The 221,304-nt window shown below is 67.2% G+C and carries 226 protein-coding genes, 1 tRNA gene, 1 other RNA gene and 4 pseudogenes (1 of these 232 only partly in view); 142 read left to right on the forward strand and 90 right to left on the reverse strand.

From position 1 onward, the window contains the following. Window positions 1-36: 36 nt before the first annotated feature. Window positions 37-471, forward strand: a pseudogene (locus DKT77_RS15145) (IS110 family RNA-guided transposase); the annotation flags it as partial. On the opposite strand, the pseudogene DKT77_RS15150 reads toward DKT77_RS15145, so the two are convergent. Next, window positions 465-1,169 (reverse strand): annotated as a pseudogene (locus DKT77_RS15150) (hypothetical protein); the annotation flags it as partial. The pseudogenes DKT77_RS15145 and DKT77_RS15150 sit on opposite strands and share 7 nt — an antisense overlap. A gap of 236 nt (window positions 1,170-1,405) precedes the next feature. After that, the gene (locus DKT77_RS15155) at window positions 1,406-3,679 is read right to left on the reverse strand and encodes an adenosylcobalamin-dependent ribonucleoside-diphosphate reductase (protein WP_109812520.1); all 2,274 of its coding nucleotides are present in this window, start codon (window positions 3,677-3,679) and stop codon (window positions 1,406-1,408) included. 91 nt (window positions 3,680-3,770) lie between these two features. Here DKT77_RS15155 and DKT77_RS15160 point away from each other — a divergent pair, with 91 nt between their 5' ends. Then, entirely contained in the window at window positions 3,771-4,202 is a 432-nt protein-coding gene (locus DKT77_RS15160) for a DUF1489 family protein (protein WP_109812521.1), read from the forward strand. 287 nt (window positions 4,203-4,489) lie between these two features. Here the strand turns inward: DKT77_RS15160 and hisG are convergent, their stop codons facing one another. Genes hisG through hisS form a run of 3 tightly spaced genes read right to left on the reverse strand, consistent with a single transcriptional unit; the run spans window position 4,490 to window position 7,784 of the window. Further along, window positions 4,490-5,188, reverse strand: coding sequence for an ATP phosphoribosyltransferase (gene hisG, locus DKT77_RS15165; RefSeq protein WP_109812522.1), 699 nt, complete (start codon window positions 5,186-5,188; stop codon window positions 4,490-4,492). Next, window positions 5,185-6,294 (reverse strand): ATP phosphoribosyltransferase regulatory subunit, encoded by a 1,110-nt coding sequence (locus DKT77_RS15170; RefSeq protein WP_109812523.1) that lies wholly within the window; start codon window positions 6,292-6,294, stop codon window positions 5,185-5,187. The genes hisG and DKT77_RS15170 overlap by 4 nt, the downstream gene beginning before the upstream one ends. Next, window positions 6,291-7,784, reverse strand: coding sequence for a histidine--tRNA ligase (gene hisS, locus DKT77_RS15175; protein WP_109812524.1), 1,494 nt, complete (start codon window positions 7,782-7,784; stop codon window positions 6,291-6,293). The genes DKT77_RS15170 and hisS overlap by 4 nt, the downstream gene beginning before the upstream one ends. A gap of 117 nt (window positions 7,785-7,901) precedes the next feature. Between hisS and DKT77_RS15180 the strand changes: the two genes are divergently transcribed. Further along, window positions 7,902-8,111 (forward strand): SlyX family protein, encoded by a 210-nt coding sequence (locus DKT77_RS15180; protein WP_109812525.1) that lies wholly within the window; start codon window positions 7,902-7,904, stop codon window positions 8,109-8,111. A 15-nt stretch (window positions 8,112-8,126) separates the two neighbouring features. On the opposite strand, the gene DKT77_RS15185 is transcribed toward DKT77_RS15180, so the two are convergent. Further along, window positions 8,127-8,783: a hypothetical protein gene (locus tag DKT77_RS15185; RefSeq protein ID WP_109812526.1), complete on the reverse strand. Its 657-nt coding sequence runs from the start codon at window positions 8,781-8,783 to the stop codon at window positions 8,127-8,129. A gap of 148 nt (window positions 8,784-8,931) precedes the next feature. Further along, window positions 8,932-10,104 carry a GAK system CofD-like protein gene (locus DKT77_RS15190; RefSeq protein ID WP_109812527.1) on the reverse strand — a complete coding sequence of 391 codons (1,173 nt, stop codon included), beginning with the start codon at window positions 10,102-10,104 and terminating at the stop codon, window positions 8,932-8,934. A 323-nt stretch (window positions 10,105-10,427) separates the two neighbouring features. Here DKT77_RS15190 and DKT77_RS15195 point away from each other — a divergent pair, with 323 nt between their 5' ends. Next, the gene (locus DKT77_RS15195) at window positions 10,428-12,479 is read left to right on the forward strand and encodes a methyl-accepting chemotaxis protein (RefSeq protein ID WP_109812528.1); all 2,052 of its coding nucleotides are present in this window, start codon (window positions 10,428-10,430) and stop codon (window positions 12,477-12,479) included. A 283-nt stretch (window positions 12,480-12,762) separates the two neighbouring features. Next, window positions 12,763-14,028: an aspartate aminotransferase family protein gene (locus DKT77_RS15200; protein WP_420798324.1), complete on the forward strand. Its 1,266-nt coding sequence runs from the start codon at window positions 12,763-12,765 to the stop codon at window positions 14,026-14,028. Between the two features lie 54 nt (window positions 14,029-14,082). Here the strand turns inward: DKT77_RS15200 and katG are convergent, their stop codons facing one another. Next, window positions 14,083-16,251: a catalase/peroxidase HPI gene (gene katG, locus DKT77_RS15205; protein ID WP_109812530.1), complete on the reverse strand. Its 2,169-nt coding sequence runs from the start codon at window positions 16,249-16,251 to the stop codon at window positions 14,083-14,085. A gap of 185 nt (window positions 16,252-16,436) precedes the next feature. Between katG and DKT77_RS15210 the strand changes: the two genes are divergently transcribed. Then, window positions 16,437-17,378 (forward strand): hydrogen peroxide-inducible genes activator, encoded by a 942-nt coding sequence (locus tag DKT77_RS15210; RefSeq protein WP_109812531.1) that lies wholly within the window; start codon window positions 16,437-16,439, stop codon window positions 17,376-17,378. Between the two features lie 136 nt (window positions 17,379-17,514). Then, entirely contained in the window at window positions 17,515-18,312 is a 798-nt protein-coding gene (locus tag DKT77_RS15215; RefSeq protein WP_109812532.1) for a VPLPA-CTERM sorting domain-containing protein, read from the forward strand. A 111-nt stretch (window positions 18,313-18,423) separates the two neighbouring features. On the opposite strand, the gene DKT77_RS15220 is transcribed toward DKT77_RS15215, so the two are convergent. Continuing rightward, a complete protein-coding gene (locus tag DKT77_RS15220; RefSeq protein WP_109812533.1) occupies window positions 18,424-19,419 on the reverse strand; it encodes a hypothetical protein in 996 nt (331 codons plus the stop codon). 118 nt (window positions 19,420-19,537) lie between these two features. Between DKT77_RS15220 and DKT77_RS15225 the strand changes: the two genes are divergently transcribed. Beyond that, window positions 19,538-20,566, forward strand: a complete 1,029-nt coding sequence (locus tag DKT77_RS15225) for a DMT family transporter (RefSeq protein ID WP_238547931.1) — start codon at window positions 19,538-19,540, stop codon at window positions 20,564-20,566. A gap of 60 nt (window positions 20,567-20,626) precedes the next feature. Here the strand turns inward: DKT77_RS15225 and DKT77_RS15230 are convergent, their stop codons facing one another. From DKT77_RS15230 to DKT77_RS15260, 7 genes are all read right to left on the reverse strand, one after another. Beyond that, window positions 20,627-22,831, reverse strand: coding sequence for a 3-hydroxyacyl-CoA dehydrogenase NAD-binding domain-containing protein (locus DKT77_RS15230; RefSeq protein ID WP_109812534.1), 2,205 nt, complete (start codon window positions 22,829-22,831; stop codon window positions 20,627-20,629). Beyond that, window positions 22,828-23,388, reverse strand: a complete 561-nt coding sequence (locus DKT77_RS15235; protein ID WP_109812535.1) for a cupin domain-containing protein — start codon at window positions 23,386-23,388, stop codon at window positions 22,828-22,830. Before DKT77_RS15235 ends, DKT77_RS15230 begins: the two co-directional genes overlap by 4 nt. A 2-nt stretch (window positions 23,389-23,390) precedes the next feature. Beyond that, window positions 23,391-24,602, reverse strand: coding sequence for an acetyl-CoA C-acetyltransferase (locus DKT77_RS15240; RefSeq protein ID WP_109812536.1), 1,212 nt, complete (start codon window positions 24,600-24,602; stop codon window positions 23,391-23,393). Between the two features lie 4 nt (window positions 24,603-24,606). Then, window positions 24,607-25,287: a glutathione S-transferase family protein gene (locus tag DKT77_RS15245; protein ID WP_109812537.1), complete on the reverse strand. Its 681-nt coding sequence runs from the start codon at window positions 25,285-25,287 to the stop codon at window positions 24,607-24,609. Between the two features lie 251 nt (window positions 25,288-25,538). Beyond that, window positions 25,539-27,317, reverse strand: a complete 1,779-nt coding sequence (locus DKT77_RS15250) for an acyl-CoA dehydrogenase C-terminal domain-containing protein (RefSeq protein WP_109812538.1) — start codon at window positions 27,315-27,317, stop codon at window positions 25,539-25,541. Window positions 27,318-27,362: 45 nt separating this feature from the next. Further along, complete coding sequence (locus DKT77_RS15255) at window positions 27,363-27,761, reverse strand: MerR family transcriptional regulator (RefSeq protein WP_109812539.1); 399 nt, start codon at window positions 27,759-27,761, stop codon at window positions 27,363-27,365. Window positions 27,762-28,304: 543 nt separating this feature from the next. Beyond that, window positions 28,305-28,685 carry a MerR family transcriptional regulator gene (locus DKT77_RS15260; RefSeq protein ID WP_109812540.1) on the reverse strand — a complete coding sequence of 127 codons (381 nt, stop codon included), beginning with the start codon at window positions 28,683-28,685 and terminating at the stop codon, window positions 28,305-28,307. A gap of 157 nt (window positions 28,686-28,842) precedes the next feature. Between DKT77_RS15260 and DKT77_RS15265 the strand changes: the two genes are divergently transcribed. The 3 genes from DKT77_RS15265 to DKT77_RS15275 are packed head-to-tail and all read left to right on the forward strand — an operon-like array spanning window position 28,843 to window position 31,110. Then, window positions 28,843-29,271 (forward strand): PaaI family thioesterase, encoded by a 429-nt coding sequence (locus DKT77_RS15265; protein WP_109812541.1) that lies wholly within the window; start codon window positions 28,843-28,845, stop codon window positions 29,269-29,271. Further along, window positions 29,268-29,789 (forward strand): PaaI family thioesterase, encoded by a 522-nt coding sequence (locus tag DKT77_RS15270; RefSeq protein ID WP_109812542.1) that lies wholly within the window; start codon window positions 29,268-29,270, stop codon window positions 29,787-29,789. Before DKT77_RS15265 ends, DKT77_RS15270 begins: the two co-directional genes overlap by 4 nt. Then, window positions 29,782-31,110 (forward strand): MATE family efflux transporter, encoded by a 1,329-nt coding sequence (locus DKT77_RS15275; RefSeq protein WP_109812543.1) that lies wholly within the window; start codon window positions 29,782-29,784, stop codon window positions 31,108-31,110. Before DKT77_RS15270 ends, DKT77_RS15275 begins: the two co-directional genes overlap by 8 nt. Here DKT77_RS15275 and DKT77_RS15280 read toward each other — a convergent pair. Beyond that, window positions 31,107-32,168, reverse strand: a complete 1,062-nt coding sequence (locus DKT77_RS15280; protein WP_109812544.1) for a quinone-dependent dihydroorotate dehydrogenase — start codon at window positions 32,166-32,168, stop codon at window positions 31,107-31,109. The two genes, DKT77_RS15275 and DKT77_RS15280, sit on opposite strands and share 4 nt — an antisense overlap. Further along, entirely contained in the window at window positions 32,165-32,500 is a 336-nt protein-coding gene (locus tag DKT77_RS15285; protein ID WP_109812794.1) for a DUF952 domain-containing protein, read from the reverse strand. The genes DKT77_RS15280 and DKT77_RS15285 overlap by 4 nt, the downstream gene beginning before the upstream one ends. 128 nt (window positions 32,501-32,628) lie before the next feature. Here DKT77_RS15285 and DKT77_RS15290 point away from each other — a divergent pair, with 128 nt between their 5' ends. Together DKT77_RS15290 and DKT77_RS15295 are read left to right on the forward strand one after the other, a co-directional pair. After that, complete coding sequence (locus DKT77_RS15290; protein WP_109812545.1) at window positions 32,629-34,185, forward strand: bifunctional metallophosphatase/5'-nucleotidase; 1,557 nt, start codon at window positions 32,629-32,631, stop codon at window positions 34,183-34,185. A 33-nt stretch (window positions 34,186-34,218) separates the two neighbouring features. Next, complete coding sequence (locus DKT77_RS15295) at window positions 34,219-34,890, forward strand: SOS response-associated peptidase (protein ID WP_109812546.1); 672 nt, start codon at window positions 34,219-34,221, stop codon at window positions 34,888-34,890. 100 nt (window positions 34,891-34,990) lie between these two features. Here DKT77_RS15295 and DKT77_RS15300 read toward each other — a convergent pair whose 3' ends face one another. Continuing rightward, window positions 34,991-35,383 (reverse strand): RidA family protein, encoded by a 393-nt coding sequence (locus tag DKT77_RS15300; RefSeq protein ID WP_109812547.1) that lies wholly within the window; start codon window positions 35,381-35,383, stop codon window positions 34,991-34,993. 236 nt (window positions 35,384-35,619) lie between these two features. Between DKT77_RS15300 and DKT77_RS15305 the strand changes: the two genes are divergently transcribed. The 16 genes from DKT77_RS15305 (at window position 35,620) to trpB (ending at window position 49,695) form a co-directional block, all read left to right on the forward strand. Then, window positions 35,620-36,633, forward strand: coding sequence for an ABC transporter substrate-binding protein (locus tag DKT77_RS15305; protein ID WP_109812548.1), 1,014 nt, complete (start codon window positions 35,620-35,622; stop codon window positions 36,631-36,633). A 65-nt stretch (window positions 36,634-36,698) separates the two neighbouring features. Continuing rightward, on the forward strand, window positions 36,699-37,478 hold the full coding sequence (locus DKT77_RS15310; RefSeq protein WP_109812549.1) for an ABC transporter ATP-binding protein: 780 nt from the start codon (window positions 36,699-36,701) through the stop codon (window positions 37,476-37,478). Next, window positions 37,475-38,347: an ABC transporter permease gene (locus tag DKT77_RS15315; protein ID WP_109812550.1), complete on the forward strand. Its 873-nt coding sequence runs from the start codon at window positions 37,475-37,477 to the stop codon at window positions 38,345-38,347. The genes DKT77_RS15310 and DKT77_RS15315 overlap by 4 nt, the downstream gene beginning before the upstream one ends. Beyond that, window positions 38,348-39,613: a cytosine deaminase gene (locus DKT77_RS15320; RefSeq protein WP_109812551.1), complete on the forward strand. Its 1,266-nt coding sequence runs from the start codon at window positions 38,348-38,350 to the stop codon at window positions 39,611-39,613. It begins immediately after the preceding gene. After that, window positions 39,610-41,010, forward strand: coding sequence for an FAD-binding oxidoreductase (locus DKT77_RS15325; RefSeq protein WP_109812552.1), 1,401 nt, complete (start codon window positions 39,610-39,612; stop codon window positions 41,008-41,010). The genes DKT77_RS15320 and DKT77_RS15325 overlap by 4 nt, the downstream gene beginning before the upstream one ends. A gap of 71 nt (window positions 41,011-41,081) precedes the next feature. Beyond that, on the forward strand, window positions 41,082-41,660 hold the full coding sequence (locus tag DKT77_RS15330) for an NAD(P)H-dependent oxidoreductase (protein WP_109812553.1): 579 nt from the start codon (window positions 41,082-41,084) through the stop codon (window positions 41,658-41,660). Between the two features lie 3 nt (window positions 41,661-41,663). Beyond that, the gene (locus DKT77_RS15335) at window positions 41,664-42,290 is read left to right on the forward strand and encodes an NAD(P)H-dependent oxidoreductase (RefSeq protein WP_109812554.1); all 627 of its coding nucleotides are present in this window, start codon (window positions 41,664-41,666) and stop codon (window positions 42,288-42,290) included. Then, window positions 42,287-43,207 carry an isopenicillin N synthase family dioxygenase gene (locus tag DKT77_RS15340; RefSeq protein ID WP_109812555.1) on the forward strand — a complete coding sequence of 307 codons (921 nt, stop codon included), beginning with the start codon at window positions 42,287-42,289 and terminating at the stop codon, window positions 43,205-43,207. Before DKT77_RS15335 ends, DKT77_RS15340 begins: the two co-directional genes overlap by 4 nt. After that, entirely contained in the window at window positions 43,207-44,001 is a 795-nt protein-coding gene (locus tag DKT77_RS15345; protein WP_109812556.1) for a creatininase family protein, read from the forward strand. Before DKT77_RS15340 ends, DKT77_RS15345 begins: the two co-directional genes overlap by 1 nt. A gap of 52 nt (window positions 44,002-44,053) precedes the next feature. Beyond that, window positions 44,054-44,659, forward strand: a complete 606-nt coding sequence (locus DKT77_RS15350) for a (d)CMP kinase (protein ID WP_109812557.1) — start codon at window positions 44,054-44,056, stop codon at window positions 44,657-44,659. A gap of 94 nt (window positions 44,660-44,753) precedes the next feature. Beyond that, entirely contained in the window at window positions 44,754-44,996 is a 243-nt protein-coding gene (locus tag DKT77_RS15355) for a hypothetical protein (protein ID WP_109812558.1), read from the forward strand. 172 nt (window positions 44,997-45,168) lie between these two features. Further along, window positions 45,169-46,902: a 30S ribosomal protein S1 gene (gene rpsA / locus DKT77_RS15360; RefSeq protein WP_274520096.1), complete on the forward strand. Its 1,734-nt coding sequence runs from the start codon at window positions 45,169-45,171 to the stop codon at window positions 46,900-46,902. 264 nt (window positions 46,903-47,166) lie between these two features. Next, on the forward strand, window positions 47,167-47,448 hold the full coding sequence (gene ihfB, locus DKT77_RS15365; RefSeq protein ID WP_109812560.1) for an integration host factor subunit beta: 282 nt from the start codon (window positions 47,167-47,169) through the stop codon (window positions 47,446-47,448). A gap of 9 nt (window positions 47,449-47,457) precedes the next feature. After that, window positions 47,458-47,817, forward strand: a complete 360-nt coding sequence (locus DKT77_RS15370; RefSeq protein ID WP_109812561.1) for a LapA family protein — start codon at window positions 47,458-47,460, stop codon at window positions 47,815-47,817. A gap of 7 nt (window positions 47,818-47,824) precedes the next feature. Next, window positions 47,825-48,490, forward strand: coding sequence for a phosphoribosylanthranilate isomerase (locus tag DKT77_RS15375; RefSeq protein ID WP_109812562.1), 666 nt, complete (start codon window positions 47,825-47,827; stop codon window positions 48,488-48,490). Beyond that, entirely contained in the window at window positions 48,475-49,695 is a 1,221-nt protein-coding gene (gene trpB, locus DKT77_RS15380) for a tryptophan synthase subunit beta (RefSeq protein WP_109812563.1), read from the forward strand. The genes DKT77_RS15375 and trpB overlap by 16 nt, the downstream gene beginning before the upstream one ends. 37 nt (window positions 49,696-49,732) lie before the next feature. Here trpB and DKT77_RS15385 read toward each other — a convergent pair whose 3' ends face one another. Both DKT77_RS15385 and pth read right to left on the reverse strand, forming a co-directional pair. Next, complete coding sequence (locus DKT77_RS15385; protein ID WP_109812564.1) at window positions 49,733-50,110, reverse strand: DUF2237 family protein; 378 nt, start codon at window positions 50,108-50,110, stop codon at window positions 49,733-49,735. Window positions 50,111-50,143: 33 nt separating this feature from the next. After that, window positions 50,144-50,857: an aminoacyl-tRNA hydrolase gene (gene pth / locus DKT77_RS15390; protein ID WP_109812565.1), complete on the reverse strand. Its 714-nt coding sequence runs from the start codon at window positions 50,855-50,857 to the stop codon at window positions 50,144-50,146. Between the two features lie 78 nt (window positions 50,858-50,935). Here pth and hmuQ point away from each other — a divergent pair, with 78 nt between their 5' ends. The 4 genes from hmuQ (at window position 50,936) to DKT77_RS15410 (ending at window position 54,814) form a co-directional block, all read left to right on the forward strand. Continuing rightward, window positions 50,936-51,253, forward strand: a complete 318-nt coding sequence (gene hmuQ / locus DKT77_RS15395) for a heme-degrading protein HmuQ (RefSeq protein ID WP_109812566.1) — start codon at window positions 50,936-50,938, stop codon at window positions 51,251-51,253. Between the two features lie 126 nt (window positions 51,254-51,379). Further along, entirely contained in the window at window positions 51,380-51,811 is a 432-nt protein-coding gene (locus DKT77_RS15400) for a BrnA antitoxin family protein (protein WP_109812567.1), read from the forward strand. Window positions 51,812-51,827: 16 nt separating this feature from the next. Further along, a complete protein-coding gene (locus DKT77_RS15405; protein ID WP_146205017.1) occupies window positions 51,828-53,603 on the forward strand; it encodes an ATP-dependent nuclease in 1,776 nt (591 codons plus the stop codon). Between the two features lie 338 nt (window positions 53,604-53,941). After that, a complete protein-coding gene (locus DKT77_RS15410) occupies window positions 53,942-54,814 on the forward strand; it encodes a class I SAM-dependent methyltransferase (protein WP_238547932.1) in 873 nt (290 codons plus the stop codon). Between the two features lie 51 nt (window positions 54,815-54,865). Here DKT77_RS15410 and DKT77_RS15415 read toward each other — a convergent pair whose 3' ends face one another. From DKT77_RS15415 to DKT77_RS15455, 9 genes are all read right to left on the reverse strand, one after another. After that, window positions 54,866-55,489: a 50S ribosomal protein L25/general stress protein Ctc gene (locus DKT77_RS15415; protein ID WP_109812570.1), complete on the reverse strand. Its 624-nt coding sequence runs from the start codon at window positions 55,487-55,489 to the stop codon at window positions 54,866-54,868. 242 nt (window positions 55,490-55,731) lie between these two features. After that, window positions 55,732-56,901 (reverse strand): alpha-hydroxy acid oxidase, encoded by a 1,170-nt coding sequence (locus DKT77_RS15420; protein WP_109812571.1) that lies wholly within the window; start codon window positions 56,899-56,901, stop codon window positions 55,732-55,734. Window positions 56,902-57,104: 203 nt separating this feature from the next. Beyond that, entirely contained in the window at window positions 57,105-57,563 is a 459-nt protein-coding gene (locus DKT77_RS15425) for a lipocalin-like domain-containing protein (RefSeq protein ID WP_238547933.1), read from the reverse strand. Continuing rightward, complete coding sequence (argF, locus tag DKT77_RS15430) at window positions 57,548-58,474, reverse strand: ornithine carbamoyltransferase (RefSeq protein WP_109812574.1); 927 nt, start codon at window positions 58,472-58,474, stop codon at window positions 57,548-57,550. The genes DKT77_RS15425 and argF overlap by 16 nt, the downstream gene beginning before the upstream one ends. Window positions 58,475-58,477: 3 nt before the next feature. After that, entirely contained in the window at window positions 58,478-59,062 is a 585-nt protein-coding gene (locus tag DKT77_RS15435; protein ID WP_109812795.1) for a GNAT family N-acetyltransferase, read from the reverse strand. Further along, a complete protein-coding gene (locus tag DKT77_RS15440; RefSeq protein ID WP_109812575.1) occupies window positions 59,049-60,233 on the reverse strand; it encodes an aspartate aminotransferase family protein in 1,185 nt (394 codons plus the stop codon). Before DKT77_RS15440 ends, DKT77_RS15435 begins: the two co-directional genes overlap by 14 nt. Window positions 60,234-60,566: 333 nt before the next feature. Further along, entirely contained in the window at window positions 60,567-61,979 is a 1,413-nt protein-coding gene (locus DKT77_RS15445) for an L-serine ammonia-lyase (RefSeq protein ID WP_109812576.1), read from the reverse strand. A gap of 627 nt (window positions 61,980-62,606) precedes the next feature. After that, on the reverse strand, window positions 62,607-65,057 hold the full coding sequence (hrpB, locus tag DKT77_RS15450; RefSeq protein WP_109812577.1) for an ATP-dependent helicase HrpB: 2,451 nt from the start codon (window positions 65,055-65,057) through the stop codon (window positions 62,607-62,609). Window positions 65,058-65,318: 261 nt separating this feature from the next. Continuing rightward, complete coding sequence (locus DKT77_RS15455) at window positions 65,319-66,101, reverse strand: DUF3108 domain-containing protein (protein ID WP_238547934.1); 783 nt, start codon at window positions 66,099-66,101, stop codon at window positions 65,319-65,321. Window positions 66,102-66,220: 119 nt separating this feature from the next. Between DKT77_RS15455 and meaB the strand changes: the two genes are divergently transcribed. The 5 genes from meaB to DKT77_RS15480 all read left to right on the forward strand — a co-directional run bounded on the left by meaB (window position 66,221) and on the right by DKT77_RS15480 (window position 69,694). Next, window positions 66,221-67,219: a methylmalonyl Co-A mutase-associated GTPase MeaB gene (meaB, locus tag DKT77_RS15460; RefSeq protein ID WP_109812579.1), complete on the forward strand. Its 999-nt coding sequence runs from the start codon at window positions 66,221-66,223 to the stop codon at window positions 67,217-67,219. After that, a complete protein-coding gene (locus DKT77_RS15465; protein ID WP_274520097.1) occupies window positions 67,216-68,136 on the forward strand; it encodes a DMT family transporter in 921 nt (306 codons plus the stop codon). The genes meaB and DKT77_RS15465 overlap by 4 nt, the downstream gene beginning before the upstream one ends. Window positions 68,137-68,265: 129 nt before the next feature. Beyond that, the gene (gene rpmB, locus DKT77_RS15470) at window positions 68,266-68,553 is read left to right on the forward strand and encodes a 50S ribosomal protein L28 (RefSeq protein ID WP_109812580.1); all 288 of its coding nucleotides are present in this window, start codon (window positions 68,266-68,268) and stop codon (window positions 68,551-68,553) included. Between the two features lie 205 nt (window positions 68,554-68,758). Continuing rightward, window positions 68,759-69,106, forward strand: a complete 348-nt coding sequence (locus DKT77_RS15475; RefSeq protein WP_109812581.1) for a hypothetical protein — start codon at window positions 68,759-68,761, stop codon at window positions 69,104-69,106. Between the two features lie 45 nt (window positions 69,107-69,151). Beyond that, window positions 69,152-69,694 (forward strand): copper chaperone PCu(A)C, encoded by a 543-nt coding sequence (locus DKT77_RS15480; protein WP_109812582.1) that lies wholly within the window; start codon window positions 69,152-69,154, stop codon window positions 69,692-69,694. A gap of 12 nt (window positions 69,695-69,706) precedes the next feature. Here DKT77_RS15480 and DKT77_RS15485 read toward each other — a convergent pair whose 3' ends face one another. Beyond that, window positions 69,707-70,402 carry an NAD-dependent deacylase gene (locus DKT77_RS15485; RefSeq protein ID WP_109812583.1) on the reverse strand — a complete coding sequence of 232 codons (696 nt, stop codon included), beginning with the start codon at window positions 70,400-70,402 and terminating at the stop codon, window positions 69,707-69,709. Window positions 70,403-70,452: 50 nt separating this feature from the next. Between DKT77_RS15485 and DKT77_RS15490 the strand changes: the two genes are divergently transcribed. Next, on the forward strand, window positions 70,453-70,908 hold the full coding sequence (locus tag DKT77_RS15490; RefSeq protein WP_109812584.1) for a low molecular weight protein-tyrosine-phosphatase: 456 nt from the start codon (window positions 70,453-70,455) through the stop codon (window positions 70,906-70,908). Between the two features lie 2 nt (window positions 70,909-70,910). Here the strand turns inward: DKT77_RS15490 and DKT77_RS15495 are convergent, their stop codons facing one another. Both DKT77_RS15495 and DKT77_RS15500 read right to left on the reverse strand, forming a co-directional pair. Continuing rightward, window positions 70,911-71,243: a hypothetical protein gene (locus DKT77_RS15495; RefSeq protein WP_238547936.1), complete on the reverse strand. Its 333-nt coding sequence runs from the start codon at window positions 71,241-71,243 to the stop codon at window positions 70,911-70,913. A gap of 105 nt (window positions 71,244-71,348) precedes the next feature. Continuing rightward, window positions 71,349-71,921 (reverse strand): TlpA disulfide reductase family protein, encoded by a 573-nt coding sequence (locus DKT77_RS15500; RefSeq protein WP_109812585.1) that lies wholly within the window; start codon window positions 71,919-71,921, stop codon window positions 71,349-71,351. A 141-nt stretch (window positions 71,922-72,062) separates the two neighbouring features. Between DKT77_RS15500 and argH the strand changes: the two genes are divergently transcribed. From argH to DKT77_RS15550, 11 genes are all read left to right on the forward strand, one after another. After that, a complete protein-coding gene (gene argH / locus DKT77_RS15505; RefSeq protein WP_109812586.1) occupies window positions 72,063-73,457 on the forward strand; it encodes an argininosuccinate lyase in 1,395 nt (464 codons plus the stop codon). Beyond that, on the forward strand, window positions 73,454-73,789 hold the full coding sequence (locus tag DKT77_RS15510; protein ID WP_146205019.1) for a hypothetical protein: 336 nt from the start codon (window positions 73,454-73,456) through the stop codon (window positions 73,787-73,789). Before argH ends, DKT77_RS15510 begins: the two co-directional genes overlap by 4 nt. Next, on the forward strand, window positions 73,786-73,938 hold the full coding sequence (locus DKT77_RS21105) for a hypothetical protein (protein WP_238547937.1): 153 nt from the start codon (window positions 73,786-73,788) through the stop codon (window positions 73,936-73,938). The genes DKT77_RS15510 and DKT77_RS21105 overlap by 4 nt, the downstream gene beginning before the upstream one ends. A gap of 481 nt (window positions 73,939-74,419) precedes the next feature. Further along, the gene (locus DKT77_RS15515) at window positions 74,420-74,734 is read left to right on the forward strand and encodes a DUF2834 domain-containing protein (protein WP_109812588.1); all 315 of its coding nucleotides are present in this window, start codon (window positions 74,420-74,422) and stop codon (window positions 74,732-74,734) included. A gap of 300 nt (window positions 74,735-75,034) precedes the next feature. Then, window positions 75,035-76,330 carry a coenzyme F420 hydrogenase/dehydrogenase beta subunit N-terminal domain-containing protein gene (locus DKT77_RS15520; protein WP_109812798.1) on the forward strand — a complete coding sequence of 432 codons (1,296 nt, stop codon included), beginning with the start codon at window positions 75,035-75,037 and terminating at the stop codon, window positions 76,328-76,330. Window positions 76,331-76,448: 118 nt separating this feature from the next. Next, the gene (locus DKT77_RS15525; protein WP_109812589.1) at window positions 76,449-78,032 is read left to right on the forward strand and encodes an ABC transporter substrate-binding protein; all 1,584 of its coding nucleotides are present in this window, start codon (window positions 76,449-76,451) and stop codon (window positions 78,030-78,032) included. A 133-nt stretch (window positions 78,033-78,165) separates the two neighbouring features. Continuing rightward, window positions 78,166-78,603: a DUF6795 domain-containing protein gene (locus DKT77_RS15530; RefSeq protein WP_109812590.1), complete on the forward strand. Its 438-nt coding sequence runs from the start codon at window positions 78,166-78,168 to the stop codon at window positions 78,601-78,603. A 40-nt stretch (window positions 78,604-78,643) separates the two neighbouring features. After that, window positions 78,644-79,789 carry a lipase family protein gene (locus DKT77_RS15535; protein ID WP_109812591.1) on the forward strand — a complete coding sequence of 382 codons (1,146 nt, stop codon included), beginning with the start codon at window positions 78,644-78,646 and terminating at the stop codon, window positions 79,787-79,789. Between the two features lie 49 nt (window positions 79,790-79,838). Continuing rightward, the gene (locus tag DKT77_RS15540; RefSeq protein ID WP_109812592.1) at window positions 79,839-81,392 is read left to right on the forward strand and encodes an ABC transporter substrate-binding protein; all 1,554 of its coding nucleotides are present in this window, start codon (window positions 79,839-79,841) and stop codon (window positions 81,390-81,392) included. A gap of 142 nt (window positions 81,393-81,534) precedes the next feature. Continuing rightward, entirely contained in the window at window positions 81,535-82,515 is a 981-nt protein-coding gene (locus tag DKT77_RS15545) for an ABC transporter permease (RefSeq protein WP_109812593.1), read from the forward strand. Window positions 82,516-82,618: 103 nt separating this feature from the next. Next, window positions 82,619-83,524, forward strand: a complete 906-nt coding sequence (locus tag DKT77_RS15550; RefSeq protein ID WP_109812594.1) for an ABC transporter permease — start codon at window positions 82,619-82,621, stop codon at window positions 83,522-83,524. Window positions 83,525-83,528: 4 nt separating this feature from the next. Here the strand turns inward: DKT77_RS15550 and DKT77_RS15555 are convergent, their stop codons facing one another. Then, the gene (locus DKT77_RS15555; protein ID WP_109812595.1) at window positions 83,529-83,723 is read right to left on the reverse strand and encodes a hypothetical protein; all 195 of its coding nucleotides are present in this window, start codon (window positions 83,721-83,723) and stop codon (window positions 83,529-83,531) included. A 204-nt stretch (window positions 83,724-83,927) separates the two neighbouring features. Here DKT77_RS15555 and DKT77_RS15560 point away from each other — a divergent pair, with 204 nt between their 5' ends. Both DKT77_RS15560 and DKT77_RS15565 read left to right on the forward strand, forming a co-directional pair. Next, a complete protein-coding gene (locus DKT77_RS15560; RefSeq protein ID WP_109812596.1) occupies window positions 83,928-84,914 on the forward strand; it encodes an ABC transporter ATP-binding protein in 987 nt (328 codons plus the stop codon). Further along, window positions 84,911-85,915, forward strand: coding sequence for an ABC transporter ATP-binding protein (locus tag DKT77_RS15565; protein WP_109812597.1), 1,005 nt, complete (start codon window positions 84,911-84,913; stop codon window positions 85,913-85,915). The genes DKT77_RS15560 and DKT77_RS15565 overlap by 4 nt, the downstream gene beginning before the upstream one ends. A gap of 9 nt (window positions 85,916-85,924) precedes the next feature. Here DKT77_RS15565 and DKT77_RS15570 read toward each other — a convergent pair whose 3' ends face one another. Continuing rightward, complete coding sequence (locus DKT77_RS15570) at window positions 85,925-86,806, reverse strand: LysR family transcriptional regulator (RefSeq protein WP_338016083.1); 882 nt, start codon at window positions 86,804-86,806, stop codon at window positions 85,925-85,927. 112 nt (window positions 86,807-86,918) lie between these two features. Between DKT77_RS15570 and DKT77_RS15575 the strand changes: the two genes are divergently transcribed. After that, on the forward strand, window positions 86,919-87,923 hold the full coding sequence (locus tag DKT77_RS15575) for an NAD(P)-dependent alcohol dehydrogenase (protein WP_109812598.1): 1,005 nt from the start codon (window positions 86,919-86,921) through the stop codon (window positions 87,921-87,923). A 26-nt stretch (window positions 87,924-87,949) separates the two neighbouring features. Here DKT77_RS15575 and DKT77_RS15580 read toward each other — a convergent pair whose 3' ends face one another. Then, complete coding sequence (locus DKT77_RS15580; protein WP_109812599.1) at window positions 87,950-89,275, reverse strand: aspartate aminotransferase family protein; 1,326 nt, start codon at window positions 89,273-89,275, stop codon at window positions 87,950-87,952. Window positions 89,276-89,508: 233 nt separating this feature from the next. On the opposite strand from DKT77_RS15580, the gene DKT77_RS15585 reads away from it, so the two are divergent. The 4 genes from DKT77_RS15585 (at window position 89,509) to DKT77_RS15600 (ending at window position 94,664) form a co-directional block, all read left to right on the forward strand. Beyond that, window positions 89,509-90,477, forward strand: coding sequence for a TAXI family TRAP transporter solute-binding subunit (locus DKT77_RS15585; protein WP_109812600.1), 969 nt, complete (start codon window positions 89,509-89,511; stop codon window positions 90,475-90,477). A gap of 66 nt (window positions 90,478-90,543) precedes the next feature. Further along, entirely contained in the window at window positions 90,544-93,153 is a 2,610-nt protein-coding gene (locus DKT77_RS15590) for a TRAP transporter permease (protein WP_109812601.1), read from the forward strand. Next, window positions 93,150-93,587, forward strand: coding sequence for a universal stress protein (locus DKT77_RS15595; protein ID WP_109812602.1), 438 nt, complete (start codon window positions 93,150-93,152; stop codon window positions 93,585-93,587). The genes DKT77_RS15590 and DKT77_RS15595 overlap by 4 nt, the downstream gene beginning before the upstream one ends. A 36-nt stretch (window positions 93,588-93,623) precedes the next feature. After that, window positions 93,624-94,664 carry an AI-2E family transporter gene (locus tag DKT77_RS15600; protein ID WP_109812603.1) on the forward strand — a complete coding sequence of 347 codons (1,041 nt, stop codon included), beginning with the start codon at window positions 93,624-93,626 and terminating at the stop codon, window positions 94,662-94,664. Between the two features lie 75 nt (window positions 94,665-94,739). Here DKT77_RS15600 and DKT77_RS15605 read toward each other — a convergent pair whose 3' ends face one another. Then, the gene (locus tag DKT77_RS15605; protein WP_109812800.1) at window positions 94,740-95,549 is read right to left on the reverse strand and encodes a division plane positioning ATPase MipZ; all 810 of its coding nucleotides are present in this window, start codon (window positions 95,547-95,549) and stop codon (window positions 94,740-94,742) included. 277 nt (window positions 95,550-95,826) lie between these two features. On the opposite strand from DKT77_RS15605, the gene DKT77_RS15610 reads away from it, so the two are divergent. Next, the gene (locus DKT77_RS15610) at window positions 95,827-97,470 is read left to right on the forward strand and encodes a peroxidase family protein (RefSeq protein WP_109812604.1); all 1,644 of its coding nucleotides are present in this window, start codon (window positions 95,827-95,829) and stop codon (window positions 97,468-97,470) included. A 75-nt stretch (window positions 97,471-97,545) separates the two neighbouring features. Here the strand turns inward: DKT77_RS15610 and rpmE are convergent, their stop codons facing one another. From rpmE to ffh, 9 genes are all read right to left on the reverse strand, one after another. Next, on the reverse strand, window positions 97,546-97,767 hold the full coding sequence (gene rpmE, locus DKT77_RS15615; protein WP_109812605.1) for a 50S ribosomal protein L31: 222 nt from the start codon (window positions 97,765-97,767) through the stop codon (window positions 97,546-97,548). An 11-nt stretch (window positions 97,768-97,778) separates the two neighbouring features. Continuing rightward, window positions 97,779-98,171, reverse strand: coding sequence for a 50S ribosomal protein L19 (gene rplS, locus DKT77_RS15620; RefSeq protein WP_109812606.1), 393 nt, complete (start codon window positions 98,169-98,171; stop codon window positions 97,779-97,781). Window positions 98,172-98,220: 49 nt separating this feature from the next. Beyond that, a complete protein-coding gene (trmD, locus tag DKT77_RS15625; protein WP_109812607.1) occupies window positions 98,221-99,051 on the reverse strand; it encodes a tRNA (guanosine(37)-N1)-methyltransferase TrmD in 831 nt (276 codons plus the stop codon). Continuing rightward, complete coding sequence (rimM, locus tag DKT77_RS15630; RefSeq protein WP_238547939.1) at window positions 99,048-99,590, reverse strand: ribosome maturation factor RimM; 543 nt, start codon at window positions 99,588-99,590, stop codon at window positions 99,048-99,050. The genes trmD and rimM overlap by 4 nt, the downstream gene beginning before the upstream one ends. Then, window positions 99,590-99,733, reverse strand: coding sequence for a hypothetical protein (locus DKT77_RS21110; protein ID WP_238547940.1), 144 nt, complete (start codon window positions 99,731-99,733; stop codon window positions 99,590-99,592). The genes rimM and DKT77_RS21110 overlap by 1 nt, the downstream gene beginning before the upstream one ends. Before the next feature lie 59 nt (window positions 99,734-99,792). After that, window positions 99,793-100,158, reverse strand: a complete 366-nt coding sequence (gene rpsP / locus DKT77_RS15635; protein WP_109812608.1) for a 30S ribosomal protein S16 — start codon at window positions 100,156-100,158, stop codon at window positions 99,793-99,795. 45 nt (window positions 100,159-100,203) lie between these two features. Then, entirely contained in the window at window positions 100,204-100,518 is a 315-nt protein-coding gene (locus DKT77_RS15640) for a chorismate mutase (RefSeq protein WP_109812609.1), read from the reverse strand. Between the two features lie 72 nt (window positions 100,519-100,590). Then, entirely contained in the window at window positions 100,591-101,112 is a 522-nt protein-coding gene (locus DKT77_RS15645; protein WP_109812610.1) for a GNAT family N-acetyltransferase, read from the reverse strand. Then, the gene (gene ffh / locus DKT77_RS15650; protein WP_109812611.1) at window positions 101,109-102,608 is read right to left on the reverse strand and encodes a signal recognition particle protein; all 1,500 of its coding nucleotides are present in this window, start codon (window positions 102,606-102,608) and stop codon (window positions 101,109-101,111) included. The genes DKT77_RS15645 and ffh overlap by 4 nt, the downstream gene beginning before the upstream one ends. Before the next feature lie 626 nt (window positions 102,609-103,234). Here ffh and sciP point away from each other — a divergent pair. Next, on the forward strand, window positions 103,235-103,516 hold the full coding sequence (gene sciP / locus DKT77_RS15655; protein WP_109812612.1) for a CtrA inhibitor SciP: 282 nt from the start codon (window positions 103,235-103,237) through the stop codon (window positions 103,514-103,516). A gap of 98 nt (window positions 103,517-103,614) precedes the next feature. Continuing rightward, entirely contained in the window at window positions 103,615-104,313 is a 699-nt protein-coding gene (locus DKT77_RS21385) for a winged helix-turn-helix transcriptional regulator (protein WP_109812613.1), read from the forward strand. A 76-nt stretch (window positions 104,314-104,389) separates the two neighbouring features. Here the strand turns inward: DKT77_RS21385 and DKT77_RS15665 are convergent, their stop codons facing one another. Continuing rightward, window positions 104,390-104,860, reverse strand: coding sequence for a hypothetical protein (locus DKT77_RS15665; RefSeq protein WP_109812614.1), 471 nt, complete (start codon window positions 104,858-104,860; stop codon window positions 104,390-104,392). Between the two features lie 461 nt (window positions 104,861-105,321). Then, a complete protein-coding gene (locus DKT77_RS15670; RefSeq protein ID WP_109812615.1) occupies window positions 105,322-105,795 on the reverse strand; it encodes a hypothetical protein in 474 nt (157 codons plus the stop codon). 354 nt (window positions 105,796-106,149) lie between these two features. Here DKT77_RS15670 and DKT77_RS15675 point away from each other — a divergent pair, with 354 nt between their 5' ends. Beyond that, window positions 106,150-107,025: a LysR family transcriptional regulator gene (locus DKT77_RS15675; protein WP_109812802.1), complete on the forward strand. Its 876-nt coding sequence runs from the start codon at window positions 106,150-106,152 to the stop codon at window positions 107,023-107,025. A 30-nt stretch (window positions 107,026-107,055) separates the two neighbouring features. Here DKT77_RS15675 and DKT77_RS15680 read toward each other — a convergent pair whose 3' ends face one another. Further along, a complete protein-coding gene (locus DKT77_RS15680; protein WP_109812616.1) occupies window positions 107,056-107,445 on the reverse strand; it encodes an ArsR/SmtB family transcription factor in 390 nt (129 codons plus the stop codon). Between the two features lie 108 nt (window positions 107,446-107,553). Here DKT77_RS15680 and DKT77_RS15685 point away from each other — a divergent pair, with 108 nt between their 5' ends. From DKT77_RS15685 to DKT77_RS15715, 7 genes are all read left to right on the forward strand, one after another. Further along, window positions 107,554-107,841: a hypothetical protein gene (locus tag DKT77_RS15685; RefSeq protein ID WP_109812617.1), complete on the forward strand. Its 288-nt coding sequence runs from the start codon at window positions 107,554-107,556 to the stop codon at window positions 107,839-107,841. A 173-nt stretch (window positions 107,842-108,014) separates the two neighbouring features. After that, entirely contained in the window at window positions 108,015-108,353 is a 339-nt protein-coding gene (locus tag DKT77_RS15690) for an AtpZ/AtpI family protein (RefSeq protein WP_109812618.1), read from the forward strand. Between the two features lie 84 nt (window positions 108,354-108,437). Next, the gene (locus DKT77_RS15695) at window positions 108,438-109,145 is read left to right on the forward strand and encodes a F0F1 ATP synthase subunit A (protein WP_109812619.1); all 708 of its coding nucleotides are present in this window, start codon (window positions 108,438-108,440) and stop codon (window positions 109,143-109,145) included. A 58-nt stretch (window positions 109,146-109,203) separates the two neighbouring features. Next, window positions 109,204-109,440 carry a F0F1 ATP synthase subunit C gene (locus DKT77_RS15700; protein WP_108262886.1) on the forward strand — a complete coding sequence of 79 codons (237 nt, stop codon included), beginning with the start codon at window positions 109,204-109,206 and terminating at the stop codon, window positions 109,438-109,440. 85 nt (window positions 109,441-109,525) lie between these two features. Next, the gene (locus DKT77_RS15705) at window positions 109,526-110,092 is read left to right on the forward strand and encodes a F0F1 ATP synthase subunit B' (RefSeq protein ID WP_109812620.1); all 567 of its coding nucleotides are present in this window, start codon (window positions 109,526-109,528) and stop codon (window positions 110,090-110,092) included. A gap of 5 nt (window positions 110,093-110,097) precedes the next feature. Continuing rightward, a complete protein-coding gene (locus tag DKT77_RS15710) occupies window positions 110,098-110,652 on the forward strand; it encodes a F0F1 ATP synthase subunit B (protein WP_109812621.1) in 555 nt (184 codons plus the stop codon). Window positions 110,653-110,790: 138 nt separating this feature from the next. Further along, window positions 110,791-111,441: a sulfotransferase family protein gene (locus DKT77_RS15715; RefSeq protein ID WP_109812622.1), complete on the forward strand. Its 651-nt coding sequence runs from the start codon at window positions 110,791-110,793 to the stop codon at window positions 111,439-111,441. On the opposite strand, the gene DKT77_RS15720 is transcribed toward DKT77_RS15715, so the two are convergent. The 3 genes from DKT77_RS15720 to DKT77_RS15730 all read right to left on the reverse strand — a co-directional run bounded on the left by DKT77_RS15720 (window position 111,442) and on the right by DKT77_RS15730 (window position 113,910). After that, window positions 111,442-112,224 (reverse strand): FadR/GntR family transcriptional regulator, encoded by a 783-nt coding sequence (locus DKT77_RS15720; RefSeq protein ID WP_109812623.1) that lies wholly within the window; start codon window positions 112,222-112,224, stop codon window positions 111,442-111,444. A gap of 73 nt (window positions 112,225-112,297) precedes the next feature. Further along, a complete protein-coding gene (locus tag DKT77_RS15725) occupies window positions 112,298-112,951 on the reverse strand; it encodes a YiaD family glycine zipper/OmpA-like lipoprotein (protein ID WP_109812624.1) in 654 nt (217 codons plus the stop codon). A gap of 77 nt (window positions 112,952-113,028) precedes the next feature. Beyond that, window positions 113,029-113,910, reverse strand: coding sequence for a methylated-DNA--[protein]-cysteine S-methyltransferase (locus tag DKT77_RS15730; RefSeq protein WP_109812625.1), 882 nt, complete (start codon window positions 113,908-113,910; stop codon window positions 113,029-113,031). Between the two features lie 154 nt (window positions 113,911-114,064). On the opposite strand from DKT77_RS15730, the gene nth reads away from it, so the two are divergent. The 3 genes from nth (at window position 114,065) to DKT77_RS15745 (ending at window position 115,510) form a co-directional block, all read left to right on the forward strand. Further along, complete coding sequence (gene nth / locus DKT77_RS15735) at window positions 114,065-114,724, forward strand: endonuclease III (protein WP_109812803.1); 660 nt, start codon at window positions 114,065-114,067, stop codon at window positions 114,722-114,724. Window positions 114,725-114,785: 61 nt separating this feature from the next. Continuing rightward, window positions 114,786-115,166 (forward strand): HIT domain-containing protein, encoded by a 381-nt coding sequence (locus DKT77_RS15740; RefSeq protein ID WP_109812626.1) that lies wholly within the window; start codon window positions 114,786-114,788, stop codon window positions 115,164-115,166. Then, window positions 115,163-115,510, forward strand: coding sequence for an antibiotic biosynthesis monooxygenase family protein (locus DKT77_RS15745; protein ID WP_109812627.1), 348 nt, complete (start codon window positions 115,163-115,165; stop codon window positions 115,508-115,510). Before DKT77_RS15740 ends, DKT77_RS15745 begins: the two co-directional genes overlap by 4 nt. A gap of 28 nt (window positions 115,511-115,538) precedes the next feature. Here the strand turns inward: DKT77_RS15745 and DKT77_RS15750 are convergent, their stop codons facing one another. Together DKT77_RS15750 and DKT77_RS15755 are read right to left on the reverse strand one after the other, a co-directional pair. Beyond that, a complete protein-coding gene (locus DKT77_RS15750; protein ID WP_109812628.1) occupies window positions 115,539-115,916 on the reverse strand; it encodes a hypothetical protein in 378 nt (125 codons plus the stop codon). Between the two features lie 83 nt (window positions 115,917-115,999). Further along, window positions 116,000-116,644, reverse strand: a complete 645-nt coding sequence (locus DKT77_RS15755; protein WP_109812629.1) for a ribonuclease T2 family protein — start codon at window positions 116,642-116,644, stop codon at window positions 116,000-116,002. 146 nt (window positions 116,645-116,790) lie between these two features. Between DKT77_RS15755 and DKT77_RS15760 the strand changes: the two genes are divergently transcribed. Beyond that, window positions 116,791-117,573: a DUF1013 domain-containing protein gene (locus tag DKT77_RS15760; protein ID WP_109812630.1), complete on the forward strand. Its 783-nt coding sequence runs from the start codon at window positions 116,791-116,793 to the stop codon at window positions 117,571-117,573. 80 nt (window positions 117,574-117,653) lie between these two features. Then, a complete protein-coding gene (locus tag DKT77_RS15765) occupies window positions 117,654-118,196 on the forward strand; it encodes a DUF2799 domain-containing protein (RefSeq protein ID WP_109812631.1) in 543 nt (180 codons plus the stop codon). Between the two features lie 18 nt (window positions 118,197-118,214). Here the strand turns inward: DKT77_RS15765 and recR are convergent, their stop codons facing one another. Genes recR through DKT77_RS15780 form a run of 3 tightly spaced genes read right to left on the reverse strand, consistent with a single transcriptional unit; the run spans window position 118,215 to window position 121,091 of the window. Beyond that, entirely contained in the window at window positions 118,215-118,811 is a 597-nt protein-coding gene (recR, locus tag DKT77_RS15770; protein WP_274520098.1) for a recombination mediator RecR, read from the reverse strand. 16 nt (window positions 118,812-118,827) lie between these two features. Next, window positions 118,828-119,172, reverse strand: coding sequence for a YbaB/EbfC family nucleoid-associated protein (locus tag DKT77_RS15775; protein WP_109812632.1), 345 nt, complete (start codon window positions 119,170-119,172; stop codon window positions 118,828-118,830). 32 nt (window positions 119,173-119,204) lie between these two features. Next, window positions 119,205-121,091, reverse strand: coding sequence for a DNA polymerase III subunit gamma/tau (locus tag DKT77_RS15780; protein ID WP_420798325.1), 1,887 nt, complete (start codon window positions 121,089-121,091; stop codon window positions 119,205-119,207). 115 nt (window positions 121,092-121,206) lie between these two features. Between DKT77_RS15780 and DKT77_RS15785 the strand changes: the two genes are divergently transcribed. After that, entirely contained in the window at window positions 121,207-121,590 is a 384-nt protein-coding gene (locus tag DKT77_RS15785) for a hypothetical protein (RefSeq protein WP_238547944.1), read from the forward strand. Window positions 121,591-121,673: 83 nt separating this feature from the next. On the opposite strand, the gene ffs is transcribed toward DKT77_RS15785, so the two are convergent. Beyond that, an RNA gene (gene ffs / locus DKT77_RS15790) (signal recognition particle sRNA small type) lies at window positions 121,674-121,770 on the reverse strand. Between the two features lie 237 nt (window positions 121,771-122,007). Between ffs and DKT77_RS15795 the strand changes: the two genes are divergently transcribed. Next, window positions 122,008-122,571: a cytochrome b gene (locus DKT77_RS15795; protein ID WP_109812635.1), complete on the forward strand. Its 564-nt coding sequence runs from the start codon at window positions 122,008-122,010 to the stop codon at window positions 122,569-122,571. Window positions 122,572-122,728: 157 nt separating this feature from the next. Here DKT77_RS15795 and DKT77_RS20725 read toward each other — a convergent pair whose 3' ends face one another. From DKT77_RS20725 to DKT77_RS15815, 5 genes are all read right to left on the reverse strand, one after another. After that, window positions 122,729-123,577, reverse strand: coding sequence for a hypothetical protein (locus DKT77_RS20725; protein WP_146205021.1), 849 nt, complete (start codon window positions 123,575-123,577; stop codon window positions 122,729-122,731). 135 nt (window positions 123,578-123,712) lie between these two features. Then, window positions 123,713-124,477: an ABC transporter permease gene (locus tag DKT77_RS15800; protein ID WP_109812636.1), complete on the reverse strand. Its 765-nt coding sequence runs from the start codon at window positions 124,475-124,477 to the stop codon at window positions 123,713-123,715. Beyond that, on the reverse strand, window positions 124,474-125,277 hold the full coding sequence (locus DKT77_RS15805) for an ABC transporter ATP-binding protein (protein WP_109812637.1): 804 nt from the start codon (window positions 125,275-125,277) through the stop codon (window positions 124,474-124,476). Before DKT77_RS15805 ends, DKT77_RS15800 begins: the two co-directional genes overlap by 4 nt. A gap of 239 nt (window positions 125,278-125,516) precedes the next feature. Next, a complete protein-coding gene (locus DKT77_RS15810; RefSeq protein ID WP_109812638.1) occupies window positions 125,517-126,524 on the reverse strand; it encodes an ABC transporter substrate-binding protein in 1,008 nt (335 codons plus the stop codon). Window positions 126,525-126,736: 212 nt separating this feature from the next. Further along, window positions 126,737-128,752: a 5'-nucleotidase C-terminal domain-containing protein gene (locus tag DKT77_RS15815; RefSeq protein ID WP_238547945.1), complete on the reverse strand. Its 2,016-nt coding sequence runs from the start codon at window positions 128,750-128,752 to the stop codon at window positions 126,737-126,739. 246 nt (window positions 128,753-128,998) lie between these two features. Here DKT77_RS15815 and nudC point away from each other — a divergent pair, with 246 nt between their 5' ends. Together nudC and DKT77_RS15825 are read left to right on the forward strand one after the other, a co-directional pair. Next, window positions 128,999-130,024, forward strand: a complete 1,026-nt coding sequence (nudC, locus tag DKT77_RS15820; RefSeq protein WP_238547946.1) for an NAD(+) diphosphatase — start codon at window positions 128,999-129,001, stop codon at window positions 130,022-130,024. 6 nt (window positions 130,025-130,030) lie between these two features. After that, window positions 130,031-130,486, forward strand: coding sequence for a hypothetical protein (locus DKT77_RS15825; protein WP_109812640.1), 456 nt, complete (start codon window positions 130,031-130,033; stop codon window positions 130,484-130,486). 23 nt (window positions 130,487-130,509) lie between these two features. Here DKT77_RS15825 and DKT77_RS15830 read toward each other — a convergent pair whose 3' ends face one another. Beyond that, entirely contained in the window at window positions 130,510-131,343 is an 834-nt protein-coding gene (locus DKT77_RS15830; RefSeq protein ID WP_109812641.1) for a prephenate dehydratase, read from the reverse strand. A 133-nt stretch (window positions 131,344-131,476) separates the two neighbouring features. Here DKT77_RS15830 and DKT77_RS15835 point away from each other — a divergent pair, with 133 nt between their 5' ends. From DKT77_RS15835 to DKT77_RS15860, 6 genes are all read left to right on the forward strand, one after another. Beyond that, window positions 131,477-132,007 (forward strand): c-type cytochrome, encoded by a 531-nt coding sequence (locus DKT77_RS15835; protein ID WP_109812642.1) that lies wholly within the window; start codon window positions 131,477-131,479, stop codon window positions 132,005-132,007. Between the two features lie 223 nt (window positions 132,008-132,230). Next, window positions 132,231-134,135 carry an extracellular solute-binding protein gene (locus DKT77_RS15840; RefSeq protein WP_109812643.1) on the forward strand — a complete coding sequence of 635 codons (1,905 nt, stop codon included), beginning with the start codon at window positions 132,231-132,233 and terminating at the stop codon, window positions 134,133-134,135. A 3-nt stretch (window positions 134,136-134,138) separates the two neighbouring features. Further along, entirely contained in the window at window positions 134,139-135,224 is a 1,086-nt protein-coding gene (locus DKT77_RS15845) for a microcin C ABC transporter permease YejB (RefSeq protein ID WP_109812644.1), read from the forward strand. A 1-nt stretch (window position 135,225) separates the two neighbouring features. Next, the gene (locus tag DKT77_RS15850) at window positions 135,226-136,380 is read left to right on the forward strand and encodes an ABC transporter permease (protein ID WP_109812645.1); all 1,155 of its coding nucleotides are present in this window, start codon (window positions 135,226-135,228) and stop codon (window positions 136,378-136,380) included. Next, window positions 136,377-138,020 carry an ABC transporter ATP-binding protein gene (locus tag DKT77_RS15855; protein WP_109812646.1) on the forward strand — a complete coding sequence of 548 codons (1,644 nt, stop codon included), beginning with the start codon at window positions 136,377-136,379 and terminating at the stop codon, window positions 138,018-138,020. The genes DKT77_RS15850 and DKT77_RS15855 overlap by 4 nt, the downstream gene beginning before the upstream one ends. Window positions 138,021-138,103: 83 nt before the next feature. Beyond that, the gene (locus tag DKT77_RS15860; protein ID WP_109812647.1) at window positions 138,104-138,820 is read left to right on the forward strand and encodes a VPLPA-CTERM sorting domain-containing protein; all 717 of its coding nucleotides are present in this window, start codon (window positions 138,104-138,106) and stop codon (window positions 138,818-138,820) included. A 68-nt stretch (window positions 138,821-138,888) separates the two neighbouring features. On the opposite strand, the gene hemN is transcribed toward DKT77_RS15860, so the two are convergent. Beyond that, complete coding sequence (gene hemN, locus DKT77_RS15865) at window positions 138,889-140,244, reverse strand: oxygen-independent coproporphyrinogen III oxidase (RefSeq protein ID WP_109812806.1); 1,356 nt, start codon at window positions 140,242-140,244, stop codon at window positions 138,889-138,891. A gap of 61 nt (window positions 140,245-140,305) precedes the next feature. On the opposite strand from hemN, the gene fnrL reads away from it, so the two are divergent. Continuing rightward, a complete protein-coding gene (gene fnrL / locus DKT77_RS15870; RefSeq protein WP_109812648.1) occupies window positions 140,306-141,055 on the forward strand; it encodes a transcriptional regulator FnrL in 750 nt (249 codons plus the stop codon). A gap of 92 nt (window positions 141,056-141,147) precedes the next feature. Here fnrL and DKT77_RS15875 read toward each other — a convergent pair whose 3' ends face one another. Next, window positions 141,148-141,987, reverse strand: a complete 840-nt coding sequence (locus DKT77_RS15875) for a universal stress protein (RefSeq protein WP_109812649.1) — start codon at window positions 141,985-141,987, stop codon at window positions 141,148-141,150. 213 nt (window positions 141,988-142,200) lie between these two features. On the opposite strand from DKT77_RS15875, the gene ccoN reads away from it, so the two are divergent. The 9 genes and pseudogenes from ccoN to ccoS all read left to right on the forward strand — a co-directional run. Further along, window positions 142,201-143,802: a cytochrome-c oxidase, cbb3-type subunit I gene (gene ccoN / locus DKT77_RS15880; protein WP_109812650.1), complete on the forward strand. Its 1,602-nt coding sequence runs from the start codon at window positions 142,201-142,203 to the stop codon at window positions 143,800-143,802. A gap of 13 nt (window positions 143,803-143,815) precedes the next feature. Then, complete coding sequence (gene ccoO / locus DKT77_RS15885; protein ID WP_109812651.1) at window positions 143,816-144,541, forward strand: cytochrome-c oxidase, cbb3-type subunit II; 726 nt, start codon at window positions 143,816-143,818, stop codon at window positions 144,539-144,541. 12 nt (window positions 144,542-144,553) lie between these two features. After that, entirely contained in the window at window positions 144,554-144,775 is a 222-nt protein-coding gene (locus DKT77_RS15890; protein WP_109812652.1) for a cbb3-type cytochrome c oxidase subunit 3, read from the forward strand. After that, a complete protein-coding gene (ccoP, locus tag DKT77_RS15895; protein ID WP_109812653.1) occupies window positions 144,772-145,689 on the forward strand; it encodes a cytochrome-c oxidase, cbb3-type subunit III in 918 nt (305 codons plus the stop codon). Before DKT77_RS15890 ends, ccoP begins: the two co-directional genes overlap by 4 nt. Window positions 145,690-145,985: 296 nt before the next feature. Next, window positions 145,986-146,864 (forward strand): LysR family transcriptional regulator, encoded by an 879-nt coding sequence (locus DKT77_RS15900; protein ID WP_238547947.1) that lies wholly within the window; start codon window positions 145,986-145,988, stop codon window positions 146,862-146,864. Between the two features lie 80 nt (window positions 146,865-146,944). Beyond that, window positions 146,945-148,426 carry a cytochrome c oxidase accessory protein CcoG gene (gene ccoG, locus DKT77_RS15905; RefSeq protein WP_109812655.1) on the forward strand — a complete coding sequence of 494 codons (1,482 nt, stop codon included), beginning with the start codon at window positions 146,945-146,947 and terminating at the stop codon, window positions 148,424-148,426. Continuing rightward, complete coding sequence (locus DKT77_RS15910; RefSeq protein WP_109812656.1) at window positions 148,426-148,881, forward strand: FixH family protein; 456 nt, start codon at window positions 148,426-148,428, stop codon at window positions 148,879-148,881. Before ccoG ends, DKT77_RS15910 begins: the two co-directional genes overlap by 1 nt. An 11-nt stretch (window positions 148,882-148,892) precedes the next feature. Further along, complete coding sequence (locus tag DKT77_RS15915; protein WP_109812657.1) at window positions 148,893-151,202, forward strand: heavy metal translocating P-type ATPase; 2,310 nt, start codon at window positions 148,893-148,895, stop codon at window positions 151,200-151,202. After that, window positions 151,202-151,354: pseudogene (gene ccoS, locus DKT77_RS15920) on the forward strand (cbb3-type cytochrome oxidase assembly protein CcoS); the annotation flags it as partial. The gene DKT77_RS15915 and the pseudogene ccoS, both read left to right, overlap by 1 nt. Before the next feature lie 648 nt (window positions 151,355-152,002). Here the strand turns inward: ccoS and DKT77_RS15925 are convergent. Continuing rightward, window positions 152,003-153,586, reverse strand: coding sequence for a D-alanyl-D-alanine carboxypeptidase family protein (locus DKT77_RS15925; protein ID WP_238547948.1), 1,584 nt, complete (start codon window positions 153,584-153,586; stop codon window positions 152,003-152,005). 247 nt (window positions 153,587-153,833) lie between these two features. Beyond that, entirely contained in the window at window positions 153,834-154,529 is a 696-nt protein-coding gene (locus DKT77_RS15930; protein WP_109812659.1) for an HAD family hydrolase, read from the reverse strand. 137 nt (window positions 154,530-154,666) lie between these two features. On the opposite strand from DKT77_RS15930, the gene clpS reads away from it, so the two are divergent. From clpS to DKT77_RS15945, 3 genes are read left to right on the forward strand one after another with little or no spacing between them, the layout of a single operon-like run. Next, complete coding sequence (gene clpS, locus DKT77_RS15935; protein ID WP_109812808.1) at window positions 154,667-154,987, forward strand: ATP-dependent Clp protease adapter ClpS; 321 nt, start codon at window positions 154,667-154,669, stop codon at window positions 154,985-154,987. Between the two features lie 25 nt (window positions 154,988-155,012). Beyond that, a complete protein-coding gene (locus tag DKT77_RS15940) occupies window positions 155,013-156,032 on the forward strand; it encodes a class I SAM-dependent methyltransferase (RefSeq protein WP_109812660.1) in 1,020 nt (339 codons plus the stop codon). Beyond that, window positions 156,029-156,856 (forward strand): SDR family NAD(P)-dependent oxidoreductase, encoded by an 828-nt coding sequence (locus DKT77_RS15945; RefSeq protein WP_109812661.1) that lies wholly within the window; start codon window positions 156,029-156,031, stop codon window positions 156,854-156,856. Before DKT77_RS15940 ends, DKT77_RS15945 begins: the two co-directional genes overlap by 4 nt. Window positions 156,857-156,932: 76 nt before the next feature. Here DKT77_RS15945 and DKT77_RS15950 read toward each other — a convergent pair whose 3' ends face one another. Continuing rightward, window positions 156,933-157,310, reverse strand: coding sequence for a hypothetical protein (locus DKT77_RS15950; RefSeq protein WP_109812662.1), 378 nt, complete (start codon window positions 157,308-157,310; stop codon window positions 156,933-156,935). Between the two features lie 110 nt (window positions 157,311-157,420). Between DKT77_RS15950 and hemF the strand changes: the two genes are divergently transcribed. The 3 genes from hemF (at window position 157,421) to DKT77_RS15965 (ending at window position 159,525) form a co-directional block, all read left to right on the forward strand. After that, on the forward strand, window positions 157,421-158,323 hold the full coding sequence (gene hemF / locus DKT77_RS15955; RefSeq protein WP_109812663.1) for an oxygen-dependent coproporphyrinogen oxidase: 903 nt from the start codon (window positions 157,421-157,423) through the stop codon (window positions 158,321-158,323). 34 nt (window positions 158,324-158,357) lie between these two features. After that, entirely contained in the window at window positions 158,358-158,717 is a 360-nt protein-coding gene (locus DKT77_RS15960; RefSeq protein WP_109812664.1) for a nuclear transport factor 2 family protein, read from the forward strand. A gap of 220 nt (window positions 158,718-158,937) precedes the next feature. Beyond that, a complete protein-coding gene (locus DKT77_RS15965; protein WP_238547949.1) occupies window positions 158,938-159,525 on the forward strand; it encodes a PEP-CTERM sorting domain-containing protein in 588 nt (195 codons plus the stop codon). A gap of 15 nt (window positions 159,526-159,540) precedes the next feature. Here DKT77_RS15965 and DKT77_RS15970 read toward each other — a convergent pair whose 3' ends face one another. Together DKT77_RS15970 and DKT77_RS15975 are read right to left on the reverse strand one after the other, a co-directional pair. Continuing rightward, window positions 159,541-159,849, reverse strand: coding sequence for a hypothetical protein (locus DKT77_RS15970; protein WP_146205023.1), 309 nt, complete (start codon window positions 159,847-159,849; stop codon window positions 159,541-159,543). A gap of 19 nt (window positions 159,850-159,868) precedes the next feature. After that, on the reverse strand, window positions 159,869-160,534 hold the full coding sequence (locus DKT77_RS15975; protein WP_109812667.1) for an NAD(P)-dependent oxidoreductase: 666 nt from the start codon (window positions 160,532-160,534) through the stop codon (window positions 159,869-159,871). A gap of 196 nt (window positions 160,535-160,730) precedes the next feature. Between DKT77_RS15975 and DKT77_RS15980 the strand changes: the two genes are divergently transcribed. Beyond that, window positions 160,731-161,384 carry a hypothetical protein gene (locus tag DKT77_RS15980; protein ID WP_109812668.1) on the forward strand — a complete coding sequence of 218 codons (654 nt, stop codon included), beginning with the start codon at window positions 160,731-160,733 and terminating at the stop codon, window positions 161,382-161,384. A 30-nt stretch (window positions 161,385-161,414) separates the two neighbouring features. On the opposite strand, the gene DKT77_RS15985 is transcribed toward DKT77_RS15980, so the two are convergent. Then, window positions 161,415-162,062: a DUF3047 domain-containing protein gene (locus tag DKT77_RS15985; RefSeq protein WP_109812669.1), complete on the reverse strand. Its 648-nt coding sequence runs from the start codon at window positions 162,060-162,062 to the stop codon at window positions 161,415-161,417. A gap of 218 nt (window positions 162,063-162,280) precedes the next feature. On the opposite strand from DKT77_RS15985, the gene DKT77_RS15990 reads away from it, so the two are divergent. The 5 genes from DKT77_RS15990 to DKT77_RS16010 all read left to right on the forward strand — a co-directional run bounded on the left by DKT77_RS15990 (window position 162,281) and on the right by DKT77_RS16010 (window position 165,935). After that, window positions 162,281-163,381, forward strand: a complete 1,101-nt coding sequence (locus DKT77_RS15990; protein WP_109812670.1) for an ABC transporter ATP-binding protein — start codon at window positions 162,281-162,283, stop codon at window positions 163,379-163,381. A gap of 112 nt (window positions 163,382-163,493) precedes the next feature. Further along, window positions 163,494-163,709 carry a twin-arginine translocase TatA/TatE family subunit gene (locus tag DKT77_RS15995; RefSeq protein WP_109812671.1) on the forward strand — a complete coding sequence of 72 codons (216 nt, stop codon included), beginning with the start codon at window positions 163,494-163,496 and terminating at the stop codon, window positions 163,707-163,709. Between the two features lie 32 nt (window positions 163,710-163,741). Further along, on the forward strand, window positions 163,742-164,185 hold the full coding sequence (gene tatB, locus DKT77_RS16000) for a Sec-independent protein translocase protein TatB (protein ID WP_109812672.1): 444 nt from the start codon (window positions 163,742-163,744) through the stop codon (window positions 164,183-164,185). Further along, window positions 164,182-165,093, forward strand: a complete 912-nt coding sequence (gene tatC / locus DKT77_RS16005) for a twin-arginine translocase subunit TatC (protein WP_109812673.1) — start codon at window positions 164,182-164,184, stop codon at window positions 165,091-165,093. The genes tatB and tatC overlap by 4 nt, the downstream gene beginning before the upstream one ends. Beyond that, complete coding sequence (locus tag DKT77_RS16010; RefSeq protein WP_109812674.1) at window positions 165,090-165,935, forward strand: ATP-binding protein; 846 nt, start codon at window positions 165,090-165,092, stop codon at window positions 165,933-165,935. Before tatC ends, DKT77_RS16010 begins: the two co-directional genes overlap by 4 nt. 39 nt (window positions 165,936-165,974) lie before the next feature. Here the strand turns inward: DKT77_RS16010 and DKT77_RS16015 are convergent, their stop codons facing one another. The 4 genes from DKT77_RS16015 to DKT77_RS16030 all read right to left on the reverse strand — a co-directional run bounded on the left by DKT77_RS16015 (window position 165,975) and on the right by DKT77_RS16030 (window position 169,543). Beyond that, window positions 165,975-167,225: a peptidoglycan DD-metalloendopeptidase family protein gene (locus tag DKT77_RS16015; RefSeq protein ID WP_109812675.1), complete on the reverse strand. Its 1,251-nt coding sequence runs from the start codon at window positions 167,223-167,225 to the stop codon at window positions 165,975-165,977. Window positions 167,226-167,268: 43 nt separating this feature from the next. Continuing rightward, window positions 167,269-167,910: a protein-L-isoaspartate(D-aspartate) O-methyltransferase gene (locus DKT77_RS16020; protein ID WP_109812676.1), complete on the reverse strand. Its 642-nt coding sequence runs from the start codon at window positions 167,908-167,910 to the stop codon at window positions 167,269-167,271. Continuing rightward, window positions 167,907-168,692, reverse strand: a complete 786-nt coding sequence (surE, locus tag DKT77_RS16025) for a 5'/3'-nucleotidase SurE (RefSeq protein ID WP_109812677.1) — start codon at window positions 168,690-168,692, stop codon at window positions 167,907-167,909. The genes DKT77_RS16020 and surE overlap by 4 nt, the downstream gene beginning before the upstream one ends. A gap of 176 nt (window positions 168,693-168,868) precedes the next feature. After that, complete coding sequence (locus tag DKT77_RS16030; protein WP_109812678.1) at window positions 168,869-169,543, reverse strand: SDR family NAD(P)-dependent oxidoreductase; 675 nt, start codon at window positions 169,541-169,543, stop codon at window positions 168,869-168,871. Between the two features lie 105 nt (window positions 169,544-169,648). On the opposite strand from DKT77_RS16030, the gene DKT77_RS16035 reads away from it, so the two are divergent. From DKT77_RS16035 to DKT77_RS16060, 6 genes are all read left to right on the forward strand, one after another. After that, complete coding sequence (locus DKT77_RS16035; protein ID WP_238547950.1) at window positions 169,649-170,221, forward strand: biotin transporter BioY; 573 nt, start codon at window positions 169,649-169,651, stop codon at window positions 170,219-170,221. Between the two features lie 256 nt (window positions 170,222-170,477). Further along, window positions 170,478-171,839 carry a DNA repair protein RadA gene (gene radA / locus DKT77_RS16040; protein ID WP_109812810.1) on the forward strand — a complete coding sequence of 454 codons (1,362 nt, stop codon included), beginning with the start codon at window positions 170,478-170,480 and terminating at the stop codon, window positions 171,837-171,839. A 21-nt stretch (window positions 171,840-171,860) separates the two neighbouring features. After that, window positions 171,861-172,421, forward strand: a complete 561-nt coding sequence (locus DKT77_RS16045) for a CvpA family protein (protein ID WP_109812679.1) — start codon at window positions 171,861-171,863, stop codon at window positions 172,419-172,421. Between the two features lie 132 nt (window positions 172,422-172,553). Then, window positions 172,554-174,080, forward strand: coding sequence for an amidophosphoribosyltransferase (gene purF, locus DKT77_RS16050; protein WP_109812680.1), 1,527 nt, complete (start codon window positions 172,554-172,556; stop codon window positions 174,078-174,080). A gap of 113 nt (window positions 174,081-174,193) precedes the next feature. Next, the gene (gene mce, locus DKT77_RS16055; protein ID WP_109812681.1) at window positions 174,194-174,598 is read left to right on the forward strand and encodes a methylmalonyl-CoA epimerase; all 405 of its coding nucleotides are present in this window, start codon (window positions 174,194-174,196) and stop codon (window positions 174,596-174,598) included. 28 nt (window positions 174,599-174,626) lie between these two features. Further along, window positions 174,627-174,914 (forward strand): DUF1467 family protein, encoded by a 288-nt coding sequence (locus DKT77_RS16060; RefSeq protein ID WP_109812682.1) that lies wholly within the window; start codon window positions 174,627-174,629, stop codon window positions 174,912-174,914. Here the strand turns inward: DKT77_RS16060 and DKT77_RS16065 are convergent. The 3 genes from DKT77_RS16065 to DKT77_RS16075 form a co-directional block, all read right to left on the reverse strand. Then, a complete protein-coding gene (locus DKT77_RS16065) occupies window positions 174,877-175,410 on the reverse strand; it encodes a chlorhexidine efflux transporter (RefSeq protein ID WP_146205024.1) in 534 nt (177 codons plus the stop codon). The genes DKT77_RS16060 and DKT77_RS16065 overlap by 38 nt on opposite strands. 134 nt (window positions 175,411-175,544) lie before the next feature. Beyond that, on the reverse strand, window positions 175,545-176,240 hold the full coding sequence (locus tag DKT77_RS16070) for an EI24 domain-containing protein (protein WP_109812684.1): 696 nt from the start codon (window positions 176,238-176,240) through the stop codon (window positions 175,545-175,547). Next, window positions 176,237-176,815, reverse strand: coding sequence for a nitroreductase family protein (locus tag DKT77_RS16075; RefSeq protein ID WP_109812685.1), 579 nt, complete (start codon window positions 176,813-176,815; stop codon window positions 176,237-176,239). The genes DKT77_RS16070 and DKT77_RS16075 overlap by 4 nt, the downstream gene beginning before the upstream one ends. 102 nt (window positions 176,816-176,917) lie before the next feature. Here DKT77_RS16075 and DKT77_RS16080 point away from each other — a divergent pair, with 102 nt between their 5' ends. Further along, window positions 176,918-177,166 carry a DUF167 domain-containing protein gene (locus DKT77_RS16080; RefSeq protein ID WP_109812811.1) on the forward strand — a complete coding sequence of 83 codons (249 nt, stop codon included), beginning with the start codon at window positions 176,918-176,920 and terminating at the stop codon, window positions 177,164-177,166. Window positions 177,167-177,239: 73 nt separating this feature from the next. Here the strand turns inward: DKT77_RS16080 and DKT77_RS16085 are convergent, their stop codons facing one another. Continuing rightward, on the reverse strand, window positions 177,240-177,491 hold the full coding sequence (locus DKT77_RS16085) for a hypothetical protein (RefSeq protein ID WP_109812686.1): 252 nt from the start codon (window positions 177,489-177,491) through the stop codon (window positions 177,240-177,242). Between the two features lie 57 nt (window positions 177,492-177,548). Continuing rightward, window positions 177,549-177,935: a thiol-disulfide oxidoreductase DCC family protein gene (locus tag DKT77_RS16090; RefSeq protein ID WP_109812687.1), complete on the reverse strand. Its 387-nt coding sequence runs from the start codon at window positions 177,933-177,935 to the stop codon at window positions 177,549-177,551. Window positions 177,936-177,987: 52 nt separating this feature from the next. Between DKT77_RS16090 and DKT77_RS16095 the strand changes: the two genes are divergently transcribed. The 5 genes and pseudogenes from DKT77_RS16095 (at window position 177,988) to DKT77_RS21125 (ending at window position 180,763) form a co-directional block, all read left to right on the forward strand. Further along, a complete protein-coding gene (locus DKT77_RS16095) occupies window positions 177,988-178,704 on the forward strand; it encodes a M48 family metallopeptidase (protein WP_109812688.1) in 717 nt (238 codons plus the stop codon). 64 nt (window positions 178,705-178,768) lie between these two features. Beyond that, a complete protein-coding gene (locus DKT77_RS16100; protein WP_238547951.1) occupies window positions 178,769-179,056 on the forward strand; it encodes a DUF6455 family protein in 288 nt (95 codons plus the stop codon). Between the two features lie 112 nt (window positions 179,057-179,168). Beyond that, a complete protein-coding gene (gene hisF, locus DKT77_RS16105; RefSeq protein ID WP_109812690.1) occupies window positions 179,169-179,930 on the forward strand; it encodes an imidazole glycerol phosphate synthase subunit HisF in 762 nt (253 codons plus the stop codon). Beyond that, window positions 179,927-180,232, forward strand: a pseudogene (locus DKT77_RS21120) (phosphoribosyl-ATP diphosphatase); the annotation flags it as partial. The gene hisF and the pseudogene DKT77_RS21120, both read left to right, overlap by 4 nt. A gap of 132 nt (window positions 180,233-180,364) precedes the next feature. After that, window positions 180,365-180,763, forward strand: a complete 399-nt coding sequence (locus tag DKT77_RS21125) for a GNAT family N-acetyltransferase (RefSeq protein WP_274520099.1) — start codon at window positions 180,365-180,367, stop codon at window positions 180,761-180,763. Window positions 180,764-180,773: 10 nt separating this feature from the next. On the opposite strand, the gene DKT77_RS16115 is transcribed toward DKT77_RS21125, so the two are convergent. The 3 genes from DKT77_RS16115 to rlmB form a co-directional block, all read right to left on the reverse strand. Next, window positions 180,774-181,244, reverse strand: coding sequence for a CoA-binding protein (locus DKT77_RS16115; protein ID WP_109812691.1), 471 nt, complete (start codon window positions 181,242-181,244; stop codon window positions 180,774-180,776). A gap of 266 nt (window positions 181,245-181,510) precedes the next feature. Then, entirely contained in the window at window positions 181,511-181,795 is a 285-nt protein-coding gene (locus DKT77_RS16120; RefSeq protein WP_109812692.1) for a hypothetical protein, read from the reverse strand. Continuing rightward, window positions 181,795-182,580, reverse strand: coding sequence for a 23S rRNA (guanosine(2251)-2'-O)-methyltransferase RlmB (gene rlmB / locus DKT77_RS16125; protein WP_109812693.1), 786 nt, complete (start codon window positions 182,578-182,580; stop codon window positions 181,795-181,797). Before rlmB ends, DKT77_RS16120 begins: the two co-directional genes overlap by 1 nt. A gap of 143 nt (window positions 182,581-182,723) precedes the next feature. On the opposite strand from rlmB, the gene DKT77_RS16130 reads away from it, so the two are divergent. Further along, window positions 182,724-182,807 (forward strand) — tRNA-Tyr (locus DKT77_RS16130). A 96-nt stretch (window positions 182,808-182,903) separates the two neighbouring features. Then, window positions 182,904-183,335 carry an HD domain-containing protein gene (locus DKT77_RS16135; protein WP_238547952.1) on the forward strand — a complete coding sequence of 144 codons (432 nt, stop codon included), beginning with the start codon at window positions 182,904-182,906 and terminating at the stop codon, window positions 183,333-183,335. 38 nt (window positions 183,336-183,373) lie between these two features. Here the strand turns inward: DKT77_RS16135 and mprF are convergent, their stop codons facing one another. The 3 genes from mprF to DKT77_RS16150 all read right to left on the reverse strand — a co-directional run bounded on the left by mprF (window position 183,374) and on the right by DKT77_RS16150 (window position 188,618). Then, window positions 183,374-186,001 (reverse strand): bifunctional lysylphosphatidylglycerol flippase/synthetase MprF, encoded by a 2,628-nt coding sequence (mprF, locus tag DKT77_RS16140; RefSeq protein ID WP_109812694.1) that lies wholly within the window; start codon window positions 185,999-186,001, stop codon window positions 183,374-183,376. A gap of 102 nt (window positions 186,002-186,103) precedes the next feature. Further along, window positions 186,104-187,516, reverse strand: a complete 1,413-nt coding sequence (locus DKT77_RS16145) for an NAD(P)/FAD-dependent oxidoreductase (RefSeq protein WP_109812695.1) — start codon at window positions 187,514-187,516, stop codon at window positions 186,104-186,106. A gap of 76 nt (window positions 187,517-187,592) precedes the next feature. Further along, window positions 187,593-188,618, reverse strand: a complete 1,026-nt coding sequence (locus DKT77_RS16150; protein WP_109812696.1) for a YeiH family protein — start codon at window positions 188,616-188,618, stop codon at window positions 187,593-187,595. 193 nt (window positions 188,619-188,811) lie between these two features. Between DKT77_RS16150 and DKT77_RS16155 the strand changes: the two genes are divergently transcribed. Then, on the forward strand, window positions 188,812-190,104 hold the full coding sequence (locus DKT77_RS16155; protein WP_109812697.1) for an NAD(P)/FAD-dependent oxidoreductase: 1,293 nt from the start codon (window positions 188,812-188,814) through the stop codon (window positions 190,102-190,104). A gap of 49 nt (window positions 190,105-190,153) precedes the next feature. Here the strand turns inward: DKT77_RS16155 and DKT77_RS16160 are convergent, their stop codons facing one another. Further along, window positions 190,154-193,588 (reverse strand): pyruvate carboxylase, encoded by a 3,435-nt coding sequence (locus DKT77_RS16160; protein ID WP_109812698.1) that lies wholly within the window; start codon window positions 193,586-193,588, stop codon window positions 190,154-190,156. A 199-nt stretch (window positions 193,589-193,787) separates the two neighbouring features. Here DKT77_RS16160 and DKT77_RS16165 point away from each other — a divergent pair, with 199 nt between their 5' ends. The 15 genes from DKT77_RS16165 (at window position 193,788) to DKT77_RS16235 (ending at window position 212,636) form a co-directional block, all read left to right on the forward strand. Continuing rightward, window positions 193,788-196,154, forward strand: a complete 2,367-nt coding sequence (locus DKT77_RS16165) for an ATP-dependent helicase (RefSeq protein WP_109812814.1) — start codon at window positions 193,788-193,790, stop codon at window positions 196,152-196,154. 111 nt (window positions 196,155-196,265) lie between these two features. Further along, entirely contained in the window at window positions 196,266-196,646 is a 381-nt protein-coding gene (locus tag DKT77_RS16170) for a response regulator (protein WP_238547953.1), read from the forward strand. A 424-nt stretch (window positions 196,647-197,070) separates the two neighbouring features. After that, complete coding sequence (locus DKT77_RS16175; RefSeq protein ID WP_109812700.1) at window positions 197,071-198,168, forward strand: Mrp/NBP35 family ATP-binding protein; 1,098 nt, start codon at window positions 197,071-197,073, stop codon at window positions 198,166-198,168. 464 nt (window positions 198,169-198,632) lie between these two features. Beyond that, window positions 198,633-199,151: a division/cell wall cluster transcriptional repressor MraZ gene (locus DKT77_RS16180; protein ID WP_109812701.1), complete on the forward strand. Its 519-nt coding sequence runs from the start codon at window positions 198,633-198,635 to the stop codon at window positions 199,149-199,151. Beyond that, a complete protein-coding gene (gene rsmH, locus DKT77_RS16185; protein WP_109812702.1) occupies window positions 199,148-200,125 on the forward strand; it encodes a 16S rRNA (cytosine(1402)-N(4))-methyltransferase RsmH in 978 nt (325 codons plus the stop codon). Before DKT77_RS16180 ends, rsmH begins: the two co-directional genes overlap by 4 nt. Window positions 200,126-200,129: 4 nt before the next feature. Next, window positions 200,130-200,462, forward strand: coding sequence for a cell division protein FtsL (gene ftsL, locus DKT77_RS16190; protein ID WP_109812703.1), 333 nt, complete (start codon window positions 200,130-200,132; stop codon window positions 200,460-200,462). Further along, window positions 200,459-202,306 carry a peptidoglycan D,D-transpeptidase FtsI family protein gene (locus DKT77_RS16195; protein ID WP_109812704.1) on the forward strand — a complete coding sequence of 616 codons (1,848 nt, stop codon included), beginning with the start codon at window positions 200,459-200,461 and terminating at the stop codon, window positions 202,304-202,306. Before ftsL ends, DKT77_RS16195 begins: the two co-directional genes overlap by 4 nt. 12 nt (window positions 202,307-202,318) lie before the next feature. After that, window positions 202,319-203,809 (forward strand): UDP-N-acetylmuramoyl-L-alanyl-D-glutamate--2,6-diaminopimelate ligase, encoded by a 1,491-nt coding sequence (locus tag DKT77_RS16200; RefSeq protein WP_109812705.1) that lies wholly within the window; start codon window positions 202,319-202,321, stop codon window positions 203,807-203,809. After that, on the forward strand, window positions 203,806-205,320 hold the full coding sequence (locus DKT77_RS16205; protein WP_109812706.1) for a UDP-N-acetylmuramoyl-tripeptide--D-alanyl-D-alanine ligase: 1,515 nt from the start codon (window positions 203,806-203,808) through the stop codon (window positions 205,318-205,320). The genes DKT77_RS16200 and DKT77_RS16205 overlap by 4 nt, the downstream gene beginning before the upstream one ends. Then, window positions 205,320-206,405: a phospho-N-acetylmuramoyl-pentapeptide-transferase gene (mraY, locus tag DKT77_RS16210; RefSeq protein ID WP_109812707.1), complete on the forward strand. Its 1,086-nt coding sequence runs from the start codon at window positions 205,320-205,322 to the stop codon at window positions 206,403-206,405. The genes DKT77_RS16205 and mraY overlap by 1 nt, the downstream gene beginning before the upstream one ends. Window positions 206,406-206,554: 149 nt before the next feature. Continuing rightward, the gene (murD, locus tag DKT77_RS16215; protein ID WP_109812708.1) at window positions 206,555-207,958 is read left to right on the forward strand and encodes a UDP-N-acetylmuramoyl-L-alanine--D-glutamate ligase; all 1,404 of its coding nucleotides are present in this window, start codon (window positions 206,555-206,557) and stop codon (window positions 207,956-207,958) included. Window positions 207,959-208,097: 139 nt separating this feature from the next. Then, window positions 208,098-209,264 (forward strand): putative lipid II flippase FtsW, encoded by a 1,167-nt coding sequence (gene ftsW / locus DKT77_RS16220; RefSeq protein WP_109812709.1) that lies wholly within the window; start codon window positions 208,098-208,100, stop codon window positions 209,262-209,264. A gap of 2 nt (window positions 209,265-209,266) precedes the next feature. Then, window positions 209,267-210,376 carry a UDP-N-acetylglucosamine--N-acetylmuramyl-(pentapeptide) pyrophosphoryl-undecaprenol N-acetylglucosamine transferase gene (locus tag DKT77_RS16225; RefSeq protein ID WP_109812710.1) on the forward strand — a complete coding sequence of 370 codons (1,110 nt, stop codon included), beginning with the start codon at window positions 209,267-209,269 and terminating at the stop codon, window positions 210,374-210,376. A 17-nt stretch (window positions 210,377-210,393) separates the two neighbouring features. Then, complete coding sequence (murC, locus tag DKT77_RS16230) at window positions 210,394-211,794, forward strand: UDP-N-acetylmuramate--L-alanine ligase (protein WP_109812815.1); 1,401 nt, start codon at window positions 210,394-210,396, stop codon at window positions 211,792-211,794. Between the two features lie 266 nt (window positions 211,795-212,060). Further along, window positions 212,061-212,636 carry a hypothetical protein gene (locus DKT77_RS16235; protein ID WP_109812711.1) on the forward strand — a complete coding sequence of 192 codons (576 nt, stop codon included), beginning with the start codon at window positions 212,061-212,063 and terminating at the stop codon, window positions 212,634-212,636. Window positions 212,637-212,825: 189 nt separating this feature from the next. On the opposite strand, the gene DKT77_RS16240 is transcribed toward DKT77_RS16235, so the two are convergent. Both DKT77_RS16240 and DKT77_RS16245 read right to left on the reverse strand, forming a co-directional pair. Then, window positions 212,826-213,281 (reverse strand): hypothetical protein, encoded by a 456-nt coding sequence (locus DKT77_RS16240; RefSeq protein WP_109812712.1) that lies wholly within the window; start codon window positions 213,279-213,281, stop codon window positions 212,826-212,828. Continuing rightward, complete coding sequence (locus DKT77_RS16245) at window positions 213,265-213,576, reverse strand: hypothetical protein (RefSeq protein WP_109812713.1); 312 nt, start codon at window positions 213,574-213,576, stop codon at window positions 213,265-213,267. The genes DKT77_RS16240 and DKT77_RS16245 overlap by 17 nt, the downstream gene beginning before the upstream one ends. 188 nt (window positions 213,577-213,764) lie before the next feature. Between DKT77_RS16245 and murB the strand changes: the two genes are divergently transcribed. The 7 genes from murB to DKT77_RS16280 all read left to right on the forward strand — a co-directional run. Next, window positions 213,765-214,691, forward strand: coding sequence for a UDP-N-acetylmuramate dehydrogenase (gene murB / locus DKT77_RS16250; RefSeq protein WP_109812714.1), 927 nt, complete (start codon window positions 213,765-213,767; stop codon window positions 214,689-214,691). A gap of 108 nt (window positions 214,692-214,799) precedes the next feature. Further along, a complete protein-coding gene (locus tag DKT77_RS16255) occupies window positions 214,800-215,735 on the forward strand; it encodes a D-alanine--D-alanine ligase (RefSeq protein ID WP_238547954.1) in 936 nt (311 codons plus the stop codon). Beyond that, window positions 215,723-216,625, forward strand: coding sequence for a cell division protein FtsQ/DivIB (locus tag DKT77_RS16260; RefSeq protein ID WP_109812715.1), 903 nt, complete (start codon window positions 215,723-215,725; stop codon window positions 216,623-216,625). The genes DKT77_RS16255 and DKT77_RS16260 overlap by 13 nt, the downstream gene beginning before the upstream one ends. Then, window positions 216,622-217,953, forward strand: a complete 1,332-nt coding sequence (ftsA, locus tag DKT77_RS16265; RefSeq protein ID WP_109812716.1) for a cell division protein FtsA — start codon at window positions 216,622-216,624, stop codon at window positions 217,951-217,953. Before DKT77_RS16260 ends, ftsA begins: the two co-directional genes overlap by 4 nt. A gap of 289 nt (window positions 217,954-218,242) precedes the next feature. Beyond that, window positions 218,243-219,859 carry a cell division protein FtsZ gene (gene ftsZ, locus DKT77_RS16270; protein ID WP_109812717.1) on the forward strand — a complete coding sequence of 539 codons (1,617 nt, stop codon included), beginning with the start codon at window positions 218,243-218,245 and terminating at the stop codon, window positions 219,857-219,859. 229 nt (window positions 219,860-220,088) lie between these two features. Next, window positions 220,089-221,009, forward strand: coding sequence for a UDP-3-O-acyl-N-acetylglucosamine deacetylase (lpxC, locus tag DKT77_RS16275; protein ID WP_109812718.1), 921 nt, complete (start codon window positions 220,089-220,091; stop codon window positions 221,007-221,009). A 148-nt stretch (window positions 221,010-221,157) separates the two neighbouring features. After that, window positions 221,158-221,304, forward strand: the start of a protein-coding gene (locus DKT77_RS16280) for an outer membrane protein assembly factor BamD (RefSeq protein WP_109812817.1). Its footprint extends 657 nt past the window's final position; 147 of the gene's 804 nt are visible here — the first part of the coding sequence; the start codon lies at window positions 221,158-221,160; its stop codon lies off the right edge, out of view.

Below are 221,304 nucleotides of genomic sequence, written 5' to 3' on the forward strand. Positions count from 1 at the left end.
AGGTGGGATCGCAACAATCCGTATTGGGAGGCGGTCATGTCGGAGATTATCACGGTCGGACTGGATCTGGCGAAGAATGTGTTCCAGGTCCACGGCGCAGACAGCGAAGGCAGAGCTGTTTTACGAAAGAAGCTCAGAAGAGCTCAAGTGATTGAGTTCTTCGCCAAGTTACCGCCCTGTCTCGTGGCGATGGAAGCCTGCGGTGGCGCCCATTTCTGGGGGCGGGAGCTGGCACGGCTCGGCCATGACATCAGACTGATCCCGCCTGCCTACGTGAAGCCGTTCGTCAACCGGCAAAAGAACGATGCAGCTGACGCGGAGGCGATCCGCGAAGCTGCGCAGAGACCGAACATGCGCTTCGTGCCCGTGAAGAGCGAAGAAACGCAGGGGGCGGCCAGCGTCTTCCGCGTCCGGGAATTGCTCGTCCGGCAGCGCACGCAGGCCATCAACGCGCTCCGCGGACACCTCAGCATGCTGTCGGTCTCAAGTCTTAGCCCGCTGCGCCAGAGCGGCGTCTTGAAGACATGGGAAACCACTTTCCCTTCGCCGTCTTCGCGGACCTGCGCAAGCAATCCCGCCCATTCAAGCGGCCGCAACACACAGGAAGAGAAGGCGGCCATCTCGCGCCACCCCGCGGTGTGCCAGTCCTGCGCTTCGCCATAAAACGTCTCGAACAAGGCGGCTTCCGTCGTGCCGTGCTCGGCCTCGACGTTCATCACGTTCAGCCAGACGTCCCAGTCGCCGAACGGGCGCTCGTCGAAGCGTGCGTAAGAGGCGTGATCGACCCTGAGCACGAAGAACGGGATCAGCTCGGCAAACAGGCGACCTGGGGCTTGAGCCAACTCCGCACCGCGTCTGGTCAGCCGAAACTCGCCCTTGTAGTGCCGCGCGAGGCGCCGGGATATCAGAAGAAAATGCAGCAGTTCGAGCGGTGAAAACTCGTATTCATTGATGACCTTGTTGGTGCGGAGCATCTCTTCCGCACTCCTGCCTGGCCAGTCGAAATGCTCGACCGCCCAATGAACGAAAACGCGCTTGAACGCCTTGGTCTTTGTCAGGCCGATCGAGCCGTGTGTCTGCGCGTGTTGCAGCGTCAACAGCGCCCCCCGAAGCAAGGGAGAATGCGCGAGGTCGGGGTGGTCGTCGGCAAGCGCACGGAACTCGATCATGGAGACACGCTGCCACGGATCGCGCGGCTGTTCCATTCCGCCTGTTCCGCCAAGGCATCGCGGAACCCAAGTCGCTTCACCCGCGGCGCTGCTCCGTCACCAAGCTCCCGTGCCGCAAAAGCCCTTAATCGGCTGCCATTTCAAGGAAAGTGCGAACTTTGGTTGTAAAAAGTGCGCGTTATGGCCCTGAAAGTGCGAACTTTGGTTGTCAGAACAAAAAGCTGAACACATAGGATCTAGCCGCATTTCGAGAAGCCGCAATTCGCGCAGGTCATGCAGCCTTCCACCATCCGCATCTCGAAGCTGCCGCAGCTGGAGCAGGACTTGCCGCGACGCTCGCCCACCACGGCGACCTGCGCCTTCGGGTCGCTTTTCAGGCCAAGACCCTCACCGCCGATGAACCCCGTTTCCACCATGTGCTGCTCGATCACGCCGCCGATCGCCGCAAGGATGGACGGGATGTAGCGCCCCTCCATCCACGCGCCGCCACGCGGGTCGAACACAGCTTTCAATTCCTCCACCACGAAGGACACGTCGCCGCCGCGACGGAACACTGCCGAGATCATCCGTGTCAGCGCCACGGTCCAGCTGAAATGCTCCATGTTCTTGGAGTTGATGAAAATTTCGAAGGGACGGCGGTGACCGCTTACCTCGATATCGTTGATTGTGATGTAGATCGCGTGCTCGCTGTCTGGCCATTTCAGCTTGTAGGTCGCTCCCGCGAGCTCCGCCGGGCGGTCGAGCGGTTCGGTCATGTAGACGACATCGCCCTCGGTTTGCAGTCCGTCCGCGCTTGCGGCCTCGTTCTTGGCATCCTCGGTCACGCTAAGCACGCTGCCGGTGACGGCATTCGGCCTGTAGGTCGTGCAACCCTTGCAGCCCTGATCCCAGGCGGCCATGTACACGTCCTTGAACGCCTCGAAGGTGATGTCGGCCGGGCAGTTGATGGTCTTGGAGATGGAACTGTCCACCCATTTCTGCGCCGCCGCCTGCATCCGCACATGGTCCAGCGGTGCGAGAGTCTGCGCGTTGACGAAGTGGTCAGGCAGTTCGCGATCGCCAAATTTCTCGCGCCACATCTGGACGGCGTAGTCGACGACCTCCTCCTCGGTCTTGGACCCGTCCTTCTGAAGCACCTTTCGGGTGTAGCTATAGGCGAAGACCGGCTCGATCCCGGACGACACGTTGCCAGCGTAGAGGCTGATTGTCCCTGTTGGCGCAATGGACGTGAGAAGCGCGTTCCGGATGCCCTTCTCGGCGATTGCCGCGCGTACGTCGTCGTCCATCTGCGCCATCGTGCCGCTTGCGAGGTAGGGCACGGCGTCGAACAGTGGGAACGCGCCCTTCTCGGCTGCCAGATCGGCTGACGCCAGATACGCGGCGCGGGCGATCGCGTGCAACCAGCGGTCGGTTTGACGCGCCGCTTCCTCGGACCCGTAGCGCTGCCCGACCATCAGAAGCGCATCGGCCAGCCCTGTCACGCCCAGCCCGATCCGCCGCTTGGACTGTGCCTCGCGGGCCTGCTGCTCCAGCGGGAAGCGTGAGGCATCGACCACGTTGTCCATCATCCGCACCGCCGTGCGCACCAGTTCGTCAAGTGCGGCCTCGTCGAGCCGCGCGCCGTCCTCGAACGGGGCCGTGACCAGCTTCGCCAGGTTGATCGACCCCAGAAGGCACGCGCCGTAGGGCGGTAGAGGCTGTTCGCCGCAAGGATTGGTTGCCGCGATTTCCTCGCAGTAATTCAGGTTGTTGGCCGTATTGATCCGGTCGATGAAGATCACGCCCGGTTCGGCGAAATCATAGGTCGACTGCATGATCCGGTCCCACAGGTCGCGGGCACGCAAGGTCTTGTAGACAGTCCCGCCGAACACGAGGTCCCACGGCTTGTCGGCCTTCACGGCGGCCATGAAATCGTCGGTCACCAGAACCGAGAGGTTGAACATCCGCAGGCGTGCGCTGTCAGACTTGGCGGTGATGAAGGATTCCACATCGGGATGATCGCAGCGCATCGTGGCCATCATCGCGCCTCGGCGCGATCCGGCCGACATGATCGTCCTGCACATCGCGTCCCACACGTCCATGAACGACAGCGGTCCCGAGGCATCTGCCGCAACCCCTTGGACAGGCGCGCCTTTCGGACGAATGGTGGAGAAGTCATAACCGATCCCGCCGCCCTGCTGCATGGTCAGAGCCGCCTCGCGCAGCATCTCGAAGATGCCGCCCATGCTGTCGGGGATAGTGCCCATCACGAAGCAGTTGAACAGCGTCACGGTACGGTCCGTGCCGGCCCCCGCGATGATCCGCCCGGCGGGCAGGAAGCGGAAATCCTCCAGCGCGGAGTAGAATTTCGGCTCCCACGCGGCGGGGTCTTTCTCCACCGCCGCAAGCGCGCCCGCGATGCGTTTCCAGGTGTCTTCCACAGACGCGTCGAGGGCGTTGCCCTCCGCCGTCTTGAGGCGATACTTCATGTCCCAGATGGCTTCGGCTATGGGGGCGGAGAAACGGCTCATGACAGGTCTTTCATACTGCGGGGAAGGCCTTGCAAGGTAGCTTGCCAGCGCTGCAGTTTCAACTATTTTCACCAGATAAAGGGGTGCAGTGATGGCGGACCACATAAATCTGGTAAAGCTCTGCGTGGGCGCGGAAAAGCTGGAGGACCTGCTGGCCTGGCAGGCGCAGCGCGTTGCTCAGAACGGGCAGGGTGCACCCCGCCACGTCACGCGGATGTGGCCCAAACGCGCGGCGGAACTGCTGGCAGGCGGGTCGCTTTACTGGGTGTTCAAGGGGGTGATTCTGGCCCGCCAGCGGATCGTGCGGCTGGACGAGGTGACCGGCGAGGACGGCATCGCGCGCTGCGGGATTGTGCTGGACCCGGTCGCGGTGCGCACCGCGCCCAGCCCGCGCAAACCCTTCCAAGGATGGCGTTACCTGCGCCCGGAGGACGCCCCGCCAGATCTGCGGGCGGGCCGTGCGGCGGACGACGCGCTGCCACCGTCGCTGGACGCGGCACTGGCGGAGATCGGCGTGCTGTGACCCTGAACGCGGCGGAGGTAACCTTTAGTAGTCTTTTCGGGGTCCTGTAAGAATCCGGCAGCCAAGCCCTGCACGCCATCCTTCGGATGCGCGGCGTAGTTCGCTCGGGTTAAGGGCGGCGGCGCCGGTCGCTGACACCGCCCCAATCGATCCCGCCCCACACGAAAGCGGTTTGCCCCGACCAGATGCGGCCCGCTGTGCCGTGCTCAATCCGGTCCGATCCTGCACCGATCCCGCCCGGCCCATCCAGACAGACCGGCCCGGCGGGGACCCGTCCGGCAGGGCGTTCACACAAGCGTGCCGAGCCGGTCCTGAAGGGCTGTCAGCGTCTCGCGGTCGCCTGGCTGCCAGCCCGCCTTGCGCGACTTGAACAGCGTCGCCTGACTGCGGTGGATCACGCCGTCGGACAGCACCTTGAGGTGGTTGGCGCGCAGCGTCTCGCCTGTCGACGTGATGTCGGCGATCGCCTCGGCGGTGCCGTTCTTCACGGTGCCCTCGGTCGCACCCTGGCTGTCCACAAGCTGGTAATCCGCCACGCCTTCGCGCTTCAGGAATTCGCGCACCAGCCGGTGATACTTGGTGGCGATCCGCAGCCGGAAGCCGTGTTCGGCCCGGAAGGCTGCCGCTGCGCTGTCGAGATCGGCCACGCTGTCCACGTCCACCCAGGCCTGCGGCACGGCGATCACAAGGTCGGCATGGCCGAAACCCATCAGGTCAAGTTCGGTTACGTGGTCGTCCCAGGCCGCCAGCGTGTCGCGCACGAGGTCGGAGCCGGTGACGCCGAGATGAATGCGCCCGGCGGCCAATTCGCGCGGGATTTCGGACGCGGACAGCAGCACGAGGTCCACCCCGTCGATCCCGGTCACGGCGCCCGCGTATTCGCGGTCCGACCCGGTGCGCTGGAGCGTCAGCCCGCGCGCTCCGAACCAGTCGAAGGTCTTTTCCATCAGCCGCCCCTTTGACGGCACCCCGAGTTTCAGTGTCATCCCGAGGCCCCCCCGCGAAGGTGCAGCGCGATTTCCGGGCGTATGATCCCGCCCACTGCCGGGATCGCCGCACCTCGGCCCAGCAACCGCGTCAGCGCGTCATAGCGCCCGCCAGTTGCCACCGGCGGCAGGTCGGGCCGTCCCGGCACGGTGAAGCCGAACACGAACCCGTCGTAATATTCCAGCGTGGTGCGCCCGAAGCCCGCTTCAAACGGCAGCGTCCCCACGTCTATCCCGCGCGCGTCCAGCGCATCGAGCCGCCGCGCCAGCCGCGTGGTTGCCGGCCCGAGCGGCGGCAGGTCCACGGCGATGTCGCGCAGCCGTTCCAACGCGGCGGGGGCCATGTCCTTCATCCCTGTCACCTGGTCAAGCAGGTCCACCTCGGCGGCGGGCAGGGGCGGCTGGTCCGCGTCCCGCGCGATCCGGTCCAGCCGTGCGCGGATTTCATCGGCGCTGCGCAGGCCGATCATCGTCCCGGCTCCGGCCAGCGGGTCGCCCCCCGCGGCCATCGTGGCCAGCAGCGCCTTGCGGTGCGGCGCGGTCGGTTTGCGCCCGGCGAACTGGTCGATCAGCGCGCGGAACCGGCGCGGCCGCCACAGGTGCCGCATCAGCGCCGCGCGCCGGTCGTCTGACAGCGACAGCCCGGCCAGCGCGGCGCGGGTGATACCGATATCTCCGGTCGCGGGTTTCACCGCCAGGCCAGACAGCGCGTCGGCGATAGCGGCGAACACCTCCGCATCGGCGCCTTCGGGGTCGGCCCCGTCGAATATCTCCAGCCCGACCTGAAAGTATTCGTTGGGCCGGGTTTCGTCGTTTTCCTGCTTTCGGAACACCACTCCGGCGTAGGTGTAGCGCGCCGGGTCCGCGCCGCCTGCCATGTGTTCCTGCACCACGGGCACGGTGAAATCGGGCCGCAGCATCTGTTCTCCCCGCAACGGGTCGGCGGTGACGTAGGCACGGGCACGTATGTCTTCGCCATAAAGGTCCAGCAGTGTCGCGGCGGGTTGCAGCACGGCGGGATCGACCGGCGTGGCGCCGGCCGCTTCGAAGCGGGCGCGCAGGCGCAGCGCTTCGGCGCGTACTTCGGCTTTGGGAAGGCGGTTCATGACCCGGCCAGCATCCGCTGCACTGTGGCCACGAGGTCGGCGCGCGGCACTTCGGATTGCGCGGGGTTCGCCTTCCATTCCTCAAGGCTGGCATTCTCGGCGATCTGCGCGCCGAGCACGAGGTCCTTGATCTGCACCACGTCGCGCGCCGCCTCGTCCGCGCCTTGGATGATGGCGAGCGGACTGCCGCGCCGGTCGGCGTATTTCATCTGGTTGCCGAAGTTCTTGGGGTTGCCGAGATAGACCTCGGCCCGGATGCCTGCCGCACGCAGTTCGGTCGCGATCTTCTGGTAGTCGGCCATGCGGTCGCGGTCCATCACGGTCACGACGACAGGGCCGGGGGCCCGCGCGCCGGTCTTGCCGGTGGCGGCGAGCGCGGCCAGAAGCCGGTCCACGCCAATGGACACGCCCGTGGCGGGCACGGCCTGCCCGGTGAACCGTTTTACCAGATCGTCATAGCGCCCGCCGCCGGCGACCGAGCCGAACTGCCGGGGCTTGCCGTCCTCGCCCATGATCTCGAAGGTCAGTTCCGCCTCGTAAACGGGTCCGGTGTAATAGCCGAGGCCGCGTACGACGGACGGGTCTATTACAATGCGGTCGGGGCCGTAGCCTTGGGCGGCGAGCAGGTCCGCGATCTGGGCAAGCTCGTCAACGCCTTCGGTGCCGGTGACGGAGCTTGCCGTGAGTGCGCGCAGGGTGGCGAGAGTTTCGGCGGCGCTGGCGCGGGTGGCCTGCATGAAGCCCATCACCGTGTCGGCCTGTTCGGGGGCAAGCCCCGCCCCCTTGGTGAAATCGCCGCTTTCGTCCTTGCGGCCTTCGCCAAGCAGCGCGCGCACGCCGTCCGGGCCTAGGCGGTCCAGCTTGTCGATGGCGCGCAGTACGATGCCGCGCTCTGCCGCCTGCGCGGCTGGGTCGGCGGGGTCCAACAGCCCGGCCACTTCCAGCACCCCGTTCAGCACCTTGCGGTTGTTCACGCGCACCACGTAGTCGCCGCGCTCGATGCCCACGGCCTCCAGCGTGTCGGCGAGCATCGCGCAAATCTCGGCATCGGCGGCGACCGACGGGGCCCCCACAGTGTCTGCATCGCATTGATAGAACTGCCGGAAACGCCCCGGCCCCGGCTTTTCGTTGCGCCAGACCGGGCCCATCGCGTAGCGCCGGTAGGGGGTCGGCAGATCGTTGCGGTGCTGCGCGTAGACGCGGGCGAGCGGCGCGGTCAGATCGTAGCGCAGGGCGAGCCAGTCGCCGCCCTCCTCCTGCCAGGCGAACACCCCTTCGTTCGGGCGGTCCACGTCGGGCAGGAACTTGCCAAGCGCTTCGACCGTTTCCACGGCCGAGCTTTCCAGCGGATCGAAGCCGTAGCGATGATAGACTTGCGCGATAGTGTCGAGCATGGCCTTGCGTTCGCTGACCTCGGCGCCGAAATAGTCCCGGAAGCCTTTCGGCGTCTCGGCCTTCGGGCGCGGCGCTTTCCTGTCCTTCTTGGCCATGGGGCCCTCGCTGGTGATGGTCGCGCGTGCCTTAGCCGATGGGGCGAAAGGGGGCAACCATGTCGCCCGTCATGCGGGCGCGGCGAGGTTGCCGGTCATGCGGGCAGGGGAGCGGGTATGGAAAAGGACGGAACGGACGCGATGGAGGAACGGATCGCGCACCTGGAACGGGCGCTTGCCGACGTGTCGGATGTGGTGGCGCGGCAGGACCGAGAGATCGCGGCGCTGACCCGGCGGATCGAGATGCTGATGCAGCGTGAGGCGGAGCGGGAATACGCGTCGGGCGGCAGCGTGCCAGTGGCCGACCGTCCTCCGCCGCACTGGTAACGCGGCCCTCCGCGCTCAGGCGCCCGAAACCGGGCGCAGCGTGACGCCCAGCACCCAGGACGGGCGGGCCAGCTCGCGGTCCGTCAGCGGCCGCAACCCGGCGCCGGGCGGCCAGGGATCGCGCACCGTCACCGCCTCGCGCCACGGGTTGCCGGGCTGCGGGCTGCGCGTCGTGATCTCGGTCACGACGGTCGTGTGCCCGGCCGCGCCACACAACAGCGGCTGGCGTGACAGCCGGTCCAGCAGCCGCGAGAAGATTTCCGGGTCGGGATGCGTTTCGTGCAGCGAGCCGAGCGGTGCCAGCCCCAGCAGGAAGCGTCTGCCTTCGCGGTCCTGCCAGTGCCCGGCCATCGCATGCAGACGCGCCGGGTCGCTGCGCGGATCGTGAGGCGCGCAGCCCGCCCCGCCGGCTCGCGCCAGCAGATCCGCAAGTTCGACCCGCGCGCCGAAGCCGCGCATCACATATGCAAGGCAGGCGGCCCAGGCATGGCTGCGGCAGGCGGCCGACGGCAGGTCAGGCGTGTCCACGAAGCCGGTCGCGCAGCGCACGCCGCCCTGTCCCAGCCTGTAGCAGCCCTTGCCGGCCTGTCCCGCCCCGGATCGCCGGGCAGGCAGACCGGCCGCCAGCAGGCCCCCGCCCACCAGCGCCGCCAGACATGCGCGCCGTTCCATGAAATACCCCGTTCTTCACCCGCTTCCGGTCTAGGGCGTGAATCCTAACGGGGCTTTCAGATTTGCCCCGTCCGTCAGGGTTTTGGAAACGAGGGTTAACAACGGAGTAAGAGAAGGCGCCGCGGCTGTTCGGCGTGCGTGCGTGGCGTCAATCGGCGGAAATCAGCATCTCGCATACCTTTTGCGGATCATAGCGGTCGGCGCGCGCGCCTGTCAGCGGCACGCGCAGGCACGGGATGCCGTGGCGCGCGGTCACCGCGGCGCAGGCTGCCGGGTCCACCGAGCGGTCGCACATCACGTGCGAGACAAGGTGCCGCGTCGCCACATCCGACCCGGCATCGGCTCGCAGCGGCGTCAGCAACGCGCCGACCTGTGCGGCAAGATCGTGACCCAGCGCCTCTGGGTCGGGCCCGAGGCTGGGCAGGTAGATCTTCGGCACCCGCCGCGCCGCCACCGCCCGCCCGACCCCCTGCGGCAGCAGGTTGGCGACCACGCTGGAATAGAGGCTGCCGGGCGGATAACAGATCACGTCGGCCTGCCCGATCAGCTTGCCGTTGCGTTTGGGCAGGCGCTCGGGCCGCGCGCCGTTCGGCCCGTCGAGGAAGGCGCGCACGATCGGCACGTCCAGCGGCGCGACCTCCTTGCCGGTGATCTCGCGCTGGCCAAGCAGGCGGCGGCCATCGGCCAGTTCCACACCGAGATGAAGGTTGGCATCCACCACCGCGCGGACCGTCCCGCGTACATCGACCATCTTCGACATCAGGAAAAGCGCCGGTTCCAGCGCGCGGTCGTTGGACAGGTATCCCCCCGCGATGATCAGGTTGCCGATACTGGCCTTGCGATAGTCGAAATCTGCGGGTGCCCGGTCTGCGAAGTCCTGAAGCAGCCGCCGGATCAGCCGCCGCATCGGCAGCGCCACCGCCTTGACCAGCGGATGCGTGCCCAGCGTCATCGCGGCGACCTCGTCCCGCAGGGCACCTGCCGGGGCATCGGCGGCCAGACGGTGCGAGAACAGCGCCACGATGTCGGGCTGCCCCAGCACCGTGTCGTCGGCCAGTGCCATCAGGCGGCTGCGCAGGTCGCCCACGGCGGGCATGTCGAAGGCACGGCGCAGGATCTGCGAGCTGCCGCCGCTGTCGAATGGCGTGATCAGGTGGATGGAGTTGTAGGTGTAGCGCTTGAGCGCCTGCGAGATTCCGTTGAGCGCGCTGCCGCCGCTGAAGAACAGCAGCCGCGGGCCGAGATGCGGCGCGCTGAGCGCGCGGGCCACGCGCAGCCCGTCTGGCAATGCGCCGTCGCGTTCGAGGGTGATCTTCGTCATGGCGAGTCCGTGTCCGGGCAGGGCGCAGTCATGTCCCTAGCTTTCGTCATAGCCGCCGTCGTGCGCGGCGTCATCCGCTGCGAACGCGGGCCTGCGGGGGCGGCGCCTTCATCCCGACAGCGCGCAAGGCAGGGCGCTTCGGATGCCTCGGCGCTGCGCGAAAGTATATCGACATGCGCATCGGTTCATCCCCGACGAAGTGCTGCGGCTAAAGGTGTAGTACCGCCTTTCGGTTGTAAAACGTGCCTGTGCGTCACCGTTGAGCCCTTCAGTGACACAACCTGCTGCTCGCCGACAACAGCACATGAAAGGACAACAAGACGATGCGTTTCAAGTACAAGGTGGCGATTGCCCTGCTGCTCGGAGGCCTCGTGCCGACGATGGTGATTTCGAAGCTGGACCTGAACCGGATGACCGGTTTCGCGCACCTCAGCGCAGTGCAGAAGGTGCAGGGCGGGCTGGAACTGAAGGGCCGTATCGTCGAGACGTATTTCGACTGGCTGATGGATCTGTCGCACAACTTCGCCGAGAACCCGGCCACTGCCAAGGCGCTGGTCGAGCTTGCAGCCGCCGCACGCACGCTGGACGATGTGCCGGGGCTGGTGCCGGACCGAGTGGCGCTTGACGCGCGCTATGCTTACCAGCGCGACTTCACGCCGGGCAGTGGCGAGGTCGAAATGGAGGCTTGGCGCAGGGGCATCGACGCTGAAGGCGAACTGCTTCAGAGCCTCTACATTGCGTCCAACCCGAACGATATCGGCGAGAAGCAGATGCTGGACGACGCGGGCGACGGCAGCGCGTATTCGGCGCTTCATGCCGAGTATCACCCGGCGTTCCGAAACTATCTGGAGCGGTTCGGCTTCTACGACATCTTCCTGATCGAGCCGGACAACGCCACCATCGTCTATTCGGTCTACAAGGAACTCGATTTCGGCACCTCGCTGGCCGACGGGCCCTATGCCGGGACCGCCTTCGGCGCGGCGGCGCGGCAGATGATCGCCTCCGAAGGGGCGGAGCCGCTGGTCTTCGTCGATTTCGAACCCTACGCGCCGTCCTATGGCGCAGCTGCATCCTTCATTCTCGTGCCGGTTCGGTCGGATGACGGGGTCTTCCTTGGCGTCGCAGCGCTGCAGGTGCCGCTGGCCTTCATCAATGACATGCTCAGCACCGCTGCGGACGGGGCCGAGACGTCAGACACCTATCTTGTCGGATCGGACCGGCGGCTGCGGTCCACGCCGCGCTTCGGCGAAGGGCTGGATGTGGGTGTGCTTCTCGATGGCGGTTTGATCGATCTGGATGCGCGGCCGGGCGAAATCACCATGTTCGACGGGGAGAACCATCTTGGCACAGACGTGATCGCGGCCAAGCGTCCGCTGGATGTGCCCGGGCTGGACTGGCGCATCGTGTCGGAGGTCAGCCGGAGCGAGGCGATGGCGCTGGCGGACGAAACCCGTGAGATTGCGATCAAGACGGAGATCGGGGTGGCCGTGGTGATCCTGCTGTTCGGTCTGGGTCTTGCGCAATGGCTGCTGCAACCGCTGCGCCGCCTTGGCGCCGAGATGCAGGAACAGGCGGCCCGCGCCATCGGCATCCTGACCGAAACCTCCGACACGGCGCGCTCTGCCTCCGAGGAGATGGCTGCGATCGCCGAGCAGACCAATCGGCAGACCGGTGAAGTGCAGAACGGCACGCGGCGCACTTCGGACGACGTCACCAGCGTGGCAAGCGCGGTGGAAGAGCTGTCCTGCTCGATCCAGGAAGTGGTACGCGGCGTGGTCGATACTTCGGAACTGGTGTCCGAGGCCGCGCTGAAGACCGAGCACTCTTCGAAGCTTCTGGCCGAATTGGAAGAGGGCGCGCGGCGCATCAACGGCGTGGTCACACTGATCGACGACATCGCCAAGCAGACCAACCTTCTCTCGCTGAATGCCGCGATCGAGGCGTCCCATGCGGGTGAGGCGGGGCAGGGCTTCGCGGTGGTCGCGGCAGAGATCCGCAAGCTGGCGAACCGCACCTCCACCTCGACCGAGGAAATCGCCGGGGAAGTGCGCCAGGTGCTCGAGTCGGTCCAGCGTAACGCAGAGGCGATCCGCACGATTTCCGGGCTGATCGGCAAGGTGAACGAACAGGCGCAGCGCATCTCGGTTTCGGCCGAACAGCAGGGCGAAGTGACAAGCGATATCGCCCGGCGCATGGCGATGACCGCCGACCGGGTGGTCGAAGCGGACACCAGCCTCAGCGAAGTGCGTGCCGCGTCGAACGAGGCCGCGCGCGCCTCGGGTGACGTGCTGGGCGGGGTGCGCCTGGTGGAACAGGCGACGCAGCAGATGGACAGCGCGATGACCGGCTTCGTGACCCGCGTGCGCACCATCTGACGCGGCTCCGCGCGACATTGTAGCGCCGTGCAGCGCGCCCCGTCACCGGGGCGCGCTGTGTTCGTTTTGGGCAGGGCCTGGCCGTGCACCGCCCGGCCCGCCGTGATCGAGTGGGGCGGGCGGTGCGTTTTGACGCGCTGAACCGATCGCCGCGATGGCTTAGTGCTGAACCGGCGCGGTGCGATGGGAACAGCCGATGACGGGGCGCGACGCAGACGGAGAAGCCGAACAGGCAAACGGTGATCGGGGCGACCCCTGCGGCGCCGTGGGCGGGGTGGCGGCGATGCAGGCGCGCCGCGCGGCGCTTTTGGGCCCGGCCTACCGGCTTTTCTACGACAGACCGTTGCACCTTGTGCGGGGCGACGGCGTGTGGCTGTTCGACGCGCAGGGCGCCGCGTATCTAGACGGGTACAACAACGTGGCCTCGGTCGGTCATTGCCACCCGCATGTTGTGTCGGCGATCGCGGCGCAGGCCGGGCGGCTGGCCACCCACACGCGCTACCTGCATGACGGGCCGCTCGATCTGGCGGCGCGGCTGCTGGACAGCCTGCCGGAACCGCTGGGGCACATGATGTTCACCTGCACCGGGTCCGAGGCGAACGATCTTGCCTTCCGCATCGCGCAAAGCGCGACAGGCGGGCGGGGGGTTGTCGTGACGCAGACCGCCTATCACGGGGTGACGGAGGCGGCGGCGGCGTTCTCGCCCGCGCTGCGCCTGCCCGGTGGGCTGCCTGCGCATGTGCGCGTGGTCCCGGCGCCGCTGGACGGCCCGGACCCGGCCGGCCGTTTTGCCGCCGACGTTGCGGCGGCGTTCGCCGATCTGGGCCGCGCGGGCGTGGGACCAGCGATGTTCCTGTGCGATTCGATTTTCGCCAGCGACGGCGTTGTGGACGGCCCGCCGGGTCTGCTGCGCGGCGCCGCCGAAGCCGCCCGCGCGGTCGGCGCGCTTTATGTCGCCGACGAGGTGCAGGCCGGCTTCGGGCGTACCGGCGAAGGGATGTGGGGCTTCACGCGGCATGGCGTCCAGCCCGACATCGTCACTATGGGCAAACCGATGGGCAACGGATACCCGGTGGCTGGCCTTGCCGTGCGCCCCGAACACATCGCCCGTTTCGGCCGCGATGTGCGATATTTCAACACCTTCGGCGGCAACCCGGTGGCCATGGCCGCAGCGGGCGCGGTGCTGGACGTGATCGCGCGGGAGGAGCTGATCGCCAATGCGGCGGCGACCGGCGCGCATCTGCGCGCTAGGCTGCGCGACGTGCAGGCGGGGCATCCGGTCCTTGGCGCGGTGCGCGGCGCGGGTCTGTTCGCCGGGGTCGATGTCGTGACACCGGACGGGAGCGCGCGGCCCGACCCGCAGAACGCGGCTGCCATCGTCAACGCGATGCGGGCGTCGGGCGTGCTGATCTCGACCAGCGGACTGGACGGGAACGTACTGAAGATCCGACCGCCGCTTGTTTTCCGCCCCGAACACGCCGATCGGCTTGTGGCGGCGCTGGAACAGGCGCTGCACGGTGGGACGCGCGGTCACGGCACCCCGGAATGACGAACGGCGGCCCTTTTAAGGCCGCCGTTGCAATGCCGTGTTCAGGTATGCCGGTCAGGCGACGTCGAACCGGTCCGCGTCCATCACCTTGACCCAGGCCGCCACGAAGTCCTTCACGAACTTCTCGCGGCTGTCGTCCTGTGCGTAGACTTCGGCATAGGCGCGCAGGATGGAGTTCGAGCCGAACACCAGATCCACGCTCGTCGCTGTCCACTTCACGGTGCCCGACTTGCGGTCCCGCAACTCGAACATGTTCTTTCCGGTGGGCACCCACGAGTTGGCCATGTCGGTCAGGTTCACGAAGAAATCGTTGCTCAGCGTGCCTTCGCGGTCGGTGAACACGCCGTGTTTCGTGCCGCCGTGGTTGGTGCCGAGCACCCGCATCCCGCCGACCAGCGCGGTCATCTGAGGGGCGGTCAGCCCCATAAGCTGGGTGCGATCGAGCAGCATTTCCTCAGGGCTGACTGCGAAATCGGCCTTCATCCAGTTGCGATAGCCGTCAGCCATCGGTTCCAGAACGTCGAAGCTTTCCGCGTCGGTCATCGCGTCGGTCGCGTCGCCCCGCCCCGGCGTGAACGGCACCTCGATCTCGAACCCGCCCGCCTTTGCGGCCTGTTCCACACCGACGTTACCCGCCAGCACGATCACGTCCGCGACGCTGGCGCCGGTGTCGGCGGCGATGCCTTCCAACACGCCCAGCACGCGGGCAAGGCGGTCGGGTTCATTGCCCGCCCAGTCCTTCTGCGGCGCAAGGCGAATGCGCGCGCCGTTTGCCCCGCCGCGTTTGTCCGAGTTTCGGAAGGTGCGGGCGCTGTCCCAGGCGGTCGCGACCATGTCGGACACCGAAAGACCACTGTCCGCGATCTTCGCCTTCACCGCGGCAACGTCATAGCCGGTTGGGCCCGCGGGGATCGGGTCCTGCCAGATCAGGTCTTCTGCGGGCACGTCGGGGCCGAAATAATTGGCCTTCGGGCCCATGTCGCGGTGCGTCAGCTTGAACCATGCCCGCGCGAAGGTGTCGGACAGGTACTCCGGATCCTTGTGGAACCGCTCGCAGATTTCGCGGTAGATCGGGTCGACCTTCATCGCCATATCGGCATCGGTCATGATCGGGTTGTGCTTGATCGAAGGGTCGGTCGCGTCCGGCACCTTGTGCTCTTCGGCGATGTCGATCGGTTCCCACTGCCAGGCACCCGCGCGGGACTTCTTCACTTCCCACTCGTAGCCGAACAGCAGGTCGAGATACCCATTGTCCCACTTTGTCGGGTTGGTCGTCCATGCGCCTTCAAGTCCCGAAGTATGGGCGGTGTTGGCCGTGTTCTTGAAGCCGGGGTTGTGCCAGCCAAGACCGGCCTCTGCGATGTCGGCGCCCTCGGGGGCCGGGCCGATCTCGGCGTCGAACCCGTGGCACTTGCCCACGGTATGCCCGCCGACGGTCAGCGCCGCAGTTTCCTCGTCGTTCATGGCCATCCGCGCGAAGGTGGTGCGGACGTATTTTGCGGTCAACGCAGGATCGGGATTTCCGTTCACGCCCTCGGGGTTCACGTAGATCAGGCCCATGTGCGACGCTGCGAGCGGGTTGTACATCGTGTCCGGGTTGGTCACGTCTTCCACACGCTGGTCGGATTCGGCCAGAAGCTGGGTGTCGTTGCCCCAGTTGATGTCGATTTCGGGGCCCCAGATGTCCGCACGCCCATAACCGAAGCCGAACGTCTTCAGACCCATCGATTCGTAGGCTACGGTGCCAGAAAGCACGATCAGGTCGGCCCAGGACAGCGCGTTGCCGTATTTCTTCTTGATCGGCCACAGCAGGCGGCGGGCCTTGTCGAGGCTGGCGTTGTCGGGCCACGAATTCAGCGGTGCAAAGCGGATGTTTCCGGTGCCCGCGCCGCCGCGGCCATCGCCCATCCGGTAGGAACCGGCGGCGTGCCAAGCAAGACGGATCATCAGGCCGCCGTAGTGACCCCAGTCGGCCGGCCACCATTCCTGGCTGTCGGTCATCAGTGCGGTCAGATCCTTCTTGAGCGCGTCGACATCAAGCTTCTGGACTTCCTTGCGGTAGTCGAAATCCAGCCCCATCGGGTCGGACTTGGTGTCATTCTGCGCGAGGATCTCAAGCTTGAGCGACTTGGGCCACCAGCTGATGCCTGAATTGGCGAGGGCCGTGTTGCCGCCGTGCATGACAGGGCATTTACCGCCTGCGGGAATGTCGTTGCCGTCCATTGGTCTCTCCGTTCATGGCTGATCGTTCAGTGATGCGGCGAAGGGCATGTGCACCACGCATCTCTTCGACGTGGGGTTCAAAGGGGCGGCGCACAAGCGGCTAGACGCCTTGTTTGGAATCGTTCTAGCAAAGCACGGCGATTAGTTTAAGTTGAATTTTCTGATAGAGGTCATAATCTGCCCTTATGAAGAGTCTAACTCTGAAACAGTTGCGATACGTGGAGGCGCTGGCCCGGTCGGGGCATTTCGGGCGCGCGGCGGACACCTGCGCGATCTCGCAGCCGGCATTGTCCATGCAGATCCGTGATCTGGAGGACACGCTTGGCACGCCGCTGTTCGAACGCGGTGCGCGGCAGGTCCGGCTGACCGGTTTCGGCGAAGAGTTTGCGCTGCGTGCCCGCGATATCCTGCGCGCGGTGGACGAGTTGTCGGATCTTGCGCGCGCCAACACCGACCGTCTGGTCGGGCGGCTGCGGATCGGTGTGATTCCGACCATCGCGCCCTATCTGCTGCCCACGATCGTCACCAACTTGTCGCGGTTGCATGACGGGCTGGACATCCGCGTGCGCGAGACGCTGACGCCCAAGCTGATCCATGAACTGGCCGAGGGACGTCTGGATACGGCGATCGTGGCGCTGCCGGTATCGGAACCTGCCTTCGAGGAGGTCGCGCTCTTTTCCGAGGACTTCGTTCTGGTGCGGCCCGGGCACGACGCGGGCAAGCCCGTGCCCAGCGGGCGGCGGCTGCGCGAGATGCGGCTGCTTCTTTTGGAAGAGGGGCATTGCTTTCGCGACCAGGCACTTTCGTTCTGCAAGATCGGCGCCACCGAACCGCGTGAATTGCTGGATGGCAGTTCGCTGTCCACGCTTGTGCAGATGGTCGGCGCGGGGATCGGTGTTACGCTGATCCCGGACATGGCGGTGCCGGTCGAAACCCGGTCCGCCAACGTATCGATCGCACGCTTCGCCAGCCCGGCACCGTCGCGCACGATCGGCATGATCTGGCGCCGGACCTCGCCGCTGGCGGACCAATTGGCGCAGATCTCGCTGGTGGTGCGCGACTCCGGCGAGGCGCTGCGCGCCGCCGCGACGGGCGGTGATCCCGACCCCGCCACATGCATGAATTAACCAATTAACCGCTTCATTTGAAACGAATGGACCGGAACTTCGGACGGATGTTACCCAAAGACATTCGTATGGGCCGAGTTCCGAAAGTCGGTTGCGCGCCCCCCTGCGAAGCAAACCAGTTCGGGAGTTATTAAAGATGTATGGATTTACAGCAGGGCGCGCGATCATCGCGGCGCTGGCGATCGGGATCGTGCCGGCAGCAGCAAGTGCGGCCACCTATGACGTGCTGCAGCAGCGGTCTTCGATCAGCAATGACGGCACCGGCAACAAGTCGGTTTCGGGCCAGATCAACGCGCCCGATCCGGTCTCGCAGTCGGTCGTCAACACCAGCGCCGGATCGTTCCACCTGAAGAAGCGCGCGGCAGGGACTTCGGATGCATATGAGGACTTCATCGCCTTCTGCATTGAGGTGACCCAGTCGATCACCACCAGCACCGGCAGCGCGGTGAGCTATACCGAAAACAACACGCTGTTCTCCAATACGCGGCGCGGCCTGATCTCCACCCTGCTGGGCACCGCCTTCAACCCGCTGGCCGGTGCGCAGCACCATGCCGCCACGCAGCTGGCTGTCTGGAAGCTGGCGTACGGCGACATCAGCACGCCCACCGGCGATGCGTTCGACGTCACGGCCAAAAGCTTCGAGAACCTGCCCGGCTCGACGTTCCTGAGCTTCACGGACGGGCTGACCAACACGTTTGAAAGCAACTCGACGGGCGTGTTCGCGCTGGCGCAAGGCTGGCTCGACAAGCTGGACGGGGCGGGCACCGACGACTGGACGCTGCTGTCGGCCAACCGTGTGACCTTTCTCGAGAACGCGTCGAGCCAGAACCTCGTGACCTACACGGCGCCGGTGCCGGTGCCCGCGGCGGGTCTGCTGCTGGCCGGTGCGCTTGGCGGGCTTGGCCTGGCGCGCCGTCGCCGCGCCGCGCGCTGACCCAGATCTCGGACGCGGATGGCGCGGCGGGCCTCCGGCCGCTACCCTGAATGCCCCGCTCTCGCCGTCCGGCAGATGAAGGTCCGGCCATCCGATAGGTGGCCGGACCCTTCAGTCTTCGCAGATGCCGCGCAGTCGCAGCCAGGTCGCATCTGTGACGATCCGGGTTGGTGGCGTATCGTCCGCAGCCGGACCGGGCAGTGCGCTGCCGGTCGCCGTGCCATAGGGCTCTGTGCGCACCCCGGCGGCCGCGAAATCCGCCGCCAGTTCCGCGGCCGGAACATCCACTGGCGGGCGCGGAAGGAAATCGGCGGCGTAGCGGCGCAGGGTGTCCTGCTCGATCTCGCCCCGTGTCAGAAGGCGCAGGGTCGCGGGCAGGCCCGCCGCGCCGATCAGGTCGAGCATCGGGTCGCGCGTCCGAACGCGGGCCGCTTCGGCAAGGACAAGACCGGCGGCAAGATCGGGCGAATCCTGCCCCTCGATCGCGTCGCTGCGCAGCAGGATCATCCGTCCGGGCAGATGCGCTGACAGCGCGGGTCCGCTGGGCACCACCACAAGCGACCAGCGCGGATCGTCGAGGATGCGGCGGCGTAGCTCCGCCAGCGCTGCCGTGCCGTTGCGGCTGGTGCAGGGCTGCCCCGCATAAGACGCGAGTTCCCGCAGAAGCCGCTGCCCGATCTCGCCCCGAAGCCCGGCCGGCATCAGTTCAGCCGTGTGGCGCGTCAGCGCGCCCGGCAGCCACCACACGGCCAGCGCCGCCAGCGCCGCGGTACTGAGCAGCAGCACCCCGCGCCGCAACCGCCCCGGCCGCGCCCGCGCCTTCCCGAGCGCGCGGCCCACCGTGCGGATCGCATCGATCATCGTCTCGTCGTCGATCTCCAGCAATTCGTCCGCATCCGCGCCGGGCGCGTAAAGCGCGGGCCGTGTGCCGGGGTTCATCCGCTCGACCGCCGGCAGCGACCAATGTGCGAGTGCGGTGTCGTTCGCGTCCTTGATGATCAGCGACGCCTTGCCAAGCGCCACGAACACGTCGCGCCGCTGGGCATCCGCGGCGGGATGCCAGATGCCTGCGCATTCGAGGCGCTGGTACTTGGATAACACCGTCATCGACGGAGCCTGCTTTGCATTCGATCCTGCCCTGCGGAGAGACTAGGCCAGCCCGGCGCGCTGCACAATCGCGCAGTGTCCGGCTTGACGCCGCAGGCGATGTGCGGCCAATGGGACCATGCCGGACAGACACGCCATCGACGACCCTTCTTCCGCGACCACCCGTTCGCCGATGGCGGCGCCCTTTGCCCCGTCGCGGCCCGTGGCGGCGGCCGCGATGATCCTGACGGCGATGGCGCTGATGGGGCTGGTGGACAATTTCGTCGTCGTGATCGCCGACACGGCGGGGCTCTGGCAGTTTCAGGTGATCCGCTCGGCCATGGCGCTGTGCCTGCTGGTGGTCTTCGCGCGCTGGCGCGGGCTGCGGCTGCGGCCGCGCCGCTGGCGGCCGGTCGTTGCCCGCAGCTTCGTTCTGTCCTGCGGGCTGATGATCTATTTCGCCGCGCTGGCGGTGCTGCCGATTTCAGAAGCGGTGGCGGGACTGTTCACCGCGCCGCTGTTCATCCTGCTGCTGTCGATGGTTTTCTTCGGGCAGCGGGTGGGCGCGTTGCGGCTTGGTGCGGTGGCGGCGGGGTTCGCAGGTGTGCTTGTCGTGCTGCGGCCCGAGGCGGGGCAGGTCGGCTGGCTGACGCTCGTGCCGGTGGTGTCGGGCCTGTTCTACGCGCTGGCGCAGATCGCCACCCGCGAATGGTGCGGCGGTGAGGCGGCGCTGACGCTGCTCTTCGGGTTCTTCGCGGCGATGGGTCTATGGGGGCTGGCCGGGCTGGGTGCGCTGGCGCTGTTCCCGCAGCCGGTCCCGGAAGGCGCGGCCGGGTTCACCTTGCGCCTGTGGGGGCAGATGTCGGGCGCGGCCTGGGCCTGGACGGTGGCGCAGGCGGTGTTCTCGCTTGTGGCGGTAGGGCTCATCATCCGCGCCTACCAGAGCGTCGAAGCGTCTTTCGTCGCGGTCTACGAATATGCGCTGCTGATCTTCGCCGTGCTCTGGGGCTGGCTGCTGCTGGGCGACCGGGTCGGTCCGGTCACGCTTGCCGGGATCGCGTTGATCGTCGCGTCGGGCGCGGTGATCGCGCTGCGCGGACGCACGTCGGATGGGCCCGTGCCGGACCCCGGCCCACCCGATGGCCGCATCGCCCCGCCCAAGAACTGAAAAAGGGGGCGCGCGGCCCCCTTTCCTGTCGGCGTAGATGCCTTCGGACGTGCCCGCGCTTTACGCCGCGCGGTCGGCCTTCGGGCCGAAGCGGCCATAGAAGGTCTCGCCCGCATTGGCCAGATCACGCAGCATCCGCGGGGCCTTGAAGCGCGGGCCATGGGCCGCCTCCAGCGCATCGCAGACCTCGACCGCTTTCGCGGCGCCGATGATGTCGAGCCAGCTGAACGGCCCGCCCGACCACGGCGCGAAGCCCCAGCCGAGGATGCCCGCGACATCGCCTTCGCGGATGTCCATCAGCACACCGTCCTCATAGGCGCGCACCGCCTCCAGCACCTGCGCCATCAGCAGGCGGTGCTGCACCGTGGTCAGGTCGGGCTGCTCGTCAGACAGCGCGTAGCGCGCGCCAAGTCCCTCCCAAAGACCCTCGCGCTTGCCCTTGTCATCATAGGCATAGAAGCCGGCGTTGGACTTGCGGCCCATCCGGCCCTCGCCCTCCATCCAGAAGATCACCTCGTCCACCTCGGCATCGGGATAGGCATCGCCCATCCCCGCCTTGGTGGCGCGCGCGATCTTGGCGCCCAGATCGATGCTGATCTCGTCAATCAGTTGCAGCGGACCCAGCGGCATCCCGACCAGCTTCGCCGCGTTTTCGATCAGCGCGGGCGCCACGCCTTCGCGCAGCATGCGGATGCCTTCGTTGGTGTAGGGCAGGATGCAGCGGTTGGCGTAGAAGAAGCGCGCGTCGTTCACCACGATGGGCGTCTTGCGGATCTGGCGCACGAAGTCCAGCGCCTTGGCTACCGCGCGGTCGCCGGTACCCTTGCCCCGAATGATCTCCACCAGCAGCATTTTGTCGACCGGACTGAAGAAATGGATGCCTATGAACTGCTCCGCCGATCGGCTGGCCTTGGCCAGTTCGGTGATCGGCAGTGTAGAGGTATTGGTGGCGAAGATCGCGTCCTGCGGCAGATGCGCCTCGGCTTTCGCGGTGGTTTCCGCCTTGACCTTGGGGTCTTCGAACACCGCTTCGACCACCAGATCGCAGCCGCCAAGCGCGGCGAAATCCGGCGTCGCTGTGATGCGGGACAGGACCTCGTCCTTCTTCTCGGGCGTGATCTTTCGGCGGCTCACGCCCTTGTCCAGCAGGCTTTCGCAATGCGCCTTGCCCTTGTCGGCACTTGCCTGATCCCGGTCGATCAGCACCACCTCGATCCCTGCGTTGGCCGAGACATAGGCGATGCCCGCACCCATCATGCCGGCCCCCAGAACACCGAGCTTCTTCACCGTCTGGTCCGGCACGTCGGGGCGGTTCGCGCCCTTTTCAAGTGCTGACTTGTTGATGAAGAGTGACCGGATCATCGCGCCCGACGACGGGTTGAGCATCACGGTCGTGAACCAGCGCGCCTCGATCTTCAGGGCGGTGTCGAAAGGCACCAGCGCACCTTCATAGACCGCCGACAAAAGCGCCTTGGCCGCCGGGTAGACGCCCTTGGTCTTCCCGTTGATCATCGCGCTGGCGCCCACGAAGGTCATGAAGCCCGCCGGGTGATAGGGCGCGCCGCCGGGGAACTTGTAGCCCTTGGCATCCCACGGCTTGACGATGTCCTTGTCGGTTGCGGACAGCACCCATTCCTTCGCTGCATCAAGCAGTTGATCGGCTGGCACCACCTCGTCGATCAGGCCAGCCGATTTCGCTTTCGCGGGGTCCGACAGTTTGCCTTCCAATAGGAACGGGGCCGCAGCCATAGCGCCGAGCTTGCGCGCAAGCCGTGTCGTGCCGCCCGCGCCGGGAAAGATGCCGACCTGGATTTCGGGCAGGCCGATCTTGGCCTTTGGATTTTCGGCGGCGAAGATGCGGTGGCAGGCCAGAGGGATTTCAAGCCCGATACCGAGCGCCGTGCCGGGCAGGGCGGCGGCGACCGGCTTGCCGCCCTTGAGCGACTTGGGGTCCATGCCCGCGCGTTCGATCTTGCGCAGGATCGCGTGGATCGCCATCACTCCGTCGAAAACGCCGCGCGCCGGGTCGGCTGCCGCCTCTTCCTTCATGCCGGCGATGATGTTCAGGTCCATTCCGCCGGCGAAGCTGTCCTTGCCCGAGGTAATGACCACGCCCTTGCAGGCTTCATCGCCAAGCGCACGGTCCACCAGTGCGTCGAGATCGGCAAAGCCCTGCTGGCTCATGACGTTCATGGATTTCCCGGGCACGTCCCAGGTGATCGTTGCGACGCCGCGTGCGTCGAGGTCGTAGCTGAAATCGGTCATTTTCTCTCTCCCGTGCCGCGAACGGCGGTGTCGGAATCTTGTAGGTAACTTGCAGGGGTCCTGTCGGAGTCCCTGTCGGTATCCGCATCGGGCGGCGGCACGTAGGGGCTGCCGTCGCGGTGTGTGAACTTCGCCTTCCCTTCCGTCATCGTCACCTTCAGGTCCACGTCGGAATAGGTGGCGACTTCATCGGGGGCGCGGCTGCCGATGACGAGAAAGCGCGCCACGGCCTCCGAGCGGTTCACGAAGCAATGCCCGTCTGCCACACCTGCCGGAAAGGCCGCGCAATCGCCCGGCCCCATCGCGCTTTCGCCCCCATCCTCGCACAGCATCAGCGTGCCTTCGGTTACCATCACGAATTCGTCCTCGTTCAGGTGCCAGTGGCGCAGCGAGGATCGCGCGCCGGGCTCCAGCGTCACGAGGTTGACGCCGAACTGCGTCAGCCCACCCGCCGCGCCCAGCCGCAGCGAGGACCGGCCCGCCATCTGCGCGGCGTAGGGCGAAGGATAGATCGAGCCGGTTCGTACGGGTACGTCGGCAAGGTCGAGCTTGGGCATCGTCAGACCCGTTCGAGGATCGTGGCGGCCCCCATGCCCGACGCGATGCAGAGCGTGGCAAGACCGGTTTCGCGGTCCGCTCGCTCCATCTCATCCAGCAGCGTGCCGAGGATGATCGCGCCGGTCGCGCCTAGCGGGTGGCCCATCGCGATAGCCCCGCCATTGACGTTGACCTTGGCCGGGTCCGCGTCGAAGGCCTGCAGGAAGCGCAGCACGACGGCGGCGAACGCCTCGTTTACTTCGAACAGGTCGATGTCGCCGATGGCCATGCCCGCCTCGCGCAGGATCTTCTCGGTCACAGGCACCGGGCCGGTCAGCATGATCGTCGGATCCGTTCCGATCTTGGCAGTGGCGCGAATGCGCGCGCGGGGTTTCAGCCCGTTGGCCTTGCCGAACTCCGCGTCGCCGATCAGAACGGCGGCGGCCCCGTCCACGATACCCGACGAGTTGCCGGCATGGTGGATGTGGTTGATGCGTTCGAGATGAGGGTACTTCATCAGCGCGATGGCATCGAAGCCCGGCATGGCTTCGCCCATGTCCTTGAAGGCGGGCTTCAGCGACCCGAGGCTCTGCATGTCGGTCTGTGGGCGCATGTATTCGTCATGCGCGAGGATCGGCAGTCCGTTGCGGTCGCGGACCTCTATCACTGATTTGGCGAACCGGTTGTCGTCCCAGGCGGCTTTGGCGCGGCGCTGGCTTTCGACGGCCAGCGCATCTGCATCATCGCGGGAAAAGCCGTACTCGGTGGCGATGATGTCGGCGGAAATGCCCTGCGGGACGAAGTATTTCTCCATCGCGATGGACGGATCGACGGCTATGGCTGCGCCGTCGCTGCCCATTGGCACGCGGCTCATCATCTCCACACCGCCCGCGACATAGGCGCGGCCCGCGCCTGCGCGCACCTGATTGGCGGCGAGGTTCACGGCTTCCATCCCCGACGCGCAGAAGCGGTTGATCGAAAGCCCCGGCACCTGTTCGTCGAAGTCCGAGGCAAGCACGGCGGACCGCGCAAGGCAGCCCCCCTGCTCGCCGACTTGCGTGACGTTGCCCCAGATCACGTCCTCGATCGTCTTCGTGTCCAGCCCGTTGCGGGCTTTCAGCGCGTTGAGGACTTCGGCGGACAGGCGCAGCGAGGTGACCTCGTGCAGGCTGCCATCGGCGCGGCCCTTGCCGCGCGGGGTCCGCACGGCGTCGTAGATGAAGGCATCGGTCATCGGGTCATCCTTTCGGGTCTTGGAGGCGCGTTTCCACGCGCTGGCCGTCGCGCCGGTTTTCCGGGCGCGCGGGCATCATCAGGTCATAGGGGTGCTGCCAGCCGGGCAGGGCGGCGATCCGGTCGAGCCAGGCGTCGATCGCGGGCCAGTCGGCGCGGTCGAAGCCGAAGGGTTCGGGATAGTAGAGATAGCCGCAGCAGCACAGGTCCGCGTGAGTGGGCCCGTCGCCCACGATCCAGTCGCGGCCCTTCAGATGGGCGTCGAGCACGGCGTAGCTGGCCTTAAGACGTCCCTGCTGGAAGGCGATCACTTCGGGTGGGCGCTTGTCCTCGGGCAGGAAGTTCATCAGGAAACGGGTGTTGCCCGCCAGTGCGGACAATTTGTGATTGTCCCAGAACATCCAGCGCAGCACTTCCCGCACCTCGTCCGGGGTGGTGCCGCCGAACTTGCCGGTCTGCTCGGTCACGTAGAGCTGGATCACGCCCGATTGCGTGAGGGTGGAGCGGCCGTTGACCAGCACCGGGACCTCCCCCATCAGGTTGAGGGCGCGGAATTCCGGCGTGCGGGCTGCGCCGTTGAAGAAATCGACGAAGACGGGCTCCCAGTCCAGGCCCGACAACTCGAGCGCGAGCGCGGCCTTGTAGGCGTTACCCGATTCCCCGAAGCAGTGCAGCTTGAGCGTCATGCGTGGTCTCCCCTCTGGACGGATCGGCCGGTTCCGTCGGACCGTTTCAGGTTATGTGGGACGGATGACGCGTTCATCACAAGGGATCAATTGTCCGACGTTGCGTCCCGAAGCGGTGGCGGCGCATGCGCCGGACGCGCCATACCGGGCGGTCCCGCAGGGCCGGGTGCGGCGGCAGGCGTAGCCTGCCCGGCCCAACGGGATGAGACATCCGCAGTTGTCGAAGACGGGCGGGAGCGCCCCTTGCCGGATCAGAAATTGGCTGCGTCGAGCGCCATCACGGTGTCGCCGCCCGACTCGATCCGCGCGCGGTGCAGCGCCGTCGCGGGAAGTTGGCGCGCCATGTAATAGCGGCCGGTCACCAGCTTCGCCTGCAGGAACGCGGTGTCGCCCACGCCCGCGTCCAGCTGTGCCTGTGCCGCCTTCGCCATCCGGGCCCACATGAATCCGAGGCAGACATGCCCGAACAGGTGCAGAAAGTCGTAGCTGCCCGCCAGTGCGTTGGCCGGGGTCTTCATGCCGTTCTGCATGAAATACATCGCCGCCGCCTGCAGATCCTTCGACGCCGCCTTGAGCGGGTCGAGGAACCCCTGCTTCAGCGCCGCATCATCCTCGTTCTCCTTCACGAAGGTCTTGATCATCTCGAAGAACGCCATGACCGGCTTTCCGCCCTCGGCGGGCAGCTTGCGCCCCACGAGGTCGAGCGACTGCACCCCGTTTGTGCCTTCGTAGATCATCGTGATGCGCGCATCGCGCACGAATTGCTCCAGCCCCCAGTCGCGGGTGAAGCCCGACCCGCCCAGCGTCTGCTGCGCCAGCACCGTCGTCTCGAAGCCCTTGTCGGTCAGGAAGCCCTTGATCACCGGGGTCAGCAGCGAGATCAGTCCCTGTGCCTCGGCGTCGCCCGACCGGTGCGCCCGGTCGATCAGCGTCGCGCCCCAAAGCGCGAAGGCCCGTGCGCCTTCGACGAAGCTTTTCTGATGCATCAGGTTCCGGCGCACGTCCGGGTGCACGATGATCGGGTCGGCCGGCCCTTCCGGATTCGCCGGGCCTGTCACGTCGCGCCCCTGCAGGCGGTCCTGCGCGAAGGCGGCGGCGTTCTGGTAGGCGACCACGCCCTGCGCATAGCCCTGAAGGCCAACGCCGATCCGGGCTTCGTTCATCATCGTGAACATCGCCCGCATGCCCTTGTTCAACTCGCCCACGAGAAACCCGGTCGCCCCGTCGTAGTTCATCACGCAGGTTGCATTGCCGTGGATGCCCATCTTCTTTTCCAGCCCGCCGCAGGACAGCGCGTTGCGCGCCCCGAGGCTGCCATCCTCGTTCACCAGAAACTTGGGCACGATGAACAGCGAAATCCCCTTCACCCCCTCCGGTGCGCCGGGCGTGCGCGCCAGAACCAGGTGGATGATGTTCTCGGACATGTCGTGCTCGCCCGCCGAAATCCAGATCTTCGTGCCGCTGATCCGGTAGCTGCCGTCGTCCTGCGGTTCGGCCTTGGTGCGGATCAGCCCCAGGTCGGTGCCGCATTGCGGTTCGGTCAGGTTCATCGTGCCCGACCAGATCCCGTCGATCATGTTCGGCAAATAGGTCGCCTTCTGATCCGCGCTGCCATGCGCATGGATCGCCGAATATGCGCCATGCGTCAGACCTTGGTACATGTTGAAGGCCATGTTCGCCGAAACGAACATTTCACCCACCGCGCAGTTCAGCACGTAGGGCATGCCCTGGCCGCCGAATTCGGGATCGGCATCCAGCCCCATCCAGCCACCTGCACGCATCTCGTCATAGGCCGCCTTGAAGCCGTCGGGCGTGCGAACCACGCCGTTTTCCAAAGTGCAGCCCTGTTCGTCGCCCACCGGGTTCAGTGGCGCCAGCACATTGGCCGAGAGTTTGCCCGCCTCCTCCAGCACGGCTGCGGTGGTGTCCGCATCAAGCTCGTCATAGCCGGGCGTGTCGGACCCGGCGACGTCGAGAACTGTCTGCAGGACGAATTGCAGGTCCTGTGTCGGTGCCGTGTAGATGGGCATGGCGTGGTGTCTCCCTTTGAGGCTGGGCGCGCCCTTGCGGGCCCGCTATTCTGCGGCGCGCTTCGCGGCTTCCAGTTCCGCGATCTGGGTGCGCCCGGTGGCGAGTTGCTGTTCGAGTTCCAGGATCGCCTCGTCCAGTGCCGCCCGCTGGGCGATCATCCGGTCGAGGTGACGTTCACCGATGGCACATGCCTCGCGCAGTTGCGGATGCGGGTCGCCATCGGGGCGGTAGAGGTCGAGGATCTGGCGGATCTCTTCGAGGCTGAGCCCGAAGCGCTTGCCGCGCAGGATCAGTTTCAATCGCGCGCGATCACGCCGCGTGAACAGTCGCTTCTGCCCCTGCCGGATCGGGCTGAGCAGTTCCTTCGCCTCATAGAAGCGCAGGGTTCGCGGCGTCACGTTGAACGCATCGCACATTTCTCGGATCGTCAGTGTTTCCGTCATGGGTCGTATCCGTTGGTCAGAAGGTTGAGGGGAAGCCCGCCGACCGCTGGGGGTTCGACAGGGTGATACATGTGAATTGACGCGCACGTAAATGAAACGTCACGTCAGGGATGTAAAGGACGCGGCGTCGTTTTATGCGCCCTGCTGCGAAGGGAAAGAGCAGATTTCTTCATCCCAAGAAATAAAGTCATGCGGCGTCTCCTTTCCTGCGGAACAGACAACTTATGATGTATCGCACATTTACCAAGGGGCATGCGGCATAACCGCGATGTGAAGCGCCCGCCAGCCCGACCGTGCGGATTTTGGGCGGAACCATGCCTGTCTGCCGGGTTTAGGCGCTTTCGCGCCGATGAAACGGGCAGGCCGGGGAAGCCCGGCACCAGCACCGATGCGGCCCGGTAGGCCGTCGGTAGTGGGGCGTGGACGGGTCCGGCTGACTCGTCTGGGCGCGGAAAACCGCGGCGGCGGGATGCGGCGGGCTGTGACGATCGGGTCGGGCGCGAACTTGCGCCCGGCGTGCGGGCCAAATTGCGGTGGACGGGGTCAGTCGAGCGACCGGGCCACCTGCTCACGCAGCGCGTGCAGTTCCTCGATCGCGGTTTCCAGTTGTGCCTTCTGGTCCGCCAGCGTGGCAAGCTGCCGGTCGGCCAACTCGATCCAGGTTTCCATCTGGGCGCGGGTGCCCTTGTTGTCGTAGATCAGCAGCCACTGGCGGATGTCCTCGAGGCTGAAGCCGAACTTGCGACCGCGCATGATCAGCACCATCCGCGCCACCTCGCGCGGGGTGTAGAACCGGGCACGGCCTTCCTTCTCGGGTTTGAGCAGTTCGATGTATTCGTAATACCGCAGCGTACGCGGGGTCACGTCGAACCGTGCGCACATGTCCTTGAAGGTCAGGCGCTCCGCCGATTTCGGGTCGTTCATGGGCCATGCGCCTCCTGTCGCGTGGCGCGCAGGGAACCTCAAAACGTCGTGCAGGTCAACGCATCGGGACGCAACGTCGCGGCGGCGCACTGGACGGGTTCGCGCCGCGGCGGTAACACGCGAAGGACACGAGGGCGGCAAGCAAAGGGGCCTTGCGATGAGCGAAAGCCAGATCGCGGCGGTGCGCGACTTCATCACCGATCTGCCCTATTCCCGCGCGCTGCGGCTGGAATTGGGCGGTGTCGGGCCGGGCTGGGCAGAACTGTCGATGCCCTATCACGCCGATCTCGTGGGCGATCCGGCCACCGGCGTGATGCATGGCGGCGCGGTTTCAGCGCTGATGGACACGACCTGCGGTGCGGCCGTGATGGCTCATCCGGACGCCGGGCCGGGCACCGCCACGCTGGACCTGCGCATCGACTACATGCGCGGCGCTGTGCCGGGGCAGGCGGTGCGTGCGCGGGCCACCTGCGTGCGCGTCACGCGGTCCATCGCCTTTGTGCAGGCCAGCGCCTACGACGAGGGCGCCGACCCGATCGCCACCGCAACCGGCGCCTTCACCGTGATGGCCGGGGGTGGGGCATGAGCGGGCGCGCGCGGCCCGAACCCATGCAGGTGGTCAAGCAGCGGCGCGACGCCACGCTGGAGGCGTTGGTGGGCCGGGTGCCCTTCATCCGCACCCTGGGCGTGGTATTCGAACGACGCGGCGACGAATTGACCGCGATCCTGCCCTTCAACGAGCGGCTGATCGGCAACCCGCTGCTGCCAGCGTTGCATGGCGGCGCCACTGCGGGGTTCCTCGAGGTCGCCGCACTGATCGAGCTGACCTGGACGCAGCTGTGGTCGGACGTGGAGTCAGGCCGCGTTTCGCCCGAGGAACTGGCCGACGCGCGCGCGCTGAGGATGCCGAAGACGGTGGATTTTACGGTGGACTATCTGCGTTCGGGCCTGCCGCGCGACGCCTATGCGCGGGCACGAGTCAATCGGTCGGGTCGCCGGTATGCAAGTGTGCATGTCGAGGGCTGGCAGGACAATCGCGGTCGGCTGTTCGCGCAGGCGACTGGCCACTTCGTCATGCCGGATCCGCCGGGCACGGATGACTGAAGCCGCGCTGGCGCGCCCCGCGCTGACTCATCGCCGGGTGCTGCTGATCGCGCTGCCGATTGTGCTGTCCAATGCCACGGTGCCGATCCTCGGGGCGGTGGACACTGCCGTCGTGGGGCAGCTTGGCCTTGCGGCCCCGATCGGGGCGGTAGGGCTGGGCGCGGTGATCCTGTCGGCGCTCTACTGGATTTTCGGATTCCTGCGCATGGGCACCGCCGGGCTGACCGCGCAGGCGCTTGGCGCGCGGGACGGCGCCGAGGTCGCGGCGCTGCTGTCGCGTGTGCTGATCGTCGCCGGGCTAGCCGGGGCCGCCGTGATCGCGCTCCAATGGCCGCTGTTCGCTGCCGCCTTCGCGCTTGCCCCTGCCTCGGACGAGGTGGAGGGGCTGGCGCGCGGCTACCTTGCCGTACGGGTCTGGTCGGCACCGGCCGCCATCGCGATCTATGGCGTGACCGGCTGGCTGATCGCGCAGGAACGCACCCGAGCGGTGCTGGTGATCCAGGTCTGGATGAACGGGTTGAACATAGTTCTGGACGTGGTGTTCGTGCTGGGTTTCGGCTGGGGGGTCGGCGGCGTCGCGGCGGCGACCTTCCTTGCCGAATGGGCCGGGCTTGCGGTGGGCCTCTGGTTCTGCCGAGACGCGTTGCGCGCGCCCGCGATGCGCGCCTGGGCGCAGGTCTTCGACCGGGTGCGCCTTGCGCGCATGGCGGTGGTGAACGGCGACATCATGATCCGGTCGGTGCTGTTGCAGGGTGTCATGGTGTCGTTCCTGTTCCTGTCGTCGGATTTCGGGGACACGCGGCTCGCCGCCAACCAGGTGCTGCTTCAGTTTCTCTACATTACCGCCTACGCGCTGGACGGTTTCGCCTTCGCCGCGGAATCGCTGGTGGGGCAGGCGCTGGGGGCGCGGGCACGATCGGCGCTGCGGCGCGCTGCGCTGCTGACCGGGGGCTGGGGCTTGGGGTTGGGAGTCGCGCTGGCGGCCGCTTTCGCGGCGGGCGGCCCGACTCTGATCGACCTGATGACAACCGCGCCGGACGTGCGAGCGGCGGCGCGCGACTACCTGCCCTGGATGCTGTTGATGCCGGTGCTGGGCGCGCTGTCATGGATGCTGGACGGCGTGTTCATCGGTGCGACCCGCACCGCCGACATGCGCAACATGATGGCGCTGAGCGTCGCAATCTATGCCGCCGCGGTTTTTCTGCTTGTTCCGACCTTTGCCAATAACGGGCTGTGGGCGGCGCTTGGCATCTGTTTCGTGGCGCGCGGCCTGACGCTGCTTGCGCGCTACCCGTCGCTGGAGCGCGCGGCGGACGGCTAGAGCCAGTCGTCGCGCCCGCTGCCTACCGCGTCGGCGACGCTGCCGAACCCGTCGCGCGCAAGCAGTGCATCGAGATCGGCCGCGATGCGGGGCACCAGCGACATCCCTTGAAACACCAGCGCGGAATAAAGCTGCACCGCGCTCGCCCCGGCGCGGATCTTCTCGTAGGCCTGTGCGCCGTTGGAAATTCCGCCGACGCCGATCAGCGGCAATGCGCCGCCGGTCAACTTTGACAGCTGCGCCAGTACGTGGGTGGATCTCTCGAACAGCGGCGCGCCGGAGAGTCCGCCGGTCTCGTTCCGGTGGCGGCCCTTCAGCCCGGCGCGCAGGACGGTGGTGTTGGTCGCCACGATCCCGTCCACCGAGCTGGCCAGCGCGACTTCGGCGATGTCGGCCAGCTCATCCCCGTTCAGGTCGGGCGCGATCTTCACGAAGACAGGGATGCGCCGGTCAAGCTGCCCTCGCGCGTCCATCACGCCGGTCAGCAGCGCCCAGAGCGCGGCGCGCCCCTGCAACTCGCGCAGGTTCTCGGTATTGGGGGACGACACATTGACCGTTACGTAATCCACATGCGGGGCGCAGGCGTTCAAGACCTCGACATAGTCGCGCGACCGGTCCGCGCTGTCCTTGTTCGCCCCGAGGTTCAGCCCGATCACCGCGTCGCTCGGTCGGTCGCGCAGACGCTCCGCCAGCGCGGCCGCACCGATCCCGTTCAGCCCGAAGCGGTTGATGACAGCGCGATCACGGGTCAGGCGAAACAGCCGTGGGCGCGGGTTGCCGACCTGCGGGCGCGGTGTGGTGCCGCCCAGTTCGATGAAGCCGAAGCCCGCGCGGCACAGTTGCGGGACGACATCGGCGTTCTTGTCGAAGCCGGCCGCCAGTCCGACCGGATTGGGCAGATCCAGCCCGGCAACGCGGGTCCGCAGCCGTTCGCCCTGCACAGGGCCGGGCAACGGCACCAGCCCCGCCCGCAGCGCCCGCAAGGCCAGCCCGTGGGCGGTTTCCGGGTCGAGCCGGTGCAGCGCGGCAAGGCCGACGCGTTCGCGTAGGGTCGTCATGGCAGGTCGGGAAAATCGTGGCCGTGGGGGCCAAGCAGCAGCGGGTCCACGCGCAGCACCTCGTCGCGGCGCAGGGCGCGGTAGAGATGCGGGAACAGTGCGCCCCCGCGCGAGGCTTCCCATTTCAGGTCGTCGCCCAGGGCGTCGGCATCCACCGCGGCGAGGAACAGCCCGTCCACACCGCGAAAATGCTTCGCGGCGGTTTCGCGGACCTGTTCGGCGGTGGAGAAATGGATGAACCCGTCGGCAAGGTCCACCGGCGCGCCCGCGGTCTCGCCCTCGGCGTCGAGCACGGCCCACTCATCGGTGCGGAAAATCTTGTAGATCAGCATGCCCCCATGTGACGCGAAGCGCATCCCCGGTCAAGCGCCGCGCAAACCGTTTGCGTCTGCGGCATTTCATGCGATTGTCACAAAAAATCCCGCCGCCACGAAAGGCGCGCCCCAACAGGAGAACGCCCATGAAAAACTGCCTTCTTGCCGCCACCGCCATCGCCTGTGCCGCAGGCACCGCGGGCGCGTTCGAATTGACGATCCTGCACACGAACGACTTTCATGCACGGTTCGAGCCGATCAGTAAGTACGACAGTGGCTGTTCCGAGGAGGACAACCAGGCGGGCGAATGCTTTGGCGGGTCGGCCCGGCTTGCAAGCGCGATCGAGGAAGCGCGCGCCCGCGCCGGAACGTCGATCCTGGTGGACGGCGGGGACCAGTTCCAGGGAACGCTATTTTACACCTACTACAAGGGGCAGGCCGCGGCCGAGATGATGAACCGGCTCGGCTATGACGCGATGACCGTGGGCAACCACGAATTCGACGACGGTCCCGAGGTGCTGCGCGGCTTCATGGATGCGGTAAACTTTCCGGTGCTGATGTCCAACGCGGATGTGTCTGGCGAGCCTCAGCTGGCGGACGTGCTGATGAAGTCCACTGTGATCGAACGGGGCGGCGAACGGATCGGCCTGATCGGCCTTACGCCCGAGAACACGCCCGAACTGGCCAGCCCCGGCCCGAACATTACCTTCAGCGCGCCCGCGCCCGCCGTGCAGGCAGAAGTGGACCGGCTCGAGGCGGACGGTGTGAACAAGATCATCGTGCTCAGCCATTCGGGCTATGGCGTCGATCTGGCGGTGGCCGACGCGGTGACAGGTGTAGACGTGATCGTGGGCGGGCATACCAACACCTACCTGTCCAACGTGGCCGAGAACGCCAAGGGCCCTTATCCTACGATGGTCGGCGATACGGCGGTGGTACAGGCCTATGCCTACGGCAAGTTTCTGGGCGAACTGAACGTCACTTTCGACGACGCCGGGAAAGTCGTGTCGGCGGAGGGGGAGCCGCTGATCATGGACGCGTCGGTCCCCGAGGACAGCATCGTGAAGGCCCGCATAGGTGAACTGGCCGCCCCCCTGGACGAGATCCGCAACATGGTCGTGGCCGAGGCCGCGGCGCCGATCGAGGGGGACCGCAGTGTGTGCCGTGCCATGGAATGCGCGATGGGCAACCTTGTCGCAGACGCCATGCTGGCGCGGGTCGCCGATCAGGGCATCGAGGTTGCCATCGCCAATTCGGGCGGCTTGCGCGCCTCCATCGACGCGGGAGAAGTGACGATGGGTGAGGTGCTGACGGTGCTGCCGTTCCAGAACACCCTGTCCACCTTCCAGGTGACAGGCGCCACCCTGCTGGCCGCGCTGGAGAACGGCGCCAGCCAGATTGAGGAGGCCGCGGGCCGTTTTCCGCAGGTCGCGGGATTGACGCTGTCGATCGACCCGGCGGCGGACCCGGGCAGCCGTGTGTCGGACGTCATGATCGCGGGCGCGCCGCTTGATCCGGAGCAGGTCTATGGCGTCGTGTCCAACAACTTCGTGCGCGGTGGCGGTGACGGCTACGCGATGTTCACGGACGCGATGAACGCCTATGATTTCGGACCCGACCTCGCCGACGTGACGGCCGAATACCTGGCGGCGAACGCGCCCTATCAGCCCTATACCGATGGGCGCATCCGCATGGTGGAATAACGCGCGGGACGGTTCGCGCGGGCGGCTGATCCCTTGTGCGGCCGCTTCGCCATAACCCTTCCGGCCGACGCGATGGCGCAGCTATTCGCCGCCGCGCCGGACAACGCGCTGCCGCCAGTGCCGGAATATAACGTCTGTCCGACGCAAACAGTCCATGCCGTGCTGGCGGGAGAGAGCGGGGGGCGTCGGCTGTCGGGCTTGCGCTGGGGGTTCGTTCCGCACTGGTACAAGACGCCGACGGACGGCCCGCTGCTGATCAACGCGCGGGCCGAAACCATCGCCGAGAAGCCGGCGTTCCGCGCGGCCTGCCGCACACGCCGTTGCCTGATCCCGGCGACGGGGTTCTACGAATGGACCAAGGATTCAACGGGTGCGCGGCTGCCATGGTATATCCGGCGTACAGACGGGGCGCCTGCCGTTTTCGCCGGGGTGTGGCAGGACTGGACCGGCGCGGAGGGAGAGCGGCTTCGGACGTGCGCGATCGTGACCATCGCTGCGAATGTGGCGATGCAGGCGATCCACCATCGGATGCCGGTGATCCTGGAGCCGGAGGATTGGCCGCTCTGGCTGGGCGAGGCGGGCAAGGGCGCCGCGCGGTTGATGAGGGCCGCACCCGAAGACGCGCTGACGTGGCATCGCGTTGATCCTGCAGTCAATTCCAACCGCGCCGAGGGGCCGGACCTTATCGCGCCGCTCGCCCATTGACGATCCGCAGCGCGCTGTCGGCGGCCTGCACGAGAATTACGCTCCCTGACCGCTTTAGCAGCTTTGTGGGAGTCTGCCCCCGCACCGGGGCCAAGGCGCGTCAACCCGGCAGCGCCGCCAGCACCTCCACCTCGACCTTGAATTCGGGGCGGGTGAAGCCCGACACGATCACCAGCGTGGAGGCGGGCAGCACATCCACGTCCGCCAGCCACGCGTCCCGCGCGGTCATGTACCCGGCCATGTGGGCGCGGTCGGTGACGTAGGCGTTGATCCGCACAACGTGCTGCCGCCCCGCCCCCGCCGCGCCGAGGATCGCGTCGAGATTGGCGAAGCAGATCTCGGCCTGGGCCTGGGCGTCCTCGGGCACGGTGCCGTCCGGGGCAAGTCCTAGCTGCCCCGAGGTCGCGATCAGCCCGGTGCCTGGCGGCAGCGCGACACCGTGCGAGTAACGTGCGAAGGGCGGGGCGATCCCGTCCGGAACAAGCGGGGTCATGGCTGTCTCCTGCTGAAAAGGGTGGCTTAGCTATGGCAGGGATGCAGCCGGCGCATGAAAAATCGCCTTGTTTGCGATCAAGTTTGCCGCAAAGCGACTTTTTATTGGACAATCCTCCGAAACGTCGCTGCATATTTGTGCGCGAAAGCGGATTGCACCGCACTGCGCTGCGCCACGCCTTTATCTGCGGGTCAGGGCAGGGACACTGCCGGAAACAGGGAGCACGGAGACAAGAGATGACCAAGACCTTCCTTCGCACTGCGGCCGTCATGGCAGGCGTTGCGGCGACCGGGCTGGCCGGTGCCGCAGGCGCGCAGAACGCGGCCGTCAGCTTCGGCACGAACTGGCTGGCACAGGCCGAGCATGGCGGTTTCTACCAGTCGGTCGCCGACGGCACCTATGCCGAATGCGGGCTGGATGTGACCATCGTGCCGGGCGGTCCGCAGGTGAACAATCGCGCGCTGATGCTCGCAGGGCGGATCGATTACCACATGGGCGGTGACATGCTGCAGGCGTTCAACGCCGTGAAGGAGGGCATCCCGGTCGTGATGGTCGCGGCGACCTTCCAGAAGCATCCGCAGGTGATTCTGGCGCATCCGGGCGAGGCGGACAGCTGGGAGGAACTGAAGGACCTGACCCTGCTGATCGGCGACAACGGCTTCACGTCCTACTACCAGTGGATGATATCGGAATGGGGTTTCACGGCCGAGCAGCGCCAGCCCTACACGTTCAACCCCGCGCCGTTCCTTGCGGACAAGCGCATGGGGATGCAGGGCTACCTGTCGTCCGAACCCTACCTCGTGATCAAGGAGGGCGGGTTCACACCCAACGTGTTCCTGATCGCCGATGCGGGTTTCACCAGCTATGCCACGATGATCGAGACGATGGCAGATACCATCGCCGAGAAGCCCGAAGAGGTGAAATGCTTCGTCGAAGGGTCGATCAAGGGCTGGTACAACTACCTTTACGGCGACAATGCGGGTGCCAACGCCATGATCCTCGAAGCCAACCCGGACATGACGCAGGACAAGATCGACTATGCGATCGAACGGATGCTGGCCGAAGGGATCGTGGACAGCGGCGACGCGCTGGAAATGGGAATTGGTGCGATCAACCCCGACGTGGTCGAGGATTTCTACACCAAGATGGTCGCCGCCGGCGTAATCGAGGACGGCATCGACTGGGCCGCGTCCTACACCACCGAGTTCGTCAACCAGGGCCTCGGCATGGACCTGAAGCCCGCGAACTGATTCCGCGGAATATCGAGCAGCCGGGGGCCAGCGCGCCCCCGGACCCTATTCACGAAAGGCCCGCGATGCCCGTCGCCCCGCTGTCAGACCGCCCGCCCGTGATGGAGCTTGCGGGCATCAACAAGACTTTCGCCGGCGGAATCGTCGCGCTGGACGGCATGTCGATGGCGGTGAATGCGGGCGATTTCATTTCGTTACTGGGTCCTTCGGGCTGCGGCAAGTCCACCGCGCTGCGGATCATGGCGGGGCTGACCCAGCCCACCGCCGGACGGATCGACTGGCATGGCGGGCAGAGGGCCGGTGATCTTGGCGTGGTATTCCAGGAACCGACCCTGATGCCTTGGGCGACTGTGGCCGACAACGTATGGCTGCCCTTTCGCCTGCGCGGCAAAAGCTATGGCGAGGTGCGTGACGACGTTCTGGAGGCACTTCGGCTGGTCGGGCTGGAGAAGTTCCAGACCGCCTATCCGCGCGAATTGTCGGGCGGCATGAAGATGCGCGTGTCGATCGCGCGGGCGATGGTGACGCATCCCCGCCTGATCCTGATGGACGAGCCGTTCGCCGCGCTGGACGAGATCACCCGCTTCAAGCTCAACAACGACCTTCTGGCGCTCAAGGCGAAGATCGGCTGCACGGTGGTGTTCGTGACGCATTCGGTGTTCGAGAGCGTGTTTCTGTCGGACCGGATTGTCGTCATGGCGGCGCGGCCTGGTCGGGTGGTGCGCGAACTGGAAGTGGACGCGCCCTATCCGCGCGACGACGCCTTCCGCACCTCGGCAGGCTACGCCGCCCATTGCCGCGAGGCGTCGGACGCGCTGCACGCCGCAATGGAGGCCGCCGCATGAGCCTTGTGGAGCGGATCACCGGGCAGGCAGCCCCCGGTGCGGGCGCGATCGATGCCGACGAGGCACGCCGCCAGTCGCGCGCGCGGATGGAACGGATCGCGCGCTGGGTGTTGCCGGTGGTCATGCTGCTGGCGACGCTGTGGCTGTGGGACCGGATCGTCGCCTGGAACGAGATCCCGCATTATATCCTGCCGGGTCCGGGCCGGGTCTGGGACAGCCTGACCGGCGACTGGGCGATGCTGTGGGACGCCGCGCTGCTGACCGCCCGGATCACCCTGATGGCGCTGGTGCTGGCGGTGCTTGGCGGGGCGGGTCTGGCGATCCTGTTCAACCAGTCGAAGATGCTGGAATTGTCGCTTTATCCCTACGCGGTGATCCTGCAGGTCACGCCGGTGGTATCGATCGCGCCGCTGATCTTCATCTACGTCGAAAGCAAGACGGCGGGCATGTTGCTGTGCGCGTGGATCGTCGCGTTCTTCCCGGTGCTGAGTTCGACCACGCTGGGGCTGAATTCGGTCGATCACAATCTGCGCGACCTGTTCCGCATCTACGGTGCGAGTCGCTGGCAGAAGCTGTGGTTCCTGCAGCTTCCTTCGGCGCTGCCGTATTTCCTGGGCGGGCTGAAGATCGCGGGCGGGCTGAGCCTGATCGGTGCGGTGGTGGCCGAACTGGTGGCGGGCACCGGCGGGGTCGGCGCCGGGCTGGCCGCGCGCATCCAGGAGGCGGGATACCGGCTGAACATCGCGCGGATGTTTGCCGCGCTGTCGATGATCGCGGCGATGGGCGTGTTCATCTTCGCAGCCCTGTCGCTGTTGTCGCATCTTCTGCTACGCAAGTGGCACGAGAGTGCCCTGAAACGAGAGAGCTGAATGGATTTCCGCGCCCTGCCGAGCGGCGACTACACCCTTGCCAACGTGACCGTGCCCGCCTGCCTTCTGGGGCAGGAGGGCGATCTTGTCCGCACCGAGCTGTCCATCGTGGACGGCCGGATCGGCCCGCCTCAGGGCGTGGCGGTGGACATGGGCGGCGCGCTGGTGCTGCCCTGCTTCACCGACATGCACACCCACCTGGACAAGGGCCATATCTGGGGCCGCGCGCCGAACCCGGACGGCACCTTCATGGGGGCGCTGACCACGGTGGCGGCGGATCGCGCAGCCAACTGGTCGGCCGAGGACGTGCGCCGCCGGATGGATTTCTCGCTCCGCTGCGCCTTTGCGCATGGCACGCGGGCGGTGCGCACGCATCTCGACAGCCTGCCGCCACAGGACGGAATAACCTGGCCAGTGTTCCGCGAGTTGCGCGAGGACTGGGCGGGCCGGATCGCGCTGCAGGGCGTTTGCCTTGTGGGTTGCGACGCGATGGATCCGGAGGGCGCGTTCCGCGACACCGCCGACATCGTGGCGGCTTCGGGCGGGGTGCTGGGCATGGTGACCTACCCGGTGGCCGACCTCGAGGCGCGGCTGGAGGGGTTCTTCCGGTTGGCGGCCGAGCGGGGGCTGGCGGCGGATTTCCACGTTGACGAGACGATGGACCCCGAAAGCGAGACGCTGCGCGCCATCGCGAAGACGGTGATCGAGACGGGGTTCGAAGCGGCGGTAACCGTCGGGCACCTGTGTTCGCTGTCCACGCAAACCGAGGCGCGCGCGCTTGATACGCTGGATCTCGTGGCGAAGGCGGGGCTGAACATCGTATCGTTGCCCATGTGCAACCTCTACCTGCAGGACCGGCAGGCCGGGCGCACACCGCGCGGGCGCGGTATCACGCTGGTGCAGGAGGCCCGCGCACGCGGCATCAACGTGTGCTTCGCGTCGGACAACACGCGTGATCCGTTCTACGCCTACGGCGACATGGACATGATCGAGGTGATGCGCGAGGCGACCCGGATCGGCCATCTGGACCACGGCGAGACCGGCTGGGTGCAGTCCTTCGGCGCGAACCCCGCCCGCGCCTGCGGCTTCGATACGCAGGACCTGACCGAAGGCGCGCCTGCCGATCTTGTGATCTGCCGCGCGCGCAGCTGGACGGAGTTCTTCGCGCGCCCGCAGGCCGACCGGATCGTGCTGCGCGACGGGCGGGCCATCGACCGCACGCTGCCGGACTACGCCGAACTCGATACCCTGATGAGGACAGCATGAAACCCAACGTCGCCGCGGCCAAGGCCGCATTGTCGCACCTCGACATCGAGGACAAGGACAGCGCCATCAAGGCGAAGTCGCGCGACTTCTTCTGGTATTCGCCGGTGCTGAAGGACCGGCTGGATCATGTCGTCGCCGACTTCGTCGTCTCGCCCCGCAGCGAGGCCGAGGTGATCGAGGTGCTGAAGGTCTGCTACGCCCATGACGTGCCAGTGACGACGCGCGGCGCGGGCACCGGAAATTACGGACAGGCGATGCCGCTGGCCGGCGGCTGCGTGATGCACCTGCAGCACATGAACGCGGTCAAGGAGATCCATCCCGGCCGCGTGATCGTGGAACCCGGCTGCCTGATCAAGGATCTGGACGCCGCGTGCAAGGCCGACAGCGATCAGGAAGTGCGCATGTTCTCGTCCACATGGGCGACGGCGTCGATCGGTGGCTTCATCGCCGGCGGGTCCGGCGGCGTGGGGTCCTGCACCTGGGGCAGCCTGCGCGATCTGGGCAACATCATCCGCCTGCGCGTCGTCACGATGGAAGAGGAGCCGCGCGTGCTGAATTTCCGCGGCGAGGAACTGGCCCGCGTCAGCCACGCCTACGGCACCAACGGTATCATTACCGAGTTAGAGATCCCGCTTGCCCCAGCCTACGACTGGGTGGAGATGTTTGTCGCCTTCGACGATTTCATGGGCGCGGCAAGCTTCGCCGAGGAACTGGCAAACCAGGACGGCATCCTGATCAAGCTGGCCAGCGTGTTCGAGGCGCCCATCGCGCACGACTATTTCCAGCGGGTGAAGCCGCATGTGACCGAAGGCCAGTCGGTCGTCGGCCTTATGGTCGCGCCCCATTCCATGGACGGTTTCGAGACCTTCCTGAAGCGCCGTCCGCAGGCCGGGCTGATCTACCGGTCGGACGCGAGCACATGGGAGCGCACCCCGGGCGCGGTGTTCGAATACGGCTGGAACCACACCACGCTGCGCGCGCTTAAGGTGGACCCCAGCATAACCTACCTGCAGGTGCGCTACGGCTTCCCCGGGCATCTTGGCCTTGTGGAGAAGATCCGCGACATGCTGAGCCCCGAGGTGCTTCAGCACCTGGAAGTACTGCGCGAGAATGGCAAGGTGATGTTCGCGGGCCTGAGCCTTGTGAAGTTCACCACCGAGGAACGGCTGGACGAAATCGTGCGCCTGCACGAGGAAGCCGGCGCGATGATCTTCAACCCGCACCGCTACACGCTGGAAGAGGGTGGACGGCAGACGGTGGACGACAGGCAGTTGCGCTTCAAGAAAGAGGCCGACCCGAAGGGCCTGCTGAACCCCGGCAAGATGATCGCCTGGGACGACCCGGACTGGAGCTATGACCGGATGTACGCCTATCCGAAGCTCCAGAGCGCGGGATAGGCCGGGACGGTGACGGGACCGATGCCTCTGGCGGGGATGGCCGGGAACAGGCGGCTGACGGGGCGCGGGCGATGACGCGGGCGCTGGTGCTGTTCGCGCATCCCTGCCCGGAAAGCTTCTCGGCCGCGTTGCACACCCGCGTGGTGGACACGCTTAAGACGCGCGGCTGGGAGGTGGACGATTGCGACCTGAACGCCGAGGGGTTCGACCCGGTGCTGTCGCAGGCCGAGCGGCGCGGATACCACGACCCCGGCAACACCGCGCCGGTGCAGAACTATGTGGACCGGTTGCGCGCGGCGCAGGCGCTGGTCATGGTCTTTCCGGTGTGGAATTTCGGCTACCCGGCGATCCTTAAGGGGTTTCTGGACCGCGTGTTCCTGCCGGACGTGTCGTTTCGGCTTGAGGATGGCAAGGTGAAGCCCAACCTGACGCAGATCCGCAAGCTGGCAGCGGTGACGACCTATGGCGGGGCGCGCACACGCGCGCTGCTGGTGGGCGATCCGCCGCGCCGCTGCGTCACGCGGGCTGTGTGGCACGTGTGTCGGCCGGACCGCATGAGATACCTTGCGCTTTACGACATGAACCGCGCGAGCGATGCGAAGCGGGCCGGGTTCCTGGCTCGCGTGGAACGGGAAATGAAGGTATTCTGAGCGATGCGCGCCTTGCTGATCTATTGTCATCCGAACCCGGCCAGCTTCACCGCCTCCGTACGGGACACCGTGCTGCGCGGTCTTGGTGAGGCCGGGGCCGAGGTCCGGGTGATCGACCTTTATGCCGAACAGTTCGACCCGACCCTGAGCGGCGAAGAACTTGCTGCCTACGAAGACGAGGCGGTGAACACCGCTATGGTGCGCGCGCATGTGGATGCGCTGATGTGGTGCGACACGCTGGTCTTCGTCTACCCGACATGGTGGTACGGGCTGCCCGCGCGTCTGAAGGGGTGGCTTGACCGAGTGCTGGTGCCGGGCGTTGCCTTCCTGATGCCGGATGCCGAGCATTCGGACATCCGGCCCGGCCTGACCCACATCAACGGGCTTGCGGTTTATACCACCTGCGGCGCGTCACGCTGGCTGACCTTCTTCGTCGGCGCGCCGGGCAAGCGCACGCTTCTGCGCGGGGTGCGGGCGCTGTGCGCGCGGCGGTGCCGCACCAGTTTCGCAGCGCACTACCTGATGGACAGTTCGACCCCCGAAAGCCGCCGCGCGCACCTGGCGCGGGTGGCGACGCGTGTGGCGGCCTTCGCGGGTCGGCCCGCGCGGCGGCAGGAGCAACCGGCATGATCCCGGTCCTCGACTGGTCACGTTTCGCTGCCGACCCGGACGGCTTTTCCGCCGATCTCGGGGCGGCCTGCCGCGACACTGGCTTCTTCCTGCTGGACGGACATGGCATCGCCCCCGCCTTGGTTGCGGAAGTGTTCGCGCAGGCCGACCGGTTTTTCGCACTGCCCGCCGCCCGCAAGGAGCCGCTGTCGATCCTGACCGGTGGCGCGAACCGGGGCTGGACCCCGCCCGGCTCCGAGAATCTAGACGACACCAGCACGTCGGTGGACCGCAAGGAGGCGTTCAACATCGGGCTGGACCTTGCGCCGGACGATCCGCGTGTGCTGCGCGGGGAGCCGTTCCGCGCACCGAACCGCTGGCCCGAGGATCTGCCGGGCTTCGCCGAGGCGGCGCGAGCCTATTACGACGCCTGCCTTGCGCTGGGGGTGGACCTTCACCGGGCCTTCGCGCGCGACCTCGGCCTGCCAGAGGACCATTTCGTCGGCAGTTTCAGCGCGCCGCTGGCGACGCTGCGCCTGCTGAGCTACCCGCCCGGGTCCGGCGCGCCAGGCGAGATCGGTGCGGGGGCGCATACCGACTACGGTTCCATCACGCTGCTCATGACCGATGGAGAGGCGGGATTGCAGGTTCGCCCGCGCGGAGGTGACTGGACGGAGGTGCCGCATGTGCCGGGTGCCTTTGTTGTCAACATCGCCGACTGCCTGATGCGCTGGACCAACGACATCTACGTTTCGACGCCGCACCGTGTGCTGCCGCCGCGCAACCGGCGCCGGTCGCTGGCCTTCTTTCTCGATCCCGACCCTGACGCGGTGATCGCGGCGCTGCCGGGGACGGGCGCGGCGAAGTACCCGCCGGTGACCGGGGCCGATTACCTCCGCAGCCGCCTTGATGCGACGTATACCAAAGGGGACATGTGATGACCCGCAGGCTGGACTGGGCGGCCTACCGCACCACGGAATTCGAAGGGCTGGACCCGGAGCGCGTCATCGCCGTTCTGCCGACCGCCGCGATCGAACAGCACGGCCCGCACCTTCCGGTGGGCACCGACACGATGATCGCCGAGGGGATGCTGGACGTGCTGCGCCGCACCTGCCCGGAAGATCTGGACCTGCGCATCCTTCCGGTGCAGGCCGTCGGCAAGTCGAACGAGCATCTGCACGCGCCGGGCACGCTGACCTTCGGGGCCGATACCGCGTTGAAGGCCTGGGTCGAGATCGGTCTGTCGGTCGCGCGTGCAGGACTGCGCAAGATCGTCATCGTCAACAGTCACGGCGGCAATCTAGATCTCGTGTCGATTCTGTCGCGCGAGTTGCGGGTGCGGGCCGGGATGCTGGCGGTCAAGTGCCAGTGGAGCGGCTTTGGCCATCCCGAGGGCATGTACCCGCCGGACGAGTTGCGCTTTGGCATCCACGGCGGCGACGTGGAAACCTCGCTCATGCTGGCGTTCCGGCCCGGAACGGTCGACATGGGCGCGGCGCGTGACAACAGGTCCACTGCGCGGGAGGGTGGCATCCCGCCGGTCGGGCCGATCAGCTATGGCTGGATTTCGGCCGATCTGAACCCGGTCGGCACGGTGGGCAACGCGGCCGTTGCAAGCGCAGCCAAGGGCGATGAGACTGCGGCGCACCAGGTGGCGGGCTTCGTTGCGCTGCTTCGGCAGGTGCGTGACACCCCGCTGGACGGGCTGACCCCGGTGCGACCGGATTTCTGATTGCCTTTCGCTTGGCCGCAGGGCTAGGCCAGCGCGGCACAAAGGGGGCGACATGGCATTCACGGTAGCGATCGACGGACCGGCAGCGGCGGGGAAGGGCACCATTTCGCGGGCGGTGGCGGCGCGTTTCGGCTTCGCACATCTGGACACCGGGCTGCTCTATCGCGCGACGGGCGCCCGCGTCGCGGACGGCTTGGCGCCGCTGGTGGCCGCCCAAAGCCTGTCACCCGCCGACCTGGAAAGGGGCGACCTCCGGACGCCCGAAGCGGGGCAGGCGGCCAGCCGGGTCGCCGCCATGCCCGACGTGCGCGCGGCGCTGGTAACCTTTCAGCGCAGTTTCGCGGCCCGCCACGGCGGTGCTGTACTTGACGGACGCGATATCGGCACGGTTATCTGCCCCGACGCCGATGTGAAGCTGTTCGTCACTGCCTCGGATGCGGTGCGGGCTCATCGCCGCTGGACCGAACTGGCGGACCCGGCGCTGACGCTGGACGCGGTTCTGGAGGACCTGCGCGCCCGCGACCGCCGCGACAGCGAACGCGCCGCCGCACCGCTGCGCCCGGCCGACGATGCCGTGGTGATCGACACTTCCGAAATGGACATCGACGCCGCCGTCGAGGCCGCGACCGCGCTTGTTTCGGCCGCCCGCGCGGGGTGATCCTGCGGATATCCCGACTTAACCCAAGGTCATCCGGTCGCTAGTGTGTCGCTCGTCGCTGCCCTTTCGGCAGCGCGGCAACGGAGACAGGAACATGGACCATTTCGACTTCAAAAAGATCACCGGCCCGCTCACCGCTTCGCAGCAGGTGCCCGACATGGAAGCCGTCTGGGGATCGGACGGCGCATCTGCGCAGGTGCCGCGCCCCATGCTGGAGGCGATCTGGGGCACCAACGGCACGGCTGCGGGCGGGCCGGTGCTCGATGCCATCTGGGGCACCAACGGCACAGCCTTCGAGGACCCGCTTTTCGGCTACGACGATCCGACCTTCGCATAAGGGCGTTCCGGCCCCGGCCGCTACGCGGGCTTGTCAACCGGGTGCGTTTGGCCTATAGCGCGCTCGTCAACACGGCGAAAACGTCGGAGCAGAAAAACGCGGGCAGGGTCGGCAAACACCGGCCCTTCGCGTTTTTTGGTATCCGGATGCCGCCGCGACCAACCCAAGACCGGTGGAGACAACCACCCGGCCAGCAAACCGAAACCGAAGGAAACCTGAACCTCATATGTCGCAAAACGCATCCATGGAAGAATTCGAAGCCCTTCTGCAGGAAAGCTTCGAGATCGACACGCCCGACGAGGGCTCTGTTGTCAAGGGCAAGGTCATCGCCATCGAGGCGGGCCAGGCCATCATCGACGTCGGCTACAAGATGGAAGGCCGCGTCGATCTGAAGGAATTCGCAAACCCCGGCGAAGCGCCCGAGATCTCGGTCGGTGACGAGGTGGAAGTCTACCTCCGTCAGGTCGAGAACGCACGCGGCGAAGCCGTGATCAGCCGCGAGATGGCCCGCCGCGAAGCCGCGTGGGATCACCTCGAGAAGGCCTATGCCGACGAGAACCGCGTCGAGGGCGCGATCTTCGGTCGCGTCAAGGGCGGTTTCACCGTCGATCTGGGCGGTGCCGTGGCCTTCCTGCCCGGCTCACAGGTCGATGTGCGCCCGGTGCGCGATGCCGGCCCGCTGATGGGTCTGAAGCAGCCGTTCCAGATCCTCAAGATGGACCGCCGCCGTGGAAACATCGTCGTGTCGCGTCGCGCCATCCTTGAAGAATCCCGCGCCGAGCAGCGTGCCGAGGTGATCGGCAAGCTGAACGAGGGCGATGCCGTGGACGGCGTGGTCAAGAACATTACCGAGTACGGCGCGTTCGTCGACCTTGGCGGTGTGGACGGCCTGCTGCACGTCACCGACATGGCGTGGCGCCGCGTGAACCACCCGTCCGAGATCCTGTCGATCGGCGAGACGGTCAAGGTTCAGGTCATCAAGGTCAACAAGGAAACCCACCGCATCAGCCTCGGCATGAAGCAGCTGCAGGAAGATCCGTGGGAATCGGTGCAAGCCAAGTTCCCGCTGGAATCCGTGCACACGGGCCGCGTGACCAACATCACCGATTACGGCGCCTTCGTGGAGCTGGAAGCCGGTGTCGAGGGTCTCGTGCACGTGTCCGAGATGTCCTGGACGAAGAAGAACGTGCATCCCGGCAAGATCGTGTCCACCAGCCAGGAAGTTCAGGTCATGGTGCTCGAGATCGACCCGGCGAAGCGCCGCGTGTCGCTCGGCCTCAAGCAGACCATGCGCAACCCGTGGGAAGTCTTCGAAGAGAAGTACCCGGTCGGCACCGAAGTCGAGGGCGAGGTCAAGAACATCACCGAGTTCGGCATGTTCATCGGTCTCGACGACGACATCGACGGCATGGTCCACCTTTCGGACCTGACCTGGGAAGGTCGCGGCGAGGACGTGATCGGCAACTACCACAAGGGCGAGATGGTCCGCGCGGTGGTCACCGAGATCGACGCCGAGAAGGAGCGTATCTCGCTTTCGATCAAGGCGCTGGATGGCGACCCGTTCGCGGAAGCCACGAGCGGCGTCAAGCGCGGCTCGATCGTCACGGTGGAAGTCACCGCGATCGAGGATGGCGGGATCGAGGTGTCCTACGACGGTGCCAAGTCCTTCATCCGCCGCAGCGACCTGAGCCGCGACCGCGCCGAGCAGCGCCCGGAGCGGTTCCAGGTCGGCGACAAGATCGACGTGCGCGTCACCAACATCGACCCCAAGACCCGCCGTCTGGGTCTGTCGATCAAGGCGCGCGAGATCGCCGAGGAAAAGGAAGCGGTGGAGCAGTACGGCTCGTCCGACAGCGGGGCGTCGCTGGGCGACATCTTGGGCGCGGCTCTCAAGAGCAACGACTGATCCACACCTGCTACTCCAGAACATCGGGGGCGCGTCCGGCGACGGGCGCGCCCCTTTCGAATCATGGCAGGAGTGCTGCGCCGCGGCAATGTCCGCCCGCCGCCGTGTTGCCGCGCATTCGTCGGCCCGAGCGGCCAGAATCGGCACCCTTTTCCGCGGACTTTCGCCTTAGACAGTATTTATGCTTCTCAAATCAGGCCATTAGACTATAGATTTCGGGCAACCCTTCGTGACAAGAAGGGGGCACCGAAGGGGACGTTCCAAATGATCCGGTCTGAATTGATCCAGAAGATTGCCGATGAGAATCCACATCTCTACCAACGAGACGTGGAGCGCATCGTGAACACGATTTTCGAAGAGATCATCGAGGCCATGGCGCGCGGCGACCGTGTGGAACTGCGCGGATTTGGGGCCTTCTCAGTCAAGAAACGGGACGCGAGAGTGGGCCGCAATCCCCGCACCGGCGACTCGGTCGAGGTTGAGGAAAAACACGTCCCGTTCTTCAAGACCGGCAAGCTGCTGCGCGACCGGCTGAACGACAAGTAAGAGGCACGCATGCGGTTCATCACCTATCTCATCCTCGCGCTGATTGCGCTGGCGCTGGTCATCATCGGCTTCGCGAACCGGTCTGTGGTCACGCTTACGCTGCTGCCCGCGGAACTGGTCCCGTTCACGAAATACAACGTCTCGTACGAGCTGCCGCTGTACATGGTGGTGTTCGGAGGCATTGCCGTGGGCATCCTGCTCGGGTTCTTCTGGGAATGGATGCGAGAGCACAAGCACCGGTCGGAAGCGACGAACAACCGTCGCGAGCGGGCGATGCTCGCCAAGGAACTGGAAAAGATCAAGGCGGATCGCAAGCAGGGCCAGGACGAGATCCTCGCGCTGCTGGACGACAACCAGTCCCGCGCCTGACCGCTGCATGGCACATCAGGTTCGGGTCAAGATCTGCGGTCTGACCCGCGCCCCCGATCTTGCCGCCGCCGTGGCGGCCGGGGCGTCCTATGTCGGGCTTGTGTTCTTCGAAAAATCCCCAAGACACCTCTCCGTCGCGCAAGCGGCTGCTCTGGCGCAGGGGGTGCCTCCGGGCATCGCGAAGGTGGCGCTGACGGTGAACGCCGACGATGCGCAGCTTGATGCGCTGACCGCGTCGGTGCCACTTGATATCCTGCAGCTTCACGGCTCCGAAACGCCCGCGCGGGTCGCCGAAATCCGTTCCCGCACTGGCCTTCCCGTGATGAAGGCCGTAGGAGTGGCGGACGCGGACGACCTGCCCGCGCTTGACGATCATGCCCGCGCGGCCGACATGCTGCTGGTGGATGCCAAGCCGCCGAAAGGCGCGGCGCTGCCGGGTGGCAACGGTCTGGCCTTCGACTGGCGTCTGATTGCCGGTCGGCGCTGGCCGGTGCCTTGGATGCTGGCGGGCGGGCTGCGGCCCGACAATGTGGCCGAAGCGATCCGCCTGACCGGAGCGCGGCAGGTGGATGTGTCCTCGGGCGTGGAAAGCGCGCCGGGGCTGAAGGATGCGGACAGGATTGCGGCCTTCGTGGCTGCAGCGACGGGAGATACGGGATGCCAGACGACCTGATCAACAGTTTCATGACCGGCCCCGACGAGAAGGGCCGTTTCGGCGATTTCGGCGGACGTTTCGTGAGCGAGACGTTGATGCCGCTGATCCTAGAGCTGGAAGCCTGCTACGAGCACGCCAAGACCGACCAGAGCTTTTGGGACGAAATGAACGACCTCTGGACGCATTATGTCGGCCGTCCTTCGCCCATGTATCACGCCGCGCGCCTGACCGAGTATTGCGGCGGCGCCAAGATCTACATGAAGCGGGACGAGCTGAACCACACCGGCGCACACAAGATCAACAACGTGCTGGGCCAGATCCTTCTGGCGCGGCGCATGGGCAAGTCGCGGATCATCGCCGAAACCGGTGCCGGTCAGCACGGCGTTGCCACCGCGACGGTGTGTGCCAAGTTCGGGCTGGAATGCGTCGTATACATGGGCGCGCATGATGTGGAACGCCAGTCGCCCAATGTTTTCCGGATGAAGCTTCTGGGGGCCAAGGTGGTGCCTGTGACCTCGGGCCGGGGCACTCTGAAGGATGCCATGAACGACGCGCTGCGCGACTGGGTGACCAACGTGCGCGATACGTTTTACTGCATCGGTACGGTGGCGGGGCCGCACCCCTATCCGGCGATGGTGCGCGACTTTCAGTCTATCATCGGCAAGGAAGCCAAGGCGCAATTGCAGGAACAGGAAGGCCGTCTGCCGGATACGATCATTGCCGCGATCGGCGGCGGATCGAACGCGATGGGCCTCTTTTACCCGTTCCTCGACGACCGCAGCGTGAACATCATCGGCGTGGAAGCAGGCGGGCACGGCGTGGACGAGAAGATGGAACACTGCGCAAGCCTTACCGGCGGGCGTCCCGGTGTTCTGCACGGCAACCGCACCTATCTTCTGCAGGATGAGGACGGGCAGATCCTCGAAGGGCACTCGATCTCGGCCGGACTTGATTATCCGGGCATCGGGCCCGAGCATTCCTGGCTGCACGAGACGGGGCGCGCGAAATACGTTTCTATCACCGATAACGAGGCGCTTGAAGCGTTCAAGGTGTGCTGTGCGCAGGAAGGCATCATCCCCGCGCTGGAACCGTCGCACGCGTTGGCCCACGTCCTGAAGATCGCGCCGAACCTGCCCGCCGACCACATCCTGTGCATGAACATGTGTGGGCGCGGCGACAAGGATATTTTCACCGTCGCCAAGGCGCTTGGCGTCGAGATCTGATCCCGTCCAAGCCTCGCCCGGGCGGCGGGCCAATGCATCAGGTTTCGGTGCGTGCGTACTGCGTGAGCACTGACAGCGGCACAATGTCGAGAGCGCGTTCGTGCGTGGCCGAAAGGTTCACCTCGGGCGCGCAACCGTCGTCATGCGCCTGCAGGAAGCGGCCCGCGCACAGGCACCACTGATCGCCTGGTTTCAGCCCGGGAAAGCCGAATTCCGGGCGCGGCGTGCTCAGATCGTTCCCGACATACTTCGAAAAGGCTAGGAACTCCGCCGTCATGACCGCGCAGACCGTGTGGCTGCCACGGTCCGCCGCACTTGTGTCGCAGCAACCATTGCGGAAAAACCCGGTCATCGGATCGGTGGAGCAGGGCTGAAGCGCGTCGCCGTTCACGTTGAGGGAGGGTGCCTTGTCCATGTCCTGTCCTTTCTCTGTTGCCTGAAGGCTAGCCTATCTGAACCTGTCGGCAAGGCGTTGCAGGGCACGGCGCGCGTCCGGTTCGGAGCTTTGCTCCACCTCTCTGTCGGGTGCCGCCTTCCCCTTTGACGTGTCTGCTTCCGCTGCGGCGGGGCGGGAGGTGCCGGTCGACGCGCGCGGCGGAGCGGTGCGAAGCGCGACCGCGTTCAGGAAGCGGGCGGTGTCGCCTGCCGCAAGGTCCGCCGCCCCGTCCGAGATGCCGCGCAGCAGATCGTCCAGCCAGTCCTCGTCCGACTTTGCAAAGTTGCCAAGGACATAGCCCGACACGCGGTCCTTGTGGCCCGGATGCCCGATGCCCAACCGCACGCGGCCGTAATCGGGTCCGAGATGGGCATGGATGGAGCGCAGACCGTTGTGCCCCGCATGCCCGCCGCCGGTCTTGACGCGGATCTTGCCGGGGGCGAGGTCAAGTTCGTCGTGGAAGACGATCAGGTCGCTTGGGGCGATCTTGAAGAACTTCGCGGCCTCGGCGACGGCCTGCCCCGAGAGGTTCATGAAGGTCTGTGGCTTGAGCACCAGAACCTTGGACCCGCGCAGATTTCCTTCGGTTATCAATGCGTTGAACTTGGCGCGGAAGGGCGCGAAGCCGTGGTCTTCGGCGATGCGATCGACGGCCATGAAGCCGATGTTGTGGCGGTTGCGGGCGTATTGGGGGCCGGGATTGCCCAACCCGACGAGAAGGCGCATGACAGGCTCCGTGTGGCGGTTGACCTTGGCCCCCGTTGTGCCGTGAATGGGCGCGAAACACCAGTGCGGGAGAGCGAGATGTATCTGACGATGAACCGGTTCAAGGTGAAGCTGGGGCAGGAACAGGCGTTCGAGGAGCTATGGACGCAGCGCGACAGCCACCTGACCCAAGTCGCTGGTTTCAAAGCCTTTCACCTGCTCAAGGGCCCCGAGAAGGACGGCTACCGGCTTTATGCCTCGCACACCGGCTGGGAGTCGGAAGAGGCGTTCCGGGCCTGGACGAAATCGGAGGCGTTTCGCAAGGCCCATGCCGGGGCGGGCAGCACCGGGGACCTGTATGAAGGCGCGCCGGAACTGGAGATCTTCGAGACCGTGCAGGAGATCACGGCGGGCTGAACGGCGCATATGAACGCCATATGACTCGCATATGACTCCCGTAGGACCCTGCGCGCGGTGGCGCAGGGCCGCGTTAACCCCGTTGCGGCAGGCTGATTGCGTGATCCAATGCCGAAGGAAACGCCGATGCCCCGCAGTTCAACCGCCCACCGCACGCCCCCGGCCCGCCTTGAGCCGACGCGTAACCTGCACCGCCGCGCCCCGGAGCCGGGCCAGACCAAGACCGCGCGACTGGCCTATGAACGGCTGATGGGCGAGGTGCGGGACCTTGAGTATGAAGACCTTGCGCCGTTCTGGATCGGCAAGCACATCCCCGAGGCGTGGGACACGCTGGAACGCGACGTGGACGTAGCGGAGAAGAAGGTCCGCGTGACCCTGCTGCTGGATGAGAGCGTGGCGAAATTCTATCGCGGGATGGGGCAGGGCTACCAGGCGCGGATCAACCGGGTGCTGGCGACCTTCGCCCAGATGCGAATCGCACAGGTGAACGCGGCGGAGGCGCGGATCGCGAAGTTCCGGGCGGAGGAGCGGGCGCGGTTGAGGGGGGAGGGGGGATGACCGTCCCGGAAGCTGGTTGTTTTCTTACGAGCTTCATCATACGGTTTTACTACTCTTGATAGTTGGCTTGGAAAAAAGAGCAACTGAAACGATGGTAAAATTAGTTTCAATTAGGGTTCGAAATTTTAAGGCAGTTCGAGATGCTTTAATTCCATTATCAGATGGGCTGACTGTATTGGTTGGCGAGAACAGTTCGGGGAAATCATCGGTCCTTCAGGCTATCCATTGGGCTTGCAGATGTATTGCTCACCCTAGGGCGCAGCGAAATCAATCGAGGAGTATTGCAGCGCACGATTTCGATTTCTATCCGACGGAGCAGGTTCGCAAGGTTGGGCACAATCGAGAATTACGGCAGGGAAGGGGTCCCAATCGAGAAGTGAGTGTCAGAGTGTCATTTGAGCACGGCATCGATGACGATGCTCCTGTACAGGAAAGCACGGTAAAGCTAAGCCAGGGTAACAATGATGTTATCAAGATAGACTTGCAGAATGATCTTATTAGTTCAGATTTGTACGAATTAATGTCAAATAGGGATCGTCCATTTTCGAGCTATATACCCGGGCTTGCTGGCATTCCGCTGGCTGAGGAAAAACGATCTAGGCTCCCAATTCTTAGGCAGGCTGCTAGCGGCGATGCCAATGCAGTTCTTCGGAACATTCTTTTGCAAATCAAGGAATCTAATGATCCGCAAGTGTCTTTGGAGAGGCTTTCTGAACTCTGCTCAGAAGTTCTTGATGAAGTGGATATACAAGTCAATTTTTCAGAAGGCAGAGATTTCCTGATTGACTGTACGCTTCGAACCCATGGTATGCATGGCGGATATTTTACACCGCTTGAGCTTGCCGGAACTGGTGTACTTCAGTGCATACAGATTTTTTCCTATCTTATTCTTTATAGGCCTAAAATACTTTTGATAGACGAACCTGATGCACATCTGCATCCAAGTCGACAGGAAGACTTGATCGCGGTTCTCTCACGGGTTGCCAAAGAGTACGAGAGTTCTGTTATTTTGACGACTCACAGCCCAAACTTAGTTAAGGCGCTACCTGAAAGTGCAAACGTTGTTTGGATGAAGGATGGTGGGGTTATTGATGAAGGTGACGCGGTAAGGCAAAAAATGGGGTGGGGTATTCTGGATAAGAGAATCATTATTATCACAGAAGATTCAAAGCCTGAAGAGTTGCGATCTTTAATAAAGCAATGGCCAGAGTTAGAGCGACAGATTGCTATCTGGCCAGTAAATGGGCACACTGCTTTGCCGAATAAAGATGCTTGTGAAGCGCTTTTGTCAATGACTGGCGCGGCAAAGATATTAGTGCATCGTGATGGTGATTTCATGACGCCAAGTGAACGTGACAAAATGGCTCTAAAATATGATTGTGAGAATGTTTCGCTATGGATCACAGACTTTTCTGACGTGGAGTCGTTTTTTCTCCAGCCCGAGCGTATTGCCAGCGTGTCGGGGCTTGAGTTGCCTGTGATAAGAGAGGTTTTTTCAGAAATACGCGCTGAATTGCAAGACAGGCTTGACGATGATTTTGTAGCAAAGCGCCAGATGCTAGCCGAAGATCGTAGGCTTTATGCGCACCGAGATCAGGCGCCAAAAGTTTCGATGGCGAGGATTGAGATCAATAAAGGGCCGGATGATTTTGGTATCATTAAGGGGAAGACCTTTTCTAAAAAGCTCAAGCAGGAAATTTCGCAGCGCGGCGGCGATACTTCGAACTTTCTGCGAATTGTTGAGGGGGAGGCTGAACTTGCCATTTCTTTAAGGGAGGCTCTCTCCGAATGAGATTGGCGAGTTTTGGTATGGACGTCATCAGTAACTAAAAATAAAAATAGCAACACAAAAAACGGGGCCCGAAGACCCCGTTCCGCGTGTCTGCGATGATCCGGCGGGATCAGGCTTCGGCGTCCGCCTCGGCCTCTTCCTCGTCATCGGCGGCGGCGGCAAGCGCGCTCGGGCCGTGCGGCGGTTTCCCAGAGCGTCCGGGTGACGTCGCCAACCCTGCCTTGATCGGGCGCGGTATCTGCGCGACGCTGGCGGGGTGCGGGCCGTCCGGGGCGCGGGCGCGGCATGGTCCGCCTCGCCGGAGGGCCGTGCGGAACGCGGCAAGAACGGGAGCGGATGTGGCAGAAGGATTGTGGACGGCGAAGGTTGCGTCTCTGGCGGAGTTCTCCGCCTATTTCGACCATCTGGGCGGCGCGGTGCAGGCGCGGTTCGAGCACGAGAAGGGGCTGTTGGCGCCGGACCTCGTGTCGGCGCAGGTGGCGGGCCATTGCGGCGTGTGCAGGCGCGACTCGCAGTTCCTGCTGGACCGGTACTTCGGGATCGAGCTTGCGGACGGCACCAGCCTGCCGAATTTCCGCGAACGGCTGGAATGCGGGTTCTGCGGGCTGAACACGCGGATGCGCGCGGCGCTGCAGTTCCTGGAGGAGCAGGAGGCGACGGCGGAGAGCCGGATCTACGCGACCGAGCAGATGTCCAAGCTGTTCGCGGCGTTGCAGGCGCGTTACCCCGACCTGACGGGGAGCGAGTACCTGCGCGACGGCACCGCGCCGGGCCGGACCAACGCGGCGGGCATCCGCCACGAGGACGGCACCGCGCTGACCTTCGCGGACGGGAGCTTCGACTACATCCTGAGTTTCGACGTGCTGGAGCACATCCCGGATTACATGACGGCGCTGCGCGAGATCGTGCGCTGCCTGAGGCCGGGGGGCAAGCTGCTGCTGACCGTGCCCTTCGCGATAGAGGAACAGGCGCATGTGGAGCGGGCGCGGATCGAGAACGGGGAGATCGTGCACATCCTGCCGCCCGAGTATCACGGCGATATCCTGGACGATGGCGGCGCGCTGTGCTTCCGGCATTTCGGCTGGGACATCTGCGAGGATCTTGTCGCGGCCGGGTTCGCGTCGTCGGCGCTGCATTTCTACTGGTCGAAGCGGCTGGCCCTGATGGGCGGCTGGCAGTTCCTGATCGTGGCGGTCAAGGGGGCGGCATGAAAAACGGGGCCCGAAGGCCCCGTTTCGTGTGTCTGCGATGATCCGGCGGGATCAGGCTTCGGCGTCCGCCTCGGCCTCTTCCTCGTCATCGGCGGCGGCGGCGAGTGCGCTCGGGGCCGAGATGTTCGCGATCACGAAGTCGCGGTCGATCGTCGGGGTCGCGCCGGCGGGCAGCGTGATGTTCGAGATCGTCAGCGTGTCGCCGATGACCGCCTCGGAGATGTCGAGCGTGATCTTCTCGGGGATGTCGCCCGCGGTCACCTTCAGCTCCACCTCGGGACGGACGAGGTTCAGCATGCCGCCCTTCTTGAGGCCGGGGGCGACGTCGGCGCCGATCACCTCGACCGGGATGAACAGGTTGATCTTGGTCGTGCGGCGCAGGCGCATGAAGTCCACATGCGTCGGCAGGTCCTTCACGATGTCGCGTTCCACGGCGCGGCAGATCACGCGCACGTCGTCGTGGCCTTCGACCTTGAGGTTGAACAGCGTCGCGAGGAAGCGGCCCGCCTTCAGGCGCTTGACCAGCGCGTTATAGGGGATCTTGATGGGGAGCGGATCGGTGTCGCCCCCGTAGACGATGCCGGGCACGTAATGCTCGCGGCGGGTCTGTCGGGCGGCCCCCTTGCCTGTCCCCGTGCGCACTTCGGCGTGAAGATCCGGGATCTCACCAGCCATGTCAGTTCTCCTTGCTGTGGGCATCCTCCAAGGGTGTATGCCCGGTTGAAGGCGTGGCCTTACAGGCAATCGGGATAAAAGGAAAGGGGGCGCGGCGGCCCCCTTCGTGCATGTCGCGTTTCGGCCCCTCGGGGCGTGTCGGGCGCGGTGGACGGCAGCCCGAGCGGCCCCGGCCGGCCGCGGCAGGGCGGCGGGCACCGGGATCGGCGTGCTGGCCGGGGCGACGCGTGACGGCGGCGCGGTCAGTTGCGCTGCCAGCGGCCTTCGAAATCCTCGGGCACGAGAAGGATGTCGCGGCCGACCTCGCGCAGGTCGCGGTGCCCGCAGAGCGCCATCGTGGTGTCGAGTTCCTTGTGCAGGATTTCGAGCGATTTCGTGACGCCGGCCTGTCCCATCGCGCCCAGCCCGTAGACCCAGGACCGGCCGATCATCACGCCGGACGCGCCGAGCGCCCTGGCCTTGAGGATGTCCTGGCCGGTGCGGATGCCGCTGTCGAACATCACCTCGATCCGGTCGCCGACCGCGTCGACGATGGCGGGCAGGGCGCGGATCGACGACAGCGCGCCGTCCAGCTGCCGGCCGCCGTGGTTGGACACGACGATCGCGTCGGCGCCGAGGTCGGCAGCGCGGCGGGCGTCTTCGGTGTCCATGATGCCTTTCAGGATCACCTTGCCGCCCCACATCTTCATCAGTTCGGCCACGCGGTTCCAGTCGAGCGCGTGGTCGAACGCCTCGGCCGTCCAGGACGACAGCGAAGACGGATCGGTCACCCCCTTGGCGTGGCCCACCACGTTGCCGAAGGTGCGGCGACGGGTTTGCAGCATCTTCAGCCCCCAGCCGACCTTGGTGGCCATGTTGGCGATGGATGCGGGTGTCAGCTTGGGCGGGGCGGAGAGTCCGTTCTTCAGATCCTTGTGGCGCTGCCCCTGCACCTGCAGGTCGAGCGTGATGACCACGGCCGAACAGCCTGCGTCGCGCGCGCGCCCCATCAGCCGTTCCATGAAGTCGTCGTCCTTCAGGGTGTACACCTGGAACCAGAAGGGCGCCTTGGTGGCCTTGGCGACATCTTCGATCGAGCAGATCGAGAGGGTCGAGAGCGTGAACGGCACGCCGAACTTCTTCGCGGCGCGGGCGGCCAGAATTTCGCCGTCCGCGTGCTGCATCCCGGTCAGTCCGACGGGGGCGAGTGCCACGGGCATCGCCACGTCCTGCCCTATCATCTGCCCGGCGGTGGTGCGGTTGGTCATGTCCACCGCGACGCGCTGGCGGAAATAGATCTTGTCGAAATCGGAGGTATTCTCGCGGAAGGTCTGTTCCGTCCAGCTGCCGGTTTCGGCGTAGTCATAGAACATCTTGGGAACGCGTCGTTTGTAGAGGCGCTTGAGATCGTCGATGCAGGTGATGGCAGACATGAGTCCCTCCGGATTGGTTATGTTCCTTTACCAATGCCGCGAGGGGCGCGCAATGCGACGCGACGGCCCGGGGCCGCCGCCGTTCGTGCCGGGGCGCAATTGCGTGTCTCTGTCGCCGAAGCGCCTGGAGGCGGGCTGTGCGGCATGGCGCAACGTCGGCGGGTGGGCCGACAGGCGTAGGCCGTCTTGGAACGCCCCGCGTCTCAGGCGGGCGCTTCTCGGTCCCAGTCCAGCACGGCCGTCGCCGGGCCGCCCGCCAGCACCAGTCCGAGCGCGCGAAGGGTCAGCCGGTCGCCTTCGAGCGCGACTTCGCGGCGCTGGACGCCGCCGGTCCAGTTCGGGAAACTGGCCACCGCCACATGGTGCAGCACATGATCGCCGTGGAAGGTGAAGCGCCCGGCATAGCTGATCTGCGACTTCATCGCGCCCGCGTCTTCCTGCAGGCTGCCGCCGAACGGGTCGGGCGCGGCGAAGGCGGCGCGATCCGCGCGGGCGATCTGCACGAAGAAATGGCCGTCCGGCAGGTAGCCGATCAGCCCGCGCACATCCGGCCCGAAAGGGTGGGCCTGCGTCCCGTCCGCCGCCGTGTTCACCCAGCGCCGCAGCGCCCAGGTGCCCAGCAGGGGGGCCGGATCGGCCGCGCCGGTCACAGCCCGAGGCACCAGCGCATCACTGCCTTCTGTGCGTGCAGGCGGTTCTCTGCTTCGTCGAAGACCACCGATTGCGGCCCGTCCATCACGGCGCTGGTGACTTCTTCCTCGCGGTGGGCCGGCAGGCAGTGCATGAACAGCGCCTGGTCGCCCGCCGCCTTCATCAGCGCCTCGTTGACCTGGTAGGGCCGCAGCTGGTTGTGCCGCCGTTCGCGGGTGGAGGCGGGATCGTGCATCGATACCCATGTGTCGGTGACCACGAGATCGGCCCCGGCCACCGCGCGCACCGGGTCGCGTTCGATGGTGATTGCGGCCCCGGCGGCACGTGCGGTGGCGACCGCCTCGGGTTCGGGATCGAGCGGTTCGGGCCCGGTGAAGGTCACGTCGAAGCCGAACTGCCCGGCGGCGTGGATCAGCGAGGTGCAGACGTTGTTGCCGTCGCCGGCCCAGACCACGCGCTTGCCGGTGATCGGGCCGCGATGTTCCTCGAAGGTTAGAATGTCGGCCATGATCTGGCAGGGATGGGTGCGGTTCGTCAGCCCGTTGATGACCGGCACGCTGGCATGGTCTGCCAGTTCCAGCAGGGTCGACTCCTCGAACGTGCGGATCATGATGAGATCGACGTAGCGCGACAGCACGCGGGCGGTGTCGGCGATGGATTCGCCGTGGCCGAGCTGCATGTCGGCGCCGGACAGGACCAGCGTCTGCCCGCCCATCTGCCGCACGCCGACATCGAAGCTGACGCGGGTCCGGGTGGAAGGTTTCTCGAACACCAGTGCGACCACGCGGCCGGCGAGGGCTTGGTCGGCATCGGGTGTGCCGCGCGGAGCGCCGGCGCGGGCGGTCTTCATGGCGGCGGCGGTGTTGATCATCGCGCGCAGGTCGGCGGGGGCTGTCTTGTGCAGGTCGAGGAAGTGGGTCATGGATCAGGGCCTTTTGGCGGATGCTTGGGGGCGGTCTGCCCCCCGTAGCCCGCGATTTTCGTCATGGACTTGAACTGGTCGCGGCGGTGCGCGGCCCGGGCTGAAGGTCATCACGCGCACTGGCGTTCCGTCCTCGCAGGGCGCGATGGTCTCGCCGTGGAAGCCTGCCCGCGCATAGCTGGCGATGGCCCGGTGGTTGGCCGGGTCCGGGTCCACCACGACCAGCGGTGCCCCCTGGGCCAACAGCATGGCCGCCCGCGCGCGCAGGTATCGCGCCGCATGGCCCCGCCCGAGAAACGCGGGATCCCCGATAAACGTGTCGATCGCGCGGGTGCCGTCGGGCAGACCGGCATAGTGCGGCATAGGCCAGTGATGCGCCGGATAATCCTGCACGAAGGCGAAGGGCGCATCGCCAAGCTGGACGATGCGCATGTCCGTGGGCCCGCTGTCGATGTCTTCCTCGATCAGGGCTATCTCGCGGTCCGGATCGCCCCACCATCCGCCGATATGGGGCTGGGCGAGCCAGCCCCGCAGCATCGGGTAATCGTCGCGCGTGACCGGCACGAAGCGATAGTCAGGCGGTTTCATGGACATGCAGCGCGGCGGCGGCGGCGTGCAGGCGCGCGGCGGCCTCGGCAAGCTCGTCATCGGTGATGGTCAGTGGCGGCAGCAGGCGCACCACGTTGTCCGCGGCGGGCACGGTCAGAAGCTGACAAGCCTGCGCCCCGGCGACGACGCTTGCGGCGGGGGCCTTGCATTTCAGGCCCAGCATCAGCCCCGATCCGCGCACGTGGTCGAAAACGTCCGGATGTTCGGCCACCAGCCCTTCGAGCGACTGGCGGAAGGCGGCGGCCTTGCGGTTCACCTCGGCCAGGAAGGCGGGGTCGGCGATGTGGCGCATGACTTCCAGCCCTACGGCGCAGCCCAGCGGGTTGCCGCCATAGGTGGACCCGTGGGTGCCGGCGGTCATCCCGGAGGCCGCGTCTTCGGTCGCCAGCACCGCACCCAGCGGGAAGCCGCCGCCGATGCCCTTGGCGACCATCATGATGTCGGGCGCGATCCCGGCCCATTCATGGGCAAAGAGCCGACCCGTCCGGCCCATGCCGCATTGCACCTCGTCGAGGATCAGCAGCGTGCCGGTCTCGTCGCAGAGCGCGCGCAGGCCCTTCAGGCAGGCGTCGGGCAGCGGGCGGATGCCGCCTTCGCCCTGCACCGGTTCGACCAGGATGGCGGCGGTGCTGCCGGTGACCGCGGCGCGCAGGGCGTCGTGGTCGCCCCAGGGCAGGTGCGTGAAGCCGGGCAGCAGCGGTGCAAAGCCCTTCGTCATCTTCTCGGATCCGGCGGCGGCGATCCCCGCGGCGGAGCGGCCGTGGAACGAGCCTTCGAAGGCGATGATGCCGGTCCGGTCCGGATGACCTTTGTCGAACCAGTACTTGCGGGCCATCTTCACCGCCAGTTCGCAGCTTTCGGTGCCGGAATTGGTGAAGAAGACCGTGTCGGCGAAGGTGGCGTCCACCAGCGCGTCGGCCAGCGCCTCCTGCTGGGGGATGCGGTAAAGGTTCGAGGTATGCCAGAGCGCCTGCGCCTGCGCGGTCAGCGCGGCCACCAGCGCCGGGTGCGCATGGCCGAGCGCGTTGACCGCGATCCCGGCTGTCATGTCGAGGAAGCGGCGGCCGTCCGCCTCGATCAGCCAGGTGCCTTCACCCTTCACGAAGGTGAATGGCGCACGGTTGTAGGTCGGCAGAACGGAGGGGATCATCGGCGTGTCCTCGTCGGGAAGCCCTTTTGGTGCCGCAGGCACGGGGGCGTGTCAATGTTCGGGGGTCTGATCGGGATGGACGGCACGGGGGATGTGCCCCGCGAAGGCGGGCTCAGGCGCGGACGCAGCGGCGTCGGAGGGCGTTTGAGGTGTCCATGCGCGGCGGCATAGCAAGGCGGGCCGAAAAGGGGAAGGCCCATGTTCGGGGCGGGGCAGGGCCGTGGTGGTGCGCGGGGGGCGGCGCGCCCGGATTGTGCCGGGGCGCCGGTCAGCGGCGTGGCCACGCCCCCGGGTTCCGTCCGCAGGGGTCCGGCGGCTTCTGCCCGGGCCGCTTCAGCATTCGGGAAGATTGACCGCCAGCCCGCCCAGCGAGGTTTCCTTGTACTTTTCCGACATGTCTCGCCCGGTCTGGCGCATCGTCTCGATGCAGTTGTCGAGCGGCATGAAGTGCTGCCCGTCCCCGCGCAATGCCAGCGACGCGGCGGAGACCGCCTTGATCGCGCCCAGTCCGTTCCGTTCGATGCAGGGCACCTGCACGAGGCCGGCCGCCGGATCGCAGGTCATGCCGAGATGGTGTTCCAGCGCGATCTCGGCCGCGTTCTCGATCTGGGCGTTGGTGCCGCCAAGCGCGGCGCAGAGCCCCGCCGCGGCCATCGCCGACGCGGAGCCGACCTCGGCCTGGCAACCGCATTCTGCCCCCGAGATCGAGGCGTTGTGCTTGATCAGCCCGCCGATCGCGGCGGCGGTCAGCAGGAAGTCGCGGATGCCGACCTGCGACGCGCCGATGCAGTGGTCCCGGTAGTAGCGGATCACCGCGGGCACCACGCCAGCCGCGCCATTGGTGGGCGAGGTCACGACGCGCCCTCCGGCCGCGTTTTCCTCGTTCACGGCCATCGCGTAGACCGACAGCCAGTCGTTGACGACATGGGGCTGGGCGAGGTTGCGGCCGGCTTCGGACAGAAGCTGTTCGTGGATCGCGCGGGCGCGGCGGCGCACGTTGAGCCCTCCGGGCAGGATGCCGGTCTGCGTCAGGCCTCGGTCGATCACCCCGTTCATCGTGTCCCAAAGCGAATCGAGTCGCGCGTCGAGGTCGATCCCGGGGCTGTGCGCACGCTCGTTGGCCCGTTTCATGGCCGCGACGGACAGCGCGGCCGCGTCGCCCATGCGCAGCATCTCGCGCGCGGATCCGAACGGATGGGGGTAGCCGTGGGCGGCCTTCTCATCATGCAGGTCAGAGCTGGCGGCGTCGCGGGTGGCCAGTTCCGCCTCGGTAAGCACGAAGCCGCCGCCGACGGAGTAGTAGGTTTCGCGGTGATAGGGGTTGCCCGCGGTGTCGAGGGCGAGCAACACCAGCCCGTTGGCGTGACCGGGCAGGGGCGGGCCGTAGTCGAAGGCAAGGTCGGTGGCGGGGTCGAAGGCGAGCGGCGGCAGGCCCGGCGGGGTGACCTGACGGGCGGCGGTCACATCGGCGATGGCGGCATCGGCGCGGTCCGGATCGAGGCTGTGCGGCTCGAACCCCTGCAGTCCAAGGATCACGGCGCGGTCGGTGGCGTGCCCCTTGCCGGTGAAGGCGAGCGAGCCGTGAAGCGAAGCGCGCACGGCGGCGAGGGTCCCCGCGCCGGGGATCTTCTCGGCGCCGCCGCGCAGGTCTTGGAGGAAGCGGGCGGCGGCGGTCATCGGGCCCATCGTGTGCGAAGAGGACGGCCCGATGCCGACCTTGAAGATGTCGAAGACGGACAGGAACATTAGCGCGGGTCCTTTCGGGGCGGAGGGCATGTGGCGCCAGCCTAGCGCAGGTGGGCGGCAGATGCAGGCCGTTTGCGACGCGCCCGGCGGCGGCGGCGACCGCGCGGGCGGCGGGGGCATGGGGGGCCGGAGCGCAAGGGAGCGCGCGGGCCGATCGGGAAAGCCAGGTCTCGGCAGGGGCCGGAACCGGTGCAGCGCGCACGGTGCAGCTTGGCCCGCGTCGTCGGTGCGGCGACAGGGGGTGCTCCCGCCCGTCTTCGACATCTGACGAAGTCTCATCCCGTTGGGCCCGGCAGGCGGGCAAGCCCGCCTGCCGGGCGGGATTGACGGTCAGCGGAGCACGGCAGACCGGTCGCCGGGCTTGGTGCCCGAGGGCAAGGGGGGAGGGTGGCGCGCCGGGCCTTCCGCCACGCTGCTCGCGCGGTCGTTCGGTCGTGGGTAATGCGTGTCGGCGGGCGTTGCCGGTCACGGTCGTGGCCCCGCGCAAACTCGCTCCCGGGCGGTGCGCATCGCCCGCCATCCAACCAGCGGGCAGGCGCAGCCTGCGCGGCCCAACGGGATGAAGCTGCTTTGCCGCGAAGACGGGCGGGAGCGCCCCGCTTCGGCTGTTGACCCACCCTGCGCCGCTCAGCGCCCACGCGGCTTGGCGCGCAGGGTCGGGTCGGCGCGGGTCGGGTCCTCGGGCCAGGGGTGGCGGGGATAGCGCGCGCGCATGTCCTTGCGCACATCGGCGTAGCTGCCCGCCCAGAAGCCCGGCAGGTCCATCGTCGTCTGCACCGGCCGCCCGGCCGGTGACAGCAGCGTGACCCGCAGCGGTTGCCCTCCGACCTGTGGGTGGCGTGTCTCGCCGAAGAGTTCCTGCAGCCGTAGCGCGATTTCCGGCCTCTCGGCCGAGTAGTCGATCGGAATCCGGCGCCCCAGCGGTGTCGTGTAGGCTGGAGGCGCCAATCGGTCCAGCGCCTGCGCCTGGTCGAAATCGAGGGCGGCGCGCAGGGCCGGGGTCGGGTCGAACGCCCGCAGATCGGCGGCGCTGCGCACCTGGCCCAGAAAGGGCAGCAGCCAGTCGTCGGCCTGCTCCAGCAGCGCGACGTCGGACGGATCGGGCAGGTCGGGCCGTGCCGCGCGCGCCGCCGCGAGCCGTGCGCGCAGAAGTGTGAAGCCCCGCGCCCCGTCGAAGAGGCCCAGTCCCAACTCTCGTACCCCGTCGAGTGCGGCGCGCGCCAGCTCCGTATCCGGCGCGTCGCTCCAGGCCCGGTCGGACAGCACCAGCGCGCCAAGCCGTTCCTGCACCCGCGCAGTCACCCGGCGCTCCCGCCGCGACCAGGCGCAGACTGTCACGGCCTCGATCCGGTCCGCGAACAGGGCTCGGAGGGAGCTTTCGCTCAGCGGTGCGGCGCGGCGGATGCGCGCCTCGCGCGGGTCGCCGTCCAGGTCGGTCACCGCCAGCAGGCGCTGGGCGGCCAGCGGGTCGTCCTCGGGCAGCGCGGCGCCCTTGCCGCCCGAGAGCACGAAGCGCGGCGCGTCGCCGGGCCGGTGCAGCGCGATCCGGTCGGGATAGGCCAGCGCGGCCATCTCGCCCGTGGTCATCGGCGCGTCCGTGGCGGGCGCGCGCCGCGCAAGGCGCCGTGCCTCGGCGGCAATGCGTTTGCAAGTGGCCGGGTCGCCCACCCCGCCGGGCTGCCGCAGGGCGCGAAGCCGCAGGTCCAGATCGCAGCCCTGCGGCGCGCGCAGTGGGTCCCGCTCGCCCAGCAGTGCCGCCAGCGGCGCGGCCTGCGCGCCCGCCCGCGTCAGCATGTGCCCGAGGCGCGGGTGAAGCGGCAAGGCGGCCAGCGCCCGCCCGTGGTCGGTGATCCGCCCGGCCGCGTCCAGCGCGCCGAGGCCGGTCAGCAGCGCCTGCGCCTCGGCCAGCGCGGCGGCGGGCGGCGGTGTGAGAAAAGCCAGCGCTTCGGGGCCCGCGCCCCATTGCGCCAACTCGAGCGCGAGGCCGGTCAGGTCCGCGGCCTCGATCTCGGCGGGCGGGAAGGCGGCCAGCGCGCCCTCCGCGCCGCGGGTCCACATCCGGTAGCAGATGCCCGGGGCAACCCGACCGGCGCGGCCGCGGCGCTGCTCGGCCTCCGCCCGCGTCACCCGTTCGGTCACGAGCCGCGACATGCCCGAGCCGGGATCGAAACGCGCGCGCCGGGCGCGGCCGGCGTCCACCACCACGCGAATGCCGTCAATGGTCAGCGAGGTCTCGGCGATCGCGGTGGCAAGCACGATCTTGCGCAGTCCGGGTGCGGCGGGCGCCAGCGCGTCGCGCTGTGCCGCCGCGGGCAGCGCGCCGTAGAGCGGCAGCGCGATGCAGTCCGCGGGCAGCCGCGGGGTGAGGGCGGCGAGGCAGCGCCGGATTTCGGCCTCGCCGGGCAGGAACACGAGGACACCGCCCTCGGTCTCGCCGAGCGCGCGGCAGGTCAGGTCGGCCGCGGCTTCGGGCAGGCGTGGCGCGCCGCGGCCGCTGGCGGGAGGTGTGTCGAGCCAGCGGGTGTCGACGGGGAAGGCGCGGCCCTGCGCCGTCAGCACGGGCGCAGCGTCCAGCAGGGCGGCGACGGGCGCGGCGTCCAGCGTGGCCGACATCACCAGGAGGCGCAGGTCGGGGCGCAGCGCGCCGCGGACCTCCCAGGCGAGCGCGAGACCGAGATCGGCCTGAAGGCTGCGTTCGTGGAACTCGTCGAAGATCAGGGTGGAGACTCCGTCCAGTCCTGGGTCGGCCTGAAGGCGGCGGGTCAGAATGCCTTCGGTGACGACCTCGATCCGGGTGCCCGCGGACACCCGCGCTTCGCCGCGCATGGTATACCCGACGGTGCGCCCGACCGGCTCGCCCAGTTCCGCAGCCATACGCTCGGCGCTTGCGCGCGCGGCTAGGCGGCGTGGCTCCAGCATGAGGATGCGCCCCGGTGCTCCGGCCGCCAGAAGCGCGGGCGGCACGCGGGTGGTCTTGCCCGCGCCGGGCGGGGCCTGCAGCACGGCGCGCCCGTGGGCGGCCAGCGCGGCGACGAGGTCGGGCAGGATCGGGTCGATGGGCAGGGCGGAACGGGTCATGAAGGCGATATGCCCCGCCCGGCGTACCGGTGCAATTCTCCTGCGCGGTGCTGCGTGCCCGGACTGCCGCAACGCGGCCGCAGGCGGGCTAGCCCGCCTGCGGGGCCCAACGGGATGAGACATCGTCGGATGTCGAAGACGGGCGGGAGCCTCCCTTGCCGGTTCTCGGCGGGTCGGCCGGGTCGGCGCGTCCGCCGCCGCGCGCGTGGCAGCCGATACCCCGCGCCGCGCGGCCGACCGGGTCGCATCTGGCTTGTGCCGCTAGCGGCGTGTGATGCGCGCGCGTCCGAAGCTGGTCGGAAAGCTGAGCTGTTCCACGCGCAGCGTTCCGCCCGGGATCGCCGCGTAGCGCATCGTGAGCGGCCATTCCCGCCGCTCCGCCATGTCGTCCGGGCTGAACCCCGCCACCCGCGTATAGCGCCCGCTGCAGGTCAGCCCGCCCTGCGCCGGTTCCGCGCGGTTCAGCTCGATCCTGTGCCGCCGCCGCCCGTCATATATCGAGATGTCCAGTTGGCAGGCCAGCGCCGCGGGCCGGTCGCGCAGAATCGCCCAGGCCGCGGTCGTCGTGTCCACCGTCCCGGCCTGCGCCTCCGGCGGCGCGGCATGGCTGGACGGCCCGCGTGGCGGCGTGCGCGTGATCGTCGGCACGCCCGCGCCGGAATACCTGTAGGTCCGTTCGGTGTCGTCCTTGCCGTCGATCGTCACTTCGCGCGCCACTTTCGGGCGGTAGGTGTTCCCCGACACCGTTCCCTGCGCGACCGTGTCGATCTCCGCATCGAAGAGCGCGCCCAGCAGCCCGCTTGCCCTCGCCGATCCATGCGCTGTGTACGCGCCCGCCGCCGTCTCTTGTGCGCGAAACGCGATCACGCCGGCGCGGATGCCGCCGAACGACACGTCGAACGCACCGCTTTCCTCGGATGCGCGCCCCGCCGCGGGCGCCAGCGTCGCCGCTAGCACAAGCGCCAGGGCAGCGGCGGCGCGGGTCAGTGCTCCGGCAGGGCGGTGTCCGCGGTGTACGGCCGGATATGCTGTTCGGTGGGGCATGGGGCGTCCCTTTCGTTGCGGCGGGCCTGCGGGCGACCGTTTCCCGGTCGGTGTTAGGCTGGACATACACCCCCGCCACAAGGCAAGACAACGGCCACACCGAATTGTGAGGTCGCCCCATGCCCTTGTCCCCCCCCGACGCCTTCGCCGAAGAGATGGCCCCGCGCATCCTGCGGGGCGAGCGGCGGGCGCTGGCGCGGGCGATCACACTGATCGAGAGCGGGCGCGCCGACCACCGTGCGCAGGCAGTGGCGCTTCTGGACCGGCTGAAAGACGAGGGGCGCAGCGCCTTGCGGGTGGGCCTCTCGGGCACGCCGGGCGTCGGCAAGTCCACCTTCATCGAAGCCTTCGGCATGATGTTGACCGGGCAGGGGCTGCGCGTCGCCGTGTTGGCGGTCGATCCGTCCTCGGCCCGCTCGGGCGGGTCGATCCTGGGCGACAAGACCCGGATGGAGCGCCTGAGCCGGGATCCGAACGCCTTCATCCGTCCCTCGCCCAGTCAGACACAACTTGGCGGAGTCGCCCGCCGCACCCGCGAGGCGGTGGCGCTGTGCGAGGCGGCGGGATTCGACCTTGTGCTGATCGAAACGGTCGGTGTGGGCCAGTCCGAAACCGTGGTGGCCGAGATGTCGGACCTGTTCCTGCTGCTCATGGCGCCGGCGGGCGGGGACGAATTGCAGGGCGTCAAGCGCGGCATCATGGAGATTGCCGACATGATCGTCGTCAACAAAGCCGATGGCGCGCTGAAAACCACCGCCACCCGGACCTGCGCGGATTACGCCGGCGCGCTGCGGCTGCTGCGCAAGCGCCCGCAGGATCCGCCAGGCTTTCCCAAGGCAATCATGGTCTCGGCGGCTGAGGAAACCGGCCTGCAGGCGGCCTGGAACGACATGCAGGAGCTGGCCGCCTGGCGCAAGGCGCAGGGCCATTGGGACACACGCCGCGCGGCGCAGGCGCGGTACTGGTTCGAGGAGGAGGTCCGCCAGGGCCTGTTGGCGCGGCTCACGGGCGATCCGGCCGCGCGCGCGCGGTTGGCCGATCTCGGCACGCAGGTGGCCGAGGGCACCGCGCTGCCCGCCGTCGCCGCGGAAGAGATGCTCCACTGGCTGGGACGGTGAGCGGCCCGGCGCGGGGGCCGCGCGCGGCAGCGGTGCATGTTCCGGCCAGCCCCGCCGAGAACCTGCGCGGCGCGGGCCTGATGGTGGCTGCGATGGCTGCATTCGCGGTGGAGGACATGTTCCTGAAAGCGGCGGCCGCGACGCTGCCGGTCGGGCTTGTGCTGATGCTGTTCGGTGCCGGCGGCACGGTGGGCTTCGCGCTGCTGGCTCGTCTGCACGGAGAGCGGCTGTGGCACCCGGCGATGGCGCATCGCGGTGTCGTGCTGCGCGCGGCGGCCGAGGTGACCGGGCGGCTCGGATATACGCTCGCGATCGCGCTGACCCCGCTGTCGGCGGCGACGGCGATCCTTCAGGCGACGCCTCTGGTCGTTGTGGCGGGTGCCGCGCTGATCTTCGGCGAGAAGGTGGGTTGGAGGCGCTGGTCCGCGGTGCTGGCCGGGTTTGCCGGGGTGCTGGTGATCCTGCAACCGGTGCCGGGATCGTTCGTGCCCGCCTCGATCCTCGCGGTGATCGGCATGGCCGGGTTCGCCGGGCGGGACCTTGCCACGCGCGCCGCGCCGCGCGTGCTGTCGAATCGCCAGCTGGGCCTGTGCGGCTTCGCGGTGCTGGTGCCGACCGGCGCGCTGCTCTGGGCGGCGATGGGGGGTACGGTGCGGCCCGACCCGGCAGCCTTCGGATGCGTCGCCGCCGGCACGGCGATCGGGGTGGCCGCCTACACCGGATTGACGGCCGCGATGCGCACCGGCGACGTGTCGGTGGTCACGCCGTTTCGCTACAGCCGCCTGCTGTTCGGCGTCGCACTCGGGGTGCTGGTGTTCGGCGAGGGCCTGAGCCTTGCCACGCTGGGGGGCAGCGTGATCGTTCTGGCGGCCGGGCTCTACACGCTGACCCGCGCGCGGCGGGCCGAAAGCGCTTGACGCCCCGGCGCGATGCCCCTAAACGCAGCCAACGAATTCCCGGGCGCTGCGTGGCGGCGCCCCTTTCCGTTGTAACACCAGCCGTTCGGGCGTGCCCGGACCCCGCCAGACCAGAGATGAGGAACGCCCATGTCGCGCCGCTGTGAATTGACCGGAATTGGCCCGATGGTCGGCAACAATGTCAGCCACGCCAACAACAAGACGAAACGCCGCTTTCTGCCCAACCTGCAGGAGGTCACGCTGATCTCCGACACGCTGGGCCGGTCGTTCAAGCTGCGCATCTCGTCCAAGGCGCTTCGGTCCGTGGATCATCGCGGCGGCTTCGATGCCTATATGGCCAAGGCGAAGGATGCGGAACTGTCCGACACCGCGCTGAAGATCAAGAAAGAGATCCTGAAGGCGCAGGCCCCGGCCTGACCCCTACCTTCTTGCGCCTCGCGGCCCGTTCCGGGCGGCTTGCACATTCAGCTCCCATGATGAAACCCCGCCGCGCGCGGGGTTTTCTGCATTCCGGGCGCGGCGGCGCGCCGCGCTTGGCGCGGGGGTGCGGGCCAGCTATCAAGGCCGCATGATCCGGTCCACCCGCCCATCTGCTTCAGTGTCTGTACGACCATCTGCCCGGATGGCTGCCGTTTCCCCGCTGCTGGCGCTGGGCCTGGCTGTGCTGATGCTCGTGACATCGGTGCACGCGGGACAGATGCGCGGGCAACCGCGCGCGGCGGGCAGCGCCGTGCTGTGTGTCGGCGGCGAGGCGGTGCGCGTCGCGGTGGACGCGGACGGGCAGCCGGTTGTCCCGCCGCATCTGTGCCCCGATTGCGTGGTGTCACTGGCCGCGGTTCCGCCGTTGCCCGCGCTGGATGTGCCACTGCGCGCCACACGGCATGCGCAGGTCTGGCCGACGCGCGACATCGCCCCGCGCACGCCGCGCGCCGCCGGTCCGCTGGCGCGGGGTCCGCCGGTTGCGGGCTGACTTGCGCCCCATCCACGGACCACTTCACAGATCAAGGACGAACAGATGTTCAGAACGTTCCCTTTCGCAGCCGCCCTTGCGGCCTGCCTTCCTGTCGCCGCGTTTGCCGCAGACGGGATCGAAGCCCATGACGCCTATGCCCGTGCCTCGGGCCCTTCCGCCCCGACAGGCGCGGCCTTCATGGTGCTCTACAACACCGGCGACACCGATGACCGGCTGGTTGCCGCGCGCGCGCCGGTGGCCGAGCGGGTGGAACTGCACACCCATATTGCGGACGAGAACGGCGTGATGCGGATGCGCGAGATCGAGGGCGGCATCGCGCTGCCCGCGGGTGGGCGGCATGTGCTGGCGCGGGGCGGCGATCATGTCATGTTCCTGGGGCTGACCGCGCCGCTGGAACAGGGCGCCCATGTACCGTTGACGCTGGTCTTCGAGAACGCGGGCGAGGTGGTGCTGGACGTGGTCGTGGACCATGATCGGGCGCCGGGGGCGCTTGGCGCGCACGGCGAAGGGATGCAGCACGGCAAGATGGGTCATGGCGACATGCAGGGGCATGGCGGGCATTCCGGCCACGGCAAGGCCGAGTAGGCGGGACGCGCCTCAGCCCGCGGCGAGCACCTCGTCCACCCAGTCCGGGACAATCCGGGCGGCGGGGCCCAGCCGGGCCTCGTCGAAACGGCCGGAATTTTCGGACGGATCGAGGTTCAGTTCCAGCGTGCGCGCGCCATGCCCGGCGGCTTCGGCGAAGAAGCCCGCCGCCGGGTAGACGCTGCCTGACGTGCCGATCGATACGAAAAGCGCGCACTCTGCCAGTGCGGCAGCGATCCGGTCGAGGTGGTAAGGGTATTCGCCGAACCACACCACGTCGGGCCGCGTTGCCGCCGCGCCGCAGGCCGGGCAAGGGTCGCCCGGGTGCATCGCGCGCGGTGCGTCCCAGCGGTGCTCGCAGGCGCCGCAGAGCGCGCGCATCACCTCGCCGTGCATATGCACCACCTCGGGGGCGCCCGCCCGTTCCAGAAGGTCGTCGATGTTCTGCGTAACCAGCAACAGTTCCGGCCCCAGCACGTGCGCCAGCCGGGCCAGCGCCGCATGGGCGGCATTGGGCGCGGCGGCGATGCAGTTCTCGCGTCGCGCGTTGTAGAAATCGTGCACGAGGGCGGGGTCGCGCGCAAAACCCTGCGGTGTGGCCACGTCCTCTAGCGGGTAGCGCGCCCAAAGCCCACCCGCATCGCGGAAGGTGCCCAGCCCGCTTTCGGCCGAAAGCCCCGCGCCGCTGAGTACCACGATCCGTGTCATGAGATGCCTTTCCTGTTGGCGGTTGAGCGACCAAATGTTAATTTAACGAAATGGTTCAAGATGCTCCTTCGCGTATCCTTTTTGTATGTCTTGGAAACATTATTCGGTCGCCGCTGGCCGAAGGGGTCATGCGCACCCTTGCACCTGACCTGCACCTCGACAGTGCGGGGACGGGAGGCTGGCATGTGGGAAAGCCGCCCCATCCCGGCGCTATAGCGGCGGGCGCCTTGCGCGGCTACGATATCTCGATGCTGGCAGCGCGCCGGTTCGATTCAGAGGATTTCCGGGATTTCGACATGATCGTGACCATGGATGCCGAAAACCTCGCCTCGGTAAAACGAATCCAGCCGCAAGAGTCCGTCGTGCCTGTAACCCGGCTTCTGGATCATGCGCCCGAGACCGGTGTCGAAGACGTCCCTGACCCTTATTACACGGGTGATTTCGAACCGGCGCTCGACCTCATCGAAGCCGGGTGCCGCGGTTTGCTGCGCGACCTCGGCCGCTGAAATCAGCGGCAGGATTGTTCCGCCAGCGCACCGAACTGGCGATAGCGGGTCCAGAACTGTTCGTCGCTGCGGCTGTCCGATTGACGGACCTCCTGCGCGCGGTGCGGGTCCTTGAAGAAGCTCGCCGCAAGGCGCTGGTCGCGGGCGGTCAGCAACTGATCGGCGATGCGCTGGATGCAGGTGCACAGCCGTGTGTCGCCGCCGACCCTTTCGGACCGGGTGCAGGCCTGCTCGATGCGGCCCGCGTTGGCGACCGCTGGTATCGTGGCAAGAAGCGGGGCGGCAAGAAGGACGGCGAGGATGGTGGCGCGGGTCAGGCGAATAACGGTCATCATGGCCTCGGGACTGCTGGGAGAAGGCGATTTTTGGCCGATTATTGGCAAATATCCGCTCAATTCGCAACAGTTTCGCAGTCAATCCGCGCCGATTTCGCGGCTCGATCAAGCACCGGCGTCGATGATTGCAGCAAGGATCGCCTTCGCCGGCGCGCCCGCCCAGTCGGCATCGCCGCGCATCCGGGCAATCTCGTGCCCGTCGCGGTCCAGGATCACGGTGATGGGCAGCCCCAGCACTGCCATGTCGCGCGCGATGGCCTGTTTCGGGTCGTTGTGGAGCGGCAGGCTTTCGATCCCGGTTTCCTCGAAGAAGCGGCGCATCGCGGCGGGGGCATTGCGCCCGGTTGCGATGGTCACGACGCGAAAATCGGGCCCGCCCATTTCCATGTTCAGCGCGTCAAGCGCCGGCATCTCCTTACGGCAGGGCGCACACCATGTGGCCCAGAAATTCAGCAGCACGACCTGCCCGCGATACTGCGCGAGCGTCTGCTCGGCCCCGTCCTCCGTCACGAAGGGCTGGTCGGTGACCGGCTTCGGAGTGTCGTGGAACACCAGTTTCTTCATGTCGCCCTCGCGCAGCGCGCCCCATGCCGCGGGGTCGGCGGCGGCGGGCAGGCCGTTCAGAAGGACGGGCAGGGCGGCAAGCAGCAGGGCGAGCGCGGGCAAGCGGTGTGTCATGGAAACCTCCGTTTGGGGTGACTGTGCGGTCCGGAACGGTCGGGTCAAGCGCGGCCCGCCGCGATGGCGCAGATGTGAAGCCGTTTGCGCGACGGGCGCGCGCAGCCTATAGACGCGGCAAGGCGAACAGGGGGTCTGTGCATGGGCAAGGACGGTGGCAGCAATGCGATGTGGGGCGGGCGGTTCAGTGCCGGTCCCGATGCGATCATGGAAGCGATCAACGCGTCCATCGGGTTCGACCAGCGCCTGTCGGACCAGGACATCGCCGGTTCGCGGGCCCATGCCGCGATGCTGGCGGCGCAGGGCATCATCACGCAGGCCGATGCCGACGCGATCCGCGACGGGCTGGACCGCGTGAAGGCCGAGATCGACGCTGGCGAGTTCGTGTTCTCGGCCGCACTGGAGGACATCCACATGAACGTGGAGTCACGGCTGCGCGACCTGATCGGTGCTGCGGCCGGGCGGCTGCACACCGCGCGGTCGCGCAACGACCAGGTGGCGACCGATTTCCGGCTCTGGGTGCGCGACCAGTGCGACGCTGCCGCTGAAGGACTCGAGGCGCTGCAGCGCGCGCTTCTGGCGCAGGCCGAGGCGGGCGCGGACTGGGTCATGCCGGGCTTCACACATCTGCAGACAGCGCAGCCGGTGACCTGGGGCCACCACATGATGGCCTATGTGGAAATGTTCGCGCGTGACGCGGGCCGGTTCCGCGATGCGCGGGCGCGGATGAACGAATGCCCGCTCGGCGCGGCGGCGCTCGCGGGTACGGGCTTCCCGATCGACCGCGCGGCGACGGCGGCGGCGCTGGGGTTCGACAAGCCGATGGACAACAGTCTCGATGCGGTGTCGGACCGGGATTTCGCGCTGGAGTTCCTGTCGGCGGCGGCGATCTGCGCGGTGCACCTGTCGCGGCTCAGCGAGGAGCTGGTGATCTGGTCCTCGGCACAGTTCCGGTTCGTGACGCTGTCGGACCGGTTTTCGACCGGGTCGAGCATCATGCCACAGAAGAAGAATCCCGACGCGGCTGAACTGATCCGCGCCAAGATCGGCCGGATCACCGGCGCGCTGGTGGCGCTGCTGACGGTGATGAAGGGTCTGCCTCTGGCCTATTCCAAGGACATGCAGGAGGACAAGGAACAGGTCTTCGACGCGGCCGACACGCTGATGCTGGCACTGGCGGCGATGACCGGGATGATATCGGACCTGACGGCGAACCGCGCGGCGCTGGAGGCGGCGGCCTCGGCCGGCTTCTCGACCGCGACGGACCTTGCAGACTGGCTGGTGCGCGAGGCCGGGCTGCCGTTCCGCGAGGCGCATCACGTGACCGGTGCGCTGGTCGCGCGGGCCGAGGCGCGCGGTGTCGATCTGCCCGACCTGTCGCTGGACGAAATGCAGGCGGTGCACGGTGCGATCACGTCGGCGGTGTTCGAGGTGCTGGGAGTGCACAATTCAGTTGCGTCGCGCACCAGTCACGGTGGCACGGCTCCGGCGCAGGTGCGCGCCCGCATCGCCGCGTGGCGGGAGCGGCTGACATGAGCGCGCTGGGGGCGATGAGGGCGATCCGCCGGGTCGGTGCGGCGCTGCTGGTTTGTGCCGCTTTGGCGGCTTGCGGTGGCGGGGTGAAGCCCGACGCAGAGGCGTCGATCGGGTCGGGCGGGCCGGGCGCGCGCGCCGGAGTGGAAACCGAGGGTGGCCGTGCCCGTGCGGGCATGTCTACTTCAGGCCCCTATGCCGAGGCGGACGTGGTGCGCGCGGGACCGGCTTCGGTCACCGTGGGAACCGGCGGGGTCGGTGCAAGCGTCGGCGTCGGGCCGGTGCGCGTCGGTGTCGGGTCGGGCAGCTGGTGGCGCTTGGGGCTCGGGCTGTGAGTCGGGTCGTCGCCTGCGCCGCGCTCCTGGCATGGCTGGCGGGCTGCGGTCTTGATGGCCCGCCCACGAGGCCCGCGCCCGAACCCGCCCCAAGCACGGGCATCGTGATCGGCGGATCGGGCTATATCGGCGGGTCGGTCAGCCGATAGGGCACAGTCCTGCGACGCAGCCGCGCGGAACGGGAATTATCGCGGCTCCGGCTGCGGTTGATCCTCCAGCCCATATCCGTCGCCGGACCCATGTCGGCAGACTTCGCACGGTATCGAACCAGGTACGGCTGGCGTGCCATGCCCTGGCTGGAGAGGACGGCATGTCCTGCAGCCCCGCCTGGCGCACGGCGGGCGCAGGGTCAGCCCGGTCACTGCCGTCACAGCCCCGCTGACAGCCGCCGACACCGCATTTGATGGGAGCGTGGCGACGTTCAGGTCGAGCGAGGCGATCAGCAGGACCACGACGATTGCGCGGCTCAGGCCGCCGAGGATCGGGATGGGACTGGAAAGGATCTTCCGCATCCCATGACCTTCGTGTTTAAGCGGCAGCAGGCGTTGGGCTTTCGGGGCGGGCCTTCGCCAGCCCGGCCCGCCGCGCCAAGTCCAGCGCTATGCGTGGAAAGCTCACAAGGAACAGCCCATGACTCCAATGCGCCTCGTCTATCTCGCCCTTGCGATCTGGGGGGCGGTGCACCCGATGTACTGGTTCGTGAGCCATATGGCGCAGAACCCCGGCGGCCTGTCCGGCCTGATCGATGCGTGGTACGTAAACGACAGCACCACGGGGCTGACATGGGATCTGACCATTGCGGCCATAGCGCTGACGGTCTGGGTGGTCGCCGAAACCGTGCAGCGACGGGCCTGGCTTGGGCTGGTCGCGATCCCGGCGACTTTCTGTATCGGCGTCAGTTGCGGTCTGCCGCTGTTTCTGTTTCTGCGCAGCCGCCCCGCCTGAGTTGCGGTGAGCCAACCGGGACGGGGGGCTCCCGCCCGTCTTCGGCGCGAGGGGCAAGCTCCTCCCGTCTCATCCCGTTGGGCCGCGCAGGCTTCGCCTGCAGGCGCACCCGCGAAGGCCTCTGGCGCCGGGACGGCTTGGGCCGCGCGCTTCGAAGGCCGGGCAAGAAAAAGCGCGGCGGCTGCAAGGGCGGTCAGGTGCCAGCGCACGCGGCCGGATGGCTGGCGGGACCGCATGCGTGGCGGGTTGCATCAATCTGGCGCGTCGACCCGGTGCGCCGCGCCGCATAGCATCCTTGCCATGAAGGACGTTGCTGTGACCCCGACCACGCCCCAGACCCCGGTTCCCGCCCTGTTGCATCTTGGCGGCGCGGCGCGCCCCGGCCTGTGCACCGATTGCGGCGTCTCGCGCATGGGTGACGGCAAGGCCTGCGGCCGCGCCTGCCAGTTCATCGCGCCAAACTATCCGGCGCTGGAACGCGCCGTCCACGGACGGGTCGCGCGCGACGCCGGGGACGAGGCGTTTTTCGGCGTGACCTTGTCGATGCAGCGCGCCCGCCTGTCGCCGCCCGCGCCGGGCGCGCAATGGACCGGGCTGACCACTGCCATCGCAGCGCGGCTCCTCGAAACCGGAGCCGTGGACGCAGTGCTGACCGTCGCGCCTGACCCGCAGGACCGCTGGAAGCCGCGCCCCGTGATCGTCACCGACCCCGAAGCGCTGGCCGCCTGCCGGGGGATGCGCATGGGCTACGCCCCGTTGCTGGCCGCGCTGGAGCCCGCCCGCGCGGCAGGGCACCGGCGCCTGGCCGTGATCGGCATCCCCTGCCAGGTCTACGCGCTGCGGGCACTGGAGGCGGAGCTGGACTTCGACGCGCTTACCGTGATCGGTACGCCGTGTTCCGACAACACAACGACCGAGAATTTCCACCACTTCCTGTCGCTGCTCGACCCCGCGCCGGAGACCATCAGCTATCTTGAGTTCCGCACCGATTTCCGGGTCGAGTTGCGCTTCGACGACGGCCGCGCGCCGCGCTGCGTGCCCTTCCTGTCGCTGCCGATCTCGGACCTGCCCGCCGATTTCTTCCCCATGACCTGCAAGACCTGCGTGGACTACACCAACCGGCTGGCCGATCTCACGGTCGGCTACATGGGCGGCGACGGCGATCAGTGGGTCATCGCCCGCAACGAGCGGGGGGCCGCGGCCCTTGCCGGTCTGGGCGACCGGCTGTCGACTCGGCCGCTGACGGATAGGGGCAAGCGCACCGGCGCGGTCCGGGGGTTTCTGGCGAACACCGAACGCGCGGCGGGGGGGATGCCGCTGCGCCGGATGCCGGACTGGCTGCGCCCGCTGGTGTCGTTCCTCCAGCCACGGATCGGGCCGCGCGGGCTGGAATTTGCCCGGGCGCGGGTCGAAATGAAGGCGGTCGAGACGGTCCTGCATCTTAGGCGTGCCCATCCCGCGCGGATCAAGAACATGGTCCCGGCGCATGTCTGGCGGCTGGTCGCGGCTTACGGGCTTTCGCCCCGCCCTGAGGAGGCGCCCGCGCGTTCCGAACCGACCGAGGTAAACCCGGACCCGTCCGCGCCTGCGGAGTGAGCAGTGCCGCGGCCGTCTGTACGGGGCCTGCCCGCGTCCCGACGGCAAGGGTTGCGCTGCGTGAAATCCGCCTGCAATCATGATGGCACATAAAAAGCTCAACAGGGAGACAACTCACATGACCCGCACATCCGGCCTGCTGGCCGCGACCCTGCTTGCCACCACCGCGCTGGCACCGATGGCCACAGCCGAAACGTTGCGCTGGGCGCGGGCGGGCGACAGCCTGACGCTCGACCCTCATGCGCAGAACGAGGGGCCAACCCACACGATCGCGCACCAGATCTACGAACCGCTGCTGATCCGCGACATGACCGGCGCGTTCGAGCCGGCGCTGGCGACCAGCTGGGCGCCGTCGCCGGACGATCCCAATGTATGGGTGTTCACCCTGCGCGAGGGAGTGACCTTCCACGACGGCGCCGCGTTCGATGCATCCGACGTGGTGTTCTCGATCAACCGGGCCAAGACCGAAGACAGCGACATGAAGGAGTTGCTGACCTCCATCGTCGAAGTGCGGGCGACCGATCCGATGACGGTGGAATTCGTCACCGACGGGCCGAACCCGATCCTGCCCAGCAACCTGACCAACCTGTTCATCATGGACGAGGACTGGGCCAATGCGAACGGCGCGGTGAAGGTGCAGGACGTCGAAGGCGGCGAGGAAACATTCGCTGCGCGCAATGCCAACGGCACCGGCCCCTACACGCTGGTCAGCCGCGAGCCCGACGTGCGCACGGTGCTGGAACAGTTTCCCGACTACTGGGGCAAGAACCAGTTCCCGATGGATGTGACAGAGGTCATCTATACCCCGATCCAGAACGCCGCGACCCGCGTCGCCGCTCTGCTGTCGGGCGAGGTTGACCTGATCCAGGACGTGCCGGTGCAGGATCTGACGCGTGTGGCGGGCACCGACAACCTGGAAGTGCGCACCGCGCCACAGAACCGCGTGATCTTCTTTGGCCTGAACATGGGCGCCGCCGATCTCGAGAGCGACAATGTCGAAGGTGCGAACCCGCTGGCCGATGCCCGCGTGCGTCAGGCGATGAACATGGCGATCAACCGTGAAGCGATCCAGCAGGTCGTCATGCGCGGCCAGAGCCAGCCCGCGGGCATGATCGCGCCGCCCTTCGTCAACGGCTGGACCGCCGAACTGGATCAGGCCAAAACCGACGTCGCCGCCGCCAAGGCGCTGATGGAAGAAGCGGGCTATGGCGACGGCTTCACCATCCAGCTCGATTGCCCGAACGACCGCTACATCAACGACGAGGCGATCTGCCAGGCCACAGTCGGAATGCTGGCGCAGATCGGGGTGACGGTGAACCTCGATGCCAAGCCGAAGGCTCAGCATTTCCCGCTTATTTCGAACAAGACCACGGATTTCTACATGCTGGGCTGGGGCGTTCCGACCTATGACAGCGAGTATATCTTCAACTTCCTGGTGCACACCACTGAAGGTGACCGTGGGTCTTGGAACGCGACGGGCTACTCCAACCCGGACCTCGACGCGAAGATCAAGTCGCTGGCGTCGGAAACCGATCTGGATGCCCGGAACGACACGATCGCGGAAATCTGGGAAGTCGTGCAGGCCGAAACGATCTATCTGCCGGTCCATCACCAGGTTCTGAACTGGGGCATGAAGGCCGGAGTCGGGATCGACGTGGATCCCGAGGATCAGCCAAAGGTCAAGTATATCAGCATGAACTGACGTTGCGGCGCGGTGGGGACGGCCTGACTTGCCAAACCGCCGCGCCCGACGCACCGTGGGAAAACTGGCCAGTTTGGAGGGCGTGTTGACTCCGCGGATCAGGGCAAGAGGACTGGAAGTCGCGGGTCTGCTGATGGCCGCGGCATTGGTATTGGGGGCGACCGGCGTGTTTGCAGCAACCTACGTCATGGCTTCGGCGCTTCAGGGCGTGCTGGTCGATGGCGCGGGTCAGCCCGCCGCGGATGTGCCGGTCACCCGCCGCTGGACCTGGGCGTGGAACGGGCGGACCGGGTCGGACCGCACGGTGACCGACGCGCAGGGGCGGTTCGCGTTCGAAGAGGTGTCGGTGTCGCCGGGGCTGACAGGGCGCCTGCCGCACGCGCCGGGCATCGGCATCGAAATCACCGCGGAGTTGCCGGACGGCGCGCTGACCCTGCTCGACTTGAAGAAACGGAACTACGACGCCGACGGAGAGCTTGACGGCAAGCCCTTCAGGATCCGCTGCCGGACGGACCTCGAACCGGACGCGCGCGGCTTCTTCTGGGGGACCTGCACCCTCGACGCGGGCTGAGAATGCAGGCGGCACCAGGCGGAATGCAAGGGAACGCGACATGGAACTGACACCGGGTCTTGCCGCAACATTGGCCGATGCCGTCTATGGTGTGCGCGAGCAGCAGAACGTACGCCGCGCCGTCGCCCGCCAGATCGGCAGCCCGGACGTGCTTGAAGATGCGTTCGACGTGTCCGGCGCCGCGGTGGCCGGCATGTCGGGCGGGCGGCTGCTGGGGGCGAAGTCGGGGTTCGGCATGGTGCTGCACGGGCGTGGGCCGCTGGAAGGTCATGTCGCCATCGTCACGCGCGGCACCGAAACCCAGCAGGACTGGCTCAGCAACGCAAATGTCGCCTACGAGACCGGTCCGGGCGGCTTCCCGGTACATGCGGGGTTCTGCCGCCTTTACGCGTCCATGAAGGAAGATGTGGCGGCGGCCCTGCGGCGGCGCAACCCATCGCATATCCATGTCGTCGGCCATTCGCTCGGCGGGGCTGTCGCCAACCTTTTTGCCTGCCAGTACACGCTGGAAAACCGGGGTGACGTGCATCTGTACACCTTCGGTGCGCCGCGGCCCGGGCATGGCGCGTTCTCGCGCTTCCTGACCTCGGAGCTTGGGGCGGAACGGCATCGGCGCGTGTTCTGCGGCGCCGATCCGGTGCCGATGGTGCCGACCTGGCCGTTCATGCACGCGCCGATGGAAACGCCGGGCCTGCGCAGCCCGCATGGCGGCAGCCTGATGTCGATCGAAGCGCACCGCATCCCCAGCTACCGCAACGCCTTGGATGGCTACAGCTGGCGTGAGATGCAGGCGGCACAGGGCGAAACCCCGTTCAACGACACGTTCGAATACTGGATAGGGCAGGCGATGAACCCGTCCTTCGGGATGATGTCCGCAGGGCTGCTCTGGGCGCTTGGCCGCGCTCTGCGGGCGCTGTTCCGGGTGCTGTCGGTCGGGCTGGTCCTGGTGGGCATCCCGACGCTGACCGCGCTCGACCGGCTGGCGACGCTGGCCTTCGGAGCTGCGCGGCGGTCGGGGGAGATGGAACAGAACCTACTGCAGGTCGTTGCAGGTTTCGCGCGGTTCCTGGGGTACGCTGCGGTCGACGGGGTGAACCTGTCGGCGGCGTTGCTGTCGCATGTCTTCACCGCCGTGTTCGACGTGTTGGCCCGTCTGGCGCGTGGTGCGATCGACCGGCCGGCCTGACACGCGTCTTTGGTCCGCCGCAAGACCTGCCCCTCAAGGAGACCCAAGGATGAAACCACACCACATCGCCGCCGCCTTCCCGCTGCTTTTCGCTACGGCGGCGCAGTCCGCCGAGTTCACATGGGCTTCCACCACGGATCCTCAGACGATGGACCCGCACGCTGTGAACTCCACCCCGGTGCTCGGTTTCCTGAACAATGTCTACGAGGGTCTCGTGCGGCGCGGGAAGGACATGGGTCTGGAGCCGTCGCTCGCATCCCGCTGGGAGCCTATGGACGGCGGGGCGGGCTGGCGTTTTCATCTGCGCGAGGGGGTGCGCTTCCACGACGGCGCCGAATTCACCGCCGAGGACGTTCTGTTCTCGTGGCGTCGCGCGTCCAGCACCGACAGCGATACGGCAAGCTGGTTCGCGCCGGTGGCGGACATGCGTGCGCCAGATCCCTACACGGTGGAGATCCTGACCACGGCGCCGAACCCGATCTTTCCCGACAGCATCGCCAACTGGATGATCATGGACAGCGGCTGGGCCGCCGCCAACGGCGCAGAGACGCCGGCCAAGGACGGCGAGACCTTCGCCACACTCAATGCCAACGGCACAGGCCCATTCCGGCTGACCGAACGCCAGCCTGGCCTGCGCAGCGTGCTGGAGCCGAACACGGACTGGTGGGAGCAGGCCGACCATAACCTGACCCGAGCCACCTTCACGCCGATCCAGAACCCGGCAACCGCGGTTGCGGCGCTGCTGTCGGGCGATATCGACATGATCAACCCCGTGCCGATCCAGGACGCAGCGCGGCTGGAACAGTCGCCCGGCGTGCGGCTGATCCGCGGCACCGAGACGCGGGTGATCATGCTGGGCTTCGACCAGAGTTCAGAACAGCTTCTGTCCGGCGATGGGGCCAACCCGTTCCGCGACGTGCGCGTGCGGCGCGCTGTGGCGATGGCAGTGAATGTGTCCGCGATCCTTCAAACGATCATGCGCGGCAGCGCCGAGCCCGCAGCCCAGCTTGTGCCGGACGGCATCCGCGGTCATTCGGCCCTTTACGCGGCACGCCCGCCCTTCGATCCGGCGGCCGCCCGCGCGCTGCTGGGCGAGGCGGGGTATCCGGACGGTTTCGCCTTCGATCTGAAATGCCCCAATGACCGCTATCTGAACGACGCGTCGGTGTGCCAAGCGGTTGTGTCGATGCTGGCCCAGATTGGCCTGACGGCGACGCTGGACGCGATGCCGGTGCGCAACTACTGGCCCGAGCTGCGCGCCGACAATTTCGACATGTACCTTCTGGGCTGGTCGCCCGGCACCTTCGACGCGGAACACCCGCTGCGGTTCCTTGCGCACACGCCGACCGACACGCTGGGCACCTGGAACTTCGGCGGCTATTCAAATGCGCGGATCGACGCGCTGCTGCCGCAGATCCAGTCCGAGATCGACGAGACCACGCGCCAGGCGATGCTCGACGAGACAGCGAAGATCCTGCAGGACGAGGTTGCGTATGTGCCGTTGTATGTCCAGCCGCTTCTGTGGGGCGCGCGTGATGGCGTGGAACTGACGCAGCGGCCCGACGACTTTTTCATGCTGCGATGGGTGCGGGTGGACGACTGATCCGGCGGCGGGCGCTGCGATCCGCCCTTTTCCGCCGCAAGGCGCGGCAACCGCCCCGATCAGGCCTGCACGCCGCCACGTCAAAGCTTGACCTTGCCGGCCATCCCCGGTCTGCTGGCCCGCAACGGAGATCGGAGCGTCCATGCTTGCCTACATCCTGCGCCGGGTTTTCCAGTCGGCCCTCGTGCTGCTTGTCGTCGGCCTTGTCGCCTTCTCGATGTTTCGCTTCGTGGGCGACCCGGTGGACAACATGCTGGGGCAGGAACGGACCCAGGCCGACATCGAACGCCTGCGCGACACGCTCGGCCTAGATGACCCGTTTCCGGTGCAGTACTGGAACTTCCTCGGCAACGCGGTGCAAGGCAATTTCGGGGTTTCCTACCGGCAGGGCCGCCCGGTCTCGGAGATCCTTATTGAACGCGCCCCGGCGACGCTGGAACTCGCTGCAGTGTCCGGCGTTCTGGCGCTGACTTTCGGGATAGGGCTTGGTGTGTTCACCGCGATCCGCCGCGACGGCTTTGCCGCGAACGCCATCATGACATTGTCGCTGGTGGGGGTTTCACTGCCGACCTTCCTGATCGGCATCCTGCTGATCTATCTTTTCTCTGTGGAGCTGGGCTGGCTGCCAAGCTTCGGACGCGGCGAGGTGGTGCAGTTCGGTGGCTGGTCCACCGGTTTTCTGACGGAAAGCGGCCTGAAGGCGCTGATCCTTCCGTCGATCACGCTCGGGCTTTACCAGATGACGCTGATCATGCGGCTGGTGCGCTCGGAGATGCTGGAGGTTCTGCGCACGGATTACATCCGGTTCGCCCGCGCGCGCGGCCTGAGCGAGCGAGCGGTCAATTTCCGTCACGCGCTGAAGAACACGATGGTGCCGGTCATCACCGTGACGGGGCTGCAGCTTGGGTCCATCATCGCGTTCGCGATCATCACGGAAACCGTGTTCCAGTGGCCCGGCGTGGGGCTGCTGTTCATCAACGCGATCCAGTTCGTGGATATCCCCGTGATGGCCGCCTATCTCATGCTGATCTCGGTGATGTTCGTCGGCATCAACCTGATCGTGGATCTTCTCTATGTCATGATCGACCCGCGTCTGCGGGGCGACCCAGCCAAGGGGCATTGATCCGATGACCGAGCTTCCCCGGAACACCGGCGGTCCCGCGACCGGCCCCTCAACCGGACCCTCGACTGGCTCCGGTACTGGCGCCGCGCGGGCTGGATCGCGCATGCGCCGTGCATGGGACAGCGACCTTGGTTGGTCGTTCCGCCACGCGCCGGTCGCGGTCGTTTCGCTGGTCGTGGTGACGATCCTTGTGCTGGCGGCGGTACTTGCGCCGCTGATCGCCCCGCACGACCCTTTCGACCCAGCCACGCTGAATCTGATGAACGGCTTTTCCAAGCCGATGGAACCCAATGCCTTCACCGGCGAGGTGTTCTGGCTGGGCACCGACGATCAGGGCCGCGACGTGTTCTCGACCATCCTGTTCGGGCTGCGCATCTCGCTGTTCGTGGGGTTCATGGCGGTGGCCTTCGCCATGCTGCTGGGCATCACTCTGGGCCTGCTGGCGGGGTATCTGGGCGGTTGGGTGGACACCATCATCATGCGCGTGGCCGATGTGCAGCTCACCTTCCCGGCGATACTTGTGGCCATGCTGATCTTCGGCATTGCCAAGGGCATCACCCCGCCCGAATACCGCAATGAAATGGCGATCTGGGTGCTGATTTTCGCCATCGGCCTGTCCGACTGGGTGCAATTCGCGCGCGTCGTGCGCGGCGCCACGATGGTCGAGAAGAACCGCGACTACGTCGCCGCGGCCCGCCTGATCGGCCGCACACCCGGCGCGATCATGATGCGTCACATCCTGCCCAACGTGCTGTCACCGGTGCTGGTCATCGCCACGATCAGCCTTGCGCTGGCGATCATCGCCGAAGCGACACTCAGCTTTCTGGGCATCGGCGCGCCGCCGACGCAGCCCAGCCTCGGCACCCTGATCCGGATCGGTCAGGGTTTCCTGTTCTCGGGCGAATGGTGGATACTGCTCTTTCCGGCTGTCACGCTGCTGGCGCTTGCGCTGTCGGTGAACCTGCTGGGCGACTGGTTGCGCGACGCTTTGAACCCGAGGCTGCGGTGATGGCCTATTCGGTGCTCAGCGCGTCGAACCGGGCCATCCGGTCCAGCTGCGGGCCCATGGTGCACCATTGGTCGTCCCGCGCGACATATGTCACGTCGCCTTCGGTGGCGTGGACGATGATGCGCCCCGGCTCGGTGCTGACAAGGTCGGACCCGATGATGTTGAGAAAGAGCGCAAGCGCTTCGGCGGAGAGACACATGGCGATTGATCCTTTCGGTCGGCGATGCGGCGCGCGTCAGTCCCCCCGGTGCGCCCCTGCCATGAGCCTACCACACCCTGAGCCGTTTGGGGGGCGTGCTGATGCTGCGCCGCAGCACAAGCTGCCAGTGAGTGGCTGGGGTGCTGATAAATCGGGCATTTGTCCAGAAATCGGGCGAAGCCGCGATGGAGCGGGGGTTCCAGCATGAGCGAGCCGACCCTGTCCCTGCGCGATCTGACGGTCGAGATCCCCACACGTCACGGTATCCTGCGCCCGGTGGACCGGGTCAGCTACGATATCGCGGCGGGCGAGATCCTTGGCGTTGTGGGCGAGTCCGGCGCGGGCAAGTCGATGGCGGGCAACGCTGTGATCGGCTTGCTGAACCGTCCTGCGCGCATCGCCGGCGGCGAGGTCTGGCTGAACGGCACGCGGATCGACGAACTGGGGCGGGAGCCGATGCGCCGCCTTCGCGGCAAGCAGATCGGCATGGTGTTCCAGGATCCGCTGACCAGCCTGAATCCGCTGCTCACGGTGGGCGACCAGATCGCCGAGACGATCCTCGAACACCTGCCGGTGTCGCGCAGCGAAGCGCGCGCGCGGGCTATCGCCGCACTGGACGAGGTCGGCATCCCCGCCGCCCGTGACCGGGTGGACAGCTACCCGCATGCCTTTTCCGGCGGGATGCGGCAGCGGGTCGTGATTGCTCTGGCGCTGTGTGCAGAACCCTCGCTGGTGATCGCGGACGAACCGACCACCGCGCTCGACGTGTCTGTGCAGGCGCAGATCATCGCCCTGCTGAAGCGCCTGTGCCGCGAGCGGGGCACCGCCGTGATGCTGGTCACCCACGACATGGGTGTGATTGCCGAAGCTGCGGACCGCGTTGCCGTGATGTATGCCGGACGGTTGGCCGAGATCGGCCCGGTCGCGGGTGTTCTGGGCGCGCCGCGGCATCCCTACACGGTCGGGCTGATGGGCTCTACGCCCGGCGCGTCGCGCGGGCAGCGGCGTCTGACCCAGATCCCCGGCGCGATGCCGCGTCTGGGCGCGCTTCCACAGGGCTGCGCCTTTCATCCGCGCTGTCCCCGGCGCGGTCTGAACTGCGACGTGGATCCGGCGCCGCGGCTCGACGCCGATGGCGGTCGCGCCGCCTGCTGGTATCCTGTCACCGAAACCGAGAAGGCCGAGGCATGAGCGACAAGGGCACCGGCCCGCACCCGGCGGCGCAGGACGGCACGTTGGTGCGCATCCGCAAGCTGACGCGAGTCTTCGACGTTTCGAAGCCGTGGCTGAACCGGGTGATCGAACGGCTCCCGCGCGCGCGGCTCACGGCTGTCTCCGATGTGAGTTTCGACATCCCGGAGCGTGGGGTCTATGCGCTGGTCGGCGAAAGCGGGTCGGGCAAGTCCACCATCGGCAAGATGGTCGTCGGGCTGCTCGACCCCTCCGAAGGGGAAGTGCGTGTGCGCGACGTGGACCTTGCCAGCGAAACCGACGCCGCCAAGGTCGCTGCCGCGCGGTCCGAGATCCAGATGATCTTCCAGGACCCCTATGCCAGCCTGAACCCGCGCTGGCGGGTGCGCGACATCATCGCCGAACCCGTCGCGGCGCGGGGCGGGGACACACGCGGGCTTGCCGAACGGCTGCTGGAACAGGTCGGGCTGGCGGCCGAGGACGCCGTCAAGTACCCGCATGAATTTTCGGGCGGGCAGCGGCAGCGCATCTGCATCGCCCGCGCGCTGGCCGCGAACCCGAAGCTCATCGTCTGCGACGAACCGACCTCGGCGCTTGATGTGTCGGTACAGGCGCAGGTGCTGAACCTGATGTCCGACCTGCGCGAGGAATACGGGCTGACCTATCTTTTCATCAGCCATGACCTGACCGTAGTGCAGCACATGGCCGACACGATCGGTGTTCTGTACCTCGGACGGCTGGTGGAGGAAGCGGCTTCTGACGCGCTGTTCGAGACGCCGCGCCACCCTTACACGCAGATGCTGTTCGCCGCTGCCCCGCGGATGGACGCCTATGGCCGGGAGGTCGAACCGCCCAAGGGTGAGATCCCAGATCCCATCAACCCGCCCGCGGGGTGTGCCTTCCATCCACGCTGTCCGATTGCCGTGGCGCGTTGCAAATCTGAACGGCCCGAAATGCGCCGCGTCGGCGGGGCGCGCGTCGCCTGCCACTTGGCCGAATAGCCTGGCGCTTCACCCCGGCGGACGCGACAGCGCGTCGGCGAGCGTGTCGAACACCACCCGCACCCGGCGGCTGGTTTGCAATTCTCTGTGCGTTGTCAGCCAGATCGGAAAGACCATCGGGGGCAGGGCGGGCAGCACCCGCCGCAGTTTGGGTTCGCTGTCGCCGGGAAATTCCGGGAAGATTCCGATCCCGGCGCCCGCCTTGCACAACTCCCAATGCACAAGATGATTGGCGGTGAGCAGCCCGAAATTTCGCGCCTCGAGCGGGATGCCCTGTTGCGCCAGCCCGTCGCGCATGGCGGCGGTGCCGTCGAAGCCGATGAAGTCCGCTCGGGCAAGATCCTCGGGGCCATTCAGCGGGCCGATCCGGTCGAGATAGGCAGGGGCGGCGTAAAGCCGGGCAGCATCGTCGCGCAGCTTCCGAGCGATCAGGTCTCCCTGTTCCGGCCGGTAGCTGCGCAGCGCGATGTCGGCCTCGCGGCGCTGGATGTCCACGGTCTGGTTGCTGGCCACGATTTCAATGGTTAGGCCGGGAAAGCGGCGGCGCAGATCGGTGACGACGGGCGGCAGCAGGTGGGCGGAATAGATCTCGCTCGCGGTCAGGGTGATGCTGCCTTCGACGCTTTGCGCCCGGCCGCTCGCGGCCAGCGACACCCGCCCCGCTGCTGCGCCCATCTCGCGGACATGGTCCAGCAGGCCAAGCCCCGCCGGGGTAAGCACGAGCCCCTTGCCGACCCTGTCGAACAGCAACAGCCCCAGTTCTTCTTCGAGCGCGGCCACCTGCCGACCCAGCGTCGGCTGCGTCATCCCCAGTGCGCGCGCGGCCGCCGAAAGCGATCCTTCCTCCGCCGTCACGAGGAACGCGCGGGCGCGGTTCCAGTCGAATTTCACGGCGCGCCAATCCATGCAGAAACGCATATCATAAGAAGAATATCAGTCAATTTCGTTTGCAATAGGCACGGTGTAGAACAGTCTCAGCACACCGGACACAGGAGACTGCAAGATGAAAGCCGCACTCTATCGCCGCTATGGCCCCGCAAGCGTTGTCACCGTGGGCGAAATGCCGACGCCGGAGGCGGGCCCGAACGACGTTCTGATCGCCGTGGAGGCCAGCGCGGTCACCACCGCTGACTGGCGTTTCCGCGCTTCGGCATTTCCCGGCGGGATGTGGCTTCTGGGCCGCCTGATGGCCGGGCTGCGCGGTCCGCGCCAGCCGGTGCTGGGCCGCGACTTCGCCGGCCGGATCGTCGCCGTGGGCGAGGAGGTCACGCAATGGCGGGTCGGGCAGCGGGTGTTCGGCGTCTCGCCGGGCATGGGCGCCCATGCCGAAATGCTGGCGCTTCCGGAAAGTGCGCCGATGGTGGAACTGCCGGACGGCGCCGACCCGGCCGAGGCCGCGGCGCTCCCATTCGGCGCGATGTCGGCGCTGAGCTTTCTGCGCGACATCGCGGCACTTCAGCCGGGAGAGCGGGTTCTGATCACCGGCGCTTCGGGCGGTGTCGGGGCCTACGCGGTGCAGATCGCACGTCACCTTGGCGCGGAGGTCACGGCGGCCGCCGGGCCGGGGCGGGCGGCGTTGCTGCATGGGCTGGGGGCTGCCCGTGTCGCCGACTACACCGCCGGGCCAGTGGCGCGGCGCGGCGACGGATACGACGTGATCCTCGACACGGTCGGAAGCCTCGGCTTCGCGCAGGCGCGCGGTGCGCTGGCACCGCGCGGACGCTTCGTGCCACTGGAATTCAGCCTGGGCGATGTCGGTCGCGCGCTGGCCGCCCGACTGCGCGGCGGGCAGCGGATGCTGCTGGGCATCGCACCGGACCGCCGCGAGGATCTTATTGCGGTGGCGGACCTTTGGCAGGCCGGCGCGCTGCGCCCGGTGATCGACGCGCGGATGCCGCTGGCACAAATCGCCGACGCACACGCGCGGGTGGAAGGCCGCCACAAGACCGGCAGCCTGGTGATAGAGATCGCCGGGACTGCGCCGACCGCCGCACCGGCGGCGGCGTGAGGCGGCGCCCCGCGAAAGGTGGCCCGTCAGGCGGGTAGGACGGCGTCCATGGCGGTGGACAGCTTGTCCACCAACTCGCCCACCTGGTCGTTGGACAGGATGAAGGGCGGGGCCAGCAGCACATGCGCGCCCTGCCGCCCGTCGATCGTGCCGCCCATCGGGTAACAGATCAGCCCCGCCTCGAAAGCGCGGGCCTTTAGGTGCTTGGCGACCTGCCGATCGGGCGCGAAGGGGGTTTTCGTTTCGCGATCCTCCACGATCTCCAGCCCCAGGAACATGCCGCGTCCCCGGATGTCACCGACATGGGGGTGCTGGGCGAAGCGGTCCTCCAGCGCGGCGCGCAGGGTCCGGCCGACCCGAGCCGCGCGCGCGGCCATCCCGCCGTCGGTCAGCTTGGTCAGCACGGCCAGCGCGGCGGCGGTGGCGACCGGGTGACCGATATAAGTGTGGCCATGCTGAAAGAAGCCCGACCCGCCCGATATGGCGTCGTAGATCGTGCCGGTGCACAGCATCGCGCCCACCGGCTGGTATCCCGCGCCAAGCCCCTTGGCGATGGCGGTGATGTCGGGCGCGATCCCGTCCTGTTCGCAGGCGAAGAGAGTGCCGGTGCGGCCCATCCCGCACATCACCTCGTCGAGGATCAGAAGCACGCCGTGGCGGTCGCAGATCTCGCGGATGCGGCGGAAATAGCCGGTCACGGGCGGCACCGCACCCGACGTGGCGCCGACCACCGGCTCGGCCACGAAGGCCATCACCTGATCCGCGCCGAGGCGCTGGATCTCGGCCTCGAGTTCATCCGCGACGCGGAGACCGTAGGCTTCTTCGGACTCTCCGTCCTGCTGGCCGCGATAGGCATAGCAGGGCGCGATATGTGATGTTTCGATCATCATCGGGGCGAAGGGTTCGCGCCGCCACAAGTTGCCGCCGGTGGCCAGCGCGCCAAGCGTATTGCCGTGGTAGCTTTGCCGCCGTGCGATCACGCGGTGGCGCTGCGGCTGGCCGGTCTCGATCATGTATTGCCGGGCGAGTTTCAGCGCGGCTTCCATCGCCTCGGACCCGCCCGAGACGAAATAGACCCGGTCCAGCCCGGCGGGGGCGTGCGCGATCAGCAGGTCGGCCAGACGTTCGGCCGGTTCGGATGTCATGAAGCCGGTATGCGCGAAGGCGACCTTGTCGAGTTGCGCGCGGATCGCGTCCGTTACGTCGGCGTCCGAATGGCCAAGGCACGAGACGGCCGCGCCGCCCGATCCATCGAGATACCGCTTTCCGGCGGTGTCGATCAGGTAGGCACCGTCGCCGCGCGCGACGGTCGGCTGGGTGGCGTGGCAATGGCGGGGGAAGACATGCGACATGGGGCGACTCGCGATCAGAGGGGTGCAGAGTGCTTGCGCACCACTGGCGCGGCGGTTCAAGCCGCCGCATTTCCGTGCGCCCGGTTTGTTACCTCCGGGAAACACCTTGCCGCCGGGCGGTTGCATTGACAACGCGGGCGCGGCGGGGTTGCATGGGTTTACCACGACCGCGGGGCAGGTGCGATCAACGGGCCGCCCCGGGCACATCACAGCATCAACACAGGGAGATCCAGATGCTCGCCAAACTCAAGATCACCGCCGTCGCACTGGCGGCGGGGGCCATGATGGCGCCCGCGGCAAGCGCGCAGGAATTCTTCACCATCGGCACCGGCGGCGTGACCGGCGTCTACTATCCGACCGGCGGCGCGATCTGCCGCCTCGTGAACAAGGGCCGCAAGGAACACGGGCTGCGCTGCTCGGTCGAATCCACCGGCGGGTCGGTCTATAACCTGAACACGATCCGTGCGGGCGAACTGGAATTCGGCGTGGCGCAGTCTGACTGGCAGTACCATGCCTACAACGGCACGTCGTCGTTCAGCGATGCGGGCCCGTTCGAAGGGCTGCGCGCCGTGTTCTCGGTCCATCCCGAACCGTTCACCGTGGTGGCCCGCGCCGACAGCGGCATCACCAATTTCGAGGACCTGAAGGGCAAGCGCGTCAACATCGGGAACCCCGGGTCCGGGCAGCGCGGCACGATGGAAGTGCTGATGGATGCGATGGGCTGGACGATGGACGACTTCGCGCTGGCGACCGAACTTAAGGCAGCCGAGCAGTCCGCGGCGCTGTGCGACAACCAGATCGACGCGATGGTCTATACCGTCGGACACCCGTCCGGGTCGATCCAGGAAGCCACCACCGCCTGCGACAGCGTGCTGGTGAACGTGGCCGGCCCAACGGTGGAAAAGCTGGTGGCGGACAACGCGTTCTACCGCACCGCGACGATCCCCGGCGGCATGTATCGCGGCAACGCGGACGACGTGCAGACCTTCGGCGTGGGCGCGACCTTCGTGACCTCCACGGACGTGTCGGACGAGGTGGTCTATACGCTGGTCAAGTCGGTGTTCGAAAACTTCGACGACTTCACCAAGCTGCACCCGGCCTTCGCCAATCTCAAGCGCGAGGAGATGGTCAAGGACGGCCTGTCGGCGCCACTGCATGACGGTGCGGCGCAGTACTACACCGAAGTCGGCCTGATGAACTGATGTGCCGCCTGCCGGGGGCCGTCGTGGCCCCCGGTCCTTCCGGACAGACGACAAAAGGGGACAGGGATGTCGGACGCAGCGAACAAGGGTCTGTCTGAAGCCGAACTTCAGGAAATGGTCAACGCGAGCGACGCGGGCGCGCGCAATCCGACCGGCGGCGTGGCGGTGTTCGTCGCGCTGGTGGCACTGATCTGGTCCGTGTTCCAGGTCGTCCTCGCCTCGCCCGTGGCTTATAACGTGCTGCCGGGCGACTTGATCAACAATTCGCGGCAGATCCACCTTGCCTTCGCGATCTTCCTGGCGTTCCTGGCCTACCCCGCGCTGAAATCCAGCCCGCGCAACCGCATCCCGATCCAGGACTGGGTGATGGCTGTCGCGGGCGCGTTCCTGTCGCTCTACGGCTACTTCTTCTACGCCAAGATCGTCCAGAGCGGCGGTCTGGCTGACAACACCGACAAGTGGTTCGCTCTCGTCGGCCTGATCTTGCTGTTCGAGGCCGCGCGCCGCGCGCTTGGCCCGGCGATGGCGATCATCGCCACCATTTTTCTCGCCTATGTCTTTTTCGGCTCAGCCCCCTGGGTGCCCGAGGTCATCCAGTGGAGCGGCGCAAGCCTGCAAAAGGCCATGAGCCACATGTGGATCACCTCGGAAGGGGTGTTCGGCATCGCGCTTGGCGTGTCCACCCGGTTCGTTTTCCTCTTCGTGCTGTTCGGCGCGCTTTTGGACAAGGCGGGCGCGGGCAACTATTTCATCAAGATGGCGTTCGGCGCGCTGGGGCACCTGAAGGGCGGCCCAGCCAAGGCCGCGGTCGTCGGGTCCGCCGCGACTGGCCTGATCTCGGGTTCGTCCATCGCCAACGTGGTGACCACCGGCACCTTCACGATCCCGCTGATGAAGCGGGTGGGCTTCACCAGCGAACAGGCCGGTTCGGTCGAGGTCGCAAGTTCCGTGAACGGGCAGATCATGCCGCCCGTGATGGGCGCCGCCGCGTTCCTTATGGTCGAATACGTGGGCATCTCCTATGTGGAGGTGATCACCCACGCCTTCCTGCCTGCCGCCGTCAGCTACATCGCACTGGTCTATATCGTCCATCTGGAGGCGGTGAAGCGCAACATGCCGACGCTCGGCAATCGCGTGGTCAGCATGGGCAGAACGATCGGTGGCATGGCGGCCTTCTTCGCCGGCTTCGCGCTGTTGTGTTATGGCGTGCAATACCCGGTCGGCTGGGTCGTAGCAGCGGTGCCCGAAGGCGCGGGCTGGGTGCTGGCCGCGCTGGTCTTCGTGGCCTACATCGCGCTGCTTTGGCTGGCCGCCACCGTGCCCGACCTCGAGCCGGACGATCCCAATGCCGAGGAGGTGGAACTGCCTGTCGTGGGCGAGATCTACAAGGCGGGTCTGTATTTCCTGCTGCCGATCGTCGTGCTGGTCTACTTCCTGATGATCGAACAGAAATCTCCCGGTCTCTCCGCGTTCTGGGCGACCTTCCTGCTGTTCGGCATCCTTCTTTCACAGCGACCGCTGAAGGCGATTTTTCGGGGTGAAAGCCAGATCGTGACCGCCGCGCTGGAGGGCGTGAAGGACCTGATCGCTGGAATGATCACTGGCGCGCGCAACATGATCGGCATCGGCCTTGCGACCGCGACGGCGGGCGTGATCGTCGGCACCGTGACGCTGACCGGTATCGGACAGGTGATGGCCGACCTCGTGGAATTCGTGTCCGGTGGCAACCTTGTCGCGATGCTGTTCTTCGTCGGCATCCTGTCGCTGATCCTTGGCATGGGGCTGCCGACCACCGCGAACTACATCGTCGTCTCGTCCCTTATGGCAGGGGTTGTGGTGGAGCTTGGGGCGCAGTCCGGTTTGATTGTGCCGCTGATCGCGGTGCACCTCTTTGTGTTCTATTTCGGGATCATGGCCGACGTGACACCGCCAGTGGGCCTTGCCAGTTTCGCCGCTGCCGCCGTATCGGGGGGCGATGCGATCCGGACCGGGTTCGTCGCGTTCTTCTACAGCCTGCGCACCATCGCGCTGCCCTTCATGTTCATCTTCAATACCGACCTGCTGCTGATCGATGTGGGACTGGTGCAAGGCGTAGTGGTGTTCATCGTTGCAACCATTGCGATCCTTGTCTTCACGGCGGGATCCATGGGTTATTTCCTGACCAAGTCGAACATCGTGGAAAGCGCCATCCTGATCCTCGTGGCCTTCGCGCTGTTCCGGCCGGACTTCTTCATGAACCGGATCACGCCGCCCTTCGAACAGGTGCCGCCCGCTCAGATTGAAGAGGCGATCGGAAGCGCCGATGCCGGCAGCACCATGCGGGTGATCGTTGCCGGGCCGGATTTCCTGACCGGCGATCCGAAGGAGTTGACGCTTGCCCTGCCGGTGGACGGCGAGGGCGCCAGTGGCGCCGACCGTCTGGAGGGGCTTGGCCTTGCGTTCATGGAAGACGGCGGGCAGATGGTAATGGAGGAGCCGTTCTTCGGCACCCCCTTCGCCGAGGACATGAGCGGCTTTGACTTCTACGGCGATACGCCCGTCACATTGTCCGAGGTCAAGATGCCCGCGTCGCAACTGCCCAAGGAACTGATCTGGATACCGGCACTGCTTCTGCTGGGCGGGGTCGTCATGTTGCAGCGCGCCCGCGCCGGGCGCCAAGAGGAGGCAATCGCATGAGTGGCGTGGTTCTGTGCGCGCTGGACGTCAGCCAGCCCGAACACGAGGCTCCCGTCCTGCGCCGGGCGGCGCAGATGGCGCAACTGGACGAGGCGCGCCTGGACGTGATGACGGTGCTGCCCGATTACGGCACCTCCATGGTCGGAAGCTATTTCCAGAAGGATTTTCACGCGAAAGCCGAAGCGCAGACCCGGCAGGCGCTTTCGGACCTCGTGGAGAAGGTGTTGGGCGCCGAGGCGAACGCGAGGGTCCGCCACGTCGTCAGCACCGGGACAGTCTATGAACAGGTGCTGCAGGTGGCCAAGGTGGACAAGGCGACACTGATCGTCATCGGCTCTCATCGGCCGGCGCTGCGCGACTATCTGCTGGGCCCCAATGCCAGCCGTGTCGTGCGGCATTCCGACTGCTCGGTCTTCGTGGTACGCGACACCTGACCGGGCAATCCCGCCCGCTGGGCAAGAGGATCTTGGATGAGCTTGCGTGACGCGTTCCATGTCACGGCGCTGACCGTTCTGGTCGGCTGGGTGCTGGTGATTGGCAAGACGGTGATCCTGCCTGTCGTGGTGGCGGTCATGTTGACCTATGTGCTGGTCGGCGCATCGCTGGGGCTACGCCGGGTGCCGGGCCTGTCCTGGGTGCCGGACTGGTTGGCCTATGTGCTGGCGCTGACAATCTTCGGGCTGGCGGTGGCCGGCATGAGCCTTGTTGCGGTCACCAATCTGCGCAACATCGCCCAGACCGAGCTTGCCTTCGAGGATCGATTGCTGGAATGGATGGCACGGCTGGCCGATCTGCTGGGGATGCAGGGCGTTCAGACCACCGATGCGGTGCGCGATTTCTTGATCTCCACGCTGGATGTTCCAGGATTGTCGCTGGGCGTTTTGTCCTCGGCGGCGGGCGTCGGCGGATACACCGTGCTGATCGCCACCTATATCGTCTTCATGGTGGCCGAGCGCGCCCCGATGAGCCGCAAGATTGACCTTGTTCTGCCCGACATGTCGGAGCGCGGAGCGGCGATCGGCATTTTCCGGCGGATCAATGAACAGATCGTCACCTACCTGTCCACAAAGACCCTGATCAACGTGATCGTTGGGGCGCTGTCCTGGGTGGTGATGTGGCTGCTCGGGATCGAGAACGCGATGTTCTGGGCCTTCCTGATCGCCCTGTTCAACTACATTCCCTATGTCGGCTCGCTGCTCGGGGTGGGGGTGGTGCTGGTGTATACGCTGCTGGCGACGGCCAATATCCAGCTCACGCTGCTGGCGCTGGTCGCGCTGACAGCGGCGCAGGTCTATGTCGGCAACTGGCTTGAGCCTCGTGTGATGAGCCGCTCGCTCAACCTGTCGCCACTGACGGTGCTGCTGGCGCTTGTGCTGTGGTCGTCGCTCTGGGGACTGCCCGGTGCGATCATCGCGGTGCCTATGACATCGATCCTGCTGATCGCGCTGGCGCAGTTCCGCGCGACGCGAGTGGTTGCTGTGCTAGCCTCGCGCAACGGCGACCTTTACTGATTCCTTCTGGACAGCCGAGCCCCCGCGACGGGTTTCCTGCCCTGAAAAACCGCCGGTATGACGTGGCGCGCCGCGTCAGAAATCGGCGCGCACGCCGGGCAGGTTCAGGGCGTTAACAAGGTCGCGCACCTCCTGCCGGGCGGCGATGTTCGACAGGCTGAGGCTGCCGCCGCCCACGTCGCGCAGATCCAGCAGTGTCAGCCCGCGCGGAAACAGTTCCCGGAAGATCACCCGTTCTGCGAAGCCGGGTGCGACGCGGAAGCCTATGCGCTTGGACAGGTCGTTCAGCGCGTCGCCCACACGCTTCTTGTTGTGCATCTGCTGGCGGCCCATCCGGTTGCGGATCACCAGCCAGTCGATCGGTTTCAGACCCGCCCGCGCCCGCAACTGGCGGGCATTCCAGACCATTTCGGCATAGACCGAAGGACCGGTGATCTTGCCGCTGTCCGGGTCGTGCCGGGCCAGCAGGTCGAAATCGATGAAGCTGTCGTTCAGCGGTGTGACCAGCGTATCGGCCATCGAATGGGCCAGCTGGCTCAGGCGGGTGTGCGATCCCGGGCAGTCGATCAGCAGGAAATCCACTGCAGGATCCAGTTCATTGACCGCCGCGTCCAGCCGAAGGTCGTAGATATTCTGGCCTTCGGGCACGTCCGCCGGGTCGATCTCGGGCAGGGGCAGGTACCAGGGCATTGGCAGGTGGAGGGCTTCGCGGCGGCAGAACGCCTCTCGGTTTTCCACATAGCGTCCGAAGGATCGTTGGCGCAGATCTAGATCGAGCCCGCCCACGCGGTACCCCATGCGAACCAGCGCAGTGGCCAGGTGCATGGTCGTGGTGGACTTGCCGGAGCCGCCCTTCTCGTTCCCGATTACAATGATATAGGCCACGCGAGTTCCTGTGTCCTGTTCCTGTCGCCCGCTGGTCGGCAGGCTGCCGCGACCACCATATTTTGCGTTGTGCGGCTTGGAAAGCACGATCATGGGGGTGCGCCGGGCAGATGCCGTCCGGGCGCCCGGAGCGAGCCTTGGCGCCTTGCGCCCAGCCCCTGCGCACAAACACCGCAGTAACGATGCTTGACAGGGGGCCGACGGCGGGCGGAACAATTTCCTGTTCGGATTTGTTATCGGCTCTGCGTGGCCGCGCGGGGTCGGGGAAGGTATTGACATGGTGCTTTTGACCTCCGCCCGCCTCGGAATGTGCATGGCAGCGATGATTGCCGCCGTTGCTGCTCCCCCGGCCGTTACGGCCGCGACGCTGCCCGCCGCCGTGCTGTCGGCTGGTGCGCTCGGGGTGACAGGCCCTCCGATCTCTGCCACCAAACCCTTGGTTCCGCTGGTGCGTCTCGCGCCCTCCGACTACGCGGACGGCGCAGGGACACTGGCAGGTCCGGGCCGACCAAACGCGCGTTCGCTGTCGAACCTGCTCAGCCAGCCGGGGTACCGGGCACGCGATGCGACCCCGCTGAGCAACATGGCGGTCGCGATGTTCCAGTTCATCGCCAGTCACGAGATCGCGCACACACCGACCGATGGGGCCGAGCCGAGCCCCATTGCGATCGAAGACCCGGCCGATCCCCTTCTTGAGAGCGGGCAGACCGACATCGCGATGGACCGGGCGCGCTTCGTCGGAGGCACAAGCTCGGACGATCCGCGTCAGCAACTCGATCAGGTTACGAACGCTTTCGACGGCTCGACCGTCTACGGCAGTTCGCTTGACCGGCAGGCCGAGTTGCGCAGTCTGACAGGTGGCCGCATGAAGATCGGCGCGGGCGGGGATGTGCCGATCATCAACGGAATGCCCGCCGCCGGTGACATGCGCGCCGACGAGAACCCGTCTCTGCGTGCCCTGCACGCACTGTTCCTGCGGGAACACAATCGGCTCGCGGACGAGATAGCCGCGGCCTGCCCAAGCTGCACCGATCAGGAGATCTTCGACCGTGCGCGCGTCATGGTCGCCAATCTGCAGCACAAGATCTTCTACGACGAACTGCTGCCGCTGTTCCTTGGGCCGGGTCCTCTCGACGGCCATCTGCCCGACCCGACTGTGTTGCAGGGCGTCGCTCAGGCGATCAACGAGTTTTCCACCGCATCGGGCCGCATCGGGCATACGCAGGTCCCCGAGGTGATCGTGACGGGCGCGCCGGGCGGGCCGCTTACCGAAACGACACTGGATGCTTGCTTCTTCACAGCAAGTTGTCTCGACCCGGCCACTCAGGCCGAGCGGCTTTTCGGCTTGACGCAGCAGGCTGGCGAACCCGTGGACACCGTCGTCACAGACAGCTTGCGCAACAACCAGATCCCCGCTGCCGGGACGCTCTTTCCGATCGACCTGTTCGCGACCAACATCGAACGGGGCCGGGATCACGGGCTTGCCGACTACGAGAGCGTCCGGACCGCGCTCGGCTTTGCATCGGTGGAACTGGACCTGCTGCTGCCGCAATACATCCTCGAAGCTTATGCTGGCCAGCCGGACGGGATTGACCTGATCGTGGGATTGTTCGGCGAGTTCCGCTCGCCGGGCAGCTATCTCGGCGAGACGGGCCGCGCGCTTTGGGCGCTGCAATTCCGCAACATCGCCGGGCTCACCCTCGGGTTCCAGGACGCGGCGGCACAGGCCGCGCTGGACGACTGGCTCTCGGGCATGACCATGTCCGCGCTGCTCAACCGCGACACGGGCTACGCGCCCTCCGCATGGGGACAGACGCCGTTCCTGGCACCGCTTCCACCCTCCAATGTGCCGTTGCCGCCGTCCGTCGCCTTCCTTGCCCTGGGCCTTGCAGCATTGCTCAGGGCAGTGCGGCCCGCCTGAAGCGGCCCGTAAAAAGCAAAACGCCGCCCCGGAAGGGACGGCGCAGAGTTGTCTTGAAATGCGATGCCGCAGGTTTCAGAAACCGAGGCCTTCGTATTTCTTCTTGAACTTCGACACGCGGCCGCCGGTGTCCATCAGGCGGGTCGAACCACCGGTCCAGGCGGGGTGCGACAGCGGGTCGATGTCCAGCGCCAGGCTGTCGCCTTCCTTGCCGTAGGTCGACCGCATCTGGACGACCGTTCCGTCGGTCATCTTCACGTCGATGACGTGATATTCGGGGTGCAGGTTCTTTTTCATCTCGCCGATCCTTACGCGTTGGCGTCGGCCGATCCGGCCAGCGGCTTGTAGTTGGTCTTTTCGGCGATACGGGCGGACTTCCCACGACGGTCGCGCAGGTAGTACAGCTTCGCGCGACGCACTTGGCCACGGCGCACCACGGTGATGCTGTCGATGTTTGTCGAATGCAGCGGGAACACGCGCTCCACGCCTTCGCCGAACGAGATCTTGCGCACCGTGAACGAGGCTGCGATGCCGCTGCCGTGGCGGCGGCTGATGCACACACCTTCGTAGTTCTGCACGCGCGTGCGGGTGCCTTCGGTCACCTTGTAACCAACGCGGATAGTATCACCCGCCTTGAAGTCGGGAATTTCCTTCCCAAGCTCAGCGATCTGCTCAGCTTCCAATTGTGCGATCAAATCCATCGCGGTCATCCTTTTCTGGCGCGGTTGGTCCGCGACTTGGGGTGCGCCCTCAGAGCTCTTGGTCCCCGTCCGGGTCCCTACCGTGCGCGGCACGGTAAGCCCGCCAGAGGTCAGGGCGGCGTTCCTTCGTCAGCCTTTCGGCCTCGGCCTGGCGCCAGGAGGCGATATTCGCGTGGTGCCCGGACAGGAGAATGTCAGGGACCGTGCGGCCTTCCCAATCGACAGGTTTCGTATACTGCGGGTGTTCAAGCAGGCCTGAAGAGAAAGACTCCTCCTCCACCGACGCATGATTCCCGAGCACGCGGGGTATAAGACGGACCGTGGCGTCAATCAAGGCTTGTGCCGCGATCTCGCCGCCGGTCATCACGAAATCACCCAGCGACACTTCCTCGATACCGAAGGCGTCTATCACGCGCTGATCGATCCCTTCGAACCGCCCGCAGATCAGCGTTACGCCGCGCGCCTGCGACCAGGCCTGCGCGGTGGCCTGTGTGAAGGGTCGGCCGCGTGGCGACAACGCCACAACCGGCCAGAGCGCGCGGTCGTCCGGCGTGCCGCGGCCAGCCTGCGCCAGCGCGCGGGCCAGCACATCCGGGCGCAGAACCATGCCCGCGCCGCCGCCTACTGGCGTGTCGTCCACATTGCGATGGCGCCCTTCGCCGAAAGCCCGCAAGTCGATCGTGTCGAGTTGCCAGAGCCCCTGCTGCAACGCCTTGCCGGTCAGCGATGCCCCCAGAACGCCGGGAAACACCTCCGGGAACAGCGTGATGACGCGCGCCTTCCACGCGCCCACAAGGTCGGCGGGTTCGTCCATCAGGTCACCCGGCACAAGCGAGGCACGGATCGACTTGCGCCCGTGGGACCGGGTCGGCGCGCTCATGCGGGCAAGTCCGCGCCGCCGCTGTCCGGAAACAGACCCTCGGGCGGATCGGCGATCAGCCGTCCCGCGCCGAGGTCCACGGTCGGCACGGCGGCCATCGTGAAGGGCAGCAGCACCGTTTCCGCGCTGCCGGGCAGGCGTATTTCCAGCAAGTCCGTGGCGCCGTGATTGTGCACCGCGGCGACAGTACCAAGCGGGCCGCCGCCGGTATCGAGCACGTCGAGGCCGATCAGGTCGGCATGATAGTATTCGTCGTCCGGAAGGCCGGGCAAGCGGTCGCGCGGTGCATAGAGGCGCGTGCCGCGTAGCGCGTCGGCGGCCTCCTTGTCGTGCACACCACCCAGTTGCGCGGTCAGCCCGTTCTTGAGTTGGCCGGTGACGCGCAACGTGAAGCTGTGCGCGCCGTCCTCGGTGGTGAGCGGGGCGTATTCTTCGATTGCGGCGGGTTCGGCGCAGAAGCTTTTCAGCCGGACCTCACCGCGCACGCCATACGCCCCCGCGATGGCCCCCACACAGATCATCGCCTCGGGCGGGGGCATCAGTCAGGCGCCACGCAGAAGCCGCGCGGGTCGGCCGACCCGCCGGCGTTCAGGCAGTCTTCCACCGCCGTGACACGCTGGTATTCGGCTCCGGCCCAAAGCCCGCCGGCGAACACCGCGATGTAGATCACAAGCCGGATCATGGCAGGCTCCACCGCTGGATCAGGCCCCGCCCCGGCAGGGGGCAGGGCGCAAAAAAGGCTTATTCTGCAGAGGCTTCTTCAGCGGCCTCGGCGGCTTTGGCGGCCTTCTCGGCGGCGCGGTCCTGCGCCTTCTTGCCCGGCACACCCTTCTTCAGGTTGGCGCGGTCCTTCTTGGGCAGGGTGCCGGCGGCTTCGAGCATACGGGCAACGCGGTCGGTGGGGGTCGCGCCCTGGTCGAGCCAGTACTGGACGCGCTCCATGTCCATCTTCACGCGGTCCTCGCTGTCCTTGGGCAGCAGCGGGTTGTAGATGCCCAGACGCTCCTGGTAGCGGCCGTCGCGGGGCATCCGGCTGTCGGCGGCGACGATGCGGTAGAAGGGGCGTTTCTTGGACCCACCGCGGGCGAGACGAAGTTTCATAGCCATTGGGTTTCTCCTTTGAATGGCGTTCTGGGCGCGCGTCAGGCGGCCTCAGGATTGGTGACGTTCGTGGTGCTTGATGACTTCCTGAATGATGAAGTTCAGGAATTTCTTGGCAAATTCCGGATCGAGGTCGGCCTCGCGGGCGAGGTCCTCCAGCCGGGAAATCTGTGCCGCCTCGCGGGCGGGATCGGAAGGCGGCAGCGCGTGGCGTGCCTTGAGCACGCCCACCGCCTGCGTGTGCTTGAACCGTTCACCCAACGTGTAGACGAGTATCGCGTCCAGCCGGTCGATGCTGGCGCGGTGCCCCTTGAGCAGCTCCGCCGCTCGCACCACGGGATCATTTGCGGGCGTGTCAGCGGACATGGCAGCCTCCCGAAACGGGCGGCAAACCCGCGTATGACTCGCATATGAAGCGCATATGACTCCCATATGATTTCATGCCGCGGTCTCCTGCGGGCCGGGGTGCCGCCAGACGCCCATCGCGCCGTAACGCGGATGCGTGAAGTCGTGGTCGCGCACCGCGCCCAGCCGTTCGGCAACGGCCACCGATGCGATGTTGTCGGGGTCGATCAGGCTGATGACGGTGGTCCAGCCAAGCGTGTCATAGGCATGGCGACGCGCGGCCATCGCCGCCTCGCGCGCGTGGCCGACTCGGTGGTGGCCGGGAAAGGTCAGCCAGCCGATCTCGGGTTCCGGCCATTCGGACGGGTAGTGCAGGCCGTACAGCCCGACCGGCGCACCGCTGGCCTTGTCCACGGCGATCCAGCGCCCGAAGCCGCGCATCGTCCAGTGGCCGATTACCTCGCACAGGTAGCGCCAGCTTTCCCACGGAGCCATCGCGCCGCCCACGAAGCGGGTCAGCCCGGCATCGGCGCTGAACGCCGCGAAGGCGGCCGCGTCGTCGGCGCAGGGTCCGCGCAGGACCAGCCGGTCGGTTTCGAGAACGGGCGGGGTCATTTCTTCTTTCCGAAGCCGGACAGGCCCGGCGGCAGGGCCGCGCCGCCGCCCGGTCCGCCAAAGCCGCCGGGCAGGGAGCCGCCGGGCATCTTGCCCATCTGGGCCTGCGCCGCCTTGATCTCTGCCTCGGTCGGGCCGCCCGCGCCGCCGCCGAAGAGGCCGCCGAGATTGCGCAGCATCCCCTTCTTTCCCATCTTGCCCATCTTCTTCATCATGTCGGCCATCTGGCGGTGCTGCTTCAGAAGACGGTTTAGTTCCTGCACCTCGAGCCCCGCGCCCTTGGCCACGCGCTTCTTGCGGGATGCCTGAAGAAGCTGCGGGTTGGCGCGTTCCTTCTTGGTCATGGAATCGATCAGCGCGATCTGGTGGCGCAGGATCTTGTCATCCAGCCCGGCCGCGTCGATCTGCTTCTTCATCTTCTGCATGCCGGGCATCATGCCCATCATGCCTTCCATGCCGCCCATCTTGACCATCTGTTCCAGCTGGCCCTTCAGGTCGTTCATGTTGAACTGACCCTTCTGGAAACGCTTCATCATCCGCTCGGCCTGTTCGGCCTCGAGCGTTTCCTGCGCCTTTTCCACCAGCGCGACGATGTCGCCCATCCCAAGGATGCGGCCCGCGATGCGACTGGGTTCGAAGGTTTCGAGCGCGTCCATCTTTTCGCCGAGGCCGACGAACTTGATCGGTTGGCCGGTCACGGCGCGCATCGACAGCGCCGCGCCGCCGCGCCCGTCGCCGTCCATCCGGGTCAGCACGACGCCGGAGATGCCGATGCGGTCGTCGAAGTTCTGCGCGGTGGTCACGGCGTCCTGCCCGGTCAGGCCATCCACCACCAGCAGCGTCTCGCGCGGGGTGACGATGTCGCGGACCTGTTCGACCTGCGCCATCAGTTCCTCGTCGATGGACAATCGGCCCGCAGTGTCGAGCATGTAGACGTCGTAGCCGCCGAAGGTGGCCTGCTGCTTGGCGCGCTTGGCGATCTGCACAGCGGTTTCGCCCTTGACGATCGGCAGCGTGTCCACGCCGATCTGCGTGCCGAGAATGGCGAGCTGTTCCATCGCGGCGGGCCGGTTGGTGTCGAGCGAGGCCATCAGCACGCGTTTGCCGTTGCGGTCCTTGAGGCGCTTGGCCAGCTTGCCAGTCGTCGTCGTCTTGCCCGAGCCCTGCAGGCCGACCATCAGGATCGGTGCCGGGGCGTTGTCGATTTTCAGCGCGCCGGGGTCTTCATTGTCGCCCGCCAGCACATGCACCAGTTCGTCATGCACGATCTTGACGACCTGCTGGCCGGGCGTGACTGACTTTGTCACGGCCTGCCCGGTCGCCTTGTCCTGCACCGCCTTGACGAAATCGCGGGCCACCGGAAGCGACACGTCCGCTTCCAGCAGGGCGACACGCACCTCGCGCAGCGCGGTCTTGACGTCATCCTCGCTGAGAGCGCCCTGACGGGTCAGGCGGTCGAACACACCTCCGAGGCGTTCTGACAGGTTCTCGAACATGGGCATGGCCCCCTTGGCTTGCGCGCGGTCCCGGTGGCGACAGCTTCGGCCCGGTGGCGGCGTAACGCGAAGCGCGCCCACGGGCGCAACGCGCTGGTGGACGGCGATCCCGGCACTGCCAAGGGACCGGAGGCACGAAGCTTCCGGGGTTTGCGCGGCGTGTGCGCGGTTTGGGCGGCTTTGTCAAGCCATCAGGCCCATTCGGCCCGCGCTGCAACTGCCTGGGCCGGATCGGGCTGCGCCAGGCGGGTGCGGGGCGCGGGCCGCTGTCGGCGAGTCGCCGAGCGCAGCCGAAAATCGGGAGAATAAATCATGCTTAACAAGCAAGTATGGGTTTCCGGGCGTTCGCGCGATTAACCATAACCTTTGGGATAGAACGCCTCACTCTATTGGACAGTCGGTCACTTCTTTTCAGTTCATGCTTAACCCTCTGGGAGGCTGCAACCAAAGGTAGCGCCGCCGTATATTCAATTCATCGGGAGGTCAGGCGGCACACGCTACCGGGCCGCAGAGGAAAAATACTGTAACCGCAGTCATTTGACTGGCCGAGAGCAGGCACGGGCCGAAAGTGGAAACTTTCGGAACAGAGAAGTCGTGTCTGTCGCGGAGGAACGAGGACGTTTACGATGTACTTGAGAAAAAGTGATGGACCCCGCGTTGTGACCCTGCCGGACGGTACGGTCCTGAGCCGCGATGATCTTCCCGGGGCGGAAACCCGCCGTTGGGTGGCCAGTCGCAAGGCAGTCGTTGCAAAGGCCGTGTTATATGGTTTGATCAAGCGCACAGACGCGCTGCAGCGGTATGATCTATCCGACGAAGAGTTGTCGGATTGGATCAGGGCGGTGGAACGTCATGGTCTGTCCGGACTTAAGGTGACGCGGATAGACGTTCTGAGGGGCAGTCGTTAACGGAAGTTTGACGTGCGGACTCTTTAGATAGCAGCCTAAAAGGCTGCAATCTCGGGACGTCATTCACATATAAGAACAGATGGCGCTTGGAGACTGAGATGAACATTTACCTTTTGACCCGGAGCGCGGATCTGTCTCGCAGCATCGGAGTGATGGTGGGCGATCCTGCGCTGGGTTACCAGTTTCACAGTTTGACGAGTGTCGCCGACCTGTCCGCGGCGCCGGACGAAACCGGCGTGGTGCTGCTGGATGCCGACATGCCGGGGTCTGAATGCATGGCCTTACTGGAGCGGATGGAGGGCGATATGCCCGACTGCGCTGTTGTGGTCGTGGTCGCCCCCGCGATGGCGGACCGGACGCTGCCCGGCTTCGAAGGCGCGCGCCACCTGGTCGCCCCGTTTCACAAGCAGGATCTGCTGACGACGATCGCGGCCGAGGGACTGAGCGGGCGCAATGGTCAGAAGACGCTGCGTATCGGGCGGCTGTCTCTGAACCTTGCGCTGAACAAGGCGTATGTGGACGAAGAACTGGTGCCGCTGACCGGCAAGGAATACGAGGTTCTGCACCTTCTGGCGGCGCGGCGCAACGTGACGCTGTCCAAGGAGATGTTCCTCGACAAGCTGTATGGCGGGCTGGACGAACCTGAGGTGAAGATCATCGACGTGTTCATCTGCAAGATCCGCGGCAAGCTGAAGAAGCTGACGGGTGGCGACGGGCTGATCGACACTGTCTGGGGGCGGGGATATGTACTGCGCGACCCCGAAGCACGACAGATCCAGCACCGTGCGGCTGGCTGACTAATCGCATCGTCACGGCCATGAAAAAGGGCGCCCTCGCGGGGCGCCCTTCTTGTATCTTTCGTCTAACGACCGATTACATCACCGAAAGTGCGTTCCGGTCGACTCCGACTTCGTCGAGGATATTCTGGACTTCGTCCTCGTCGCTGGTGTCGATGGCGCTTTTGAGTGCCACAAGCTGCGTCAGCGTGAAGGCTTCAGGATCGACGCCCATCGATGCAGCGAGCTGTGCTTTGCCCTCGGGTGCATCAATCTGCACTTCGGGAACTTCGACATCGGCGATGGTCATACCGTTGGCGTCGAGGTTCGCGATGAGGTCGTTGTAGGTCAGCTCCGAACCGGCATCACTCAGGATCTGGTTCGCACCCTGACGGTTGTCATCGCGAAGCGCCTTGTCGAGCGCCACAAGCTCGGTCAGGGAGTACTTGCTCGCATCGACGCCGATCTGAGCGGCGTACTGCGCATCCGGTGCTGTGGCCTGGGCCGCTGCCAGCGTCGGCAGGGCGGTGGCAAGAGCAAATGCGGTGGCAGTCATCATGCGTGTCATGTGTCTTCCTTTCTATAAGTCGTTTCGGGCGTGGCCCGTGACGGGCGAACCGTTTGGGCCGCGCCGTTGCTTATCCACCTATGAACGCGCAGCGCATTGAAAAGGGGCTGGAATCTTGGCCGCCCGGCTGCTGTCGCCGCGTCAGCGGTCACATCCGCTTGAGGCGCGGCGTGATCTGGCGGGCCAAAGCTGGGGCAGGGCGAAGGCCTCTGCGGCCTGCACAGCAGGGGCCGCGCGGACCCGTGACGGCGGGGCGCAAACGATCACGGCGGGCGCGTCGCCCTGTGCCTCAGACCGAAGGGCGTGTTCATCGCCGCACAGCGAAAAGCCGAAAAACGGGTGTTGTCACGGTGTCGCCCCGCCCATGACGGGCCCGATGGCGCTGAAACCGGACACGAAATGGCCCGCCGCCCGAGTGGGACGACGGGCCAAAGCCTGTTGCGCGATGCGCAGTGTGCAGATCAGAGCACCGAAAGCGGCGAGCGGTCGATCCCGAGGCGCGAGAAGATCGCGCGGACCTTGCTGTAGTCGCCTTCGTCAACTGCGGCCTTCAGGCCGACCAGTTCGTTCAGCGTGAAGTTTTCGGGGTTCACGCCAATGGCGCCTGCGATTTGTGCCTTGGCGGTGGCCTCGGCCGCAGCGTTGTTGCCAGCCGCGCGAGGTGCCGTGACCGAGGCGGGGTCCGTCACGATCCCGGCCTTCAGCTTGTCGTAAGTGAGGTCCGATCCGGCGCGGGTCAGGATCTGGTTGGTGCCGACGCGGTTGTCGTCACGCAACGCCTTGTCGAGAGATACAAGCTCGTTCAGGCTGTAGCGGTCCGCGTTGACGCCCAGATTTGCGGCAAGTTGGGCCGTGCCGGGCGCGCTTTGTGCGCTTGCGAACGTCGGCAGGGCGGCGGCGAAGACGAGCGCGGCTGCGGTCAGGGTGCGGTTCATATCAAAGGTCCTTTCAAGTGTGCGCCGGAGCAGGTCCGGCTTTCTGGTTGACGGTGCAGGCCTGTCTGGCCCGTCGCCGTTGGAAGACATTTGGGTCGCCGGAAGGGTTTGAAAAGCATGTGGAAAATCAGACCTCATCACGGACCCTAGCGTCACCTGTCACGCTTGGGTGAGCGTCCGCGTGAACGGGGCACGCCGTGCCGGGGCCCGGCGTGCAGCCCGCGCGCCCGTCTTTACTGGGGACGGCGCAGCGCCGCCGCCGGAGCAGCCACGATCACGATCCGGCTTGAGATGCGACCGCTTCTGTGCCTTTGTGGCGCTTTGATGTTCAAATCTGCACAGGATGCCATGTCGATCGAAGCCTGGGATGAAATCAGAACCGCCTTCCATGTCGCGCGCCAGGGCACCGTGTCTGGCGCGGCGGCCGAACTGGGCGTGCACCACGCGACGGTGATCCGCCATATCGACGCGTTGGAAGGGCGGCTTGGCACCAAGCTCTTCCAGCGTCATGCGCGCGGTTACACCCCCACCGAGGCGGGGCGCGACCTGTTGCAGGTGGCCCAGGCGACGGACGACCAGTTCACGCAACTCGTGGGCCGGCTGAAAGGGCGCGGCGACAGCGTTACGGGCGAACTGGTGGTCACGTCGCTGGGCCTGCTGTCACCATTGCTTGTGCCGGTCATTGCGTCCTTCCAACTGGCGCATCCGGGCGTTGTCACGCGCTACCTGACCGGAGAGCGCCTGTTCCGGCTGGAATACGGCGAGGCGCATATCGCCGTGCGGGCGGGCCCGGCGCCTGAACAACCCGACAACGTCGTGCAGAAGCTGTTCACCAGCCGCACCGCGCTGTTCGCGTCGCGCGACTATATCGAGCGTCACGGAATGCCGCAGGGTGACGCCGACCTGGCCGGACATTTCTTCGTCGGCGCCGACGCCGAGGACAACCGCGCGCCCTATTACCAGTGGCTGCGCGAACGGGTGTCGCGGGACCGCGTGGTGTTCCGTGCGACCGATGCGCGGGTGGTCAAGCACGCGGCGCTGCGGGGGGTTGGGTTGGCCTTCCTGCCGCTTTGGGAAGCTGCGCAGCATCCCGAACTGGTGCAGGTGGGCGAAAGCCGCACGGAATGGGAAGCGCCGTTGTGGCTGGTCACGCATGTGGATCTGCACCGCACGGCGAAGGTGCAGGCGCTTCTGAAGCATCTCAAGACCGCCGCGCAGGACTGGGGCTGACCTTGGGCCAAGCGCGCCCATGCGGCGCGGTCAGGTGTCGGTGTCGCCGGGGCGGTCTGGCGGCGCGGCCAGCTCGGTTTCGAGAAAGCGTTCGAAAGCGTCCAGATTGACCGCCTCGAACTGGCCGAAGCTCTGCATCCAGACCGAGGCGGCGCGCAGCGCGTCTGGATCGAGTTTGCACCACTTCACCCGGCCGCGCTTTTCCTGTGTGATCAGCCCGGCGCGGGTCAGGATCGCGAGATGCTTGGAGATCGCTGCGAGCGACATCGAAAACGGGTCCGCCACGTCGGTCACGGCCATGTCGTCTTCCAGCAGCATCGACAGGATCGCGCGCCGGGTCGGGTCCGCCAGCGCAGCGAACACCTGGTCCAGCGGGTCGGGGCCGGTTCGGGGCAGCGGGGGGGACGCCGGGTCGGTCATGGGCTGCGGTTAAGACCTTGCGGACGCGCGGTCAACAATATGGCGGGAATGTGCACGATTGCATGCGGCCCCCCTTGCCGCGATGCGCGGGCGTCCCATAACCAGATCATGAGCATCATCACACCCCTCCCGCCCGAACTGCCCTTCTTCAAGAGGGTGATCCTGAGTATTCCCGTGCTGGGCTGGATGGCCCGCGACGTGCTGTATGGCGACCGCGACAATCGCATCGCCTTTGCGGTCATCGTGGTCTTCCTTTGGCTGCTGTCGGTCTCGCACTGGGGGCTGGCCGCGCTCGCGGTGCCCTTCGTGCTGGCGGTGCCGGCCGCAGTCTGGGCCTGGTTCGCGATCACGGTCGCGCGTTATGAAGCGAAGGCCGAAAAGGCCCGGCGCGGCTGACCGTCAACCGGATGGTTGAATTTGCCTGCGGGTGTCGCGCCCCTGCGACACCTGCGACCTCTTTTCAGAAACAATGAAATATCAATAGGTTGGCTCGGCGCCCTGCCGCGCCGCAGCGCGTTGACTCGGCGCGGTGCTGCGCCTAGTGTCCGCTCGAACCTCAGGAGGGTGGCATGGCAGCGGGACCGGATGACGAGCGGATGAAGCAGCTCGAAGCCCGGATCGGAGCCGCGCGAAAAGGGCGCGAGCCCGACAAGCCCCACCAGGAGGAACATTATTCGAAGGCCCAGATGGGTTGGAGAATGGTGACAGAGCTTGTGGCCGGTCTGGGGATCGGTTTCGGCATCGGATACGGGATGGACGCGCTGTTCGGCACGATCCCGCTGTTTCTGGTGCTGTTCACGCTGCTTGGCTTCGCAGCGGGAGTGCGCGTCATGATGCGTACGGCGCGCGAGGTGCAGGCGGGGCGGCCCGCGGCCGCGCAGGAAGATACGCCCGACGCGGGCAAGTGACAGGCCCCCGCCCGGCGGGGATGTGAGAAAGGGAAGCGACAGGTGGCAACGGAATCCAGCGAAGGCGGTCTTGTCTTTCACCCCATGGATCAGTTCATCGTCTCGCCGCTGTTCGGCGACGGGCCGGTGGCATGGTACACCCCGACCAACGTGACGTTGTGGCTGGCGCTGACCGTGGCGGCCATCGCGCTGCTGCTGGTCAACTCGACCCGTGATGCGCGCGTGGTGCCCGGCAAGGCGCAGTCGATCGCGGAGTTGGCCTATGGCTTCGTCTACAAGATGGTCGTCGACGTCACCGGCAAGGATGGGGTGAAGTATTTCCCCTACATCATGACGCTGTTCATGTTCATCGTCGTGGCCAATTTCCTTGGCCTGCTGCCCATGGCCTTCACGACCACCAGCCATATCGCCGTGACGGCGGTCCTGGCGGTCGCGGTGTTCCTGACGGTGACGATCCTCGGTTTCGTGCTGAACGGGCCGTCCTTTCTGGGGATGTTCTGGGTGTCTTCGGCGCCGCTTCCGTTGAGGCCGGTGCTGGCGCTGATCGAGGTGATTTCCTACTTCGTGCGCCCTGTCAGCCATTCCATCCGACTTGCAGGCAACATGATGGCCGGTCACGCCGTGATCAAGGTGTTCGCGGGCTTCGCCGCGATCGCCGCCATCTCGCCGCTGTCGGTCGTCGCGATCACCGCGATGTACGGGCTGGAAGTTCTGGTGAGCTTCATCCAGGCCTACGTCTTCACGATCCTGACCTGTGTCTACCTGCGCGATGCGCTGCATCCGCACCACTGACACGGGCCAGTCCGCAACAACCAATCGAATGCCAATTCCAACGTAAGGAGTACGACAGATGGAAGGCGATATCGTTCAAATGGGTGCTTACATCGGTGCTGGTCTGGCCTGCATGGGCATGGGCGGCTCCGCGATGGGTGTGGGCAACGTCGCCGGCAACTTCCTGGCGGGCGCCCTGCGCAACCCGTCGGCCGCTGCAGACCAGACCGCGACGCTGTTCATCGGCATCGCCTTTGCGGAAGCTCTGGGGATCTTCTCGTTCCTCGTCGCGCTTCTGCTGATGTTCGCCGTCTGATCCACCCGGACCATTGTTACAGGTCGGGCCGGGCCGCAGTCATGCGCCCGGCCCGTCTTCGGCAAACAGGTTCCTGGAGGACGACATGGCTGACAACACACAGGCTGCGCACGGGGCAGATGCCGCGCATGGCGCCGCCGCAGCGGGGCACGCGGCCGACGCGCCGGGCATGCCGCAACTCGATTTTGGGACCTTTCCCAACCAGATCTTCTGGCTGATCGTCGCGCTTGTCGCGATCTACTTCATCCTGTCGAAAGTGGCCCTGCCGCGCATTGCGGGCATCCTTGCCGACCGTCAGGACACGATCACCAACGACATCGCCGCGGCGGAAGAGCTGAAGCTCAAGGCGAAGCAGGCCGAGGCCGCCTATGAAAAGGCGCTGGCCGACGCCCGTAGCGAAGCGACGCGCATCGCCAACGACACGAAGGCGGCCATGCAGGCCGACCTGAACGAGGCGATCGAGAAGGCCGATGCCGAGATCTCCGCCCGTGCGGCGGAGTCGGAGAAGGCCATTGCCGAGATCCGTGCCTCCGCGCTGGAAAGCGTCGAGGCCGTGGCAAAGGACACCACGGGCGCGCTTGTCGCAGCCCTTGGCGGTCAGGCTGACGAGGGCCGGATCAACGCGGCGGTCGACGCCCGGCTGAAAGGATGAGGCCGATGAGAACGCTGACCCTGGCCCTTCTTGTGGCCGCTACGCCGGCGCTGGCCGCGGGCGACCGTTTCTTCTCGCTTGGCAACACAGATTTCGTGGTGCTGCTGGCCTTCCTGCTGTTCATCGGTGTGCTGGTTTACTTCAAGGTGCCCGGCTTGCTGGGCGGTCTGCTGGAGAAGCGGGCCGACGGCATCCAGGCGGAGCTGGACGAGGCGCGCAGCCTGCGTGAGGAAGCCCAGTCTCTGCTGGCGTCCTACGAGCGCAAGCAGAAAGACGTGCAGGCGCAGGCGGACCGTATCGTGGAACAGGCCAAGAAGGACGCGGAAGCCGCGTCCAAGCAGGCCGAGAAGGACCTCGAAGTGTCCATCGCACGCCGCATGCAGGCCGCGGAGGAACAGATCGCTCAGGCCCAGGCATCCGCCGTACGCGACGTGCGTGACCGGGCGATCGCCTTGTCCGTGTCCGTGGCGCGCGACGTGCTGACCGAGGACATGAGCCCCGAGGCCGCTGCGGCGCTGATCGACAAGTCGATCGAAGAGGTAGGACAGCGCCTGAACTGATCCGCACACGCCGTTTCGGTAGAAAGATGAATTAAGGAAACCCGGCCTTTGAGGCCGGGTTTTTTGCTTCCGGGATTGACGCCGAAATCTCGGGGGCTAGGCTTCGGCCAAGGCTTGGAAATAGAAGGGAATTGCCGGATGCGAGTGATCGGAACCGGGTTTGCCAGAACCGGAACGATGTCTCTCAAGATCGCGCTGGAACAACTCGGCTGGGGCCCTTGTCATCACATGGAAGAAGTGTTGATGAACCCTGAGCAGTTGGGCCTGTGGCAGCGCCTCGCTAACGGCGAAGGGGGCTTCGCGGCCGATGAAGCCTTCGACGGTTACAACGCGCAGGTTGATTGGCCCGGTGCCGCAGTCTGGCGCGAATTGCACGGCACCTATCCGGACGCCTTGGTCATTCACACCGTACGGCCCCCGAATGGATGGTGGTCGAGTTTCGACGCGACCATCGGCTGGCTCGGCCGTGATCTGGACACGCTGGATCTGCCACCGCACATGAAATCGGTTTTCAGGATGTGGTATGATCTGGTTGTCCCATCCACGTTCGGGGGAACGATCAGCTGCAAGGAAAAGGCGATTGCCGCTTTCAAGCAGCGCGAAGAAGAAGTGCGGGATGTCGTTCCGGAAGAGCAACTCCTGATCTTCGACGTCGCCGAAGGTTGGGCCCCTCTTTGCGCGTTCCTTGGTGTCGAGGCGCCTTCAAGGGGCTTCCCGCACATGAACCTGCGCAGCGAGTTCTGGGAACTGGTAACGTTGGTCAATGCGCCTCAATCAAAGACGCACTGATCACTTCACCCGCGCCGCGCGCTCCCGTTCATGGGCAAGGCGCTGTTCGGCGGTGCGTTCGTTGGCTTCGGCGCGCTGGCGGTCGCGCAGCATTGCTTCCACGAAATCGAGATGCGCGATCACAGCGCTGCGCGCTGCGTCCGGGTCACGGGCCTGAAGCCCGGCATTGATCTGCGTGTGCTGCGCCAGAAGCCCCTCGCGATTGGCGCGCTGTCGGAACATCGACTGGCGGTTGTAGAACACGCCTTGCTGGAGCAGGTCGAACATCGACCGCATCATGTGCAGCATGATGACGTTGTGGCTGGCTTCCATGATGGACAGGTGAAATTCGGCGTCCAGTTGCGCCTCCAGTGTCGGATCGCGCAGCTTGTGCGCCTCGAGCATCCGCTGGTGCAGCGTGTCGATCACCGCGAGATCGGTGTCGCTTGCCATCCGTGCGGCGCGGTCGGCGGCCAGCGCTTCGATGTCACGGCGGAAGGCGATGTAGTCGAACACCGCGTCGTCATTGCTGGCGAACAGTTGCATCAGCGCGGGTGAGAAGGCTGACCCCAGCACTTCGGCCACATAGATGCCGGAATTGGCCCGGCTGACCAACAGGCCGCGCGCCGACAGGCTGGCCACCGCGTCGCGCAGGCTGGGCCGCGACACACCGAGCCGTTCGGCAAGATCGCGTTCCGACGGCAGCCGTTCACCGGGCCGCAGCACGCCGCGCAGGATCAGGTCCTCGATCTGGCGAATGACCGACTGGGACAGTTTCTCGGGTTCGATCTTGCGGAATGTCATCGCGCTCCCCCACGCAGGTCGCGCGATGATAGGCGGGCCGGACCTCTCCGTCCAGCCGCCGCTTGTGCCGTCGTCAGCCCTGCTGCGCGGGGCGGATGACGATCTCCACCCGGCGGTTCTGGGCGCGTCCCTCGGGGGTCAGGTTTGACGCGATCGGCGCATCCTCGCCCCGGCCGGTGGCGGTGATCCGCCCGGCGGATACGCCCGCGCCCACCAGCACACCGGCCACCGATCCGGCCCGCCGCGTGGACAGGTCGAAGTTGTAGGCGGCATCGCCGGTATTGTCGGTGTGCCCGGTGATGATGACGTTGGTATCCGGATAGCGTTGCAGGTTCGCCGCGAAGGTCTGCAACTCGGACCGCGCGCCGGAACTGACCTGCGCGCTGTCCACCGCGAACAGGATGTCCTGCGGGAAGCTGACCAGAAGCTGGTCGCCCTGGTTGTTCACCGTGATGCCGTCGCCGAGGTCGCGGTCGAGTTCCCGCGCCTGGCGGTCCAGTTGCTGGCCGATCAGCCCGCCAATGGCCGCGCCCGCGACGGCACCTGCCGCGGCCTTGCCGCCGCTGCCGCCCGTGGCCGGGCCCGCAAGGATGCCGCCGATCACGGCGCCGGTCACGGCGCCGGTGGTGGTGTTGCGGTTCTCGCCGCCGGTGGGGCTGTCGAACTGGCTGGCACAGCCGCCCAGGACAAGGCCGGCGGTTGCGACAAGCGCGATGGGTCGGATCATGACTGCTGCCTCTGCTTTGTTTTGCGCAGTATGCCATGTCGCGCCACCGGATGGCCAGTCACCGAAGCGCGATGACGTCAGGGATGTGCGGGTTCCGACGCCGCGTCCCGGCGCGCGCCCTCCCAGGCCAGCATCGCGCGCTTGACGGGCAGCCCCCAGTGGTAGCCGCCAAGCGCGCCGTCCTTGCGCAGCACCCGGTGGCAGGGGATCAGGAAGCTGATCGGGTTGCGCCCCACCGCGGTGCCGACGGCGCGGCTGGCGCGCGGTGTGCAGACCTGCGCTGCGATATTGGAATAGGTCGTCACCGTGCCGCTGGGGATGGCCAGAAGCGCCTCCCAGACCTTGATCTGGAACGGCGCGCCGATCAGGTGCAACTTCGCGTCGCCGCCGCCCATCGCGCGGGCGGCCATCGCCGCGACCTCGCCGTTGTCGTCGGGCAGCACCCGCGCCCTGGGCCAGCGCCGCACAAGGTCCTCTCGGGCGGCCTCTTCGCCCATGTCGGCGCAGAAGCCCAGACCGCACAGCCCGCGGTCGGTGGCCATGGCGATGGCAGGGCCGAACGGCGTGTCGCAGCGTGCCTCGCGGATCGTCAGCCCTTCGCCGCCGCGAGCGTACTGGCCCGGGGACATCGCCTCCCAACGCAGGAAAAGGTCGTGCAGCCGCCCCCCGCCGCTGAGCCCGAGATCGTGCGCGGCGGCCAGCGTTCCGCCGCTTTGCGCCAGCATCGTCCGTGCTTGCCCTAGCGTCAGATACTGCTGGTAGCGTTTGGGCGAGACCCCGACCCATTGCGAGAACACACGCTGGAAATGGGCAGGCGACATGTGCAAGCTGCGCGCAAGATCGGCCAGCGGCAGCGGGGCGCCGCCCGCGGCGTCGATCGCCCGGATGGCGCGGGCGATCACCTGGTAGTGATAGCGGTTGTCGGCCTCGGCGCCGCTGGGAAAATCGGAGAGTGTCATGGCGGAAGATCTAGAGGGCGCGCGCGCCGAAAGCGACCCGGAACCTGCGCAAGCGGCCCCGGCGGATGTCGGCCGGGCCCGGCCCGCGCGCAAGACCGCCGCCCGGCGCAGGACGTCCAAGGGGCCGGCCGCCTCGGCCCGGTCCGCGACGCCGATGTCGCCACAGGCCGATTACGCGACCGTGCGCGAAGCCTTCGCCCGCTTCGCCGAGGCCGAGCCCGAGCCGAAGGGCGAGCTGGAGCATGTGAACGCCTTCACCCTGCTGGTGGCCGTCGCGCTGTCGGCGCAGGCGACGGACGTGGGCGTGAACAAGGCGACACGCGGCCTCTTTGCCATCGCAGACACGCCCGAGAAGATGCTGGAGCTGGGCGAGGAAGGCGTTACTGCGCATATCCGCACCATCGGGCTTTACCGCAACAAGGCGAAGAACGTCATCAAGCTGAGCCGAATTCTTGTGGACCAGTTCGGCGGGCAGGTGCCGTCCTCGCGTGCGGCGCTGCAATCGCTGCCCGGCGTCGGACGCAAGACCGCCAATGTGGTTTTGTCGATGTGGTGGGGCCATCCGGCGCAGGCGGTGGACACCCATATCTTCCGCGTCGGCAACCGCACCGGCCTGTGCCCCGGCCGCGACGTGGACGCAGTGGAACGCGCGATCGAGGATCACGTACCGGTTGAGTTCCAGCGTCACGCGCATCACTGGCTGATCCTGCATGGCCGGTATATCTGCAAGGCGCGCAAGCCGGCCTGCGGGGTGTGCCTGATCCGCGATCTGTGCGCCTTCCCGGACAAGCTGCAGAACGGCGTGGCGGCTTGACAAGCGGGGCCGCGGGCCGCGAAAACCCTCGCGCAACCGGCTGACAAGGAAAGGCCACCCGATGCCCTTCGCCTATGACGATCAGAACATCTTCGCCAAGATCCTGCGCGGCGAGATCCCCAACGACACGGTGCTGGAAACCCAGCACACGCTGGCCTTCCGTGATATTCACCCGCAGGCGCCGGACCACGTGCTGGTAATCCCGAAGGGGCCGTACGCGACCTACGACCATTTCGCGCTTGCCGCGTCGGACGAGGAGATCGTGGACTTCACCCGCACGTTGGGCGAGGTTGCGCGCGCCGTGGGCGCGCAGCCCAGCGAGGCTGGGGGCGGCTTCAGGCTGATTTCAAACGCGGGCGAGGATGCTGTGCAGGAAGTGCCGCACATGCACGTGCATCTGGTGGCAGGGCGGCCGCTGGGCCGCATCCTGCAACCGGCATGATCGCCGTCATCTTCGAAGTGGAAGTCGCCGAAGGTCAGCGCGATGCGTATCTCGACATGGCCGCGAAGATGCGCGTGCATCTCGCCGAGATGGAGGGGTTCATCTCGGTCGAGCGGTTCGAGAGCCTGACGACGCCCGGCAAGCTGCTGTCCCTCTCGTTCTGGGAGGACGAAGCCGCCCTGACCCGCTGGCGCACACTCGAGGCGCATCGCGGAGCGCAGGCGCAAGGGCGGTCGGCCTATTTTGCCGACTACCGTCTCCGCGTGGCCGGGATCATCCGCGATTACGGCATGTTCGATCGCGCGCAGGCCCCTGCCGACAGCGTAGCCGCGCACGGAGCTTGACCGAGCGCGCGGACCGGACCGGGGCGGGTCAGTCCAGCGAAGCGTCGAACTGCACCAGCGTGCGGTCCGGTTCCGCACTTGGCTGCAGGGCGATCTTCGCATTGCCGATCCCGGGGCCGGAAAACTGGATCTGGCGGGTGTCGATGGCCTCGGGCTGCGGCGCAATGACGTAGCCCGCCTCCTGCAGCGCCTCGGTCCAGCGGTCGAGCAGCGCGCCCGCGTCCTCGCCCGTCATGAAAGAGAAGATCCGCGTGGAAGATCCGATCGCCCGGTCGACGGTTATTTCCATGTCGCCGGGCAGGGCGATTTCGCCGGGGATCCAGTCCTGCGCCTGCTGCGCCCAGATTGTCATGGCCGACATCAGGATCAGGGCGGTGGTCATCGGCGCAAGGCTGACTCGGATCATGGCGGGGTTCCTTCACTGTTGCGCGGGCGACGATAGGACCGCGGCGAGATGATGGCAAACCGGCGGGCCGCGGCGGGCGGTTTTCAGCGGATCGGCGCGAACCGCGCCCTGTCCAGCGTGCAGTCGCGGCGCGCATCGGGCGCACAGACCCGCGGCTCCAGCCCACGGGTCAGGCACAACCGCGCCTCGGCGATGTCGCCGTCGCGGCAGGTGATCGTGAGCATGTCCGCCGTCCAGCCGGGATTGGCTTCGAGGAACGCGTCCTCGATCACGGACGCGGGCAGGCGCACCGGGTCCGTCAGGCGGCGCAACAGATCGGGGCGGACCACGCTGTCATAGGCTTGTCGCGCGGCCCTGTGATAGTCGCGCCCCGAAAGGCCCGAACAGCGCCCGTGCTTGCGCCACTGGTACGCGGCCAACCCGCCCGAGCCCTGAATATCGGCCATCGCATCGTTCTCGGCCCGACTGGGCGGGCGACGGTCGGTCGCACAATCCTCGGGCCAGCCGCGTTCGTATTGGGGCCAGAGCCCGTGTAGCACCCAGCCATGATCGTGGCGCGCGTCGCATTGGTCGGCCCCGCGCGCATCGCCGGTCCGGGCGCACCAGTTCGGCGACCAGGACAGGGCCAGGACGTAATAATCGAACGCTCCGGCGGTGTCCGCACGCGGCGCGGCGGCTGGCAGCGCAGCCAATGTCAGCGCCAGCAGCAGCTTCGGCAAGATTCGCATTTTCTCTTTCCTCTGCCTCTTGGAGCCAGTATATACCGGCCATCTTCCCAAAATCGAGAAGACGCGCCAGCCCGGTGCAGCCGATTTCCCGGCACGGGCGAAATTTGCGGAAAATCCGACAGCGCGTCAGGCACAGGAGTTGAGACATGCAGGGCAAGCCGATCATGGCCAAGGCAACCGCCGTTTGGCTTGTGGACAACACCACGCTGAGCTTCAAGCAGATCGCGGAATTCTGCGGCTTTCACGAACTGGAAGTGCAGGGCATCGCGGATGGCGACGTGGCCACCGGCGTGAAGGGGTTCGACCCGATCGCCAACAGCCAACTGGACCAGAGCGAGATCGACAAGGCCGAGGCCAACCCGCTCTATCGCATGAAGCTGAAGCACAACCCGGCCGCCACAGGCGAGGACAAGCGCCGCGGGCCACGCTATACGCCGCTGTCCAAGCGCCAGGACCGGCCCGCCGCGATCCTTTGGCTGGTGAAGTTCCACCCCGAACTTGCCGACAGCCAGATCAGCAAGCTGGTCGGCACCACCAAGCCGACGATCCAGTCGATCCGCGAACGCACGCACTGGAACATCGCCAACATCCAGCCGATTGACCCCGTCGCGCTGGGGCTTTGCCGACAGTCCGAACTGGACGCCGCCGTCCAGAAGGCCGCCGCCAAGAAGGCGCGCGAGGGCGTGGTGATGACCGATGACGAGCGGCGCAAGCTGGTGTCGACCGAACAGTCGCTGGAGATGGACACGGAACCGAAGATGCCGACCGCGATCTCGGGGCTGGAGACCTTTACCCTCAGCGAGAACAAGTATGACAGCAGCGACGACAAGGTCGATGCCGACAGCTTCTTCAACCTGCCCGAGGGCGGTGATGACGATGAGGACGGCAATGACGACGATCCGCGCGACCGGGCCGATCCGCGCGACTGACCGACCTTCGGCGGCCGGGGGCTGACGGGGCCGGGCCGCTGCGCTAGGCTGCCTTCAGGCGATGACGGGAGGCGGCGGCGATGATGGGCTGGATCTGGCGGTGTTTTGCGGCGCTTGTGCTTCTGTCGGCGCTGGCGGCCTGCGCCAGCCTGTCCAAGGAGGAATGCCGCGGCGGCGACTGGCGCGGCATCGGCTTTACGGACGGCGCGAACGGACGCGGACCCGAGCATATCGAACGTCACCGCAAGGCCTGCGCAAAGGTCGATGTCGTCCCCGACATGGCGGCGTGGCTGGAGGGGCGAAAGGCGGGTCTGCAAAGCTATTGCACGCCTGCCAAGGCTTATGATGTGGGGCGGAGTGGCGGGTCCATCGCGCCCTATTGCAGTGGCGCGCAGCTTGCCCAGATGCGGCCCGCCCACGATCACGGCATGGCGTGGTGGGAAACCCAGCAGGATATCAACGCGCTGCGCAGCGACCTGAACGAGGTGGAGCGCCTGATAATCGCTCTGCCCGCCGATGCAGGCGCTGCGCGCAGCCGTCTGACAAGCGAGCGTTGGCGGATCGAACGGCGCCTGCGCAGCGCCGAGCTTCGCCAGAGCCGCTATGCAAGCTGGCCGCGCTGAGCGCCGGGGCGCCCGACCCTAAAGCCTGCGCCGTGCCTTAAGCGCAGCGCCGATCGTGCCGTCGTCGAGGTAGTCCAGCTCCCCCCCGACGGGCACGCCCTGCGCCAGCGACGTGACCTGCACGCGCCCTTCCAGAAGGTCGGCGACGTAATGCGCCGTGGTCAGCCCGTCCACCGTGGCGTTGAGCGCGAGGATCACCTCGGTCACGGCCTCTGCGCCGATCCGCGCTTCGAGCCGGGGCAGGCCCAGATCCTCCGGCCCCACATCGTCCAGCGCCGACAGGGTCCCGCCGAGCACGTGGTAGCGTCCGGTGAAGGCGCCTGTGCGTTCCATCGCCCACAGGTCGCCCACGTCTTCCACAACGCACAAAAGCCCGGTCGCGCGCTTCGGATCGGCGCATATCGGGCACAGGTCGTCTGTGGCGATGTTGCCGCAGCTTACGCACTCGCGCGCTGTTCGGGCGACCTCGGCCATCGCCTCTGCAAGCGGACCGAGCAATTGGCCGCGCCGACGCACGAGGTGCAGCACCGCGCGCCGGGCCGAGCGCGGGCCGAGGCCGGGCAGGCGCGCCATCAATTCGATAAGCGCCTCTATGGGGGTGCCGGGGCCGGTCACCGCGCGCTCCTCGCGGTCAGAACGGCAGGTTCATGTCGGCAGGCAGGCCCATGCTTTCCTGAAGCTTGCGCATCTCTTCCTGCGTGCGCTCCTGCGCCTTGCCCTGCGCGTCCTTGATCGCGGCCAGGATCAGGTCTTCGACCATCTCCTTGTCGTCGGCATTGAAGATCGACGGGTCGATGGACAGGCTGGTCAACTCGCCCTTCGCGGTCGCCGTAGCAGTGACCATGCCCGCGCCGCTTGCGCCGGTCACGGTGATGCGGGTCAGTTCTTCCTGCAGCGCGGTCATCTTCGTCTGCATCTCCTGGGCCGCCTTCATCATCTTGCCCATGTCGCCAAGGCCGCCAAGTCCCTTGAACATCGTGTGGTTCCTTTCGGGTTGAGGAAATCAGATCAGGCCGGGTCGTCCTCGAACGGATCCCAGCCCTCGCCAGGATCGTCCGCGCCGCCGGTGTCGTCGTCGGGGTCGGGGGCTTCGGGCAGCGCGTCGCGTGCCGCTGCCGCCGCAAGGTCGCCGGGTGTGCGGATTTCGCCGACATCGGCGCCGGGCAGGGCGGCGAGCACCGCCGCCACAAGCGGGTGCGTGCGGGCCTGCGCCTTGCGTGCCGAGCTTTCGGCATCGCGCGTTTCCGCGATCGTCGGTGCGCCGGGTTCCGCCGTGGTCACGCTGACCGCCCAGCGGATGCCGGTCCATCCCTGCAGCTTCGCGCCCAGTCGCTGCGCAAGATCCCCTGGCGCGCTGTCATGGGGCCGGAAGGTGATCCGCCCTGGCGCATAGGCCACAAGGTGCAGGCCGGTTTCCACGTCCACCAGCAGCTTCACGTCGCGGCGGTGCCGGATCAGGGCGACCACGCTTTCGAAATCGGGATAGGCGTCGAGTGCGGGGGCCGGCGCAGTCAGATGCACTGCCGCTGCGCCGCCGCCCTGATGCAGGCTGAGCCGCGCGCTTCCACCGCCGCCGTCCGGGCCCTGTGGGAGAGGTGCGGGCTGCGCGGATGCCGGGTGCGGGGGGGCGCCTTGCCCGGCCGGCGCAGGCGCGACGCCGGGCGCGGGCGCGGGTGACGGTGCCGCCGCGCCGCTGCCGCCCTGAAGCCGCTCAAGCTGGCGCATGAGGTCCTCGGGCGGGGGCAGGTCGGCCACGTGGGTCATCCGGATAAGCGCCATTTCTGCGGCCATCATCGCGTTCGGCGCGGCGGCGGTTTCTTCCAACGCTTTCAGAAGCATCTGCCATGCCCGCCCCAGCACCCGCTGCGACAGCTTTCCGGCCATCGCGCCGCCGCGTTCGCGGATGTCGGGTGGCAGGGTCGGGTCATCCGCCGCGCCGGGCGTGACCTTGGTGACGGAAAGCCAGTGAGCCACCTCGGCAAGGTCACGCAGCACCGACAGCGGGTCCGCGCCGTCGGCGTATTGCGCCGACAACTCGTTCAGTGCGCCCGCTGCATCGCCGGACATGACCATGTCGAACAGGTCGAGCACGCGACCCCGGTCGGCCAGCCCAAGCATCGCGCGGACCTGCTCGGCGGTGGTTTCGCCCTGGCCGTGGCTGATCGCCTGGTCCAGCAGCGATGTTGCGTCCCGCGCGGAGCCTTCGGCAGCGCGGGTGATCAGCGCCAGCGCGCCGTCGTCGATCCGCGCGCCCTCTGCATCTGCGATGCGGCGCAGCAGCGCCAGCATATCCTCGGGCTCGATCCGACGCAGGTCAAACCGCTGGCACCGCGACAGCACCGTCACCGGCACCTTGCGGATCTCGGTCGTGGCAAAGATGAACTTCACATGCGCGGGCGGCTCTTCAAGCGTCTTGAGAAGCGCGTTGAACGCCGAGGTGGACAGCATGTGCACCTCGTCGATGATGTAGATCTTGAAGCGGCTTTCGGCGGGCGCGTAGGTCACGCTGTCGATGACGTTCTGGCGGATGTTGTCCACGCCAGTGTTGCTGGCCGCGTCCATCTCGATCACGTCGACATGGGTGCCCGCCGCGATCCGCGTGCATTGGGGGCAGGTGCCGCACGGGTCAGTCGTCGGCCCGTCGCGGCCGGTGCAGTTCATTCCCTTGGCGATGATCCGGGCGGTCGTGGTCTTCCCGGTGCCGCGGATGCCGGTCATGATGAAGGCTTGCGCGATTCGCCCCGCCTTGAAGGCGTTCTTCAAGGTACGGACCATGGCCTCCTGGCCGACGAGATCGGCGAAGGTGTCGGGCCGGTACTTGCGGGCGAGCACCTGATAGCCGGTCGTTTCTGCCACGCGAGGGAGCCTTTCGGATTCGTTGTCGCCCCAGCCTATGGGTCGGATCCGCCAAGGTCCAGCGGTGCGCCCGCGGTGCGGAATGGCTGACTTGCGCGGGCAGACGTCGCGGGGCCTTCTCGGGGTGTCCCGAATTTGGCTGAGGAGGCGCAGAATGGCCAACTTCCTGAACCCGACCCAGCACGCCAAGATCGCGCGGATGCTGGACAAATCAATCAACATTCCCTTCGTGAGCAGCGACCGCGAGGCGGACATCTTTCTCAAGGTCGCGCGCGTGATCGACGAGAAAGTGGAATCGCGGTTGCCGGACGAATTGCTGGCGGGGTTGAACGCGCCGGAGATCCGGGTGGCCGACATCGTGGCGCAGGCGCTGCGCGAGAATCTGGTGCCGATGCTGGAAGGGATGCTGACGCTGCCCTTCCTGCCCGCCGACATCAAGCGGCGCCTGCTGGAGGTGGTCGTCGACTACCTTGTCCGGGCGATGGCCGAGAACACGACCTTGGACGACGAGCTTGACGCCTTCCTGTCGACGGTATGAGCGCCATCCAAGTGCCTGAAAATAAAAAGGTATCTGTGATGCCCCAGTGGGCGGGGCCTTGTGGCCGCACCGCCCGTGCGTGGGGTGAGAGGCTGGACAACGACCCAAGCGGGGCTCGTTACGGCTGCTTCCTTCCGGACCTGACCGGGTTGGCGAGGCGCCTGCCCGCGCCAACCTCTCGACCCCGAGATAGGGGAGGCGGCCGCCGGATGCAACCCCGTCGCGGCCCGGTAAACCGGCATCGGATTTCCATATGACTCGCATATGAATTCCATATGAGTCTTGTATGAAGCGTCTCTGGGCCGCGCACCCCGGCGCGCGCCGGGGGAAATCGCCCGCCGCCGTGCCCCGCGCTTGACTAAACCTGCCGTTGCGGCACGAATGGTTCTGTCCCGGTCAACAAGAAGGTCCCGCGCGATGCAGATGGAACGTTACACGCTCGTCCAGCGGCTGCTGCACTGGATCATCGCGGTGCTGGTGCTGGGGTCTCTGGCCGGGGGCGCGATGCTCTACAGCTTCGGGTTCGAGGGGCTGCGCGACACTTTCGGCATGGACGTGACGAACACGATCTATACGGCGCACAAGACCCTGGGCCTGCTGATCCTGGGGCTGATGCTGCTGCGGGTCGCCGCGCGCTATGGGCTGGGCGTGCCGCCGCCCGCGCCGACGCTGAACGGGTTCGAGCGGGCCGCCTCGGCCGCCGTGCACGGGGCGCTTTATGTCGGGCTGATCGGGATGACGCTGCTGGGCTGGCTGGCGACCGGGGCGGGCGGCTTTCCGGTGGAGTTCTTCTCGGGCCGCCTGCCGGGGATCCTGCCCAAGAACGAGGGACTGTCGGAGACGCTGTTCTGGATGCACGGTCTGGTGGCGGTGGGGCTTGTCGGCCTGATCGCGCTGCACACGGGCGCCGCGATGATGCACTGGAAGGTGAAGAAGGACGGGGTGATGGAGCGGATGATGTTGTGGGGTGGGGGGCGTTAGTTGGGAGGGTTGGTTTGGGGCGTTTAGCTGTTTGGCGCCCAACGCGGAAATCGACCTTATCTGCGGCTACCACTGTATCGCCTTTCTAAGTGAATATTCGCCGCGAATCCTGCGCTTTCCCTTGTTACGTGAGTTGCATGAGTATATTTAACTTCTCTCAAGGAGAGCCGAACCGGGCAAAATCCGCTTGATACGAAGTTTTGTTAACTTGTGATAGCTCGCGGGCTCTGGAATCCACATACTCAAATAGAGGCTTTAATCGTGCATAAACTGGCATATCAGTGAGGTAGTCCGGGCCACGTGCATAAAGAGGTTGGAATTGTTGCCTAAGCAGGCTTCCGCCGCATTCCTCACAAATCGTTTTTGAAATGGGACTCAGAAAATTAAAAGTTTCGGATATGAAGGCTGCATCAATTTCGGCGGCATGATCTGCTAGCATCTCGTCGCCTATACGTGTTGCATCATAGTGAATGATCATACCGGCGTTGTGTGCTACTGAGTGTCTAAGAATCCAAAGCTTTTCCAATGTTTCCACTTCCCGAGCACCGAAGGCATTCCTGTTAAAAAGGCTACAGTATCTCGCATTTACCTGCGCTGGAGAGTGCCAGCCAAGCGTAGAGTGAACGAGAGTGGAGCCGATCGTGGCCATGCCAGAGCGGTTTGCCAAAACCCGGTCCACGTTAATCTCGAGCCACTTCTCTTTCTTGATCTTCTCATCCAAGAGGGTCGTGGCATCTACCGCCTTCGCAACGAAGTCTTTTAAGAAGTACTCAAATGAAGCCATGAGCTGGCCAAACAATGCTAAGTGAATTCGGTGACGATGCTTTAAAGCAATTCCGCCACGAGCCGACTCCGCTAGTCTCTCATCAGAAAAGTAGCAGGCAGCTAAAACTTGGCCTTTCCCTTGGGAGTAGAAAAACGAGCCAGGGCTCTTTTGTCTTTTCCGTTCATCTCGCTCAACATCAACTGTATCACGGTTGCGACGAGATGGGATCGGAAAGCTCAATGGAATCTCCCAAGAGTTCTTAGTAATTAGCCCAAACCATTATCAAAAGATGGTCCCTATTGCAACAATTCAAGTCAGTTGAGGACGGGCCTTGATAAACGTCGCAGCGAATATCCGGTTGCCGCCAGTTAGGCGTCACCCCGGCGCCCGCTCCGCCCAGCCCGCAAACGTCTTCTCCAGCGCTACGACGATATAATACAGCACGATCCCCAAGAGCGCCAAGGCGATAAGGACGGCGAACATCAGCGGGTAGTCCGAACTGATCTTGCCGCTGTCGAAGAGCGCGCCGAGGCCGCGGCCGTGGGGGGAGATGATCTCCATCAGGTTGGTGCCGATAAAGGCCAGCGTGACCGACACTTTCAGCGCGCCGAAGAACTCGGGCAGGGTCTTGGGCAGCGCGATCTTCCAGAACACCGTCACCTGCGAGGCGCCGAGGGAGCGCAGGATGTCGCGGTATTCCGGCTCCAGCGTGCTCAGGCCGATGGAGACGGAGACGGCGATGGGGAAGAAGGAGATCATGAAGGCGATGAGGATCGTGTTCATGTCGTGCTGGCCCACGAACATCAGCGCGAGGATCGGCACCACGGTCGCCTTGGGGATCGCGTTGAACCCCACCAGCAGCGGGTAGAGCCCGTCGCGCACCGTGCGCGAGAAGCCCATCACCATGCCCACCGCCACGCCGAAGACGATGGCGAGCGCGAGCCCCGCCACGGTGCGCCAGAGCGTCTGCCAGCCGTATTCGAGAAACAGCCAGCGGAATTTCCAGAAGGCGGGCCAGAGATCGGACGGCGCGGCCATCTTGTAGGTCGGCCAGCCGTTGACCCAGACCAGCCATTCCCAGCCCGCCAGGAACAGCAGGATGGCGATCACGGGGGCGGCGAATTTCCTGAGCGATGTCATTGGGCGGCCTCCTGCGGTTCGGCGGGGGCGCGGCCCTGCGCGACCTGGATCTGGTGGCGCAGGATCGCGAGCATCTCGGTCGCGGGCTGGGCATAGAGATCGTCCAGCGTGCGGTCCGCGGGCAGTGTGTTGGCCAGAACGTATTGCGATGTCGCGGGCCGGCCGGACAGCACGACGATGTTGTCGGCGAGGAACACGCTTTCGCGCAGGTCGTGGGTGATGAGCACGGCGGTGAATTTTTCCTCGTGGCGCAGGCGGGCCATGGTCTGCCAAAGGTCCTCGCGGGTGAAGGCGTCGAGCGCGCCGAAGGGTTCGTCCAGGATCAGCACCTCGGGGCGGTGGACGAGCGCCCGGCAGAGTGAGGCGCGCTGGCGCATCCCGCCGGACAACTCGGACGGGCGCTTGTCTTCGAACCCCTCCAGCCCGACCAGCGACAGCAGTTCGCGGGCGCGCGCTTCCTGGTCTGAGCGGGACATGCGCTGGCCGACGATTTCCAGCGGAAGCATGACGTTGCGCAGGATCGTGCGCCATTCCAGCAGGACCGGGTTCTGGAACGCCATGCCGACCGTCGGGCGCGGCGAGGTGACCATCTTGCCACCCAGCCAGACCTGCCCCTCGTCCGGGCGCATCAACCCTGCGATCAGGCGGGTGAGGGTGGACTTGCCGCAACCCGAAGGGCCGACGACCGCGGTGAAGCTGCCTTCGGCCATCTTGATGTTGAGGTTGTCCAGCACCGGCAGGGGGCCGGCATCGGTCTGGTAGGCATGGGTGATTTCGCGCAATTCGATATGCGCCGGCATGTGTGTCATGGGGCCTGGGACCGGTGCGGGACGGCTGCCGGGGCGGCGGGCTGCGTCCGGAAGGCGCCGTCGTGACCCGTTTCGGACACCTGCAGGGAGCCTTTAGCGGTTCCGTGGGGTCCTGTCCGGGTCGCGCCGGTGCCGTCCGGGGCCGAACGGGCGCGGCAGGGTCGGTGTGGACGGGGCCGGGGGCCGCCGTGTGGCGCGGCCCCCGTGCGGTTCGTGCGGGTCGGCGCGGATCAGTTCAGCGCGATGCCGCCGTCGGGCAGGTAGGCATCGGTGAAATAGAGCGACGCATCGGGCGTGGTCTGGAATTCGAAGGTTTCGGCAAGCTGCGACAGCGATTTCTCGAACCGCGCGGCGTCGATGTTGCCCATCCCGTTTTCCATCACGTAGGGCGTCATCACGTTGGCATCGAGCGCGAGTTGCAGGCGGCGGGTTTCCAGTGCCGCATCGCCGGCGGGATTGCGTTCAAGCAGTTGTGCGACGGCGGCCTCGGGATCGGCGATGGCGTCCTTCCAGCCCGCGCCGACGGCGGCGATGAAGCCTTTCACCGCGTCGGGGTTCGCGGCCGCGAAGTCGGTGTTCACGATGATCGCGTTGCCGTAAAGCGCAAGCCCGTGATCGGCCATCAGGATGGTGGAGATGTCATCCTCGGGCACGCCGAGCCGCACGAGGTTGAGGTAGCTGGAGAAGTTGAACCCGGTCACGGCGTCCACCTTGCCTTCGGCCAGCATCGGCTCGCGGGTCGGGAAGCCCACCGGTTCGACGGTGATCGCGTCCATGTCCAGTTCGTTGGCGCTGGCGAAGGGGGCGAACTGCGCCCATGCGCCATCGGGCGGCGGAGCGCCGAGGATGCGGCCTTCGAGATCCTTCGGGGCTTCGACGCCAAGGCTCTTGCGGCCGACGACGGCGAAGGGCGGCTTGTCGTAGGTCATCATCACCGCGATCACCGGCGCGCCGGGGTTCTGGTCGAGGAATTTCACGAGGCTGTTGATATCGGCGAAGCCCACCGGGTAGGCACCGGTCGCCACTTTCGGGATCGCATCGAGCGAGCCCGCACCGGCGGTCACCGTGACCTCCAGCCCCTGTTCCGCGAAATGCCCGTTGTCGATGGCGGCGAAATACGGCGCCGCCGGGCCTTCGAATTTCCAGTCGAGGGCGAAGTCGATGGTGGTCTGGGCGCCGGCGGAACCGGCCGCAAGGCTGGCGGCCAGGCCCAGGCTGCACAGGGCGCGCTGGAACATCAGGGAGGTCCTTTCGTTGGGTGGCGTGGGCTTGCGCCGGGATGCGCCACGTTGCTTCGTGTCAGCCGAAGCCTAGCCGACCGGTCGGGGAGCGGAACGGGACGGCGGGACAGGCGACGCGCAAATCGCGGCGCGCCGCAGAATGCGCCGTTTTGCTGCGCGTGTCGCCCAAAAATTAGGCGAATTGCGAAAGGGTTGCCGGGCCGGGGCTGCTATAGGAACAGGCGGAACACGCCGTAGCCGTCGCCGTCCAGCCCGAGCGGAGCGAGCTTTCGGTCCGGGTCGCCGTGGTCGTCCAGCGTGACCTGCGGCGCCGTGCGCAGCAGCGCGGTCGCGCCCAGAGGGGCGAAGCGGTGCGGCGCGGGGCCGTCCGCCGCGATCTCGCCCGCCCCGGCGACGTGGCGCAGCAGGAGGTCCAGCAGCGGCTCGCGCGAGTGTATGCGCGGCGTGCCCTTCGGGATCATCCCGTAGCCGCCGCCGCCGCTGGCGCGGTAGCTGTTGGTCGCCACCGCGAACTTGTCGGTGTCCGCGATCGCGCGCCCGGCATGGTAGAGCGCGGTGACGCGCCCGGCGCGGGGCGACCTGTCGGCCTGCGGTTCGTCTGTGCCGTCCATGCCGGTCCAACCCGCGCCGTCCTCGGCCAGCGCGCCGCTTGCGGGCGGCTGTGCCGCCGTCAGCGCGCGCCCGGTCTGTGCATCGTGCAGCGGCGGCCGCGACAGGTCGAGCGTGTAGGTCAACCCATGAATTTCGTCGAAGGTGTAGGCCGCCGCTGCCGGATCGATCAGCGTTGCATCGCGGGCCCCGCGCGGCACAGTGCAATAAGCCGACGCCGCCCGTTCGAGCCACGCCCGCAGGTCTGCCCCGGTCACCGCGAGCACGCACAGTTGGTTTGGAAAGGGCGACAGTTCCACCATGTGGCGGTGGCGCAGTTGGCCTGCGGGGATGTCCACGAACCCATCCGGCCCGGTCGGCCCGCCATGCTTGAACGGCGCCGCCGCGCTGAGCAGCGGCAGCCCGTCCAGCGCGGTGCCGGTCACCAGCCGCCGGGCGTGTGCCGCCTGCGCCTCGGCCAGCAGGGCGAGGGCCGGCGCCCGCCCGGTCAGCGCGAAGACGCTGTGCAGCCGGGTGCGGCTATGGCCGACGATCCGGCCCATCTGCCCGCGCGTTGCGCGGTGCGCCGGGGCCGTCAGGTCCAGCACCGCGGGGTCGGCGGCCGTGTCCTTCACAGGGCGCAGCGACACATCGGCCGCCGCCAGCCGCCAACCGCCGCCGGGCCGCGCTGCCAGGGCGAGGTCGAGCACGCCGAGATCGCTGCCGAACGCGCCGGCCATCGCCGCGGGCTTGCCCGCCAGCCGCCCCGCTGCCGCATCCACACCGGGCGTGCCGTGGAAATCGGGCCCCGGCAGCCGCCGGTGGCTGTGCCCGGCAAGAACGACATCGATTCCGTCAATTCGCGCCACGGCGAGGCTGGTGTCCTCCTCCATCGGTGCGGGCCGGGCGCTGCCGATCCCGGCGTGGCTGAGCGCGATCACCAGGTCGCATCCGGCGGCGCGCAGGGCGGGCAGGTGCGCGCGCACGGCCTGCGCCGCGTCGCGGGCGGCCACGCGCCCGCGCAGCACGGCGGCATCCCAAACCGCGCTTTGCGGCGGTGCGGTGCCGATCAGCCCGATCCGCAGCGGCTGGGCGCAGCCCTGCGTGTCTGGCACCTGCCGGTCGAGGATGCACCAGGGCGGCACGATCGGGGTATCCTCGGGCGGGGTCGCGCCGAGATCGGCCACGAGGTTGGCGCAGAGCACCGGGAAATCGGCCCCGGCGAAGGCCGCTGTCATCGGGTCCAGCCCGTAGTTCAGGTCGTGGTTTCCCAGCGCGGCGGCGTCGTAGCGCAGGTGGTTCATCGCGCGGATCATCGGGTGCACCGGGCCCGGTGCTGCAGGGTCGTCGGTGGTGTTGATACGGGCGGTGCTCTGCAGCGCGGCCCAGTCGCCAAGTGCGGTGCCCTGCAGGATGTCGCCGCAATCGACCAGCAGGGTGCGGTCCTGGCCTGCCTCGGCGCGCGCCGCCGTGATCAGCGTGGCAAGGGCCGCGAGACCGCGGCCTTTGGTCGGCCGGTCGGTCTGGTAGTCGTGAGGCCAGACATGGGCGTGCAGGTCGGTGGTGCACAGGATGCGCAGGCGCAGGGTGGCGGGCGTTGCCGGGTCTGCCGGGGCCGAGTCTGCGGGGTCTGTCACGTCATTGGCCCTTCTGCTGGGGACTGCGTGCCGCATGATCGGCAACAATCCGCCGAGAGGCAACCAAGGGTTGAAAAAGTTCTGGCAGATCGGGCGCTTGTGTTGCGCGCGCGCCATGCCGCCCGGGGCGTGTGCCGCGTCGGGAGCGGCCTTCGCGGGACATCGGGCGGCGCATCGTGCGCGGGACCGGGCGGGATCTGCGCGGGGTTTGCAATGCGCGCGGGCCTGTGCCATTCGGCGGGCAGCATGACCGACCTTTCTGGATCTCCCGCCGGCGCGTTGCGCCTGTCCGCCGCGCTGACCTTCGGCGGCTCTGGCCTCGATCGCGCCGCACATATGCGCGGCGATCCTGCGGCTCTGGCGGCGGCCTGGGCGCATCCTGGCGCACGGGTGCTGCCATTGTGGCGCGACAAGCCGCTGGTCACGGGCAGCCCGGTGGATGGTCTGGGATGGCTTGCCGTGGACCAGCCGGGGCTGACGGAGGCGGGCCCGCCGATATTCCTGGGTCTGGACGCGGGCGCGGCCCCACGCTTCGCCGTCGACCTCTCCGGCTGGACCCCCGAAGTGCCGCCCGAGGGGCCGCTGGACGGCTTTCTCGATCAGAGTGAACAGGTGCATCCGCTGTTTCCCGGCGACACGCGCTTTGCCGAACTGCGCGCCTGCATGACGCGGCTGTCGGCGCGCGACGCGGAACTGGCGGCCACCGCGCGGGCGCTCACCGGCTGGCACGCCCGGCACGGTTTCTGCGCGAAATGCGGCGCAGCAAGCCTGCCTGCGCAGGCTGGCTGGCAGCGCGACTGCCCGGCTTGCGGCGCACATCATTTCCCGCGGACCGATCCGGTGGTCATCATGCTCGTCACACGCGGCAACGCGGTGCTCATGGGCCGCTCTCCGGGCTGGCCCGAGAAGATGTATTCGCTGCTTGCCGGGTTCGTGGAGCCGGGTGAGACGCTGGAGGCGGCGGTGCGCCGCGAGGTCTTCGAAGAGGCGGGCGTGCGCGTCGGGCGGGTGGATTACATCGTCAGCCAGCCCTGGCCCTTCCCGGCCAGTCTAATGATGGCCTGCCGGGGCGAGGCGCTGAGCGCGGAAATCACCATCGACCCGGCCGAGATCGAGGAAGCGCGCTGGGTCAGCCGCGAGGAGATGGTCGAAGCCCATCTTGGCACCCATCCCGAGATCACGGCGGCGCGGCCGGGCGCGGTCGCGCGCTATGTGGTGGAACGCTGGCTTGCGGACGAAACGGGTGCCGCGCCGGTGCCCCTGCAGGTCTGAGGCGCTGTGCGGGTTCACCTGACGCAGCCGGTCGCGCGGCCGCCCGGCCCGGTCCATGACGCCGTCGCTGATGTCGATGCGCTGCTGGCGCGGATGGCGGGATCGCGGCTGGTGGTAGTGCCTGCTCCGGGTGGTGACGCCTGGACGGTCACGCTGAACCTGCACGGCATCGAACGGCGCGGCGCGCTGCACGTGACGGAGCGGTATCCCGGCACCGGCTACCTGCTGGAGGGCGAAATCGACGGGCTGGCGCTTTCGGGGCTGGTGCGGGTCGGCCCCGTGCCCGAGAACGCGGGGCCGCAGGCCGACGCGAGCATGTTGGAGGTCACGCTGGCGCTGGCCGCGCGGTCACTCCGCGGGCGCATGGTACTGGCCAGCCTGCGGCTGATGCAGGACAGTTTGCACGCCCGGCTCGCTGCCCGACTGGCCGCTGTCGCGCAGGCGATGGAAACGGCCGACTGAGCAGGTTTCGCGTGCCGCGATGGTCAGTCGTGGCGGCGGGGATCGGCGGGATAGGTGCCGAGGATTTCCAGCGTCGAGGTGAAGTAGTCGAGTTCTTCAAGCGCGCGGGCGACCGCCGGATCGGCCGGGTGGCCTTCGATGTCGGCGAAGAACTGCGTGGCCGTGAACGAGCCGCCCACCATGTAGCTTTCCAGCTTGGTCATGTTCACGCCGTTGGTCGCGAACCCGCCCATCGCCTTGTAGAGCGCGGCGGGAATGTTGCGCACGCGGAACACGAAGCTGGTCATCATCCCGTGGCTGCCGCGCGGCGCCGGGTCCGGCTCTCGGGCCATGATGAGGAACCGGGTCGTGTTGTTGCTCTGGTCCTCGATATGGCGGGCCAGCACGTCCAGCCCATAGATCCGGCCGGCCAGTTCCGACGCGAGCGCGGCGCGCGCCGGATTGCCCTCGCGCGCGACGATCTGCGCCGACCCGGCTGTGTCCGCGCCGGTCACGGGATGGATGTCGTTCTCGCGCAGGAAACCGCGGCACTGTCCCAACAGCACGGTGTGCGACATCGCCTCGCGCACCTCGGCCAGCGGCGTGCCGGGCACCGCCAGCAGGTTGATGTGGACCCGCACGAACGCCTCGTCGATGATGTGCAGCCCGCTTTCCGGCAGCAGGCGGTGGATGTCGGCCACCCGGCCGTAGGTGGAATTCTCCACCGGCAGCATCGCGAGGTCGGCCGACCCGTCGCGCACCGCGTCGATCACGTCCTCGAATGTGCGGCAGGCCAGCGCCGCATGATCGGGCCGGGCGGCGTGGCAGGCTTCGTGGGAATAGGCGCCTTCGACGCCCTGGAACGCGATGCTTGGCATGAAACGGGGGTGTCCTGCTGATCTTGCGGCAGGCAAGCGCCCGCGCACTGGTCGTTTGGTCGCGGGATTATACCTTGAAGCCGGTCATGGGAACCCGCTACATGACGCCAAGTTCGGAACAAGAGGCTGCGTAATGCTTGACACGATGACACTGACAAAGGTTGTGGGCGCGTTCTGTGGTGCGCTGCTGGTCTATCTGCTGGGCGGATGGCTTGGTGAGGCGCTGTATCACGGCGGCGGGCACGGCGCGCACGAGCAGGCCTACGTGATCGACACTGGCGAAGGTGACGATGCCGCCGAAGACGAAGCGCCGGTCGATTTCCTGACGCTGGTGCAGAGCGCGGATGCAGGTGCGGGCGAGCGGATCTTCCGCCAGTGCGGTGCGTGCCACAAGATCAACGAGCCGGTGAACGGTGTCGGCCCGCATCTTGACGGCGTCATGGGCCGCGAGATCGCCGCGATCGGTGATTTCGGCTATTCCGGCGCGCTGCCCTCGGGCGAGGTCTGGACGCTGGAGAACATGAACGCCTGGATCCAGAACCCGTCGGGCTTCGCCAGCGGCACCTCCATGTCCTATCGCGGTCTGGCCGATGACGAGGACCGCGCGGACCTCGTGGCGTACCTGATTTCCAAGTCGCCGGACTACACGCTGCCGTCCGAGTGATCCTTGCGTCACGGGCCACCTGTGGTGGGCCGGGCGCTGCACGGAAGTGCCGCCCTTTATGCAAGCCGTCCGTTCGCGGGCGGCTTTCTTCGTTTTGTTGCGCGCGCAGGCGGTCACGGTTTCGCAATCGTGCCTTGAATGTGCCGGGCATTGAGCCATAGCTTATGCTTCGACAATCGTGCGCGATCTGTCGCAGACCCCGTTCCAGACGCCGGAGGACCCGATGCCGCACCACCCCGATGATGCCGACACCGCAACCCGGCCGTCCCGCCATAGGCTTGCCGCGCTTCTGGCGGCTGTACTGGCCGCGTCCGGCACCGGCGGGACCGCCGCGGCGCCTGGGGCGGACTGGATAACCGCGCATGGCATCGCGACCTTCGGTGGGCTGAAATACGCGGCCGATTTCGCGCATCTGGACTATGTCAATCCGGAGGCGCCCAAGGGCGGGGAGATGTCGGTCTGGACCTTCGGGTCATTCGACAGCATGAACCCGTATACGCTGAAGGGCCGTGCGGCGGGGCTTGCCTCCATTTTCTTCGAGACGCTTCTGACCGGCACCGCGGATGAGATCGGCACGGCCTATTGCCTGCTGTGCGAGACCATCAGTTATCCGCCCGACCGCAGCGAGGTGATCTTCACCCTCCGCGAGGGGGTGGCGTTTTCCGACGGCAGCCCGCTGACCGCACGGGACGTGGTGTTCTCGTATGAATTGCTGCGCGAGAAGGGCCTGCCGAGTTTCCGCGCGCAGCTGGCGCTGAAGGTGGAAAGCGCCGAGGCGCTGGACGATCGCCGCGTGCGCTTCGTGTTCAGCGAAGGAATTCCGACGCGCGACCTGATCCAGGACGTGGGCGGCCTGCCGGTGTTCTCGCAGGCCGATTACGAGGCGAACGACCGCGATTTCGAGGAGAGCACGCTGGAGCCTTTGCTGGGCTCCGGGCCCTACGTCATGGGGCGCATGGATATCGGTCAGACCATCGTCTACGACCGCGACCCCGACTACTGGGGCGCCGATCTGCCTATCAACCTAGGGCGGTACAATTTCGATCATCTGCGGATCGAGTACTATGCCGATTACAACGCCGCTTTCGAGGGGTTCAAGGGCGGCAGCTATACCTTCCGCAACGAGGCGAGCTCCAAGATCTGGGCGACCGGATACGACTTTCCCGCCATCGACGAAGGTTATGTCAGGAAGGAAGAATTGCCCAACGGCGCGAAGGCGACCGGACAGGCCTGGGTGTTCAACCTGCGCCGCCCGCAGTTCCAGGACCCCCGTGTGCGCGAGGCGATCGGGACCATGTTCAACTTCGAATGGACCAACGAGACGCTGTTCTACGGGCTTTACGACCGCGTGGACAGCTTCTGGGACAATTCCTATCTTGAACCGGAAGGCCCGCCCAGCGAGGCGGAACTGGCGATCTTGCGCCCGCTGGTCGAGGACGGGCTGATCGACGAAAGCCTGCTGACCGACCCGCCGTTCAGCCTGCCCGCCAGCGGCGACCGGCAGCTGGACCGGGGTAACCTGCGCCGCGCCTCCGCGCTGCTGGACGAAGCGGGCTGGATCGTCGGCGACGACGGGTTGCGGCGCAAGGACGGACAGACCTTGACCGTCGAGTTCCTGAACGACAGCCAGACCTTCGATCGGGTCATCAATCCCTATGTGGAGAACCTCAAGCGTCTGGGCGTGGATGCCCGCCACACGCGGGTGGACAACGCGCAGGCCGAGGCGCGCGAACGCCCGCCAGAATACGATTTCGACCTGGTGACGACCTTCATGGCCACGAACTACATCCCCGGCACGGATCTGCGGCAGTATTTCGGGTCAGAAACCGCCGATGCGGACGTGTTCAACAAGATGGGCCTGCGCGACCCGGCAGTGGACCGGCTGATCGACGTGGTGCTGGACGCCGAGACCGAAGAGGACCTGCACGCCGCCATCATGGCGCTGGATCGGGTGCTGCGGTCGCTGAAGTTCTGGGTGCCGCAATGGAACAAGACCACGCACACGGTCGCGTTCTACGACATGTACGGCCATCCCGAAGAATTGCCGCCCTACGCGCTGGGGAATCTCGATTTCTGGTGGTACGACGCCGAAAAGGCCGCCGCGCTTGAAGCCGCCGGGGCGCTTTAGGGCATGGGGGCCTACATCCTGCGCCGCCTGGGGCTGATCGTCCCGACGCTGATCGGCATCATGCTGATCAACTTCGCCATGATCCAGTTCGTCCCCGGTGGCCCGATCGAGCAGATCATCGCACAGATGGACGGGCAGGGCGACGTCTTCGAAACCGTCGGCGGCGGCGCGGACGCCGGGGCCGGAGGCGGGGGGGAGACCAGCGACCGCTACACCGGCGCGCGCGGCCTGCCGCCCGAGTTCATCGCCGAGCTGGAAGCGCAGTTCGGCTTCGACAAGCCCGCCTGGCAGCGCTTTCTGACCATGCTGTGGGACTATGCACGCTTCGATTTCGGGGAAAGCTATTTCCGCTCGATATCGGTCGTGGATCTGGTGATCGAGAAGTTGCCAGTGTCGATCAGTCTCGGGTTGTGGTCCACGCTGATCGCTTACCTGGTGTCAATCCCGCTCGGCATCCGCAAGGCAGTGCATGACGGATCGAAATTCGACACATGGACCTCGGGGCTGATCATCGTCGGCTACGCGATCCCGGGGTTCCTTTTCGGCATCCTGTTGCTGGTGCTCTTCGCGGGCGGATCGTACTTCCAGATATTTCCGCTGCGCGGTCTTGCCTCGGACAACTGGGACGAACTGAGCGCATTGGGGAAGGTGGCGGATTACTTCTGGCACATCACGCTGCCTGTGCTCGCCTCCACCATATCGGCCTTCGCGACGCTGACGCTGCTGACGAAAAACAGCTTCCTCGACGAGATCAAGAAGCAATACGTGATGACCGCCAAGGCGAAGGGCCTGACAGAAAGCCGCGTTCTGTACGGCCATGTGTTCCGCAACGCGATGCTGATCGTGATCGCGGGCTTCCCGGCGGTGTTCGTGTCCGTGTTCTTCGGCGGATCGCTGATCATCGAGACGATCTTCTCGCTTGATGGGCTGGGGCGGCTCGGGTTCGAGGCGGCGGTGAGCCGCGACTACCCGGTGATCTTCGGCACGCTCTACGTTTTCGGGCTGATCGGGCTGCTGATGGGGCTGGTGTCGGACCTGATGTATGTCTGGATCGACCCGCGCATCGACTTCGAGACACGGGAGACCTGAGATGGCGCTGGCCGAGCATCCCGCCGACATTCCCGCCGTGCGGCCGTCGCGCCTGTCGCCGCTGAACCAGCGGCGCTGGCGCAACTTCCGGGCGAACGGGCGAGCCTACTGGTCGCTGATCGTGTTCTCGCTGCTGTTCGGCCTGTCGTTGTTCGCGGAGTTCATCGCGAACGACAAGCCGATCCTGGTGCAGTATCGCGGGGAGTATTTCACGCCGATCTTCAACTTCTACCCCGAAACGGCCTTCGGCGGCGATTTCGCCACCGAGGCGATCTATCGCGATGTCGAGGTGCGCTGCCTGATCGTTTCGGGCGGGCTGGAGGATTGCTGGGACGACCCCGAGGGGGTGATCGCACAGGTTGAGGACACAGGCGCCTTCGACGGTGCGGACGTGGAGCGCGGCTGGCTGATATGGCCGCTGATCCCGTTCAGCTATGACACGATCAACGACATCGAGGGCACGGCCCCGTCGGCGCCGGATGGCACGCACTGGCTTGGCACCGACGACACGGCGCGCGACGTGCTGGCTCGGGTCATCTACGGCTTCCGCCTTTCGGTGCTGTTTGCGCTGGTGGTCACGGCGCTCACATCGGTGATCGGCGTTGCGGCGGGGGCGGTGCAGGGCTATTTCGGCGGCTGGGTGGACCTGATCTTCCAGCGCGTGATCGAACTGTGGGGCGCGACACCGAGCCTTTACATCATCATCATCGTCGCGGCGATTTTCCAGATGGATTTCTGGCTGCTGGTATTCCTGATGACACTGTTCGGCTGGACCGCGCTGGTGGGTGTGGTGCGCGCCGAGTTCCTGCGTGCGCGCAACTTCGAATATGTCCGCGCGGCCCGCGCGCTGGGGGTCGGCAACGCGACCATCATGTTCCGCCATGTGCTGCCGAACGCGATGGTGGCGACGCTGACCATGCTTCCCTTCGTCATCACCGGCACGCTGGGCAGCCTTGCTGCGCTGGATTTCCTCGGGTTCGGGCTGCCGTCCTCGGCCCCGTCGCTTGGTGAACTGACCTTGCAGGCCAAGCAGAACCTGCAGGCGCCGTGGCTGGGCTTCACCGCCTTCTTCACCTTCGCGATCATGCTGTCGCTGCTGGTGTTCATCTTCGAGGGCGTGCGCGACGCCTTCGATCCGCGAAAGACGTTCCAATGACCCAGCACGTGCTCAGCGTCGAAAATCTCGATGTGCGGTTCAGCCAGGACGGCAAGACGGTTCATGCCGTGCGTGGGGTCAGCTTCACGGTGGGCGCGGGCGAAACCGTGGCGCTGGTCGGCGAAAGCGGGTCGGGCAAGTCCGTCACCGCGCTGAGCACCGTGTCGCTGTTGCCGGGCAATGCCACTGTCGCGGGATCGGTGAAGTTCGGCGAGCGCGAGATGGTCAACGCTCCGGAGGCGCGGCTGCGCGACATTCGCGGCAACGACATAAGCTTCATCTTCCAGGAGCCGATGACCAGCCTGAACCCGCTGCACACGCTGGAAAAGCAGATCGGCGAAAGCCTGAAGCTGCACCAGGGTCTGACCGGCGACAAGGCGCGCGCGCGGATCATCGACCTTCTGGAAAAGGTCGGTATCCGCGAGGCGGAAAGCCGTCTGGGAGCCTATCCGCACCAGTTGTCGGGCGGGCAGCGCCAGCGCGTCATGATCGCCATGGCACTGGCCAACGGACCCGAGCTGCTGGTCGCGGACGAGCCGACGACCGCGCTCGACGTGACGATCCAGGCTCAGATCCTGGACCTGCTGCAGCGACTGAAGGACGAGGAGGGGATGAGCCTTCTGTTCATCACCCACGACCTTGGCATCGTGCGCCGTTTCGCGGACCGGGTCTGCGTGATGAAGGACGGCGCCATCGTGGAACAGGGCCGCACCGAGGAGGTGTTCGCGAACCCGCAGCACGCCTATACGCGGATGCTGCTGGAGGCGGAGCCGACCGGCCGGCCGGACCCGGTGCCCGAGGCCGCCGAGAATGTCATCGACTGCACTGACCTGCGGGTGTGGTTTCCGATAACGCGGGGTATCCTGCGCCGCACCGTGGGTCATGTGAAGGCGGTGAACGCGGCCACCTTGACCGTGCGGTCGGGCGAGACGCTCGGCATCGTGGGCGAGTCGGGGTCTGGCAAGACCACGCTGGCGCTCGCGCTGATGCGGCTCGTCGGATCGGAAGGGCCGATCGTGTTCCAGGGAAGCGACATCCAGGGTGCGAAGTCCAAGGCGTTGCGCCCGGTGCGGCGCCACATGCAGATCGTGTTCCAGGACCCGTTCGGGTCGCTCAGCCCGCGGATGAACGTGGGCCAGATCATCGCCGAGGGGCTGGGCGTGCACGGTGTGCCGGACGGGCGCGCGCCGCAGGACCTGGTGGCCGAGATGCTGAGCGAGGTCGGGCTCGATCCGGCGATGGCGGACCGCTATCCGCACGAGTTTTCGGGCGGCCAGCGACAGCGCATCGCCATCGCGCGCGCGATGATCCTGCGCCCGCGCCTTGTTGTGCTGGACGAGCCGACCAGCGCGCTGGACATGACGGTTCAGGTGCAGATCGTCGACCTGCTGCGCGGGCTTCAGCGGAAATACGGTCTGGCCTACCTGTTCATCAGCCACGATCTGCGGGTGGTGCGCGCCATGGCCCACAAGGTGATCGTGATGAAACAGGGCGACATCGTGGAGTCGGGCAGCGGTACCGAGATATTCGAGGCGCCCAAGACAGAGTACACGCGCGCGCTGCTGGCCGCCGCGCTGAACATCACGCCCGATGCGGAGGGCGGCAGCGTCGTGGTGCCGCTGCGGCGGCGCGGCGGCTGACGAGCGCGCGGCCGCCCCACACGGGTCTTTGATGACGTTGGGTAATATGTTAACCTTTCAGCGGTTCACACTGGGAGGTATTCATGAGGACGTCATTTCTTGCCAGCGGCTTTGCCGCAGCGCTTGCCGCCGGGGGCGCTTCGGCGGCGCCCGTGCTGCAGGATCTCACCACATGGCTGAGCGCCCCGGAGCCCGAGACGGAGCTTCAGAGCGGGGGTATAAACGTGACGCCCCAGTCGGTTGACATGGGAGGGAACGGGTACAGGGCCTATGTCTCTCCGGTCCCGGTTGTCGGCGACTGGGTGATGGCCGGACAAATGCGCGCCTATTCCGATGACGACACGATGGGCCTGGTGCTGAGTTACGGCGACGGCAGCAACAACATCCGCATCGGATGGGAAGGCGGCGGCGACTGGGAAAGCGAGGTCAGCCCCTTCGCAAACGGTGTCTGGATCGTAGAGGAAACCGGCGGCGTCGCGGCTACCATCTTCGAGGACGCAGCGAATTTCTGGTCGCTCAACGTCGTTTATGATTTCGAGGTGTCCAGCATCGGCGGCATCCTGAGCTTCAGCTTCGCCGATTCAGCCAATCCGGGCGTGGCCGTCGCGTCGGGGCAGGCGACCCCCGGTCGCAGCACGGACGGCCAGGTCGGCGTCTACAACGGCAGCAACAACACGGTCTTCTCGAACATAACGATAGACCGCGCGCCGTCCACAACGGTGGTGCCGCTTCCGGCGGGCCTGCCGCTGCTGACGGCGGGGCTGCTGGGGCTTGCGGCGTTCCGTCGCCGTGGCGGCTGAGCGGGTTCGGCCGCGTCTCGTCATGACGTTGAGTTGCGTGCCGCCCCGTCCGTCGGCGGGGCGCGCGTTCACACGGCGGAGGAATGTCCGCTTGCAGCCATTTCGTAGGCGTCGAAGCTGCGCGCGATCATGCGGGTCAGCGGGCGGCCTTCCGGGCGAATCTCGAACCCGCGAGGGGTGAGTTGCACGAAGCCTGCGAACTGGTCCAGTGCATCACGGTAAAGATCGGCCACTGCGCCCTGCGACAGTCCGAACCGCCCGGTCAATTCCGACGTCTCGACCCGGAAGTCGCACATCAGCGCCTCGATCACGCGGGCGCGCAGCAGGTCGTCACCGCGGAACGCGTGACCCCGCGCCACAGCGAACCCGCCCGCGCGGATGCGTTTGGTGTAGTCGCCGGTGGAGCCTGAATTCTGCGCGAAACCCTGGGGAAAGCGCGAGATCGACGAAGCCCCGAGCCCGACCAGCGCCGCGGCGGTGTCGTCGGTATAGCCCTGGAAGTTACGCCGCAGCCGCCCTTCGCGCTGCGCCCGTGCCAGACCGTCTTCGGGCCGGGCGAAATGGTCGATGCCGATGGCGTCGTACCCATCCCAGTCGAACAACTCTTGCGCGACATTGAACAGGGCCAGCCGCTCTTGCGGGGTCGGCAGCGCGTCGGACGGAATCATCGCCTGCCGCCGCGCCATCCACGGCACATGGGCATAGCCGTAAAGCGCAACCCGGTCGGGGCTGAGCGACAGCAACCGCAGCACGCTGTCGGCGATCTTTTCCGAGGTCTGGTGCGGTAGCCCGTAGAGGATGTCGGCATTCAGGCTGGCGATGCCGCGATCGCGCAGATCCTCGACCACGCGGCGGGTGATGTCGTAGGGCTGGATCCGGCCGATGGTGGCCTGGATATCCGGGTCGAAATCCTGGATTCCGATGCTGGCGCGTGTCATGCCCGCCGCGACCAGCGCATCGAGCCGCTGGGTGTCGATCTCGTTCGGGTCGATCTCGACCGAGAACTCGCCGCCCTCGGCCATCGGGGCCACGTCGAACAGCCTGTCCGCCAGTGCGCGCATCATGTCGGGCGACAGCAGGGTGGGCGTGCCCCCGCCCCAGTGCAGCCGCGACAGCCGCACGCCGGGCGCAAGATGCGCCTTCAGCAGCGCGATCTCGGTCTCCAGCGTCGTGAGATAGGCTTGTACGGTGGCAAGGTTGCTGGTGCCCTGGGTGCGGCAGGCGCAGAACCAGCACAAGCGGCGGCAGAAGGGGACATGAACGTAAAGCGAAATCTCGCTTCCCGCCGGGATCGCGCCGATCCAGCGTTGCATGTCGGCGGCCCCGACGGTCGCCGTGAATTGCGGCGAGGTCGGGTAGCTGGTGTACCGGGGCACCCGGCTGTCAAAAAGTCCCAGCTTGGAGAGTTGAGTTGATGTGTCCATGAGCGTAAACATGCGGGTGCCAACATGTCCTGACATTGATCCGGATCAACTGGATGAAGAAATGAGCTTCCAAACTGCGGCCGCTGCCGCGTCAATCAAATGCGGTGACTGCCCGATCCGGCACCGTGCCGTCTGTTCGCGCTGCGAGACGGATGAATTGCGCGAACTGGACGGGCTGAAATACTACCGCACCATCGAGGCGGGGCAGACCATCGTGTGGTCAGGCGACGAGATGGATTTCGTCGCCTCGCTTGTCAGCGGCATCGCGACCCTGTCCCAGACGATGGAGGACGGGCGCACGCAGATGGTCGGGCTTTTGCTGCCGTCGGATTTCGTAGGGCGGCCCGGACGGGCCGAGGCGGCCTATGACGTGACCGCGACGACCGACGTAACGTTGTGCTGTTTCCGCAAGAAGCCGTTCGAGGCGCTGATGATGCGCACTCCGCATATCGGCCAGCGCCTGCTCGAGATGACACTGGACGAGCTGGACGCCGCTCGCGAATGGATGCTGCTGCTGGGCCGCAAGACCGCGCGCGAGAAGATCGCGACGCTGCTTGCCATCATCATCCGGCGCGATGCGTCGCTTCACTTGCAGGCTGATGGCGGGGCGCTGGAGTTCGATCTGCCGCTGACCCGCGAGGCGATGGCCGACTATCTTGGCCTGACGCTGGAAACCGTGAGTCGCCAGATTTCCGCGCTGAAGCGCGAGGGGGTGATCGAATTGCGCGGCAAGCGCCATATCGTGATCCCCGATCTCGACCGCCTGATCGAGGAAACCGGCGACGACTCAGACGGCGGCGTGCTGACCTGACTTGCGGGCGGTCTTGCACCGGCGAACGCCCGGGCGGATCAGGCGCGCACCCGCAAAGGTCCTGACTTCTGGTCGGCGTGTGGGCCGTCCGGTCAGTGCGCCATCAGCAGCGGCACCCGTGCCCGTGACATCAACTCCCGCGTGGCCCCGCCAAGGATCGCCTCGCGGAAGCGCGAATGACCATAGGCGCCGGTCACCAGCAGGTCAGCGTCCTGTCCTTCGACATGGTCCATAAGCACGTCCGACACGCGCGGCTTGGTCTTGGGCAGCAGGGCGACCTCGGCCCGGATGCCGTGCCGGTCCAGCATCGTGCACAGGCGCTGGCCCGGCGCGGACTGGTCGGCGGCCCGCAGAGGCGGGTCGATCATCGCCACGCTGGCCGATCCGGCGAGCTTGAGGGCGGGCAGGGCGGCGCGCACCGCGCTCATCGCTTCCACGCCGCTGTTCCAGCCGACCACTGCGCGTCGGGGAAACTCGGGGGACAGCTCCGCAGCTGGCAGCAACAGCACGGGCGACTGCCCGGCGAACAGCGCCGCTTCCACGATCGCCACCGCCGCGTCGCCGCCGAGATCGCCCAGCGGCAGCGGCTGCACCACGAGATCGGAGAACATCGCCGCGCGGGCGACCACCTCGGTCAGCACGCCGAACTGCGTCACCATCGCCTGCGCGCTCCAGCGAACGTCCTCGGCAACGACGGCGGCTTCGGCCGCTGACTGCAGCGCCTCCGCCTTTTCGCGGGCCATGGCGATGCTGGTCTGTTGCAGCACCGCGTCGGCGCCGGCGAAGTAATAGCCTACCTGAACCTCGTCGATGCCGAGGCACAGTATGTCGAGATGCGCGTCCAGCCGCCGGGCAAGCTGCGCGCCTGCGGCAATCTGTGCCGCGCAGGCTTCGGAACTGTAGATGACCGTGAGCAACGTCCTGTAGGGCATGGGTTCCTCCGTTCGGAAATGCGGGACCGCGACTTTCCGTCCTGCTCGCATCCTTACCCCTCTGGGCTATCGTTGGTTTTGACATGGATCAAGGCTGATGCCGTCGCCACTGTAGATATCCACTCGCACTGTCAGGCCGACTGTCCTGTCATCCGAAGCTGACACCGGGCCCGTGCCCGGATCAGACCGGAAGGGACACAGAAGGGAACCAAAATGACCGATTATTTCAAGCTCGTTGTGCTGGGGCTGATCACCCTGGCGGCTGCGATCGCCGCGAACTACGCGCGCGATCTGGCCTACAACGTTCACATGCTTCTTATCATGATCATCGCCGGCGTGATGTTCCTCTACACGCTGCGCCGCGTGGGTGAACCGCAGCCGGCAACCGACACGTCGGGCTACATGGACGGCGTGGTGCGCTACGGTGTCATCGCCACCGTGTTCTGGGGAATCATCGGCTTTCTGGCCGGGACCTTCATCGCCTCGCAGCTGGCCTTTCCGCAACTGAACTTCGAATGGGCCCAACCCTATATGAACTTCGGGCGGCTGCGGCCGCTGCACACATCGGCGGTGATTTTCGCCTTTGGCGGCAATGCTTTGATCGCGACGTCGTTCTACGTTGTGCAGCGCACGACAGCGGCGCGCCTGTGGGGCGGGAACCTCGCGTGGTTCGTGTTCTGGGGCTACAACCTGTTCATCGTGCTGGCCGCGACGGGTTATCTGCTCGGCGCGACTCAGTCCAAGGAATACGCCGAACCCACGTGGTACATCGACCTGTGGCTGACCATCGTCTGGGTCGCCTACCTCGCGGTGTTCGTCGGCACGATCGTCAAGCGCAAGGAGCCCCACATCTACGTGGCGAACTGGTTCTACCTCGCTTTCATCATCACCGTGGCCATGCTGCACGTGGTCAACAACCTTGCGATCCCTGTGTCGATCTTCGGCTCCGCGTCGGTCGAGGTGATGGCGGGCGTGCAGGGGGCCATGACCCAGTGGTGGTACGGCCACAATGCCGTGGGCTTCTTCCTGACCGCGGGCTTCCTGGGCATGATGTACTACTTCGTTCCGAAACAGGCCGAACGCCCGGTGTTCAGCTACAAGCTGTCGATCATCCACTTCTGGGCGCTGATCTTCCTCTATATCTGGGCCGGGCCGCACCACTTGCACTATACCGCGCTGCCTGACTGGGCCTCGACGCTGGGCATGGTGATGTCGATCATCCTGTGGATGCCGTCCTGGGGGGGCATGATCAACGGCCTGATGACGCTGTCGGGCGCCTGGGACAAGCTGCGCACCGACCCGGTGATCCGGATGATGGTCGTCTCCATCGGCTTTTACGGTATGTCGACTTTCGAAGGCCCGATGATGTCGATCCGCGCGGTGAACTCTCTGTCGCATTACACCGACTGGACCATCGGTCACGTCCATTCCGGCGCGCTTGGCTGGAACGGAATGATCACCTTCGGCGCGCTCTACTTCCTCGTGCCGCGCCTGTGGAACCGCCAGCGGCTCTACTCGCTCAGCCTCGTGTCCTGGCACTTCTGGCTCGCCACCATCGGCATCGTGCTCTACGCGGCCTCGATGTGGGTGACCGGCATCATGGAAGGTCTGATGTGGCGCGAAGTCGATGCCAACGGCTTCCTCGTGAACTCCTTCGCCGACACCGTGGCGGCCAAGTTCCCGATGTATGTCGTGCGGGCGATGGGCGGGGCGCTTTACGTCACCGGCGCACTGATCATGGCCTACAACCTTTGGATGACCGCAACGCGGGGCGAGGCTGCGGCCAAGTCCCCCGCCGCGGCCCCGGCAGAATAAGGAGCGAGGGGACATGTCCATTCTCGACAAGCACAAGATCCTCGAGAAGAACGTCACGCTGCTGCTGGTCTTCAGCTTCATCGTGGTGACGATCGGGGGCATCGTGGAAATCGCGCCGCTGTTCTACCTGGAGAACACGATCGAGGAAGTGGAGGGCGTGCGCCCTTACTCCCCGCTCGAACTCGAAGGGCGCGACATCTACGTCCGCGAAGGCTGCTATGTGTGCCACAGCCAGATGATCCGTCCCATGCGGGACGAGATCGAACGCTACGGTCATTACAGCCTTGCGGCGGAATCGATGTACGACCGTCCGTTCCAGTGGGGATCTAAGCGCACGGGGCCCGACCTCGCGCGTGTCGGCGGGCGCTATTCGGATGCGTGGCACGTCGCCCACCTGCGCGACCCGCAGTCGGTGGTGCCGGAATCGATCATGCCGAAATACGCGTTCCTTGCGAACACGTTGATCGACGGCGAATACGTGGCCGACAAGCTGGCCACGCACAAGCTGTTGGGCGTGCCCTACACGGACGAGATGATCGAAACCGCCCGCGCCGATTTCCTGGTTCAGGCCGATCCGGACGGCGATTGGGACGGCTTGCTGGAACGCTATCCCGGCGCGCAGACCCGCAACTTCGACAACGAACCGGGGGTGTCCGAAATGGACGCGCTGGTCGCTTACCTGCAGATGCTCGGGACGCTGGTCGATTTCTCGACCTTCACGCCCGACGCCAGCCGCTAGGAGACGCGCGCGATGGAAACCTATGTCTTTCTGCGCGAGGTGATGGGCAGTTTCGGCCTGATCCTGATGTTCGTGTTCTTCGTGACCACCGTGATCTGGGTGCTCACAGGGCGGCGCGACAGCTACCAGGACACTGCCGACATCATCTTTCGTCACGACAATGGCCCGGCGGATGAACCGGGCACGCGGCAGGCGCAGCCTGACCGCGACAGCCGCAAGGAGGCGCGGTCATGAGCGACAATACCGACAAGGTCAAACCGGTCGACCGCAAGGTACCGGACGCACAGGCGCATCTCGACAACGTGCCGACCACCGGCCATTCGTGGGACGGGATCGAGGAATACGACAACCCGATGCCGCGCTGGTGGCTTTATACCTTCTATGCCTGCATCGTCTGGGGCATCGGATATACCATCGCGTTCCCGGCCTGGCCGATGATCAGCGGCGCGACGAGCGGCATTCTGGGTTACTCCACGCGTGGCGAGCTTGCGCAGGAACTCGATGCCGCGCAGGCTGCGAACGCAGCGATCAACGAACAGCTTGTTTCGGTGGCGATCACCGACGTGGCCGACGATCCGACGCTTCAGCAATATGCGGTCAACAAGGGCGCGGCGGTCTACCGGACCCATTGCAGCCAGTGCCACGGTTCCGGTGCTGCGGGTGCGGTCGGCTTTCCCAACCTGCTGGACGATGCCTGGCTCTGGGGCGGGACAGCGGACGCGATCCAGTATACCGTCATGCACGGCATCCGGAACGAGGACGACCCCGACGCGCGCTATTCGGAGATGCCGGTGTTTGGCGAGATCCTCAGTGAGGAAGAGATCGAACAGGTCGCGCATTACGTCTACACCATCAATGGGCGTGACGCGATCGACCCGGAACTAGCCCAGCTCGGTGCCGAGACTTTCCAATACGAATGTGCCGCCTGCCACATGGAAGACGGCAGCGGCAACGTGGACATGGGGGCACCCGCGCTGAATGACGCGATCTGGCTTTACGGCGGGGATCTGGCCACCATCATCGAGACGGTGACCTACAGCCGCTACGGCGTGATGCCGAACATGGGCGCGCGCCTGACCGATGCAGAGGTGGCCGCAGTGGCGACCTATGTGCACGGCCTTGGCGGCGGCGTGACAGAATCCGAATGATCCAGCGCTTTCCGGGGCCCCGCGCGGGCCCCGGTCCGGCCAGCCGCGCCGCGTCTCTTAACGGGGATGCGGCGTGCGTGTTTCTGGGCCCTCCGGTCGCGCGGCCTGCGAGCTGCGCTTCGGGGCCGGTGCCGGGGTGCGGGTTGCGGTCATGATGGATTTTGCGACAGTCATGAACATGGCTGAGCCTCCTTGCAGCGGGTTTCGACCCTTTTCTTATTGGTGATCCGTTGCGAACCTGCGAGTCAGGAAGAATTCCAACCGGTAAGTCAGGCTTACAGATGCGATGGACGGACATGCCGCCGCTGACTGCCCTGCGCGCCTTCGCGGCGCTGGCCGAAACACGTTCGGCCAGCCGGGCGGGAGCGGCGCTCAATGTCAGCCATGCCGCGATCAGCCAGCACGTTCGCGCGCTGGAGGCGCGGCTGAACGTGGCGCTGGTGCGTCGCGACGGGCGCGGGCTGGCACTGACCGAGGACGGGCAGGCGCTTGCCACGGTGCTGCTGGGAGCGTTCGGCGACATCCGCACCGCGCTCGATGCGCTGAGCGAGGCCGAGAACGACCGCCCGCTGCAGGTGTCGGCCACGCCGAACTTCGCCGCCAACTGGCTGATGCCGCGCCTGTCGGACTTCCGCGCCCGGCATCCGGACATCGAGTTGATGATCAACCCCTCGCCGGACCTCGTGCAGGTCGGGCGCGACGGGTTCGATGTGGCGATCCGCTTCGGCGACGGGCGCTGGCCGGGCCTCGCGGTGGAACCACTGATCGAGACGAACATCGTGATCCTTGCCGCGCGCGATCTGATCGGCGACCGGCCCATCGACGGCCCGTCGGACCTTCTGGACCTGCCCTGGCTGCAGGAACTGGGCACCGACGAGGTCACGACCTGGCTTGCCCGGCACGGCGTGACGGAACGGCGCACCCGACGGATGACTCATCTGCCCGGCAACTTCGTGCTCGAAGCGATCCGCAGGGGCGACGGCATCGCTGCCACCGCGCGCGCCTTCGCCGAATCCGACATCGCCAGCGGGCGGCTTCTGGTGCTGTACGAGGATGCCACGCCCGGCGCGGGCTATCACATCGTAACGTCACCCGGCGTGCCCCGCCCTGCCGCGCGGGCCTTCACCGCCTGGCTGCGACGACAGGCCGGTGGACAAGCTGTCACGGTGGGGTGACGTTTGATGCAGGTCAATTACCTATGCAAATGCCCATGCGAGATACAGCATAACGCAACCTCTGCCACGGACATCCGCTGATGAGCTCGACCGAAACGCCGCCGCCGAACCTTTATGCCGCCCGCGAACCGATCTTCCCCAAGCGGGTGTCGGGTCGGTTCCGGAACCTCAAGTGGCTGATCATGCTGGTTACGCTCGGCATTTACTACGTCACGCCGTGGCTGCGCTGGGACCGTGGGCCGGGGCTGCCCGACCAGGCGGTGCTGGTGGATCTCGCCAATCGGCGCTTCTTCTTCTTCTGGATCGAGATATGGCCGCACGAGTTCTACTTCGTCGCGGGCCTGCTGATCATGGCCGGGCTGGGCCTGTTCCTGTTTACCTCCGCGCTGGGGCGGGTTTGGTGCGGATATACCTGCCCGCAAACTGTGTGGACCGATCTTTTCATCCTTGTCGAACGCTGGATCGAGGGTGACCGGAACGCGCGCATCCGCCTGTTGCGGCAAAAATGGGACGCCCGGAAGGCGCGGCTGCGGATCACCAAATGGGTGGTCTGGATGCTGATCGCCGTGGCGACCGGCGGGGCGTGGGTGTTCTACTTTGCCGACGCGCCGACGCTGCTGGTGGACCTGGTGACCTTCAACGCGCACCCTGTGGCCTATTCCACCGTAGCGCTGCTGACCGCGACGACCTTCGTGTTCGGCGGGCTGATGCGCGAACAGGTCTGCATCTACGCCTGCCCGTGGCCGCGCATCCAAGCCGCGATGATGGACGAGGACACGATCACCGTCGCCTATCGCAGCTGGCGCGGCGAGCCGCGGGGCAAGCACCGTCGGCAACACGAGAAGGTCGCCGCAGAAACCCGAACCGCCACGGCGGGCGGGCAGGCCACGGCCCCCACCGACCTTGGCGACTGCATCGACTGCAACGCCTGCGTGAACGTCTGCCCGATGGGCATCGACATCCGCGACGGCCAGCAACTCGAATGCATCACCTGCGCGCTGTGCATCGATGCCTGCGACGAGATCATGGACAAGATCGGCAAGCCGCGCGGCCTGATCTCCTACATGGCGCTGACCGACGAAGAACATGAACGCTCTGGCGAGCCGAAGATCCCGGTCTGGAAGCACATCTTCCGCGCCCGCACGATCCTTTACACCGTGCTCTGGGCGGCGGTGGGTGTCGGCCTGATGGTCGCGCTGTTCATCCGCCCCGACCTGTCGATCACCGTCGCGCCTGTGCGTAACCCCGTTTTCATCACCCTGTCGGACGGCACGATCCGCAACACCTATGACGTGCGGCTGCGCAACAAGTACGGCGAGGATCGACCCTACGAGATCACCATCACCTCGGACGCGATGCTGAGCGTCGAGGCAGAGGGCAGCGACGACGGGCTGGTGATGGTGCCCGCCGACTCTACCAAGCTGCAGCGGGTCTACGTCATGGCCCCGCCGGACAGCGCCGCCGCCAGCCGCGCCGTCACAGACCTGCAGATCTGGGTCGAGGACACGATCAGCGGCGAACGCGCGGTGAAGGACACCGTTTTCAACGGAAAGGCTGACTGATGCGCGAGATCACCGGACGCACCGTCCTGTTCGCGATGCTGGGCTTCTTCGGCATCATCATCGCGGTGAACCTGACCATGGCCTTCTTCGCCGTGCGCACTTTCTCGGGGCTGGAGGTGCAGAACTCCTACGACGCAAGCCAGGGCTATGACGCCGCGCGCGACGCCCAGCTTGCGCTGGGATGGGATGTGACCGCCGCTTATGAACCGGGCGAGTTGCGCATCGCCTTCACCAATGCCGCCGATGGCAGCCCGGCGGACGTGGCCGACCTGACCGCGCTGGTGGGCTGGGCGACTTCGGTCCGCGACGACTTTACGCCCGACTTCACCTATTCGGACGGCGTGTTCCGCGCGCCCGCGCAGATGGAACCGGGAAACTGGAACATCCGCCTGACCGCGACGGCCGCCGACGGAACGACGTTCCGCCAGCGCCTGCCGCTTCTGGTGGAGGAGTGACGGGGCAGGCCATGCGCGCGAACGACACGCCCGAACGCCCCGGCCTTGCTGCCTGCGCCGCCTGCGCGGTGACGCCGTCGGCGCAGGTGCTGGCCCGCCACGCGCAGCGCGCCAGCGAGGCCCGGATCATGCTGTCGCTGCCGGGCCTTTCAGGCACCTCGGGCATGTCGCAGGTTGAACGGACGCTTTCCGCCCATCCGCAGGTGCGGGCCGCGCGGGTCAACCTGACCCGCAAGCGCGTCACCGTCACCGCCGAGCCGAACACGCTGCCCGAGACGCTGATCTCCGTGCTCGACGGGATCGGGATCGAGGCGCATGAGCTTGATTCCGACACGGTGGCGCTGACCGGAACCGACCGCGCCGGGCGCGAGCTCTTGATGCGGCTTGGCGTGGCGGGCTTCGCGTCCATGAACGTCATGCTGCTGTCGGTGTCGGTCTGGTCCGGGGCCGACGACGCCACGCGCGACCTGTTCCATTGGATCAGCGCGGCGATCACCTTTCCGGCCATCCTTTTCGCGGGCCAGCCGTTCTTTCGCAACACGCTGGCAGCGCTGCGCGCGCGGCAGCTCAACATGGATGTGCCGATCACGCTGGCGATCCTTCTGGCGCTGGCCACCTCGCTTTGGGAAACGGCGCTGTCAGGGCACCATGCCTATTTCGACGCGGCGCTGATGCTCACTTTCTTCTTGCTGGCGGGCCGGTATCTCGACCATCGCACACGGGCTGTTGCGCGCTCCGCCGCCGAGGAACTGGCTGCGCTGGAGGTCCCCCGCGCCATCCGCCGCCGCGCGGACGGGTCCGAGGAAACCGTGCCGCTGTCAGCGTTAGTACCCGGCGACGCGGTGGTGGTGCGGCCCGGTGGGCGGATGCCGGTGGACGGCCTCGTGACGGAAGGCGCGTCGGAACTCGACCGCTCGCTGCTCACGGGCGAGACGCTGCCGGTGCAGGCGCTACCCGGCATGGCCGTCAGCGCGGGCGAGGTGAACCTGACCGGCCCGCTGGTGCTGCGCGCCACGGCGATCGGGCCCGACAGCTCGCTCCATGCGCTGACCGATCTCGTGGCGGTGGCCGAAAGCGGGCGCGGGAACTACAACTCGCTCGCCGACCGGGCCGCGAAACTCTATGCGCCCGGCGTGCACATCCTGTCTGCGCTGTCTTTCGCGGGCTGGTACCTGGCCACCGGCGATCTTCGGCAGGCGGTGAACATCGCCGCCGCGGTGTTGATCATCACTTGTCCCTGCGCGCTGGGCCTCGCGGTGCCCGCGGTGACCACGGCGGCGTCGGGTCGGCTGTTCCGGCGTGGCCTGCTGATCAAGTCCGGCACCGCGCTGGAGCGGCTGGCGGCGGTGGACACGGTGATCTTCGACAAGACCGGCACTCTGACCGGAGGCGCGCCGACGCTGTCAGATGCCGATGTCATTCCGCAGGAACAACTCGCGCTTTCGGCCGCGCTGGGGCAGGGGTCTGCACACCCGCTGGCCCGCGCGCTGGCGCAGGCGGCGCAGGACCGCGCGCTTGACCTGCCCGCTGTCACGGGCCTGCGCGAGGTGCCCGGCTATGGCATAGAGGCGCAACTGTCCGGGCAATGCGTGCGGCTGGGGCGCGGCGACTGGCTGGGCGCACCGGCAACGCCGGGCGGCGCGGCGGACGATGCCGCGCTCAGCACCTGGCTGCGGGTCGGGGACGCGCCGCCGATCCGGCTGCGCTTCGCGGACCGCCTCCGTCCCGGCGCGGCCGAGGCGGTCGCCGGGCTGAAGCGACAGGGGCTTGCGGTGCGGCTTGTGTCGGGCGATGCGCCCGCTGCGGTGGCCGCGCTGGCGGCACAGGTCGGCATCGACGACTGGCAGGCCCGCGCCACGCCCGCCGAGAAGGCCGCGCTGGTGGCCGCGCTGCCGGGCCGGGTTCTGATGGTCGGCGACGGGCTGAACGACACCGCCGCGCTTGCGGCAGCGCACGTGTCGGTCTCGCCGGCCTCGGCGCTGGATGCGGCGCGCGTGGCCTCCGACATCGTGCTGCTGGGGCGTGACCTCTCCGCGCTGGCCGAGGCACGAGCGGTTGCGGTTCAGGCCACTCGCCGCATTTCCGAGAATTTCCGCATTGCCACCGTCTACAACGTTGTGGCGGTGCCGCTCGCGGTGGCCGGGCTGGCGACGCCGCTGATCGCCGCACTGGCGATGTCGCTCTCCTCGATCACCGTCTCGCTCAACGCGCTGCGGGTCGCGGGGCGCCGGTCGCCTGCGGGCGGCACGGGAAGCGCACCGGCCGACAGCACATGCGCGCCGGACACGCGCGCGACCGGCCAGGCGGCGGTGGCGGGCTGATGGATGTGCTGCGTTTCCTGATCCCGGTCTCGCTGGGACTGGGGGGGCTGGGCCTGCTGGCGTTCTTCTGGACGCTGCGCAGCAATCAGTATGATGATCCTGACGGTGACAGCCGCCGCATCCTGACAGATGACTACGACGACGCCCCGCGCCCCGACCGGAGCGATGATACCCGCCCGGACAGTAGCGACGACGCGGGTGGCGGGCAGGGCAAGGAATAGCCGGACGCGCGGACGCGGTGCGAGACATTGACTGGATGCGGACATCATGTCGGCCTGCGGCCGGTCCCTATTGTGGCTGGCCTTACCGCTGCTTCCGCTCCGGTCGGCGCGGCGTCGCGCGCTCGGCCATGGCAAACAGACCGGCCGCTCTGGCCTTACTTGGCCTTCGCCCGGAACCGACCTGATCCGCCCGTTCCTGCGTGCCCATCCTTGCGCTGCCGCCCAACGGTGTGCGCCGGACTTTCCCTAATGCCGCTTTCCTCCCGGCCATCGAGGGCCCTTTCGCCCGCATCGGACCACGGCCACGGTCCGTTTCGGACAAGCACCAAACGGCGCCGGGCCCGAAACAGGCCCCGACAGCAAGCGGTTCGCCCGGCGCCTGGACAGCGCCACTTCGGGCCGCGCGCATGAAAAAGCCCGCCGTGCCGTAGGGCAGGGCGGGCAGGTGGTCCGCCCGGAGCCCGCGCGCGGGCGGTGGAAGCGCGCGGGCCGGTGTGGCGGACGGCAATGGGGACGCAAGGGGGGCGGCGGCGTCCAGGCCGCGCGCCCCGCTGTCATAGTCGCGGGCTCAGGAACCCGTCAGGGACCGACCGTCTCGCAGCGCTGCTGGCGCGCGCTCAGCCGCTGGCACGCCAGCGCCGCGCTGCGTTCGTCCATTCCGGTGAACTGTGCCGAGAAACCGCGCTGGCTGTGCACAACCTTGCGCAGCGCCGTATCCAGTGTGTCGATCTCGATAAGGGCAGTGCGCAGCAGGATGCGCTCGGCCTCGTAGCGGCTGGCATAGGTGCCGACGCTGATGCCCCAGTTGCCCCCGTCCGATGTGGACACCTGCGCGACGACGACCGTTTCGGGGCGCTGTTCGGGCATGATCTCGGGGCCGCTGCCACCCTTGGACGAGAAGGTGATGACCGCAGGGCGCGGCGGCGGCGCAGGCGAAACGGGCGTGGCGAAGGCGGTCGCCGTTGCCGTGGCTGCGGCGATACCCGGTGCCGACGCCGCAGCGGCCGAGGCAAGTTCGACGCCCGCACCCGGCGCGCCGGTGCCGCCCGTGTCGGCCGGCGCGGTCGCGGCGTCGCCCGCCACGCCTTCGGGCAGTGCGTCTGGCACGGCCTGCGCCGCCGCGTCCGGCAGCAGTGCCTGCGCCACGATCGCGTCGGTGGACAGCGCGGCGGTGGAGGCAGCGACGCCCGCGCTCTGCCCGTCGGTCTGGGCGCCCAGCTTTTCGCTCACGCTGGCGGCGACGGCGGCGATGACGGCCTCGGCGCGTACCGGGCGCGGCACCGGCCGGTCACTGGAGGCCACTGCCAGTTGCAGGCTGCCGCCGCTGCGCACGGGGTTGCCGCGCGCGATCATCGTCAGGTTCGGCCGCGAGGGTGGGTTCATCGCCACGCGAGTCGGCGCGCGTTGAAAGCCCATGTCCAGCAGTTCGGCCACCCGCGCGTTGCGGGCCGCGCCGGAACTGCCGCCGAACATCGTTGCGATGATGCGCTTGTTGCCCCGTTCCGCCGAAGCGACGAGGTTGAAGCCTGCCGCGCGGGTATAGCCGGTCTTGATCCCGTCGGCGCCCTTGTAGGCAGCCAGCAGCTTGCGGTTGGTGTTGTAGACCGTCTTGCCCGCCGCCTCGGCCGACCGCCGCGAGAAGAGATGATAGTAGTCGGGGAAATGGAAGAACAGCGCGCGGCCCAAAGTGGTCATGTCGCGCGCCGTGGACAGGTGTCCCGACTGGGTCAGCCCGTGAGCGTTCTTGAAGGTGGTGTCGTTCATCCCGAGCGCGCGGGCGGTGCGGGTCATGCGCTCGGCGAAGGCGGCTTCGGAGCCCGAGATCGCCTCCGCCAGCGCGGCGGCTGCGTCATTGGCCGATTTCACCGCCGAGGCCCTGATCAGGTAGCGGAGCTGAATCCGCTGCCCTTCCTTCAGGTAGAGCTTGGACGGCGGCTTGGACGCCGCGTTCCGTGACACCCGAACCGGCGTGTCTAGGGAGATTTCGCCGCGCTCGACTGCGTCGAACACCACGTAAAGCGTCATCATCTTGGTGAGCGAGGCCGGGTGCAGGCGGGTGTCCGCATTGCGCGAATGCAGCACCTCCCCCGACCGGGCGTCGATCACCATGGCCGCGTAGGGCGCCGCCGACGCTGCCCCCGCCGCCAGTACCACGCATATCATCACCGCCCACCCCCGGGCGAATCGCGTAAGCCGCTGCATGAGTCACCTGCCTATATTGCTGCCCGCCGCCGATTTTTCGGTCGACATAGTTGCCTGTACATTAAGACTAGCACAGAAATCTTTGATCGGGCATCGGATTCCCGCTATGCGGACGCTGGGGCAGCCAAGTTTTTTTGACAGCGGGTCCGCACCGGCACACCTGCACATATGTCGCGGTGGGCGCGCGCGGCAGCCCAAGTCTTTGGGGTCAGCCCTGTTGCAAAAGCGCCACGAGCCCACCAAGGTCCGGAATCTCGCGATAGCGTGGATGGCCGAGCGGCGGGTCGGCATGTTCCAGCGCCCAGGACAGGCCGTGCGGCACGAAAACGCCCCATCCGCCCGCATCGATCGCCGGGCGCACGTCGGACTTCATCGAATTGCCCACCATCATCGCCCGCTCCGGCCCATCGCCGTGATCGGCGAAGATTCGGGCATAGACCGGCGGGGTCTTGTCCGACACGATCTCGACCCCGTGGAACAGATCGCCCAGTCCCGACTGCGCCAGCTTGCGTTCCTGGTCCAGCAGGTCGCCCTTGGTGATCAGCAGCACGCGGTGGGTGTCGGCCGCCGCTTCCACCGCCGCGCGGGCATGTGGCAGCAGATCGATCGGGTGGGCCAGCATCTCCTGCCCGGCCTCGATGATCTCGCGGATCACGCGGGCGGGTACCCGGTCCTCCGTGATCTCGATCGCCGTCTCGATCATTGACAGCATGAAGCCCTTGATGCCGTACCCATAGTGCCCGAGGTTGCGCCGCTCCGCCGCCAGCAGCCTCTCTGTCAGGTGGTCCGGGTCGGCATGGTCGCGGAGCAAGTCCGCGAATCGCTTTTCGGTCAGGCGGAAATAGTGTTCGTTGTGCCAAAGTGTGTCGTCGGCATCGAAACCGATCGTCGTGATCCGGTGCATCCGTGGCTCCTTCGTCCGGCATGGGGCGCGGCCTGGCGCACAAGCCCTTTTCAGACCCGGCCCGTCGCTTATATGGTGACGCCACGCCGGGGATGTGAAAACCGTGGAGTATGGAATTGCAAGCTTTTCCGCCGACCATAGCCGCCAAGCCGCCCGAACCGGACGACGAGGTTGGTGCCGTCACCAAGACGCGGACCCGCACGCAGCGCCCGCCGCTCTACAAGGTGCTGATCCTCAATGACGACTACACGCCGATGGAATTCGTCGTGCATGTCCTCGAACGGTTCTTCGGGCTGACTCATGCGCAGGCGTTCGAGTTGATGCTGACCGTGCACAAGAAGGGCGTCGCCGTGGTCGGCGTGTTCTCGTTCGAGGTGGCCGAGACCAAGGTTGGTCAAGTGATGGATTTTGCGCGCCGCCACCAGCACCCGCTGCAATGCACGATGGAAAAGGAATAACCGGCCGCCGCCGGTTGCCGCGCCCATGTCCGAAGCCCGCCTCGATGCGGCCCTGTCGCAGGGCCTGATCCCTGCGCCCGGGGATGCGCGCACGCTTGTGATCGGCGCCGATGCTGACAGCGCGCTGGCACAGAGTTTTCCGGACGCGCGGTTCGTACAGCCGCTTCAGCCCGACCATGACAGGCTTGCCGCGATGGGGCGGGCGGTGGAGCCCGATATTTCCGACGGGCCCGATGCGCCGACCTTCGATCTGGCGATTGTCGCAGTTCCGCGCGCTCGCGCCCGCGCCGAGGACTGGGCGGCGCGCGCCGCCGCACGGCTGGCGCCGGGTGGGGTGCTGGTGCTGGACGGTGCCAAGACCGACGGGATCGACAGTCTGTGGCGCGCGCTGCGCGGGCGGCTGGACGGGGCCGAAACGCTGACCAAGGCGCATGGGCGCGTGATCTGCGGGCGCATCGGCGCGGATCGGCTCGCCGATCTTGCGCGGCCCGCCGCCGCGCTGCCGGACGGGTTCGTGACCGGGCCGGGGGTGTTTTCCGCTGACGGACCGGACCCCGGCTCCGCTGCGCTGGCTGCGGCGCTGCCCGCCAGACTTCCGGCCCGCATCGCCGACCTCGGCGCGGGCTGGGGCTGGCTGTCGGCGCAGATCCTCGCCCGGCCCGGCGTAGCGTCACTCGACATGGTGGAGGCGGACCACATCGCGCTGGAGGCCGCGCGGCGCAACGTCGCCGATCCGCGCGTCCGTCTGCACTGGGCCGACGCGACGGGCTGGCGCGCCGAGACGCCGCTTGATGCAGTGGTGATGAACCCGCCGTTCCACACCGGGCGGGCGGGCGATCCCGGGCTGGGGCAGGCATTCATCGCCGCCGCCGCGGCGTCACTTGCACCGCAGGGGCACCTTTGGCTGGTGGCGAACCGGCATCTGCCCTATGAAGGCGCGCTCGAAACCCTGTTCCGCGACTGGCAGGATCTCGGCGGCGGGGCCGCCTTCAAGATCCTCCATGCCAGCCGCCCGATCCAGACCCGCAAGGGGGCTAGAAGATGAGCTTTTCCGTCGAAGGCAAGACCGCCATCGTCACAGGTGCCGCAAACGGCATCGGCCTCGCCATCGGGCGGCACCTGCTGGAGGCCGGGGCGAACGTGATGTTCGCCGACATGGATGAGGCGCGCTTGAAAGAGGAACTCTCCGATGTTGTGGACGGCGATGCCGCCGCCTTTTTCGCGGGCGATCTGCGCGAACGGCTGACGCTGGCAAACCTGATGTCCGCCACGATCGAGAAGTTCGACAGGCTTGATATCCTGGTGAACGCGTCGCGTCAGGTGGTGGCCACCGATCCAGGGCAGATGCTGGACCTCGACGACACGGTGGAACAGCAGTTGCAGCAGAACCTGATGATCTCGCTGCGGCTGTCGCAACTGGCAGCCAAGCGCATGATCGCGCAAAGCGAAGCGGCGGCGGCCGAGGGGGACGAGGCCTCGACCCGCCCGGCCGGATCAATCATCAACCTGTCGTCCATCGCGGCGCGTCGCACCCATCCGCAGCTTCTCGCGTTTTCGGTGTCCACCGCGGCGCTTGACCAGATGACCCGGTCGCTGGCGGTGGCGCTGGCGCCCTCGCGGATCCGGGTCAACGCGGTGGCCTTCGGGTCGGTCATGTCCACGTCGCTGAAGGACAAGCTGAAGGAAAACAGGTCGTTTCGGTCCGATATTGTGGATCATACTCCGATGTCGCGCATCGCCCGCCCGTCGGAAGTGGCCGAAACGGTACAGTTTCTCGCCTCGGAAGGGTCGGGGTTCATGACCGGGCAGATTCTGACCGTGGATGGTGGGCGCACGCTGCTCGACCCGGTGAACGCACCCGCGCACTGACGGCGGCGGCCCGAACCCCGGCCCGCGCCGAGGCGCCGCCTGTCTGCGGGAGCGCGGCAGGCCCAGGCAGCCGAGGTCAGCGCGCGTCGGCCACGCATTGCGCGATGTCCCGGTCGGCGCGAGCCAGCAGGTCTGCGCGGCGGGCCATAAGATCGTTCAGCACGCGCTGTTCCTGCGCCGGGTCGATCGACACCCGCGCGCGCTGCGGCGGGCGCGTCGTGTCCGCGCAGATCCCGACATTGGCCGACGGGCTGCCGCAGACCTGCACCCCCACAGTGACACGCGGGCGCAGGAGTTCCTCGCGGCTGCCGGTGCGCAGCGCCTCACGCGACAGGGCGATCTGCCGGTCCAGCTGGGCCAGTTCCTGATCCACCGCGCGGCTGCACTGGCCCCGCGGCCCCGCGCAGCCCACCAGCACTGCCCCCAGCACCAAGATCATCGCAACTCGCCGCATCGCTGCCTCCTTGATGCAACCTTAGCGCGCCGCACGGCAGGGGCAAAGCGCGCATGGCGCCGCCCGCGCAGCTTTGCTAGACCGGCTTCAAGCGAGGAGAGCCAGAGCCGATGACCGACACGACCACAGACCTGTTTCACGACCGCAAGACCCGAGCTTCCGCGTGGTTCCGCACCCTGCGCGACCGGATCACAGACGCCTTCGAGGCGCTTGAGGACAGCCAGACAGGCGGCCCCACCGCGGGCCTGCCCGCCGGGCGTTTCGAGGTCAGCGAGACCCGCCGCGCGTCGGACGACGGCAGCGACGCGGGCGGCGGGCTGATGAGCGTCATGCGCGGCGGCCGCGTGTTCGAAAAGGTCGGCGTCAACGTCTCCACCGTGCATGGCCGCCTGGGCGAAAAAGCGCAGAAGGCGATGGCCGCGCGCGGTGTTCCCGGCATGGCGGACGATCCGCGCTTCTGGGCGTCGGGTATCAGCCTTGTGGCCCACATGCAGAACCCGCACTGCCCGGCTGTGCACATGAACACCCGCATGTTCTGGACGCCAGGCGCGTGGTGGTTCGGTGGCGGCTCCGACCTGAACCCCTGCATCGAGTACGACGCCGACACGGCCGCCTTCCACGAAACCCTGCGCGAGGCCTGCGCGCCGCACGGGGCAGACTACTACGACCGCTTCAAGGCCTGGGCCGACGAGTATTTCTTCGTCCCGCACCGGGGCCGGGCGCGGGGCGTCGGCGGTATCTTCTACGATGATCTGAACACCGGCGATTGGGAGGCGGATTTCGCCTTTACCCAAGCCGTCGGCAGCGCCTTCCTGCCCGCCTACCTGCCCACGGTCGAGGCGCACCGCGACGATCCGTGGTCCGATGCCGACCGCGACGCGCAGCTTGTCCATCGCGGGCTCTATGCCGAGTACAACTTGGTTTATGACAGGGGCACGAAATTCGGTCTCGAAACTGGCCACGACGCGAATGCCGTGCTGATGAGCCTTCCGCCGCTTGCGAAATGGGTGTAGAACAGGGCGTGAACATTTAGCGGAGGAGACCGCCATGACCCTGTCCGAAATCGCTGCCGATCTCGTCGAAAGCTGCCGGTCCGGAACCGAGAGCGACATGCTCGCCCGCCTTTACGCGGACACCGCCGTGTCGGTGGAACCGCGCGACATGGGCGAGGGGCGCGAGGCGGTCGGCCTTGACGCGATCCGGGCCAAGCACGCCTGGTGGGCCGAGAACGCGACGGTCCATTCCGCCGAGGTCGAGGGTCCGTTTCTGCATGGCGATGACAGATTCGCGGTGATCTTCCGCATCGACACCACGATGTTCGGCGAACGCTCCCAGATGGCCGAGGTGGGGATCTACACCGTGGCGGACGGCCGCATCGTCCGCGAAGAGTTCTACTACGGCGGCTAGGCCACGCTGCGCCCGCCGAAAGGCGGGCCCGGCAGCGACATCTGGAGCATCAACCCCGACCGATGGGGCGTGGACCACCGGAAAGACAGGCCGACCCATCCGTCCGGGCGATTGCGCCTGCCGTTCCGCCCGCCGTAATCCTGTCCATAAGCCGGATGGGTCTGCGCCGGGATATCCTGTGCGCGCCACGGTCCATCCGCCGGGACGAAAGGCCATGCCCATGCTTAGACTGCTTCGCGCCGCTGCCCTGCTGGTCCTCGCGGCGATCCCCGTTTCCGCGGCCGCAGCGACGGTCACCAGCGTCCAGATGGGGCAGAACGACTGGATCGTGCTCGAATTCCCTGACACCGACAGCGCCAGTGTCTTCGTCGATCCGGTCAGCGTGCCCGGCACGTCCAGCTATGCCTCGTTTTCCTACGCGGCCGCGTTTTCAGGGGATGGCTGCGGGCCGGACGCGAACCAGTGGAACACGTGGTCCTGCATGCCGGACGGGATGGCGACCAATGTCGTGAACGCCGGTGGGGGCGATTTCGGCTACGGCTGGCACGATGCTGTCACCGGCTACAGCGTGACCGACGCGTTCGAACTGTCCTATAGCAACCCGCTTTGGCAGAAAGTGTACGTGCATTTGCGCGTGACTTCCGGCAACGCGACCGTGTCCTTCAATCCACTCGCGCCGACCGGGGCACCCGCCCCAGCGGCCCCAATGTCGGCAATCCCGGTCCCGGCGGCGCTGCCGCTGCTTCTGATCGCGCTCGGGCCGCTCGGTTGGCTGGCGTATCGCAGGCGGCGCCAGCCCGCCGCCTGACCCACGCGCGGGTGGTCAACTTTTGGGGTCGGTCTCCGGCCGATCCGTTTCGCCCGTTACGGTGGCGTCTTTCGCGGCAGGCGCGGCAGTGTCGCCGGACCGCTGGAACGGCGCATTGCGGCGCCGCGCGCCCTTGGAGCGCGCAGCCCCTTTCGGAGCCGGTTCGGCAAGAAACGCGGCGAGGTCGAATTTCGGTTTCATGGAAAACATGTTCATCAGATCGACCTTTGCATTTTGCGGGAAAACTCCCACGGTCCCCAACATATGGGGTGTCGAAGGGCAAACATGAACCGGTAGCGGCCCAGAAACCTTGAAATGCCGCAATCAGCGTCCAACGCCGCGCCTAGCGGGCGAGGACAACGTCCCGACGGATGTCCATATCGCCCGTCACCGCGTCCACAAGGTAGGCCGCCACGTCCGCACGCGGGATCAGACCGTTGCGCCATTCCGACGGATCGCGCAGCACCCGCGCTTTGCCGGTACGCGCGCCGCGTGTCAGGATCACCGGGCGCGCGATTGTCCAGTCCGTGTCGCTTTCCATGATCAACGCCTCCTGCCGGGACTTGTCGTCATAAACCCGTCCAAGGATCGCGCCATGCCCAAGCCGTTCGAGGCGGCTCATCGCGTCGCGACTGCGTCCGGCACCGAAACCCGTCACCGCCACCAGTCGCCGCACGCCGGTTGCCGCCATCGCGTCCAGCAGCGCGGCGGTCGTGTCGGAAAACAGCGTCTCGTGCTGCCACAGCATCGCGGGCCGTTCCTTGACGCCGAGCGCATAGATCACTGCCCCCGCGCCTTCTAGCGCGCGGGACAGATCGTCTGGCGTGCGCGCATCGCCCGCCACTGGCTCCAGCCCCGGGCGCTGGGGCAGGCTTGCTGCACCGCGCGCGAAGCCCCGCACCGTCAGCCCTCGTGCAAGCGCCTCGTCCACCGCCAGCGCGCCGATGCCTGATGTCGCGCCCAGCACCACCACCGGCCCGTTCGGGCCCGCCCCGGTTTCCGTCGCCATACCACTTCTCCATGCCTACTTGTCTGCTCTGGATCCCACCTAGGGCGTGGCCGCCCCGCTGCCACGGCGACCCTCGCTTGCCTGGCCGCGCCCCAAAGCCACGGCCGCCACGTCCGCGAAACCCGACTTGGGCCGGGGCCGCGTTCGTGCGACGCTCTGGTGCGGCCCGCGCGCCGCGCAAGGGGGGTACAGCGTCATGGGTCAGGACACGACGATCATCGCAAGGGACTTCGCCGATACGCTCAAGCGGCAGGGCGTGCTGCTGCCGCCGGCCAGTCTTTCCCTTCCGGGGCTCAGGGGAAATGACAAGACGCTGCACCGCATCGGCACCAAGTACCTCTACAGTTGCTTCCTTCTGAAGCGGCGCGGCCTCTACACGGTCTATGTCAGCCCGACCTACGGCGGGTACCGGGGCGCGTTCAAACAGGCGCTGGACGTGGCAGTGGATGACGCGGACATCGACCACTACTACGCCCGGGCCGCCGCCGCGCTTGATCTCGAACTGGAGGCGGGCTGGCGCGATGCGGGTGAGACGGACGCTGCCCCCGACAGCAGCCTTTTCATCGCGATAGGCGCTCTGCCTCCGGCGCTGAACCGCAGCGTGCAGGCCCGCACGGACCTCGACACGCTGCTGCGCAAGGCGCTGGGCCTCGACTACATCGGCGAGACGGAAAAGAACCTGATCGGGATGCGCCGTTATGGCGACCCGGCCATCGCAGCCAATCTGCTGAAGACCGGCTTCATGGTCCCCGTTGGACGTGTGAAGATGAACAACGTGGTCCCGGTGACGCGGGACACGCTGAAAGGCGGGCGCGAGACCGAGATGTTCGGCGGTCTGTTCGGTCTCTAGGCTGCCGGTCGTCGGCACCTTACCGTGCTATCAGTCCAGTGACAGCCCCGCGATCCCGGCGCTGATTCGGCTGTCCGTATCGTCGCTGTCCGCCGACACCGCCAGACCGACGAGCATCCCCTCGGTGCCCGCACCGAAGGCGCGCGCAAGATCGGCCTGTAGATCCACCTGCTCGGCATGGGCTCCGGTGCCCGCGCCGCGCAGCACCACCGTCTTGCCGCGCGCACCCAGATAGGGCGAGGGCAGGATCGTGCCGCGCGCCGCCGTGCCGCCCCAGACATACATCAGCACGCGGGCCTCCTCGGCCTCCAGCAGCGCGCGGATGTTGCTGTCGCGGTATCGCTCGGCCACCGCACGCGGCAGGAAGACGAAATACAGCGACAGATTCCGGTCGTCGCCGCCTTTGCGCTCCAGCGCGGTTGGCGGGACGCTGTTCTCCACGCTCCAGCGCCAGCTCGCGCTTTGCGCGCCCCATTGCGCCTCGGGAAGGCGCGTCCACAGCAGCGACACCGACCCGTCTGACTGCACGCCCAGCCGGTCGCCAGCCTGTCGGTAGTCGTTGCTGGAAAACAGCGAGAATCGCTGTTCCGTCCAGCCGGTGAAGTCCACCGCGGCGGCGCTTCCGGTGGCAAGCGCGAGCGACAGTGCAAGGAGGGCGGGGCGGGTGCAATTGATCATCTGGGCCTCCGGTTTGTCTGGTCGTGCTCGCGCATCGCCGCGCACCGCACAAGCCACGCTTGCGTGAGCAGCAGGACTCCTGCGGGGTTCCAGCACGGCTCCTAACAGGTTTCCGTGTTGACATGGGCCGGTCCGGCCCCGCGCGGCGCCTTGCGTCCGGCGCGTCCGGGTGGTAGCCGAACCCGGCCCGAGTGTTTCCATCGGATATTCACACGCCCATGACCACACCCGCACCGCGGCTAGAAGCCATTGGTTTGAAACGATCCTTCGGCGGTCGTGCCGTTGTGGACGACGTGTCTCTCAGCATCGGCGCGGGCGAGATCCTCTGCCTTCTCGGTCCGTCCGGCTGCGGCAAGTCCACCACGCTGCGCCTGATCGCCGGGGTGGAGCGTCCCGAGGCCGGCAGCATTGCTCTCGATGGCGCAACGGTCTGCGATCAAAGGGTTTTTCTGCCGCCTGAACGGCGGTCCATCGGGCTGATGTTCCAGGATTTCGCGCTTTTCCCGCATCTTTCCGTTGCCGACAACGTCGCTTTTGGACTGACCGGCAGCCGCGCCGAAAAGCGAAGCCGCGTCAAGGAGTTGCTGGACCGCGTGGACCTCGCCCGGCATATCGACGGCTACCCTCACGAGCTGTCGGGCGGCGAGCAGCAGCGTGTCGCGCTGGCCCGCGCGCTCGCCCCCCGCCCACGCGTCATGCTCATGGACGAACCGTTCTCGGGCCTCGACAACCGCCTGCGCGACGGCATCCGCGACGAGACGCTGGGCCTGCTGAAGGACGAGGGCACGGCGGTGATGATGGTCACCCACGAACCCGAAGAAGCGATGCGCATGGCCGACCGGATCGCGCTGATGCGCGACGGGCGGATCGTGCAGCAGGGCGCGCCGTACAACCTCTACAACAGTCCCGTGGACAAGGCTGCGGCGGCATTCTTTTCGGATATCAACGTGATACGCGGAACGGTCCAGGGCGGGTTGACGCGCACGGCGTTTGGCGAATTCCTTGCGCCGGGCCATGCTGACGGCGCGCAGGTGGACATCGTGATCCGCCCACAGCACCTCAAGCTCGATTTCGACCGGCAGGGCAGCGGCCCGCTGCCGACGGCCCGCGAAGGGGTGCCCGCGCTCGGCCGTGTGACCCGGGCGCGCTATCTCGGCCGCGAAAGCCTGGTGGAGCTTGAAATGGCGTTCGACGGCACCCGGCTTCAGGCAGTGGTTCCGTCGGTCTTTCTGCCCAAACCGGGCACCCCGTTCTGGCTGATGATGCGCCGCGACCGCTGCCATGTCTTTCCCGCCGGTGTCCGGCCCGCCGCGCAGTGAGCGGATTCGGCACGGCCGGGGTTTTGGGGCTTTGCCTCGCGCCCTATGTTCTTTACAGACGTCACATCAAAATGGGTTGGGCGCGGGTTGTGCCGCCCGAGGGAGTTGCAAAATGCTGAACAATATCGGTTTGCCGGGTCTTCTGCTGATCGCCGTTGTCGTGCTGGTCCTGTTCGGACGCGGCAAGATCTCGTCGCTGATGGGCGAGGTGGGCAAGGGCATCACGGCCTTCAAGCGCGGCGTCAAGGATGGCGCGGCCGAAATCGAGAAAAAGGACGACACGGCCGCCCGCGATGTCACGCCGGAAGCGGAAAAGGACAAGGTCTGAGCCTTGGCGGCGCGCGGACAGGCGGTTAGGACATGATTGACATCGGCTGGTCCGAATTGCTGGTCATCGGCATCGTGGCGCTGATCGTCGTGGGCCCGAAGGACCTGCCGATCATGTTCCGCCGGATGGGTGAATTCACCGGCAAGGCCCGCGCCATGGCGCGGGAGTTTTCGTCCGCCATGGACAAGGCCGCAGACGAGGCCGGGGTCAAGGACATGCAGCGCGACCTGCGCGCGATGGCCAACCCCAAGCAGACCGGGCTGGACGCGATCAACCGCGCGGCCCGCGATCTGGAAGACATGGATGACGATGCCCCGGCGACCAAGCCCGCATCGCCGCCGCCGCTCAGCCCCGAACGGGCCGAGGCGGCGGAAAAGATCCGCGACGCGGCGGCCCGCAAGGCAACCGAACGGCAGGCCCGAGAGGCGGCGGAGCAGGCCGCGGCACAGGCCGCAACGGATGACAAAGCCACATGAACGACGACGACATCGACGACAGCTCGGCCCCGCTGATCGAGCATCTGGCCGAATTGCGCACGCGCCTGATCTGGTCCGTCGTGGCCTTTCTCGGCGGTATGGTGATCTGTTTCACGGTGGCAGAACCGATCCTGAACTTCCTGTCCCAACCGATCGCCGACGTTCTGCGCGCCCGCGGTGAGGACCCGCGCCTGATCTTCACGGCGCCGCAGGAAAAGTTCTTCGTGTTGATCCGCATTTCGATGATCGGCGGCTTCGCGCTGGCTTTCCCGGTGATCGCGCACCAGCTTTGGCGGTTCATCGCGCCGGGCCTGTATCGCAGCGAGAAAAACGCCTTCCTGCCCTTCGTGATCTCTTCGCCCGCGCTGTTCCTGTTGGGCGCGGCCTTCGCGCATTTCGTGGTCACGCCACTGGCGATGAATTTCTTCATCGGCTTTTCCGACGCGATCCCGGCGCTGGCCAGTCTTGTCGCCGGGCAGGGAGAATTCGAACCCGGGCCCGCAAGCCAGGAAATGACCACGGTGTTTCTTGGGTCGGTGCGCGAAAGCCTCGATCTGTCGCTGAAGTTCATCTTCGCTTTCGGGCTGTGCTTCCAGTTGCCGGTCCTGCTTACGCTGATGGGCAAGGCCGGACTGGTGTCGGCGCGAGGGCTGATCGATGTGCGCAAATACGCCGTTGTGGGCATTCTTGTTCTGGCCGCTCTGGTGACCCCGCCTGACGTCATCACGCAGGTGATCCTGTTCGTCGTGGTCTACGGCCTGTACGAGATTTCCATTCAACTCGTTAAGCGGGTGGAGCGACGCCGCGAGGCCGAACTGCGCGCGCAGGGCCTCTGGATGGAGGACGAAGACGACGCGACCGACACCCCTGACGACGCTGAGGCCGCCGGGAAGGGGGCCGGGTCGTGAAGTCGAAAGTATCGCTGGAACGGATCGCGGACGCGCTTGACCGGATCAGTCCGCCGCCGGCCCGCACGCCCGACTTCTCGGGGGCGCATGCTTTCGTATGGCATGTCTCGCCCGACCACCTGATGCCGGTGCCCAAGGTGTCGCGCGTGGACCTGTCGCTGCTGATCGGCGTCAACCGGTCGCGCGACACGCTGCTGGAGAACACGCTCAGTTTCGCGCAAGGCCTTCCGGCCAACAACGCGCTGCTGTGGGGCGCGCGCGGAATGGGAAAGTCGTCTCTTGTGAAGGCTGTCCATGCCGAGGTGTGCAAGCGCGGCTTCGATCTGAAGATCGTCGAAGTCCAGCGCGAGGACCTGCCCAGCATCGGGCGCCTGCTGAGCATCCTGCGTGCCGCGAAAGAGCGGTTCGTCCTGTTCTGCGACGACCTGTCGTTCAGCCATGACGACCAGCATTACAAGAGCCTGAAAGCGGTTCTGGATGGCGGGATCGAGGGGCGGCCGGACAACGTGGTGTTCTACGCCACCTCCAACCGGCGCCATCTGATGCCCCGCGACATGATCGAGAACGAGCGTGCCAGTGCGATCAGCCCGTCCGAGGCGACCGAGGAAAAGGTGTCGCTGTCGGACCGCTTCGGCTTGTGGCTGGGGTTCCACCCCTGCAGCCAGGATGAATACCTCGCCATGATCCGCGGCTATTGCGATGCATTCGGCCTGCCGATTGACGACGACACGCTGCGCGCCGAGGCGATCGAGTGGCAGGCGACGCGTGGCGCGCGATCCGGGCGGGTGGCGTGGCAATACGTGACGGACCTTGCGGGCCGCAAGGGAATGCGGCTGACGTGACGCCCCGCAGGCCGCCGCGTCCTGGTCGCGGCGGTCTTGCTAGCGGCTCAGATACGGCACCGGGTCCACCCGCTTTGCACCCTGAAGCACCTCGAAATGCAGAAACGGTTCTTCCGCTGCGCCGACCGACGCGATGCGCTGGCCGCGCGACACGCTGGTGCCCTTCTCGACGATGATGTCGCCGACATTCGCATAGACCGTAAGCAACCCGCCCGCGTGGCTCAGTACGATGATCTGGATCTGGTCTGTGTCGCGTGTGATTGCGGCCACGGTTCCCGCTTCGGCGGCGCGCACCGGCGCGCCGGCCTCGGCCCCGAAATCCACGCCCTCGTTGCGGCCAGGGCTGTAGCCGCGGATGATGCGGCCGCTGACCGGCTGGGCAAGGCGCGCGGTGTCTGATGCGCCCGTCTGCGGGGCGGTGACTGGCGGCGTAGCCGTTGCGGCAGCGGTCCCCGACGCCGCGGCGGCGCCTGCGACCGATGGAAGGTTCTCTGAGGGTTGCGGCGCTGCGGCACTGGGCGGCTCGGGCGTGGGGCTTCCGCTCCCTGGCGGCGTCACCGCGGCGACGTCCGGGGCCGGGCCGGTGGCGACGGGGATCAGCAGCACCTGCCCCTCGCGCACGTCCAGCGTGGAATTCAGACCGTTCCAGTCACCGATGGCGCGGGCCGAAACATCGTAGCGGCGGGCGATGGAATAAGCCGTCTCGCCGCGTTGCACGGTGTGGCGGCGCGGCTCTGCCCCGGTCGGCGTGCTTGATTGCGACGACGCGGTGCCTGGGGCGGCGGCAGGTGCGCGCCCTTCGGCCCGATCCAGCGCCGATCCTGCCAGCGTCGCCACATCCACTTCGCCGCCCGATGCAAGCCCGCCGGGGCTGCCCGCGTCGGCGACCCGGCTGGGCAGCAGCAGCAACTCGCCCTCGCGCAGGCTTGCGGTTTCGGGCAGGCCGTTGGCTTCGGCCAGCGCACCAGCGCCAAGCCCCAGCCGTCCGGCCATCGCCGCCACTGTGTCGTCCTCCCGCGCGACCGCGACTTGGTAGGTCGGGTAGGAAATCACGCCGCGCGCGTCGGGTTCGGGGCGCGGGGCCGTTGGCTGCCGGGCGCTGTCGGTCACCGGCTCGCCGTTGATCAGGTCGAACCCGCCGGGCAGCGATATGCTGCTGCACCCCGCAAGCGTGCCGATCACCGCCAGCAGCGCCAGCCGAGAGACGCGGCGCGTGGCGGGCGGCGCCACGGCGCGGGGAAGGACGGCATCGGGTCGGCCGGATCGGTCGCGGGAAGGGGCCCTGGTCATCGCTCTTGCCTCGGTCAGCCCCGTTCTGCGCCGGGGTCGGGTTTCAGTCATCGCCAAGCCCTTCGACCAGCGGTACGAAGCGCACCGGCCCAAGCTCGTCGTATTCCAGCCCCTGAGCGGTCCGCGTGACCTTTATCAGGGTCTGCACGGTGTCGGACTGCCCCACGGGCACCACCATGATACCGCCCTCGCGCAATTGCGCCAAGAGCGGGCCTGGCGGGTCTTCCGCCGCCGCGGTCACGAGAATGCGGTCGAACGGCGCCTGCGCGGGCAGGCCGTGCGATCCGTCACCGGTGAACACCGTCACGTTGTGGATGTCCAGCGCGCGGAACCGGGCCTGTGCTGCCTCGGTCAGGCGGCGGAACCGTTCGATCGTATAGACCCGGCGCGCAAGGCGCCCCAGCACGGCAGCCTGGTAGCCCGACCCGGTCCCGATCTCGAGCACGGTGTCGCGCGGGCCGACGCGCAGGGCTTGGCTCATCAGACCCACGACCGAGGGCTGGCTGATCGTCTGCCCGCATTCGATGGGCAGCGGCATGTCGTCATAGGACCGGCCCGCGAAGGTGCCTCGGATGAAGGCTGCGCGGTCTGTCTTTTCCAGCGCGGTCAGCACCCTTTCGTCGGTGATGCCCTTGCTGCGCAGCGTGAAGACGAACTGCGCCAGGCGTTCGTCCGGGCCGGTCATTCCAGCCGGTCCTTCAGCTCCGCCAGCGTTTCGTGGGCGGTCAGGTCGGCGCGCAGGGGCGTCACGGTGATATAGCCAGCCATGTTCTCGGCCACGTCGGTGCCCGGTTCGGTGTCCACCGACTGCGCCGCGCCGCGCACCCACAGGAAGCGGCGGCCCGACGGGGCGAGGTGCGGCTCCACCGTGAAATAGGTGTTCGGCCGGTACCCTTGCCGTGTGACCCGCAGTCCGGCCACATCGTCGCCCGCGACCGGCGGGAAGTTGACGTTGTAGAACAGCCGGTAGTCGCTGTCGTCCCAGATCGCCTTGTCGAGCAGCGCGCGCACTGTGGCGGCGCCGTGCCGTGCCGCGGCTTCGAACGGGTCGTCCAGCGTCTGCGTTGCGGGGCCCATGAACTGCGAAAGCGCGATGCTGGGAAGTCCCTGCAGGGCGCCTTCCATCGCGCCTCCGACGGTGCCCGAGTAGACGACGTTTTCGCCCGAATTGTTGCCGCGGTTGACCCCGGACAGCACGAGATCGGGTCGCTGCCCCTTGAGCACGTCATGTACGCCTGCCAGTACGCAATCGGCGGGCGATCCTTCGGCGGCGAACCGGCGCGGCCCAAGCTCGGCGATCATGGTGGGGTGGGTGTAGGTGATCGCGTGGCCCACGCCGGATTGTTCGAATGCGGGCGCGACGGTCCAGACCTCGCCCGATGGGCCCGCGACGGCGGCGGCGATCGCCTCAAGCACCTTGAGGCCGGGCGCGTTGATACCGTCGTCATTGGTCACGAGAATTCGCATGGCGTCTCTCCGCAGGTCGTTCGGGGCGTGGATGTCGCCCCGTCCTTAGTGCGTTGCTCCGCCGCGGTAAAGCGGACCCGGACGGGACGGCGCGGCGGAAGTGCGGGCGTGGCAAGGATGCCGCGTGCCGACACCGATGGCGGGGCTTGTCTGCCGGGCGGTGGCGCTGGCCCGTGTCAGGCGGCCGGAAACAGCGCGGCGCACAGGCGCCCGGCCTCGTCCGCCGGGGCGGCAAGAGGTGCGCGATCCTCGCCGGGATAGAACCGTGCGCGGGTCGCCGTGGCCATCGGGGCCGGGGTCTGGATCACGACGCGTGGGCCGGTTCTTTCGGTTTCGGCCTGCCAGCTGCGCGCAAGCGCCATCTGTGCCGTCTTGGTCGCGCCGTAGGCGCCGAAGAACTTGCCGCCCGCCTGCGGGTCGTCGAAGAACACCGCCAGCGGGCCGGGCCCCGCGCCCAGTAGCGGGCTGACATAGGCGATCAGCCGCCGCGTCGCGTTCACGTTCGTTTCGATGCTTTTCGTCCAGTCCTTGGCGTCGATGAACTGCGCGGGCGTAAGCGGCGCGGCGTGGATCGCCGTATGCACCCAGCCCGAAAGCCCGCCCCAGCGGTCGTGGATCGACCGGCACATGTGCTGCATCGCGCCATCATCGGTGATGTCGAGAGGTGCCAGCGTGGCACTGCCACCCGCCTGCTGTATCCGGTCGTCAAGGTCTTCCAGCCCGCCCGTGGTGCGCGCCACCGCCATCACGTGCAGCCCGCGGCGGGCCAGTTCCAGCGCCATGGCGGCACCAAGCCCGCGCGAGGCGCCGGTGACGAGGACGGGACGGGACGTAGCGGTGGTATCGGTCATGCGCCCGTTTAGGCGCGGCATGTCGGCCTGTGCAAGTGGCGATGCTTGACTTTGGGCGGGGTTCCGCGAAAAACGTCACAAACCAGTGACCCAGAGGATGCGCCCATGACACGCCAGATGACCCTGACCCAAGCCGTTCTGCCGACCGAAAGCTGGCTTGCCAAGCTGGGCCTCGTGCTGGCGGGCACGCTTCTGGTCGCCGCGAGCGCGCGCGTCGAGGTGCCGATGTATCCGGTCCCGATGTCGCTGCAGACGCTCGCCATCTCGCTGATTGGTCTGACCTATGGCGCGCGGCTGGCGGGCGCGACACTGCTGACCTACCTCGCGCAGGGCGCGGCTGGCCTGCCGGTCTTCGCGGGTGGCGGCGCGGGCGTCGCCTACATGATGGGGCCGACCGGCGGCTACCTGCTGGGTTTCGTGGCCATGGCGTGGCTCACCGGTCTGATGGTGGAACGCGGTTTCGGGCGCGGCTTGCCCCGTCTGTTCCTTGCGGCGCTGGTGCCGGCGACGCTGCTGTTCGTGCCGGGTGTCGCATGGCTGTGGGCGATCACCCCGCTGGACCTGCCCGGCGCCATCGCCGCGGGCATGCTGCCCTTCGTCGTGGGCGGGCTGGTCAAGTCGGGCGTCGCGGCCCTGATCGCGGCGGGCGGCTGGCAGGCGTTGCGCGGCCAGAAATAAGCGCGCCGCCCAGAAGCCGAACGAAAGGAACCGCCCCGAGGGGCGGTTTTTTCGTGCAGGACAGTTGTAGGACTTCTGCAGGAGGCCGACGCGACCCGAACACGGGTCCCGGGGCGGCCCCGCACCCCCACACCCGGCCGCGGAGATGCCGAGACACGGGGCGCGCTGCCACCGCCGGGCGCGCGTCGCGGCAAATTCCGGACTCGCCGGCGCGGCGCGGCTTGTCACTGCCCCGTGCTTCGGGCATCTGGCGCACATGGCCAAGCAAGCCGCCTTCACCTGCACCGCCTGCGGCGCCGCCCACACCAAGTGGTCCGGTCGCTGCGACGCCTGCAGCGCGTGGAACACCGTGATCGAGGAACAGCCGCTGACCACCGGGCCGGGCCGCGGCGCGGGATTGGTGAAGGGCCGGACCGTGCCGCTGGTTTCCCTTGCCGCGACAGAGGCGCCGCCCGCGCGCACCGAAAGCCGTGTGGCGGAACTGGACCGCGTGCTCGGCGGCGGGCTGGTGCCTGCCTCGGCGACGCTGGTGGGCGGCGATCCTGGCATCGGAAAGTCCACGCTGCTTCTGCAGGCCGCCGCCGCGTTCAGCCGCCGGGGCCTGCGCGCGGTCTACGTCTCGGGCGAGGAGGCGAGCGCGCAGGTGCGGATGCGTGCGCAGCGGCTGGGGCTGGCCGATGCCAATGTCAGCCTCGCCGCCGAAACCAACCTGCGCGATATCCTGACCACGCTGGAGGCCGACGCGCCCGACCTCGTGGTGGTCGATTCCATTCAGACCATGTGGCTCGATACGGTGGACAGCGCGCCGGGATCGGTCAGCCAGGTGCGCGCCACGGCACATGAACTGACGACTTTCGCCAAGCGGCGCGGGATCGCGGTGATCCTTGTCGGCCACGTGACCAAGGAAGGCCAGATCGCCGGCCCGCGGGTGGTGGAGCACATGGTGGACACGGTGCTTTACTTCGAGGGCGAGCGTGGGCATCCATTCCGCATCTTGCGGGCGGTGAAGAACCGCTTCGGCCCCGCCGACGAGATCGGCGTCTTCGAGATGACCGGGAACGGGCTTGCGCAGGTCGCAAACCCGTCCGCGCTGTTCCTGGCAGATCGGGGGGAGCCCGCGGCGGGATCGGCCGTCTTTGCCGGGATCGAGGGCACGCGCCCGCTTTTGTGCGAATTCCAGGCGCTGATCGCGCCCGCGCCGCACGGCACGCCGCGCCGGTCGGTCGTGGGCTGGGACGGCAGTCGCCTTGCCATGATCCTCGCGGTGCTGGAAAGCCGCGCGGGCATCCCGTTCGCCGGGCTCGACGTTTATCTGAACGTCGCGGGCGGGCTTCGTGTGACCGAACCGGCGGCAGACCTTGCCGTGGCGGCGGCGCTGCTGTCGGCGCGCGAGGACGTGGCGCTGCCCGCCGAAACCGTGGTTTTCGGCGAAATCAGCCTGTCCGGCGCGGTGCGCCCCGTCGCGCAGGCGGAAAACAGGTTGAAAGAGGCGGAGAAACTTGGTTTTTCCAAGGCGATCGTGCCGAAGGGCGGCAAGGCGGTGTCGCATTCGGGCATGACCTTGTCCCCGCAGGCCGACCTGACCGGCTTTGTCGGCGATATTTTCGGTGCCGGATAGCGGCTTAGGGGAGTGACACGCATGGACGGGTTCACCATTGTCGATGGGGTGGTCGCGGCCGTCATCGTGGTTTCGGCGCTTCTGGCCTACTCGCGCGGCTTCGTGCGCGAGGCGATGGCGATCGCCGGATGGATCGCCGCCGCGATCCTGGCCTTCCTGTTCGCCGCGCAGGCAGAGCCGCTGGTCAAGGAAATCCCGTACGTGGGCGATTTCCTGCGCGGATCGTGCGAGTTGTCGATCATCGCCGCCTTTTCGGTCGTGTTCGCGCTGGCGCTGGTCGTCGTGTCGCTGTTCACGCCGCTGTTTTCGACAGTGGTGCAGCGGTCGGCCCTTGGCGGGCTGGACCAGGGCGCGGGTTTCGTGTTCGGTGCGCTTCGGGGCATCCTGTTGGTGGCCGTGGCGCTGATCGTCTACGATCGCGTGGTTGCGGGCGACCCGGTCCCGATGATCGAGGCAAGCCGGACCGCGCAGGTGTTTTCCGGCATCGAGGAGGACCTGAACGCCTGGGTTCCGGAAGACGCGCCAGGCTGGATCCTGCTGCGTTACGAGGAACTCGTGGGCAGTTGCGGGGCGGATGCCTGAGCGACGGGGGCGCGTCGCGATGTCCGTGTGATCGTTTCGTGACACTGTCCTTCTTTGGGTCTATGTGTCGCCCCGACCGCAACGGAATCGGAGCCTGCGCCTGTGACGCAAGACCCCCGCACCGGACGCCTTATGCCTGAAGGCCCGCCCTCCCGGACATGCCCCTCGCGCCGATCCAGCGCCGCCAGCCTGTCGGATCTTCCACGCCACCCGTTCGAGCCGGTGGGCGACGACAAGTTGCGCGAGGAGTGCGGCGTGTTCGGAGTTATCGGCACTTCGGAGGCGGCGAATTTCGTCGCGCTGGGCCTGCACGCGCTTCAGCATCGTGGCCAGGAGGCGGGCGGCATCGTCACCCACCACGCCGAGCAGGGGTTCAATTCGATCCGGCGCTTCGGCTATATCCGTGACAGTTTCACCAAGCAGTCGGTGATGGACAAACTGCCCGGCGATCTTGCCATCGGGCATGTGCGCTATTCGACCTCCGGGTCGAAGGGCAACACGCAGATCCGCGACGTGCAGCCGTTCTTCGGCGAGTTTTCCATGGGCGGGGCGGCGATCGCCCATAACGGCAACATCACCAATGCCGACGCGCTGCGCCGCGAGCTGGTCGAGCGCGGATCGATCTTCCAGAGCAGTTCCGACAGCGAGTGCATCATCCACCTGATGGCCCGGTCGCTGCAGCGTGACATCCCCGAGCGGATGAAGGACGCTTTGCGCCGGGTCGAGGGGGCGTTTTCCGTGGTGGCGATGACGCGCACAAAGCTGATCGGCGTGCGTGATCCGCTGGGTGTGCGGCCGCTGGTGCTGGGTCGGGTCGGCGACGGGTATGCGCTGTCCTCCGAGACGTGCGCGCTGGACATCATCGGCGCGGAGTTGATCCGCGAGATCGAGCCGGGCGAGATGGTGGTGATCACGCCCGAGGGGGTGAGCAGCCATTTCCCGTTCGAGCGCGTGGCGGGCCGGTTCTGCATCTTCGAGCATGTCTATTTCTCACGGCCCGATTCGATCATCGGCGGAAGGTCGGTCTATGAGACGCGGCGCCAGATCGGGGTGGAACTGGCCCGGGAGGCGCCGGTGGAGGCGGACATCGTGGTGCCGATCCCTGACAGCGGCACGCCGGCAGCGGTGGGATATGCCGCCGAAAGCGGGCTGCCCTTCGCGCTGGGCATCACACGCAACCAGTACATGGGCCGGACCTTCATCGAGCCGACCGAGCAGATCCGCAACATGGGTGTGCGGCTGAAGCTCAACGTGAACCGGGCGCTGGTGCAGGGCAAGCGGGTGATCCTTGTGGATGACAGCGTGGTGCGCGGCACCACCAGCCGCAAGATCAAGGAGATGGTTCTGGATGCCGGCGCGGCCGAGGTGCATTTCCGCATTGCCTCGCCGCCGACCTCGTGGCCGTGCTTCTACGGCGTGGACACGCCCGAGCGCGACAAGCTGCTGGCCGCCACCATGACCGAGGACGAGATGCGCGGGTATCTTGGGGTGGACAGCCTGCGCTTCATTTCGCTCAACGGGCTTTATCGCGCCGTGGGCGAGGCCGGGGGGCGCGACGCGGCGCATCCGCAGTATTGCGACGCTTGCTTCTCTGGCGACTATCCGGTGCGCCCGTCGGACATGCTGGCGCGCGGATTCGAACTCAAGGCCGCCGAATAGGCGCCTTGCGAAGGTTTGGGCGGCCGCGTGCGACCTTTGGGCCGGGTGCCGCGCCTTGTCGGCGCGGGTGCGGCGGGAGATAAGTCGCGCGAGCCGCAACGCAGGAGAAAGTCATGATCGGTCGTCTGAACCATGTCGCCATTGCCGTGCCCGACCTGGAGGCCGCTTCGGCGCAGTATCGCGATGCGCTGGGCGCCCATGTCGGCGCGCCGCAGGACGAACCGGACCATGGCGTCACGGTGGTCTTCATCGAATTGCCCAACACCAAGATCGAGCTTCTCTATCCGCTGGGCGAGAACAGCCCGATCACGGGCTTCCTGGAAAAGAACCCTTCGGGCGGCATCCACCATGTCTGCTATGAGGTGGACGACATCCTAGCCGCGCGTGACAAGCTGGCCGCCACCGGCGCGCGGGTGCTGGGCAGTGGCGAGCCGAAGATCGGCGCGCATGGCAAACCGGTCCTGTTCCTGCATCCCAAGGATTTCAACGGGTGCCTCGTGGAACTGGAGCAGGTGTGAGCGGCGCGCGGGCGGGAGGCGTCAGGTCATGAGCATCACCTCGGCTTTCGTGCTGTTCGCCGTGATCTGGTTCATGGTGTTCTTCGTGGTCCTGCCGCTGCGCCTGAAGACGCAGGGCGAGGACGGTAACATCGTGCCGGGCACTCATGCCTCTGCTCCTGCGGACCCGCAGATGTGGCGCCGCGCCCGGATCACCACGATCTGGGCCGTGGGCCTTTGGATCTTGATCGGCGGCACCATCCTGTCGGGCGCGATCACGGTGCGGGATATCGATGTGCTCAACCGGATGGGACCACCATCCGCTGAGGCGGAGTGAGCTTGCGGGCCTGCGTGGCCCGTCGCTGCCGGGTGCGCGGCGGGGCGCCGACCGGTCGGAGCTTGTCCCAGACGAAGTAGAACAGCGCGGTCCAGCCGACAAACAGCACTGTCAGCCCGACATTCAGCATCAGCGTTTCAGCGAGCGTGTGCCCGCCTAGGCCCATCATCACCGGCAGTTCCACCACTGCCAGCGTGACTTCAAGGCTGATCGCATGGCAAACACGGGCGCGGGGCCCACGCTGGCAGGCGGTGCGCCCGGTGCGGGCAAGCGCGATCCGGTCATAAACCGCGTTGTGCAGCGGTGTCGCCGCGAGGCAGACCAGTGTGAGCGCCGCCAGAAGCCACGCGCCCTCGGCCGTGCCACGACCGGTCACCACGGCATAGACCGGTGCGAAGAGCGCGATGCCCGTCAGTTCGAACACGATGGCTTGCAGCACGCGTTCGCGCAGGGTGCGCAGGCGGGGGCCGGCGGAAGGGGGCGTTGTCCATGTCATGCCCCTTTTCTGCGCGGTCTTGCGCCGGTCTTCCGTGTGATCGGACACACCCTGCACGCGGGTCTGGAATACCGGACTGCCCAACCCGGGAATGCCCGAGCAACCCCAAGTCGCGCTGGGCCGGGCGGGCGGGACTAGCGGTCCTGCCGGTCCAGCCGGTGCACAAGATGCGTGAAGGCGGCCGCGCCCATGATCGGGACCACGAGGTTCAGCAGCGGCACCGTGAGCGGTATTGCCATCAGCGCGCCTGCCAGCCAGACCTGCCCGGCATGGCGGCGGCGAAGGCGGCGCGCGCTGGCCTCGTCCATCCGGCGGATCGCGGCCATCTGGAAATATTCTCGCCCCAGCAGGAACCCGTTGAGCCCCCAGAAGATCAGCGGCGCGAGTGGCACGAACACAAGGTAAAGCACCAGCGCGCAAAGGTTCGCGACCAGCATCACCCCGAGGAAGCGCAGCGTGTCAGCCAGCGCCGACAGGAAGGGCTGGCGCCGCGCCGGTCCTGCATCGGGGTAGTGGCGCGCCTCGACCGCATCTGCGACGTCATCGAGGAAAAGGCCCGTGAAGGCCGAGGCAACCGGCACCATCAGAACCACTGACAGCCCCAGCACGCCCAGCACCGACACCCCCGAGGCGATGTCGTTCAGGAAGCCGATCTCGCCCACCAGCGGCAGGGTCACCGTGTCGGGCACCAGCGTCGCCACCAGCCAGCCGGTGCCCGCCGCCGCCCCGAGCAGCAGTGCCAGCGTCAGCCCGAGACCCAGCAGCAGGACGCGCCGGAAGGCCGGATCGCCCATCTGGCCGAGCGCGCGGGTGATGTCGGTCAGGATCATGCCTGAACCCAGTCGGTGATCGCGCCAAGGTCCGGGCGCGGCCGGTCCGGCGGCGCGCTGGTTTCCGTCCCGATATGGATGAAGCCGGCCACGGTTTCATGGGGAGCGAGGCCCAGCCCTTCGGTGCAGAAGTCGCGGTCATGCGCGCCCCAGCCCGTCAGCCAGTTCGCGCCCCAGCCCGCCGCCAGCGCCGCGTTCAGAAGCGCGAGGCAGACAGCGCCCGCGGAATGGACCTGTTCGATTTGCGGGATCTTCGGCGATGGTTTCGGCGCGCTGATAACCGCGACGCACAAGCCCGAGCGGGTGAACTGGTCGGCCATCTTCGCCACTTGTTCGGCCTCGCGGCCCTGCGCGGTGCCGATCCGCTTTGCGAGCGCGGCAAGGCGCATGGGCGCCGCGCCGGACAGCACGATGAAGCGCCACGGTTCCAGCTTCCCGTGGTCCGGCGTGCGCGCTGCGGCAGTCAGCAGCGGCAGCAGCGCGTCGCGCGCGGGCCAGGGTGCGGCCAGCGTCTTGGCCGGGCGCGAGCGCCGGGTCAGCAGAAAATCGAGAGCGGCGGGGTTCGGGTCGGGCATGGGCGTCTCCGCGCGGGGGGCCGGGGGCGGCCGGGGCTTGGTCCTGATGCTGACTTGTGCCATTTGGCGCCGGGGATCAAGGCGGCAGGGGGTGTGGCGATCATGGAGGGACAGGACGGTGCGGAATGCGGCATCGCGGTGCGGGTCACTCCGCGCGCCGCCCGCGCGCGGGTGGAGCCTGGCGCGGCGGAGGGCGATCCGCTGCGCGTGCATGTCACCGTCCCGCCCGAGGGTGGCAAGGCCAACGCGGCGGTGCGCAAGCTGCTGGCGGCGCATCTGGGTGTTGCGCCCTCGCGCCTGACGCTGCTGCGCGGTGCGAAGGGGCGCGACAAGCTGTTCCGGCTGGATTGATCCGCGCGCGGGCAACGCGGCGCTGCGGGCGGGCTGGCCGAGGGGGCCTTGCCGACGGGACCGGAGGGCGCGGTCAGGCCTTGTCGGCTTTGCCCCGCCCGCCCAGCCGGTAGACGCCTTCGGGCAGGTTCAGCGCTGCGGCGAGGTCGCGGATCTGTCCCGGCGTGAAGGTGATGCGGATCACATCGTCGCGGCGCGGGTCGTACTGTTCGACGGTGATGCAATCCTCGAAGGCCTGAACGGTGATGTCTTCGGACAGGGGGGCCGCGCGGTCATCCACGAGGGTGATGACGGTGGCGTCGAAGTCGTGTTCGATGGAAAACATGGGCACTGGCCTTGTGCTTGGGAGTCTTTCCGAAGGCTAGGCCATGCGCGCGCGGGCTTAAAGGGGCCCATTCGCCTGCGCGCGCCGCACCCGGCGCCGGTGCAGCGCATAGAGCGCTGGCGCCAGCACGCCTTCGTAGACCGCGTTTGCAATCTGGCGCAGGCCGGGCAGCGCCACGATCCGCGCGAGCGGACGGAAGCGCGGCATCGCCGACCACAGCGCGAGGAAGGCCGGGGTTCCGGCCAGCAGCCGGTCGCCCTGAACAACGTGCAGGCGGCGGGCCGCGTCTTCGGGGGTCAGACCCCAGCGCGACAGCGCCGCGCGGTCGAGATCGACGAAGCGCACGGGCAGGGTGCGGGCCTCGCAATAGCGCCGGTAGCTGTCGATCTCGCGGGAACAGATCGGGCAGTTCGCGTTGTAGATCACGGTGGTGTGTTGGGTCATGGACCTTACATAGGACGCTGTGGCACAAGGCAAAGAAGACAGGAGTGCAGGCATGCGTGCAGGGCGGATGGCAGGTTTGGGAGCGGTTCTGCTGGCGGTTGCCGGCTGTGCCGCGGCGCCGCCGCGACCCCCCGAAGCCCGTGCTCCGACCGTGTCCGCCGCGCGTGTTCCGGCTGGCGCCGTGCTTCCTTTCGGGCAGGTCGTCTCGCGGGTTGAGCCGGTGGCAGAGGCGCTCTGCCGAAGTCGGGGTACGGTGCGCAACTGCGACTTCAAGATCATCTACGATGACCGGCCCGGGGTGGCCGCCAATGCCTATCAGACGCGGGACGCGAGCGGTCGGCCGCTGCTGATCGTCACTGGCCCGCTGCTGCGCGAGACGGAAAATGCGCACGAGTTGGCCTTTGTGCTTGGCCACGAGGCGGCACATCACATCGAGGGGCATCTCGACCGGCAGCAGGCCAGCGCCGTCTGGGGTGCGGTGCTGATCGGGTCGGTGGTTGCGGCCTCGGGCGGCGACGCCGGATCGGTGGAGGCGGCGCAGCGGCTGGGCGCGCAGGCCGGATCGCGGGTGTTTTCCAAGGATTTCGAACTGGAGGCGGACGCGTTGGGCACGGTGATCGCCGCGCGGTCAGGCTTCGATCCGGTGCGCGGGGCGGATTTCTTCGCCCGCATCCCCGACCCCGGCGACGTGTTCCTTGGCACGCACCCGCCCAATGCCGACCGCCAGCGGGTGGTGCGCGAAGTCGCGGCGCAGCTTCCCGGGTCTTGATCTGGGTCAAGGCGGCGGGCAACGGTTTCCGGTCTGCTGGACAGGTACAAGCATGGAGACGCGGATGACCTGCCAGCCCCCCAAGCCGCTCGGCGATGTGAACACCCATTTCTGGCTGGTCCAGGACATGGCCCGCGCCGCCGGGGTCGACCTGGTCGAGGAGGTCCGCGAGGGCCGTCTGACCACCCGCGAATGGGCCGAGATGGTCCAGACGTGCCGCGGCTGCGCCTGGGAGCGCGACGGCGGTTGCAGCCGGTGGATGGAGTTGCAGACGTTCGAGGCGCCGGTGGAGGTGCCCGCCCGTTGTGCGAACGAGGCCAGCTTCGCCGCGTTCCGCCTGCCTGCGGACTAGATCGCCCCGCCACCTGCAAGCCGCAGCCGACCTGCCTGCCGCGCGCAGTGTCCGGGGCCTTTCCATTCGGCCCCGCGCTGCGTATCACGGCCGCAGCAGTTGCGGAGCCCACATGCTGAAGACACGCATCATCCCCTGTCTCGACGTCAAGGACGGCCGCGTCGTGAAGGGCGTCAATTTTGTGGACCTGATCGATGCCGGCGACCCGGTCGCGGCGGCGCAGGCCTATGACGCGGCAGGCGCCGACGAGCTGTGCTTCCTCGATATCAACGCCACCCACGAGAACCGCGGAACCATGTACGACCTTGCCACCCGCACGGCGGAGCATTGCTTCATGCCGCTGACGATCGGCGGCGGCGTGCGCAGTGCCGAGGACGTGCGCAAACTGCTTCTGGCGGGGGCGGACAAGGTTTCGTTCAATTCCGCCGCGGTCGCCAATCCCGACGTGGTCGCCGAGGCGGCGGACCGATTCGGCAGCCAGTGCATCGTCGTCGCCATCGACGCCAAGACCGTGGAGCCCGGCCGCTGGGAGATCTTCACCCATGGCGGCCGACGCCCCACCGGCATCGACGCGGTTGAATTCGCGCGCACCGTGACCGCGAAGGGCGCAGGCGAGATCCTTCTGACTTCCATGGACCGGGACGGCACGCGCGCCGGTTTCAACCTGCCGCTTACCCGTGCCATCGCCGACGCGGTGCGCGTGCCGGTCATCGCGAGTGGTGGGGTCGGCACGCTCGATCACCTCGTCGAGGGCGTCAGCGAAGGCCACGCCAGCGCGGTGCTGGCCGCGTCGATCTTCCATTTCGGCGAACATACGATCGGCGAGGCGAAGGCCCACATGGCCGCGGCCGGGATTCCGGTTCGGCTGTCATGAGCGGACTGGACGCGCTTTTCGCCACCATCGCCGCGCGTCGCGGGGCCGATCCGGAAAGTTCCTGGACGGCGCGGCTGTTTGCCAAGGGCCCCGAAAAATGCGCTGAGAAGTTCGGCGAGGAGGCGGTCGAAGCGATCATCGAGGCGGTGAAGGGCGATCGGGCGAAGCTGACCTCGGAAGCCGCAGACGTGATCTATCACCTGCTGGTCATGCTGGCCGCGCGCGACGTTGCCCTTGGCGACGTTGTAGCAGAACTGGACCGGCGCAGCGGCAGGTCGGGGCTGGACGAAAAGGCTGCGCGCGCCGCGGTCCCTCCCATTGGCCCGGCCGCGCCGGACGACCGGGACGGGATTGCCGCGCTTTACGCAGAGGCGCTGCCGGACGAGGACCTTGGCGCGCTGCTGGAGGATCTGCACGGCTTCGGCAGCGGCGGTGTGCTCGAACTGGTCGCGCGCGACACGGCAGGGCGCGTGGCGGGGCACTGTGGCTTCACGCTGTGCGGGCTGGGCACGCGCGGCGCGACGGCGGCCCTGCTGGGCCCGCTGGCCGTCACGCCGGACCGCCAGCGCGCCGGGATCGGCCGCGCGCTTGTGCAGGCGGGGCTGGAACGGCTGGGCCGGGCGGGTGTCGCGCATCTGCTGGTGCTGGGCGATCCGGCCTACTACGGACGCCTTGGCTTCGCTCCCGCGACGGCCGTGGCCCCACCCTACGCGCTGCCCGGGGACTTGGCGGACGCCTGGCAGGTCCGCACGCTCGATCCCGCCGCGCCGCCGCCCGAGGGCGCGCTGGCGGTGCCCGCACCGTGGCGCCGCGCCGTTCTGTGGCAACCCTGAGCGGTCGCGGTCACAGCCGGGACGAGATCACGCCGGTGGCGAAGCCGCCCATGCGCAACTCGCCGAACAGGCGCTGGTATTCGATCTTGGGGCAGCGGTCCTGCACCACGGTCATCCCGCGCGCGCGCGCCGCTTCGGCGGCGTCTTCGTTCTGCACGCCGATCTGCATCCAGACCGTGCGCAGGTGGGGCAGGTGTTCCAGTGCCTCTTCCACGACGGGGGGGACGTGTTCCGACCGGCGGAAGATGTCCACCATGTCCACCTTCGCCTCGGCGGGAATGTCGGCAAGCCCGGCGACCACGGTTTCCCCGAACAGCCGCGTGCCGGCGTGGCCGGGATTGACCGGAATCACCCGGAAACCCTTGAGCGTAAGGTAGCGCGCTACGTAGTGACTGGGCCGCACCGGGTTGGGCGACACGCCCACGCATGCAATCACGCGGGTGGATTTCAGAAGGCGGGTCAGCTCTGCATCGGTCATCATGGCGCGACATTGCCACGGGCGCGGGGTAGGGTGCCACAGAAATCAGCTGTACGAGGGCCGGGCGACAGGTGCGGCGGATGGGCGCAAAAAAAGCGCCCGGAATGAGCCGGGCGCAGTCGTGGAACGAGGGACAGTTTCAAGATGCAATGGTTCCAGCAATTGCATCTGGTTGATACATAGGCGCGCGGGCACCGTCGGAAAGGGGCGCGGGGCGGCGATGACATATCGGTGATCAGGCTGCCGTCGCGCGGGCGGTCCCCGCGCGGTCAGTCGAAAATGTCCTCGATCAGGTCGAAGGCTTCGGACAACAGTTTGCGCGAAAGCGACTTGCGCTTCCTTTTCTTCGGGCGTTTGGGGCCAGGGTGGCGCTGCGGGTGCGGCGCGCGGTCCGGCGCGTGGACCGGGCGCGCCGCACCCTTGAGCAGCTTCATCTCGTGCAGCGGCGCGCCGCAACTGGCGCAGGACAGCTCGTGCCGCGTTTCGCCGCGCAGCACCAGCGCCGCGCGGGTGCCGCAATAGCAGCAGGTGGCGATCTTCGTCGCGGTCGGCATCAGCCTTCCGCCATGCGCGATGCATAAAGCGACACCGCCGCCGCATTCGACACGTTGAGCGACCCGAAGGCGCCCGCGGCGGGCACGCGGACCAGCGCGTCGCAGGTCTCGCGGGTCTTCTCACGCAGGCCCGGCCCCTCGGCGCCCAGCACAAGCGCGACCGGGCGACCCGGATGGGCGGCCAGCCCCGCCGCGAGGTCGGTCTCCGCTTCGCCCGCAAGGCCGAGCAGCACGTAACCCATCTCGCGCAGCTGTTCCAGCGTGGCCGCAAGGTTGCGCACCCGCAGGTAGGGCTGGCGTTCCAGCGCGCCCGAGGCGGTCTTGGCAAGTGCGCCGGTTTCGGGCGCGGAGTGGCGGGCGGGCGCGATGACTGCGCGCGCACCGAACACCTCGGCCGAGCGAAGGATCGCGCCGACATTGTGTGGGTCGGTCACCCGGTCGAGCGCAACTACCACGGCGCGTCCGCTGGGCCCCGCCATGCAGCGCTCGGCCACGCTGCCCCAGTCGAGCGGGCGCACCTCGAGCGCGGCGCCCTGGTGCACCGAGCCGGGATCGAGCGGCACCGGGAAGCGGCGGGGGTCGGCGATTTCGGGCGTGAGCCCGCCTTCGACGATCGCATCCTGCAGCTTGTCGGCGGCGTTGCGCGTGACCACCAGCCGGAGCCGATCGCGGGCAGGGTTCATCAGAGCGTCACGTACGGCGTGGTGGCCGAAAAGCCAGACGGTTTCGGCCGCCGAGGCGCGACGCGCCTGTTCCTTCTCGATCACCCATTTCGGTTTCTTCACGGCCTGCTCCCCTGCGCGGCAAGGCCCGGACAATGCGTCAGGCGGCGCGCGCAGGCAAGCCCCCGGCGGCGGCGCTGGCCCGGCGCCGGGCCGGATTTTCGCCTTGACGCCCGGAATCGCCAAAGCTATTCCCGCACGGCGTCGGGCGACGTGCTGCAAGGTGCGGCAGCGGACTGTAACTCCGCCGGGGAGACCCATGCCTGGTTCGATTCCAGGGTCGCCCACCACTTCCCCCAATTCGCACGGTTTTGATCAGCGACGGCGCGTTCCCGTGCCGCCTCTGGACGCGTCCGTCCGGGACCGGCGGCGCTGAAAGGACACACATGAAAGAGAACGAGATGATCGACGCGGCCTTCGCTTTTGCAGTGAAGGCCCATACCGGGCAGCGCGACAAGAGCGGCGCGGCCTATCTGCTGCACCCCGTGCGGGTCATGGGCCGGGTCCAGGGCGCGGCGGCGCAGGCGGTCGCGCTGATGCACGATGTGCTGGAGGACAGCGACGCCACCGCCGAGGATCTGCGCGCGGCGGGCTTTCCCGAGGAGGTCGTTGCCGGGGTGGAGGCGATGACGCGCGCGCCGGATGAAAGCTATGGCGATTTCGTGGACCGCGCGGCGGCCGACCCGATCGCCCGGCGGGTCAAGCTGGCCGATATCGAGGACAATCTGGACCTGCGGCGGCTGGCAGGACTGGGCGCGGCCGACATGGCCAGGCTCCAGCGCTATCTTGCGGCGCGCAAGGTGCTGATGGCGGACTGACAGCGCCCGCGGCCGGCGGCCTGCCGCGCGCTGCGCTGTCAGCCGGGCGCGGGCGCGCGGCGTGCGTCGGAATTCTCTGCGCGGCCAACCAGACCTTTCGGTCCGCCCGCCACCAGCAAGGCCACGTCCAGCATGGCGCGGGTGGGCGACATGCCCGGCGGTACGGCTATGTAGCGCGGTCGCCAGTCGGGCCGGAACTTCTGCTTGAAGGCGCGCAGCCCGCTGAAATTGTAGAACGCGCCACCATGACGGAACATCAGCCGTCCAAAGCGGTTCCACAGCCGCCCGACCGACCGGTCCGACAGCCCGGCGAGCGGTGCCGTGCCAAGGCTGAATTCCAGCGCGCCGCGATCACGGTACTGTTCGATCAACGAGAGGAACAGGAATTCCATGATCCCGGATGCCTGCCCGGGCAGGTAGCGCATCAGGTCGATGGCGACGGCGCGCCCGTCGCCCGGCGCGAGGATGTTGGCGAAGGCCTGCACCTTGCCACCGTGCCGCACCACTGCGATCGGGCAGCGATTGAGGTAGGCCGCGTCGAACCGGCCGACAGAGAAGCGTTTTTCGCGCCCGGACTTGGCGGCAAGCCACGCGTCCGACACCGCGCCGAGTTCGGCCAGCAGTGCCGGGCTGTGCGGCGGGTCCAGCACCTGCATGTCCAGCCCTTCGCGCAGGCGGCGATTGTGTGCCGCGCGCATCGACTTGAACTTCGCGCCAGACAGGCTGAAGCGCGGCAGGTCGATCACCGCCTCCTCGCCGATCTTGTGCAGGCTCAGTCCCATTTCGATCATCTGGGGCAGGTGGTGATGGCTGGCCTCGTAGAACACGGCGCGCCCGCCCGCGCGCTCCGCCTTTTCTACAAAGGTCCAGCACAACTCACCGACCTCGTCCGGCGCGCCGACCGGATCGCCAAGCGCGACCCAACTCGATCCGCGCACGGCATACATGATGAAGGCGCCGCCGCCGCGCGAGAAAAGGAACTGCTTGTCGCCGGTCAGGGCGAGGCAGGCCTGCGGACTGTGCGCCTTGTCCAGCAGTGCGGCCGCCCGTTCCAGCGCGGCGGGTTCGGGAGCGGTGTCGCGCGTGGCGCGCACCGGCCGCAGCGCGATGTAGACCGCGAAGAACAGCAGCAGCGCCGAAGCCGCCAGTCCTGCGCGCAGCGACCGGGGCGTGCCGGCATCTCGGCTGAATTCGGTCCAAAGGTCGGTGGAATAGGGCGTGGCCTGATGCACGAAGAAGAAGAACGCGCCGACCCCGGCCAGCACGCCCGCGACCACGAGGAACCAGCCGGCCGAGAACACCCCCGAGGTCAGCTTGGCCTGCCGATAGAACGCGTCGCGGAATGGCACCAGCACGCCCAGCCCGGCCAGCAGCAGCGCCGCGCTTTCCACGTCCAGATCGTTCAGCAGCGCTGCGGCGGCACCGCCCGCCAGCGTCGCCAGCGTCAGCCAGAAGGCTGCCGCGATCCGCCGGGCCAGCCCATGCGACAGGATCAGCAGCAGTCCACCCGCCACCGCCGACACGAGCGTGCCGCCTTCCAGCAGGATCGCCGCAACAAGGTCGCCCTCGGCCAGCGCGTGGCCCTGCGCGGACGGGATCATCGACACCAGCAGAAGGTAGATCCCCAGGCTGAACGCGGCCACCGCGGCGAGCGACGGCACCGCGCCGCCCATCGCCTCGATCGCGGGGCGCAGCGGCCCGGTCGCCCGACCGAAATACCGCGCCGCGACCCCGCCGGCCAGCCGCGCCTCGTTCAGCGAGACCAGCACGAAGCCCAGCGAGAACGGCACGAGGTAGTAGATGCAGCGGAACAGCAGCAGCGCCGCCGCCGCTTCGCCCACCGGGACGGTCGCGGGCAGGGTGCCGATCACCACGGTTTCGAACACGCCGACGCCGCCGGGCACGTGGCTGATCACGCCGATCATCGTGGCGATCCCGTAGATCGCCACGAAGGCGCTGAAGTCGGGCTTGCCGTCGGGCAGCAATATCCACAGGGTGAACGCGGCCGCCACCACGTCGGTCAGCGTGATCGCCAGCTGCCAGCCGAGGCTGCGCGGCGGCGGCAGGCGTAGATCGAACCGCCACACCCGCAGCGACCGCTGGCTCCAGGATGTGCCGAAGATCACCAGCGCCGAGACGGCGACCACCCCGCCCGACACCGCCGCCACCGTGGCGGGCGGGAACGGAAGGTAGGCGGCGGCAAGCGACGGGTTCAGCGCCAGCGCGGCCAGCCCGATCAGCGTCAGACCGGTGCCGAGCGCGATGGCGATGTAGCTTGACACCGCCGCGACATCGAAGGCGTTCAGTCCGTAGGCCGAATATATCCGGTAGCGCACGGCCCCGCCCGACACCACGCTGATCCCGATGGTGTTGCCGAACGCGTAGCCAAGGAAGCCGCCGAACGCGACGACCCGCACCGGCAGCGTGCGGCCGATGAACTGCAGCGCCAACCAGTCATAGCCAACAAGCGCGGAATAGCCGACCGTCGTGGCCGCCAGCGCCAGCGCGATCACGGCGACAGGGGTCGCGCGCATCGTGTGCAGGATATCGGCAGGGTCGACCGGCGCCAGCAGGTGCTGAAGCGCGTATATCCCCATGCCGAAGAGCGCGATGCCCAGAAGCAGCGGAAAAAGATTGCGCAGCGATTGGGTCAGGAGTTGTGGCATCGGTACACGGGTTTCATGCTGGGCTGCCCGGGTCCGGACACTGGTCCGCCCTGAGTGGCGGGAACGCCGCCGCTTGTAAACCGTGCATCAGGCCAGTGCGGGTCAGCGTCCGCACAGCCGGTCCGCGAGCCGTGCCAGCCGCGATGTGGTCGTCGGCCTGCGCGCGGCCTCGCGCCGGTCCGCCGCAGCGTAAAGCCGGTACATCCCATGCACGGCCAGCCAGCGCAGCGGTTCAGGTTCCCAGAGCCGCGGTTGGCGGTTGACCCAGGGCAGGCCGGTGCGTTCGGTGTCGCGCCCGAGCACCAGGTCGGCCAGCGTCCGCCCCGCGTGGTTCGAAGTGGACACCCCGATCCCCACATAGCCGCCTGCCCAGCCGATGCCGCTGCGCGGATCGAGCCCGACCGTGGCACACCAGTCGCGCGGCACGCCCAGCACGCCGCACCAGGCGTGCTCGATCGGCAGATCGCGGGTCTGCGGCAGCAGCCGCTGCAGGATTGCCCGCAACGCGGCGACGGTTGCGGGTTGCGTTTCGCCGTTGCGGTCGGTGGCCGACCCGAAGCGATAGGGCACGCCGCGCCCGCCGATCACGATGCGCCCGTCATCGGTGCGCTGCGCGTAGCAATAGGCATGGGACGCATCGCCCATCAGCTCGAACCCGGACCAGCCTATCTGTTCCCACATCGCGGCGGGCAGCGGCGCGGTGGCGATCTGCGCACTGTTCAGCGGCAGCCAGGTGCGCGCATGGCCCCGAAGGCCGGGGGTGAAGCCTTCGGTCGCGCGCAGGATGTGTCGCGCCCGTACGGTGCCGCGGTCGGTTCGCACACGGCCGGGCGCGATTTCGGTCACCGTCGTCCCCTCGTGGATCGCGGCGCCTCGGCGTTCCACCGCCTCGGCCAGTCCGCGCACCAGCCGCGCGGGCTGGATCCGGGCGACGCCGTGTTCCACCAGCGCGCCCTCGGCCCCGGCGATGCGGATGCGCGCGCCTGCCTCCGTGCCGCCGATCAGCGCCAGTCGGTCCCGCGGCACGCCCCAGTCGAGCGCGGTATCGCGTTCGGCGCGCAGGCGGGCCATCTGCGCCGGAGAACACGCATAGGTGACGCAGTCCGTCCGGCGGATGCCGCCGTCGATGCCTTCGGCCTGCGCCACGCGGCAGATCTCGTCCACCGTGGCGCGCAATTGCGTTTCCAGCGCCATCACGCCCGCGCGGGTGCCGCCGCCATGCAGGTAGCGGTCGCGGTTCCATGCGAAGTTGCCGGTGCACCAGCCGCCGTTTCGGCCCGATGCGCCGAAGCCCGCAAAGGCCCGTTCGATCAGCGCGACCTTGAGCGACGGGGCCTGCGACAGCAGGTAATAGGCGGCCCAGAGGCCGGTGAAGCCCGCGCCCACGATGGCGACATCGACCTCGGTGTCGCCGGGCAGGGGCGAGCGCTGAGGCGGCGGGCCGCCCATTTGCGCGAACCAGAAGGACACGTCACCGTTGGTCATGTGGCCGTCGGGGCGGGGATGCGCGGTCATCTGGGGGCCTTTGGGACGGAAGGGGACCCGGCCAGCCTTGCCGGGGTCGGGCCGCGCTGTCCAGACCGCGCGACGATCACGGCAGGATCACCGTCCAGGCGACAAGCGCGAGGCCCAGAAGCACCAGCGTCTCGCACAGGATCACCGCGAAATAGACCGGCCCCAGCGACGTCATCGCCTTGACCGACGTCTTGACGCCAAGCGCGGCGATTGCGGCCACCAGAAGCCATTGCGAGACCAGCGATACCGCCTCGGCCACGGCGGCGGGGACCGCGCCGGAGCTGTTGAGCATCAGCAGCCCCACGAAGGCCACGGCGAACCAAGGGAAATGCCCCGCACCGCTGCCCGACGTGCCGCCGCCCCGGCGCTGCTGAAGTGCGATCAGCAGAACCACGGCGGGCAAGGCTGTCACGCGCAGCAGCTTGACGAAGGTCGCCGTCGTTCCGGCGTCCTCCGAGATCGAGAAACCCGCGCCGACGACCTGCGCCACGTCGTGCACCGTGGCGCCGATCAGTGCGCCCGCAGCATGGGGCTCGAAGCCCAGAAGGTGGAACAGGATCGGGTAGGCGATCATCGCGGCTGTGGACAGCAGCGTCACGGCGACCACGGTGAACAGCGTGTCGCGTTCGAGGCGCGGACCGGGGCGCAGGACCGAGGAGATCGCCAGCGCCGCCGAGGCGCCGCAGATCGCCACCGCGCCGCCGGTAAGCAGGCCGAACTGAGTGCCCCGCCCGAAGACCCGCGCCAGCAGCACGCCCGCGCCGATCGTGACCGCCACCAGCCCCAGCACCATCGCGATGGTCCCCGCCCCGAGGTCGGCGACGTCGGTCAGCGTCAGGCGCATGCCCAGCAGCGCCACGCCGATCCGCAGCAGGTGGCGCGAGGTGAATTCGATCCCCGCGGCGGCTCGGCTGCCGGGCTCCATCAGGAAATGGAAGGCGATGCCGATCAGCAGCGCGAACAGCATCATCGGCGCGCCGTAATGTTCCGACAGGAAGCGTGCCGCGGCGGCGATCGTGAACGCGGCAAGGATGCCGGGCGCAAGGGCGGTAGCACCGTCGCGCAGTGCCGCGGCGCTGGCAAGGGGTTGAAGGGAACTCATGCGGGACCTGTCCGTATCGGTGGGCGCGCCGGGGCGCTTTGTGCACCCTATCGAAGCCGCCAGGTTTTTCCAGTCGCCGGGCGGGTGCGGCGCGCGGGCAGTGTAAGGGCATTGCGCGGCGGAGTGCGGGCATGCCACGCTGGCGCGGAACGGGGCGCGGCGGCCGCGCCCGGCGAACGGCGCGGGGCCCGCATTGCAGGAAACACTCTGGGCGGAAAGCTGCAGCGAGCGTGTAGAGGCGCCGCCGTTGGACCGGTCGGCGCGGGTCGATCTCGCGATCATCGGGGGCGGCTTCACCGGCTGTGCCGCGGCGCTGGAGGCGGCCCGGACCGGCGCATGTGTGGCGCTGTTGGAGGCGGGCGAGATCGGGCAGGGCGCGTCCGGGCGCAATGTCGGGCTGGTCAATGCCGGGCTGTGGCTGCCGCCCGACACGATCCTCGCGCAGATGGGCGCCGGGCCGGGGAGGCGGCTGATCGATGCGCTGGCCTGCGCGCCGGACCGGGTGTTCGAGCTGATCTCGCGGCATGATATCGCCTGCGAGCCGGTCCGGGCGGGCACGCTGCACTGTGCCCACGCGCCCGGCGCGCTGCCCGCTCTGGCGGACCGGCTGCGGCAGGGCAATCGGCTGGGCGCACCGCTTCGGCTTCTCGACGCTGCCGAGACCGCTGCGCGCACCGGCACCGCAGCGTTTCACGGCGCGCTGCTGGACCCGCGGGCGGGCACGGTGCAGCCGCTGGCCTATTGCCGCGGCCTTGCGCGGGCCGCGGCGCAGGCCGGGGCGCGGCTGCACGGGACAACGCCTGTCACGGCGCTGGCGCGGGACGACGCCGCGGATGGCTGGCGGCTGGAGGCCGGGGGGCACAGTCTCCGCGCGCGCAGGGTTCTGCTCGCCACCAATGCCTATCACGGCGGGATGGCCGCGCCGCTGCGGCCCGAATTCGTCACCGTGCGCTATTCGCAGTTCGCCACCGCGCCGCTGCCGCCGGAACTCCGCCGCAGCGTGCTGGCCGGGGGTGAGGGGGCATGGGACACTGCGCTGGTGATGAGTTCTTTCCGTTGCGATGCGCAGGGGCGGCTGGTTCTGGGTGGCATGGGCGATGCGGCAGGGCCGACCGGGCCGGTGCACCGGGCCTGGGCGCGCGGCAGGCTGGCCGCGCTGTTCCCGCAGCTTGCCGAACAGCCCTTCGCGCATGTGTGGTCCGGGCGGATCGCCATGACCGGGGATCACCTGCCGCGCATCGTCGCCTTCGGACCGGGGGCGTTGGCCTGTTTCGGGTACTCGGGACGCGGCATCGCGCCGGGCACCGTGTTTGGCACCGCAGCCGCGCGGGCGCTTTTGTTGGACGAGACGGACGGGCTTCCGGTCGCGCCGGTGCTCTCGCATTCCGAACCATTGCGCCGCGCGCGTGCTGCCCTGTTCGAGGCGGGCGCGAGCGCGATGCACGCGCTTCAGGTCAGGCCCTGCCGCCGGTCGCGCGGCGGCTGAGCGGGCCCGCCCGACACAGCCTGGAGCGGGCCTGCTTGGCGCGCCGGGGCTATTCCAGTTCGACGAGCAGGTCCTTGGCGTCGATCTGCGCGCCGGGCTGGACGTGGACCGCCTTGACGGTGCCGTCTCGGTCGGCGTTCAGCGCGGTTTCCATCTTCATCGCCTCGATCGTCATCAGCAGATCGCCCTTGCGGATCGCCTTGCCCGGCTGGATCGCGACGCTGGCGACCACGCCCGGCATCGGCGCGCCGATATGGGCCGGGTTGCCCGCGTCGGCCTTGGGCGTCGCGGTCTTGCTGGCCTTGGCGGACCGGTCGGGCACGCGGATCACGCGGGGCTGGCCGTTCAGTTCGAAGAATACCCGCACCTCGCCGTCCTCGTGCGTCTCGCCCATCGCCTGCAGGCGCACTTCCAGTGTCTTGCCCGGGTCGATCTCGACCGAGATCTCGTCGCCCGCTTCCATGCCGTAAAAGAACACGCGCGTCGGCAGCGTCCGCACCGGGCCGTAGACCGCATGGCGTTCCATGTAGTCAGCGAAGACCTTGGGATACATCAGTGCGCCGTTCAGGTCCTCGTCGTCGATCTCGATCTCGAACTTCTCGGCCATCTCCGCACGGATCGCCTCGAGGTCAGCGGGCGGCAGGGATGCGCCGGGCCGGTCCGTCAGCGGCGTCTCGCCGCGCAGGATCTTGGCCTGGATCGCGGTGGGGAAGCCGCCCGGCGGATGGCCGAGATTGCCCTTCATCATGTCCACCACGCTGTCGGGGAACGACAGGTCGGTGGCCGGGTCTTCAACCTGCGCGCGGCTCAGCCCCTGGCTGACCATCATCAGCGCCATGTCGCCCACCACCTTCGACGACGGCGTGACCTTCACGATGTCGCCGAACATCTGGTTCACGTCGGCGTAGGTGCGCGCGACCTCGGGCCAGCGGTCTTCAAGCCCGAGCGAGCGGGCCTGCGCCTTGAGGTTGGTGAACTGCCCGCCAGGCATCTCGTGCAGATAGACCTCGGAGGTGGGCGCCTGCTGGCCGGTCTCGAACGCGACGTATTGCGCCCGCACCTCTTCCCAGTAGTCCGATATCGCGCGGATCGCGTCCATGGACAGGCCGGTGTCGCGGTCGGTGTGGTGCAGCGCCTCGACCACGCTGCCGAGCGTCGGCTGGCTGGTGTTGCCCGACAGAGCGTCCATCGCGGCATCTGCTGCATCGACCCCGGCCTCGGCCGCTGCGAGGATCGTGGCCCCGCCAAGCCCGCTCGTGTCGTGGGTGTGGAAATGGATCGGCAGCCCGACCTCTTCCTTCAGGGCGCGGACCAGAACGCGGGCCGCGGCCGGTTTCAGCAGACCGGCCATGTCCTTCAGGCCCAGCACATGCGCGCCTGCCGCCTTCAGTTCCTGCCCCATGCCGACATAGTATTTCAGGTCGTACTTTGCCCGGTCCGGGTTCAGGATATCCCCGGTGTAGCAGATCGCGCCTTCGCAGACCTTGTTGGCCTCGATCACCGCGTCCATTGCCACGCGCATGTTTTCCACCCAGTTCAGGCTGTCGAACACGCGGAACACGTCCACGCCGCTTTCCGCCGCCTGCCGCACGAAGAACTGCACCACGTTGTCGGGGTAGTTGGTGTAGCCCACACCGTTGGAGGCACGCAGCAGCATCTGCGTCATCACGTTGGGCATGGCTGCGCGCAGGTCGCGCAGGCGCTGCCACGGACATTCCTGCAGGAACCGGTAAGCGACGTCGAAGGTGGCCCCGCCCCAGCATTCCACCGAGAAGAGGCCGGGCAGGTTCGCGGCATATGCGGGCGCGACGCGGATCATGTCGATCGACCGCATCCGCGTGGCCAGCAACGACTGGTGCCCGTCACGCATGGTGGTATCGGTCAGCAGCAGGTGCTTCTGGTCGGCCATCCAGTCTGCCACCGCCTGCGGACCCTTCGCATCCAGCAGCGTGCGCGTACCGGGGGCGGGTTCGCCCAGCAGATCGGGCAGGCGCGGCATCGCCGCCTTGGCGGGCACCGCGCGGCCCTTGGTTTCGGGGTGCCCGTTGACCGAGATGTCGGCGATGTAGGTCAGGATCTTGGTCGCCCGGTCGCGCCGTGCAGCGAAGTCGAACAGTTCGGGCGTCGTGTCGATGAACTTCGTGGTGTAGTCGTAGTTCAGAAACGTCGGATGCTTCAGCAGGTTTTCCACGAAAGCGATGTTGGTGCTCACGCCGCGGATACGGAATTCGCGCAGGGCGCGGTCCATGCGGGCGATGGCGGCTTCGGGCGTCGGGGCCCACGCGGTGACCTTCTCCAGCAGGCTGTCGTAGTAGCGTGTGATGACCGCGCCGGAATAGGCCGTCCCGCCATCGAGCCGGATGCCCATGCCGGTCGCGCCGCGATAGGCTGTGATCCGGCCGTAGTCGGGGATGAAGTTGTTCTGCGGGTCCTCGGTGGTGATACGGCACTGCAGCGCGTGGCCGGACAGGGTGATGTCCTCCTGCCGGGCCATGCCGGTGGCTTCTTCCAGCGTCTTCCCCTCGGTGATCAGGATCTGGGCGCGCACGATGTCGATGCCGGTCACTTCCTCGGTGACGGTGTGTTCCACCTGCACGCGGGGGTTCACCTCGATGAAGTAGAAGGCGTCGGTGTCCATATCCATCAGGAACTCGACCGTGCCCGCGCACTGGTAATCCACATGGGCACAGATCTTGCGGCCCAACTCGCAGATCTCGGCGCGTTGGGCGTCGGTCAGGTAGGGCGCGGGCGCGCGTTCCACGACCTTCTGGTTGCGCCGCTGAACCGAACAGTCGCGTTCGTAGAGGTGATAGATGCTGCCGTGCCGGTCGCCGAGGATCTGCACTTCCACGTGGCGGGCGCGCAGGATCATCTTCTCCAGGTATCCCTCGCCGTTGCCGAAGGCGGCCTCGGCCTCGCGGCGGCCGGCCTTCACCTTCTCCTCAAGGTCATCCGGCCCGTCGACCGGGCGCATCCCGCGTCCGCCGCCGCCCCAGCTTGCCTTGAGCATCAGCGGGAAGCCGATCTCGGTCGCCTCGGCGCGGATCGCGTCCCAGTCGTCCCCCAGAACATCGGTCGCCGGGATCACCGGCACACCGGCCTCAATCGCCACGCGCCGCGCACTGGCCTTGTCGCCAAGCGCGCGCATCGTGTCCGCTTTCGGGCCGATGAAGGCGATTCCGTTCGCCTCGCACGCGTCAACGAAATCTGGGTTCTCGGACAGCAGGCCATAGCCGGGGTGGATCGCGTCGGCGCCGCAGGCCTTGGCGACGCGGATGATTTCGGAGATGGACAGGTAGGCGGCGACCGGTCCCAGCCCCTCGCCGATCTTGTAGGCTTCGTCCGCCTTGAAACGGTGCAGGCTCAGCTTGTCCTCTTCGGCATAGACGGCGACCGTGCGCTTGCCGAGCTCGTTCGCGGCGCGCATCACCCGGATGGCGATTTCGCCGCGGTTGGCGATCAGGAGTTTCTTGAACTCTGGCATGTATTTGTCCCCGTCTGCGTGTCCTTCCGAAAGGATTAGACGCATCGGTGGCACTCTACAACGCTCATGATGCGTGCCGCATTGTTCATACCGCCGGGTCCTGCCGCGTTGGGCATCGCCGGAAAACTGCGGGTGATCCACAAGAACATTAGGCGAACAATACTTTGCAAGGCCGGTGGCTTGGCCTATGCTCGTCGCCATGAACACCGATGATGACGAAAACGCCTTCATGGATGCGCAGATGCCGCTGTCGCGCCGCGCGCTGGCCGCGCGCCCCGCGCCCTATCTCGACGGGCTGAATTCGGAACAGCGCCGTGCCGTCGAAACGCTGGACGGGCCTGTGCTGATGCTGGCCGGCGCGGGCACCGGCAAGACGCGGGCGCTGACCGCGCGGATTGCGCATCTGCTGAACACCGGTCACGCGCGCCCGAACGAAGTGCTGGCGGTCACCTTCACCAACAAGGCGGCGCGCGAGATGAAAGACCGCGTCGCGCACCTGATGGGCACGGGCGCGGACGGGATGCCGTGGCTTGGCACGTTCCACGCCATCAACGTCAAGCTGCTGCGCCGCCACGCGGAACTGGCCGGGCTGAAGTCGAACTTCACCATCCTCGACACGGACGATCAGGTGCGCCTTCTGAAACAAGTGATCGCGGCACGCGGCATCGACGAAAAGCGCTGGCCCGCGCGCCAGCTTGCCGCGCTGATCGACGGCTGGAAGAATCGCGCGCTGACGCCGTCGCAGGTGCCCGCGGCGGACGCGAGCGCCTTCAACAACCGCGGCATCGTGCTTTATGACGACTACCAGGTCCGGCTGCGCGATCTGAACGCGACGGATTTCGGCGACCTGCTGCTGCACATGGTGACGGTTTTCCAGTCGAATCCCGACCTTCTGGAGCAGTATCAACGCTGGTTCCGCTACATTCTCGTCGATGAATATCAGGACACGAACGTCGCGCAGTACCTGTGGCTGCGGCTGCTGGCGGGCGGGCATCGCAACATCTGCTGCGTGGGCGATGACGACCAGTCGATCTATGGCTGGCGCGGGGCCGAGGTCGGCAATATCCTGCGCTTCGAGAAGGATTTCCCCGGCGCGGCGGTAATCCGGCTGGAACAGAACTACCGCTCCACGGGCCATATCCTCGGCGCGGCGTCGGGCGTGATCGCGGGCAATCGCGGACGGCTTGGCAAGACGCTCTGGACTGACCGGGACGGGGGCGACAAGCTGCGCCTGATCGGCCATTGGGACGGTGAAGAGGAAGCCCGCTGGATCGGCGAGGAACTTGACGCGCTGCAGGGCGGCACCCGCGGCGGGCGGCCCTACAGCCTGGACGAGGCTGCCATTCTCGTGCGTGCCAGCCACCAGATGCGCGCGTTCGAGGACCGGTTCCTGACCATCGGGCTGCCCTATCGCGTGATCGGCGGGCCGCGCTTCTACGAACGGCTCGAGATCCGCGATGCGATGGCCTATTTCCGGCTGGTTGTCAGTCCGGCAGACGATCTCGCGTTCGAGCGGATCGTGAACACGCCCAAGCGCGGCCTCGGCGACAAGGCGGTACAGAAGATCCAGCGCGCCGCGCGGGCGAACGGCGTGCCGCTGGTGGAGGGTGCGAAGATCGTTCTGGCCGCTGGCGAGATGTCCGGCAAGGGCAAGGCGGAGTTGACGCGCTTCCTGTCGCTGCTCGGCCAATGGCATGCAGAGGTGCTGGATGAGGGGCACAATCACATCGAACTGGCCGAGAAGATCCTCGACGAGAGCGGCTACACCGCGATGTGGCAGAACGACAAGACGCCCGAGGCGCCGGGCCGTCTGGAGAACCTCAAGGAACTGGTGAAGGCGCTGGAGGGGTTCGAGAACCTGCAGGGTTTCCTCGAACATGTCGCGCTCATCATGGACAACGAAACGGACGAGGGCGGCGCGAAGGTCAGCATCATGACACTGCACGCGGCCAAGGGGCTGGAATTCCCGGTCGTGTTCCTGCCGGGTTGGGAGGATGGGCTGTTCCCCTCGCAGCGGTCCATGGACGAGAGCGGGGAAACGGGTCTGGAGGAGGAGCGTCGCCTCGCCTATGTCGGCATCACGCGCGCCGAAGAACTTTGCACCATCTCCTTTGCCGCGAACCGGCGGGTCTATGGTCAGTGGCAATCCGCGCTTCCTTCGCGGTTCATCGACGAGTTGCCCGAAGCGCATGTCGATGTGCTGACCCCGCCGGGCCTGTACGGTGGCGGCTATGGGGCGGCGGCGGGCGCGCGGGGCGACTCGCGCATCGAATCGGCGGCGGCGTCGGCCAATGTCTACAACTCGCCTGGCTGGCGGCGACTACAGTCGCGCAGCGGGCAACGCGGCACCAGTCAGCCGAAGGACAGTTTCGCGCCCGTGATCGACCTGCAGGCGGTCTCCGCCTTCGCCGAGGGCGATCGCGTGTTCCACCAGAAGTTCGGCTACGGGACCGTGCTGGGCACCGAAGGCGACAAGCTGAGCGTGGGATTCGACAAGGCCGGCGAGAAGCACGTTGTGTCCCGCTTCGTCACCAGTGCCGATATGGCGGACAACACGCCGTTCTGAATCTGTCGGAAAGATATACGTTTTTACGCGCGCGGCAGGGCTGGAAACCCCTGGTGTCTTTCGATATGCGTTCTTTCAGCCCGCAACCTTTTGCCGCATCGGAGCCCGACATTGAAATATCTGATCGTTGAGGATGACCCGAACCTGCGACTTCTCTGGCGTTCGGTTCTGGGCGATCTGGGCTACAGCGTGTCCGAAGCGGCAACCCTCGAAGATGCGGAAGCGGCTCTGCGCGAGACCGCGTTCGACGCGATGGTTCTGGATCTTTACCTTGGCCGCGAAAACGGGCTTTCGCTGGCCATGACGGTCGAAAAGGTCAGCCCCGGCTGCAAGGTCATCGTCGTGACCGGCGCCGCCGACGTGCGCGAGGACGAACTGCGCGCCAAGGTGGGGTCGATCGTGTCGGTGCACCACAAGCCGGTGGATATCGAGGACCTGATCGGGGTTTGCGCGCAGCTTGGAAAAGCATCAGGCGCCGCCGCAAGCGGCTGATTTTTTCTCAAAGATGAATTAATTGTTAAGATCGGAGCAGAGCGCCTCCGTCGCTATTGCGTCATCCAGCGGTATGATTCGTCGGCATTTGCGGATTCGGGCAAAAAAAAGCGGCGACACCAGGGAGGAGGAGGGTGCCGCCGCTAAAAACAGAAAGCCCAGGGAGGAGGAGGGGCCTTCTGAACCGTGGAGCGTCAGGTCCGAGCCGATCAAAGATCAACCTTTCCTTCTGCTGTTGAAAGAAAGATAGCATGATGCTGCGCTTGCACAATGGCTTGAAACGCAAGCCTGCCATGCAGTTTCCGCATAGGTCATGCGCCGCGGCCGGTTTTGCATCCGTTTTGGTCCGGTCTGGCCGTTGCCTTTCGGCTGGGTCCGTCCCCATGTAATTCACCACAACACAGACAACATAAGGGGTGCAGCGATGTCGGTCACGAAGGAACAGGTCATGTCGGCGCTGGACGGGATCGCGCTGCCGCAGGGCAGCACGCTCGGAGCAGCTGACCTCGTGCGCGCAATCACGGTCCGCGACGGCGCGGTGCAGTTCGTGATCGAGGCACCGGACCCCGACACCGCCCGCCGCATGGATCCCGTGCGCCAGCAGGCCGAAGAACGTGTCGCCGCCTTGCCGGGCGTGGAGAGGGTGTCGGTCGCTCTGACCGCACATGGTCCTGCCCCGCAGCGCCCGGCCCGGCCCGGCGGGGGCGACACCCCGCCGCCCGCCCTGAAGATCGGTCGCCACGGCACCGACACCAAGGGGCCGCAGGACGTGCCCGGCGTGGACCGCATCCTGGCCATCGGGTCGGGTAAGGGCGGTGTGGGAAAATCCACCGTTTCGGCCAACCTCGCCGTGGCTCTGGCGCGCGAAGGGCGCCGCGTCGGGCTTCTCGACGCGGATTTCTACGGCCCCAGCCAGACACGCATGATGGGTGTGAGCAAGAAGCCCGCATCGCCCGACGGCAAGACGATCATCCCGCTGACCGCGCATGGCGTCACGGTCATGTCCATCGGCCTGATGGTCGATCCCGACCAGGCAGTGGTCTGGCGCGGCCCTATGCTGATGGGCGCCCTGCAGCAGATGCTGGGGCAAGTCGAATGGGGCAAGCTCGATGTGCTGCTGATCGACATGCCGCCCGGCACAGGCGACGTGCAATTGACGCTGTGCCAGAAATACAACCTTGCCGGGGCGGTGATCGTATCCACACCGCAGGATGTGGCTTTGATGGATGCGCGGCGTGCGCTCGAGATGTTCCAGCGGCTCAATGCGCCAGTCGTCGGGCTGGTTGAGAACATGAGCACGCATATCTGCCCGCAATGCGGATATGAGGATCACATCTTCGGTCATGGCGGCGTCGCGGCCGAGGCCGAGCGGCACGGGTTGCCCTATCTTGGTGCGCTGCCCCTCAATGTCGATGTGCGCCTTGCCGCCGATGCCGGAACCCCGATCGCTGCGGGCGATGGGCCACTTGCCGACCCCTACAGGCAGATCGCCCGCAACCTTGTCCGAGACGGGTTCGCCTGACCACACGGTCCCGTGATTCGTCGTCGCGGAGGGCGGGAATTCCTGGAATTTCCCGGTACCGCCGCCAACCCGCCCGATCCGGTCCATCCGGGTCGGGCGGTTTGCCTTCTGCATGGTGTGGCTTTGCCTGCCTGTTGCGCAATATCTGGTGCCCTTCTGTGCGGTGCATGCGTTTCCCATGAATTCCCATAAAAAACACTTGAGTGCCATAAGGTGCCATGGCATCACTATTGGCACGGAAGGAACGGTTGGGCCCTTCGGGGCCACATAAAAAAATCGGCAGGTTCATACAGGCAAATCGCTTCGTCCGGACAAAACGGATCGTCCCGCGCCAGAGCAGTCCCCAAGACGCGCGCAGGGAAGGCCACCCCGAAGAGGGATAGAAGTAACGGCGGGTAAAGCGGTGGCAGCGGCTTTTCCCGCCGTTTCCACGTTTTCGGGGGCATGGCGCGAAGGCCGGGGCAGTGAAACGTAAGTTCAGGGGCGAATACACCCAGAAGGTGGACGGCAAGGGGCGCGTTTCGATCCCCGCCAAGTTCTGCCGGGCGCTCGAGTCCTCTGATCCCGACTGGTCCGAAGGCAAGCCAGCGACACTGTTTCTCGTGTTCGGCGACAAGCGCCGGGCCTTTGCCGAAGGCTACAGCGCCGAAAGCATGGCCGAGATCGAGGCGGGCATCAGCGCCCTGCCGCGCGGCACGCCGCGCCGCCTTGCGCTCGAAAAGGCCTTCTTCCGCCAGTCTGACGAAGTGCTTGTCGATGGCACGGGGCGGATCGTTCTGCCGCGCCCGGTGCGCGAAAAGATCGGGCTGCTGGACGAGGGCGAGGCGGTGTTCTGCGCCACCGGTGATCGCTTTCAGATATGGAACGCGCGCGACTTCCACGCGCAGGACTCGGGCGATGATCCCGCCGACGCTGTGCTGGACGCGCTTGGCGACGACCGCGACATCACCGAGCTTCTCAACGACGGCTGGAACGCATCATGACGGCGGCATCCCCGCATCTGCCGGTGCTCCTGACGCCGATCCTGCATCACGCCGCCCCGGTCGGCGGCACCTGGATCGATGGCACATTTGGCGCGGGCGGCTATGCGCGCGGCCTGCTGGAGGCCGGGGCGGAGACCGTCATCGGCGTGGACCGCGACCCGCTGGCGCTGGAAATGGCCGCGCCGCTGATCTCTGCTTTCGGCGACCGGCTGCGTTTGGTGCAGGACAAGTTCTCGAACCTCGACCGCGCGGCAGGGACCCCGGTGCAGGGCGTGGTGCTGGATCTCGGTGTGTCGTCGATGCAGCTTGACCGGCCCGAGAGGGGCTTTTCGTTCCTGCGCGACGGCCCGCTCGACATGCGAATGTCGCAGGACGGCCCGTCGGCGGCGGATCTCGTGAACAGTGCGCCCGAGGCGCTGCTTGCCGACATTCTGTATCAATACGGTGAGGAACGCGCCTCCCGCCGCATCGCCCGCCGCATCGTGGAGCGGCGCAGCGAGGCCCCGATCGAGACGACCGGCGCATTGGTGCGGATCGTCGAATCCAGCCTGCCGCGCCCCAAGCCGGGCCAGAGTCATCCGGCGACCCGCAGCTTTCAGGCGCTGCGTATCGCGGTCAACGACGAATTCGGCGAACTTGCCGCCGGGCTGGAGGCGGCGGAGCGCGCGTTGGCACCGGGCGGGCTGCTGGCGGTGGTCAGTTTCCATTCGTCCGAAGACCGTGTGGTCAAGCGGTACTTCCAGGCACGGTCGGGCCGTGCGGGCCGGGCCAACCGCTTCGCGCCCGACATGGGCGCTGACGCGCCGCGCTTCGAGATGGTGAAGAACGGGGCGATCGGGCCGGACGAAGCCGAACTGGCGGCGAACCCGCGCGCCCGCTCGGCCAAGCTGCGGCTGGCACGGCGCACCGATGCGCCTGCGGGCGCAGTGGACAGAACGACGCTGGGGTTGCCCCGGCTGGTGCTGGAGGGGTAGAGGCATGCGCGTGATCATCGGGCTCGTTCTGGGCGGCATGGTGCTCGGCCTGGCTTTCTGGGCCTACCAGGAAAACTACCGCACCCGGCAGGCACTGGCCGAGGTGCGCCAGATTCAGCGCGAGATCGGTTTCCTGCAAGAACAACTGACCGTGCTGCGCGCCGAATGGGCCTATCTCAACCGCCCCGACCGGCTGCGCGCGCTTGCCGCGCTGAACTTTGAAAAGCTTGGCCTTCTGCCGATGACGCCGGACCATTTCGGGCGGCTCGACCAGGTTGCCTATCCGCCGCAGGACCCGATCCTGTCCTCGGCCGTGCCGTCCGGTGGCCAGCCATGACCGACCTGCCACGCCATCCGCACGCCCATGGTGTCGGCCCCGAGGCGCCCGCCGCGCCGCCGCGCCGCCCGCTGCGCCCTCTGGCCCGCATCCTGCGCGCCCGCGACCGGGGAGAGAACCCGGACCTGATCGAACGCGCCAACCTGGCCGAACGGCGCGGCGAAATCCAGGACCGCGCCCGCCGCCGCGCCGAGGGCCGCATCCTCGTGATCGGGCTGTTCTTCGTTGCCGCCTTCTGCACCGTGGGCCTGCGCATGAGCGCGCTGTCCACATCGGACCCGGTGGAGCCTGCCCATGCCCTTGGCGGCGAAGGCATCACCAGCGCCCGCGCCGACATCGTGGATCGCAACGGGCGCGTGCTGGCCACCAACGTCGTAACCCGCGCGCTCTATGCCCACCCGCAAGAAATGGTGGACATCCCCTTTGCGGCCGCCGAACTGGCGCGCATCTTCCCCGATCTGGACGGCGACGCACTGGCCGCGCGGCTGCAAAGCGGCCGCAAGTTCGTCTGGATCCGCCGCACGCTGTCGCCCGAACAGATCCAGGCCGTGCATGACATCGGCGATCCGGGCCTTCTGTTCGCCGACCGCGACATGCGGCTCTATCCCAACGGCGCGCTGGCCGCGCATGTGCTCGGCGGCGCGCGCTTCGGGCGCGAAGGCGTCAGCGCGGCCGAACTCGTCGGCGTCGCCGGGATCGAAAAGGCCTTCGACGACCGTCTGCGCGACCCCGCGCAACTGGACAGCCCGCTGCAACTCTCGATCGATCTGACGATCCAGGCCACGATGCGCGAGGTGCTGGACGGCGGGATGCGGCTGCTTGGTGCCAAGGGCGCGAGCGGCGTTCTGATGGACATTCACACCGGCGAGATCGTGGCGATGGTCTCACTGCCGGATTTCGACCCCAACCACCGCCCACAACCGCTGGTGAAGGGCGACCAGGCCGACAGCCCTCTGTTCAACCGCGCGGTGCAGGGGGTTTATGAACTGGGCTCCGTGTTCAAGATCTTTACCGTCGCGCAGGCGCTGGAACAGGGTATCGTCACCCCCGACACGATGGTCGACACGCAGGGTCCGCTGACCTGGGGCCGCCACAGGATCCGCGATTTCCGCAACTACGGCCCGCGTCTGTCTGCCACCGACGTGATCGTGAAATCCTCCAACATCGGCACGGCGCATTTGGCACTAAAGATCGGTGGCCCGGCGCAGCGCGATTTCCTCGGGCGGCTCGGGTTTCTCGACCCGGTGCCGGTCGAACTGATCGAGGCGCCCAACGCCAAGCCGCTGCTGCCCGCCAACTGGGGCGAGATCCAGTCGATGACCATTTCCTACGGCCACGGGTTGTCCACCAGCCCGGTGCACCTCGCGGCGGGCTATGCCTCGCTGCTCAATGGCGGCACCAAGGTCACGCCGACGCTTTTGCGCCAGACCGGCCGTCAGGTCGGCCCGCGCGTCGTCTCCGAACAGACCTCGCGCGCGGCGCGGGACATGCTGCGCGCGGTTGTCACCAGGGGCACCGCCAGCTTCGCCGAAGTGCCGGGTTACGCCGTGGGCGGCAAGACCGGAACCGCCGACAAGCCCAAGCCCACCGGCGGCTACTACAAGGACCGCGTGCTGGCCACCTTCGCGGGTCTGTTTCCGGCCCATGACCCGAAATACGTCTTCGCGATCACGCTCGACGAGGGGCACGAGGTGGTCAACGGCAAGCCGATGCGCACGGCGGGCTGGACCGCTGTTCCTGTCACCGCCGAACTGATCCGCCGCGTCGCGCCGCTGCTTGGAATGCGGCCCGAGATTGAACCCGCCCTGCATTCCGGGCTACGGGAAGCGCGCAACGGCCAGTAGGGGGCAAGCACCATGCACGCGGATCACGCGACACGAAGCCTGCACGCGCTCGGCCTGCACGCGCAGGGCGGGCAGGACGCGCGGATCACTGGGCTTTCGGTGGACAGTCGGCAGGTCGCGCCGGGCCATCTGTTCGCGGCGCTGCCGGGTGCCAGCGTGCACGGTGCCACCTTCGTGGATGCGGCTCTGGCGCAGGGCGCGGCGGCGATCCTGACAGACCGCGCGGGGGCGGCGCTGGCGCAGGATGCGCTGGCGGATGCCGATGCCGCGCTGATCGTGGCCGAGGATCCGCGTCAGGCGCTGTCCTATGCCTGCGCGCTGTGGTTCGGCGGCCAGCCCGAAACTGTGGTCGCGGTGACCGGCACCAACGGCAAGACCTCGGTCGCGAGTTTTGCGCGTCAGATCTGGACGGCGCTCGGACGAGAGGCGGCCAATCTGGGCACCACCGGAGTGGAAGGCGCCTACGAGGCGCCGCTGGGTCACACCACGCCCGACCCGATCACGCTGCATCGCCACCTTGCCGCGATGGCGCAAGCCGGGGTCACGCATCTGGCGATGGAAGCGTCGTCCCACGGGCTCGACCAGCGGCGGCTGGACGGGGTGCGGCTGGCGGCGGCGGGCTTTACCAATCTCAGCCAGGACCATCTCGACTACCACGAAACGATGGAGGCGTATTTCGACGCCAAGCGCGGCCTGTTCGACCGGTTGCTGCCGCAGGACGGCATCGTGGTGACCAATCTCGACGATCCCCGCGGCGCCGCGCTGGCCGAGGCGTCCACCGCGCGCGGGCAGGAAGTGATCGGCATCGGGCACCGCGAGGGCGCGCGCCTGCGGATCGAGGGGATGCGCTTCGACGCGACCGGGCAGGACCTGCGCTTCGGTTGGCAGGGCACCGCGCGGCAGATGCGGCTGAACCTGATCGGCGGTTTTCAGGCCGCGAACGTGCTGGTCGCGGCCGGACTGGTGATCGCTGGCGGCGAGGACCCGGACGAGGTGTTCGCGGCCCTGCCACGCCTGACCACTGTGCGCGGCCGGATGCAACTCGCCGCGACGCGCACCAACGGGGCGGCGGTGTTCGTGGACTATGCCCACACGCCCGACGCTGTGGCCACCGCCCTGCAGGCGCTGCGCCCGCATGTCATGGGGCGGATCGTGCTGGTGTTCGGCGCGGGCGGGAACCGTGACACGGGCAAGCGTCTGCTGATGGGGCAGGCGGCGGCAGCCCATGCCGACACTGTGATCCTGACCGACGACAACCCGCGCCGCGAGGATCCGGCCGCGATCCGCGCGATGGTGCGCGACGGCTGCCCCGACGCGCTCGAGGTGGGTGACCGCGCCGAGGCGATCCTGCGCGGTGTCGATGCTGTCGGGCCCGGTGATGCGCTGCTGATTGCGGGCAAGGGCCACGAGACCGGCCAGATCATCGGCGACGACGTGTTCCCGTTCGACGACGTGGAACACGCCTCGGTCGCGGTGGCCGCGCTCGACGGGAAGCCGGTATGACCGCCGCGCTCTGGACCGCCGCCGAAGCTGCGGCAGCCACCGGCGGGCACACGGTGGGCGACTGGCAGGCCGTGGGCCTGTCTATCGACACCCGCAGCATCGCGCCGGGCGAGATGTTCATCGCCCTGAAGGACGCGCGCGACGGCCATGATTACGTCGCCGATGCGCTGGCAAAGGGCGCGGCGGCGGCGCTGGTGTCGCGCCGGCCCGACGGCGTTCCCGCCGATGCGCCGCTGTTGGTCGTTCCCGACGTGCAGGCCGGGCTTGAGGCGCTGGCCCGCGCCGCGCGTGCGCGAACGCGGGCGATGGTCGTCGCCGTGACCGGGTCGGTGGGCAAGACCTCTACCAAGGAGATGCTCCGCGCCGCGCTCGCGCCGCTGGGCCGCGTCCACGCCGCCGAGAAAAGCTTCAATAACCACTGGGGTGTGCCGCTAACTCTGGCGCGCTGCCCGGCCGATGCCGATTTCGCGGTGATCGAGATCGGCATGAATCACCCCGGAGAGATCGCGCCGCTGGCCGCGCTAGCCCGGCCCGACGTGGCGCTTGTCACGACGGTGGCCGCCGCGCATCTTGAAGCTTTCGACGATGGACTGGACGGCATCGCGCGGGAGAAGGCGTCGATCTTCACCGGGCTCGCGCAGGGCGGCATCGCGGTGCTGAACGGTGATCTGGACACCACGCCGATCCTTGTGGTCGGCGCGGGCGAGGCGCCGGTCCTGCGCTTCGGCATCGGGCCGGACTGCGATGCACGGCTGGCGGATCTGTCGGTGCAGGCCGGGCGGACGGTGGCCCACGCCTGGATCGAAGGTCAGGCGGTGCCGGTTATCCTGAACACGGCGGGGCGGCATTTCGCGATGAACGCGCTGGGGGCGCTATGCGCCGTACATGCGCTCGGGCTCGATCCCGTGCGCGCCGCGCGCGGTCTGGCGCGCTGGCAGCCGCCGGGCGGTCGCGGAACCCTGGAACGGGTCGTCCTGGACGAGGGCAGCGGCGCGGGCTTCGCGCTGATCGACGATGCCTACAACGCCAACCCGACTTCTGTCGGTGCCGCTCTGGAGGTGCTGGCCCTGCACGCACCGGAAAGCGGCGGGCGGCGCGTTGCCGTGCTGGGCGACATGCTGGAACTTGGCCCGGACGAGGCCGCGCTGCATGCCGCGCTGGCGGACCACCCGGCGATGGCGGCGGTGGACGTGGTGCATTGCGCGGGGCCGCGCATGGCGCATCTGTGGGCGGCGCTGCCCGAGGCCCGGCGCGGGCAGCGCGTGGCCGAGGCGGCGGCGCTGACCGACCGCCTGCCGGAGATCGCCGCGCCCGGCGACGTGGTGCTGGTCAAGGGATCGCTGGGCGCGCGGCTCGGTCCGGTGGTCGCGGCGCTGCGGGCGCTTGGCCGAGCCGCCGCGCCGGGCGCGCGGCGCGCCGGCAAAATCGGCACACCCGACCTCGACACCTCTGGCCCTGACACCTCTGGCCCCGACACATCCGGCCCCGACACATCTGGAAAGACGATCTGATGCTCTACTGGCTTGCGGCCTTCTCCGACGGCGGCGACGCCTTCAACCTGTTCCGCTACATCACCTTCCGCGCCGGCGGTGCGTTCTTCACCGCGCTCCTCTTCGGCTTCCTGTTCGGTCGCCCGCTGATCGACCTGCTGCGCAAGCGCCAGCGCTTCGGGCAACCGATCCGCGACGACGGGCCGGAAAGCCACCTCGTGACCAAGGCAGGCACGCCGACCATGGGGGGCGTGCTGATCCTGGGTGCGCTGGTTGTGTCCACGCTGCTGTGGGCGCGGCTCGATACGCCCTATATCTGGATGGTGCTGCTGGTCACGATGGGCTTCGGCGCGATCGGCTTTGCGGACGATTACGCAAAGGTCAGCAAGAACAACACGAAGGGCGTCTCGGGGCGCACGCGCATGGCGCTGGGGTTGGGCATCGCGGCGGTGGCGGCCGGCTGGGCGATGCTGTTCCACCCGGCCGAGCTGACCGGGCAACTGGCCTTCCCGCTGTTCAAGGAAATGCTGCTGAACCTCGGGCTGCTGTTCATCCCGTTCTCGATGCTGGTGATCGTGGGCGCGGCGAACGCGGTGAACCTCACGGACGGGCTCGACGGGCTGGCGATCATGCCGGTGATGATCGCGGCCTCCGCGCTGGGCGTGATCGCCTACGCGGTGGGGCGGGTCGATTTCAGCGAATACCTGGATGTGCACTACGTGCCCGACACGGGCGAGCTTCTGATCTTCGTGGCCGGGCTGGTCGGCGGTGGGCTGGGGTTCCTGTGGTACAACGCGCCGCCCGCCGCGGTGTTCATGGGCGATACCGGGTCGCTGGCGCTGGGCGGCGCGCTCGGGGCGATCGCGGTGGCCACCAAGCATGAGATCGTGCTGTCCATCGTCGGCGGGCTGTTCGTCGTCGAGGCGCTGTCGGTGATCATCCAGGTTGCGTATTTCAAGCGCACCGGCAAACGGGTGTTCCTGATGGCGCCGATCCACCACCATTTCGAGAAGAAGGGCTGGCAGGAGCCGCAGATCGTGATCCGGTTCTGGATCGTGTCGCTGATCCTCGCGCTGATCGGGCTGGCCACGCTGAAGATCCGCTGATCCTGCCAACCGGACCCGCGCGCGAACGCGCGCGGGACGACATGTCCCCATGCCCGCGCTGGCGCGCGGCCACGGGGCCCGCCGCCCGGCTTGACCGTTCCGCCCCGACGCGCGACACCGGCGCGTGACATCAGGCGGAAGGACAGCGCATGATCCCGGTTTCCGGTTTCGACGATCTCAACGTGGCGGTGCTTGGCATGGGACGCTCGGGGCTTGCCGCGGCGCGCGCGCTGCGCGCGGGCGGCGCCGTGCCGCTGGCCTGGGACGACGGGGCCGAGGGCCGGGTGCGGGCCGAGGCCGAGGGCATCGCGCTGCGTGACCTGACCCGTCCCGGCGCCTTCGACGACATCGCCTGCCTCGTCGTCTCGCCCGGCATCCCGCATCTCTATCCTGCGCCCAACCCGGTGATCCGCGCCGCGCTGGAAGCCGGGGTGCCGGTGGACAACGACATCGGCCTGTTCTTCCGGTCGCTCGCCACGGACGGGTTCGCGGACCACGACACGCCTCCGCGCGTGATCGCGGTGACCGGATCGAACGGCAAGTCCACCACGTCGGCGCTGATCCACCACTGCCTTCAGGCCGCGGGCGTGCCCGCGCAACTGGCCGGGAATATCGGCCGCGGGGTTCTCGACATCGACCCGCCGGGCGACGGTGCGGTCGTGGTGCTGGAACTGTCCTCATACCAGACCGACCTTGCCCGCGCGCTGACCCCGGACATCGCCGTCTTCACCAATCTGAGTCCTGATCACCTGGACCGGCATGGCGGCATGGGCGGCTATTTCGCGGCCAAGCGGCGGCTTTTCGCCGAAGGCGGACCGGACCGAGCGGTGATCGGCGTGGACGAGGCGGAGGGGCTGTTCCTTGCCGGGCAGATGGCCGAGGCTCCGGGCGATCCGCGCGTGATCCGCGTGTCGGTGGCGCGAAAACTGGCCGGGCCGGGCTGGAACGTGCATGCCCGCAAGGGGTTCCTGGCCGAGACGCGCAAGGGCAAGCAGATCGGCAGCATCGACCTGCGCGGAATTCCGGGCCTGCCGGGCACCCACAACCACCAGAACGCCTGTGCCGCCTATGCCGCGCTACGGGCGCTGAACCTCGCCCCCCGTGCGATCGAGGCGGGGCTGCGCAGCTTCGCGGGCCTTGCCCATCGCAGCCAGACCGTCGCCACGCGCGCGGGTGTCACCTTCGTCAACGACAGCAAGGCAACCAACGTGGACAGCGCCGCGCAGGCCCTGCGCGCCTTTCCGCGCATCCGCTGGATCGCCGGCGGGCTGGGCAAGGAGGGCGGCATCGCGGCGCTGGCGCCCGACCTCGGGGCGGTGGTCAAGGCCTACCTGATCGGCCATTCGGCGCGCGATTTCGCGTTGCAGCTTGGCGTCATCCCGCACGAGATCTGCGAGACGCTGGACGCCGCGGTCGCCGCCGCTGCGGCAGAAGCGGAGCCGGGCGACACCGTGCTGCTGGCCCCCGCCGCGGCCAGTTTCGACCAGTTTCCCGACTTCGAGAAGCGCGGCGAGGCCTTCATCGCCGCGGTGGCCGCGCTCGACGCGCGCTGAAAGCCCGCCGGGGCCGTTTTGCTGGCGCGCGCCGCCGGTTTCCTGTATTATTGCCCGACAAGCCCGGACACACGGGCAGGCAGAGCAGACGACATATCCGGGCGGCGCGGGCGCCGTGCGGGACAGGACAGGCAGATCCATGACTGAAATGGTGCATGGCGCCGCCCCCGTCACGGTGGGCGAGCCGCTTCTTCCGAAATGGTGGCGGACCATCGACCGATGGACGCTCGTATGCGTGTGTGCGCTGTTCGGCATCGGGCTGCTGCTCGGGTTCGCCGCCTCGCCGCCGCTGGCCTACCGCAACGGTCTGGAGCCGTTCTTCTACGTCCAGCGGCAGGCGGTGTTCGGCGCGATGGGCTTCGTGGCGCTGCTGATCTGCTCCATGATGAGCCCGCAGCAGGTGCGCCGGGCGGGCGTGATCGCCTTCGTGCTGACCTTCGCCGCGCTGTGCCTGCTGCCGTTCTTCGGGACCAATTTCGGCAAGGGCGCGATCCGCTGGTATTCGCTGGGCTTCGGGTCGTTTCAGCCGTCCGAGTTCCTCAAGCCCGCCTACGTGATCCTGGCCGCCTGGCTGATGGCCGCCTCGCAGGACCTTGGCGGGCCGCCGGGGCGGTCGATCTCGGCCCTGCTGACCACGGTGATCGTCGGCATCCTCGCCATGCAGCCCGATTACGGTCAGGCCAGCCTGATCCTGTTCGGCTGGGGGGTGATGTATTTCGTGGCCGGCGCGCCGATGTTGCTGATGGTGGCCATCGCCGGGCTGGTCGTGGCGGGCGGGGTCGCGGCCTACAACGCGTCCGAGCACGTCGCGCGGCGGATCGACGGGTATCTGTCGGCCGAGATCGACCCGAACACGCAGATCGGCTATGCCGCGAACGCGATCCGCGAGGGCGGCGTTTTCGGCGTCGGCGTCGGCGAGGGTGAGGTGAAGTCCTACCTGCCTGACGCGCATACCGACTTCATCATCGCCGTCGCGGCCGAGGAGTACGGCCTGATCCTTGTGCTGATCATCGTCGCGCTCTACGCGACGGTGACGCTGCGCTCGCTGGCGCGGCTGCTGCGCGAACGCGACCCGTTCGTGCGCTATGCCGGCACCGGGCTGGCCTGCGTGCTGGGAATGCAGGCGATGATCAACATCGGCGTGGCGGTGCGGCTGCTGCCCACCAAGGGCATGACGCTGCCCTTCGTGTCCTATGGCGGATCTTCGGTGATCGCGGCGGGGATCACCGTGGGGATGCTGCTGGCGCTGACCCGGACACGTCCGCAGGGCCGGATGGAAGACCTGCTGCGGCGCCGGGCGGGCTGAGCGTGGCGCGGCTTCTCGTGATCGCGGCGGGCGGCACCGGCGGGCACATGTTCCCCGCACAGGCGCTGGCCGAGGAAATGCTGGCCCGCGGCTGGCGCGTGAAGCTGTCCACCGACGAACGCGGCGCGCGCTATGCCGGGGGGTTTCCCGAGGCGGTGACGATCGACAAGGTCCGCTCGGCCACCTTCGCGCGCGGCGGCGCGCTGGCAAAGGCCGCCGTGCCGCTGCGCATCGCGGGCGGGGTGCTGTCGGCGGCGGCGGCGATGCGGCGCGACCGGCCCGCCATCGTGGTGGGCTTCGGCGGCTACCCGTCTATCCCGGCGCTGGCGGCGGCGACGCTGCTGCGCCTGCCGCGAATGATCCACGAACAGAACGGCGTTCTGGGGCGCGTGAACACCGCCTTCGCCCGGCGCGTGCAGATGGTCGCCTGCGGCACCTGGCCGACCGATCTGCCGGGCGGCACGGCGCACGAATTCACCGGTAACCCGGTGCGCGGGGCCGTGCTCGCCAAGGCGGGCGCGCCCTACATCCCGCCCGGCGACTACCCGATGAGCCTGCTGGTGATCGGTGGCAGCCAGGGCGCCCGCATCCTGTCCGACACCGTCCCGGAGGCCATCGCCGCCCTGCCCGACGACCTGCGCGGCCGTCTGCGGGTGTCGCATCAGGCCCGCGGCGAGGACGAGGCCCGCGTGAAGGATTTCTATGCCGGACACGCCATCACGGCCGAGGTGCGCCCTTTCTTCACCGACCTGCCGACCCGCATGGCCGAGGCGCAATTGGTGATCTCGCGCTCGGGCGCCTCGTCGGTCGCGGACATCTCGGTCATCGGGCGCCCGTCGATCCTGATCCCCTATGCCGCCGCCACGGGCGATCACCAGGCCGCAAACGCGCGCGGGCTCGCGCAGGCCGACGCGGCCATCGTGATCCCGGAACGCAGGCTGGTTTCCGCCGACCTCGCCGGGCATATCGCAGCGGTTCTGCAACACCCGGGCGCGGCGATAAAGATGGCGCATGGCGCTTTGGATCAGGGCAGGCCAGACGCCACGCAGCGCCTTGCCGCCCTTGTGGAACGGCTGAGCAGCACACAAGAAACGGGACAGGCACGCACATGAAACACTGGGAAGCACGGATGAACGCGGCAACGAAACTGCCCCTCGAACTGGGCGCGATCCACTTCGTCGGCATCGGCGGCATCGGCATGTCCGGCATTGCCGAGGTGCTGCTGAACCACGGCTACCAGGTGCAGGGCTCCGACCTCAAGGCCAGCAAGATCACCGACCGGCTGGCCGGGCTCGGCGCGAAGATCTTCATCGGTCAGGCGGCCGGGAACCTCGCCGAAGCCGAGGTCGTGGTGATCTCGTCCGCGATCAAGCCCGGCAACGCCGAACTGGACGAGGCGCGCCGCCGCGGCCTTCCCGTGGTGCGCCGGGCCGAGATGCTGGCCGAACTGATGCGGATGAAATCCAACATCGCGGTCGCCGGCACGCATGGCAAGACCACCACCACCACGATGGTCGCCACGCTGCTGGACGCGGGCGGGATCGATCCGACCGTCATCAACGGTGGGGTGATCCATGCCTACGGGTCCAATGCGCGGATGGGGCAGGGCGAATGGATGGTGGTGGAGGCCGACGAGTCGGACGGCTCGTTCAACCGCCTGCCAGCGACCATCGCCATCGTTACCAACATCGACCCCGAACACATGGAACACTGGGGCGATTTCGATCGCCTGCGCGACGGCTTCCACGATTTCGTCTCCCGCATCCCGTTCTACGGACTGGCGGTGTGTTGCACCGATCACGCCGAGGTGCAGGCGCTGGTGGGGCGGGTGGCCGACCGCCGGGTGCGCACCTTCGGCTTCAACGCGCAGGCCGATGTGCGCGCGGTCAACCTGCGCTATGAAGGCGGCGCGGCGCATTTCGACATCGTGCTGGCCTACGAGGACACGCGCATCGACGGCTGCGTGCTGCCGATGCCGGGCGATCACAACGTGTCGAACGCGCTCGCGGCGGTGGCCGTGGCGCGGCATCTGGGCATGAAGCGCGACCAGATCCGCGATGCGCTTGCGGCCTTCAAGGGCGTGAACCGACGGTTCACGAAGGTGGGCGAGGTGGGCGGCGTGACCATAATCGACGATTATGGCCACCACCCGGTGGAAATCGCCGCCGTGCTGAAGGCGGCGCGGCAGTCCACCAGCGGCCGGGTGATCGCCGTGCACCAGCCGCACCGCTACTCGCGGCTGCATTCGCTGTTCGAGGATTTCTGCACCTGCTTCAACGACGCAGATGTCGTGGGCATCGCCGAGGTGTTCGCGGCGGGCGAGGAACCGATCGAGGGCGCAAGCCGCGCGTCGCTCGTCGCCGGGCTGATCGCCCACGGCCACCGCCACGCGCGCGAGGTGATGTCGGAGGACGACCTGGAACGGCTGGTGCGCGAACAGGCCCGCCCGGGCGACATGGTGGTATGCCTCGGCGCGGGCACGATCAGCGCCTGGGCGAATGCGTTGCCGGGCAGGCTCGACCGCGCCTGACGGGCGCCGGCGGGGTAAAACCCCGCCCTACGCTGTTGATGCGGCGCGCCCTCGCGAAGGGCGCGGCCCGCAACCGGCTCGGAAGCTCCGGCCCGGTGGTTCTGTCGCAAATCCTTCACATTGCGCTGTTAACGATTTTCGCGTGGCGCATGTTTCAGGCATTGCGATCGTTCGGTCGCAGCATTGCCACTCCGATTAGGAATACAGCTTGTTCTCGTTCCGCCGACCCTCCTGGACTCGGCGCCAACATTTTCGCGGAGTTACCCATGAAGACGTATTTTGCAGCTGCAAGCCTTGCCTGTCTGCCAACCTTCCTGCCGACGTACTTGTCCGCCCTGACGCTCGAGTCCTTCGACCTCAGGATCGTCGAAGTCGTGGAGGTCGCCCGGCTGAGAGATGCCGCCCCTGTCCCCGGGCCGGAACTGTCGCGGAACGCGTGGATTTTCGACATGCTGTCTCCGACCTCGTTCCGCATCACCTCGGACCCTTCGCAGGAGCCGCAGAACCTGCAATTCCGGTATTTCAACACCTATGTCTTCATCAGCGACCTGCGCTACGCCGGGATACCGACCCCGGCCGATCCGCTGACGCTCACCCTGATCGACGGGGATGCGACGGACATCACGGCGATCACGGCGGATGTGGCCACAACGGGCTTTGGCATCCCCGGCATGGCCTTCAACATTCTTGGCGAGGGAAGCGGTTTCGGGCAGGTCGATCCCGTCGAGAGCTGGACCTTCTCCTTCACGACGGATGTCGCGCCGGTGCCGCTTCCCGGTTCCCTGCCCCTGCTGGCCGTTGCGGTCGGTGCGCTCGGTGCCCGGCGCGCCTTGCGCGCTTGAAACTCCCGGCGCGCCATGGCGGGTCGGCTCTGGCGGCATGCTGGATCGCGCCGGATTGCAAGGCGGGACGCGCCGGGGCACTGCGCGCGTTTCGTTCAAGACCCGCTGCGCCCCACGATCCGCACCGGTGGCCGAAACCTCTCCAGCGCCTTGTGCCCTAGAGCGTTTTGTAATCTGCGTGACGCCGCCTTACTCGATCCGGGGCTCCAGCACATACTCCACCGTCTTGGCCGCGTCGCGGTCATTGCCCATCAGGTAGACCCGCAGCACGTAGTCGCCGCTTTCCGGCAGGACCACGCTGCCGTTGCCGTCCGGCAGCGACGACCCGACGAGGATTGCCACGCCGTCGCTGCCGGGCGGCAGGACATTGGCGTAGACGCTGCCATGCCCGTCACCGCCGGTGGCTTCAAGCGTGAAGGACAGGGTCTGCCCCTGCCGTGCGACAAGAACGTAGTCGCGATAGTCCCGACCGTTCAGCGCGTCCGCGACGGTGGCCGAATTCGCGCCGGTTGCGAAGCGGATCGCCGCACGCTCCTGCGCCGGGGCCGGGCCCGGCAGGGACAGCGCGAGGCAGGCGCACAGGATCGCGGCGGGCCGACTGCGCAGGCGGCCTGTCGCCGCGCGACGCTCAGAGCGCGCCTTCATCGACCAGCGACATGATGTTGCCCGTGGTTCCGTCGGCATAGGCGGTGCAGGACCACGTCGCGCGGGCAGCGCCGACGCCGACGCGGACCGATGTGCCCGCCTGCGAGAATTCCGATCCCAGCAGCACAACGTCCGGGTTGTTGGTGGCTGCCGTGACATCGCGCAGGCAGGCCTGTTCCTCGGGCGTGGGCATCCGGGTCAGCGGCGCGCCGGAAGCGGCCGTCGTCGCGGCCTCGTCGCAAGCGGCCAGGGCGAGCGGAACAAGCGCGCAGGCAAGCCGGGTCGGGCGGGGCATGGGGTTCCTGTCCTTTGGCGGCGCGGTCTCGGGCGCTCTGGCAGAGCGTGGCAGGCGATTGTCGCTGCGTCAACGGATCGTCGCGATGCGATGCGATGCGCTAGGGCGCGATTGCGGGGCGCGGCGCACCCGTGCCGCTCCGCGTCGCGGGGGTGGTGCAGGTCCGGCGGGAGTCATATGAGAGTCATATGCAATTCATATGGGATTCCGACACGCTCATGATGCCTTCCCGCCCGCTGTCCGACCTGACCTGGCTGCGCGTCGGCGGCCCCGCCGACCGGCTGTTCCTGCCCCGTTCCGAGGCCGAACTTGCCGCGGGTCTTGCCGCGCTGGAGGCCACCGTGCCGGTGTTTCCGCTCGGCATGGGGTCCAACCTGATCGTGCGCGATGGCGGGATCCGCGGTATGGTGGTTAAGTTGGGGCGTGGCTTCAATCATGTTGAAATAGATGGGGAATTCGTGACCGCAGGGGCGGCGGCACTCGATTCCCAGGTGGCGCGCAGGGCGGCTGCGGCTGGGGTGGACCTGACGTTCCTGCGCACGATCCCCGGAGCGATCGGCGGCGCGGTGCGCATGAACGCGGGCTGCTATGGACGCTATGTCGCCGATTATCTGGTGTCGGTCCGTGCGATCACCCGCGAAGGCGACCCGGCTACCCTCAGCGCGTCAGACCTCGCGTTCGGCTATCGCCACAGTACCCTGCCCGACGGCTGGGTCCTTGTGGAAGCGACGTTCCGCGCGCCCGCCGGGTTGGACCCCGAAGTTCTTGAAAAGGCGATGGAAGACCAGATCGCGCGGCGCGATGCAACGCAGCCGACCCGCGACCGGACCGCCGGCTCCACCTTCCGCAACCCGTCCGGCGCGTCCTCCACCGGCCGGGCCGATGACGTGCATGACCTGAAGGCCTGGCGGCTGATCGAGGCGGCCGGGATGAAGGGCGCGCGCCTTGGCGGTGCGCAGATGTCCCCCAAGCACGCCAATTTCCTCGTCAATACCGGCGATGCCAATGCAGCGGATCTTGAGGCACTTGGCGAATTGGTGCGAAAAAGGGTTTTCGAGACCAGCGGGATAGCGCTAGAATGGGAAATCATGCGGGTCGGCGATCCGGCCGACTGAACCGGCCTTCGCAACAAGAACCCCGCAGATACCAACAAGAGCCACCCGGAAAACCGGGGGCACCGAGCAGCACAAGGACCCGAGCGGTCCGGAAATCGAGGCAGGATCGTGTCCGACAGCACGAATCCCCTGGTCGCCGTCCTTTTGGGCGGGCCATCGGCGGAGCGTGAGGTTTCGCTTTCGTCCGGGCGCGAATGCGCCGGGGCATTGCGCGCGGCTGGCTACCGTGTGGCCGAGATCGACGCCGGGCGCGACCTGCCCGCCGACCTCGCTCGCATCTCGCCGCAGGCAGTGTTCAACGCACTGCATGGTCGCTGGGGCGAGGACGGAACGGTGCAGGGCCTGCTGGAATGGCTTGGGTTTCCCTACACGCATTCCGGTGTGTTGTCCTCGGCGCTGGCGATGGACAAGACCCGGACCAAGACGGTCTATGCCGAGGCTGGGCTGCCAGTTGTCGAGAGCCGCATCGTGTCGGCCGAGGCGGTCCGCGCGGGCCACGTGATCGACCCGCCCTACGTCGTGAAGCCCAACAACGAAGGCTCGTCCGTGGGGGTGTACCTCGTCCGCGAGACCGGCGACGCGCCGCCGCGCCTTGGCCCCGAGATGCCCCAGATGGTTATGGTCGAACGCTTCGCGCCGGGACGCGAGTTGACAACGACCGTTCTGGGCGCCGGCGTGGGAGGCGGGCAAACGCGGGCGCTGACTGTAACCGACATCGTGACCGAAGGCTGGTACGACTACGATGCGAAATACAAGCCGGGCGGATCGCGCCACGTGGTGCCCGCCGACATTCCGGCGCCGGTCTTCGAGGCGTGCCTCGATTACGCGGTGAGGGCGCATGACGCGCTCGGATGCCGTGGCATGAGCCGGACCGATTATCGATGGGATCCGGCCCGCGGCGTGGACGGGCTGGTGCTACTGGAGACAAATACCCAGCCCGGAATGACGCCCACATCGCTCAGCCCGGAACAGGCCGCGCAGTGCGGGATCGACTTTCCGACCCTGTGTCGTTGGCTGGTGGAGGACGCGTCATGCGGACGCTGATCCGAAGCCGTCGGGAAGACCGTGCCGCCGCACCGCATGACCCTGCGCCGTCGCGCCTGCAATACCGCCTGAACCGCATGTGGCTTTCGCCGCTGGTGCGCGCGCTGGTGACGCGGGTCCTGCCGGTCTGCCTTCTGCTGGCCGCGCTCGGAGTCTGGGGTTCGCGCCCGGCGCAGATCGCCACCATGACGGGCTGGGTCGCCGAGATCCGCGCCTCGATCGAGGCGCGCCCCGAGTTTCAGATCCGACAGATGGCGGTCAGCGGCGCGTCGCCGGTGCTTGCGGACGCGATCCGCGCGCGTGTGGGGCTCGATTTCCCTGTCAGCTGGTTTGACCTCGACCCGGCGGCGATCCGCGACGACCTTGTGCGGCTGGACGCGATCGCGCGGGTCGAGGTCACGGTCGAACTGGGTGGTGCGCTGCGCGTGGCGGTGACGGAACGGGAGCCCGCCATCGTCTGGCGCCGTGACAGCGGGCTGGAACTGCTCGACGCCAGCGGTCACCGGGTCGCCTTCATCGACCGGCGTGACGGGCGCGCGGACCTGCCGTTGATCACCGGGCGCGGTGGCGACGCAGCCGTGCCCGAGGCGCTCCGCCTGTTCGAGGCGGCGGCGCCGCTGGGCGCGCGCCTTGTCGCACTGAAGCGGCAGGGCGAACGGCGCTGGGACATGGTGCTTCTGGACGGTCCGGTGATCCAGCTTCCCGAGACGAACGCCCGCGCGGCGCTGGACCGGATGATGGCGATGGAGACCGCGATGGACCTTCTGGCGCGCGACATCACCACCGTGGACCTGCGCAATCCGGACCGGCCGTCGGTGCGGCTGGGGCCCGAGGCGATGGAGTACTTGCAGATGACGCGTGATTTCACACAGGGGCTTGCGACACGATGATCGGGCTTTTCGAAACCCAGCGGGCGATGCGCCAGATGCGCAAGGCGGCGATGCAGCGTGGCGTTGTGGGCATCGTCGATCTAGGCACCTCGAAGGTGACCTGCCTCATCTTGCGCTTCGACGGCGCGCCGGCGATGGAGGCCGATGGCGTCGGCGCGATGGCCGGGCAAGCGCAGTTCCGAGTGATCGGCGCGGCGACGACCCGTGCGCGGGGCATGCGCCACGGCGAGATCGAGGTGATGCAGGAAGCCGAGCGCGCCGTTCGTACAGTGGTTCAGACCGCGCAGAAGATGGCACAGGTGCGCATCGACCACGCGATCGTGAGCTTCTCGGGTGCCTCCCCGCGTTCTTACGGGCTCACGGGCGAGATCGACCTTGGCGGGCGCGAGGTGTCCGAGGGCGATGTCGCCGCTGTGTTGGCTGCCTGCGACACGCCCGATATCGGTCACGGGCGGACGGTGCTTCACGCGCAACCGGTGAATTTCGCGCTGGACTACCGCAGCGGGCTGTCCGATCCGCGCGGGCAGGTGGGCAACGCGCTGACCACCGACATGCACCTTGTGTCGGTGGACCAGGCGGTCGTGCAGAACATCATGCACTGCATGCGCCGCAGCGATCTGGAACTGGCAGGGCTTGCCTCGTCCGCCTATGCGGCCGGCGTGTCGGCGATGGTGGAGGACGAACAGAAGATCGGCGCGGCGTGCATCGACCTGGGGGCGGGCACGACGGGTCTGTCGATCTTCCTGCGGGGTCACATGATCTATGCCGACACCGTGCGGATCGGCGGGGTGCATGTCACGCAGGACATCTCGAAGGGGTTGGGCATTCCGGTCGCGGTGGCAGAGCGGATCAAGACGCTGCATGGCGGGTTGATGGCCACGGGCCGGGACGACCGCGACATGATCCAGTTGACCGCCGAGACCGGCGATTGGGAACACGATCGGCGCGAGATCTCGCGCAGCGAGTTGATCGGCATCATGCGCCCGCGGGTAGAGGAAATCCTTGAGGCGGTGCGCGACCGACTCGATGCGGCGGGGTTCGACGACCTTCCCAGCCAGAAGATCGTGCTGACGGGCGGCGGAAGCCAGGTGCCGGGATTGGCGTCGCTGGCGGCGCGCATCCTCGGGCAGCAGGTCCGTCTGGGCCGCCCGCTGCGGGTGCAGGGTCTGCCGCAGGCCGCGACCGGCCCGGCGTTCTCGTCGGCGGTGGGACTGGCGCTGTTCGCCGCGCATCCGCAGGACGAGTGCTGGGATTTCGATCTGGCTGAGCATGGTTACCCGGCACGGTCGCTGCGACGGGCGGTCAAGTGGTTCCGGGAGAACTGGTAGCCGTGCCCGCGCGGGCGTGAATCACTCCGGGGTGCACGTTTCCCCCGTGTGGGCCGAATGGCCCGTGATCCTGGCACAAGCGGCCGGCATAGGCGAAGCGTCGCCTACCAGAGGCAGCGGAAGCCCGCCGCAAATGGTGGAAAACGGTGAAAATTAGTCCATACCTTGTGGAAATTTGGGGTTTGGGCCGGATTTACGCGTGACCCGCAGCGCCGGGATGGTTAGAATTGACGCAACGAGCAGCGCGCGGGCGCAAAGTCCGCACATCAGTGACAGGCGGATAAAACAGATGACATTGAACCTCATGATGCCGGAACAGGACGAGCTGAAGCCGAAGATCACCGTGTTCGGGGTCGGCGGCGCGGGCGGCAACGCGGTCAACAACATGATCGAGAAGCAGCTTGATGGCGTGGACTTCGTGGTGGCGAATACCGACGCGCAGGCGCTGCAGCAGAACCGGTCGCCCGCTAAGGTCCAGATGGGCATCAAGGCGACCGAAGGTCTGGGCGCGGGTGCACGCCCGCAGGTCGGCGCGCTCGCGGCAGAGGAATCGATCGAACAGATCGTCGATCACCTCGTAGGGAGCCACATGTGCTTCATCACCGCTGGCATGGGTGGCGGCACCGGCACCGGTGCCGCACCGATCATCGCACAGGCCGCGCGCGAACTTGGCGTGTTGACTGTGGGCGTCGTGACCAAGCCGTTCCAGTTCGAGGGCGCCAAGCGGATGCGCAAGGCCGAGGAGGGCGTCGAGGCGCTCCAGAAGGTCGTGGACACGCTGATCATCATCCCGAACCAGAATCTGTTCCGGCTCGCCAACGAGAAGACCACGTTCACCGAAGCGTTCTCCATGGCGGATGATGTGCTGTATCAGGGTGTGAAGGGCGTGACCGACCTCATGGTGCGGCCGGGTCTGATCAACCTCGATTTCGCGGACGTGCGCGCTGTGATGGACGAGATGGGCAAGGCCATGATGGGCACCGGCGAGGGCGAGGGTGAAAGCCGCGCGATCCAGGCCGCCGAGAAGGCCATCGCCAACCCGCTGTTGGACGAGATCAGCCTGAAGGGCGCGCGTGGCGTGCTGATCAATATCACTGGCGGGCATGACCTGACGCTGTTCGAACTGGACGAAGCCGCCAATCGCATCCGCGAGGAAGTGGACCCGGACGCGAATATCATCGTCGGCTCCACGCTCGATCCGGACATGAACGGCATCATGCGCGTGTCGGTCGTGGCGACCGGGATCGACGCGGCGCAGAACGTGACGGAAACTCCGGTGCCCCGCCGCCGCCTTGAATCCCCTCTTACGAACACAGTCTCGGCAGAGGCAGACAAGGCAGAAGCAGAAGCGGACCTGCCCGCCGTTGCTGCCCGTGCGCCCGAAGCACCGCAGCCCATGCCTGCCGCGGCGCAGGCGCGCCCTTCCGCACCGGCCGCGGCCGCGCAGGGCGAGGATGCGGGACTGTTCCGCGACCTCGACATGCAGCCGACGCAGACGCCGCAGCAGATCGCGGAAGATGACGGCCTGCCGCCGCCCGCCTACGTGCCGCAGGCCCCTGCTGCGCAGGCCGCGCCGCAGGCGCGACCGCAAGCTCCGGCCCCCGGCACCCCGTCGCCGGAAACCATCCGCCGCCTCGAAGCGGCGGTGCGCAAGGCTCCGGAAGGTTATGCGCCCCGGCCCGCCGCACCCGCCCCGGCAGCACCTGCTGCGACGCAAGGCGCCGACAAGGCGCGCTACGGGATCGGATCGCTGATCAACCGCATGACCGGGCACGCGCAAGACCCGCGCGCGCAGGGCGGCCGCGCGCAGCCGCCCATGCAAAGCCTTCCGCAGGATCAACCTGAGGATGATGCCGATCTCGACAAGATCGAGATTCCGGCCTTTTTGCGCCGCCAGGCGAACTGACGGATCACGCAAATTACAGCTTCAGGCCGGGCATTGCCCGGCCTTTTTCATATCTGGAACAATACTTTGGGGTGGTTCTTTGCTGCATGAGCAAAAAGCCGCCGACGCCGCAGCCGGACTGTTTCAGATCCGTCGCAATGTTTGAATTGTGATGCGCGGTGACCTCCCTTAGCTACAGGCTAACAAGAAGGGTCCGTAGCGATCCGGAACAGGCAAGGCTGGGACTCCCATGCAATCGACCATCGCAAATACAGTGCACTTCTCGGGTGCCGGACTGCACACGGGACGGCTCGTGCGTCTCGCGGTGCACCCTGCCGACGTCGATCATGGCATCGTGTTTCACCGCACCGATCTTGACGGCGCGGCTAGGGTACTGCCCGCCCGTTGGGACATGGTCGAACAGACACAACTCTGCACCCGGCTGATCAACGACGACGGCGGATCCGTTTCCACCATCGAACACCTGATGGCGGCTCTGGCCGGATTGGGCGTGTCAAACGCGCTCATCACGCTGGACGGTCCCGAAGTGCCGATCCTCGACGGCAGCGCTGCACCCTTCGTGCGCAAGCTGGTCATGGCAGGCGTGGTGTCGCAGGGGCGCGAAAGCCGGATCCTCAAGATTCTCAAGCCGGTCGAGGTTCGCAGCGGTGACGGGATTGCGCGGCTGGAGCCGTCCAGCGGGTATCATATCGATTTCGACATCGACTTCACCGAGGCGGCCATCGGTCACCAGACCCGATCGCTCAACATGCGCAACGGTGCGTTCGTGCGCACGCTGTGCGACAGCCGTACCTTCTGCCGCCAGTCGGACGTTGACGCGATGCGCGCCAACGGGCTCGCGCTTGGGGGCACGCACTACAATGCGGTCGTGTTCGACGGTGAAAAGGTGCTCAGCCCAGGCGGCCTGCGCCATGAGGACGAACCCGTGCGTCACAAGATGCTGGACGCGCTGGGCGATCTCAGCCTTGCGGGCGGTCCGATCCTTGGCCGCTACACCGGCATCCGTGCCGGCCACGCGCTGACCAACAAGCTGCTGCGTGCCGTGCTTTCGGACCCGGAGTGCCACGAATGGGTCAGCTGCGATCCGCTGACCGCGCTGTCGCTGCCCGGCGTCGGCGTGCGCCCTGCCGATCTGGCACTGTGCGCCTGACCGAACGGCAGGGCGCACAATTCACGCACAAACAGGGGCAATGACCTTTTTCCTTCTCTTTCTTTCGTGGTAACTGCATCACGTCTGTGGAAGGAGCCTGAACTTGGTCACGAGCGTTGTGCATGTCATCCGCCAGTGTGCGCGTGGGATGCTGTTTGTCGGGTTCGGCGCCGTCCTTGCCGGGTGCGCACAGGACGACGGCCCGCCGCTGGAAAACTTCACTCCGAAGGAAATCTATGACCGGGCCGAGTACGAACTCGATACCGGCAATCTGGAGGAATCGGCGCGCTACTTT

Origin of the sequence: Meridianimarinicoccus roseus, from assembly GCF_003172915.1 — a bacterium.
GTDB classification, from domain to species: Bacteria; Pseudomonadota; Alphaproteobacteria; order Rhodobacterales; family Rhodobacteraceae; genus Meridianimarinicoccus; species Meridianimarinicoccus roseus.

Coding starts and splice junctions, on each gene's coding strand:
- DKT77_RS15155 (WP_109812520.1), bottom strand. CDS start 3,679: ATGAGCCGTTTCTCCGCCCCCATAGCCGAAGCCATCTGGGACATGAAG.
- DKT77_RS15160 (WP_109812521.1), top strand. CDS start 3,771: ATGGCGGACCACATAAATCTGGTAAAGCTCTGCGTGGGCGCGGAAAAG.
- hisG (WP_109812522.1), bottom strand. CDS start 5,188: ATGACACTGAAACTCGGGGTGCCGTCAAAGGGGCGGCTGATGGAAAAG.
- DKT77_RS15170 (WP_109812523.1), bottom strand. CDS start 6,294: ATGAACCGCCTTCCCAAAGCCGAAGTACGCGCCGAAGCGCTGCGCCTG.
- hisS (WP_109812524.1), bottom strand. CDS start 7,784: ATGGCCAAGAAGGACAGGAAAGCGCCGCGCCCGAAGGCCGAGACGCCG.
- DKT77_RS15180 (WP_109812525.1), top strand. CDS start 7,902: ATGGAAAAGGACGGAACGGACGCGATGGAGGAACGGATCGCGCACCTG.
- DKT77_RS15185 (WP_109812526.1), bottom strand. CDS start 8,783: ATGGAACGGCGCGCATGTCTGGCGGCGCTGGTGGGCGGGGGCCTGCTG.
- DKT77_RS15190 (WP_109812527.1), bottom strand. CDS start 10,104: ATGACGAAGATCACCCTCGAACGCGACGGCGCATTGCCAGACGGGCTG.
- DKT77_RS15195 (WP_109812528.1), top strand. CDS start 10,428: ATGCGTTTCAAGTACAAGGTGGCGATTGCCCTGCTGCTCGGAGGCCTC.
- DKT77_RS15200 (WP_420798324.1), top strand. CDS start 12,763: ATGCAGGCGCGCCGCGCGGCGCTTTTGGGCCCGGCCTACCGGCTTTTC.
- katG (WP_109812530.1), bottom strand. CDS start 16,251: ATGGACGGCAACGACATTCCCGCAGGCGGTAAATGCCCTGTCATGCAC.
- DKT77_RS15210 (WP_109812531.1), top strand. CDS start 16,437: ATGAAGAGTCTAACTCTGAAACAGTTGCGATACGTGGAGGCGCTGGCC.
- DKT77_RS15215 (WP_109812532.1), top strand. CDS start 17,515: ATGTATGGATTTACAGCAGGGCGCGCGATCATCGCGGCGCTGGCGATC.
- DKT77_RS15220 (WP_109812533.1), bottom strand. CDS start 19,419: ATGACGGTGTTATCCAAGTACCAGCGCCTCGAATGCGCAGGCATCTGG.
- DKT77_RS15225 (WP_238547931.1), top strand. CDS start 19,538: ATGCCGGACAGACACGCCATCGACGACCCTTCTTCCGCGACCACCCGT.
- DKT77_RS15230 (WP_109812534.1), bottom strand. CDS start 22,831: ATGACCGATTTCAGCTACGACCTCGACGCACGCGGCGTCGCAACGATC.
- DKT77_RS15235 (WP_109812535.1), bottom strand. CDS start 23,388: ATGCCCAAGCTCGACCTTGCCGACGTACCCGTACGAACCGGCTCGATC.
- DKT77_RS15240 (WP_109812536.1), bottom strand. CDS start 24,602: ATGACCGATGCCTTCATCTACGACGCCGTGCGGACCCCGCGCGGCAAG.
- DKT77_RS15245 (WP_109812537.1), bottom strand. CDS start 25,287: ATGACGCTCAAGCTGCACTGCTTCGGGGAATCGGGTAACGCCTACAAG.
- DKT77_RS15250 (WP_109812538.1), bottom strand. CDS start 27,317: ATGCCCATCTACACGGCACCGACACAGGACCTGCAATTCGTCCTGCAG.
- DKT77_RS15255 (WP_109812539.1), bottom strand. CDS start 27,761: ATGACGGAAACACTGACGATCCGAGAAATGTGCGATGCGTTCAACGTG.
- DKT77_RS15260 (WP_109812540.1), bottom strand. CDS start 28,685: ATGAACGACCCGAAATCGGCGGAGCGCCTGACCTTCAAGGACATGTGC.
- DKT77_RS15265 (WP_109812541.1), top strand. CDS start 28,843: ATGAGCGAAAGCCAGATCGCGGCGGTGCGCGACTTCATCACCGATCTG.
- DKT77_RS15270 (WP_109812542.1), top strand. CDS start 29,268: ATGAGCGGGCGCGCGCGGCCCGAACCCATGCAGGTGGTCAAGCAGCGG.
- DKT77_RS15275 (WP_109812543.1), top strand. CDS start 29,782: ATGACTGAAGCCGCGCTGGCGCGCCCCGCGCTGACTCATCGCCGGGTG.
- DKT77_RS15280 (WP_109812544.1), bottom strand. CDS start 32,168: ATGACGACCCTACGCGAACGCGTCGGCCTTGCCGCGCTGCACCGGCTC.
- DKT77_RS15285 (WP_109812794.1), bottom strand. CDS start 32,500: ATGCTGATCTACAAGATTTTCCGCACCGATGAGTGGGCCGTGCTCGAC.
- DKT77_RS15290 (WP_109812545.1), top strand. CDS start 32,629: ATGAAAAACTGCCTTCTTGCCGCCACCGCCATCGCCTGTGCCGCAGGC.
- DKT77_RS15300 (WP_109812547.1), bottom strand. CDS start 35,383: ATGACCCCGCTTGTTCCGGACGGGATCGCCCCGCCCTTCGCACGTTAC.
- DKT77_RS15305 (WP_109812548.1), top strand. CDS start 35,620: ATGACCAAGACCTTCCTTCGCACTGCGGCCGTCATGGCAGGCGTTGCG.
- DKT77_RS15310 (WP_109812549.1), top strand. CDS start 36,699: ATGCCCGTCGCCCCGCTGTCAGACCGCCCGCCCGTGATGGAGCTTGCG.
- DKT77_RS15315 (WP_109812550.1), top strand. CDS start 37,475: ATGAGCCTTGTGGAGCGGATCACCGGGCAGGCAGCCCCCGGTGCGGGC.
- DKT77_RS15320 (WP_109812551.1), top strand. CDS start 38,348: ATGGATTTCCGCGCCCTGCCGAGCGGCGACTACACCCTTGCCAACGTG.
- DKT77_RS15325 (WP_109812552.1), top strand. CDS start 39,610: ATGAAACCCAACGTCGCCGCGGCCAAGGCCGCATTGTCGCACCTCGAC.
- DKT77_RS15330 (WP_109812553.1), top strand. CDS start 41,082: ATGACGCGGGCGCTGGTGCTGTTCGCGCATCCCTGCCCGGAAAGCTTC.
- DKT77_RS15335 (WP_109812554.1), top strand. CDS start 41,664: ATGCGCGCCTTGCTGATCTATTGTCATCCGAACCCGGCCAGCTTCACC.
- DKT77_RS15340 (WP_109812555.1), top strand. CDS start 42,287: ATGATCCCGGTCCTCGACTGGTCACGTTTCGCTGCCGACCCGGACGGC.
- DKT77_RS15345 (WP_109812556.1), top strand. CDS start 43,207: ATGACCCGCAGGCTGGACTGGGCGGCCTACCGCACCACGGAATTCGAA.
- DKT77_RS15350 (WP_109812557.1), top strand. CDS start 44,054: ATGGCATTCACGGTAGCGATCGACGGACCGGCAGCGGCGGGGAAGGGC.
- DKT77_RS15355 (WP_109812558.1), top strand. CDS start 44,754: ATGGACCATTTCGACTTCAAAAAGATCACCGGCCCGCTCACCGCTTCG.
- ihfB (WP_109812560.1), top strand. CDS start 47,167: ATGATCCGGTCTGAATTGATCCAGAAGATTGCCGATGAGAATCCACAT.
- DKT77_RS15370 (WP_109812561.1), top strand. CDS start 47,458: ATGCGGTTCATCACCTATCTCATCCTCGCGCTGATTGCGCTGGCGCTG.
- DKT77_RS15375 (WP_109812562.1), top strand. CDS start 47,825: ATGGCACATCAGGTTCGGGTCAAGATCTGCGGTCTGACCCGCGCCCCC.
- trpB (WP_109812563.1), top strand. CDS start 48,475: ATGCCAGACGACCTGATCAACAGTTTCATGACCGGCCCCGACGAGAAG.
- DKT77_RS15385 (WP_109812564.1), bottom strand. CDS start 50,110: ATGGACAAGGCACCCTCCCTCAACGTGAACGGCGACGCGCTTCAGCCC.
- pth (WP_109812565.1), bottom strand. CDS start 50,857: ATGCGCCTTCTCGTCGGGTTGGGCAATCCCGGCCCCCAATACGCCCGC.
- hmuQ (WP_109812566.1), top strand. CDS start 50,936: ATGTATCTGACGATGAACCGGTTCAAGGTGAAGCTGGGGCAGGAACAG.
- DKT77_RS15400 (WP_109812567.1), top strand. CDS start 51,380: ATGCCCCGCAGTTCAACCGCCCACCGCACGCCCCCGGCCCGCCTTGAG.
- DKT77_RS15415 (WP_109812570.1), bottom strand. CDS start 55,489: ATGGCTGGTGAGATCCCGGATCTTCACGCCGAAGTGCGCACGGGGACA.
- DKT77_RS15420 (WP_109812571.1), bottom strand. CDS start 56,901: ATGTCTGCCATCACCTGCATCGACGATCTCAAGCGCCTCTACAAACGA.
- argF (WP_109812574.1), bottom strand. CDS start 58,474: ATGACCCACTTCCTCGACCTGCACAAGACAGCCCCCGCCGACCTGCGC.
- DKT77_RS15435 (WP_109812795.1), bottom strand. CDS start 59,062: ATGAAACCGCCTGACTATCGCTTCGTGCCGGTCACGCGCGACGATTAC.
- DKT77_RS15440 (WP_109812575.1), bottom strand. CDS start 60,233: ATGATCCCCTCCGTTCTGCCGACCTACAACCGTGCGCCATTCACCTTC.
- DKT77_RS15445 (WP_109812576.1), bottom strand. CDS start 61,979: ATGTTCCTGTCCGTCTTCGACATCTTCAAGGTCGGCATCGGGCCGTCC.
- hrpB (WP_109812577.1), bottom strand. CDS start 65,057: ATGACCCGTTCCGCCCTGCCCATCGACCCGATCCTGCCCGACCTCGTC.
- DKT77_RS15455 (WP_238547934.1), bottom strand. CDS start 66,101: ATGCCCCACCGAACAGCATATCCGGCCGTACACCGCGGACACCGCCCT.
- meaB (WP_109812579.1), top strand. CDS start 66,221: ATGCCCTTGTCCCCCCCCGACGCCTTCGCCGAAGAGATGGCCCCGCGC.
- rpmB (WP_109812580.1), top strand. CDS start 68,266: ATGTCGCGCCGCTGTGAATTGACCGGAATTGGCCCGATGGTCGGCAAC.
- DKT77_RS15475 (WP_109812581.1), top strand. CDS start 68,759: ATGGCTGCCGTTTCCCCGCTGCTGGCGCTGGGCCTGGCTGTGCTGATG.
- DKT77_RS15480 (WP_109812582.1), top strand. CDS start 69,152: ATGTTCAGAACGTTCCCTTTCGCAGCCGCCCTTGCGGCCTGCCTTCCT.
- DKT77_RS15485 (WP_109812583.1), bottom strand. CDS start 70,402: ATGACACGGATCGTGGTACTCAGCGGCGCGGGGCTTTCGGCCGAAAGC.
- DKT77_RS15490 (WP_109812584.1), top strand. CDS start 70,453: ATGGTTCAAGATGCTCCTTCGCGTATCCTTTTTGTATGTCTTGGAAAC.
- DKT77_RS15495 (WP_238547936.1), bottom strand. CDS start 71,243: ATGATGACCGTTATTCGCCTGACCCGCGCCACCATCCTCGCCGTCCTT.
- DKT77_RS15500 (WP_109812585.1), bottom strand. CDS start 71,921: ATGACACACCGCTTGCCCGCGCTCGCCCTGCTGCTTGCCGCCCTGCCC.
- argH (WP_109812586.1), top strand. CDS start 72,063: ATGGGCAAGGACGGTGGCAGCAATGCGATGTGGGGCGGGCGGTTCAGT.
- DKT77_RS15510 (WP_146205019.1), top strand. CDS start 73,454: ATGAGCGCGCTGGGGGCGATGAGGGCGATCCGCCGGGTCGGTGCGGCG.
- DKT77_RS15515 (WP_109812588.1), top strand. CDS start 74,420: ATGACTCCAATGCGCCTCGTCTATCTCGCCCTTGCGATCTGGGGGGCG.
- DKT77_RS15520 (WP_109812798.1), top strand. CDS start 75,035: ATGAAGGACGTTGCTGTGACCCCGACCACGCCCCAGACCCCGGTTCCC.
- DKT77_RS15525 (WP_109812589.1), top strand. CDS start 76,449: ATGACCCGCACATCCGGCCTGCTGGCCGCGACCCTGCTTGCCACCACC.
- DKT77_RS15530 (WP_109812590.1), top strand. CDS start 78,166: ATGGCCGCGGCATTGGTATTGGGGGCGACCGGCGTGTTTGCAGCAACC.
- DKT77_RS15535 (WP_109812591.1), top strand. CDS start 78,644: ATGGAACTGACACCGGGTCTTGCCGCAACATTGGCCGATGCCGTCTAT.
- DKT77_RS15540 (WP_109812592.1), top strand. CDS start 79,839: ATGAAACCACACCACATCGCCGCCGCCTTCCCGCTGCTTTTCGCTACG.
- DKT77_RS15545 (WP_109812593.1), top strand. CDS start 81,535: ATGCTTGCCTACATCCTGCGCCGGGTTTTCCAGTCGGCCCTCGTGCTG.
- DKT77_RS15550 (WP_109812594.1), top strand. CDS start 82,619: ATGCGCCGTGCATGGGACAGCGACCTTGGTTGGTCGTTCCGCCACGCG.
- DKT77_RS15555 (WP_109812595.1), bottom strand. CDS start 83,723: ATGTGTCTCTCCGCCGAAGCGCTTGCGCTCTTTCTCAACATCATCGGG.
- DKT77_RS15560 (WP_109812596.1), top strand. CDS start 83,928: ATGAGCGAGCCGACCCTGTCCCTGCGCGATCTGACGGTCGAGATCCCC.
- DKT77_RS15565 (WP_109812597.1), top strand. CDS start 84,911: ATGAGCGACAAGGGCACCGGCCCGCACCCGGCGGCGCAGGACGGCACG.
- DKT77_RS15575 (WP_109812598.1), top strand. CDS start 86,919: ATGAAAGCCGCACTCTATCGCCGCTATGGCCCCGCAAGCGTTGTCACC.
- DKT77_RS15580 (WP_109812599.1), bottom strand. CDS start 89,275: ATGTCGCATGTCTTCCCCCGCCATTGCCACGCCACCCAGCCGACCGTC.
- DKT77_RS15585 (WP_109812600.1), top strand. CDS start 89,509: ATGCTCGCCAAACTCAAGATCACCGCCGTCGCACTGGCGGCGGGGGCC.
- DKT77_RS15590 (WP_109812601.1), top strand. CDS start 90,544: ATGTCGGACGCAGCGAACAAGGGTCTGTCTGAAGCCGAACTTCAGGAA.
- DKT77_RS15595 (WP_109812602.1), top strand. CDS start 93,150: ATGAGTGGCGTGGTTCTGTGCGCGCTGGACGTCAGCCAGCCCGAACAC.
- DKT77_RS15600 (WP_109812603.1), top strand. CDS start 93,624: ATGAGCTTGCGTGACGCGTTCCATGTCACGGCGCTGACCGTTCTGGTC.
- DKT77_RS15610 (WP_109812604.1), top strand. CDS start 95,827: ATGGTGCTTTTGACCTCCGCCCGCCTCGGAATGTGCATGGCAGCGATG.
- rpmE (WP_109812605.1), bottom strand. CDS start 97,767: ATGAAAAAGAACCTGCACCCCGAATATCACGTCATCGACGTGAAGATG.
- rplS (WP_109812606.1), bottom strand. CDS start 98,171: ATGGATTTGATCGCACAATTGGAAGCTGAGCAGATCGCTGAGCTTGGG.
- trmD (WP_109812607.1), bottom strand. CDS start 99,051: ATGAGCGCGCCGACCCGGTCCCACGGGCGCAAGTCGATCCGTGCCTCG.
- rimM (WP_238547939.1), bottom strand. CDS start 99,590: ATGCCCCCGCCCGAGGCGATGATCTGTGTGGGGGCCATCGCGGGGGCG.
- DKT77_RS21110 (WP_238547940.1), bottom strand. CDS start 99,733: ATGATCCGGCTTGTGATCTACATCGCGGTGTTCGCCGGCGGGCTTTGG.
- rpsP (WP_109812608.1), bottom strand. CDS start 100,158: ATGGCTATGAAACTTCGTCTCGCCCGCGGTGGGTCCAAGAAACGCCCC.
- DKT77_RS15640 (WP_109812609.1), bottom strand. CDS start 100,518: ATGTCCGCTGACACGCCCGCAAATGATCCCGTGGTGCGAGCGGCGGAG.
- DKT77_RS15645 (WP_109812610.1), bottom strand. CDS start 101,112: ATGACCCCGCCCGTTCTCGAAACCGACCGGCTGGTCCTGCGCGGACCC.
- ffh (WP_109812611.1), bottom strand. CDS start 102,608: ATGTTCGAGAACCTGTCAGAACGCCTCGGAGGTGTGTTCGACCGCCTG.
- sciP (WP_109812612.1), top strand. CDS start 103,235: ATGTACTTGAGAAAAAGTGATGGACCCCGCGTTGTGACCCTGCCGGAC.
- DKT77_RS21385 (WP_109812613.1), top strand. CDS start 103,615: ATGAACATTTACCTTTTGACCCGGAGCGCGGATCTGTCTCGCAGCATC.
- DKT77_RS15665 (WP_109812614.1), bottom strand. CDS start 104,860: ATGACACGCATGATGACTGCCACCGCATTTGCTCTTGCCACCGCCCTG.
- DKT77_RS15670 (WP_109812615.1), bottom strand. CDS start 105,795: ATGAACCGCACCCTGACCGCAGCCGCGCTCGTCTTCGCCGCCGCCCTG.
- DKT77_RS15680 (WP_109812616.1), bottom strand. CDS start 107,445: ATGACCGACCCGGCGTCCCCCCCGCTGCCCCGAACCGGCCCCGACCCG.
- DKT77_RS15685 (WP_109812617.1), top strand. CDS start 107,554: ATGAGCATCATCACACCCCTCCCGCCCGAACTGCCCTTCTTCAAGAGG.
- DKT77_RS15690 (WP_109812618.1), top strand. CDS start 108,015: ATGGCAGCGGGACCGGATGACGAGCGGATGAAGCAGCTCGAAGCCCGG.
- DKT77_RS15695 (WP_109812619.1), top strand. CDS start 108,438: ATGGATCAGTTCATCGTCTCGCCGCTGTTCGGCGACGGGCCGGTGGCA.
- DKT77_RS15700 (WP_108262886.1), top strand. CDS start 109,204: ATGGAAGGCGATATCGTTCAAATGGGTGCTTACATCGGTGCTGGTCTG.
- DKT77_RS15705 (WP_109812620.1), top strand. CDS start 109,526: ATGGCTGACAACACACAGGCTGCGCACGGGGCAGATGCCGCGCATGGC.
- DKT77_RS15710 (WP_109812621.1), top strand. CDS start 110,098: ATGAGAACGCTGACCCTGGCCCTTCTTGTGGCCGCTACGCCGGCGCTG.
- DKT77_RS15715 (WP_109812622.1), top strand. CDS start 110,791: ATGCGAGTGATCGGAACCGGGTTTGCCAGAACCGGAACGATGTCTCTC.
- DKT77_RS15720 (WP_109812623.1), bottom strand. CDS start 112,224: ATGACATTCCGCAAGATCGAACCCGAGAAACTGTCCCAGTCGGTCATT.
- DKT77_RS15725 (WP_109812624.1), bottom strand. CDS start 112,951: ATGATCCGACCCATCGCGCTTGTCGCAACCGCCGGCCTTGTCCTGGGC.
- DKT77_RS15730 (WP_109812625.1), bottom strand. CDS start 113,910: ATGACACTCTCCGATTTTCCCAGCGGCGCCGAGGCCGACAACCGCTAT.
- nth (WP_109812803.1), top strand. CDS start 114,065: ATGTCGCCACAGGCCGATTACGCGACCGTGCGCGAAGCCTTCGCCCGC.
- DKT77_RS15740 (WP_109812626.1), top strand. CDS start 114,786: ATGCCCTTCGCCTATGACGATCAGAACATCTTCGCCAAGATCCTGCGC.
- DKT77_RS15745 (WP_109812627.1), top strand. CDS start 115,163: ATGATCGCCGTCATCTTCGAAGTGGAAGTCGCCGAAGGTCAGCGCGAT.
- DKT77_RS15750 (WP_109812628.1), bottom strand. CDS start 115,916: ATGATCCGAGTCAGCCTTGCGCCGATGACCACCGCCCTGATCCTGATG.
- DKT77_RS15755 (WP_109812629.1), bottom strand. CDS start 116,644: ATGCGAATCTTGCCGAAGCTGCTGCTGGCGCTGACATTGGCTGCGCTG.
- DKT77_RS15760 (WP_109812630.1), top strand. CDS start 116,791: ATGCAGGGCAAGCCGATCATGGCCAAGGCAACCGCCGTTTGGCTTGTG.
- DKT77_RS15765 (WP_109812631.1), top strand. CDS start 117,654: ATGATGGGCTGGATCTGGCGGTGTTTTGCGGCGCTTGTGCTTCTGTCG.
- DKT77_RS15775 (WP_109812632.1), bottom strand. CDS start 119,172: ATGTTCAAGGGACTTGGCGGCCTTGGCGACATGGGCAAGATGATGAAG.
- DKT77_RS15785 (WP_238547944.1), top strand. CDS start 121,207: ATGGCCAACTTCCTGAACCCGACCCAGCACGCCAAGATCGCGCGGATG.
- DKT77_RS15795 (WP_109812635.1), top strand. CDS start 122,008: ATGCAGATGGAACGTTACACGCTCGTCCAGCGGCTGCTGCACTGGATC.
- DKT77_RS15800 (WP_109812636.1), bottom strand. CDS start 124,477: ATGACATCGCTCAGGAAATTCGCCGCCCCCGTGATCGCCATCCTGCTG.
- DKT77_RS15805 (WP_109812637.1), bottom strand. CDS start 125,277: ATGCCGGCGCATATCGAATTGCGCGAAATCACCCATGCCTACCAGACC.
- DKT77_RS15810 (WP_109812638.1), bottom strand. CDS start 126,524: ATGTTCCAGCGCGCCCTGTGCAGCCTGGGCCTGGCCGCCAGCCTTGCG.
- nudC (WP_238547946.1), top strand. CDS start 128,999: ATGACCGACCTTTCTGGATCTCCCGCCGGCGCGTTGCGCCTGTCCGCC.
- DKT77_RS15830 (WP_109812641.1), bottom strand. CDS start 131,343: ATGCCAAGCATCGCGTTCCAGGGCGTCGAAGGCGCCTATTCCCACGAA.
- DKT77_RS15835 (WP_109812642.1), top strand. CDS start 131,477: ATGCTTGACACGATGACACTGACAAAGGTTGTGGGCGCGTTCTGTGGT.
- DKT77_RS15840 (WP_109812643.1), top strand. CDS start 132,231: ATGCCGCACCACCCCGATGATGCCGACACCGCAACCCGGCCGTCCCGC.
- DKT77_RS15845 (WP_109812644.1), top strand. CDS start 134,139: ATGGGGGCCTACATCCTGCGCCGCCTGGGGCTGATCGTCCCGACGCTG.
- DKT77_RS15850 (WP_109812645.1), top strand. CDS start 135,226: ATGGCGCTGGCCGAGCATCCCGCCGACATTCCCGCCGTGCGGCCGTCG.
- DKT77_RS15855 (WP_109812646.1), top strand. CDS start 136,377: ATGACCCAGCACGTGCTCAGCGTCGAAAATCTCGATGTGCGGTTCAGC.
- DKT77_RS15860 (WP_109812647.1), top strand. CDS start 138,104: ATGAGGACGTCATTTCTTGCCAGCGGCTTTGCCGCAGCGCTTGCCGCC.
- hemN (WP_109812806.1), bottom strand. CDS start 140,244: ATGGACACATCAACTCAACTCTCCAAGCTGGGACTTTTTGACAGCCGG.
- fnrL (WP_109812648.1), top strand. CDS start 140,306: ATGAGCTTCCAAACTGCGGCCGCTGCCGCGTCAATCAAATGCGGTGAC.
- DKT77_RS15875 (WP_109812649.1), bottom strand. CDS start 141,987: ATGCCCTACAGGACGTTGCTCACGGTCATCTACAGTTCCGAAGCCTGC.
- ccoN (WP_109812650.1), top strand. CDS start 142,201: ATGACCGATTATTTCAAGCTCGTTGTGCTGGGGCTGATCACCCTGGCG.
- ccoO (WP_109812651.1), top strand. CDS start 143,816: ATGTCCATTCTCGACAAGCACAAGATCCTCGAGAAGAACGTCACGCTG.
- DKT77_RS15890 (WP_109812652.1), top strand. CDS start 144,554: ATGGAAACCTATGTCTTTCTGCGCGAGGTGATGGGCAGTTTCGGCCTG.
- ccoP (WP_109812653.1), top strand. CDS start 144,772: ATGAGCGACAATACCGACAAGGTCAAACCGGTCGACCGCAAGGTACCG.
- DKT77_RS15900 (WP_238547947.1), top strand. CDS start 145,986: ATGCCGCCGCTGACTGCCCTGCGCGCCTTCGCGGCGCTGGCCGAAACA.
- ccoG (WP_109812655.1), top strand. CDS start 146,945: ATGAGCTCGACCGAAACGCCGCCGCCGAACCTTTATGCCGCCCGCGAA.
- DKT77_RS15910 (WP_109812656.1), top strand. CDS start 148,426: ATGCGCGAGATCACCGGACGCACCGTCCTGTTCGCGATGCTGGGCTTC.
- DKT77_RS15915 (WP_109812657.1), top strand. CDS start 148,893: ATGCGCGCGAACGACACGCCCGAACGCCCCGGCCTTGCTGCCTGCGCC.
- DKT77_RS15925 (WP_238547948.1), bottom strand. CDS start 153,586: ATGATATGCGTGGTACTGGCGGCGGGGGCAGCGTCGGCGGCGCCCTAC.
- DKT77_RS15930 (WP_109812659.1), bottom strand. CDS start 154,529: ATGCACCGGATCACGACGATCGGTTTCGATGCCGACGACACACTTTGG.
- DKT77_RS15940 (WP_109812660.1), top strand. CDS start 155,013: ATGTCCGAAGCCCGCCTCGATGCGGCCCTGTCGCAGGGCCTGATCCCT.
- DKT77_RS15945 (WP_109812661.1), top strand. CDS start 156,029: ATGAGCTTTTCCGTCGAAGGCAAGACCGCCATCGTCACAGGTGCCGCA.
- DKT77_RS15950 (WP_109812662.1), bottom strand. CDS start 157,310: ATGCGGCGAGTTGCGATGATCTTGGTGCTGGGGGCAGTGCTGGTGGGC.
- hemF (WP_109812663.1), top strand. CDS start 157,421: ATGACCGACACGACCACAGACCTGTTTCACGACCGCAAGACCCGAGCT.
- DKT77_RS15960 (WP_109812664.1), top strand. CDS start 158,358: ATGACCCTGTCCGAAATCGCTGCCGATCTCGTCGAAAGCTGCCGGTCC.
- DKT77_RS15965 (WP_238547949.1), top strand. CDS start 158,938: ATGCTTAGACTGCTTCGCGCCGCTGCCCTGCTGGTCCTCGCGGCGATC.
- DKT77_RS15975 (WP_109812667.1), bottom strand. CDS start 160,534: ATGGCGACGGAAACCGGGGCGGGCCCGAACGGGCCGGTGGTGGTGCTG.
- DKT77_RS15980 (WP_109812668.1), top strand. CDS start 160,731: ATGGGTCAGGACACGACGATCATCGCAAGGGACTTCGCCGATACGCTC.
- DKT77_RS15985 (WP_109812669.1), bottom strand. CDS start 162,062: ATGATCAATTGCACCCGCCCCGCCCTCCTTGCACTGTCGCTCGCGCTT.
- DKT77_RS15990 (WP_109812670.1), top strand. CDS start 162,281: ATGACCACACCCGCACCGCGGCTAGAAGCCATTGGTTTGAAACGATCC.
- DKT77_RS15995 (WP_109812671.1), top strand. CDS start 163,494: ATGCTGAACAATATCGGTTTGCCGGGTCTTCTGCTGATCGCCGTTGTC.
- tatB (WP_109812672.1), top strand. CDS start 163,742: ATGATTGACATCGGCTGGTCCGAATTGCTGGTCATCGGCATCGTGGCG.
- tatC (WP_109812673.1), top strand. CDS start 164,182: ATGAACGACGACGACATCGACGACAGCTCGGCCCCGCTGATCGAGCAT.
- DKT77_RS16015 (WP_109812675.1), bottom strand. CDS start 167,225: ATGACCAGGGCCCCTTCCCGCGACCGATCCGGCCGACCCGATGCCGTC.
- DKT77_RS16020 (WP_109812676.1), bottom strand. CDS start 167,910: ATGACCGGCCCGGACGAACGCCTGGCGCAGTTCGTCTTCACGCTGCGC.
- surE (WP_109812677.1), bottom strand. CDS start 168,692: ATGCGAATTCTCGTGACCAATGACGACGGTATCAACGCGCCCGGCCTC.
- DKT77_RS16030 (WP_109812678.1), bottom strand. CDS start 169,543: ATGACCGATACCACCGCTACGTCCCGTCCCGTCCTCGTCACCGGCGCC.
- DKT77_RS16035 (WP_238547950.1), top strand. CDS start 169,649: ATGACACGCCAGATGACCCTGACCCAAGCCGTTCTGCCGACCGAAAGC.
- radA (WP_109812810.1), top strand. CDS start 170,478: ATGGCCAAGCAAGCCGCCTTCACCTGCACCGCCTGCGGCGCCGCCCAC.
- DKT77_RS16045 (WP_109812679.1), top strand. CDS start 171,861: ATGGACGGGTTCACCATTGTCGATGGGGTGGTCGCGGCCGTCATCGTG.
- purF (WP_109812680.1), top strand. CDS start 172,554: ATGCCTGAAGGCCCGCCCTCCCGGACATGCCCCTCGCGCCGATCCAGC.
- mce (WP_109812681.1), top strand. CDS start 174,194: ATGATCGGTCGTCTGAACCATGTCGCCATTGCCGTGCCCGACCTGGAG.
- DKT77_RS16060 (WP_109812682.1), top strand. CDS start 174,627: ATGAGCATCACCTCGGCTTTCGTGCTGTTCGCCGTGATCTGGTTCATG.
- DKT77_RS16065 (WP_146205024.1), bottom strand. CDS start 175,410: ATGACATGGACAACGCCCCCTTCCGCCGGCCCCCGCCTGCGCACCCTG.
- DKT77_RS16070 (WP_109812684.1), bottom strand. CDS start 176,240: ATGATCCTGACCGACATCACCCGCGCGCTCGGCCAGATGGGCGATCCG.
- DKT77_RS16075 (WP_109812685.1), bottom strand. CDS start 176,815: ATGCCCGACCCGAACCCCGCCGCTCTCGATTTTCTGCTGACCCGGCGC.
- DKT77_RS16080 (WP_109812811.1), top strand. CDS start 176,918: ATGGAGGGACAGGACGGTGCGGAATGCGGCATCGCGGTGCGGGTCACT.
- DKT77_RS16085 (WP_109812686.1), bottom strand. CDS start 177,491: ATGTTTTCCATCGAACACGACTTCGACGCCACCGTCATCACCCTCGTG.
- DKT77_RS16090 (WP_109812687.1), bottom strand. CDS start 177,935: ATGACCCAACACACCACCGTGATCTACAACGCGAACTGCCCGATCTGT.
- DKT77_RS16095 (WP_109812688.1), top strand. CDS start 177,988: ATGCGTGCAGGGCGGATGGCAGGTTTGGGAGCGGTTCTGCTGGCGGTT.
- DKT77_RS16100 (WP_238547951.1), top strand. CDS start 178,769: ATGACCTGCCAGCCCCCCAAGCCGCTCGGCGATGTGAACACCCATTTC.
- hisF (WP_109812690.1), top strand. CDS start 179,169: ATGCTGAAGACACGCATCATCCCCTGTCTCGACGTCAAGGACGGCCGC.
- DKT77_RS16115 (WP_109812691.1), bottom strand. CDS start 181,244: ATGATGACCGATGCAGAGCTGACCCGCCTTCTGAAATCCACCCGCGTG.
- DKT77_RS16120 (WP_109812692.1), bottom strand. CDS start 181,795: ATGCCGACCGCGACGAAGATCGCCACCTGCTGCTATTGCGGCACCCGC.
- DKT77_RS16135 (WP_238547952.1), top strand. CDS start 182,904: ATGAAAGAGAACGAGATGATCGACGCGGCCTTCGCTTTTGCAGTGAAG.
- mprF (WP_109812694.1), bottom strand. CDS start 186,001: ATGCCACAACTCCTGACCCAATCGCTGCGCAATCTTTTTCCGCTGCTT.
- DKT77_RS16145 (WP_109812695.1), bottom strand. CDS start 187,516: ATGACCGCGCATCCCCGCCCCGACGGCCACATGACCAACGGTGACGTG.
- DKT77_RS16150 (WP_109812696.1), bottom strand. CDS start 188,618: ATGAGTTCCCTTCAACCCCTTGCCAGCGCCGCGGCACTGCGCGACGGT.
- DKT77_RS16160 (WP_109812698.1), bottom strand. CDS start 193,588: ATGCCAGAGTTCAAGAAACTCCTGATCGCCAACCGCGGCGAAATCGCC.
- DKT77_RS16165 (WP_109812814.1), top strand. CDS start 193,788: ATGAACACCGATGATGACGAAAACGCCTTCATGGATGCGCAGATGCCG.
- DKT77_RS16175 (WP_109812700.1), top strand. CDS start 197,071: ATGTCGGTCACGAAGGAACAGGTCATGTCGGCGCTGGACGGGATCGCG.
- rsmH (WP_109812702.1), top strand. CDS start 199,148: ATGACGGCGGCATCCCCGCATCTGCCGGTGCTCCTGACGCCGATCCTG.
- ftsL (WP_109812703.1), top strand. CDS start 200,130: ATGCGCGTGATCATCGGGCTCGTTCTGGGCGGCATGGTGCTCGGCCTG.
- DKT77_RS16195 (WP_109812704.1), top strand. CDS start 200,459: ATGACCGACCTGCCACGCCATCCGCACGCCCATGGTGTCGGCCCCGAG.
- DKT77_RS16200 (WP_109812705.1), top strand. CDS start 202,319: ATGCACGCGGATCACGCGACACGAAGCCTGCACGCGCTCGGCCTGCAC.
- DKT77_RS16205 (WP_109812706.1), top strand. CDS start 203,806: ATGACCGCCGCGCTCTGGACCGCCGCCGAAGCTGCGGCAGCCACCGGC.
- mraY (WP_109812707.1), top strand. CDS start 205,320: ATGCTCTACTGGCTTGCGGCCTTCTCCGACGGCGGCGACGCCTTCAAC.
- murD (WP_109812708.1), top strand. CDS start 206,555: ATGATCCCGGTTTCCGGTTTCGACGATCTCAACGTGGCGGTGCTTGGC.
- ftsW (WP_109812709.1), top strand. CDS start 208,098: ATGACTGAAATGGTGCATGGCGCCGCCCCCGTCACGGTGGGCGAGCCG.
- murC (WP_109812815.1), top strand. CDS start 210,394: ATGAACGCGGCAACGAAACTGCCCCTCGAACTGGGCGCGATCCACTTC.
- DKT77_RS16235 (WP_109812711.1), top strand. CDS start 212,061: ATGAAGACGTATTTTGCAGCTGCAAGCCTTGCCTGTCTGCCAACCTTC.
- DKT77_RS16240 (WP_109812712.1), bottom strand. CDS start 213,281: ATGAAGGCGCGCTCTGAGCGTCGCGCGGCGACAGGCCGCCTGCGCAGT.
- DKT77_RS16245 (WP_109812713.1), bottom strand. CDS start 213,576: ATGCCCCGCCCGACCCGGCTTGCCTGCGCGCTTGTTCCGCTCGCCCTG.
- murB (WP_109812714.1), top strand. CDS start 213,765: ATGCAATTCATATGGGATTCCGACACGCTCATGATGCCTTCCCGCCCG.
- DKT77_RS16260 (WP_109812715.1), top strand. CDS start 215,723: ATGCGGACGCTGATCCGAAGCCGTCGGGAAGACCGTGCCGCCGCACCG.
- ftsA (WP_109812716.1), top strand. CDS start 216,622: ATGATCGGGCTTTTCGAAACCCAGCGGGCGATGCGCCAGATGCGCAAG.
- ftsZ (WP_109812717.1), top strand. CDS start 218,243: ATGACATTGAACCTCATGATGCCGGAACAGGACGAGCTGAAGCCGAAG.
- lpxC (WP_109812718.1), top strand. CDS start 220,089: ATGCAATCGACCATCGCAAATACAGTGCACTTCTCGGGTGCCGGACTG.